Origin of the sequence: Pseudonocardia sp. P1 (assembly GCF_000178675.2) — a bacterium.
GTDB lineage: Bacteria > Actinomycetota > Actinomycetes > Mycobacteriales > Pseudonocardiaceae > Pseudonocardia.
On record NZ_ADUJ02000001.1, the window covers coordinates 3,903,376 to 4,128,515 of the forward strand.

Sequence of the window (225,140 nt, forward strand, 5' to 3'; positions counted from 1 at the left end):
GCTTGAGCAGGCCCAGGTAGGCGTCGACCGGGATCTGTGCCGCGACGGTGTTGACGATCAGGTCGAACGTGCCGGCCAGCGTCTCGAAGGTCGCCTCGTCCTCGGTGGCGAAGTAGGCGTCCGCACCGAAGCGCTTGCCGTCCTCCTCCTTCGACAGCGACCGGCTGAGGACGGTCACCTCGGCGCCCATCGCCTTGGCGATCTTGACGCCCATGTGGCCGAGGCCGCCCATCCCGACGACGGCGACCTTCTTCCCGGGGCCGGCGTTCCAGTGGTTGAGGGGCGAGTAGAGCGTGATGCCGGCGCAGAGCAGCGGTGCGGCGACGTCGAGCGAGACGCCCTCGGGGATGCCGAGCACGTAGTTCTCGTCGACGACGATCTGCGTCGAGTAGCCGCCGTAGGTGAGCTCGCCGTCGTAGTGCTGCGAGTTGTAGGTCTGCACCTCGCCCTTGAGGCAGTACTGCTCCTCGCCCGCCAGGCAGTTCTCGCACTCACGGCAGGAGTCGACGAAACAGCCGACGCCGACCCGGTCGCCGACCGAGTAGCGGGAGACGTCGCTGCCGACCGCGGAGACGGTTCCGGCGATCTCGTGACCCGGGACCATCGGGTAGATGCCCTCGCCCCACTCGTCGCGGGCCTGGTGGATGTCGGAGTGGCAGATGCCGGCGTAGGCGATGTCGATGACGACGTCGTGCGGCTTCGGGTCGCGGCGCTCGACGGTGCCGCGCTCGAAGGGCTCGTTCGGGCCTGCGGTCGTCATGGCGGGCACGGTGGTGGGCACGGTTTCCTCCACACGGGGATCGGGTGCTGGCGTACGACCGGGCGTCATCGCCGCGGTGATGTCGGTGGCGGCTCGCGAGGGGCCGCATCGTCACATGGCTACCCGGGAATGGTTGTGCGCAATCGTTCTGCGGCACAGGTCACCCGGCGCTCCCGCGGGGTCCTAGGCTGACCCCATGCGACACGCCGCGGACCAGGGCCGACACCGGCTCGGGCTTCCGGAGTGGACGGTCCTCGCCGTGGCCGCCGAGCGGCCCGTCCACGGGTTCGCGGTCGCCGCGCTCACCGCGTCCGACGGCGAGCTGGGCCGGGTCTGGCAGATCCCCCGCCCGGTCGTCTACCGCGCGATCGGACGCCTGGTCGATGCCGGGCTGATCACCGCCGAGGCCGTCGAGACCGGTGGCGGGCCGCCCCGCACGCTCTACGCCTCGACCGCCGAGGGGCGCGGGCTCGTCGACGCCTGGCTGCTCTCCCCGGTCCCGCACGTGCGGGACCTGCGGTCGGAGTTCCTGCTCAAGCTCGCGATCCGGCACCGGCGCGGCGCCGACCCGGCCCCGCTCGTCGCCGCCCAGCGGGAGGCGCTGGAGCCGATCGTCGTCGCGCTGCGGGAGGAGCAGGCGGGTGCCGACGACTTCGACCGCGCGCTCGTCGCGTGGCGGCGGGTCTCGGCGGAGGCCGCGCTGAGGTTCCTGGACGAACTCTGACTTGTGCTCCGACGTCGGATAGCGGATAGTTCTGCTATCCAAACGGGAGGCGGGGTCGTGGTGGAGATCCGGATCGGGGACGACGAGCGGGAGCGCGCCATCGCCCAGCTCGGCAGGCACGTCGGAGCGGGCAGGCTCGACCTGGCCGAGTTCACCGAGCGCAGCGAGCGGATGGCCGCCGCGCGGACCCGCTCGGAGCTCGACGCGGTGCGGGCGGACCTGCCGCACCTGCCCGACCCGGAGCGGGAGGCGCGCGTCCGCCGGACGGTGCTCGCCGCGACCTGGGGGCCGTGGGCGGTGACGGCGGTGATCTGCCTCCTGATCTGGACGGCCGTCGCCGTCGCGGGTGGTGGTGGGTACTTCTGGCCGGTCTGGGTGATCGGCCCGTGGGGCGCGCTCCTGGCGCTCGGCACGCTGACCGGTGCCCGGGTGTTCCCGTGCGGAGGGGTGCGGCACGGCCGGACCGGGTAGACCGGGTCCATGGCCCGACGCGACCTGACCTGGATCCCGCGCCTGCTCGGCGCGGCCACCGCCGCCTACAGCGTGGCGATCACCGCCAAGCCGGAGCTGTTCCTGCGCCCGACGAAGCTGCTCGGCGACGGCGAGCAGCCCGACGCCGGGCAGCGGGCCCTCACGATGGCGATCGGCGGCCGCGACCTGGCGTCCGGGCTCGCGATGCTGTTCGCCCCGGCCGGAACCCCGCTGAAGACGGCCGTCGCGGTCCGGGTCGGCGCGGACGTCGCCGACCTCGCGGTTCTCGGTTCGCAGCTGCCCGACCGCGACGCCCGGGAGAAGGCGACGATGGTCGCCGCGGGCTGGGGTGCGCTGTGCGCGTTGTCGATCCTCGCCGCCGACCGGCCGCGCCGGTGACCTGACAGCGACGCCGCCCATCGACGATGATCGGTGGATGGCCACGAGCACCGGGGGCGACCCCCATCTGGAACGCGCCTACACACTGACCGGCCCGGACGACGCGCGCGCGCTCTACGACGACTGGGCCGCCACCTACGACGCCGACCTCACCGGCGACGCCCAGGGCTACGTCGCCCCCTCGGTCACCGCCGACGCGGTGGTCGCCGCCGCGGGCACCGGCGGCGAGATGCTGGACGCCGGCTGCGGCACCGGCCTGGTCGGTGTCGCGCTGCGCGAGCGCGGGGTCGGCACCGTCGACGGGCTCGACCTCTCGCCCGGGATGCTGGAGCGGGCCCGCGCGACCGGCGCCTACCGCGACCTGCGTGAGGCCGATCTCACCGCCGCGCTGGAGCTGCCCGACGACCGGTACGACGTCGTCGTCTGCGTGGGGACCCTCACCCACGCCCACGTGGGCCCGTCCGCCATCGGCGAGTTCACCCGTGTCGTGCGGCCCGGCGGGTACCTGGTCGCCACCGTGCTCGACGACGTCTGGGAGGACGGTGGCTACCGGGCCGAGGTGGACCGGCTGGCCGCCGCCGACGTCTTCGAGGCGGTCTCGATCGAGATCGCCCCGTACCGCTCCGGCCAGCAGGTGGACTGCCGGCTGCTGGTGCTGCGGGTGCGGTAGCCACACTGTCCGGTATGAGTTCCGACCGCGGCCCCGTCGTCGGGCGCCGGATCCTGATCGCGCTGCTCGCGCTGGCCGTCCTGGTGCACGCGCGGCTGGTGGCCGTGGTGGGCTCCGCCGCGCCCCTGATCGCCGTGCTCGACGGCGTGGTGGCGATCGCCGCGATCGCGGCACTGGTGCTGGTGATCCGGCGGGCGGACGGACCGGCACTGCTGGCGTCCGCCGTCGCCGGTGGGCTCGGGGTCGCGCTGTTCCTCGTGCCGGGGTTGGTCGTGCTCGCCCAGGGGCAGACCTGGACCGCGTGGCTGGACCCGTGGGCGTTCGGCGCGCTGCTGCTGGACGCGATGGTCGTGCGGATCGCCGTCTTCACGCTCCGAAAGGTCGACGGGACCCCCACCCGCACCTAGTCACCGTGGTGTAAGCCACGGCACCGGAACCGCCGGAACATCTCCGTATCGAAAGCAACAGCGGTCTGCGTTGATCGTTCGTAACCATTGAAATGTGGTCGTGACCAGCGGATATAGCAACTTCCGTTATTTCCGTGTGATAGGTCACGAGGGCCCGGCTTGACCCGATCTCGCACTTTCGGCGACCTTCGATGTCGCTCTCGGCCGTCCCGAGGTCGGAGCGAACACCACAACGCCGGAACCGCCACGCCAGGACGGCCCCGTCCCACGGTTTCCGGGTAGTCGACCTGCTTCGGGCGGGACGGGGCCGCGGGCCGCGAGCGATCCCTCGCGTGAAACCGGACGGCGCTCCCCGCGCGGCCGGCCCGCCCGGAAAGTCGTGGGTCCGGAACCAGGTGAATCAGATGAGCAGCACGCGCATGTCCATCGTTGGGCGTTTTGTCGGAACTCTGACGGCCGGCATCCTGGCGTTCGGGGCTCCGCTCGCCCTGGCCGGGACCGCGAACGCCGCCCCCGAGACCACCGCCGCGGTCACCCCGGCCGCCGCGACCGCCCCGACCCAGTCCGTCTCCACCTCCACGTGGGACAAGCTCGCCAAGTGCGAGTCCGGTGGCGACTGGACCACCAACACCGGCAACGGCTTCTCCGGCGGCCTGCAGTTCACGCCGTCGACCTGGAAGGCCTACGGCGGCAAGGGCAAGCCGCAGAACGCCAGCAAGTCCGAGCAGATCCGCGTCGCGGAGAAGGTGCTCGACGGCCAGGGCTGGGGTGCCTGGCCGGCCTGCTCCAAGAAGCTGGGCCTGGCGTAAGACCCCTGCTGCGACGGGCGGTGACCTCCACGGTCGCCGCCCGTCGTCGTGCGGCAGGACCGTGTGGTCAGGCCGCGCGCAGCCGGGTGACGACGTCGAGGACCAGCGCGGGATCGGCGTCGTACGGTGTGTTCAGCGAGATCCGGTCCACCAGGTCCCCGTAGCGGGAGACCACACCCGCGGCGACCGCGTCCGGTGGGCCGGAGACCGCGAACAGGTCCAGCACGTCGTCGTCGACCAGCCCGGCCATCTCGTCCCAGGCCTGCTGCCGGGAGAGCCTGTTGAGCCGGTCGGCCAGCTCGCCGCGACCGTGGTGCTCCAGCACCGGACGGTACGGCGGCGTCGACGCGTAGAACGCGATCTGCCGGCGCACCCCCGCCTCCGCGGCGGCCCGGGCGTCGGCGTCCGCGCCGAGCACCACGAACACCGGCAGGCAGACGTCGAACCCCGTCAGGTCGTCGGTCCCGCGGCCGCGGCGCAGCGCGGGCAGCGTCACCTCCGCCAGGTACGACGGCGAGGTCAGCGAGTGCGCGAGCAGCCCGTCGGTGACCCGGCCGGCCACCTCCGTCATCCGTTCCCCGACCGCCGCGAGCATCACCGGCGGCGGGCCGTGCGGGTTCGGGCCCGGGGAGAAGAACTCCGTCATCAGGGTGTGCGAGTAGAACTCGCCCTCGTAGCGGAGCCGGTCGCCGGTCGCCCACGCGTCCCAGATCGCCCGCAGGGCACGGACGAAGTCCTCCATCCGGGCCGCGGGCCTGCTCCACGGCATCCCGAACCGGCGCTCGATGTGCGGACGCACCTGCGAGCCGAGGCCGAGGTCGAACCGCCCGCCGGAGACCAGCTGCACGTCGTTGGCCTGGTACGCGAGCGTCATCGGGTTGCGGGCGAACGCGACCGCGATCGCCGACTGCAACCGGATCCGGCTGGTCGCCCGCGCGGCGAGGCCGAGCGCGACGAACGCGTCGTGCGAGGTCTCCGGCACCGAGAGGGTGTCGTAGCCCTCCTTCTCCGCCTCGACGGCGGTCGTCTCGGTCTCGAGCGGACCGGCGGAGAACCCGCCGGTGGTGTCCACGCGCACTAGTGGCTCCTCGTGTCGGGGACGACGCGGTCGAGCCAGGTCAGCAGCTCGGCGACGATCTCGTCGCGGTTCGTCTCGTTGAACACCTCGTGCCGGGCGCCCGGCCAGATCCGCAGCGTCACGTCGTGCATCCCGGCCGCGGCGTAGCGCTCGGTGAGCGGGCGGACCAGCGCCAGGCCCCCGTTCACCGGGTCCTCGTCGCCGACGACGACGTGCACCGGCAGCCCGCCCGGGATCCGCCGGAGTGTTGCGGCGTCGGCGAGCGGCCGCGCGCGCTCGAACATCGCGCGGGTGCCGGGCAGGTCGATGCCGAAGCCACAGCGCGCGTCGCCGACGTAGGCGTCCACCTGGGCGGTGTCGCGGGACAGCCACTCGTAGCCGGTGCGCTGCTCGAACGGCGCGTTGAACGACGACAGGTCCATCGGGACCGAGAGGTCGAGCCCCTGCTCCATCAGGTCCAGCACGGCGGTGCCGGACAGCACCACGGCGTCCGGCGGTGGCGCGTCCGCGACCAGGTACTGCTGCACCGCGAACGAACCCATGCTGTGCCCCAGCAGCACCAGCGGCACCCCGGGCTGCTCCTCGCGGGCCTGCGCGGACAGCACGCCGATGTCGGCGACGAGCTGGTCCCAGCCGTCGTCACCGAGCACGCCGTAGCCCTCCGGCCCGCCCGCGGTGGCGCCGTGACCGCGGTGGTCCTGGGCGTACACGGCGAAGCCGCGACCGGTGAGCGCCGCGGCGAGCGCGACGTAGCGCAGCGCGTGCTCGCCCATCCCGTGCGTCAGCTGGACGATCCCCCGCACCTCCTCCCGGTCGTGGGGGAGCCACCGGTAGGCGGTGACGGCCGTGCCGTCCCGGCCGGAGAAGGTGAAGGTCTCGGTCCCGCTCATGTAGCGCACCGCCTCGTGCGTCGGATCGATCTCGCCGGATCGTCCGTCACGGCGTGACGGACGGTCAATGCTCACCGGGTTCGAGCGTGCCGCGCAGCCAGTCGACGGCGCGGGCGCTGAAGCCGTCGGCGATCGTGGTGCCGGTGCCCCAGCCGTCGAAACCGTGCGGTGCGCCGGGCACGACGTCGAGGGTCACCGGCACGCCCGCGGCGCGGAGCCGGTCGGCGTAGTCGACGTCCTCGTCGTGGAACAGGTCGACGTCGCCGACCCCGATCCAGGCCGGTGGGAGACCCGCGAGGTCCTCGCGCCGGGCCGGGGCGGCGTACGGCGGCGGGGTCACGGTGCCGGGCGCGTGCCCGAGGTAGCTGCGCCAGCCGACCTCGTTGTTGCGGTTGCTCCACACGCGGTGCCGGGGCAGGTCGAGCTCCCGGCGGGCGGCGGTGCGGTCGTCGAGCATCGGGTAGAAGAGCCACTGCGCGAGCGGCTGCGGGCCCTGCTCGTCGTGCAGCCGCTGCGCGAGGGCCGCGGCCAGGCCGGCCCCGGCGCTCGCCCCTCCGACGACGATCCGGCCCGGGTCGATCCCGAGGTGGGCGGTGTCGTCACGCAGCCGGGTCCAGGCCGCGTGGCAGTCGTCCACCGCGGCGGGGAACGGGTCACCGGGGGCGAGCCGGTAGTCGACCGAGACCACGACCACGCCGAGCTCGGCCGCGAGCGTGCCGCAGCGCTTCTCGTCGATCATCGGTGAGCCGAGGACCAGGCCACCGCCGTGGATCCACAGGAGCGCGCCGCCGGACGCCCGGTGGTCGGGCACGTAGATCCGGACCGGTGGCGGGCCCGGCTCGGTCGTAGTGCGGACGCCGTCGACGGCGACCGGGCGGCCGCGCCGGGACAGGCGCTGCCCGAGCCGCAGCAGCCACGGGAGGTGCAGCGGCAGCGGCGGGACCCGGCGCACGGGGCGCCGGAGCTCCCGGGCGATCCGGTCGGTCGCTGCGGTCCGGTCGGTGCCCACCCGTGTACCTCCCCCGCGACGGCCCGTCCGTCGCCCGTCCGATCATGGCCGAGCCCCCGTCGTCGTGCCCGGCCGTGCACCGGGACCGGGGGCTCAGCTCCAGCTGTCCGGGCGGCGGGCGACCGTGTGGATGTGGTCGACCTCGGCGGCGCCGAGGGCCGGTGCCATCCCCCGCAGCGCGAACACGAGCGCCCCCTCGGTCGCGACGACGACGTCGTCGGGCCAGCGCCGGACCCGCATCGGGGTGCCGACCACCGCGACGACCGGCCGGACCCGCACGTCGGCGGCACCGGGCCCCAGCCGGGGGAGCAGCAGCTCCCGGACCCGCCGGGCCTCCGCACGGGCCCGTGGGATCGCGTCCGTCGCGACACCCGAGACCACCAGGCGGTCGCCGTCGAGGAGGACCGTGCGGTGACGGTGGTGCCGGGTGTTGATCACGCAGATCCCGGGCGGGCCGATCAGGACGTGGTCGAGGTCGGCCGCGCCGCCGTCGAGCGGGACCGAGTGGAGCACCCGCCAGCGCGGTGGCCTGCCCAGCAGCCGGTCGCGCCGGGTCCGCCCGGTCAGCCGCTCCAGCAGGTGCGCGGTGCGCACCTCACCGTCGGCACCGAGGCGCCAGTTCCGGTCGGGCCGGCCGGCGCTGCGGACGTGGGCGGCCACGTGGCCCGCCCGGCGCCCCGGGTAGTGCTGGGCGAGGTCGAGTGTGCGGGAACGGTCGACGGTGTCGTGGGTCCCGGTCCTGCCTGTCGTGTCCGTCATGGGCGGAGTGTGGACCCGACCCCCGACAGGAACCGGGCCGCGCGGTGGTGGCGGCGCCGGTACCGTCGCGAGGGGGTGGTGGCCGTGGATCCGCGATTCGAGTCGCCGGTCGACCGGGCCGTCCGGGAGGCGGCGGAGCGGGGCGAGTTCGACGACCTGCCCGGCAGGGGCCGCCCGCTGCCGGGCGCCGGGACCACCGGCCCGGTCGACGAGAACTGGTGGGTCCGCGGCTACCTGCGGCGCGAGGGACTCTCCGGCGACGCGCTGCTCCCGCCGTCGGTCCAGCTCCGCAAGGAGCTCGACGGGATCGACGCGGCGGTCGTGCGGTTCGCCGACGAACGCCGGGTCCGCGAGCACGTCGACGAGGTCAACTCCCGGGTCGTCGACTTCATGCGATACCCGATGGGGCCGCGGGTGCCGATCCGGAAGCTCGACGCCGACGAGGTGGTGGCCCGCTGGCGGGCCGGCCGCGCGCCGCGCCGTACCGGACCGGCGGCCGGGGCACCGTCGCCGGCACGCGCCGCCGGCGCCCCGCCGCCCGGCCGCGGGTGGTGGCGCCGCCTGCTGCGGCGCCACTGACCGGGGCGGTGCAGCGGCCTCAGCTGCGTGCCGGGACCCGGGGTGCGAAGTGGCCGGGCGAGGCCAGCGGACGCTCGGTCTCCAGCAACGTCTTGAGCGCCGCGAGAATCGCGGGCCAGCCCTCGCCGACGTCGCGCATGTCCTGGGTGCCCTGCTCGTCCGGGGTGAAGCCGGTGTGGGTGACCTGCAGTTTCACCGCCTCCTCGCCGAACGCCGAGATCCCGAACTCGACGACCGTCGGCGGCCGTCCCGCGGCCTCCTCCGCCCGCCCGGTGAAGGTGTACGAGAGCCGGTGCGGCGGCTCGACGGCGAGGATCCTCCCGATGAAGTCGTCGCGGTCGGGGTGTACGGCCTCGAGCGGGCTGCCGACCTGCCAGTCCGAGGTCAGCTCGGCGCCGCCCCAGTACTGCATCGTGAACTCGGGCGTGGTCAGCGCCCGGAAGACCTGCTCGGGCGTGCTGCGGATGTAGGTCGTGTAGACGTAGGTGCGGTCAGGTGCCTCGGTCATCGTCGTCCTCCAGCGCGGCGCGCAGGGACGTGATCGCCTGCACCCGGCTGCGCTCGAACTTCCCGATCCACCGGTCGTGGATCTCCTGGATGGGCACCGGGTCGAGATGGTGGAGCTTCTCCCGGCCGCGGCGGACGGCGGACACCAGCCCGGTGGACTCCAGCAGCCCGAGGTGCTTGGAGACCGCCTGCCGGCTCATCTCCAGGCCATCGCACAGCTCGCCGAGCGTCTGCCCGCCCCGTTCGTGCAACCGGTCGAGGATCTGCCGCCGGGTCGGGTCCGCGAGGGCCCGGAAGACGGCGTCGACGTCGGTCACGCGGCCAATTATGCAACCAAAAGGTTGCGTGTCAAGCGCGGCGCCACCGGCCCCAGGGTTTCTCCACCGACAGCACCGTCGCGGTCAGCAGCATCACCTGGTGCACCGCCGAGCTCAGGACGAGCGACCAGAGCAGCGACCGGTCGTCCCCCGTCGCGGCGGCCTCGATCCATCGGGTGTTCAGCACGACCGAACCGACGATCACCGTCAGCGCCAGCACGGTCTTCGCGACCACCCAGCGGTACCGGACCAGCCCCCACGGCGTCCCGATGCCGAGGGTGGCCCCGGTCAGGACGGTGCCGACCGCGAAGAACGGGATGATCCCGTTGCCGACCAGCGCCATCGCCGGGACCGCGAAGCCCGCCCCGGCCCCCTGCACCAGCACCGACGCGGGCAGCACGAGCATCACCAGGGACAGGCCGGTCCAGCCGGCGGCGAGCACGACGTGCCCGGTGCGCAGACCGCTCCGTGCCCGGCGGGGCAGCCGCCGGGCCGGTGCGGCGCGGGCGGAGGGGACGGCCGTGGCGGTCACCGGAGCTCCGCGGGGACGGCCTCGTCCGGCGACGGCTCGCGCTCGGCCCGCCGCGAGTGCACGAACAGGATCAGCCCGAGCCAGAACGCGGGCCCGATCGGCATGAACAGCGGAGCCGGGCCGAACACGGCCGCGACCACCAGGAACAGCAGCACGGCGACGGTGATCCCGGCGTGCACGCCGAGGATCCGGCGGGCGCGCGGGGTGAGCGGCCCGCGCCGGGGCCTGCGGGGCTGCGGCGTCGGCGGCAGGCCGGCCAGCAGCGGGACGAGCTGGGCGCGGGTCCGGGCGGCGTAGGCGGCGGCCTGGCGCTCGTCGGCCTCGGCGAGGGTCAGGCGGCCCTCGGCCGCCGCGTGCCGGAGCCGGTCGGTGACGTGCTCGCGTTCGGCGTCGGAGGCGAGGACGGCGTCGTCGCCGGTGCTGGTCGTGGGTGCGGGGACCGCGTCGGTCGTGGTGACCGCCGGGACCTCGTCGGTGGTGTCCGGTGTGGTCGTCATGGCGGCAAGCCTGGCCGCGGGACGTGCCCGCACGCGTCCGTCCGCGGTCGCCGATCCGGCTGCTGCCCGGGTGGCAGGGCGGCGGGCGGGTGTACTCCCCACGGGGTACCTGGCCGGTCACCGCCCGGACGACGCCCGCCGCCGGTGTCGCGGTCTACCGTGTCGCCGTGCCCGCCGATCGCCGTCCGCGCTGGTGGGGCGGGGTCGTGCGGACCCTCGTCCTGCCCGCCGTCGTCGCGCTGCTCACCGCCGGTGGGACGGCGTTCGGCGCGGCCCGGCGGGGCGGCTGGGAGTGGTACGGCGGCCCGGTGCTCCCCGGTGGCGGGCCGTCGATCGACGGGCTGGCCGTCGTCCTGCTGGCGATCGGGCCGCTCGCGCTGGTGTTCCGGCGGGCCGACCGGATCGTGGCGCTGGCCGTTGCGGCCGGGGCCGTCGTCGCCTACCTGGGGCTGGGGTACCCGCCGACCGGCCCGACCGGGCTGGCGCTCGGTGTCGCGATCGTCTCCGCGGTCGCCGCCGGGCTGCACCACCGGGCGCTCGTGGTGGTCGTCGCGGCCGCCGTCGTCCTGGTCGGCTGGGTGCTGCTGAGCGGACGGCCGGTGCCGTGGACCGCGGGCGGTCCGGTCCTCGCCTGGCTGCTGGCGCTGTTCGCGGTGGGCGCGCTGTGGCGGGTCCGCCGGGAGCGCATGGAGCAGGCCCGCCGCGCGGCCGAGGAGCAGCGCCGCCGCCGGGCGGGCGAGGAGCGGCTGCGGATCGCGCAGGAACTGCACGACGTGCTCGGCCACCACGTCTCGCTGATCAACGTGCAGGCCGGGGTGGCGCTGTTCCTGATGGACGACGACCCGGAGCAGGCCCGGACCGCGCTCACCGAGATCAAGCGGGCCAGCCGCGACCTGCTCCGCGAGATGCGCTCGACGCTGGGCGTGCTGCGCGCCGTCGACGAGGAGGCACCCCGGCTGCCGACCCCGGGCCTGGACCGGCTGGACGCGCTGCTCGACGAGGTCCGCGCCGCCGGGCTGCCGGTCGACCGGCGCACCGAGGGCGAGCCCCGGCCGCTGCCGACCGGCGTCGACCTGGCCGCCTACCGGATCGTGCAGGAGTCGCTGACCAACACCCGCCGGCACGCGGGGGCCGCGGCCGCCGTCGTCACGCTGCGGTTCCCGGCCGGCGAGCTGGAGCTGACCGTCGACGACGACGGCACCGGCCCCGCCGGGGACGCGGTCGAGGGGACCGGACTGACCGGCATGCGGGAACGGGCCCGGTCGGTCGGCGGCACGCTCGACGCGGGCCCCGGGCCGGAGCGCGGGTTCCGGGTGCACGCCCGGCTCCCCGCCGCGCCGCTCGGCGAGCCGGACGGCGACGGCGCCGTCGGAGCCGGGAGGGTGGACGCGTGATCCGCGTGCTCCTGGCCGACGACCAGGCCCTCGTCCGCTCCGGGTTCCGGGCGCTGCTCGGCTCCCAGCCCGATCTCGAGGTCGTCGCCGAGGCCGGGGACGGCGCGGAGGCACTCGCCGCCGCCAGGGCGCAGTCGCCGGACGTCGTGCTGATGGACATCAGGATGCCCGGCACCGACGGCCTCACCGCCACCCGGGAGATCACCGGCGACCCGGGGCTGAGCGGGACGAGGGTGATCGTCCTGACGACCTTCACCGACGACTCGTACGTGTTCGAGGCGATCCGGGGCGGCGCCAGCGGGTTCCTGGTGAAGGACTCCGAACCGGCCGACCTGATCCACGCGATCCGGATCGTGCACGGCGGCGAGGCCCTGCTCGCGCCGGCCGTGACCCGCACCCTGATCGCCGAGTTCGCCGCCCGGAGCCGCGGCGGCCCGGCCGTGTCGCCCCGGCTGGACGCGCTCACCGAGCGGGAGCGCGAGGTGCTCGCCGAGGTCGCCGCCGGACTGTCCAACGACGAGATCGCCGGCCGCCTGCACATGAGCCCGACGACGGCGAAGACGCACGTCAGCCGCACGATGACGAAGCTCGGTGCGCGGGACCGCGCCCAGCTCGTGGTGGTGGCCTACGAGTCGGGGCTGGTCCGGCCGGGCTGGACCGGGTGAGGGTGCGAGGATCCCGGGGGTGACCTCCACGACGACGGTGTTCGTGTTCAACGGCCCGAACCTGAACCTCCTCGGCACCCGCAAGCCCGAGGTGTACGGCACCACCGTGCTCGCCGACGTCGAGGCGCTGTGCCGCCGCAGCGCCGGCGACCACGGCCTCGCGCTGGACTTCCGGCAGACCAACCACGAGGGCACCCTCGTCGACTGGATCCACGAGGCCGGGAGCGCGGTCAAGCGTGGTGAGGCGCTCGGGCTGGTGCTGAACGCGGCCGCCTACACCCACACGTCGGTCGCGCTGCACGACGCGATCGAGGGCACCGAGCTCCCGACCGTCGAGGTGCACATCTCGAACGTGCACGGCCGGGAGACCTTCCGGCACCACTCGTACGTCTCGCCCGTCGCGACCGGGATCGTCGTCGGTTTCGGCATCGACGGGTACGCACTGGCCATCGACGGCCTGGTCCGGAAGGCCCGGCCGCTGCGGTCGGTCTGAGGCGGGCGCGCCCACGGTCCGGACGCGGGACCGGGCCGCCGCACCCCCTCGTGTGCGACGGCCCGGAAGCCCGGCTCAGCCCTCCATGGCCGACGGGTCCATCCAGACGAACTCCCAGCGGTGGCCGTCCGGGTCGTCGACGCTGCGGCCGTACATGAACCCGTGGTCCTGGGTCTCGCCGCCCTGCGTGCCGCCGGCGGCCAGGCCGGCGTCGGCGATGCGGTCGACCTCCTCGCGGCTCTCCACCCCGAGGGCGTTGATCACCTCGCGGGCGGTGCCCGCGTCGGCCACCGACGACTGCTTGGTGAACTCCGCGAACCGCTTCTCGGTCATGACCATCGCGACGATCGCGTCGCTGATCACGAACGAGGCAGTCTGCTCGTCGGAGAACTGCTCGTTGAGCGTGAACCCGAGCGCGGCGTAGAACGCCTTCGAGGCGTCCAGGTCGCTCGCCGGCAGGTTGACGAAGATCATGTTCGGCATCGAGGGCTCCTGGGATGTGCTGTGGCGCCGGGGTTCCGGTGCCGTTCGAAAGGGGAGACCGGGTCGCTCCCGGGAACTCATCGGGCGGGCTCAGGATTTTTCCGGGCGGTCCGGCAGGATCGGGGGCATGACCGATCGGAACGCAGGCGGAGCGAGCACCGGCACCGTGAAGTGGGGGATCGTCGGGCCCGGCCGGATCGCCGACAGCGTCGCACCGGACTTCGCGCACGTCCCCGGCGCCGAGCTGGTCGCGGTCGCGTCCCGGTCGGCCGAACGCGGCGAGGCGTTCGCCCGCAGGCACGGGATCGAGCGCGTCCACACCGGATACCGGGCGATCCTCGACGACCCCGGCGTCGACGTCCTCTACGTCGCCACCCCGCACCCGCAGCACCGGGCGATGGCGCTGGCGGCGCTGGAGGCCGGGAAGGCGATCATGGTGGAGAAGGCCTTCACGGTCAGCTCCGTCGGCACCCGCGAGGTCGCCGCGGTGGCCCGCAACCACGGCGTCTTCGCGATGGAGGCGATGTGGACCCGGTTCTTCCCGGCCGTCGTCCGGCTGCGGGAGCTGGTCGCGGAGGGCGCGATCGGTGAGGTCCGCTCGGTGCAGGCCGACCTCGGCGTCCGGAACCGGACCGGCGCCGACGACCGGTTCTTCTCGCCCGAGCTGGGCGGCGGCGCGCTGTTCGACCTGGGCGTCTACGTGATCTCGTTCGCCCAGATGCTGCTCGGCAGCCCCTCCGAGATCGCCGCGAGCGGTGCACTGGCCCCGACGGGCGTCGACCTCGAGGAGTCGATCCTGCTGGGCTGGCCCGACGGCCGCAGCGCCGCACTGCAGGTCAGCCTGCAGTGCGCCATGCCCGGCTCGGCCCGGGTCATCGGGACCGAGGGCTGGATCGAGGTGCCGCCGCGGTTCCACCACCCGGACCGGATCGTCGTGCACCGGCACGGGGCCGACCCGGAGGAGATCGTGCTGCCCGCCACCGGGCGCGGGTACGCGCACGAGATCGAGGAGGTGACCCGCCGGGTCGCCGCCGGCGAGACGGAGAGCCCGGTGATGCCGCTCGCGGACACCGTCGCCGTGCAGGACGTGATGGCCGCGGTGGCCGACCGGATCGGGATGGTGCCGGAGGAGGGCCCGGCCACGCTGTGAGGCCGTGCCGTCGCAGCTCGTTGCTGTGAGCTAACAGTCGGGTGCAAGACCTTTACCTCGTGCAAACCAGCGAGTAAACCGGGCCCGGTGACCGACCTCACCACACCACCAGAGGGCCGGGAGAAGACCTTTCTCGGCCACCCCACACAACTCGGGACGCTGTTCGGCGTCGAGATGTGGGAGCGCTTCTCCTTCTACGGCATGCAGGGGATCCTGCTGTACTACATGTACTTCGCCGTGACCGAGGGCGGACTCGGGATCGACCAGGGCACGGCGGCCGGGATCGTCGGCGCCTACGGCGGGACGGTCTACCTCTCCACGATCGTCGCCGCCTGGGTCGCGGACCGGATGTTCGGACCCGAGCGGGTCCTCTTCGGAAGCGCGCTCTCGGTGATGGCCGGGCACATCGCCCTGGCCCTGGTCCCCGGCGCCACCGGGCTCGCCATCGGCCTCGTCCTGGTCGCCTTCGGCAGCGGCGGGGTCAAGGCCAACGCCTCCACGATCCTCGCCACCCTCTACGGCCCGGGCGACGACCGCCGCGACGCCGGCTTCTCGATCTTCTACCTCGGCGTGAACATCGGTGCCTTCACCGGTCCGCTGCTGACCGACGGCCTCCGCGTGGTCTGGGGCTTCCACCTCGGTTTCGGTCTGGCCGCCATCGGTATGGCGCTCGGCCTGGTCCAGTACTGGTTCAACCGACGCAAGCTCCCCGCCACGGGCTGGGTGGTTCCCAACCCGCTCCCGGCGGCCGCCCGCAGCCGGGTCCTGGTCGGCGCCGTCCTGGTGCTGGCTGCGATCGCGGTCCTCGTCGCGACCGACGTCATCACCGCGGACCGGCTGAAGTGGATCGTGTTCGGCATCGTGGTGGTCGCGACGATCAGCTACTTCACGCTGATGCTCTCGAGCCCCAGGGTGGAGCGGATCGAGCGGCGACGCGTCCTGGCGTTCCTGCCGATGTGGATCGCCAGTGCGGTGTTCTGGGCGATCTTCCAGCAGATCTTCACGGTGCTGGCGATCTACTCGGAGGAGCGGCTCGACCGGTCGATCTTCGGGATCTTCGAGATGCCCCCGGCCTGGAGCCAGTCCATCGAGCCGGTCTTCGTGATCCTGCTGGCAGGCGTCTACGCGACGGTCTGGACGAAGCTCGGGCCGCGACAGCCGTCCTCCCCGATGAAGATGGCGATCGGCACCGTGGTCGTCGGACTCGCCTTCCTGCTGTTCGTGCCGTTCGCCGGGACAGGGCCGAACGGGACCCCGCTGCTCGCCCTCGTGGTCATCCTGCTGGTCTTCTGCCTGGCGGAGCTGTTCACCTCGCCCGTCGGCCAGTCGCTGTCGACGAAGCTCGCTCCGCAGGCGTTCCAGACCCAGATGGTGGCCCTGTTCTTCCTCTCGGTCTCGATGGGCACCGTGATGTCCGGCCTGCTCGCCGAGCTCTACACCGCGGACAACGAGGTGGCCTACTTCGGGATCACCGGTGTGGCCGCGATCGTCGTCGGGATCGTCGTCATGGCCACCGTCCCGAAGCTCAAGGTGCTCATGGAAGGCGTGCGCTGAGCACCCTTCTCGAACGCCGGTTCGAGCTGTCCCCAGCTGTGTGCACACCTGTGGACAACTCGGCCTGCCTGTGGACGGACCGGGATCACCGGCGGCGGGTACGACGGACCGACGGCCGGTCCATCCCGTCGCCGGTCATCTCCCGGGCGACCCGCACGACGTGCGCCCGGACGTCCGGTGGCTGGTCGGCGATCCGCATCGCGAGGAGTTCGAGGACCGACGCGAGACCGAAGGCCATCTCCGGGCGGGCCAGCCCGGCGTAGTGCGCCTGCACCGCCTCGTGCCGCAGCCGCGCGGCGGCCGCGAGCACGGTCTCGCGGTCGGTGCGCAGGGCCGCGAGCCGGCGTCGTTCGTGGGCGTTCATGCTCCCCCGGGGTCGGGCTGGTGCTGCCGGAGCAGCCGGTCCGCCCGGGGGAGCGGGCGCGGGACCAGCGTGCCTCCCGCGCCCGTCCCGCGGCCAGGGGTGTCCCCGAGATGTCGCACACATGTTCGACTCAGAGGTACGACAGCACCACGCCGAGTACCGACAGGGCGCCCCGGACGTGGTTCGCGCGGGTCCACCGCGGGGCGAACGCCGCCCACTCCCCGCCACGTTCCAGGGCGTCGTTGAGCGGGATGTTCACCGCCGCCGTCACGACGAACCCGGCGAGGACGGCGATCCCGGCCCCGATCCGCAGCGGCGCCCCGGTGAGCACCCCCGTCACCAGCACGGCCGCCGCCGCGACCGCGGTGCCCAGGAACAGCACGAGGAAGACCGGATTGACGATCGCCCGGTTCACCGCGCGCATCACCGCGGCCGCCTCCTGCTCCGGCCTGCGGCGCAGCGCCGGCAGCACCGCGACCGAGAACGCCAGGTAGACGCCACCGAGCAGGCCCGCGCCGGTCGCGGCGACGGCGTCGAGCGGGCTCACGACGCGATCCCCTTCGCCCACTCCTCCACGGTCAGGGCGTCCCCGGCGCCGGGGCGAGGGCCGTGCGCACGCACCCGGCCCTCGTTGAACGCGCGGTGCATCGCCACGTGCAGCCGGGCGGAGTCCGCCGGGAACCCGGCCTGCCGCAGGACCTGCTCCATCTCGTCGTCGGGGAGGCGGACGTAGGACAGGTCCGGCATCCCCAGTGCAGGTCCGAGCGCGGCGACGACCGCGGGCACCGTCCGGTCCGCCGCGCCCTGCACCTCCACGATCTCCGGCGCGTCCGCGTCGAGCAGCGCCGCCGCGGCGGCCCGGCCGACGTCGCGGGTCGCCACCATCGGCAGTGCGACGCCCGGGTCGATCGTGTCGGCGTGCACCCCGTGCGCCCGCATCGCGCCGACCGCGGCGAGGAACGTCTCGAGGAACAGTCCGGGCCGGATCCGGGTGACGCGGGCGTCCAGCGTCGCGAGCCGGGCCTCCTGGTCGTGCAGGGTGCCGAGGTACCCGGTCGCGGAGAGGTCCGGCCCGCCGGGGACCTCCGCGCCGAGCGAGCTCAGCGCGACCACCCGCGGCACCCCGCTGTCGCGCAGCCCGGCGACGACGGACTCACCGAGCCGTGCCTGGTGCGCCGCGTAGCCGGGCTCGGTGACGTCCAGCGGGAGCAGGACGAAGGCGGCGGCCGCCCCGTCGAACGCGCGGCGCAGGAACGCCGGGTCGCCCATGTCGCCGCGGAAGCCCGCGCCGCGGAAGCCCGCGCCGCGGGAGACCGCGCGGACCTCCACCCCGGCCGCGGACAGCTCCCGGACGACCTGCGAGCCCACGTTCCCGGTCGCGCCCAGAACGGTGATCATGACGTGCTCCTCTCGTCGGTGTCCGTCCACGATCACCGCGACCTTCCGGACGCAGAATCCTCAGCTGTCCACAATCGTTGCTCGAACGTCCACACCTGGGGACGGACTGTGGATGAACTGTCATGCTGTCCCGGTGTCCGCCGCACCGCCGTTCCCGGTCGCCGACCCGCTCGGCGAGGCGCTGCACGTCCTGCGCATGGACGGCGTCTTCTACTGCCGCTCCGAGCTGGGCGAGCCGTGGGGCATGACGCTGCCCGCGACGCCGGGCTGCCTCTGGTTCCACGCCGTCACCTCCGGTGGCGGACGGCTGACGGTCGCCGGCGACGGCGCGGAGCAGGCGCTGCGGCCGGGGGAGCTGGTCGTCGTCCCGCACGGGACGGGGCACGCGCTGCGGAGCGCCCCCGGCGTCCTCGCCCCGGACATCCGGTCCATCCCGCACCCGGTGATCGGCGGCCGCTACGGGCTGCTCCGGCACGGCGGCGACGGCCCGGTGACGCGGATGGTGTGCGGGGCGCTGCGGTTCGGGCATCCCGCCGCCCGCGATCTCGTCGACCGGCTCCCGGAGCTGTTCCGGATCGAACCGTCGCCACTCGGTGACCGGGTGCAGGACACGCTGCGGCTGCTCGCCGCCGAGGTCGAGGACGGTGGCCCCGGCAGCGACGCGGTGATCACGCGGCTGGCCGACGTGCTCGTCCTCCAGGCGGTGCGCGGCCGGCTGGAGCGCGACCCGGCGGCGCGCACGGGCTGGCTCGGCGCGCTCGCCGACGACCGGATCGGCCGCGCGCTCGCCGCCGTGCACCGCGAGCCCGAGCGGGACTGGACGGTCGCGTCCCTCGCGGCGACGGCGGCGATGTCCCGCTCGGCGTTCGCGGCCCGGTTCACCGAGCTGGTCGGTGAACCCGTGATGGCGTACGTGACGCGGTGGCGGATGCAGGCCGCCGTCGACGTCCTGTCGGGGGGTGATGCCACAGTGGCGCAGACCGCGCACCGGTTCGGCTACCGCTCCGAGGCGGCGTTCACCCGGGCCTTCGCGCGGGTGGTCGGGGAGCCCGCCGGGCAGGTGCGGCGCCGGGCGGCGACCCGCGGTCCCGCGGGGCTCGAGCTCCTCGCCGGCCCGGTCTGACGACACACCGGGGTGTCGTACACATGTTCGATGCAGGGGTGCTACGCTGCGACGACGCAGAGAGGGACGGGCTCGATCGCCCCGCATTCCGTTGTATCGGAGCGATCGTAGAGAGCGGTATGGCGCGGCATCGAAGGCTGTCGATGTCGTTGTCTGCACATATATCGGTGCAGCGCTAGAAAACGGTAGACAGCTCGATGGAGCCGTCGATGTCGTCGTATGCCGTTTTCTAGCGCTGACGCGAGAGTGCCGGAGAGAGCACGAGCGTCGGATTCTCTGCTGCGCTCTAGCGGCTCGGGTAGAGATGCGGATACAGCGCGATCACAGGTGGGCCAGCTTCTCCGGGTTCCGCACCGCGTAGACCGCGGTGACCAGGTCTGCGCCGTCGACCTCGGAGACCTCGATCAGGAACGCGGTGTCGACCGTGTCGCCGTCGCGCAGCAGGATCCCCGGGAGGCCGTTGAACACCCCGAACTCCGGTCCGGCACCCGGCAGCGGGTACCGGGTGAGCCCGACCAGCAGCCGGGCCACCCGCTCCCGGCCGTGCACCGGACGGCGCGCCGCCGAGACCTTCCCGCCACCGTCGGCGACCGAGACCGCGTCCGGGGCCAGCAGCGCCGTGACCCCGGTCAGGTCGCCGCCGAGCGCCGCCCCGACGAACGCCTCCGCCACCCGCCGTGCCCGGTCCGGCGGGACGGTGAACCGCGGCCGGCGCGCCCGCACGTGCTCGCGGGCCCGGTGCGCGATCTGCCGGACGGTGTCCTCCGGCCGGCCGAGGGTCTCGGCGATCTCGGCGTGGCCGAGGCCGAACGCCTCCCGCAGCACGAACACCGCCCGCTCGTCGGGGGACAGCGTCTCCAGGACCAGCAGCATCGCCACCGTCACGTCGTCGGTGCGCAGGACCTGCTCGTCCGCACCCGCAGGGTCGGTGGGCAGCGGTTCGGGCAGCCACGGACCGGGATAGGTCTCCCGGGTCCTGGCGGTGCTGCGCAGCCGGTTCAGCGCCTGCCGGGTGACGATCCGGGCCAGGTATGCCCGGGGATTCTGCACCGTGTCGTGGTCGACGGCGGTCCAGCGCAGCCAGGTGTCCTGCAGGACGTCCTCGACGTCGGCGACGCTGCCGAGGATCTCGTAGGCCAGCCGGAACAGCAGCCCGCGGTGCCGGTGGAACGCGGCGAGCGGATCGTCGTCGGGCCCGGTCACGCCACCCGCCCCCGGATCGCGCGCAGCGTGTACCGGCAGACCTGTTCCTTCACGACGGCGCCGGCCCGCCCGCCGATCGCGAGCCGCCGCGGTGCGTCCCGGCGGTCGACCAGCTGGACCAGACCCGCCCCGGGCCCGAGCGCGAGGCACTGTGCCTGGTAGCCGATCGACGCGACCGGTGCGGGCCGTCCGCGCAGACCTGCCCGGACGGTCCGCGCCACCGCCGTGCCGAGCGGGATGGCCGCCTGGCAGCTCGCCCGGACGAAGCCGACCTCCGGGGGCGCGGCGACGGCGTCCCCGGCCCCGACGACGCGCGGGTCCCCGACGCTGGTGAGCGTCGCGTCCACGCGGAGGCGGCCGCTGTCGTCCACCGGGAGGCCGCTGCGCCGCGCCAGGTCCGGGACGCCCGGCGCGGTCGCCCACACCACCACGTCCGCGCCGAGCCCCGTCGGGTCGTCGACGGCGGCGTGCTCCCGCAGGCCGATCCCCAGCTCACGCAGCCGCGCCCGCACCCGCTCCTGGCCCGGCGCGCCCATCCCGGTGGCGACCTCGCCGTCGGTCACGAGCCGCACGACCAGGTCGGGGCGGGCGGCGGCCAGCTCCGTCGCCGTCTCGATCCCGGTCAGACCGCCGCCGACGACGGTCACGACCGCACCCGCGCCGAGCCCGGCGACGGCGTCGCGCAGCCGGGCGGCCGCCTCCAGGGTGTCCACCCGGTACCCCGCGCCGGCGGGCCCGGTCGCACCGCCGCTGCCCACCGCGTACACCAGGCGATCGAACCGCAGCTCGCCGCCGTCGTCGAGGGTCGCGACGCCGTCACCGATCCGGGTCACCCGGGCCGTCCGCGTCCGGACCCGCGGGTCGAGGACCCGGGACAGCGGCACCGTCGCCGGCCCGCTACCGGCGACGAGCCGGTGCAGCCGGATCCGCTCGACGAACTCCTCCCGCGGGTCCACCACCGTCACCTCGGCCGCACCCGCCAGCCGGTTCGCCGCCGTCACACCGGCGTAGCCCGCCCCGACCACCAGAACCGCGTGTCCCATGACCGTCCCCTTCGCGCTCGTCGGACCGGCCGTGCGGTCGGTCGGGAACGGGACACCGGCCGGACCCCCGCCCGTGACGCGCTGTGCGGGGCGTCACACCCGCGGTCCGTGCCAGGGTGGGTCGCATGAGCGGTGTGGCGGTGGTGACCGGGGCCGGATCGGGCATCGGCGAGGCGGTGGCGCGCGGGCTGCTCGACGCGGGATGGCGGGTCGCGCTCGCCGGGCGTCGCGCCGACCGGCTCGACGCCGTCGCCGCCGGCCATACCGGCGCCCTCGCCGTCGCCACCGACGTCGCCGACCCGGACTCCGTCGCCGCGCTGTTCGCGGCGGTCCGCGAGCGCTGGGGGCGGGTGGACCTGCTGGTCAACAACGCGGGCACGTTCGGGCCCGGTGGCACCGTCGACGAGATCGCCGTCGACGCCTGGCGGGACACCGTCGGGGTGAACCTGACCGGCTCGTTCCTGTGCGCCCGGGAGGCCTTCGCGGCGATGCGGGCCCAGGACCCGCAGGGCGGCCGGATCATCAACAACGGGTCGATCTCGGCGCACGTCCCGCGCCCGGGCAGCGCCGCCTACACCGCCACCAAGCACGCGATCACCGGGCTCACGAAGTCGCTGTCGCTCGACGGCCGGGAGTTCGGGATCGCCTGCGGGCAGATCGACATCGGCAACGCGGCGACCGACATGACCGCGGGCATCGCGACCGGGGCGAGGCAGGCCGACGGCACGACGCGGCCGGAGCCGACCTTCGACGTCGCACACGTCGCCGAGGCCGTGACCTACATGGCGGGCCTGCCGCTCGGGGCGAACGTCCAGTTCCTCACGATCGCGGCGACGGCGATGCCCTGGCTGGCCCGCGGCTGAGGCGTCTCGTAGTGAGACGCTGCACGACGCCCCGCGCGGGGACAATGCGGCGATGACCCGGACGATGCACGTCCTGCGACTCATCGTGCACGCTCGCTCGCGGCAGCCGGTCCTGCTGCTCGGCGAGGCCGGTGGGGACCGCTGCGTCCCGGTCTTCCTGCGCCCGCCGCAGGCCGAGGTGATCGCCGCGGGCCGCCGCGACGACGCCGCGACCGCCCTCACCCAGGACGTCCTGCTCCCGGTCGTCGCGGCGCTCGGCCGCACCCTGGACTCGGTGGAGATCAGCGACCTCACCGACGGCGTCTACTCCGCCGAGCTCGTGTTCGACGGCGGCACCCGGCTGGACGTGAAACCCTCCGACGCGCTGGCGATCGCCGTCCGCGAGGGCCTGCCGATCGGCATGGCCGAGCACGTGCTCGAGGAGGTCGGCCAGCCGGTCGAGGACGTGCTGCCGCCGGAGTCCGAGGACGCGAGCGGGCTCGCCGCCCAGACCCGGGCGGCGACCGGCGGCGAGCCGTCCGATCCGCCGGAGCAGCAGATGCAGCAGTTCCGGGACTTCATCGACGAGGTCTCCCCGGACGACTTCAAGTAGGCCCGCTACGCGGCGGCCGCCGCGGTACCGAACTGGGTGTGGTGCAGCTCGGCGTAGCGCCCGTCCCGGGCCAGCAGCGTGGCGTGGTCACCGCGCTCGACGATCCGCCCGCGCTCCAGGACCAGGATCTCGTCGGCGTCGCGGACGGTGGACAGCCGGTGCGCGATCACGATCGCCGTCCGGCCCTCCAGCGCCTCGCCCAGCGCCGCCTGCACCGCCGCCTCGGACGTCGAGTCCAGGCTGGCGGTGGCCTCGTCCAGGACCACGATGCGCGGCCGGGCCAGCAGCACCCGGGCGATCGTCATCCGCTGCCGCTCGCCGCCGGAGAGCCGGTACCCCCGCTCGCCGACGACCGTGCCGAGCCCGTCCGGCAGCGAGGCGACCAGCTCCTCGAGCCGGGCCCGGCGCAGCGCGTCCCACAGCTGCGCGTCGGTGGCGTCCGGTGCCCCGATCCGCAGGTTCGCGGCGACCGTGTCGTGCAGCAGATGCCCGTCCTGGGTCACGAAGCCGACGGCGCGGTGCACCGACTCGCCGGTCAGCCCGCGGACGTCGGCCCCGCCGATCCGGACGGCGCCGGAGCCGGTGTCGTAGAGCCGGGCCACCAGCTGCGCGACCGTGGACTTCCCGGCCCCGGACGACCCGACCAGCGCGACCATCCGCCCGGGCGGGACGGCGAAGGAGACGTCGTGCAGGACCTGCTCGCCGCCACGGGTGTCCAGCGTCGCGACCTCCTCCAGCGAGGCCAGCGAGACCTGGTCGGCGGTGGGGTAGGCGAACGAGACGTGGTCGAACGCGACGCCGACCGGACCGTCGGGCACGGGGCGCGCACCGGGGGCGTCGGCGATCATCGGCTGCAGGTCGAGGACCTCGAAGACGCGCTCGAAGCTGACCAGCACGGTCATGATCTCGATCCGGGCGCCGGCCAGCGCCGTCAGCGGCTGGTAGAGCCGGGTCAGCAGCAGCGCGAGCGCGACGACGTCGCCTGCCGACAGCGCCCCGGACAGCGCGAGCCCGCCGCCGACGCCGTAGACCAGCGCCACCGCCAGCGACGACGCCAGGGTCAGCGCGGTCACGAAGATCCATTGCAGCATCGCCGAACGGACCCCGATCGCCCGGACCCGGTCGGCCCGCTCGGCGAACTCCGCCGACTCCTGCGACGGCCGCCCGAACAGCGTGATCAGCGTGGCACCCGGTGCGGAGAAGCGCTCGGTCATCCGGGTGCTCATGGCGGCGTTGTGGTCGGCGGCCTCCCGCTCGAGGGTGGCCAGCCGGCGTCCCATCAGCCGGGCCGGGACCAGGAACACCGGCAGCAGCACCGCGGCGAGCAGGGTGACCTGCCAGGAGATGGTGACCATCGCGCCGAGCGTCAGCAGCAGGACGACCAGGTTCGACACGATCCCGGACAGCGTGTCGGAGAACGCCCGCTGCGCGCCGAGGACGTCGGAGTTCAGCCGGGACACCAGGGCCCCGGTGCGGGTGCGGGTGAAGAACGCGACCGGCATCCGCTGCACGTGGTCGAACACCGTCGTGCGCAGCTGGTGGATCAGGCCCTCACCGAGGTTCGCCGACAGCCACCGGGTGACCAGGCCGAGCCCGGCCTCGGCGACGGCGGCGACCGCGATCAGCCCGGCGACGAGGGCCAGCACCGACAGCGCCTCGCCCCGGTTGATCGCGTCGGTGGCGCGCCCCGCCAGCAGCGGCGTGGCGACGGTCAGCGCCGCGCCCACCGTGCTCGCGACGAGGAACCAGCCCATCCGCCGCCGGTGCGGCCGGGCGAGGCGGACGATCCGGCGCAGGGTCTCGCCTGCCGGCCGGTTCTGCCGCCCCGGCTCGGAGCCGGCGTTGCGCATGGCCATGTAGATGCTCGCGTCCATGCGCCGGACGCTAGGACCTGGAGTTCACTTCAGGTCAAGAAGAAGCCCCCGCGGGGACGGGCTCCTCGTTCAGGTCGGGGAGCGTCCACGGCCGGACGACGAGCACGAGCGAGAGGCCCGCCAGCGCGACCGCCCCGAACATCGAGGCGCCCATCGCGGCCGCGTCGTTGCCGAGCAGGCCGACGACGGGCGACGTCGCCGCCCCGATGCCGAACTGCAGCGCGCCGAGCAGCGCCGCGGCGGTCCCGGCCGTCTCGCCGTGCCGGGCCAGTGCCAGTGCGGGCGCGTTCGGCATCACGAAGCCGCAGGCGAGCAGCAGGATCCACACCCCGGCCAGGACGGCGGGCAGGCCGCCGGTCCCGGTCGCCGTCAGCACGAGCAGGGCGATCCCGGCCAGCACGCCGGCGGCGATCCCGCCGGACAGCACCCGGCGCGGCTCCAGGTACCGCAGCAGCACCGGGTTCAGCTGGGTGCCGACGACGAGCCAGACCGCGCCGGCGCCGAACAGCAGCCCGAACGTCTGCTGGTCCACCCCGAACTGCTGCTGGAAGACGTACGACGCACCGGAGACGTAGCTGAACAGCGCACCCATCGCGAGGCCCGCCACGAGCACGAGCCCGACGAACGTCCGGTCCCGCAGGAGCATCCCGTAGGTCCGCACGGTGCTGCCGAACCGGGCGGGACGACGGCGGGACACCGGCAGCGTCTCGGGCAGGCCCGCGGTCACCACCGCCAGCATGACCAGCCCGTACCCGGCGAGGAACAGGAACACCCCGCGCCAGGACACCCAGGTGAGCAGGCCCGCACCGAGGGTGGGGGCCAGCACCGGCGCCGCGCCCATCACGAGCATCAGCCGGGACAGCATGGTCGCCGCGGCCCGCCCGGTGAACAGGTCCCGGACGATCGCGAGCCCGACGACCGCCCCCGCGGAGGCGCCGACGCCCTGCAGCACCCGCAGCACGGTGAGCAGCTCGACCGTCGGTGCGACCGCGACCAGGGCCGAGGCGAGCACGTGCAGCGCCGTCCCGGCCAGCAGCGGCAGCCGGCGTCCGTAGGCGTCGGACAGCGGCCCGATGAGGATCTGGCCGAGTGCGAGCCCGGCGAGCGTCCCGGTCAGGGTCAGCTGGACCGTCGTCCCGGAGGCGGCCAGGTCCCGTCCGACCTCGGGCAGTGCGGGCAGGTAGGTGTCGATGGTCAGCGGGCCGAGTGCGATCAGCGCGCCCAGGATGAGCGCGAGCCGTACCCGGCTCGGTGTGATGACGCCAGCGCTCACCGGTCTCCCCCTCGTGTGGCCACGACACGGTGCAACCTCACGAGGGGTGACCGGGATTCCGTCCCGGACTCGTCGATCCGGTGAGCGGTGTCACGCGGACGGGGTCGCTCCTACGCCGCGCGCCGGTGGCTGCCGGCGATCTGCCGGGTGGCGACGCTGATCCGGTTCCAGGCGTTGATCGTCGCGACCGTGGTGACGAGCAGCGCCAGCGCGCGCTCGTCGAACACCGCGGCGGCCTCCTCCCAGACGTCGTCCGGAACGGCGTCGGCCCGGTCGGCCAGCCGGGTCATCTCCTCGGTCAGCGCGAGCGCGGCCCGCTCCTCGCGGGTGAACCAGGGCGCCTCCCGCCAGGCCGCGACCGAGAACAGCCGCTCGGTGCGCTCGCCGGACTCCAGTGCGTCGTGCGAGTGCATGTCGACGCAGAAGCCGCAGCCGTTGATCTGGCTCGCCCGCAGCCTGACGAGCTCCTGGACGGTGTGCGGGAGGACGTCGTCGTCGCGGGTGGAGCGTTCCAGCGCCGAGAGGGCGCGGTAACTGTCCGGGACGTGCGAGTAGGGCTTGGGCATGCGCGGTTCCACGGTGATCCCCTTCGTCTCAGGTGGTCAGTGCGGCCCGGACGCGGTCGGCCGCACCCGGGGAGTGGCGGAGGACGTCGTCGCCGACGTCCGCGAGCGAGCGCGCCGCGAGCTCGCGGCGCCAGGCCAGCTCGGCCCGGCGCATGCTGAGCGAGAACGCGCACGAGCCGGAGTAGTCCGCGGCGGGGTCGCCGCCCGGTGCGGCGCCGAGGATCGAGGTGCAGCGGAACGCGTCCTCGGGACCCTCCAGCGCGACGACGACGTCGAGCAGCGACACCTCCTCGGGCGCGCGGACGAGCCGGAACCCGCCGCGCGGGCCGGGGACCGACTCGCACACCCCGGCCCGGACGAGCGCCTGCATCTGCTTGGTGAGGTAGGCGGGCGGCAGGTCGTAGAACGCCGCGAGCCGGGACCCGGGCACCGGCTCACCCGTCCACGCCAGGTTCAGGCAGCAGTGCAGCGCCCACTCGACGCCCTGGCCCATCCGCATGACCGGGACACTACATATCCCGGATATGCGATGTCCAGAATTACGGCGAGTGGTGATCCGTGCAGGTTCGATCGGTGCAACGAACGTGCGGCCGGATGACGCACGCATCACCAGATGTGATCGTCAGCTCTCGGTTCATGACGGCGCGATGACGCCGTGACCGATGAGGTAAGCGCGTGGTTACTTCTCCGCCGGATGTCTGGAAGTCCGGTTCGTGACGTCTCACGCTGGCCCGGCACCACCGCTCCCGACGAGAGGAACTCCCATGGACAAGCGTCGTGTCGCCGGACTGGCCGCCGCGGCCCTCGCCGCCCCGCTGGTGATGCTGGGCGTCACCGGCACGGCGAACGCCGCCGAGATCACCCCGATCGCCGAGTACGTCGACGACACCGTCGCCGACCTGTCGTCGACGGTCGGGGCCGTCGTCGACGCGCTGGGCTTCGAGGCCTGACGGCTCGTGAGTGGTTGTGGCGGTCAGGACCGCCACAACCACTCACGAGGGTCAGCCGGCCTCGACCTGCTCGGTCACCGACGCGGCCGGCGCGCTCGGCCCCGGTGCCCACGCCTCGTCGTCGAGCATCGGGCAGGCCAGCCAGTTCTCCGGGACCCCGAACGCGTCGACGAGGGTGCCGGCGTACGGCCGCAGCTCGGCGCACAGCTCGTTGACCAGCGGCCGGACCGAACGGGACTCGGCGGCGGTGAGCCGGCCGGTCTCCAGGTACCAGGCCCGCTCCCGGTCGATCACCGAGAGCACGTGCAGGTCGTACACGCGCTCCAGCAGCGCCCGCACCGCCGGGTCCGTGACCGTCTCCAGCTTGTCGGCGAAGGACTGCTCCACGAGCGTGTCGACGTGCGCCCGGGCCGCGAGGAGCAGCAGGTCCTGCGCGGAGTTGAAGACGGCGAACTCGTCGTTGCCCTTCCGCAGCGCCGGCGCCAGGTTCCGGATGGCGGTGGCCAGGGTGTCGTCGCGGCGCACCCGGAGCAGCTCGCGGCGGCGCTCCCGGTCGGTCAGGTCGATCCCGCGGAACGGCAGCCGCCGGGTCAGCGACGCCGCGCCGGTGTGCTCGGCGAACACCCCGGCCAGCTGGCGCCCCAGCAGCGGTGCGATCTCGAGCGGGTTCCCCTTCTTGATCGTCCGGCCGTAGTCGGAGAGCAGCTCCTTGGCCAGCAGCTGCAGCAGCACGGTGTTGTCACCCTCGAAGGTGGTGAACACGTCGGTGTCCGCCTTCAGGGCGGGCAGCAGGTTCTCCTCCAGGTAGCCCGCGCCACCGCAGGCCTCGCGGCAGGTCTGGATGGTGTGCGTGGCGTGCCAGGTCGCGATCGCCTTGATCCCGGCCGCGGACTGCTCCAGGGTCCGCTGCTCGCGGGCGCCGACCGGGCTCGCGCCGGGCGCCTGGATGTCGTGCATCCGCTTCACCAGGTCGTCCTGGGTGAAGTGCAGCGCGAACGTCGTCGCGAGGGCGGGCAGTAGCTTCCGCTGGTGGGCGAGGTAGTCGAGGACGGCGATCTCCTCGCCGGTGGCCGGGTTCGCGAACTGGCGCCGGCGCTCACCGAACCGCACGGCGAGGGTGAGCGCCTTCTGCGCCGCACCGCCGGCACCGCCGGCGACCGAGATCCGGCCGCGGACGAGCGTGCCGAGCATGGTGAAGAACCGGGCGGTCTCGTTCCCGATCGACGACGAGTACGTCCCGTCCTCGGCGACGTCGCCGAACCGGTTGAGCAGGTTCTCGCGCGGGATCCGGACCCCGTCGAAGCTCAGCCGCCCGTTGTCGACGCCGTTCAGGCCCGCCTTGCGGCCGTCGTCGCCGATGGTGACGCCGGGCAGCGCGTTGCCGTCGGCGTCGCGCAGCGGGACCAGGAACGCGTGCACGCCGGGCTTCTCGTCGCCCGTGACCAGCTGCGCGAAGACGACCGCCATGCGGCCGTCGCGCGCCGCGTTGCCGATGTACTCCTTGCGTGCCTGCGGGTAGGGCGTGTCGACGACGAACTCCCGGGTCTCCCGGTCGTAGGTCGCGGTGGTGTGCAGGTGCTGCACGTCCGAGCCGTGGCCGGTCTCGGTCATCGCGAAGCAGCCCAGCAGCTCGCCCTCGATGATCGCGCGCAGGTACCGCTCGTGGTGCCGCTCGGTGCCCAGCACCTGCACCGCGCCGCCGAAGAGCCCCCACTGCACGCCGGCCTTGACCAGCAGCGACAGGTCGCCGTACGCGAGCATCGCGAACGCGGTCACGACGCCGCCGACGTCGCCCTCGCCGCCGACGGCCGGGTCGAACCCGGTGTGCGGGCGGCCCGACGAGGTCAGGAACTTGAGCGCGTCGGTGATGTGCGCGCGGTACTCGGCCGAGGAGAGGTCCGGGTCGGCACGCATGTCGCCGCTCGCGGCGAGCTGCGCCCGGGTCTCCTCGCGGACCTGCGCCCACCGCCCGTCGACGACGGTGCGCAGCGTGCCGGCCGGGATCCGGTCCGGTGCCGGGATGGTGCTCCGGGTCATTGCTGAACCTCCTGCACGTGCGATGCCAGGCCGGAGAGTCCGGACCAGGCCAGGTCGGTGAGGTGTGCGGTGAGCCGTTCGCGGGTGGTGCCGTCCGGGCGGGCCAGCCAGTCGTCGGCCGCGCCGCGGACGAGCCCGACGATCGCGTGCCCCCAGAACCGGGCGGCCGCATGCCCGTCGGAGCCCTCGGTATGCAGGTTGTCACCGATCACCACGGCGATCTCGTCACCGATCACGGTCACCAGGTCGTTCACCGGATCGGGGGTCTCGGTGTCGGCGCTGCGCCGGTTGCCGTTGCCCTGGACGAGCAGCGGCCGGTGGACGACGAACCGGTAGAGCTCGGGGTCGATCTCGATGAGGCGCAGGTACGCGTCGACACCGGCGGCGACCGCGGCCCGCGGGCCGAGCCGGTCGTCGGACAGCGCCTCGCCCGTGGCGCGCCGCACCTCGGCGAGCAGTACTCCGGCCACCGACTCGCAGATCGCGGTGTACAGCCCGGCCCGGTCGCCGAAGTGCCGGTAGATCACGGTCTTGCTGGTGCCGGCCGCGGCGGCGATCTCGTCCATGCCGATGCCCGCGCCGGTCCGGCGGATGGCGGCGATGGCGGACCCGACGAGCTGGACGCGCCGCTCCTCGCGATGCGCGTCCCACCTGCTGTCCCGCTTGTCCCGTGCCATCTTCACGGAACCCATAGTACCGTGTACCTTGAGTACCGGCTACCCGGTGGTAGCGACGACTACCACTACCACCAGGAAGGACGACCCCCATGCCAGCCAGCACCCGGCGCGCCGCCGTCATCGGCGGCAACCGGATCCCGTTCGCCCGCGCCAACGGCGCCTACGCGAGCGCCTCGAACCTCGACATGCTCACCACGACGCTGGACGGCCTGGTGGCCCGCTTCGGGCTGGCCGGCGAGCGGCTCGGCGAGGTCGTGGCGGGTGCGGTCCTCAAGCACTCGCGCGACTTCAACCTCACCCGCGAGGCCGTCCTCGGGTCCCGCCTGAACCCGGCGACCGCCGCGTACGACGTCCAGCAGGCCTGCGGCACCGGCCTCGAGGCGACGATCGCCGTCGCGAACAAGATCGCCCTCGGGCAGATCGACTCCGGCGTCGCCGGCGGGGTGGACACCGCGTCCGACGCCCCGATCGCCCTCAACGACGACCTGCGCCGGATCCTGGTCAAGGTCAACGCCGCGAAGTCGGCGGCGGACCGGATCAAGCTCGTCGGGCAGCTGCGGCCGGGGCAGATCGTCCCGGACATCCCGGAGAACTCCGAGCCGCGCACCGGCCTGTCGATGGGCGAGCACGCGGCCCGCACCGCGCTCGAGTGGGGCATCGGCCGCACCGAGCAGGACGAGCTCACCGTGCGCAGCCACACGAACCTGGCCGCCGCCTACGACCGCGGGTTCTTCGACGACCTCGTCACCCCGTACCTGAAGCTGACCCGCGACGACAACCTGCGGCCCGGCTCCTCGGTGGAGAAGCTCGCGAAGCTCAAGCCGGTCTTCGGCAAGGGCAGCCCGGACGCGACGATGACGGCCGGCAACTCCACCCCGCTGACCGACGGCTCCGCGCTGGTGCTCCTCGGGTCCGACGAGTGGGCCGACGAGCACCGGCTGCCGGTGCTGGCTCACGTCGTCGACGCCGAGACAGCCGGTGTCGACTACGTGCACGGCCCGGACGGCCTGCTCACCGCGCCGGTGTTCGCCGTCCCGCGGCTGCTGGCCCGCAACGGCCTGTCCCTGCAGGACTTCGACCTCTACGAGATCCACGAGGCGTTCGCCTCGGTGGTCCAGGTCCAGCGCAAGGCCTGGGAGGACGCCCGGTTCTGCAAGGAGCGGCTCGGGCTCGACGCCCCGCTCGGCGCGGTCGACGACGCGAAGCTCAACGTCGCGGGCTCCTCGCTCGCGGCCGGGCACCCGTTCGCCGCGACCGGCGGCCGGATCGTCGCGACCCTGGCGAAGCTCCTGCGGGAGAAGGCCGACACCGAGAAGAAGGACCAGCGCGGACTCATCTCGATCTGCGCCGCGGGCGGCCAGGGCGTCGTCGCGATCCTGGAGGCGAAGAAGGCATGAGCAACGATCTCCTGGCGACCCTGTCGAACACCCCGATCGCGAAGCAGCTGGGGCTGCCCACGGTGCCGACCCTGCGCCGGCACCGCCCCGGCGACCCGCTGCTGGCCGGGCCGGTGCTCGTCACGTCCGTCGGAGCCGGCCGGTTCGCGGAGCCGGTCGCCGCGTTCGTGGAGGAGAACGGGCAGCAGGCCGTCACCGAGCCCGGGGACGAGAAGCTGCACGGCGTCGTCGTCGACCTGTCGGGGGCGAGCACGCTCGCCGACCTCGCGGCGGCCCAGCAGCTCCTCACCCCGGCGGTGCGGAAGCTCGGCCCGTCCGGCCGGCTGCTGCTGGTCGGTGCCGAGCCGGGCGAGGCGACCGGAGCCGAGGCGGCGGCCGTCGCGCAGTCGCTCGACGGGCTCGTCCGCTCGATCGGCAAGGAGCTCCGGTCCGGCGCCACGGCCAACCTGATCGTGGCGGGCGCGATCGCGTCGCCCGCGGCGGTCGACTCGTCGGTGCGGTTCTTCCTCTCCGCCCGCTCGGCCTACGTCGACGGCCAGGTCGTGCACGTGGGCGAGCAGGTCGGCACCCCGCGGGAGCCGGCCGAGGTCGACGACCCGCGCGCCGAGGAGCAGCCACTCGCCGGGCGGATCGCCGTCGTCACCGGGGCCGCCCGGGGCATCGGCGCGGCCATCGCCGACACCCTCGCCCGGGACGGCGCGCGGATCGTCGCCGTCGACGTCCCGGCGGCCGGGGAGGGCCTCGCCCGGACCGCGAACCGCACCGGCGGAACGGCACTGCAGCTCGACATCACCGCCGCCGACGCGGCCGACCGGCTGCTCTCGCACCTGGCCGACCGGCACGGCGGCGTCGACCTCGTCGTGCACAACGCGGGCATCACCCGCGACAAGCTGCTCGCGAACATGACCTCCGACCGCTGGAACTCGGTGCTCGGGGTCAACCTGGGCGCCCAGCTGACGATCAACGAGGCGCTGCTGGCGCCGGGCTCCCCGCTGCACGAGTCGGGCCGCGTCGTCTGCGTGTCGTCGCAGTCGGGCATCGCGGGCAACCGGGGCCAGACCAACTACGCCGCCTCCAAGGCCGGCGTGATCGGGATGGTCCACGCGCTCGCCCCGCGGTTCGCCGAGCGCGGCGCGACGATCAACGCCGTCGCACCCGGGTTCATCGAGACCGACATGACGGCGAAGATGCCCGTCGCCACCCGCGAGGGCGGCCGCCGCATCAACTCGCTCAAGCAGGGCGGGCTGCCGGTCGACGTCGCCGAGGCCATCGGCTGGTTCGGCCGGGCCGAGTCCGGCGGGCTGAACGGCCAGGTCGTGCGGGTCTGCGGCCAGTCGATGCTGGGGGCCTGAGATGACCGTCTCCCCGACGGCGGCAGGGACCGGCCGGACGGTCACCGAGCTCTCCGGCCCGCCCGCGCTCGGCCCGCTCTACGCCTCGGCCGCCGCCGGGGCGGTGCTGCCGGGTGGCGGCGGCGGTGAGCTCCCCGCACGGGAGATCGTCCGGCGCGGGATCACGGTGGACCCCGAGCACCTCGCCGACTACGCCCGCGTCTGCGGGTTCCGGGTCGGCGACGCCCTCCCCGTCACCTACCCGCACATGCTGACCTTCCCGCTGCAGGTCGTGCTGATGGCCGAGCGGTCGTTCCCGCTCGCCCTGCCCGGGATGGTGCACGTCGCCAACCGGATCACGGTGCACCGGGCGGTCGCGCCGTCGGAGACCCTCGACGTCCGGGTGTACGCCGACCGGTTCACCGCGCACGCCAAGGGCGCCCAGGTGGACCTGATCGGCGTCGTCTCCGCGGGCGGCGAGGTCGTCTGGGAGGGGCGCAGCACCTACCTGGCGCGCGGGGCGAAGGCCCCCGCGGGGGCCGCGGGCGAGGACATCGCCGAGCCGGCCGCCCCGACCGGCACCGCGAGCGCGCTGTGGCGGATCCCGGGCGACACCGGACGCCGGTACGCCGCCGTCTCCGGCGACGTGAACCCGATCCACCTGCACCCGCTCACCGCGAAGGCCATGGGCTTCCCGAGAGCGATCGCGCACGGCATGTGGACGGCCGCGCACGCCGCCGCGTCGCTGGAGGGCCGGGTCCCCGACGCGTGCACCTACGACGTCGTCTTCCGCAAGCCGGTGCTGCTCCCGGCGACGGCCGAGCTCGTCACCGAGCGGGACGCGAACGGCGCGTGGGGACTCGCGGTCCGCAGCGCGAAGAAGGCGGAAAAGCTGCACCTGATCGGCCGGATCTCCGGGTAGGCAGGACACGACCCGGCCGGGTGGGCAGGTACCGCTCCCCCGGTCGGGTGGTTCTGGATCGGTCCATGAGCCGGTTCAGCAACGTCACCCCGGTGACGGACGTCCATCTCTATGCCCACCATTCGTCACCTGACACCCGCGAGGAGGCCACGATGAACGAGGACGGCACCACCACCGAGACCGACGAGCAGCACGACGACGAGACGCACATCGTCCGCGGACTCGACTGAGGCGGAACCACGCAGTACCGGTAGCTCGCCCGGCGGCGGTGGAACCCACCGTGGGCACGGGCCTGCACGGGGTGCGCGCAGAACCTCGATCAGGAGCTGCGCCGCCCGGACCGTGCGCCCGCCCCGGGCCGGCCCCTCTAGGGTCGGGCCATGCTGGTCGAGCGCATGCGCCCGTTCACCTCCACGATCTTCACCGAGATCTCCCGCCTCGCGGTCGAGACCGGTGCGATCAACCTCGGTCAGGGTTTCCCCGACACCGACGGCCCCGCCTCCCTGCTCGCCGACGCCGCCGCGAACATCACCGAGCGCGGCGCCAACCAGTACCCGCCCGGCCCGGGCGTCCCGGCACTCCGGCAGGCGGTCGCCGACCACCAGCGCCGCTTCCACGGCCTCGACGTCGACCCGGCCGACGTCGTCGTCACCACCGGGGCCACCGAGGCGATCGCCTCGACGCTGCTCGGGTTGTGCGAGCCGGGTGACGAGGTCGTCGCGTTCGAGCCGACCTACGACTCCTACGCCGCGTCCGTCGCGCTGGCGGGCGCCACGCTGCGCCCGGTCCCGCTCCGGCCCCCGCACTTCGGGTTCGACGACGACGAGCTCGCCGCCGCCTTCTCCGACCGCACGAGGGTCGTGCTGGTCAACACCCCGCACAATCCGACCGGCACCGTGTTCACCGCCGAGCAGCTGACCCGGATCGGGGAGCTCGCCGTCGCGCACGACGCCGTGATCGTCACCGACGAGGTCTACGAGCACATGACCTTCGACGGCGCCCGGCACGTCCCGATGGCGTCGCTGCCCGGCCTCGCCGACCGGACCCTGACGATCTCCTCGGCCGGGAAGACGTTCTCCGTCACCGGCTGGAAGGTCGGCTGGGTGCACGGCCCGCCCGGGCTGGTCGCCGCGCCGCGGGCGGTCAAGCAGTTCCTGACCTTCCACGGCGGCGCGCCGCTGCAGCCGGCCGTCGCGGACGCGCTGGCGCTCGGCGACGACTTCTATGTCTCGATCGGTACCGAGCTGACCCGCAAGCGGGACCTGCTCTCGGCGGGGCTGGCCGACGCCGGGTTCGACGTCCTCACCCCGCAGGGCACCTACTTCGTCGTCGCCGACCCGACCCCGCTCGGCTACGACGACGGCGTCGACCTCGCCTGGAAGCTGCCCGAGCTGTGCGGGGTCGCGGCCGTCCCGGTCTCGGTGTTCTGCCAGTCCGAGGCGGGCGCGGCGGCGACCCGGCCGCTCGTGCGGTTCGCGTTCTGCAAACGCGACGAGGTGCTCACCGAGGCCGTCACCCGACTCGCCACGCTGAAGGAGGCCCGCTCGTGAGCTCCCGCCACGTCGGCGTCGTGATCGCCGCTCCGCCGGAGACCGTGTACGCCTGGGTGCGCGACCCCCGGAACCTGCCGCGCTGGGCGGCCGGCGTCGGCGACCGGGTCGAGGAGCGCGACGGGCGCTGGATCGTCCCGGGCGGCCCGCTGGGGGAGGTCGAGTTCCGGTTCGTGCCGGAGAACGACTGGGGCGTGCTCGACCACGAGGTGGTCCTGCCGTCGGGCGAGGTCGCCCACAACCCGCTGCGGGTCGCACCGCACCCGGACGGCTCGGAGATCGTCTTCAGTGTGCGGCGCGCCCCGTCGGCGACGGACGCGGACGTCGAGCGGGACGTCGCCGCCGTCGTCGCGGACCTGGAGCGGCTGCGCGACCTGCTGGAGGTCACGCCCCCGCCCGGACCGACCACCTGACCGGGCCCCGGATGGAGATCGACGACGACCGCTCACCCTTTCGGCCTAGAATCCGCGGCCATGACGAATGAGCGGCCGACCCGGCCCGGACGCCCCGTCGTCGGCCTGTCGGTGCGGGCGCTGATCGCGCTCGTCGTCGTCACGGCGAACGTCGGTGGCGCCGCCGTCGTGCTGGTGATCGCGGCGTTCGTGCTGCCCCGCGAGCAGCTGCTCGACGCCGCCGGGATCCGTCTGGTGAACCTGGCCGTGCTCGGCGGCTACCTGCTGGTCGCCATCCCGATCGGGATCTTCTTCGGCCGCCGCGCGCTGACCGTGCGCCGGCGGGCGTCGGACCCGGAACGCACCGAACGACGGCTGGTGCTGCACGGCCCCGCCCGGATCACCTCGGCGATCGCGCTGCTGTGGTTCCTCGCCGCCGTGCTGTTCTGCCTGCTCAACCTGCGGTACTCGGGCCGGCTCGCGTTCTCGGTGACGTCGGCGGTCGCGATCGGTGGCGTGACCACCTGCGCGCTGTCGTTCCTGCTCGTCGAGCGGATGCTGCGCCGCGCAGCGGCCCGGGTGCTGTCCGGGCGCCCGCCGCGGCGGCGCCGGCTCGTCACCGGCGTGATGCTGCGGTCGGTCGGGTTCTGGGCGCTCGGGACCGCGGTCCCGCTGGCCGGTGTGATGCTCGCCGGCCTGGTCGCGCTCGTGTTCGGCGACGCCTCGCCGACCCAGCTGGCCGTCACGATGCTGGCGCTGGGCGGGACCGCGATCGGCACCGGGCTGCTGACGACGATCGGTGCGGCCCGCGCCATCGCCGACCCGGTCCTCACCGTCCGGCGGGCGCTCGCCCGGGTGCAGGACGGCGACCTCGACGTCCGCGTCCCCGTCTACGACAACACCGAGCTCGGCCAGCTCCAGGCCGGCGCCAACCAGATGGTGGAGGGCCTGCGGGAGCGCGAGCGGATCCGCGACCTGTTCGGCAGGCACGTCGGCCGCGACGTCGCCGAGGCCGCCGCCGCGACCGACGGCGTGGTCCGTCTCGGCGGCGAGGTCCGGCCGGTCGCGGTGCTGTTCGTCGATCTCGTCGGATCGACGAGCATGGCCGCGCGGCGCCCGCCCGAGGAGGTCGTCGCCCTGCTCAACCGGTTCTTCGGCGTGGTCGTCGAGTGCGTGGAGAGCTCCGGCGGGTGGATCAACAAGTTCGAGGGCGACGCCGCGCTGGCCATCTTCGGGGCGCCGATCGACCTGGACGACGCCCCCGGCGCCGCGCTGGCCGCGGCCCGCTGCCTGAGCGACCGGCTCGCCGACGAGATGCCCGACGTCGAGGCGGGGATCGGTGTCTCCGCCGGTGATGCCGTCGCGGGCAACCTGGGCGACCCGCGCCGCTACGAGTACACGGTGATCGGCGACCCGGTGAACGAGGCCGCCCGGCTGACGGAGCTGGCCAAGTCGGTCCCGGGCCGGGTCGCGGCGTCGTCCCGCGCGATCGACGCGACCGGCGCCGAGGCGCGCCGGTGGCGCTCGGTGGAGACGGTGACCCTGCGCGGGCGGGACGAGCCGACCGGGATCTGGGTGCCCGTCGAGCACACCGAGGCCCCGCAGGAGGAGCCGGTGCCCGCCGGCGACACGGACTGACCGGCCGCCGTGCCCCTGCCCGACCGGAACGGTCATGCGTGACTGGACCCGTCGAGTCGGGCACGATGCCGCCATGAGCAGCGCTGCCTCGGGCTTCAGCGACCAGACCACCGCCGCGATCACTCGGGCCCGCCGGCACTCGGTGGGCGACCTGCTGCACCGCACGGCGATCCGCTACCCGGACAAGCTCGCCGTCGTCGACGGGGACACCCGCTGGACGTTCACCGAGTTCGACGCGGCGGTGAACCGCTGCGCCGCCGCGCTCACCGAGCAGGGCCTCACGAAGGGCGACCGGCTCGCGCTGCTGTCGCACAACTGCCACCAGTTCGCCGTCCTGGTGTTCGCCACCGCCCGGCTCGGCGTCGTGCTCGTCCCGATCAACTTCATGCTGAACGCGGAGGAGATCGCCTTCATCCTCGACCACTCCGGGGCCAGGGCGTTCGTCGTCGAGGACGCGCTCGCCGCCACCGCGGAGAAGGCGCTCGCGCAGGCCGCGGAGCCGGCGCCGGTGCGGGCCTGGATCGGGCTGTCCGGCCAGGTGGCGACCGGGGAGTGGGTGGACCTCGACTCGTGGATCGACGGGGAGGGCGACCCGGGCCAGCCCGACGTCCACGTCGGCGACGACGACCCGCTCCGCCTGATGTACACCTCGGGCACCGAGTCCCGGCCCAAGGGCGTCATGCTGCCCAGCCGGTCGCTGATCACCCAGTACGTGTCCTGCGTGGTCGACGGCGGCATGGAGCACGACGACGTCGAGCTGCACTCGCTGCCGCTCTACCACTGCGCGCAGCTGGACTGCTTCCTGTCGGTCGACGTCTACCTGGGCGCGACCAGCATCATCCTGCCCGTGCCGGACCCGGCCCGGCTGCTCGAGACGATCGAGCGGGAGCGGGTCACCAAGCTGTTCTGCCCGCCGACGGTGTGGATCTCGCTGCTGCGGCACCCGGACTTCGACTCCCGCGACCTGTCCAGCCTGCGCAAGGGCTACTACGGTGCCGCGGCGATGCCCGTCGAGGTGCTGCACGAGCTGTCCCGGCGGCTGCCCGACGTGCGGCTGTGGAACTTCTACGGCCAGACCGAGATGTCGCCGCTGGCCACGATCCTGCGCCCGGAGGAGCAGCTGGAGCGGGCCGGGTCGGCGGGCCGGGCGTCGCTGAACGCCGAGACCCGCGTCGTCGGCGAGGACGGCGAGGAGCTGCCGGTCGGTGAGGTCGGCGAGATCGTGCACCGGTCCCCGCACGCCGCCCTGGGCTACTACGGCGACGAGGCCAAGACCGCCGAGGCGTTCGCGAGCGGCTGGTTCCACTCCGGCGACCTCGGCGTGATGGACGCCGAGGGGTACCTGAGCGTCGTCGACCGCAAGAAGGACATGATCAAGACCGGTGGGGAGAACGTCGCCTCCCGGGAGGTGGAGGAGGCGCTCTACCTGCTCGACGGCGTCGCCGAGGTGGCGGTCTTCGGGGTCTCCCACCCGCACTGGATCGAGGCGGTGACCGCGGTCGTCGTGCCGAAGGAGGGCGTGACCCTCACCGAGGACCAGGTGAACGCGCACGCCCGGGAGAAGCTCGCCGGCTACAAGCGACCCAAGTACGTCGTGTTCGCCGACGGGCTGCCCAAGAACCCCAGCGGGAAGATCCTCAAGCGGGAGCTGCGGACGGCGCACGGGGACCTGGGCGCTGCGCGCTCGTGAGTGGTTGTCGCGGTCTGGACCGCATGCTTGTTCTCAGGACATCCGACACAGTTGATGTCTCGGCACATCGAGGACACTGAGTAGCCCGCTGGCCGGGTTGGTCGATCCTGGTGATCGACCAGCCTGGTCCAGGTGGGTGGAACAGGGTTCGAGATGGATCCCGACCTCGTCGCGGCGGTCGCCCGGGCCGCCGCCGGGCAAGAGATCAACATCGCTCGGGTGTGCCGAGAACTCGGCGTGTCCCGGTCGGTGTTCTATCGCAAGCTGTCCCGTTTCCGAGACCAGGGCAGCACCGGTCTGGCACCGCGTTCACGTGCCCCGCACACCCGTCCCAGCGCGGTGGCCGAACACGTGGCCGAGGCGGTGGTGCGGGCCCGCAAAGAACTCGCCGACCAGGGCTGGGACCACGGAGCCCAGACCATCCGCTGGCGGCTGCTCGACGCGGCCCGCACCGGCCGCAGCCCCGGCAGCAGCCCTGGCAGTAGCGCCGGCAGCGGCCCTGGCAGTAGCGGCGGCAGCGGCCCGGCACTCGAGCAGGCCGAGGTCCCGTCGCGGGCCACGATCCACCGGCTGCTGGCCGACCGCGGCCAGATCACCCCGCAACCACGTAAACGACCCCGCCGCAGAACGCACCGGTTCGTCCACCCGGCCCCGAACGCGGTCTGGCAGATCGACGGCGCCCAGACCGTCCTGGCCGATGGCCGGCGCGCCACGGTGGTGCAGGTCATCGACGACCACTCCCGGCTCGACATCGCCTGCCACGCCGCGAGCAGCGAGAACGGCGAGGCCGCCTGGGCCGCGCTCAGCGCCGGCTTCGCCCGCTACGGCCACCCGGCCTGCGTGCTCTCCGACAACGGCACCGCCTTCTCCGGCCGGCGCCGCCAGTGGCCCCTGGTCGACCTCGAACGCCGCCTGGCCGCGCTGGGCATCACCACCATCGTGTCCTCGATCGGACACCCACAGACCTGCGGGAAGAACGAACGCGCCCACCAGACCCTGCAACGCTGGCTCGCCGCCCGACCCACCCCGGCCACCCTGACCGAACTCCAGAACCTGCTCGAGACCTACCGGCAGGGCTACAACCACCGCCGCCACCAAAGCCTCGACGGCGACACCCCGCACCAGCGTTTCCACACCCGCGAACCCGCCCGACCGGCCGGACCCGCACCCCGCATCGCCGGACACCTCACCCGCACCGTCTCCGAGACCGGAGTCATCAGCTTCTCCGGAACCTCGATCGGTCTGGGCCGCCGCCACGCAGGCACCACCGCGGAGGTGTTCTGGCAAGGCGACCGCGTCACCATCCTCATCGACGACGCGGTCGCCGCCAGCCTTACCCTCGATCGCAGCGTCCGCTACCAGCGGACCACCAGCAAACCGTCCACGATGTGCTGAGACAGATCTGTCTCAGATGTGCTGAGACACGACACGCGGTCTGGACCGCACTGACCACTCACGGGTCAGTCGGTGATCCCGTACTGCCGGATCTTGCGGTAGAGCGTGGAGCGGGCCAGGCCGAGCGCGGTGGCGGCAGCCTTCCGGTTGCCGGCGGCGTCGCGCAGCGCCGCGACGATCGTGTCCCGCTCGGCCTGGTCGACGGCCCGCAGCGTGCTGCGCGGCGCGCTCTGGCACGAACCGGGCAGGTCGGTGGGCTCGATGCTGCCGACCGGGCGCCGGCGCAGCGCCGCGTCGAGCGCCGCGCGCAGCTCGGTCACGTTGCCGGGCCACCCGTGCCGGGCGAGCGTCCGCAGCGCCGCGGGGGCGAGCCGGACCTCGCGGTGCGGGGCGAGCTCGGCGAGCAACCCGGCGGCCAGCACGGGCAGGTCGCCGGAGCGGTTGCGCAGCGGTGGCACGCTCGCCGAACGCCGGAACCGTGCGAGGAGGGCGTCGTAGGCGGGCCCGCGGCCGGTGTCGTCGCCCGCGGTCGCGGCGATCCGCAGCCCGGGACGGAGCCGGGCGTCCTCGAGCGCGGTGGTGAGCGGGCCGAGCACGCCGTCGGGGAGGCGGTCGACGTCCCGCAGCACCAGCAGCCGGCCGTCGCCGGGGCCGCGCAGGCCGGTCACGACGGCCCCGGGTGCGGCGGCCACCTGCTCCGGGTCCAGCGTCACGACCTGTCCCGGACCGTGCACGGACCGGTCGGCGTCGGTGAGCATCCGGGTCCGGCCGGACCCCGCCTCGCCGAGGACGAGGACGGCGCACGGCTCCTCCCGCAGCGCGCCGGTGACGGTCGTCCAGGCCGCGCGCCACGCGGGGGAACCGCGCCCGGGCCCGCCACCCGGGCGGCGCCCGGCCGCAGCGTCGTCGTCGCGGGGGACCGAGACGGTCCCGACCATGCCGGCGTCGGCCGGGCCGGCGGCGACGGTCGTCCCGCGCAGCCGCACCCGGGTACCGGAGGGCAGGTCCACCCAGGCGTCGGTGGACGGGGTCCGCCGCATCACGAACCGCATGTGGTCCTGCAGCGCGATCAGGTCGCCGGGGTCGAGGAGGGTCTGGACCCGCACGTTGGTCAGCACCGTGCGGTCGCCGACCGCGAGGACCGCCCGGCGGCCGCGGGCGTCGATCCGGGAGTAGGCGTCGAACAGGGCCTGCTGGGCGGGGTCGCGGTCGCGGAGCAGTCCCTCCTGGATCCGCGCCGCGGACGAGCGGACCAGCGAGTGCAGCACCGGCGACGAGTGGTCGGACCGGCAGCTGATGTCGAGCACGCCCTCGATCCGCCCGGTCAGCGGATCCCGCACGGGCGCGCCCGCGCAGGCGTACTCGTGCAGCCGCTCCACGAAGTGCTCGGCGCCGACGATGTGGACGGACTCCCCGGACTCCAGCACCGTCCCGACCCCGTTGGTGCCGACGGTCTCCTCGCCGTAGCCGAAGCCCTGGGCGAAGTGGTTGCCGTCGGCGAGCCGCCCGATCGACGGCGCGGTGTCGCGGCGCACGAGCAGCCGGGCCCGGTCGTCGGTGAGGGCCACGCAGACGGGGACGTCGGCGAGCTGCTCGACGAGATGCTCGATCACCGGCAGGGCACATCGGACGAGCCGGGACCCGAAGTCGAGGTCCGGGTGGTAGCGGTTCGCGATCGCGGCCGGGTCGACGCCGCGCGCGACGCTGCGCCGCCACGACGCCGCCACCCGTCCGCGGACGCCGGGCAGCACGCCGCCGCCGTCCAGCAGACCGGCGCGGGCGGAGGTGAGCAGCCTGCGATCGGCCTGGACGTCAGCCATGCGCCGCACCTCTCTGTGGGGTCCCTCACATCATGCGGGCACGGTCAAGCCCGGCCCGTGTCCGAGATTGGGACACCCTCCGTACCGGTGCCGGGACCTAGCGTCGGCCGCGTCCCCGCTCAGTGCCGACCAGGGAGGTCTCCGCCATGACCGGTGCCGCCACGACCGCACGCGACCAGGACGCAGGCAGCGACGACGCCGGCCACGTCGACGTCCTCGTCGTGGGGGCCGGTGTGTCCGGCATCGGTGCCGCGCACCACCTGCGGGAGCGGTTCCCCGACCGGACCTTCCTTCTCCTGGAGGCCCAGGACGACCGCGGCGGGACCTGGTGGACGCACCGCTACCCCGGTGCACGCTCGGACAGCGACCTGTTCACCTACGGGTACCGGCACAAGCCGTGGCGGGGCCCGTCGATCGCCGCCGGCGACGAGATCCTGTCCTACCTCGACGAGGTGATCGACGAGGACGACCTCGCGGGCCGGATCCGCTACCGGCACCGGGTCACCGCGCTGAGCTGGTCCTCGGAGGACGCCCGGTGGACGGCCGAGGTCACCCGGACCGACACCGGCGAGCAGCTCCGGATCACCGCGTCGTTCCTGTGGATGTGCCAGGGCTACTACAACCACGACGAGCCGCACACCCCCGAGTGGCCGGGCACCGACCGGTTCGAGGGCCGGATCGTGCACCCGCAGGCCTGGCCGGACGACCTCGACACCAGCGGGAAGCGGGTGCTCGTCATCGGCTCCGGTGCGACGGCGGCGACCGTCGTCCCCGCGGTCGCCGGCGACGCCGAGCACGTGACGATGCTGCAGCGCTCGCCGTCGTACTGGTTCCCCGCGCCGACGGTGCACGAGCTCGCCACGATGCTGGAACCGCTGGACCTCCCCGACGAGTGGACCCACGAGATCCTGCGCCGCACCTACGTCCAGCAGCTCGACTGGCTCGCGACGACCGGCCGCGACGATCCCGACCAGTTGCACGAGTTCCTGGTCGGGACGATCCGCCCGCTGCTGCCCGAGGGCACCGACGTCGGCAGGCACTTCACCCCGGCCTACCGGCCCTGGCAGCAGCGGATCGCGTTCGTCCCGGACGGCGACATGTTCACCGCCATGCGGGAGGGGCAGGCCTCGATCGTCACCGACACGATCACCGAGTTCACCGAGAAGGGCGTGCAGATCTCGTCGGGCGAGGTGCTGGAGGCCGACGTCGTCGTCACCGCCACGGGGTTCGACCTGTCGGTGTTCGGCGACATCCCGTTCCGGGTGGACGGCGAGCCGGTCGACTTCACGCGCCGGGTCACCTGGCGCGGGCTGATGATCAGCGGGGTGCCGAACATGGCGTACTCGTTCGGCTACTTCCGGCACAGCTGGACGTTGCGGGTGGACCTGAACAACGACGTCGTCGCGCGGATCTTCGACCTGATGGCCGAGCGGGGCGCCGCCACCGTCGTCCCCGAACTGCGCCCCGGCGACGCGGACATGCCGCTGCTGCCCTGGACGGACCCGCAGAACTTCAACCCCGGCTACGTCCTGCGCTCCCAGGACAAGATGTTCCGCCAGGGCGACCGGGAGCCGTGGATCCACCAGCACGAACACGAGCACGACCGCACGACGCTGCCCGAGGCCGACCTCGACGACGGCCTCACCTACCGCTGACCCACCCGCATCCGCCCCCGCATCGGAGGAGATCCCCGTGCCCCAGACGACCGTGCGCACCGGCGTCACGCTGAACTACGAGATCAGCGGCAGCGGCGACCCGTTGCTGCTGATCATGGGAACGTCCGGCTCGATCCCGCTGTGGGGCGAGCTGTCCGGCCGCCTGGCGCAGACCCACCAGGTGATCGCGTTCGACAACCGTGGCCTCGGCGGCAGTGACCGCGGCGCGGGCCCGATCGACGTCGCCACCCTGGCCGAGGACGCCTCGGGCCTGCTGGAGGCGCTCGGGATCCCCCGGGCGCACGTGCTCGGCTGGTCGCTCGGGTCGGCGGTCGTGCAGGAGCTCGCGCTCGCCCACCCCGAGCAGGTCGCCTCGGCGGTGATGTACGCGACCTGGGGTCGCTGCGACGGGTTCCAGCGCTCCGTGCTCAGCGCCCTGCGGCTGCCCTACGTGCACCGGGACATGGAGTCGGCGCTGGCCACGGCGGGACTCGCGTTCTCCCCGCAGCTGCTCGACCATCCCGACTTCGGGGCGATGATGGAGCCGATGCTGCCCGCGTTCCCGCAGAACGAGGCGCAGATGCAGGTCACCGTCGAGCAGTGGGACGCCGACCTCGCCCACGACTCGCTCGACCGCCTCGGCGGGATCACCGCGCCGACGCTCGTCCTGGTGGGCGAGCAGGACCTGCTCACCCCGCCGTGGCAGGCGAAGAAGGTCGCCGACGCCGTCCCCGGGGCCCGCTACGAGCTCGTCACCGGGCCCGGGTCGAGCCACGGCATGCACATCGAGCGCCCCGAGGAGCTGACGAAGATCGTCACCGGCTTCCTGGCGAGCGCTACGCGCTCGTGAGTGGTTGAGACGGTCCTGACCGCGACAACCACTCACGAGCGGCGCAGCCGCCCCCAAAGGAAGGCCGAGGCGAGCGCCGACATCCGCGCCGCCTGCGCGTTGTCCGCGGCGCCGCCGTGGCCGCCCTCGATGTTCTCGTAGTAGGTGACGTCGTGGCCGGCCTCGTCGAGCGCCGCGGCGAACTTGCGTGCGTGGCCCGGGTGCACCCGGTCGTCGCGGGTCGAGGTCAAGAGGATCACCGGCGGGTAGGCCGCGGCGGGGTCGATCAGGTGGTAGGGCGAGAAGGTCCGGATGAACTCCCAGTCGTCGGTGTCCGGGTCGCCGTACTCGGCGGTCCACGACGCCCCGGCGAGCAGGTGGCTGTAGCGCTTCATGTCCAGCAGCGGCACCTGGATGACGACCGCCCCGAACAGCTCCGGGTAGCGGACCAGCATGTTCCCGGTCAGGAGCCCGCCGTTGCTGCCGCCCTGCACGCCCAGGTGCGCCGGCGCGGTGATCCGCCGGTCGATCAGGTCGCGGGCGACGGCGGCCATGTCCTCGTAGGCGCGCGGCCGGTTCTCGCGCAGCGCCGCGCGGTGCCAGCGGGGGCCGTACTCGCCGCCGCCGCGGATGTTCGCGACGGCGTAGACCCCGCCGCGGGCCAGCCAGGACCGGCCGATCGCCCCGGAGTAGCCGGGGGTCAGGGCGATCTCGAAGCCGCCGTAGCCGTAGAGCAGGGTCGGTGCGGTCCCGTCGAAGGGCAGGTCCTCCGGGCGGACCAGGAAGTACGGGACGCGGGTGCCGTCGTCGCTGGTCACGAAGTGCTGCTCGATGACGTGCGTCGACGCGTCGAAGAACGACGGCGAGCTCTTCAGCGTCTCGGGCTGCTCGCCGACCGTCGCGATCGCCAGCGTCGACGGGGTGAGGTAGTCGGTGACGGTGAGCCAGACGTCGTCGCACTCGTCGGGGTCGACCGCGGACACCCCGACGCTGCCGAACTCGGGCGCACCGGTGAAGGGGGACCGGGCCCAGCCGTCGTCGCCCGGGGTGAGGACCGACAGCCGGTTGACGACGTTCTCCAGCACGTTCAGCACGAGGTGGTGACGGGTCCAGGTGTACCCGGCCAGCGACGACTCGTCGGTCGGCGCGAACAGCACCTCCCAGGCCGGCGTTCCGGCCATGACGTCGTCGAACCGGGCGGCGAGCAGCGACCCGGCCGGGAACGTGCCCCAGTCCTCGCGCAGCTCCAGGACGAGCCACTCGCGCTCGACGTCGGCGACCGCGGAGTCCGGGACGGGGATCTTGCGCAGCACGTCGCCGTCGACGAGGAACAGCTCGTCGGAGTAGAAGTCGATCGCCCGCCGGACGAAGTCCCGCTCGTGACCGGGGGTCTGGTCGTGGAACGCCGAGACCGACAGGTCCTCGACCGTGCCCTCGAAGACGACCGGCGCCTCGGCGAGCGGGGTGCCCCGGGTCCAGCGCCGCGCGATCCGCGGGTAGCCGGAGCTCGTCGTCGTGCCCTCGCCCAGCTCGGTGGAGACCCAGATCGTGTCCCGGTCGATCCAGCTGACCCCGCCCTTCGCCTCGGGCCGGACGAAGCCGCCGGGCACCCAGTCCTTCGCCTCGACGTCGAACTCGCGGGTGACGTCGGCGTCGGCGCCGCCGCGGGAGAGGTCGACCAGCGCGCGGTCGAGGCCCGGCCGCAGGAACCGGGCGCCGTGCCAGACCCAGTTCTCGCCCTCGGCCTCGTTGAGGGCGTCCACGTCGAGGAGGATCTCCCAGTCCGGCTCGGGCTTGCGGTACTCCTCCGGCGTCGTGCGCCGCCACAGCCCGCGCGGGTTCCGCTCGTCGGTCCAGAAGTTGTAGTAGTACCCGCCGCGCCGGGTGACCCACGGGATCCGGTCGCGGGAGTCGAGCACCTCGCGGACACCGGACTCGAGCTCGCCGAACAGCGTGCTGCCGGCCAGCTGCTCCTCGGTACGGGCGTTGCGGGCGGCCACCCACTCCAGGGCCTCGCCGCCGGTGACGTCCTCGAGCCAGGCGTGGGGGTCGTTCGTCATGCCCCGATCATGGCTCAGATCAGGTAGTCGGTGTCCCGCGCGTCCGTGATCAGCATCCGGCCGGGCTCGTGGGTGATCGCCAGCGGCAGCCGCGACTCCAGCACGGCGGCCTGCGGGGTGACGCCGCACGCCCAGAACACCGGCACCTCGCCGTCGGCGATCGGGACCGGGTCCCCGTAGTCGGGCGCGTCGAGGTCGGTGATCCCGAGTGCCCTGCCGCCGTCCCGCCCGCCCGAGCCGATGTGGACGGGTGCGCCGTGCACCTCGGGGTAGCGGGCGGTCACCGACACCGCCGTGTCGACGAGGTGCGCCGGCACCGGCCGCATCGACACCACGAGCGGCCCGGACATCCGCCCGGCGGACCGGCAGCGCCGGGTGGTCCGGTACATCGGGACGTTGGTGCCCCGCGCCAGGTGCCGCACCGGCACGCCCTCGGCGAGCAGCGCGTTCTCGAAGGTGAAGCTGCACCCGATCAGGAACCCGACGAGGTCGTCCCGCCAGCGGTCCACGACGTCCGACGGCTGGTCCACCAGCTCGCCGTCGGCGTAGACCCGGTAGCCGGGCAGGTCGGTCCGGATGTCGCCGTCGAGGAGGGCGCCGCCGAGCTCACCCGGCTCCAGGACGTCGAGCACCGGGCACGGCTTCGGGTTGCGCTGTGCGAACAGCAGCACGTCCCAGGCGAACTCGCGCGGGACGGCGATCAGGTTGGCCTGGGTCCAGCCGGCGCACCAGCCCGACGTCGGCGTGGACAGCCCGGCGCGGAACCGCTCCCGGGCCCGGGCCGGGGTGAGCCCGGCGGTCACAGGAGTCACGGCGCGAACGCCCGGATCCCGACGCCGGCCCGGGCCAGCGCGTCCCGCACCCGTTCCGCCATCGCGACGGCACCCGGCGAGTCCCCGTGCACGCAGGCGGACTCGGCCCGCACGGCGACGTCGGTGCCGTCGACCGCGCGCACCACGCCCTCGTCGAGCATCCGGACGAGCCGGTCGGCGGCCTCCCCGGCGTCGGAGAGCAGTGCGCCGGGCTCGCGGCGCGGCACCAGCCCGCCCTCGGGGGTGTACCCGCGGTCGACGAAGAACTCCGGCACCGCCCGCAGCCCCGCCTCCTCGGCCGCCCGCAGCAGCTCGGAGCCGGGCAGGCCCAGGACCGGCAGCGACGGGTCGTAGGCGCGGACGGCCTCGGCGACGGCACGTGCCTGCGCGGTGTGGGTGCGGGTCGCGTTGTAGAGCGCCCCGTGCGGCTTGACGTAGCGCACCCGGGAGCCGGCGACGCGGCTCAGCGCCTCCAGGGCGCCGATCTGGTAGAGCACGTCGTCGGTCAGGGCGGACGGCTCGACGTCGACGAACCGGCGTCCGAACCCGCGCAGGTCGGGGTAGGACACCTGGGCCCCGATCACGACGCCGGCCTCCGCCGCCCGCGCGGTGGTCGCCCGCAGCGTCGAGGGGTCGCCGGCGTGGAAGCCACACGCGACGTTGGCCGAGCTGACCAGCCCGAGCATGGCGTCGTCGTCGCCGAGGGTCCACTGGCCGTAGGACTCGCCGAGGTCGGCGTTCAGGTCGACGGTCACAGCGCCGAGGTTCGTTCCGCCGGCTTCTCTCACAGCTGCCCCAGGTTCTGCGCGACGAACTGGTACCCGATGAACAGTGTCACGAGCCAGCCGGCGACGCCGATCCCCAGCAGCCACCGCGGGTACCGGTAGCCACCGAGCAGGTCGCGCCGCCGCCACGCCACCCACAGCAGGACGGTGAACCCGATCGGCAGGATCAGCCCGTTGAAGGCACCCGCGAAGATCAGCAGGGTGACCGGCGCGGCACCGGCGAGCAGGAACACCGCCGTGCTCAGCACGATGAACCCGATGGTCAGCAGGTTCGTCGTGCGCTGCGGCGTCGACTTCGTGGTCAGGAAGGAGACCGAGGTGTACGCGGCGCCGATCACCGAGGTGATCGCCGCGGCCCAGAGGATCAGGCCGAACAGCCGCACGCCGATCTCACCGGCGGCGGCCCCGAACGCGGCGGCGGTCGGGTTCTCCGCGCCGGCGAGGTCCACCCCGCCCGAGACGACGCCGAGGATCGCGAGGAACAGCAGCACCCGCATGACGGCGGTGACGACGATCCCCTGCACCGAGCTGCGGGCGACCCGGCCGGCGTGCTCCGGGCCGGACAGCCCGGAGTCGAGCATCCGGTGCGCGCCGGCGTAGGTGATGTAGCCGCCGACGGTGCCGCCGATGAGGGTGGTGACGACCAGCCAGCTGACCTCGTCGGGAAGGACGGTCTGGCGCAGCGCGTCGCCGACCGGTGGGTCCGACACGACGGCGACGTAGGCGGTCAGCCCGATCATCAGCACACCGAGGACGACGACGATCCGGTCCAGCGCCGCGCCGGCCCGGCGGATCGTGAAGATCGCGATCGCGAGGACGGCGGAGATCGCGCCGCCGACCGCGGCGTCCAGCCCGAACAGGGCGTTCAGGCCGAGCCCTGCGCCGGCGACGTTGGCGATGTTGAACACCAACCCGCCGACGACGACCAGCGCGGTCAGCACCCAGCCCGCGCCGGGTGCGACCCGGTTCGCGAGCTCGTGGGCGCGCATCCCGGAGACGCCGACGATCCGCCAGACGTTCATCTGGATCGCGATGTCGACCAGGATCGACACCAGGATCGCGAACGCGAACGCGGCACCGAGCTGGGCGGTGAACTGGGTGGTCTGGGTGATGAAGCCGGGCCCGATGGCGCTGGTGGCCATCAGGAACATCGCCCCGAGCAGCGCGCTCCGGGTCGTCCTGCCGGACGTCCCCGTCGTGCGTTCCGTGTCCTCGCTCATCGCCGCCTCCCGGGGCCGTCTGCGCGGTGGATCGGTGGAGTGTGTCGGATTGTTCAACGATCCTGCAATCCCACGAGGGAACATTCCTCGTTAGGATCGTGTGTCGTGACCGCCCCGAACCTGTCCGTCCAGGACGCGCTGGCCTCGCTCGCCGCGTCCAGCTCGGTCGTCGTCCCGGCCTCCGAGCGGGTCGCCGACCGGATCCGGATCGAGGTCGCCGAGGCCCGCCTGCGGGTCGGGGCCCGGCTGCCCGAGCAGGCGCTCGGCGAGGCGCTGCAGGTCTCCCGGAACACGCTGCGGGAGGCACTGTCCCAGCTCATCGCCGAGCGCGTGCTGGTCCGCATCCCGAACCGGGGCGTGTTCGTCGCCCGTCCCGAGATCGACGACGTCCGGGACGTCTACGCGGCCCGCCTGGTGATCGAGCCGGGCGCGGTCCGGTTCGGTGCGCACGCCGGTGACCCGGCCGCCCTGACCGCCGTCCGGGTGGCCTACCGGGGCGGGCGCGCCGCCGCGGACGCCGGCGACTGGGCCGGCGTGGCCGACGCCAACCAGCACTTCCATCGCGAGATCGTCGCACTGGCGGGGAGCCCGCGCCTGGAACGCGAGATGGGGCGCCTGCTGGCCGAGATGCGGCTGATCTTCCAGCGGATGCCGGGGGTGCGGGAGTTCCACGAGCCCTACCTGGCCCGCAACGGCGAGATCGCCGAGCTGCTCCTCGCGGGGGAGACCGAGCGGGCCGCCGACGAGCTGGCCCGGTACCTCGCGACCGCCCGGGACCAGCTGCTCGACGCCTACGCGCTGCTGCCGGGCGGGGCCGCCGTCCCGCACTGACCCGGAATGTCCCGGTCAGGTGTGCAGGTCACCGGCCCGGAGGAGCACGGCGGCCCGGTGCCCGGCCCGGATCCGTTCGAGCGGACGCACGCCCGGGGGCAGCGGCACCGACCGCCCGCGCCCGACGGCGACGACCACCGCCTCGGCATGCAGGGGCTCGGCGACCGCGACGAGGAACCCGGCCTCCGGTGGGGGACCGGTCCCCGGCTCCCCCGCCCACGAGGTCTGTCGCCCGTGCGGCAGGTCCGCCAGCACCAGGTCCGGCTCGATGCCGCCGAGCGCGGTCCGCACCGCCTCCGGGTCACCCGCGTCGGCGACCCCGACCCGCCACTCCGGGCGGCTCGCCGGGATCGTCGCCCGCGCCGCCGCGGCGGCGACGGCGTAGGACTCCTTGCCGTGCCGCGCGGCCAGACCGTCCAGGGTGGACGCCCGGTCGTCGAGCCCGCCCGGTGCGAGCAGGCCGAGGTTGCGCCGGGCCAGACCGAGCGGTGCGGGATCGGCGTCGGTGCCGGCGAGGACGGCGATGCCGGGACAGAGCAGCCCGAGCACCGCCAGCGACACACCGGCGCCGCAGCACGGGTCCCACACCGTCACCGGTCCCGGTCCGAGCCGCTCCCGGGCCCGTCCGGCCAGCTCGACGGTCAGCCGGACCGGCAGCGTCGGCCGTCCCGGCGCGGAGACCAGGACCGCGTCGAGTGCGGCGTGGTTCGCGGCCGGGGCGTGGCGGTACTGCACCGGCCCAGTCTCCCGCGGCGCGCCGGTCGCGATCAGTCCCGGGTGCGCCGGTGCAACCACACGGTGACGCCGCCGACCAGCAGTCCGACGACGAGCAGGGCGATCAGGATCTCCGCTCCGCCGGGCGTCTGCGCCATCCCGATGAGGTAGCTCAGCGGGAGGCCGAGGACGAGCGCCAGGATCAGGATCCAGGCGACGATCCGCCGGGTCGCGGGACCGGAGGGACCGGGGGTGTTCCGTTCGTGCTCCACGCCCGATGTGTACCCGGTGTCCGGTGATCCGCACCGTCCGGCCTCACCCGGTGTTCTTCATCCCGGCCGCGATGCCGTTGATCGTCAGCAGCAGGGCGCGCTCCAGGTCCGGGTCCGGTTCGTCGCCCGCGGCCCGGCGCTGGGCCAGCAGCTCCACCTGCAGGTGGTGCAGCGGCTCCAGGTAGGCGTTGCGCACCGACAGCGTGTTGCGCAGCACCGGGTGCCGGGCCAGCAGCTGCGACTCGCCCGTCACCGCGAGGAGCTCCCGGCAGGTCAGCTCGTGCTCGGCGCGGATCTGGGAGAACAGGCCCTGCTGCTCCGGCTCGACGAGGGTCGCGACGTAGTTGGACGCGATCCGCAGGTCGGTCTTCGCCAGTGTCATCTCGACGTTGCCGATCAGGTTCCGGAAGAACGCCCACTGCCGCATCTCGGCGAGGTCCTCGGCGTAGCCGGCCTCCCGCGCGGCGCGCAGGCCGGAGCCCAGCCCGTACCAGCCCGGCACGACCATCCGGGTCTGCGTCCAGCCGAACACCCACGGGATCGCGCGCAGGTCGTCCAGGGTGGGGGTGCCCTGCCCGGGCCGCTTCGACGGCCGCGACCCGACGTTGAGCCTGCCCAGCTCCTCCACCGGGGTGGCGGCGGTGAAGAAGACCGGGAGGCCGTCGTCGCCGACCAGCCGCAGGTAGGTCTCGGTGGCGGCGGTGGACACGCACTCCATCACCTCGTCCCACCGCGCCAGCACGTCGGCGGGCCAGCGCGACGCCTGGTGCAGCAGCGTCGCGTCCAGCATGGACGCGAGCAGGATCTCCAGGTTGTCGTGCGCCAGGCTCGGCAGCGAGTACTTGTCGGAGATGACCTCGCCCTGCTCGGTGAGCTTCATCGTCGCGTCCACCGACCCGAACGGCGCCGACGCGATCGCCTCCCCGGCGGGCCCGCCGCCGCGGCCGACCGAGCCGCCGCGGCCGTGGAACAGCCGCAGCCGGACGCCGTGCTCCGCGGCGACGTCGCGCAACTGGCGCTGGGCCCGGTGGATCTGCCACTGCGACGCGGTGATCCCGGCTCCCTTGTTGGAGTCGGAGTAGCCGAGCATGATCTCCTGCAGGTCACCGCGGTTGCGGACCTGCTGCCGGTAGCCGGGGTCGGCGAGCAGGCCCTCCAGCAGCTCGCCCGCCTTCGACAGCTCGTCGACCGTCTCGAACAGCGGGACCAGGTCGATCGACGACCGCGGGTTCTCGCCCCCGATCTCCACCATGTACGACTCGCGGGCCAGGACGGCGACGGCGAGCAGGTCGTCGACGTCGCGGGCCATCGACACGATGTAGGTCCGCACGACGTCCGGCCCGAACTCGTGCTGCAGCGCGTGCACGGTGTCGAAGGTGTCGAGCACCGGGCCGGTCGCCTCGGGGACGCCGTAGTGCCGCCGGACGAGCGGACGCTTGCCGCGCAGCTCCGCCGACAGCAGTGCGCGGCGTTCGTCGCGGGTCAGCTCGGCGTAGGGCTTCTCCAGCTCGCCGAGCTCGTCGTAGATCGCGCCGAGGGCGTCGTGATGCTTCTGCGAGTGCTCCCGCACGTCCAGCTCGACCAGGTGCAGGCCGAGCGCCCGGGCCGAGCGGATCGCCCGGGCCAGGGTGCCGCCGGCGATCCGTGCGCCGTGGTGGCCGCGCAGCGACCGGTCGACGACGAGCAGGTCGTCCACTTAGCCGGCGCTGCCCAGGTAGTCGACGCCTGGCTCGTGCGGGCCGCGGGCGGCGATCCGGCGGCGGGTGTTCTCCAGCCGGGCCGCCACGTAGGACAGCTTCAGGCGGTACGGCTCGTGCGCGTTGAGGCGGATGAACCGGTCGTGGACGTCCGGCAGGGCGCGCCGGTCACGGGCGAGCGAGCCGCGCAGCTCCTCGGAGACGCCCATGACCCGGGTGGACACCGACAGCTCGAAGACCAGCTGCTCGACGAGCTTCGCGTGGATGCGCAGCGCCCGGTCGGCGTTCAGTTCGAGCACCTCGCGCGTCACGGCGGGGGTGACGTTCGGGTTGCCGTCGCGGTCGCCGCCGACCCAGGAGCCCAGCACGAGCGGCCGGGTGTCGTCGGGGATCTCCAGGCCCGCCTCGGCGGCCTCGTGGGCGAACTCGTCCAGCAGGTCGGGGACCGTGCGCTCGCCGAGCCGGGCGGCGAACCAGGCGATGTTGCGGGCCTCGTCGATCACCATCGGCTTGCCCGGGCGGATGTCGTCGGTCTGCCACAGCAGGTCCACCAGCGCGGCGAGCTCGGGATCGGGGGCCCCGCGTTCGAGGGCGTCCACGACCCGGCGCAGGATCCCCAGCACGGACTGCCGGGTGGACTCGGTGGGGTGGGCGGTGAAGACCGGGCGCAGCTGGGTGCGGGCGAGGACCTCGGCGACCTCGTCCGGGTCCGCCTCGGACGCGAGCCTGCGCAGCACGGTGCGCAGCGGGCGGGCGTCGGCGGGACGCAGCGCACGCAGCTCGCGGGAGCGGTGCAGCTGCTCGGCGACGTTGGTCAGCTGGAAGTACTGGGAGAACGCCCGGGCCAGCAGCACCGCGGTACCGGTGTCGATGCCGTCGAGCAGGGCGGCGACGACGTCCGGTCCCGCCTCCCCGCGGGCGGAGTCGCGGGCCGCGTGGCGCACCCGCTCGACCAGCTCCAGGACCTCCGGGCCGGCCTCGTCGGACAGCGTCTGCCCGAGCAGCGTGGAGAGCCGCCGGATGTCCGCGCGCAGCGCCTGGTGCTCGGACTCGCTCACGACGCCGGAGTGCGCGGACAGCGAGTCCGGGGCGAGCTCGGCGGACCCGGAGCTCTCGGAGTTCTCGGTGGGGTCGGCACCGTTCACGGTCCGGGTCACGGCTGTGCTCCGTTCTCCGCGTGCGGACGCGGGGTGGTGGCGGGCCGCTCGCGTCGTCGGGAACGGGATCAGCGCGCATCGTCCCCCGGGACGCGGACCCGCGGCCATTCCTGGGCCTCCCCGTTACTCCCGCGCAACACGACTGCTCGGGTGGCCCGGATCGCACAGCCTCGCGCATCATCGAACACGAACGCACGCGTCTCGTGGAGGAAGCCATGGCCCGCTGGCTGCGCCGCACACCCGGCGTCACCCGTCCCCGGATCGAGTTCGGGGCCGACTACAACCCCGAGCAGTGGCCGCGGGAGACCTGGGGGTCCGACATCGCCCTCATGCGCGAGGCCGGGGTGACGGTCGCGACCGTCGGCGTCTTCTCCTGGGCCCGGTTGCAGCCCGCGCCGGACCGGTGGGACTTCGGCTGGCTCGACGAGGTGCTCGACCTGCTGGCCGACGGCGGGATCGCGGTCGACCTGGCGACCGCGACGGCGTCCCCGCCGCCGTGGCTGCACCACCGGCACCCCGAGATCCTCCCGGTCGACGCCGACGGCCGGACCGTGTGGCCGGGCGGACGCCAGCACTACCGGCCCACGTCGCCGGTGTTCCGCCGGTACGCCCTCGACCTGGTCCGGCGGATGGCCGACCGCTACGGCGGGCACCCGGCGCTGGCCGCGTGGCACGTGTCCAACGAGCTGGGCTGCCACAACGTCCACGACCACTCGTCCGACGCCGAGACCGCCTTCCGGTCCTGGCTGCGCGAGCGCTACGGCGACCTGGACGCGCTCAACCACGCCTGGGGCACCTCGTTCTGGTCCCAGCACTACGGCGACTGGGCGGAGATCCGCACCCCGCGCACCGTCGGGCCCGGGACGTTCCCGAACCCCACCCAGCTCCTCGACTTCGCCCGCTTCTCCTCCGACGCGCTGCGCGAGCACCTGCGGGCCGAGGTGGCGGTGCTGCGGGAGGTGACCCCTGACGTCCCCGTCACCACGAACTTCATGGTGATGGGCGAGACCAGCGGGATGGACTACGCGAGCTGGGTCCCGGAGATCGACATCGTGTCCAACGACCACTACGTCGTCCCGGGGCCGGACGCCCGCGACGAGCTGTCGTTCTCGTCGAACCTCACCGGCAACCTGGCCGGCGGGGAGCCGTGGTGGCAGATGGAGCACTCGACGTCGGCGGTGAACTGGCAGCCGGTGAACCGGGCCAAGCGGCCCGGCGAGCTCGCCCGGGACTCCCTCACCCACCTCGCGCACGGGGCCGACGCGATCTGCTACTTCCAGTGGCGCCAGTCCACGGCGGGTGCCGAGAAGTTCCACTCGGCGATGGTCCCGCACGCCGGGCCGGACTCCGCGGTGTTCCGCGACGTCACGGCCCTGGGCGCGACGCTCGCGGAGCTCGCCCCGGTCGCCGGGGCCCACCGGGTGCCCGCCCGGGCGGCGATCCTGTGGGACCAGCCGTCGTGGTGGGCCGCCGAGCAGCCCTTCACCCCGACGACGGAGCTGCGCTACAAGGCCGAGGCGCTCGGCTGGTACCGGGCGTTCCTCGACGCCGGGGTGCGCGCCGACGTCGTCCCCGCCGGGGCCGGGCTCGCCGGGTACGAGCTCGTCGTCGCGCCGGTGCTGCACGTCGTCGGGCCGGACCGGGCGGCCGAGCTCGCCGCGTTCGTCGACGGCGGCGGGCACCTGGTCACCACCTACTTCTCCGGCACCGTCGACGAGTCGGCGCACGCCGTTCCGGGCGGGTACCCCGGTGCGCTGCGCGACCTGCTGGGCGTCCGGGTCGAGGAGTTCGCCCCGCTGGACCCGGGCGCCACGGTCCTGCTCGACGACGGCGGCACCGGTGACCTGTGGAGCGAGCCGGTGCAGGTCGTCGACCCGTCGGTGGAGGTGCTCGCCCGCTACACCGGCGCGGGCACCGACCCGGGTGCGCCGGACCTGGCCGGGCTGCCCGCGGTGACCCGGCGCCCGGCCGGACGGGGCTCGGCGAGCTACGTCTCGACCCGGCTCGCCGACCGCGCCCCGCTGCTCGGACGGCTGCTGCGCCGGGCCGGGATCGTGCCGGAGCTGCCGGGGGAGCTGTGCGGCCGGGTGGAGCTGGTCCGCCGCGAGGGCTTCCGGTTCCTGGTGAACCGGGGGGACGCCCCCGTCGACCTGACCCCGCTCGGAGAGGCCGAGACCCTGGCCGGCCTGCCGCCGACCGTGCTGCCCCCACGCGGGGCGACGGTCCTGCGCGACTGACCTGCACGGTTCTGCCCCCGCCGGGGCCGGAGCGTGCTGGTCGACTCCGTGACACCGAGGCGAACGCCCCGCCGCACGAGGTGCGGCGGGGCGTTCCCGTGGGTGCGGCGGGTCAGGCGGGGGCGGCGTCCATGTCCTGCTCCAGCAGCTCCGCCAGGGCGGCGACGGCGGCCTCGCCGTCGGCGTCGTCGGCGGCGGTGAGGACGACCTCCTCACCGGACTGCACCCCGAGGCCCATCACGGACAGGATGGACGCGGCGTCCACCGGCCCGCGGGTGCCGTCCGCGGTCGCGATGGTGACCTTCGCGGGCTGCTGCTTGGCGGCGGTGCAGAACAGGTTGGCGGGGCGGGCGTGCAGCCCCACGGACGAACCGACCTTCACGCGGCGCTCGGCCATGTCGGTGCTCCTCTCGGTGGTGGTGGGTCAGCCTGCGACCGGGGCGGCGGACGGGGTGTCGGCGACGGCTGCCGGGGCGGGCTCGGCCGGGGTGCGCCGGGCCGACTTCAGCGCCACGACGAGTGCGGCGGAGACCAGCGTCCCGGCGACGATCGCCAGCAGGTACGCGAACGGGTTGCCGATCAGCGGGACCACGAAGATGCCGCCGTGCGGGGCACGCAGCGTCGACCCGAAGGCCATCGACAGCGCGCCGGTGACCGCGGAGCCCGCCATCAGCGACGGGATGACCCGCAGCGGGTCGCCCGCGGCGAACGGGATCGCGCCCTCGGTGATGAAGGAGGCGCCGAGCAGCCAGGCCGCGCGGCCGTTCTCCTGCTCGGCCCGGGTGAACAGGTTCTTCCGGACGGTGCTGGCCAGCGCCAGCGCCAGCGGCGGCGTCATGCCGGCCGCCATCACGGCTGCCATGATCAGCAGCGCGGTCTCGGAGCCGGTCGAGAGCCCGGCGACGGCGAAGGCGTACGCGGCCTTGTTCACCGGGCCGCCCATGTCGAAGGCCATCATCAGGCCGAGCAGGGCGCCGAGCAGCACCGCGTTCGTGCCGGACAGCCCGTTGAGCCAGCCGGTCAGGCCGGTCGTGGCGGCCGCGAGCGGCTGGCCGACGACCAGGAACATGATCGCGCCGACCACGGCCGTGCCGATCAGCGGCAGCACCAGCACCGGCATGATCCCGGCGAGCGCGCGGGGTGGCTGCCAGAGCTTCAGGCCGTAGATCACCGCACCGGCGAGCAGGCCGGCGACCAGGCCGCCGAGGAACCCGGCCTGGGTGTTGACGGCGATCATGCCGCCGACGAAGCCGGGCACCAGTGCGGGCCGGTCGGCGATGGCGTAGGCGATGAAGCCCGCGAGCACCGGCACCAGGAACCCGAAGGCCAGCGAGCCGATCTGGAACGACAGCGCGGCCCACGCGGCCAGCGACCCCGCGTCGAAGTTGATCGAGGCGACGTTGCTGTCGTCGATGGAGACGATGTCCGGGTAGTCGGTGATCTGGTAGCCGCCGAGGGCGAAGCCCAGCGCGATCAGCAGGCCGCCCGCGGCGACGAACGGGATGACGTAGGAGACACCCGTCATCAGCCAGCCGCGCAGCTTCGAACCGAACCCCGAACCGAAGTGCTTGGTCTCCATCTCCCCGCCGCCTGCGGCGGGGGCGGGGGCCGACGCGACCGGCGCACCGGCCGGCTGCTCGCCCGCCTTCGCGACGGCCTGCTCGATCAGTCCCGGCGCGCCGCCGATGGCCTTCTTGACCGGGCTGGTCACCGTCGGCAGGTGCGCGAAGCGCTCCTTGTCCCGGACCTCGACGTCGGCGGCCAGGATGATCGCCTCGGCCTCGGCGAGCTGCTCCGCGGTGAAGGGGGTGGACCCGGCCGATCCCTGGGTCTCGACGACGATCTCGTGGCCGGCCTCCTCGGCGGCGACCTCGAGGGCCTCGGCGGCCATGTAGGTGTGCGCGATGCCGGTCGGGCACGCGGTCACGGCGAGGAGCTTCACGCTCCCACCTCCTGCTGGATGAAGGCCGCGACGGCGGCGTCGTCGGTGGCACCGAGCAGCTCGTTCTTGAACGAGGCCCGGACGAGGCGGCGGGCCAGCGCGGCCAGCACCGTCATGTGGTCGGTGTTCCCGCCCTCCGGGGCGGCGATCATGAAGATCAGGGTGGCCGGGCCGTCCTCGGCGCCGAAGTCGACGCCGCTGCTGCTGCGGCCGAACGCCAGGCTGGGCTCGGTGACGGCCGACGAGCGGCAGTGCGGGATGCCGATCCCGCCCTCCAGGCCGGTCGGCATCTGGGCCTCGCGGGCCTCGATGTCGGCGAGGAACCGGTCCAGGTCGGTGACCCGTCCGGCGTCGACGAGGCGCTGCGCGAGCGCGGTGACGGTGGTGGTGCGGTCGGCCGACGGCACGTCGAGGTCGACCAGATCAGCGGTGATCAGTGCGGTCATGCGGCATCTCCGGTGAGGGCGAGGGTGACGTCCGGCGTGGGTGCCAGTTCGACGTCGTCGATACGGATGTCGGCCGGGCCCGGCGTGACGGATCCGGGCAGGCGGCAGGCGGCGGCGCCGTGGGCGACGGCCTGTCGCAGGGCGTCCGGACCCTCCCCGCCCGCGGCCAGGAACCCGGCCAGGGTGGAGTCGCCGGCGCCGACCGTGCTGCGCACGGCGATCGGAGGGGTCCGGGCGTGGTACTCGCCGGACCGGTCGACCAGCAGGGCGCCTCCGGCACCCAGGCTGACCAGGACCGCGCCGATCCCGCGGGCACGCAGCTCGCGGGCCGCCACCAGCACGTCGCCGAGGCTGCCCAGCGGGCGCCCGACGAGCTCGGCCAGCTCGGCGTGGTTGGGCTTCACGAGATCGGGCCCGGCCGCCACCGCGTGGTGCAGCGGGGCACCCGAGGTGTCGACGGCGATCCGAAGGCCGGGCCGGCGGCAGCGCCGCACCAGCTCGGCGTACGCGTCGTCGCCGACCCCGCGGGGCAGCGACCCGCAGCCGACCAGCCACGTGGCGCCCGCGCCGAGGGTCTGTGCCCGGTCGAGGAGTGCCTCGGCCTCGTCCGGGGTCAGCCGCGGGCCCGCCTCATTGATCTTGGTGGTGACGCCGTCCGGCTCGACCAGGGTGATGTTGACCCGGGTGGCCTCGCCGACGGGCACCGCGACGGTGGTGACGTCGGTGGGCTCCAGGAGGGCGGCGAGCCGCTCGCCCGGCGCGGCGCCGGACGGCATCAGCGCCACCACCCGGTGCCCGGCCGCGGCGAGCGCGCGGGCGACGTTGACGCCCTTCCCGCCCGGATCGACCCGGACGGACGTGGCGCGGTGCACCGCCCCGCGGACCAGGTGCGGCAGCTCCACCGTGCGGTCCAGGCTCGGGTTCGGCGTGACCGTGACGAACATCGGGGGTGTTCCCGTCATGCGCGCACCACCTTCGGTCCGGCGGCCTCCAGCGCGGCGGCGTCCGCCGGGTCGAGGCCGGTGTCGGTGATCAGGGTGTCGATCTCGGCGGGCGTCCCGAAGCGGACGAACTGGTCGGCGCCGAACTTGCTCGCGTCGGCCAGGACGACCGACCGGCGGGCGGCGCGGAGCATCGCCCGCTTGGTCGCGCCCTCGTCCGGGTCCGGGGTGGTGAGGCCCCGGGTGGGGGAGAAGCCGTTGGTGCCGAGGAACGCGACGTCGACGACGAGATCGGCGAGCACGCTGTTCGCCCAGTCGTCGACGGTCGCGAGGGTGGTCCCGCGGACCCGGCCGCCGAGCAGCCTCAGGTGCACGTTCGGGCGTCCGGCGAGCGACGACGCGATCGGGAGCGAATTGGTGACGACGGTGAGGTCCCGCTCCCGCGGCAGCGCCCCGGCCAGGCGGGAGGTGGTGGTGCCGGCGTCGAGCAGGATCGTCGCGGCGGTGCCGAGCTCGGCGACCGCGGCCTTCGCGATCCGCTCCTTCTCCGCGCCGTACTGGCTGTCGCGCTGGCCGACGCCCGGCTCGAAGTTCAGCAGGTCGGACGGGATGGCGCCGCCGTGCACCCGGCGCACCAGGCCCTGCCGCTCCAGCCCACCGAGGTCGCGGCGGATCGTCTCGGGGGTGACATCGAGCTCCTCGGCGACGGCGGCCACGTCGACCCGGCCCCGGTCCCGGGTCCGGTCGAGCAGCCACTGCTGACGCTCCGCTGCGTACATCTTTGTTCGCTCCCGCTTCGGTGCTTGCTTGTGTCTGAGTATGTGGGTTTTACTGTGTTTGTCAACGGGTCACGTCGGAGTAACCCAGGGAGCCCCCATGCCGAGCACGTTGAACGGAATCCCCGCGAGCCCGGGCCGGGCCGGCGGCCGCGTCGTCCGGGTCGCCGAGCCGCCGGGCGAGCCGGCCGCGGGACCCGCACCCGCGGACCCCGCCGCCGAGGCGGCGCGGATCGCGCCCGCCGTCGAGCTGGTGTCGGAACGCCTCACCGCGCGCGCCGCCACCGTCTCCGGGGACGCGCGGGAGGTGCTGGAGGCGACCGTGACGATGGTCGGCGACCCCGCCCTGCTGGAGAACGCGCAGAACCTGGTCACCGGCGAGGGCCGCCCGGCCGCGCGTGCGGTGTGGGAGGCGGCCGGGCAGTTCGCCGAGCTGCTGTCGTCGATGGGCGGCTACATGGCCGAGCGCGCCCGCGACATCCACGACGTCCGGGACCGGATCGTGGCCGAGCTGCTGGGCCTGCCCGCCCCGGGCGTCGCCGACCTCGACGCACCCGCCGTGCTCGTCGCCGGCGACCTCGCCCCGGCCGACACGGCGGGCCTGCGGCCCGGTGTCGCGCTGGCCCTCGTCACCGAGCAGGGCGGACCGACCAGCCACACCGCGATCCTCGCCCGCTCCCTGGGGATCCCCGCCGTCGTCGGGTGCGCGGGTGCGCGGGCGCTGGCCGAGGGCACCGCCGTGACCGTCGACGGCGGCACCGGTGAGGTCGCCGAGGTCGCGACCCTCGACGAGGCGACCGCCTTCGCCTCCGTCGCCTCGGTCGAGGCCGACTGGGACGGGACGGGCCGCACGGCCGACGGTCACGTCGTCCCGCTGCTGGCGAACGTCGGTGACGGCCCGGGCGCGGCGAAGGGTGCCGCCGACGGCGCCGAGGGCGTCGGCCTGTTCCGCACCGAGCTCGCCTTCCTCGCGGCGGCCGAGGAGCCTGCCGAGGCGCGGCAGCGGGAGGTCTACGCCGCGGTGCTCTCCGCGTTCGCCGGGAGGCCGGTCACCGCCCGGACCCTCGACGCCGGTGCCGACAAGCCGTTGCCGTTCCTGTCGCTCGACGGCGAGCCCAACCCCGCGCTCGGCGTCCGTGGCCTGCGGATCGCCCGGGTCCCGGGCAACGGCGACGGCGTCCTCGACCGCCAGCTCGCGGCACTCGCCGCGGCGGCGAAGGAGACGGGTGCCGAGCTGAAGGTGATGGCGCCGATGGTGGCCACCGCCGAGGAGGCCCGCTGGTTCGTCGAGCGCTGTCGCGCGCACGGCATCGCGCAGGCCGGCGTCATGATCGAGATCCCGGCTGCGGTGCTGACCGCCGACGAGATCATGGCCGAGGTCGACTTCGTCTCGGTCGGCACCAACGACCTGGCCCAGTACCTGTTCGCGGCGGATCGCCAGTCCGGGCCGGTCGCGGCACTCAACGACCCGTGGCAGCCCGCGCTGCTCCGCCTGATCGGCCTGCTCGGCGAGGCCTCGGCCCGCACCGGCACGCCGGTCGGCGTCTGTGGCGAGGCCGCGGCCGACGCGGCGCTCGCGCCGGTGCTCGTCGGGCTGGGGGTGGCGAGCCTGTCGATGGGATCCGGCGCGCTGGCCGCCGTCGGTGCGGCGCTCGGCTCGGTGGATCTGGAGCAGTGCCGGGACCGGGCCCGCGCCGCATGCGCGGCGGCCGACCCGATCGGGGCGCGGCGTGCGGTGTCGGAGCTGGGTGACTGAACGGCGACACCTCCTTACGGGTGATGCTTCGGCATCATGGATCGCTCTCTGTGACGCACTGGAGCGATCGGAGCAGGTTTGGGATGCGCTGTCCGGGGCGGAGCCTCCGCTCGTCGCGCGGGAGTGGCCGCTGATCGGCCGTAAGCCCGGCCGCCGACGGGTGGAGCCGCTGGTCGCAGGCCGGTGCGGGTCCACCCCAGCGGGGCGTCCCCAGGTTGCCGCACGCCACTCGCGGTTGTTGGGTCGGCACACGGCGTGATCCACCGCTCGGGTCCGTCGACGGAGACGATCAGGGGGCCCGCCCATGTCCGGCACCGAGGGACCGCTCGCGTACGCCGTCCGGGTGGCTGCCGAACAGGCCTACGTCGACGGTCTGTCCGAGGGGCGCCGGGAGGCGTGGGAGCGCGCGTCCGGCGCGACGCCCGAGCCGTCGTCGAAGCGGCTGCTCGTGCACCTGTCGCACTCGATCGAGCGTGCGGTGATGTCCGGGCCGCGGATCGACCCGACCGTCGTCGTGGCGCTGTTCCAGCGGCTGCCGTTCTTCGACCGCGAGCGCGAGGTCTACGCGCGGATGGCCGAGGCGGGCATCCACGTCGTCGTCGGGTTCGTCGACGGCAGCGCGCACGACGTGCCGGAGGGGATCCATCTCGTCACCCTCGACCCGGACGAGCCGCTGGCCGACGAGTGGACGGTCGTCGCCGCGGGTCCCGAGGCGGGTGCATTCCTGGTCGCGACCGACCAGCACGCCCGTGACCCGCAGGAGAGCGGTCCCGAGGCGGGCCGGGTGTTCCTCGGCCGGTGGGGCTACTCCCGCGCGCAGGCCGGCAGCGAGCTGGCCCGGCTGCGGTTCGCCCTCGGCGACCGGCTCGACCCGACGATCCGGCGCACGATCGACGAGCTCCTCGCCCGGTCGATGCCGGCCGGCGGCGACCCGGCCGCCTCGTCCGGCACGCCGGGCGAGGCCTGGGCGACCACCTCGCTGAACCACATGATCGACCGCTTGCTGTCGGTCCGGGCGGGTACCCGCGAGCTCCGTGCCCAGCTGGCCGACGCGCAGCAGGCCGCGGCCGCCCGCACCGCCGCCGTCGTGGATCCCGCCAGCGGGCTGCCGACCGCCGACGTCCTGAACCGCTGGACGGACACCGCGGGGCCGGAGGCGCTCCCGGTCGGGGTCGCGCTGTTCGACCTGCCCGGGCTGAGCGGCGACCGGGTCCGCGACGACGACCGGGCCTCCTACTTCGCGGCGCACCAGGTCGCGGCCGCGCTGACCCAGCCGCTCGGGCCGGTCGACACCGCGGTCCGGCTGTCGGAGCGGCGGTTCGCGCTGGTCCTGCCCGGGGCGTCGGAGCGGCACCTGGCGGGGGTGTGCGACCGGGTCGGTGAGCAGCTGGAGCTGGCCTCGCACGGGTACCCGGGTGTTCCGCTGCACGGCCGGGTGGCGCTGATGTGCACCCGGACGCGGCCGCTCCCGGTCGACGACCTGCGTGCCGCGCTGGGGCACCTCCCGGAGGACCCGGCGGGCCACGGCCCCGTCGACGCCGGCGAGACCCCCGCGGGCGACCGCATCGTGGTCGCGGCGGCGGGCCTCGCGGAGTCCGCGACGGGCCTCGCGGAGTCCGGGGGCCGGTCGGAGCTCCCCGTCGCCACGACGGAGGAGAGCGACGGACCGGACCGCGCGGGGGGCGCCGCCGCGCGGGGGCACGACGCCACGACCGGATCCCCGGACGCGGGGGCCACGGGAGAGGGCTCCGGCGTGCAGGACGACCGGATCGGCGCGTGGGACGTCCCCGGCGCGGGCCGGCGCCCGGAGGCGGGCCGTCCCACCCCGTACGAGCGCCCGTCCGCACCGGAGCACCGGGCCTCGGCCGAGGGGACGCACCGGGCCCCGCCGGTCGACGACGGCGGCGCCCCGTACCGCTCCTGGCCGCCCACCCGCGTCGGCACCGCGGGCCGGCCCGGCGGCACCGGTCACGACTCCGTCGGCCCGCCGGCGCACGCGCACGCACCGGAGCCGCAGCAGGCGCCGCCGGTGTCCCGCCCCCGGCCCTACCTCGACGCGGGATCCGGCGCCGGCAGGACCGACGACGACCCGCGGAACGCCGCGCAGCAGGCGCTCCGGCGTCTCGCGCCCGGCTCCACCGGCAACGGCGACGACCGGGCGCGCGACGACGTGTTCACCGACCTGTCCGACACGGGCGGCCGCAACGGCACCGGTCACCCCGGGTGGTGACCCGGGGCGACCGTGCCGGGTGGTGATCAGCCCGCGAGGAAGCCGAGCAGCGCCCGGTTGAACTCCTCGGCGTGCGTGGCGTTGAGGCCGTGCGGCCCGCCCTCGATCAGCGCGAGCTGCGCGCCCTTGATCGACTCGTGGGACCGCTTGCCGGAGACCTCGAACGGAACGATCGCGTCCGAGTCGCCGTGGATCACCAGGGTGGGTACGCCCGCGTCGGACACCTTCTGCACGTCGCCGCGCAGGTCGGTCCGGCCGAACGCGGTGATGCAGTCCAGCGTGCCCTTCGGCGAGGCGAACTCGGCGATCGCCCGGTGGTACAGCCGGTTCGGCTCGCTGATCAGGTCGGTCCGGTCCCCGGCCGCGAAGAAGCCCGTCGTGAACTCCTCGAGGAACGCGATCCGGTCGCCGGTCACGCCGGCCTGGAACTGCTCGATGGTGGCGTCGTCGAGCCCGCCGTCCGGGTTGTCGTCGGACTTGTACAGGTAGGGCGGCACGGCGGCGGCGAGCACCGCCTTCGCGACCCGGTCGGTGCCGTGCCTCGCGATGTAGCGGACGACCTCGCCGCCGCCCATCGAGAAGCCGACCAGCGTCGCCTCGCGCAGGTCCAGGTGGACGAGCAGGGCGTGCAGGTCGTCGGCGAAGGTGTCGTAGTCGTAGCCGTCCCACGGCTGGGAGGACCCACCGAAGCCGCGGCGGTCGTAGGTGACGACCCGGTGACCGGCCTCGACCAGTGCCGGGACCTGCTTCTCCCAGGACCGGCCGGACAGCGGCCAGCCGTGGACCAGGACGACCGGGGCGCCGGAGCCCTGGTCGGTGTAGTGGAGTTCGACCGGGGTGCCGTTCTGGTTGCCGACGCTGAGCTGGGGCATGGAGCGGACTCCTCCTGAAGATCGATCGTGCGCAACTCTTCGGAAGGTGATACCCGGACGCGGGCGGGTGTATTCCCCTAGTGCCCGGCGGGCTCGCGCTGCAGGACGCGCTCCAGCACGGCGCGGATCGTCGGGTCCTCGACGGTGTAGTAGACGAACGTCCCCTCCCGCCGGTTCTCGACCAGCCCGGCCAGCCGCAGCTTGGCGAGGTGCTGGCTCACCGCGGTGGGGGCGGCCCCGACCAGCTCGGCGAGGCAGGCGACCGAGGTCTCGCCCTGCAGCAGCGCCCAGAGGATCTTGATCCGGGTCGGGTCGGACAGCATGCGCAGCGCGTCCGCGGCGCGGCGGACGTCGTCCTCGGGCGGCATCGCGAAGCCGGGGATGGACTCGTGCACGACGCCGAGGATACCTGCGGAGCTGCGCGGATGGTCCGTCGTCTCACTAGCTGGATGTCTGCTTGCTTATCTTCATGCATACGCAGGTACTGTCGTTCGCATGCGCACCGCACTCGCACTGCCCGAGGTCCGCTGGGCCGGGGCGGCCCTGCTGGCCTTCCTCGCCGCCACCGGGCTGTCGCTCGCGGGGGCACCCTGGTCCGTGGTGGTGGCCCTCTACCTGGCCTGTTACGTCCTGGGCGGCTGGGAACCCGCGGTGGAGGGAGTGAAGGCGCTGGCCGAGAAGCGGCTCGACGTCGACCTGCTGATGGTCGTGGCGGCCGCCGCCGCGGCCTCGATCGGCCAGTGGTTCGACGGCGGCCTGCTCATCGTCATCTTCGCGACGTCCGGTGCGCTCGAGGCGGTGATGACGGCGCGGACCCGGGCCGATATCGACTCGTTGCTCGATCTCGCGCCGGAGACCGCCACGCTGGTCGAGGACGGGACCGAGCGGCGGGTCCCCGCGGCCGGGCTGGTCGCCGGCCAGACCGTCGTCGTACGGCCCGGCGAGCGGATCCCCGGCGACGGCCGGGTGCTCGACGGCGTGTCCGAGGTGGACACCGCGGCGCTCACCGGCGAGCCGGTGCCGGTCCGCCGTGAGGCCGGCGACGACGTGCTCGCCGGCACCGTCAACGGCACCGGCGTGCTGCGGGTGCGGGTGCTGCGCGACGCCGCGGACACCGTCGTCGCGGGGGTGGCGGCGCAGGTCGAGCGCGCCGCCGGGACGAAGGCGAACCGTCAGCTGTTCATCGAGAAGGTCGAGCAGCGGTACTCGGTGATCGTCGTCGTGGCGACCGTGCTGCTGCTCGCGGTGCCACTGCTGCTCGGTGCCGCGTTCGAGGAGACCCTGCTCCGCGCGATCGTGTTCATGATCGTCGCGTCGCCGTGCGCGATCGTCCTGGCGACGATGCCGCCGCTGCTCGCGGCCGTCGCGGTGGCCGGCCGTCGCGGCACACTGGTCAAGGACGTCACCGTGCTCGAGGCGCTCGCCGACGTCGACTCCGTCGTGCTCGACAAGACCGGCACCCTCACCTCCGGCCGGCCGCAGGTCGTCGCGGCCACCGCGCTCGGCGGCCGCTCCACCGACGACGTGCTCGCCCTGGCGGCGGCGGCCGAGGTGGGCAGCGAGCACGTGCTCGGCCGCGCGGTGCGCCGGCACGCCCTCGACCGTGGCCTCGACCTGCCCGTCGCGACGGGGTTCGCGGCGGTCCCCGGCGAGGGGGTGCGGGCGTCGGTCGGCGGGCACGAGGTGCTCGTCGGCAGGCCCGAGCTGCTCGACGCCCCGGACGGGCCGGCCGGCGCGCTGGTCGCGGAGGTGCAGGAGGCCGGGCGGACCGCCGTCGTCGTGCTGGTGGGCGGGGCGCCGGTGGGCGTGCTCGGGCTCGCCGACGAGCCCCGCCCGGGCGCGGCCGAGGCCCTCGCCGACGTGCGACGCGTGGTCGGCGGGGAGCCCGAGGTCCTCACCGGTGACGCGTTGCGCCCGGCCCGGGTGCTCGCCGACCGGCTCGGCCTGACCGGTGTGCGTGCCGGGCTGCTGCCCGCGGACAAGGTCGACGTCGTGCGGGAGCGGCAGGACGCCGGGCACCGGGTGCTGGCCGCCGGCGACGGCATCAACGACGCGCCGCTGCTGGCGTCCGCCGACGTCGGGCTGGTCGTCTCGGACGGCGCCGGGGCGCTCTCGCTGGAGGCCGCCGACGGCGTGCTGACCCGCGACCCGCTCGGCTCGCTCGCCCCACTGGTCGCCCTCGCGCGCCGGGCCCGGCGGATCGCGCGCGCCAACCTGGCGTTCGCCGCCGCGGTGATCGTCGTCCTGGTCGGGTGGGACCTGGTCGGCACGCTGCCGCTGGTCGTCGGCGTCGCCGGGCACGAGCTCTCGACGGTGCTGGTGTGCCTGAACGGGCTGCGGCTGCTGGTCGGCGCGCGCCGCGACGACCGGCGCGGGCGGACGGCCGCGGCGCCGGTCGAGGACCGGGTCGGCGCCGGGGTCTGACGGGCGGTCGGGCGGTCAGGCGGGTGCGGCGTCCAGGGCGGCCAGCGCCATCCGGCGCAGGACGGCGACCCGGGCGTCGGCGCCCCGGGGGGCCGGCTGGTCCACCCGTGGCGCGTACGGCGTCGAGTTGAGCAGCCCAAACACGCCGTGCGCGACGGTCCGCGCCTCGGACGGCGGGACGCCCGGGTGGACCCGGCGCAGGGTGTCCACCCAGAGCTCGACGTAGGTGCGCTGCAGCCGGCGGACGGTGCGGCGTGCCTCGTCGGGCAGGTTCGCCAGGTCCCGGTCCTGCACGACGATCAGCTCCGGCTCGCGGGTGGCGAACTCGACGTGGAAGTCCACGAGGTCCGCCAGCGCCGCCCGCGGATCGTCGTGCCGGACCCGGGCGCGGCCGCCCTCCAGCAGCCGCTCGCTGATGTCGATCAGCATCTCGGCGAGCAGCGCCTCCTTGCCCGGGAAGTGCCGGTAGAGGGCGGGCCCGCTGACCCCGACGGCCGCTCCCAGGTCGGCGATGCTCACGCCGTGGAAGCCGTGCCGGGCGAAGAGGCGTGCCGCCTCGGCGAGGATCTGCTCGCGCCGGCTGGGGCCGGCGGACTCCGGGGCGGCCATCGCACGAGCGTACCGCTCCGGGTTAACGGTTGTTAACCGCCGTGCGGATCGTCTCAGGATCCGCACAGGTCGTCGGCGATACCCTCGTCGGTGTGATGAGCACCCTGCGCCGGCTGCGCGAGCGCACCGGCGTGCGCGCGGCGTCCGCGCTCGCCGCCGCGGCGGCGGTCGCGCTCGTGCTCGTCGTCGCCGGGGTGTCGCTGGTCCTGGTGCTCGACCAGACGCTGAAGGCCAACACCCGCGACGCCCTCCAGCAGACCGCCCAGCAGCTCGCCACCCGGGTCGAGGCGAACTTCTCCGGCAGCAGCGATCCCAAGCGCAACGCCATCGACGCGACCGGCAAGCGCACCGACATCGTCCAGATCGCCACCGCCTACAGCGACGAGACCAACGCCCCGGACTGGATGGTCGGCTCGAACGGCGCCCAGAAGGACGTCCAGATCATCGGCTCGTCCGATCCGCTCGACGAGGCCGACCCCATCGTGCCGTGGCTGCTGGCGCCGGGCGAGACGCGGTCCGAGGCCGATGTCCCGATCACCTACCGCAACGGCGCCGACCAGGTCGGGGACGACGAGACGGCGACCGAGAACATGATGGTCGTCGGCCTCGGGGCGCGTGCCCAGGGGCGACCGATCACCGTCTACGCCGCGCAGGACCTCAAGCCGGTGCACCAGGCCGTCGAGACCGTCGGGCTGCTGGCCGCCGGCGGGATCCCGGTCCTGGTGCTGGTCGCCGGGTTCTTCACCTACCTGTTCGCAGGCCGCGCGCTCCGCCCGGTGGAGGAGATGCGGTCGCGGGTCGCCGGGATGGGTGAGAAGGACCTGTCCGAACGGGTGCCCGAGCCGGCGTCGCGGGACGAGGTCGGCAGGCTCGCCCGCACGATGAACCAGATGCTCGGCCGGATCGAGTCGTCACAGGCCACCCAGCGGCGGTTCGTCGCCGACGCCAGCCACGAGCTGCGCAGCCCGCTCGCGACGGTCTCCACCGGCCTGGAGCTGCTCGGCACCGGGATGGCGGAGGAGTCGGCGGACCGGGCCACCGTCGAGACGCTCCGCGGCGAGACCGCCCGGCTGACCGGCCTGGTCGAGGGACTGCTGTTCCTGGCCAGGGCCGACGAGCGCGGGCTCGCGCCCCGCCGTGAGGAGGTCGATCTCGACGAGATCGCCGACGCCGAGCGGGTCCGGCCGTCCGGGGCGACGGCCGTCGCCGTCCGGGTGACGACCGAGCCGGCCCGGGTGGTCGGCGACCGCGGCCAGCTGGTCCGGGTGGTGCGCAACCTCGTCGACAACGCCAAGCGGCACGCCACGTCGACGGTGACGGTGTCGGTCGGGACCGACGGCGCCACCGCGGTGATCGACGTCGAGGACGACGGCTGCGGTGTCCCCGAGGCCGACCGGGCCCGGGTGTTCGAGCGGTTCGTCCGCCTCGACGAGGCCCGTTCGCGCGGCGACGGCGGCTCCGGCCTGGGCCTGTCGATCGTGTCCGAGCTGGTCGCCGCGCACGGCGGCACGGTGGCGGCCCTGGAGTCGCCGGAGCTGGGCGGTGCCCGGTTCCGGGTGACCCTCCCGGCGGTCGTCGCGGCTCCGGTCCCCGAGCCGGACGACGAGTCCGAGCCGTCCGGGGCGTCCGACCCGGACCCCGACCTGCGTGACGACCGCCCGTCCGGCCCGTTGCCCAGGATCCTGGAGATCCCGGCCGGGGCGCACTCCGGTCCCGCCAAGCCCGGTCCGACGCCCTCCGGCGGCGCGTCCGGTGCGGTCGACCTGGCCGGTGCGGCCGGTGCCACAGGTTCAGCCGGTGCAGCCGGTGTGGAGGCGAACCGGACGGCCACCCCGGCCGGGGGGAACCGGGTCACCCCCGAGGTGACGTCCGCCGGCGGCGGCGCCACGCGTCCGTCGCCCGGGGCTCCCCGCCCGGAGCAGGACGCCGGCCGGGCGCAGCGCCGGAACGACCCGCCGACCGGTCCGCTGCCGATCCGTCCGGACACCGTCGGCAGCCCCGCCGACGAGAACGAGACCCGTCCGCTCCCGGTGGTCCGAGCCGGCACCGGCCCGCGCGGCGGCACCGCCGTGGCGACCCGGAACGGCGGGACGCGGACCGGTGCCGCCCGCGCCGAGGCGGCCCAGGGCGAGGCGGCACGGTCCGGGGAGTCGCGGGCCCCGGCCCCGCGCCGCCCGGACGACCGCCGGAGCTGATCCGGCGGCCCCCGGGGGTCAGGCCGGGGGTGCGGCGGCGGGCTCGGACATCCGGTAGCCCACGCCGCGCAGGGTCTCGATGCTGTGCGTCCCGAACGGCGCGTCGATCTTCCGGCGCAGGTAGCCGACGTAGACCTCGACGACGTTGACCTCGCCGTCGTAGTGGGCGTCCCACACCGACCGCAGGATGTCGGTCTTGGTCACGACCTGCCCCGGGTGCGCCATCAGGTGCTCCAGCACCCCGAACTCGCGTGGGGTCAGGGAGATCTCGACGTCGCCGCGGTGCACCCGGTGGGTCGCAGGGTCCAGCGACAGGTCCCCGACGCGCAGGACGGTCGGTGCCGACTCCCCGGCGCGCCGCAGCAGTGCCCGCAGCCGGGCCAGCAGCACGACGAACGAGAAGGGCTTGGTCAGGTAGTCGTCGGCGCCGAGGTCGAACGCGTCGGCCTCGTCGTACTCGCCGTCCTTCGCGGTCAGCATCAGCACCGGCGTCCACACGCCGCGGTCGCGCAGGTGCTGGAGGATCCGGTAGCCGGACAGGCCCGGGAGCATGATGTCCAGGACGATCACGTCGTGCCGGCCGGACAACGCGTACTGCAGGCCGGTGTTGCCGTCGTGGGCGAGCTCGATCTCGTGCCCCTCGGCGGCCAGGCCCCGCCGGACGAGCTCGGCGAGCGGTTTCTCGTCCTCGACCAGTAGCAGGCGCACGCTTCTACCGTAGTGTCCGCGCCCGCCCGTGACGGACGGTGGCCTGCAGGAACAGCGGTGCCGGACGCCCGACGACCCTCATCGGCGCTCCTCCCCATCGGTCGTACGACGAGTGTGCTCCGCCGACGCTGTGACGGGCCTGAGACGGGGACCGGTGCTGGACGAACCACGTTAACGAGCGCTAACCTGTTAACGGTCGTTAACAGGAGGTACGGATGGTGGTCCCGGAAGCGGCGCAGGGAGCGCCCAGGCTCGGCACGGCGGTCGACCCGTCCGGCGACGGGTTCGCGGCGAACGCCGCCGCGCACCGCGACCTGGTGGCGGACCTGAACGCGCAGCTCGCCTCGGCCCGGCTGGGCGGACCCGAGCGGTCGCGGACCCGCCACGTGGAGCGCGGCAAACTGCTGCCACGGGACCGGGTGGACTCGCTGGTCGACCCGTCGTCGCCGTTCCTGGAGCTGTCGCCGATGGCGGCGCACGGCATGTACGACGACCAGGCCCCCGGCGCCGGGATGATCACCGGTGTCGGCCGGGTGGCCGGTCGCGAGTGCGTGATCGTCGCCAACGACGCGACGGTCAAGGGCGGCACCTACTACCCGATGACGGTCAAGAAGCACCTCCGGGCGCAGGAGGTGGCGCTGCAGAACAGGCTGCCCTGCGTCTACCTGGTCGACTCCGGCGGCGCCTACCTGCCCGAGCAGGACCAGGTCTTCCCGGACCGCGAGCACTTCGGCCGGATCTTCTACAACCAGGCGCAGATGTCCGGGCAGGGCATCCCGCAGATCGCCGCCGTGCTGGGCTCCTGCACCGCGGGTGGCGCCTACGTGCCGGCGATGTCGGACGAGGCGGTGATCGTCCGCAACCAGGGCACGATCTTCCTCGGCGGCCCCCCGCTGGTGAAGGCGGCGACCGGTGAGGTCGTCACCGCCGAGGAGCTGGGCGGCGGGGACCTGCACTCGAAGACCTCCGGGGTGACCGACCACCTGGCCGCCGACGACGCCGACGCCCTCCAGCGGGTCCGGGCCATCGTCGGCACGCTCGGCCCGCGCGCCCCGCGGCCGTGGGACGTCGCGCAGACCGAGGCCCCGGCCGTCGACCCGGCGGAGCTCTACGGCGCGGTCCCGGCCGACTCGCGGACCCCCTACGACGTGCGCGAGGTGATCGCCCGCGTCGTCGACGGCTCCCGGTTCGGCGAGTTCAAGTCCGAGTACGGCACGACGCTGGTCACCGGTTTCGCCCGGATCCACGGCCACCCGGTCGGGATCGTGGCGAACAACGGGATCCTGTTCTCCGAGTCCGCGGTCAAGGGCGCGCACTTCGTCGAGCTGTGCGACCAGCGCGGGATCCCGCTGGTGTTCCTGCAGAACATCTCCGGGTTCATGGTCGGCCGCGACTACGAGGCCGGCGGGATCGCGAAGAACGGCGCCAAGATGGTCACCGCCGTCGCCTCGACGCGGGTGCCGAAGCTGACCGTCGTCATCGGCGGGTCGTTCGGCGCCGGGAACTACGCCATGTGCGGGCGGGCGTACTCGCCGCGGTTCCTGTTCATGTGGCCCAACGCCCGCGTCTCCGTCATGGGCGGGGAGCAGGCCGCGACCGTGCTCGGCACCGTCGGCAACGCCGATCCGGACGCGATCCGCGCCCAGTACGAGGCGCAGGGCCACCCCTACTACTCCACCGCCCGGCTGTGGGACGACGGCGTCATCGACCCCGCCGACACCCGCACGGTGCTGGGCCTGTCCCTGTCCGTCGCCGCCAACGCGCCCCTGGCCGACCCGGCCTTCGGCGTCTTCCGGATGTGAGGGCCGTGAGCCGCATGTTCGACACCGTCCTGGTCGCCAACCGCGGCGAGATCGCCGTCCGGGTCGTCCGCACCCTGCGCGCGCTCGGCGTGCGCAGCGTCGCCGTGTACTCCGACGCCGACTCCTCCGCCCCGCACGTCCGCGCCGCCGACGAGGCGGTCCGGATCGGGCCCGCCGCGGCCGCCGAGTCCTACCTGTCGATCGAGAACGTGATCGCCGCGGCCCGGGCCACCGGCGCGCAGGCGATCCACCCCGGCTACGGCTTCCTGTCCGAGAACACCGCGTTCGCCACCGCCTGCGAGCAGGCCGGGATCGCGTTCGTCGGGCCGCCGTCGTCGGCGATCGAGGCGATGGGCGACAAGATCCGCGCCAAGCAGACCGTCGCCAAGGCCGGGGTGCCGGTCGTGCCCGGCTCCGACGGGGCGGGCCTGTCCGACGACGAGCTCACCGCCGTCGTCGCCGACATCGGCTACCCGGTCCTGCTCAAGCCGAGCGCCGGCGGGGGCGGCAAGGGCATGCGCGAGGTGCACTCCCCGGAGGGCCTCGCCGACGCCATCGCCGGGGCCCGGCGCGAGGCCCGCGGCTCGTTCGGCGACGACACCCTGCTCGTCGAGCGCCTGGTCACCACCCCGCGCCACATCGAGATCCAGGTGATGGCCGACGCCCACGGCGGCGTCGTCCACCTCGGCGAGCGCGAGTGCTCGCTGCAGCGCAGGCACCAGAAGATCATCGAGGAGGCGCCGTCGGCGCTGCTCACCGACGCGCAGCGTGCCGAGATGGGCCGTGCGGCCTGCGAGGCGGCCCGCGCTGTGGGCTACACCGGCGCCGGGACCGTCGAGTTCATCGTGAGCGGTGACCGGGCGGCGTCCGATCTCGAGTTCTTCTTCCTGGAGATGAACACCCGGCTGCAGGTCGAGCACCCGGTCACCGAGGAGGTCACCGGCCTGGACCTGGTCGAGCTCCAGCTGCGGGTCGCCGCCGGGGAGCCGCTGCCGATCGGTCAGGACGACGTCGTGCTGACCGGCCACGCCGTCGAGGCCCGGGTCTACGCCGAGTCGACCGCGGTGCACGAGGGCGCGCTGACCTTCCTCCCGAGCGGCGGGCCGGTGCTCGACTGGAGCCCGGCCGCCGGGGTGCGGGTCGACTCGGGCATCGCGACCGGCACGGTCGTCGGCTCGGACTACGACCCGATGCTCGCCAAGGTGATCGCCCACGGCGCCACCCGCGACGAGGCGCTGCGCCGGCTCGACGGCGCCCTGCGCGACACGGTCCTGCTCGGGCTCGACTCCAACGTGGCCTTCCTGCGGGCACTGCTCGCCGACGACGACGTCCGCGCCGGCCGGCTCGACACCGGCCTGATCGCGCGGCGCGGGGCGGCGCTGGTGGACACCGGCGTCCCCGAGGACGTGCTCGGCGCGGTCGCCGGGCAGGCGCTGCTGCGGCTGGAGCCGGTGTCGCCGTCCGAGGCACCGCGGGTCGTCGACCCGTTCGACGTCCCGGGCGGCTGGCGGGTCGGTGAGCCGGCCTGGACCGTGCGGCGGCTGGTCGCCGCCGGGGCGGACGCCGCCGAGGTGCGGGTCCGCGGCCGCGCCGCCGGGTTCGACCTGGCACTGCCCGGCCGGGACGGCGAGGACGGGGCGACCCCCGCGTCCGCGACCGGGGCCGCACCGGTGCACCGCTGCCGCACCGCCGCCGTCGGGCCGGGGGCGGTCGAGCACACCCACGACGGCCGCACCCGCCGCTACGCGGTCGCCCAGGCGTCCGACGGGGTGCTCTGGATCGGGCGCGACGGCCACGCCTGGGGCGTCCGCGAGCAGGAGCCATTGGAGGCAGCCCGCACCGCCGCCGAGGACGACGGCGGCCCGGTCGTCTCGCCGATGCCGGGCACCGTGACCGTCGTCGCCGTCGCCGAGGGCGACACCGTGACCGCCGGCGCGACGCTGGTGGTCGTCGAGGCCATGAAGATGGAACACGTGCTCACCGCCCCCGTCGACGGGACGGTGCGCGAGCTGAGGGCCCGCCCCGGAGCCACCGTCGCGAAGGACGCGGTGCTGCTGGTCGTCGAGGCGGCTCCCGAGAAGGAGGAGTCGGCATGACCACCGCCACCGGACGGACCTCCGCCGAGGAGTACGAGGCACTGCGGGTCTCGGTCGAGGAGTTCGCGCGCAGGGAGGTCGCCCCGGTCATCGGGGACCTCTACATCCGCGAGGAGTTCCCGTACGACATCACCGCGAAGATGGGCGCGATGGGCCTGTTCGGCCTGCCCGTCCCCGAGTCCTACGGCGGCATGGGCGGCGACTACTACGCGCTCTGCCTGGCCCTGGAGGAGCTCGCCCGGGTCGACTCGTCGGTCTCGATCACCGTCGAGGCCGGCGTCGGGCTCGGTGCCATGCCGATCCTCCGCTTCGGCACCGAGGAGCAGAAGGCCCGCTGGCTGCCCGACCTCGCCGCCGGGCGGGCGCTCGGCGCGTTCGGGCTCACCGAGCCAGGTGGCGGGTCCGACGCCGGCGCCACCCGCACCACCGCCCGCCTCGAGGACGGCGAGTGGGTGATCAACGGGTCGAAGTGCTTCATCACCAACTCCGGCACCGACATCACCTCGGTCGTCACCGTCACCGCCGTGACCGGCGAGAAGCCCGACGGCGGCAAGGAGATCTCGGCGATCCTCGTCCCCGCCGGGACGCCCGGGTTCACCGTCGGTGGGAAGTACTCCAAGGTCGGCTGGAACTGCTCGGACACCCGGGAGCTGTTCTTCGACGACGTCCGTGTCCCCGAGGCGAACCTGCTCGGCGAGCGCGGCCGCGGCTACGCCCAGTTCCTGTCCATCCTGGACGAGGGCCGGGTCGCGATCGCCGCGCTCTCGGTCGGGCTGGCCCAGGGCTGCGTCGACGAGTCGGTGCGCTACGCCGGTGAGCGGGAGGCGTTCGGCCGGACGATCGGTGGCTACCAGGCGATCCAGTTCAAGATCGCCGAGATGGAGGCCCGGGTGCACACCGCCCGGCTCGCGTGGCAGCACGCCGCCCGGCTCCTCGTCGACGGGGAGCCGTTCAAGAAGGAGGCGGCGATCGCGAAGCTCGTCGCCTCGAACGCGGCGATGGACAACGCCCGCGACGCCACGCAGGTCTTCGGCGGCTACGGCTTCATGAACGAGTACCCCGTCGGCCGCTTCTACCGCGACGCGAAGATCCTGGAGATAGGCGAAGGCACCTCAGAGGTCCAGAAACTCCTGATAGCCCGCCACCTGGGCCTGTAGCCCCGCCACCTGGGCCTGTAGCGCGGACGCTCACGGGTTCCGTCGGCGCTCGCCCGATCGCGTGAGCACCGGCGGAACCGGTGAGCGGGGCGGGGTTCGTTCGGTGGGTGAACGACATTCCCGGGGGCCGGGTGATGACTGTGATGGGGTGCGGGGCGCGCTGCGCGGGTAGACCGGTACCCATGGGTAACGACCTCAACCACCAGGTACGCCTCGCCGCCCGCCCGACCGGGCTCCCCGGCCCCGAGGTGTGGGAGCACACCTCCGAGCCGGTCCCGGAGCCCGGCGAGGGGCGGTTCGTCGTCCGCGTCAGCCACGTCTCCCTGGACCCGGCGATGCGCGGCTGGATGAACGAGGGGAAGTCCTACGCCCCGCCGGTCGGGATCGGCTCCGTCATGCGGGCGCTGGGCCTCGGCGAGGTCGTGGCGTCGAACCACCCGGGCTTCGCCGTCGGCGACACCGTCACCGGCGTGCTCGGCGTGCAGGACTACGTCGAGACCGACGGCTCCGGCCTGCAGAAGGTGCGGCCCACCGCCGAGGTCCCGCCGGAGCGCTACCTCGCGCTGCTCGGGATGACCGGCATGACCGCCTGGTTCGGGCTCTTCGACGTCGGTGCGCTGAAGGAGGGGGAGACCGTCGTCGTCTCCGGTGCCGCGGGCGCGGTCGGCAGCGTCGTGGGGCAGCTTGCGAAGATCCGGGGTGCCCGGGTGGTCGGCATCGCCGGCGGGCCGGAGAAGTGTTCCTGGGTCACCGGCGAGCTCGGCTTCGACGCCGCGATCGACTACCGCACCGAGAACGTGTCGCAGCGGCTGCGCGAGCTCGCCCCCGACGGCGTCGACGTCTACTTCGACAACGTCGGCGGGGAGATCCTCGACGCCGTGCTCGGCAGGCTCGCGATGCACGCCCGCGTCGTCATCTGCGGCGCCATCAGCCAGTACAACTCCGACAGCGGCATGCAGGGCCCGCGCAACTACATGAACCTGCTCGTGTACCGGGCCCGGATGGAGGGCTTCCTGGTCGGCGACTACGTCGACCGGTGGGGCGAGGCGGGCACCGAGCTCGCCGGGTGGCTGGCCGAGGGCCGCATCCACAGCCGGGAGGACGTCGTCGACGGCACCGTGGACGACTTCCCCGAGGTCCTGCTGCGCCTGTTCCGCGGCGAGAACACCGGCAAGCTGGTGCTGCGCCTGCGCCGGGACTGAACCCCGCCACCGGGGTGCGGCGCGCGGGCCGGGCACGATGACGGGGTGCGCCTCGCCCTCGCCCGGACCGCCGTCGTCGTCTCCGGAGCGGCGATCCTCGTCGTCGAGACCCTCGCGACGCGGCTGGTGGCCCCGTACGTCGGGCTGACCCTGGAGTCCACGACCGCGGTGATCGGGGTGGCGCTGGCCGGGATCGCCGCCGGCGCCGCGCTCGGCGGGAAGTGGGCCGACGAGCGCGACCCGGTGGCCGTCGCGGGGCTGATGCTCGTGATCGGCGGGCTCGGCACGCTCGCCGTGCGCCCGATCGTCCGGCTCCTCGGCCCGCTGCTGGGTGCCGGGCCGTACGCGGCGGTCCTCCTCGTCGCGGCGTCCACACTGGTCTCGGTGACCGCGCTGTCGGCGGTCACCCCGGCCGTCACGAAGGCGCGGCTGACGGGTCTCGACCGCTCCGGTGAGGTCGTCGGCGGGCTGTCCGCGGCCGGGACCGTCGGCTCCCTCGCCGGCACCTTCCTGACCGGTTTCGTGCTGGTGGCGTTGCTTCCGGTGAGCGCGATCCTGCTGGTCACCGCCGCCGCGTGCCTGGTGCTCGGGCTCGTCGTCGCGCCGTGGCGCCGGCGCCGGGACCTGCTGCGGGGCGGCACGGCGGCGGTCCTGCTCGCCGTCGCGCTCGTCGCCGTCCCGGGCCGGTGCGACGCCGACACCACCTACTACTGCGCGTCCGTGCAGCCCGACCCGGACGACCCGGCCGGGCGCTACCTGGTGCTCGACGACCTCCGGCACTCCTACGTCCGGCTCGGCGATCCCGCGCACCTGGAGTTCGCCTACACGAAACGGTTCGCGGCCGCGGTCGACACCGCGTTCCCGCCGGGACGGCCGCTGGACGCCGTGCACGTCGGCGGTGGGGCGCTCACCGTGCCGCGGTGGCTGGCCGCGACCCGTCCGGGGAGCACCTCGGCCGTGCTGGAGCTCGACCGCGGGGTGGTCGACCTGGGCGTGCGCGAGCTGGACGCCGGTGCGATCCCGGCGACGACCGTCCGCACCGGCGACGCCCGGGTGGGGCTCGCCGAGCGACCCGACGACTCGGCCGATGTCGTCGTCGGCGACGCGTTCGGCGCCCGCTCGGTGCCGTGGCACCTGTCGACCCGCGAGTTCCTCGCCGAGGTGCAGCGGGTGCTGCGTCCCGGCGGGCTCTACGTGCTCAACGTGATCGACCGCGACCCGCTGGACCTGCTGCGCGCCGCGACGGCGACGGTCGACGGCAGCTTCGGCACGACGATGCTGGTGGCCCGGCCCGACGAGCTCGCACCGGACGGCGGCGGGAACGTCGTGGTCGTCGCGTCCGACCGGCCGGTCGACCCGGCGGCGCTGGAGGCCGCGGTCGCCCGCAGCGGCGAGCCCGGCGCGGTGCTCGACCCGGCCCGCACCGCCGCGTTCACCGCCGGGGCGCCGGTGCTGACCGACGACCGTGCCCCGGTCGACCAGCTCATCACCACCGGCCTGGAGGGCTGAGCCCGGTCCCGGGTGGCCGCGGGCCGGATCACGCTAGGGTCGCGTTCGCCGGAGGCACGTGACTCACGAGGGGAATCCGCTGTGGCGACCTGGGAAGACCTGCACTCCTACGTGGTGGTGCGGTACGAGATCGTCCGGCAGACCGCCGACGAGCTCCGGTTCCGGCTCCCGACGACCGGGGACCGGACCCAGCTGGTCGTCGTGAAGCGGATCCGGGAGGCCGCCGCGCGGCCGGGCGTCGAGGTGACCGACGCCGCCGCGGCCGTCGCCGACCCGGACCAGGTGTGGGTGCAGATCGAGTCGCCCGTCGCCCGGCTCGGCGACGTCGACCTCGCGAAGGCGCTGGAGCTGGCCGGCCCGTCGGTGGTGGGCGGGCTCGCGGCCGAGGAGGGCGTGATCGTGTACCGGCACTCGATCCCGCTGGGCCCCGCAGCGCTCGACGGTTTCGAGTTCCCGTTCCGGCAGGTCGTGCACCTGGCCGACGAGCTCGAGCAGGCGCTGACCGGGCGCGACGAGAACTAGGTCACACTTGACCTGAAGCCGGGTAGAGGTCCGAGGCTTCCGGGCATGGCTCAGTACACGCTTCCGGACCTGCCCTACGACTACGGCGCACTCGCTCCGCACATCGCGCCGGAGATCATGGAGCTGCACCACTCCAAGCACCACAACACCTACGTCCAGGGCCTCAACGACACCATCGACAAGCTCGCCGAGGCCCGTTCGACGAACGACTTCGGCGCCGTCGTCGGCCTGGAGAAGACCCTCGCGTTCAACCTCGGCGGGCACGTCAACCACTCCGCCTTCTGGAAGAACCTCCCCCCGGACGGCGGCGACAAGCCCACCGGTGACCTCGCCTCCGCGATCGACGACGACTTCGGGTCGTTCGACGCGTTCCAGGCGCACTTCACCGCCGCCGCCACCACCATCCAGGGCTCCGGCTGGGCCGTCCTGGGCTTCGACCGGCTCGGGCAGAAGCTGCTGATCCACCAGCTCTACGACCAGCAGTCCCAGCTCCCCGCCGGGCAGACCCCGATCGTGCTGCTCGACATGTGGGAGCACGCGTTCTACCTGCAGTACAAGAACGTGAAGCCGGGCTACGTCAAGGCCTGGTGGAACGTCGTCGACTGGGCGGACGCCGCCGAGCGCTTCGCTGCCGCGCGCGGCTGACGGGGGGCGGGGCGGCCCGGCTCAGGCCGGGTAGCCGGTGCCCCCGGCGCGGGAGCCGATGGGGGCGAGCTCGGTGACCGTCGGGTGGCCGGCGGCGAGCAGGGCCACGTCGGTGCCGGGCAGCGCCTCGGAGTGGTCCTCCGAGACGAACGTCCGCAACCCGCCCGGCCGCACCCCGTCGGGGCCGCGTTCCGGCGCCCGGTGCGCCACCCGCACCCGCACCGCGCCGGTCGCGCAGAGCGCGGCCTCCCGCAGCGGCGGCAGCCCGGCCGCCGGGACGTCGGGGACGTTCACCGTCCACGGCGTCCCGGCGGGACGGGACCGCAGCCGCTCCAGCAGCTCGGGCAGCAGTCCGGTCACCGTGGCCCAGTTCGGCTCGGCCGGCGTCGACAGGCCGCAGGCCAGCGACAGGGCGATGCCCGACCAGCCGTGCAGCGCCCCGGTGAGCACCGCCCCGACCGTGCCCGAGTGCAACACCTGGGCGCCGGTGTTCGCGCCGACGTTGATCCCGGACAGCACGACGTCCGGCTCGCGGGCGAACCAGCCCTGCCCGGCCGCGTGCACGATGTACGCCGGGTCGGCCGCGACCGCCCACGCCTCGATCCCGTCGAGCTCGCCGATGTCGTCGCGGGCGTGCACGGCGGTGTGGCCGTCGTCGGTGACGGACCGGACGGAGCCGCCCGCACCGCTCGCGTCCGCGGCGGGGGCGGCGACGACGACGTCGTACCCGGCGTCGCGCGCCCCCCTGGCCAGTGCGTACAGCCCGGGGGAGTCGATGCCGTCGTCGTTCGTGATCAGGGCGAGGGGCACCGGCCCAGCCTAGGCGCGTCCCGGCCGGGCGAGCGCGGTCACACCCACCGGGGCCCCGATCGACGGCCCCGTCCCGGTAGGCCACGATTGACCCCGCTACGGGATCGATACACCGACAGGGAGTGGGACAGCGCGTGACGACCTGGGAGTACAGCAGCATCACGCCGGGCGACCTGGCGATCGACACTCTCGGGCCCGCCCGCATCACCTCACCGCTCGCTCCCCTGCTCGACGCCCGCCGCACCACCGAGCACTACGTCGACGCCGGTGACCGCGTCCTGCTCGACGACACCGCCGCCGGGCTCAAGGCCCGCGGGGTCGACGTCGAGGAGCTGCCCGGCCTCGAACCGTGCGGCCCGCGCCGGCAGATCTACTTCGACCCGTCCAAGACGCGGGCGGGCATCGTCACCTGCGGTGGCCTGTGCCCCGGCCTCAACGACGTGATCGCCGGTCTGGTGCGCACGCTGACCTACCACTACGGCGTCCGGCGGGTCGTCGGGTTCCGCAACGGCTACCGCGGCTTCGTCTCCTCCTACGGGCACGACGTCGTCGAGCTGACGCCGGAGTCGGTGCGCGACATCCCGGTCGACGGCGGCACCTTCCTCGGCACCTCCCGCGGCCCGCAGGACCCCGAGGAGATCGTCGACTGCCTCGAGCAGATGCACCTCAACGTGCTGTTCGTGATCGGCGGCGACGGCACGATGCGCGGCGCGATGGAGATCGCCAGGGTGGTGGCCGAGCGGGGCCTGCGGATCGCCGTCGTCGGCATCCCGAAGACGATCGACAACGACATCCCCTTCATCGACCAGAGCTTCGGCTTCCAGACGGCGTTCTCCCAGGCCAGCGAGGCCATCCGGTCGGTGACGGTGGAGGCGAAGTCCACCCCCGGCGGGGTCGGCCTGGTCAAGCTGATGGGCCGGCACTCCGGCTTCATCGCCTGCTACGCGTCGCTGGTCCGGTCCGACGCCGACGCCGTGCTGATCCCGGAGGTCCCGTTCGAGCTCGACGGCGAGACCGGCCTGCTGCACCACCTGAGACGACGGGTGGAGCAGCGCGGGCACGCCGTCGTCGTCGTGGCGGAGGGGGCGGGGCAGGAGCTGCTGCCGCCGATCGGCCGCACCGACGCCTCCGGCAACGCCAAGCTCGCCGACGTCGGGCCGTGGCTGCGGGAGCAGATCAGCGACGCGTTCGCCGACGCCGGGATGGAGACGACCGTCCGCTACGTCGACCCCAGCTACCTGATCCGCAGCGTGCCGGCGAACCCGTACGACAGCGTCTACACGGTCCGGCTGTCGCAGGCCGCGGTGCACGCGGCGATGTCCGGCCGGACGTCGATGGTGGTGGGGCGAGTCCGGCGCCGGTTCGTGCACATCCCGATGGCCCTCGCCGTGAGCCGGCGCAACCAGGTCGACCCGCACGGCGACCTGTGGATGGCGGTGCTGGAGTCGACCGGGCAGCCGTGGCGGTTCGGGGAGGACTCCGGGGCGCCGACGCGGGCGCCGCACACCTGAGCCGCCCGGTCAGTTGAGGTGCGCGCGGTGCTTGCGTGCCTCGGTCCGGACCTCGTCGAGGACCTCGGCACCCGATCGCGACCCGCGCCCCGGGCCGTCCACCCAGGACTCCATGAGCCGGGCGGCCTCGTCCCACCGCGCCTGCGCGGCCAGGACGTCGCCGAGCTCGCGGATCAGCTCGGGGCCGCGGTGGCGCAGCCCGAGCCGCATCCGCAGCACCCACTCCAGGTCGGTGTGGCTCTTCTGCCGCGCGTAGACCGCGCGCAGGTTGTCGAGCATCCGGGCCAGGATCTGCCGGGTCGACACCCGCGGCAGCAGGTTCGCCCCGAACGGCGCCTCCGGCCCCGCGCCGGTCGTCGCGCGGAACAGCGCCTCGCACCCGGCGAGGTCCAGCCGGCGGCCGCGGTCGAACACGTCGAGGTAGCGGTCGCTGCCGGGCACCCGCACCAGGAAGTGCCCGGGCATCCCGACGCCCTCCAGCGGCACCCCGGCCCGGCGGCCCACCTCGATCGCGACCACCGACAGCGTGATCGGGATGCCGGTGCGGCGCTCCAGGACGTCGGGCAGGAACGAGTTGCGCGGGTCGCCGTACTCGGCGGTGTTGCCGGCGAAGCCCGCCTCGGTGAACAGCCGGTGCAGCAACGACTCCAGGCCGGTCACCCCGTCGGCGAGCTCGTCGAGGGTGGCCAGCGCGCGGGCGGTCGCACCGCCGTCCCCGCCGGCGCCCGCGGCGATCGCACAGGCGGCACGGTCGAGGTCGGGTTCCGGTCCGCTGACCATCCGCAGGAAACGGACGACCGGATCGGCGGCGGCGGTCACGGCGGGCCCGCCGTCACCCGTACGACGGTGCCGTGCACCCGGCCCGGGTCGTCCTCGGCGGTCCACACCTGCAGCACGTCGGTCAGCTCGGAGGCCATCCACATGCCGCGCCCGCGGCGCCCGGACGGCGACGGCGCGGCCAGTCCGGGGAACGGCAGGTGGAAGGCCGACGGGTCGGTCATCTCGGCGACCAGGCCCTCCGGTGTCCGCCACATCCGCAGCACCGGGCCGCCCGAGCCGTGCTCGATGCCGTTGCTGACGAGTTCGTTGACGGCCAGCACCAGGTCCTCGGCGCGCTCCGGGCCGAACCCGGTCAGCACCGCCTGGCGGTGGACGACGCGGCGCATCGTGGACAGGCGGTCCAGCCCGACGGGCAGCACGAGCAGCGGCACACCCAGGTCAGCGGGCGCCGCCTGCGGGTTCTCCGCGAGCAGCGTGCGGTGGTCGCGGCGGTACTCGCTGGGTACCGGGTCGCCGTCGACGAGGAACTCGTCGTGCAGCGCGCCGGCCTCCGCGCGGGCGCCTCGGTCGTCGGCGAAGCAGCACAGCATCTCGACGGGCAGGCCGTGCATCGCGTGGTCGAGCGCCAGGTCCAGCCGAGTCCAGTACGCCGGGTCGGTGCCGGGCAGGTCGAGCGGCTGCCCGACCGTGCACACCCCGGGGGCGCCCTCGACGATCGCGTCGCGCACGGCGCGGCTCCAGCGCCCGGCGACGGTGAAGGGCGGCGCGGAGTGCATCCGCTCCGGGCGGCAGTATCTGACCCCCGCGTCGCTGCCCAGCGACCGCTGCAGCTCGGACCGGCACCGCTGCTCCACGACGACCAGCGCGCGCCGGTTCTGGTCGAGGGCGTCGCCGACCGGGCCGGCCAGCACCTCGGCCTGGTGCTCGGGGTCCCGGTACGGGACGGCACGGTGCACCAGGCGACGGTCGGGCGCCGTCGTCGTCGGAGTGCTCATCGGCGGTCGGTCACGGTCGGGTCCATGTGGTGGGCGGCCTTCCACGTCGAGGCGGTGCCCGGATCTCCTGCGGGCGGCTCCTCCCGGACCGACCATAGTCAACACGGGGCGTTCCCGCGGGGCGGGGCGTGTGGGTTTCCCGACGTTCCCCCGACCCGCGTCGCCGCGTGCGGTAGGGAAGGACCATCGGCGACGCCGCCGGGACGGTGGGCGGTCGCCGGCGAGCGACGAGCCGAGCGAACGGAAGTGGTGGGAGATGCGCGTCTTCAACGGGGTCGACGAGCTGCGGGAGGCGAAGGGGAGCGAGATCGGCGCCTCGGACTGGGTCGAGGTCGGGCAGGAGCAGATCGACGGGTTCGCCGACGCGACCGGGGACCACCAGTGGATCCACGTGGACGCCGAGCGCGCGAAGGACGGCCCCTTCGGCACGACGATCGCCCACGGCTTCCTCACGCTGTCCCTGCTGCCGACGCTGGTGCAGGGGGTGTACCGGATCGAGGGCGTGAAGATGGGCGTCAACTACGGCCTCAACAAGGTGCGCTTCACCAGCCCGCTCCCGGTCGGCAGCCGGGTGCGCGGCCGCGTCGAGATCATCGACGTCACCGACATCTCCGGCGGGGTCCAGATCGCCTCGAAGGTGACCGTCGAGATCGAGAACTCCGAGAAGCCCGCCGTGGTCGCCGAGTGGCTGACCCGGCAGTACGTCTGAGAGGACCGGACAGATGCGTGATGCGGTGATCTGTGAGCCGTTGCGGACCCCGGTGGGTGGGTTCGGCGGCTCGTTGCGCGACGTGCCCGCCCACACCCTGGCCGCGACGGTGATCGCGGCGCTGGTGGAGCGGACCGGGCTGGACGGCGCGGTGGTGGACGACGTGGTGCTCGGGCACTGCTACCCGTCGATGGACGCCCCGGCGATCGGCCGGGTCGCGGCGCTGGACGCCGGGCTCCCGGTGACCGCGGGCGGCATCCAGGTGGACCGCCGGTGCGGGTCGGGTCTGCAGGCCGTGCTCTACGCGGCGATGCAGGTGCAGACCGGTGCGGCCGAGGTGGTGCTGGCCGGTGGGGCGGAGTCGATGTCGTCGGCGTCGTTCTACTCGACCGGGATGCGGTGGGGGGTCAAGGGCGGCCCCGGGGTCATGCTCAACGACTCGCTGGCCCGGGGCCGGGTCACCGCCGGTGGCGTGAACTTCCCGGTGCCGGGCGGGATGCTGGAGACCGCCGAGAACCTGCGCCGGGAGTACTCGATCGGCCGCTCCGAGCAGGACGAGTTCTCGGTGCGCTCGCACCACCGGGCCGCCGCGGCGCAGGCCGAGGGCCGGTTCGCCGACGAGCTGGTGCCGGTCACGGTCAAGGGCCGCAAGGGCGACACCGTGGTCGAGGCCGACGAGCACATCCGGCCCGACTCGTCGATGGAGACCCTGGCGAAGCTGCGCCCGATCCTGGGTCGTGACGACGACGCGGCCACGGTGACCGCCGGCAACGCCTCCGGGCAGAACGACGGCGCCTCGGCGTGCGTGGTGACCAGCCCGGAGAAGGCCGCCGAGCTGGGGCTGCGGCCGCTGGCCCGGCTGGTGTCCTGGGGCCTGGGCGGGGTCCCGCCGAAGACGATGGGCATCGGCCCGGTCCCGGCCACGGCCAAGGCGCTCGACGCGGCCGGTCTGACGCTGGCCGACATCGACCTGATCGAGCTGAACGAGGCGTTCGCGGCGCAGGTCCTGGCCTGCACCCGGGAGTGGAAGTTCACCGACGCCGACTTCGAGCGGACCAACGTCAACGGCTCGGGGATCTCGCTGGGCCACCCGGTCGGCGCGACCGGCGGCCGGATCCTGGCCACCCTGACCCGCGAGATGCAGCGCCGCGACGCCCGCTACGGGCTCGAGACGATGTGCATCGGCGGCGGGCAGGGCCTCGCGGCGGTGTTCGAGCGGGCCTGACGGCTCGTGAGTGGTTATCGCGGCTGGAGCCGCGATAACCACTCACGAGCGCGAAGCGCCTCAGTGCCCTTCGGTCTTGGCCCGCTCGTAGGACGCCTTGATCTCGCGCTCGGCGTCGGCGCGGCCGACCCAGGCGGCGCCCTCGACGCTCTTGCCCGGCTCCAGCGTCTTGTAGATCTCGAAGAAGTGCTGGATCTCCGCCCGGTCGAACTCGGCCAGGTGGTGGATGTCGCGCAGGTGCTCCTGGCGCGGGTCGTCGCTGGGGACGCAGAGGACCTTGTCGTCGCCGCCCTTCTCGTCCTTCATGCGGAACATCCCGATCGCGCGGGACCGGATGATGCAGCCCGGGAAGGTGGGCTCCTGCACCAGGACGAGCGCGTCCAGCGGGTCCCCGTCCTCGCCGAGGGTGTCCTCGATGAACCCGTAGTCGGCGGGGTACTGGGTGGCGGTGAAGAGGGTCCGGTCCAGCCGGATACGGCCGGTCTCGTGATCGACCTCGTACTTGTTCCGGCCGCCCTTGGGGATTTCGATGGTGACGTCGAAGTCCACGGTTCGTTGCTCCTTGAAGAGGGTCACGTACCACCGGGCCCGGGGCGGGCCGGGTGGCCCGCCCGCTCCGGCGGCGTCGGTGCTTCCCCCTAGTGTGAGGGAACCGGACCGCGTGGGTGCAGGCCGGTGACCCTCTGCGGGTGCGGTGTGGCGGTCGTCGCACCACCACCCGGACAGGTCGGCCGGTCCGCGGACCGGACAGCGAGCAGGAGGCGGAGTGGGACGCAGGCATCGGCGGACGGACCGCAACACGCGGCGGTTCGCGGTCGTCGCCGTCGCGGTCATGGCCCTGGCCTCGCTGTTCGGCGCCGTCGCGCTCGCCGGGCCGGACGCGCGGGAGCGGATCGGGTTCGGCCAGGCGGCCGCCGCCTACCCGCCGGTCCCGATGCCCGCGCTGCGGCCGCTCACCCCCACGGCGCCGGTCCCGACCGCCGCCGGGATCACCCAGGTGCTGTCCGAGCAGCTGAGCTCGCCGGCGCTGGGCGAGGTCACCGGTGTGGTGATGGACTCGTCGTCCCCGCGCGGTGTCGCACCGCTGTGGGAACGCGACGGGGGCCGGGCCATGGTCCCGGGTTCGACGACCAAGCTGCTCACCGCGGCCGCCGCGCTGCTCACCATGAACCCCACCGACCGGCTCGCCACCCGGGTCGTCCCGGGCCCCAGCGAGGACTCGGTCGTGCTCGTCGGGGGCGGTGACCCGTCGCTGACCGCGCTGCCCGCCGGGCAGGACGGGCTCTACCCCGAGCCGGCCCGGATCGACGACCTGGCCGCCGAGGTGAAGAACGCGCACCCCACCCCGGTGCGCACGGTGTACGTCGACACCGGGCTGTGGAAGGGCCCCGCGCAGTCGCCGGGCTGGGGCGCGAGCGACGTCGCCGACGGCTACGTCGCGCCCATGTCCCCGCTGATGCTCGACGGCGGCCGCACCGCCCCCACCGAGCAGGACGGCCCGCGCTCGACCGATCCCGCGCAGGCCGCGGGCCAGGCACTGGCCGACGCGCTCGGTGCCACCGACGTGCAGGACGGCACCGCCGCGGCGAACGCCCCGGTGCTGGGCAGCGTCTCCTCGCCGCCGATCGCGAGCCTCGTCGAGTACATGCTCACCGCGTCGGACAACGTCTCCGCCGAGGCGCTCGCCCGGCAGGTCGCCGTCGCCCGCGACGCCGACGCCTCCTTCGACGGCGGTTCCCGCGCCGTCACCGAGTCGCTGGTCCAGGCCGGGTACGACGTCGGCGGCCTGCAGCTCGCCGACGGCAGCGGGCTGTCCCGGGACAACCGGATCCCGGCGCGGCTCCTCGGCGCGGTGCTGGCGTCCGCGGCGGCCCAGTCGGACAGCCCGAACGACGTCCAGTTCCTGCGGCCGATCCTCACCGGGCTCCCGGTCGCCGGTGGCGGGGGCACGCTCACCGAGCGCTTCGGCGACGGCCCGTCGGTGGCCGGGCGAGGTGTCGTGCGCGCCAAGACCGGCACGCTGAGCGGGGCGTCCAGCCTGGCCGGGGTGGTCACCGATGTCGACGGCAGGCTGCTCGTGTTCGCGCTGCTCTCCAACGGCACCTCGCCCGCCGACGCGCGCCCCGCGCTGGACCGGGTGGCGGCCACCCTGAGCCGTTGCGGCTGCCGCGGCTGACGCCCGACCGCGGGTAGCGTGGCCGGCATGCAGCCCGACGTGACCGACCCGGCACCGGCGACCGCGCGGCAGGCCGATCGCGGCCTGCCGGTGAACTGGTCCCTGGCGGCGGCGACGGCGGCCCGGCTGATGCCCGCCGGCCCCCGCACGACGCCGGAGGCGGCCCGCGAGCTGGTCGGACGGCTGCGGGAGGACTCGGCCCGCGCCGAGGGTCACGTCCGCGAGGTGACCGGGCTCGGGGCCGGGCTCCCGCTGCTGCCCGCCGACGTCCTGGACCGCCCGGCGTGGGCCCGCGCCGCGGTCGCCGGGATGGACGCGCTGACCTCCGGGGCGGAGCTGCCGGCGTCGCCGTGGCCGCTCCGGTCGGTCACCGCGGCGGGGTCCGGTGCGCAGCTCGGCGCGCTGCTCGCGTACATGGGTGCGCGGGTGCTCGGCCAGTACGACCCGTTCGGCGGGCCGGACGGCGCGGGCCGGCTGATCGTGGTGGCGCCCAACGTGCACGCCGTGACCCGGTCGCTCGACGTCGACGGTGCCCAGTTCGGGCTCTGGGTCTGCCTGCACGAGGCCACCCACCGGCTGCAGTTCACCGCGGTGCCGTGGCTGCGCGACCACTTCGCGGGGCTGGTCACCGCGCTGCTGTCGCTGCAGGAGCCGGACACCGCGAAGCTCGCCCGGCTGCCCGAGGCGATCCGCTCGCTGCGCGGTGAGGGCGGGACCGACGTGCTCGCACTGGTGGAGCTGCTGCAGGGGCCCGAGCAGCGGGCGGTGCTCGACCGGCTGCTCGCGCTGTCCACCCTGCTGGAGGGGCACGCCGACCACGTGATGGACGCCGTCGGGCCGGAGGTCGTGCCGGACGTCGCCGTCATCCGCGCCCGGTTCACCGAGCGCCGCCGTGGCGGCGGGATCGTCGACCGGCTGCTGCGGGCGTTGCTGGGCGTCGACGCGAAGATGAAGCAGTACGCCGTCGGCGCCGCGTTCTGCCGCGAGGTCGAGCGGGAGGTCGGCATGGCCGGTCTCAACCGGGTCTGGGAGTCCCCGGACACGCTGCCGACCCGCGCCGAGCTGTCCGACGCCGGGGCCTGGCTGCGCCGCGTGGCATGACCGCCCGGCGGCGGGTGCGGGCCGCGGTGCGTGACGCGCTGGCGGAGCTGCCCGGCCCGGTGCGCGGGGCCCCGCCGCTCGTCGGCTGCTCCGGTGGCGCCGACTCGACCGCGCTCGTGCTCGCCGTGCGGGAGGTGGTCGAGGGGCCGGTGCGCGCGGCCGTCGTCGACCACGGTCTGCAGGACGGCTCGGCGGAGCGGTCGGCCGAGCTGGCGGTCCGGCTGCGTGCGGCCGGGATCGAGGCCGCCGTGCACCCGGTGCAGGTCACCGGTCCCGGCGGTACCGAGGCGGCGGCCCGGCGGGCCCGCCGGGCGGCGCTGCTCGCGGCGCGGCCGCACCCGTCGTCGGCGGTGCTGCTCGGCCACACCCTCGACGACCAGGCCGAGACCGTCCTGCTCGGGCTCGGCCGGGGTTCCGGTGCGCGCTCGCTCGCCGGGATGCGGGCCTGGAGCGCGCCCTGGCTGCGCCCGCTGCTGGGACTGCGCCGGGCCGACACCGCCGACGCCTGCGCGGAGGCCGGCGTACCGGTCTGGGCCGACCCGCACAACGCCGATCCCCGCTTCACCCGCGCCCGGGTGCGGCACGAGGTGCTCCCGCTGCTCGAGGAGGTGCTCGGCGGCGGCGTCACCGAGGCGCTGGCGCGGACCGCGGACCAGCTCCGCGACGACGACACCGCCCTCGACGAGCAGGCCGCCCGGCTCCGGGAGGCCGCCGGAGAGCCGGGGTGTGCCGTCCCGGGTACGGACCGTGACGGCGACGCCGTCGGGGATGTCCCCGTCCCGCGTGATTCCGGCGACAGCGACCCCGGAGCCGGAGTGCCGCAACGGCTCCCGGAACCGGCCCGCGACGCCTCCGCCGGCACCGCCGCCCCGGCCCTCGACGCGACGGTGCTCGCGACGGCACCGGCGGCCGTCCGGCGCCGCGTACTGCGGGAATGGCTCGCCGCGCACGGCGTCCGGGCACTCACCGACGCCCAGCTGCGCGCCGCCGACGATCTCGTCGGGCGGTGGCGCGGGCAGGGCGGGCCGACGCTCGGTGGTGGCTTGGAGCTGACCCGCACGCGTGGCAGGCTCGTGCTGCGCTGCCGACGGTGGGGGCGTGACCGGGCGTGACGATCGCCCGGTGCCGGACGACCGGGCCGCCACCGCGGCCCGCGCGAGGGGGTCGGGTGTACGACGGGGACATCTCGTCGGTGCTGGTCACCGAGGAGCAGGTGCGGGAGAAGACCGAGGAGCTGGCCCGCAAGGTCGCCGAGGACTACGCCGACGTCGTGCAGGACGGCCGGAACGGCGACCTGCTGCTGATCGGGGTGCTGAAGGGCGCGGTCATGTTCATGACCGACTTCGCCCGCGCGCTGCCGGTGCCCACCCAGCTGGAGTTCATGGCGGTCAGCTCCTACGGCTCGTCGACGTCGTCGTCGGGCGTGGTGCGGATCCTGAAGGACCTCGACCGCGACATCGCCGGCCGGCACGTGCTGATCGTCGAGGACATCATCGACTCCGGTCTCACCCTGAACTGGCTGCTGAACAACCTGAACTCCCGCGGCCCGGCGTCGCTCGACGTCATCACGCTGCTCCGGAAGCCCGACGCGGTGAAGGTCGACGTCCCGGTCCGCTACGTCGGTTTCGACATCCCGAACGAGTTCGTCGTCGGCTACGGCCTCGACTACGCCGAGCGGTACCGCGACCTGCCCTACATCGGGACGCTGGACCCGAAGGTCTACGCCTGACCGACCCGGTCAGCCGGCGGCGATGCCGGGGCCCGCGGGCGTCGCGAGCGACCGCGGGTCGACGCCGGGCGGGGTCGCCGTGAAGCCCGGTCCCGACGCCGGTGCGAGCCCGGGCGGGCCGTCGGTGCGCGCGGCGTAGTCCAGCGCCCGGCCCAGGTCGGTGTACTCGATGCTGGGGCGGTCCGCCGTCGACGACAGGCTGGACAGCACCCCGACGGCCCGGCCCCCGGCGTCGAGCAGCGGGCTGCCGGACTCGCCGGCCACGCCCGGCTCCATGGTGTACACCGCGTGTCCCCAGCCGCCGCCGACGTCGCCCGCCACGACGCCGCCACGGGCCGCCACGGCGCGGGCGCCCGTGGCGTCGGGTGGGTTGGCCAGGCCGAACACCGGGGTGCCCGCCGGCAGCGGCTCGGTGCGGACGCCGGTGGGGCCGCCGAAGAACGGCACCGCCGCCCCGACCGCGGGCGCGGCGTCCGCGGGCAGTTCGACCAGCGCGAGGTCGTTGTAGGCGCAGGTGTCCGGGTCGGTCTCGCCGCGCGCCTGCATGGTGTTCCAGGAGCTCCAGGCGAGCGTGCCGGTGACGGTCCGGTCGGTGCCGCGCACGGTCACCGGGGTGCCCAGCGGGACGGCGGCCGAGGTGCAGCCGTCGGTCTCGGTCTCGTCGCCGGTGCCGCCGCAGTGCGCGGCCTGCGCCAGGAAGGTGCGGTCGCCCGCGGTGAGGACGAGGCCCGCGGTGCACAGTCCCGCACCGACGGTCTCCGTGACGACGCCCGGCCCGATCGACGACGGCCCCGCGGCGACGGCCGGGGACGGGATCACGGCGGGGGCCTCGGCCCGCGCGGTGGTCGTCACCGCCGGGACGGCGGGCGCCTCCGTGCGCGTGCCGGCCGGGGCGGTGAACAGCGTCAGCGCGGCGGAGGCGGCCAGCCCGACGGCCAGTGCGGACACCGTCCGACGAGGCCCGAGCCCCGCGCGCAGCGCCATCCGATCGCCCCTCCCGACGTGCACGCCCGATCACCCACCGTGCGTGCCCCACAGTTCTCCCACACCGGCCCGCGGGAGTGTGCGGCGGGACACCCCGACGGGGGAACCGGCCAGGTCGCCCACACGTTGATCCGGCGGACGGTCGCGTGCGACCGTCCGGGCCCGGTCCGCCCGGCGCGCTCGCTCCTGCGTGCGGCTATCCTGGCGGGTCAGGGCCGTCCGGCGGGGCGGTGTTCCGTCCGCCGCCGCTGCCGCGAACCACTCTCGGGAAGGTGAAGGCCACCCCGGCCGACGTTGCATGGACCGCAAGCGCCTGCTCCGCAACCCGCTGATCTGGATCCTCCTCGCGCTCCTGATCTATCTCGGGTTCAGCCAGCTGTTCGACGACACCCGCGGGTACTCCGAGGTGACGACGTCGGTCGCGCTGACCCAGATCCAGGACGGCAACGTCCGTGACGCGCTCGTCGAGGACCGGGAGCAGCAGCTCCGGCTGACCCTGGACCGCCCGATCGAGGTCGACGGCAACGAGACGACCCAGGTCCTCGCGCAGTACCCGGCCCAGCTCTCCGGGCAGATCTTCGACCAGGTGCGCCAGGTCCCGGGGATCGCCGAGTACGACACCCTCGTCCGGCAGGACTCGTTCCTGTCCACGCTGCTCATCACGATGATCCCGCTGGCGCTGGTGCTGATCGTCCTGTTCTGGTTCCTGAACAACGCCCAGGGCGGCGGGAACCGGGTGATGAGCTTCGGCAAGTCCAAGGCCAAGCAGCTGAACAAGGACATGCCGAAGAACACGTTCTCGGACGTGGCGGGGGCCGACGAGGCCGTCGAAGAGCTGTACGAGATCAAGGACTTCCTGCAGAACCCGGGCCGCTACCAGGCGCTGGGCGCGAAGATCCCCAAGGGCGTGCTGCTGTACGGCCCGCCCGGCACCGGCAAGACACTGCTGGCGCGCGCGGTCGCCGGCGAGGCGGGCGTGCCGTTCTACACGATCTCCGGCTCCGACTTCGTCGAGATGTTCGTCGGTGTCGGTGCCTCCCGGGTGCGTGACCTGTTCGAGCAGGCCAAGCAGAACGCGCCCTGCATCATCTTCGTCGACGAGATCGACGCGGTCGGCCGCCAGCGCGGCGCGGGCCTCGGCGGCGGTCACGACGAGCGCGAGCAGACGCTGAACCAGCTCCTGGTCGAGATGGACGGGTTCGACGCCCGCGGCGGGATCATCCTGATCGCGGCCACCAACCGTCCGGACATCCTGGACCCGGCGCTGCTGCGCCCGGGCCGGTTCGACCGCCAGATCCCGGTCGCCGCGCCCGACCTCGCCGGCCGTCGCGCCATCCTCTCCGTGCACTCCAAGGGCAAGCCGTTCGCCCAGGACGTCGACTTCGAGAGCCTCGCGAAGCGCACCGTCGGCATGTCCGGTGCCGACCTCGCGAACGTGATCAACGAGGCGGCACTGCTCACCGCCCGGGAGAACGACTCGCAGATCACCGGCGCGGCGCTGGAGGAGTCGGTCGACCGCGTCGTCGGCGGCCCGAAGCGCAAGTCGAAGATCGTCTCCGAGCGCGAGAAGAAGATCACCGCCTACCACGAGGGCGGGCACGCGCTGGCGGCGTGGGCGATGCCGGACCTCGAGCCGGTCTACAAGCTCACGATCCTGCCGCGCGGGCGCACCGGCGGGCACGCACTCGTCGTCCCGGAGGACGACAAGGGCCTCATGACGCGCGCCGAGATGATCGCCCGCCTCGTGTTCGCGATGGGCGGCCGTTCGGCCGAGGAGCTGGTGTTCCACGAGCCGACGACGGGTGCGTCGTCGGACATCGACCAGGCCACCAAGATCGCCCGCGCGATGGTCACCGAGTACGGCATGAGCGCGAAGCTGGGCGCGGTGCGCTACGGACGCGAGCAGGGCGACCCGTTCCTCGGACGCTCGATGGGCAACCAGGCGGACTACTCGCTGGAGGTCGCCCACGAGATCGACGAGGAGGTGCGCAAGCTCATCGAGGCGGCGCACACCGAGGCGTGGCAGATCCTCAACACCTACCGCGACGTCCTCGACGACCTGGTGCTCGAGCTCCTCGAGAAGGAGACGCTGAACCGCCGGGACCTCGAGCGGATCTTCGGGTCGGTGGAGAAGCGGCCGCGGATCACCGCGTTCAACGACTTCGGTGACCGGACGCCGTCGGAGAAGCCGCCGATCAAGACCCCGCGCGAGCTCGCGCACGAGCGTGGCGAGCCCTGGCCCGAGCCGGAGCGGACCCCGACCCCGGTCGGGTCCGGTGCCGCGAACGGCCACGGCGAGGCCCCCGGCCTGCCCGGTGCGTCGCCGTTCCCCGCGGGCGGGTCCGCCCCTGCCCGTCCGGACGCCCCGAACGACGGCGGCTACGGTCCCGACCCCGTCCCGGCACCCGCACCCGCCGGGAACGGCAACGGCGTCCACGGCGCCACTCCGAACGGCAACGGCCGTCCGGCCGGCGCCGACGGCAGGCAGCAGCCCGGACGCGGCAGCGGCTACGCGCCGCCCCCGCCCGCGGTGGCGCCGAACTACGGCGCGCCGCCGGACTGGCGGCCCGCGACCACACCGCACGGGCAGAGCTGGCCGCCGGCCAACTGGGGTGGGCAGCAGGGCCAGGCTCCGCAGCAGCCGTCGCCACAGAACCAGCAGCAGGACCCGCAGCAGCAGGACCCGCGGCAGCAGGGCCCTCAGCAGCAGGGCCCCCAGCAGGGCGGCGACCCGCAGCAGGGCCCGGTCCGGAACGGGCCGTGGACCGGTTCGTCGGGCACGACCGACGGCCCCCGGACCGGCGACCGTCGGGGCGACGACCCGGAGGCAGGACACTGAGCACGTCGACCACGGACGACTGGCCCGAACCGGTCAGGTCCGCCGCGGTCGCGGCCGGGGCCACCCAGGCCGTGCCCGCCGAGATCGATCTCGACCGCGCCGAGCGGGCGGTCCGCGAGCTCCTGATCGCGGTCGGGGAGAACCCCGACCGCGAGGGTCTCAAGGAGACGCCCGCCCGGGTGGCGCGCGCCTACGGCGAGATCTTCGCCGGGCTGTTCGTCGACCCGGACTCGGTGCTGGAGAAGACGTTCGACGAGGGGCACGGCGAGCTCGTCCTGGTCAAGGACATCCCGATGTTCTCGACCTGCGAGCACCACCTCGTGCCCTTCCACGGCGTCGCGCACGTCGGCTACATCCCGGCGGTCGACGGCCAGGTCACCGGCCTGTCCAAGATCGCCAGGGTGGTCGACCTGTACGCGAAGCGCCCGCAGGTGCAGGAGCGACTCACCGCGCAGGTCGCGGACGCCCTGGTGCGCAAGCTGAACCCGCGTGCGGTGATCGTCGTGATGGAGGCCGAGCACCTGTGCATGGCCATGCGCGGCATCCGCAAGCCGGGTTCGCGCACCACGACCTCGGCGGTCCGCGGACTGTTCAAGAGCTCCGCCTCCTCCCGCGCGGAGGCGCTGTCGCTGATCAGGGGGGCGTGACGTGGTCGCCCCGGACGGTGGTCTGCCGGAGCTCGGTCGCTGCGCGGTGATGGGGATCCTCAACGTCACCCCCGACTCGTTCTCCGACGGCGGGCGCTACCTGGACCGTTCGCACGCGATCGCGCACGGTGTGGCGATGCGCGACGCGGGCGCCGATCTCGTCGACGTCGGCGGCGAGTCGACCCGGCCCGGTGCCGAGCGGGTCGACGCCGTCACCGAGCGGGACCGCGTGGTGCCGGTCGTCCGCGAGCTGACCGGGGCCGGTGTCCGGGTCAGCGTCGACACCACCCGGTCCGAGGTGGCCGCCGCCTGTGTCGACGCCGGCGCGGTGATGGTCAACGACGTCTCCGGCGGGCTCGCCGACCCGCGGATGGCCGCGGTCGTCGCCGAGACCCGGGTGCCGTGGGTGCTCATGCACTGGCGCGGGCACAGCGCCGGGATGCAGCAGCTCGCCGGGTACGAGGACGTGATCGGCGAGGTCCGGGCCGAGCTCGTCGCCCGGGTGGACCACGCCGTGATGGCCGGGGTGGATCCGGACCGGATCCTGCTGGACCCGGGCCTGGGCTTCGCGAAGACGGCCGCCCACAACTGGGCGCTGCTGCGCCGGATCGACGTGCTGATCGATCTCGGGTTCCCGGTCCTGGTGGGGGCCTCGCGCAAGAGGTTCCTCGGGGACCTGCTCGCCACCGGCGACGGGACACCCCGCCCGCCCGCGGGCCGGGACACCGCCACCGCCGCGATCAGCGCGCTCGCCGCGAACGCCGGCGCCTGGGGCGTCCGGGTGCACGACGTCGAGTCCACGATGGACGCCGTCGCGGTCGCCGCGGCGTGCCGGCTCGGTGCGTCGCGGGCCCGTACCTCCCGCGAGGGGGAGAGGTGAGCGGCGACCGGATCGAGCTGCGCGGGCTGCGGGTCCGCGGCCACCACGGGGTGTTCGGGCACGAGCGGCGCGACGGCCAGGAGTTCGTCTGCGATCTCGTCGTGCACGCCGACCTCGCTGCCGCCGCCGCGTCCGACGACCTGGCCGACACCCTGGACTACGGCGCGCTGGCCCAGCGGGCGGCGGCGATCGTCGGCGGCCCGCCGCGCGACCTGATCGAGTCCGTGGCCGGCGCGGTCGCCGACGACGTGCTCGCGTCCGACGAGCGGATCCGTGCGGTCGAGGTGACCCTGCACAAGCCGTCCGCGCCGATCCCGCTGGCGTTCGACGACGTCGCTGTCGTCGTGCACCGGGGCCGGTCGTGACCCGCGCGGTGCTCTCCCTCGGTTCCAACATGGGGGACCGGATCGGGCACCTACGCGCGGTCGTCGCCGATCTCGGACCCGCACTCGTCGTGGTCTCGCCGGTGTTCGAGACGGCACCGTGGGGCGTCACCGACCAGCCCGACTTCCTCAACGCCGTCGTCGTCGCCGACGACCCGGCGCTGGACGCGTGGGGCTGGCTGCGCCGCGGCCAGGCCCTGGAGGACGCGTCGGGCCGGGTCCGGGAGCAGCGGTGGGGCCCGCGGACGCTCGACGTCGACGTCCTCCAGGTCCGCGACGGGGACGAGCCGGTGATCTCCGACGACCCGGAGCTGCTGCTGCCGCACCCCGGCACCCCCGAGCGCGCGACGGTGCTGCTGCCCTGGCTGCTCGCCGAGCCCGACGCGGTCCTGCAGGGGCACGGGCCGGTCGCGGACCTGCTCACCCGGCTCGGCCCGGACGCGCGCTCCGGCATCCACCGGCGCGACGACCTGCCGCTGCTGCCGGCCGGGGCGGCGCCGTGAGCGCGCCGGGCCCCGGCGACCGTCGGCCCGGCTCGGGGGAGGACCCCCGGCCGACGGTCCGGCCCACCCGCTACCGGGACCTCGCCGCGATCACGGTGGTCGCGGCCCTGCTCGGCAACATTCTCGTCCAGCTGACGTATCCGCTGCTGCCGGGCGTACCGGTCGCCGCGGGCCTCTCCATCGGGGTGCTCGCGGCCGCCGAGCTCGCCGGAGCGTTCGTGCTGCGCCGCCGGATCCAGCGGCGCGGCGACGCGCTCCCGGTCCCGCCGCTGGTCGCCGCCCGGGCCGTGCTCGTGGCGAAGGCCTCGTCGGTCGGCGGAGCGGTGATCGCCGGCCTGTGGATCGGGATGCTCGCGCACACGCTGCGGCGTGCCGACGTCGTCGTCGCCGCGTTCGCCGACAGCGTCTCCGCCGGGATCGGTCTGGTCTGCGCGCTGCTGCTGGTCGGCGCCGCGCTCTGGCTGGAGTACTGCTGCCGAGCCCCGGACGATCCCGACGACTCCGACAGCGGGGTCCGCTCGACCTGATCCGCACCCGGCCGGGTGTGGTCCGTGCCTCCCGCGGCGCGCACGGACGGTGGAGCGGCCCGGAGTTCTCTACGCTGCCGGGCCATGGCCTCCCCCACGGCGCCGTCCGGCCGCCACCCGTACGCCCCGGTGCCGGCACCGTCGGCGAAGCGGCGCGGGGTGCTGCTCCCGGTCGTCGGGCTCGTCGTCCTCGCGCTGCTGACCGTGATCACGATCGGGGTCCTGCAGCGCGCGATCGGGACCGGCGGCGTCGTCATCGGGACGCTCGCCGCGCTGCTGCCCGTCGTACCGGTGGTCGCCGCCTTCCTGTGGGTGGACCGGTGGGAGCCGGAACCGCCGCGGATGCTGATGGGCGCGTTCCTCTGGGGCGCCGGGTTCGCCGCCCTGATGTCGCTGCTGATCAACACGAGTGCGTCGACGGTGCTCGACGCCGCCGCCGGGCGCGGCGCCGGGGACCTGTTCGGTCCGGTCGTCGTCGCGCCGGTGATCGAGGAGTTCGCCAAGGGCCTGTTCGTCGTCGGGCTGCTGGCGTTCCGGCGGCGTGAGTTCGACGGGATCGTCGACGGCATCGTCTACGCCGGGATCGTCGCCGCCGGGTTCGCCTTCTCGGAGAACATCCTCTACCTCGGCCGGGCGGTCTCCGACCCGGAGACGGCCGGGGTGCTCGCGACGCTGTTCGTCCGCGGGATCGCCTCGCCGTTCGCGCACCCGCTGTTCACCTGCATGATCGGGATCGCGGCGGGGTTCGCGGTCGCCAGCCGCAGTGTCGGCGTCCGGGTGCTGGCGATGATCGCCGGCTACGTCGCCGCAGTGGTGCTGCACGCGCTGTGGAACGGCGCGTCGGTGCTGGCCGCGTCGCCGGGGGCGTTCTACGAGGTCTACATCTTCGTGATGGTCCCGATCTTCGCCGGGATGATCACGCTCGTCGTGTTCGCCCGCCGCCGCGAGGCGCGGATCGTCGCCGCCCAGCTGCCCGGGTTCGCGGCGGCGGGGTGGATCGCGCCGAGCGAGGTCCCGCTGCTGGCCCGGATGTCGCGGCGCCGCGGCTGGCGGGCGCTGGTCCAGCGGCGGTCCGGGAAGGCCGCCGCGAAGGCCGTCGCGGAGTACCAGGCGGCCGTCACCGAGCTGGCGTTCATGCGGAACCGGATCGCCCGCGGCGCCGTCCGGGAGAGCGCCGGGGCGCTGCACGACGAGAAGCTGGCCGCCGTCCTGCGGACCCGGGCGATCGCCGTCGGGGTGCCGGAGGCGCTGGTCGCGGCCTGGGCCAGGCAGCGTCCGTCGGGCTGGCAGCCACCACCCCCGGCCGCGCCGGACGGCAGCTTCTCCGGGGCGTTCCGGATCCCCACCTTCCCGGAGGGGCAGGTCCCCGGGACGACGCCCGGATCGGCCGGCCCCGCCGTGCCCGGGCTGCGCGGCGGGCCCCCGGGCCCGGCGCCCGGGAGCCCGGGTGGCCCGGCGCCGGCGCCGCCGGGCGGTGGCGCGAGCCGCGGTCCCGCAGGTCCCGGTGGACGGTCGGAACCCGCAGGTCCGAGTGGGCGACGGGAATCCGCAGGTCCGGGTGGGCGGCCGGAGTTCACGGGGGCCGGTGGTGGTTCCCCGGGGCCGGGCGGGCCACCGCCGGGCGCCGCACCGTGGCCCGGGGCTCCCGCTCCCGCCGAGGGGCCGCCGCGTCCGGGAACGTCCGGTGCCGCGGAGGGCGTGCCGCGCCAGGGCCCACCGACTCCGGCCGGGGGAGCCGTGCGCCAGGGCTCGCCGGCTCCGGCTGGTGGAGCTGCGGGCCAGGGTCCGCCGGCTCCGGCCGAGGGGGCGACCCGCCCGGTCGGACGTCCGGAGGACCCGGCCGCCGACCCGGCCCGCGGCCGGCACCACGACAATCCCGGGAACCCGGGCCCGACCCGCCCGATGCGCCGTCCCGGCGACCCCGCCGAACCCCAGGACCCGGCGCCCCGCGGCCGGCACGAACAGGACTGACCCGGCGCCCCACAGCGACCGCATGGGGCGCGACGGGTCCTGGGCCGACCGTCCGTCGCGGGCAGCGGGCAGCGGGCAGCGGGCAGCGGGCAGCGGGCAGCGGGCAGCTGATCCCCGGTCCCGCCGGCCGAATGGCACGCCATGCACCCCCGTGGCCCGCCCGTACGTGCATGACGTGCCACTGGGCTCCGGATCGGCTTGGCCGCAGAGTCCCGGATCGGCCGAACCGCCGGGCCCCGGACCGGCGGGCCGCCGGACCGGGTGAGGCCTGTCATACGAGGGTCCCCGGGGCCGGGTGCGCGTCTACCCTCGCGTCCGGCGCACGACCGACGGAGGTCGTGTGCGACCGCGGATTGCCCGACCGGTACCCAGGTGGACCGGAGCGGGAGGAAACGGAACTGACTGTGATCGATGCCGGCCGCCCCGCGCGGCTCGCCGTCGGCGTGGTCTCCGCCGGACGAGTCGGTTCGGCGCTGGGAGCCGCGCTCGAGCGGGCGGGCCACCACGTCGTGGCCGCCTCCGGGGTCTCGAAGGCCTCGGTGCGGCGGGCCGCGGAACTGCTCCCGGATACCCCGCTGCTGCCCCCGGACGAGGTCTGCACGCAGGCCGACCTGGTGCTGCTCGCCGTCCCCGACGACGTCCTGCCCGGCCTGGTGCGCGGACTCGCCGCCGCCGGGTGCTTCCGGCCCGGCCAGATCGTCGTCCACACCGCGGGCTCGCAGGGCACGGCCGTGCTGGAACCGGCCGCCGCCCGGGGGGTCCTGCCGCTGGCGCTGCACCCGGCGATGACCTTCACCGGCCGCCCCGAGGACGTCGAGCGCCTCGCGTCGTGCTGCATCGGCGTCACCGCCCCCGGTGAGGCGGGCGAGGACGACCCCGGCGCCGACCCCCGCGACGCCGTCGGCTGGAGCGTCGCCGAGGCGCTCGTCCTGGAGATGTCGGCCGAGCCGGTGCGCGTCCCGGAGGCGATGCGCCCGCTCTACCACGCTGCGCTCGCCCACGGCGCCAATCACCTGATGACCCTGGTCGGTGACTGCATCGAGCTGCTGGAGACCGCGGGCATCCGGCCGGCCGACCGGCTCGTCGCCCCGCTGCTCTCCGCGGCGCTGGACAACGCGCTGCGGCACGGCGACCGGGCCCTGACGGGGCCGGTGGCGCGCGGCGACGCCGGCACGCTCCGCACCCACCTGGACCGCATCACCGCCGCGGACCCCGGCCTGGCGGCCGCCTACCGCGCCCTGGCGGGGCGGACCGCCCGTCGCGCCGCGGCCGCCGGCCTGCTGGACCAGGCCGGACTGGACGACGTCGAGAAGACACTGGAGGACACGTGAGCGGCAGCTCGACCTCGCCCGGCTCCACCCGGAACGGCTACGCGGCCGGCCGGCTGACCGTGCACTCCGACCCGGCGAAGCTGGCGCCCGTCACCCGGGCCCTGCGCGGTGCCGGGCGGAAGATCGTCCTGATCCCGACCATGGGCGCCCTGCACGAGGGGCACCGGGAGCTGATCCGGCACGCCCGTCGCCTGCCGGGCACCGTCGTCCCGGTCGTGTCGATCTTCGTGAACCCGCTGCAGTTCGGTGCGGGCGAGGACCTCGACCGCTACCCGCGCCCGCTGGAGGCCGATCTCGAGGTCTGCCGGGAGGAGGGCGTCGAGCTCGTGTTCACCCCGCAGGTCGAGCACATGTACCCGCCGGGCTCGGACACCCGCATCGCCGCCGGGGCGCTCGGCGACGACCTGGAGGGCGGGAGCCGGAAGGGGCACTTCGACGGCGTGCTCACCGTCGTCGCCAAGCTGTTCCACATCGTCGGCCCGGACCTGGCGATGTTCGGGGAGAAGGACTACCAGCAGCTGACCCTGGTCCGCCGGATGGTGCGCGACCTGGACTTCCCGCTGCAGATCGTCGGCGTCCCCACCGTCCGCGAGGACGACGGCACGGCGCTCTCCTCCCGCAACGCCTACCTCGACCCGGAGCAGCGCCGGGCGGCCGCCGTGCTGTCCCGGGCGCTCGCCGCCGGTGCGGGGGTCTCGGCCCGCGGGAAGGACGCCGTCCTGGCCGCCGCCCGGGCCGAGCTCGACTCCGAGCCGGGCGTCGAGCTCGACTACCTGGAGCTGCGCGGCACCGACCTCGGCCCCGCCCCCGACGACGGTGAGGGACGACTGCTCGTCGCCGCCCGGGTCGGAGCCACCCGCCTGATCGACAACGTCCCCGTCGCGTTCTGAGTCACGAGGAGACCGCCGTGTACCGCACCATGATGAAGTCCAAGATCCACCGCGCGACCGTCACCCAGGCCGACCTGCACTACGTGGGCTCCGTGACGATCGACGCCGACCTGATGGCCGCCGCCGACCTGCTCGAGGGTGAGCAGGTCACGATCGTCGACATCACCAACGGCGCCCGGCTGGAGACCTACGCGATCACCGGGGAGCCCGGTTCCGGGATCATCGGGATCAACGGCGCCGCCGCGCACCTGGTGCACCCCGGTGACCTGGTCATCCTGATCTCGTACGGCTCCTACGACGAGGCCGAGCTGCGCGAGTACCGCCCGCGTGTGGTCTTCGTCGACGCCGACAACGCCGTCGCCGAGCTGGGTGCCGACCCCGGGCACGCGCCGGACGGATCGGGTCTGCTGACGAGCGCCGCCCGCTAGTGCTGCTCTGCATCGACGTCGGGAACACCGACGTCTCGCTCGGGCTCTACCCCGAGCCGGAGCCTGGTACGGACCCGTCGTCGCTGTCGCCGGAGCCGGAACGGCGGTGGCGGATGCGCACCGACACCCGCGCCACCGCCGACGAGCTCGACCTGATGATCACCGGGATGCTCGGCGAGCACTTCGCCGGGGTCGACGCCGTCGTGGCCCTGTCCACCGTGCCCGGCCCGTCCCGCGAGCTGCGCACCCTGCTGGCCCGCTGGTCGGACCGGATGCGGGCGCTCGTCGTCGGGCCGGGGGTGCGCACCGGGGTGCCGCTGCTGGTCGACCACCCGCGCGAGGTCGGTGCGGACCGGGTGGTGAACAGTCTGGCGGCGCACCACCTGTTCGGCACCGCGTGCATCTGCGTCGACCTGGGCACCTGCACCAACGTCGACGTCGTCTCCGCGCGCGGGGAGTTCCTCGGCGGGGCGCTCGCACCGGGGATCGACATCGCGATGCAGGCGCTCGCCGAGCGGGCGTCGTCGCTGCGGCCGGTGGATCTCGTCGAGCCGCGGTCGGTGATCGGCCGGACGACGGTCGAGGCCGTCCAGGCGGGGGTGCTCTACGGCGCCGCCGGCCAGGTCGACGGCCTGGTGCGGCGGATCCTCGCCGAGCTCGGCGCCGACGTCGGGCCGGTCACCGTCGCCGTCACCGGGGGGCTCGCGGAGCTCGTGTACGGCCGGGCGGACACGGTCACCCACCACGTGCCGGACCTGACGCTGCACGGGCTCCGTCTGACCCACCTGCGCCACCACCGGCCGCGCTGAGGCCGCCACGACCGACCCACCGGCGTCCGGCCCGGGGCCGCGTCGATAGCCTGACCTGCCGTGAACACTCCCGGCACGCCCACCGACCCCGGACCCGAGGCAGACCTGCCCGAGCAGATGCGGGTGCGCCGGGCCAAGCGCGCGGAGCTGCTGGCCGCCGGCACCGAGCCGTACCCGGTCGAGGTCGCCCGCACGCACACCCTGCGCCAGGTCCGTGACGCCCACCCGGACCTGCCCCCGGACACCGCGACCGGCGAGAAGGTCGCCGTCGCCGGCCGGGTGATCTTCGTGCGGAACACCGGAAAGCTCTGCTTCGCCACGCTGCGCGAGGGCGACGGCACCGAGCTGCAGGCGATGCTCTCGCTGGACCGGGTCGGCGCCGAGGAGCTGGCGCGCTGGAAGTCCGTGGTCGATCTCGGCGACTTCGTCCTCGTGCGCGGTGAAGTGATCACCTCGCGGCGGGGCGAGCTCTCCGTCCAGGCCGACGAGTGGTCGATCGCGTCCAAGTCGGTCCGGCCGCTGCCGACCGCGCACAAGGAGCTCTCCGAGGAGAACCGGGTCCGGCAGCGCTACGTCGACCTGATCCTGCGCCCGCAGGCCCGTGAGACCGTCCGCGCCCGCTCCACGGTGCTGCGCACCGTGCGCGAGGCCCTGACCGACCTCGACTTCGTCGAGGTCGAGACGCCGATGCTGCAGCTGCTGCACGGCGGGGCCACCGCGCGCCCGTTCGTCACGCACGCGAACGCGCTCGGCTCCGATCTGTACCTGCGGATCGCCCCCGAGCTGTTCCTGAAGCGTTGCGTGGTGGGCGGCATCGAGAGGGTCTTCGAGCTGAACCGGGTGTTCCGGAACGAGGGCATCGACTCCACGCATTCGCCCGAGTTCGCGATGCTCGAGGCCTACCAGGCGTACGCGACCTATGACGACATGGCCGTCCTGACCCGCGACCTGATCCAGTCCGCGGCGCGGTCGCTGTTCGGCTCGACCACCGTCCGGCACCAGGACGGCACGGAGCACGATCTCGGCGGGGAGTGGCGGTCGGTCACGATCTACGGGTCGGTGTCCGAGGCCGTCGGGCAGGATGTGACACCCGACACCGATCTCGGCGTTCTGCAGGAGATCGCGGCGAAGCACGATGTCGACGTCACCGAATACCCGACGCCGGCCCAGATCGTGCTGGAGCTGTTCGAGAAGCTCGTCGAGCACACCTTGATCGAGCCGACCTTCGTCCGTGACTTCCCGGTCGAGGTGCGGCCGCTGACCCGGGCCCACCGGGACGACCCGCGACTGTCGGAGTCCTGGGACCTCATCGTGTTCGGGGTGGAGCTCGCGACCGCCTACTCGGAGCTCGTCGACCCCGTGGAGCAGCGGGAACGTCTCCACGCGCAGTCCGTGAAGGCCGCGGCGGGCGACCCGGAGGCCATGCAGCTCGACGAGGACTTCCTCCGGGCGATGGAGTACGGGATGCCGCCCACCGGCGGGATGGGGATGGGTGTCGACCGGCTGTTGATGACGCTCACCGGGCTCGGCATCCGGGAGACGATCCTGTTCCCGCTCGTGCGCGGGGAGTCGTAGCCGCCCGAAATGCACCGGCCCCCCTGGTCTGGTCGCGGACCGCGACCCGGGGGGCCGACGTGTATCCGGGCCCGAACGAGTGGTATTCGGGTACCTTTCTCTCATTCGTGGCCGCCCTCGCTCGACGCGGCGAACATTTCTCGGTTAGTCTTCGAATCGAGTCGGTTCCGGTGATCCGCGTGGCCTCACCATTGCGTCCGGGTATTGCTCCCTTTCGAGCAGCTGCCTGCCGGACCGGTTCGCCAGCAAACGTATCCGGTGATTCAGGGAGGCTGCGACGATGGCGCAGATCAAGGAGGTCCGGCTCGTCGACGATCTGTCCGGCGACGCCGCGGACGAAACGATCGAGTTCGGGCTCGACGGCCGCAACTACGAGATCGACCTGACGGACGACAACGCGAAGAAGCTGCGGGACGTGCTCGCCGACTACGTCGCCGCGGCCCGCCGCGCGGCCGGTCCGGCCGCCCGTCGCCGTGGTGCGTCCAACGCGGCCGCCCGTCGTCCGTCGGTGGACCGTGAGCAGAACCAGGCGATCCGCGAGTGGGCCCGCAAGCGCGGGATGAAGGTCTCCGACCGCGGCCGCATCCCGGCCGAGGTCCTCGAGGCCTACCACCAGGAGAACTAAGGGTCACCTCACCCGGGAGGCGGTGGAGGGGTAGCGTGGCCGGGGCCCCTTCCCCCATCCGCTCCCGGGAGGTGCCGCCATGGCCCGCCGTGTCACCGAACTCGAGGTTCTCCGCACCGAACGCCTGAGCCCGCACATGGTGCGTGTCGTCGCCGGTGGCGACGGGCTGGCCGGGTTCCCGGACACCGAGCACACCGACCGCTACGTCAAGCTCCTGTTCCCGCTGCCCGGTGTCGAGTACCCGGATCCGTTCGACATGGACCGGGTGCACGCCGAGTACCCCCGCGACCAGTGGCCGGTCCAGCGCACCTACACGGTCCGCTCGCTCGACCACGGTGCCGGCGAGCTCGTCATCGACTTCGTGCACCACGGCGACACCGGCCTCGCGGGGCCGTGGGCCGCCGCCGCCCGTCCCGGCGACCGGTTGCGGATGGTCGGACCCGGCGGCGCCTACGCGCCCGACCCGGAGGCCGACTGGCACCTGCTGGTCGGGGACGAGGCCGCGCTGCCCGCGGTGTGTGCCGCGCTCGAGCGCGTCCCCGCGGGCCGGCCCGTCGTCGCGGTGCTGCAGGTCGACGGGCCCGAGGACGAGCTGAAGCTGCCCGGCGATGGCGATCTCACGGTGCACTGGCTGTACCGGTCCGAGGCCGGCGGCGACCCCGACAGCACCCAGCTCCCCGACGCCGTCCGCGCGCTCGGCTTCCGGGAGGGGCGGGTACACGCGTTCGTGCACGGCGAGGCGATCGCCGTCCGCGAACTCCGCAGGCACCTCGGCCGCGAGCGTGGCGTCGCGAAGGAGGACCTCTCGGTCTCCGGGTACTGGCGCCGTGGCCGCGACGAGGAGGGCTTCCGCGAGTTCAAGCAGGCCGAACGCGTGCGCGAGGAGTCCGAGCAGCAGACCGGCTGAGCGGCGGGGAACACCTCCGGTGTAGGCCGCGTTACGGACGGAACGTCCCACGGTGGCCGTCAGGTGGAGGCGCCGGGCCCCCTCGGACCGATACAGTGGTATGAGGTCCGCCCCGCGAGGGGCGGTCCGGCGCAGTGTCACGCGAGGCGCAGTGTCGGACCCGGTCCGCCGGGAACGGACGGAGATGCTGGTCGCGCCGTACGTGAGGCGCAGCAGGCAAGGAGTGCGAATTGTTCGAGAGGTTCACCGACCGAGCACGACGTGTTGTCGTCCTGGCCCAAGAAGAGGCCCGGATGCTCAACCACAACTACATCGGGACCGAGCACATCCTCCTTGGCCTGATCCACGAGGGTGAGGGTGTCGCCGCGAAGGCACTCGAGTCCCTCGGTATCGCTCTGGAGGGCGTGCGCCAGCAGGTCGAGGAGATCATCGGCCAGGGCCAGCAGGCCCCGTCGGGTCACATCCCCTTCACCCCGCGGGCGAAGAAGGTCCTCGAGCTGTCGTTGCGCGAGGCGCTGCAGCTCGGCCACAACTACATCGGCACCGAGCACATCCTGCTCGGCCTGATCCGCGAGGGCGAGGGTGTCGCCGCCCAGGTCCTCGTCAAGCTGGGAGCCGACCTGAACCGGGTGCGCCAGCAGGTGCTGCAGCTGCTCTCCGGCTACCAGGGCAAGGAGCCCCAGGAATCCGGCACGGGCGGTCGTGGCGAGGGCACGCCGTCGTCGTCGCTGGTGCTGGACCAGTTCGGTCGCAACCTCACCCAGCAGGCCCGCGAGGGCAAGCTGGACCCGGTCATCGGCCGGGAGAAGGAGATCGAGCGGATCATGCAGGTCCTCTCCCGGAGGACCAAGAACAACCCGGTCCTGATCGGTGAGGCCGGCGTCGGCAAGACCGCCGCCGTCGAGGGCCTGGGCCAGGCGATCGTCAAGGGCGAGGTCCCGGAGACGCTGAAGGACAAGCAGCTCTACACCCTCGACCTCGGCTCGCTGGTCGCCGGCTCCCGCTACCGCGGTGACTTCGAGGAGCGCCTCAAGAAGGTGCTCAAGGAGATCCGCACCCGCGGCGACATCATCCTGTTCATCGACGAGATCCACACCCTGGTCGGTGCGGGTGCGGCCGAGGGCGCGATCGACGCCGCGTCGATCCTGAAGCCGATGCTGGCCCGTGGTGAGCTGCAGACGATCGGGGCGACCACGCTCGACGAGTACCGCAAGTACGTCGAGAAGGACCCGGCCCTGGAGCGCCGCTTCCAGCCGATCCAGGTGTCCGAGCCGTCGGTCACGCACACCATCGAGATCCTCAAGGGCCTGCGCGACCGGTACGAGGCACACCACCGCGTCACGATCACCGACGACGCGCTGTCCTCGGCCGCGACGCTGGCCGACCGCTACATCAACGACCGCTTCCTGCCGGACAAGGCGATCGACCTGATCGACGAGGCCGGCGCCCGGATGCGCATCCGCCGGATGACCGCTCCGCCGGACCTGCGGGAGTTCGACGAGAAGATCGCGAACGTCCGCCGGGACAAGGAGTCGGCGATCGACGCGCAGGACTTCGAGCGGGCCGCGCACCTGCGCGACCAGGAGAAGACCCTGCTCGGCGAGAAGGCCGAGCGCGAGAAGCAGTGGAAGTCGGGCGACCTCGACGTCGTCGCCGAGGTCGACTCGGAGCAGATCGCCGAGGTCCTGGGCAACTGGACCGGCATCCCGGTCTTCAAGCTGACCGAGGAGGAGACCACCCGGCTGCTGCGCATGGAGGACGAGCTCCACAAGCGCATCATCGGCCAGGAGGACGCGGTCAAGTCGGTCTCGCAGGCCATCCGGCGTACCAGGGCCGGCCTGAAGGACCCGAAGCGCCCGTCCGGCTCGTTCATCTTCGCCGGCCCGTCCGGTGTCGGTAAGACGGAGCTGTCCAAGGCGCTCGCGAACTTCCTGTTCGGCGAGGACGACGCGCTCATCCAGATCGACATGGGTGAGTTCCACGACCGCTACACCGCCTCGCGGCTGTTCGGTGCCCCTCCCGGGTACGTCGGCTACGAGGAGGGCGGCCAGCTCACCGAGAAGGTGCGGCGCAAGCCGTTCTCGGTCGTGCTGTTCGACGAGATCGAGAAGGCGCACCAGGAGATCTACAACACCCTCCTGCAGGTGCTCGAGGACGGTCGTCTCACCGACGGCCAGGGTCGCGTGGTCGACTTCAAGAACACCGTGCTGATCTTCACCTCGAACCTGGGTACCCAGGACATCTCGAAGGCCGTGGGTCTGGGCTTCTCGTCCGGGAACGACGAGGCGTCGAACTACGAGCGGATGAAGACGAAGGTCAACGACGAGCTGAAGAAGCACTTCCGCCCGGAGTTCCTCAACCGCATCGACGACATCATCGTCTTCCACCAGCTCAACCAGGACCAGATCATCGAGATGGTCGACCTGATGATCGGGCGCGTGGAGAAGCAGCTGGCCAACAAGGACATGGCCATCGAGCTCACCGAGCGGTCCAAGAAGCTCCTGGCCCGCCGCGGGTTCGACCCGGTCCTCGGCGCCCGGCCGCTGCGCCGGACGATCCAGCGGGAGATCGAGGACCAGCTGTCGGAGAAGATCCTCTTCGGCGAGCTCGAGGGCGGCCAGATCGTGCTGGTCGACGTCGAAGGGCTCGACGAGGACGCTCCGGAGGACTCGAAGGCCTACGACGACAAGGCGCACTTCACCTTCCGCGGCGAGCGCAAGCCCGCCGAGCCGGTTCCGGACACCCCGCCGGCCGCCCTCACGGGTGGCGACGAGTGACCGACGGGTGACCTAGGCGTCGTACCCTCACCGAACGCCCGGCCGGGACTCCCGGCCGGGCGTTCGGCGTTCCCGGGGTCAGAGTTCGTCGTGCCGCGGGTCGTCGGCCGGGAGGGCGATGCGCAGGCGCCGGCGCACCTCGTCGTCCCCCTCGCCGGAGCGCAGCAGTGCCCACAGCGCGTCCGGGTCGCCCGAGCGCAGCACCGCGGACCGCGTCGAGACGAGCAGGTGCTCGCGCTCGGCCCGGACGGCGGGCGACTCCGAGGTCGGCAGGAGGGGGCCGCGGGCGGCCTCGGCGGCGGCGTCCCGGACGAGTCCGTCCCGCAACGCCTCCTGCAACCGCAGGAAGTCGGCGTCGACCCGCGCGGCGAGCCGGTACGGCTGGGTCCGGACGAGATCCTCCCCGATCTGCCTGCGCAGCCGGTGCATCTCGGCGCGGACCGTGATCGGGCGCCCGTCGTCGCCGTAGAGCGCGACGGCGAGCTGCTCGGCGGTCATCCCCTCCGGACGGAGGGCCAGCAGGGTGAGGACCTCGGCATGCCGCAGGCCGAGCCGGACGGGACGGCCGTCGCGGTGCACCACCGGGGTGCGGGCCCCGAGGAACGGCAGGGTCAGCGCCGGCCGCACGGGCTCCTCCGCGGAGGGGACCCGCAGCAGCCAGCCCTCGCCGAGCGGTTCGACGAATCCCTCCACGCCGCCGTCGAGCAGCACCCGGTCACCCCGTTCGGGCAGCGCGATCCGTTCCGGGACGCGGGCCGACGGCGTCGCCGCCAGCACCCGTCCGTGCGGTGAGAGCAGCGCGCCCGGGGTGGCCCCGAGCCGGGCGAGATGGGGCAGGTTGGTGTCGCGCAGCCGTCGGTCACGACGCTCGGTCAGTGCCGCGAGCCGGTGCTCCGCGAGCCGGGCGGCCGCGGTGACCAGGGACAGCGTCATCGGGTGGAAGGTCTCCTCCGGCCCCGTGACGTCGACGACGCCGATCTGCCGCCCGGTCTCCGGGTCGTGCACGGGCGCGGCCGCACACGTCCACGGGTGGTAGGCGCTGACCAGGTGCTCGGCCGAGTGGATCCGGACCGGCCGGTCGTCGGACAGCGCGGTCCCCATCGCGTTGGTGCCGATCGTGTCCTCGCTCCACCGGGTGCCCTCGACGAGCTCGACCCGCTCGGCGCGGCGCAGCACGTCGCGTGCGCCCTCCCGCCAGAGGATGTGGCCGCGCTCGTCGGTCACGATCATCATGTGCCGGGACTGCTCGGCCGCCTCGACGAGCGTGTCCCGCAGCACCGGCAGCGTCGGTGCGAGCGGGTGCCCGGCGCGCAGCTCGGCGATCTCGCCGGGGTCGTAGGTGTGCCGGGGCCGCGCCCGTTCCGGGTCGACGGCGGCGGCGAGCGACCGTGACCACGACTCGCGGATCTCCGGGCGCACCCCGGGGCCGGGCGCGCCGCCGAGCGCGGCGTCCCGCGCGCGCTCCAGGCCGGCTCGCAGTGTGGTCACGGTACTCACCTTACGGTTAGCCCAGGCTTACCTGAATCGAAACCGCTGGATCGGCACTGACCCTCGGGTCAGGTTCCGCATCTGCGTGCAACTCTCGTGCAACCCCCACCTTCCTAGTGTCGGGCGTCACGCGCAACGTGCGTCACGCACAGCGCTCGGTTCGACGAAGCACCCCATACGGGAAGGACCAACGATGGCCATCTACGCCGCCCCGGGTCAGCCGGACAGCGTCGTCTCGTTCAAGCCTCGCTACGACCACTTCATCGGGGGCGAGTACGTCGCGCCGGCGAAGGGCCAGTACTTCGAGAACCCGACCCCGATCACGGGGCAGAACTTCACCGAGGTCGCCCGCGGCACCGCCGAGGACGTCGAGAAGGCTCTCGACGCCGCGCACGGTGCGGCACCGGCCTGGGGCAAGACCTCGGTCACCGAGCGGGCCAACATCCTGAACAAGATGGCCGACCGCATCGAGGCCAACCTCGAGAAGGTCGCCATCGCCGAGTCGTGGGAGAACGGCAAGGCCTGCCGCGAGACCCTCGCCGCCGACATCCCGCTCGCGATCGACCACCTGCGCTACTTCGCCGGTGCGATCCGTGCGCAGGAGGGCTCGCTCTCCCAGATCGACGAGGACACGGTCGCCTACCACTTCCACGAGCCGCTGGGCGTGGTCGGCCAGATCATCCCGTGGAACTTCCCGATCCTCATGGCGATCTGGAAGCTGGCCCCGGCACTGGCCGCCGGCAACGCGGTCGTCCTGAAGCCGGCCGAGCAGACCCCGGCGTCGATCCACGTGCTGCTCGAGCTGGTCGCCGACCTGCTCCCGCCGGGCGTCCTGAACATCGTCAACGGCTTCGGTGTCGAGGCCGGTAAGCCGCTGGCGTCGAACAAGCGCATCTCGAAGATCGCCTTCACCGGTGAGACCACCACCGGCCGGCTGATCATGCAGTACGCGTCGGAGAACCTGATCCCCGTCACCCTGGAGCTGGGTGGCAAGAGCCCCAACGTCTTCTTCGACGACGTCGCGGCGCAGCAGGACGCGTTCTACGACAAGGCGCTCGAGGGCTTCACCATGTTCGCCCTCAACCAGGGCGAGGTCTGCACCTGCCCGTCGCGTGCGCTGATCCAGGGCGGTATCTACCAGGACTTCCTGGAGCAGGCCGTCAAGCGGACCGAGCAGGTCAAGCAGGGCAATCCGCTCGACACCGACACGATGATCGGTGCGCAGGCGTCGAACGACCAGTTCGAGAAGATCCTGTCCTACATCGACATCGGCCGGCAGGAGGGCGCCAAGGTCCTCACCGGTGGCGAGAAGGCGGACCTGGGCGGCGACCTCTCCGGCGGCTACTACATCAAGCCGACCGTGTTCGAGGGCAACAACGCCATGCGGATCTTCCAGGAGGAGATCTTCGGGCCGGTCGTGTCGGTCGCGAAGTTCACCGACTACGACGACGCCATGAAGATCGCCAACGACACGCTGTACGGCCTCGGTGCCGGCGTGTGGAGCCGCGACGCGGGTACCGCCTACCGCGCCGGCCGCGACATCCAGGCCGGCCGGGTGTGGGTGAACAACTACCACGCCTACCCGGCGCACGCGGCCTTCGGTGGCTACAAGCAGTCCGGCGTCGGCCGTGAGAACCACAAGATGATGCTGGACCACTACCAGCAGACGAAGAACGTCCTGCAGAGCTACTCGCAGAACGCCCAGGGCTTCTTCTGATGGGTCGGCCGGACGGCGCCACCACTCCCGACCAGGCCCCGGAGGTCGCGGGGTCGGGGACGGAGCGGGTGGCGCTGACCCCGGCGGCCGCCGAGCTGCTGGTGAAGCTCACCGACCTGCACGGGCCGCTGATGTTCCATCAGTCCGGCGGCTGCTGCGACGGTAGCGCCCCGATGTGCTACCCGGACGGGGACTTCAAGCTGGGCAACTCGGACGTCCACCTGGGGGATCTCCGGGTGGAGGGCCTCGAGCGGCCCATCGGCTTCCACATGTCGGAGTCGCAGTTCCAGTACTGGAAGCACACCCACCTGACCGTCGACGTCGTGAAGGGACGGGGCAGCGGGTTCTCGGTCGAGGCGCCGGAGGGCGTCCGGTTCCTGATCCGCTCCCGGCTGTTCAGCGACGACGAATGGCGGGCACTCGAGAACCAGAGCTGACCATCACGGGCCCGGGGACGCGTTCCCGGGCCCGTGGTGTGTCGGCACCGTGTCGTCACCAGGGAGGACACCGATGTCCGATCCGCACACCCTGCGCGGGCTGATGGGGCTGCCGGCCGAGCCGGCCCCGCTGTCCCGGTCCGCGCTGATCATGATCGACCTGCAGAACACCTACACCGAGGGCGTGATGCGGCTGGAGAACGTCGAGCCGGCGCTCACCGAGGCCGCGACCCTGCTCGACCGGGCCCGGTCGGCCGGGGCGAAGGTGATCCACATCCGGCACGACGCCGGTGAGGGCAGCCCGTACGACGTCACCGCCCCGATCGGCGCGATCCACTCGTCGGTCGCGCCGCGCGACGGCGAGGCGGTCGTGACGAAGAACTTCCCGAGCGCGTTCGTGCACACCGGCCTGGCCGACCTGCTGGAGGGTTACCAGGACCTGGTGCTCGCCGGGTTCATGACGCACATGTGCGTCAACTCCACCGCCCGCAGCGCGTTCAGCAGTGGGTACGTCCCGACCGTGGTGGCCGCCGCGACCGCGACCCGCGACCTGCCGGGGGTGGACGGGACCGTCCCGGCCGCCCAGGTGCACGACGCGGCACTGGCCGGGCTCTCGGACCTGCCGAGCATCGTCGTCCCGGACAACAAGTCCGTCCCGGACTGATCTCGACGCCCCCGCCCCCCGGGGCGGGGGTCAGGGCCGGAGCGCCTCGTCGATCGCGGTGAGCGTGGCCGCGGCGGGGGCGGGGATGCCGGTCCCGCGCCCGTGCCGCACCTCCGGCTCCCGGACGTTGATCCGGACCAGCGCACCCGTCGCGGCCGAGGCGAGCTCCGAGCGCCGGCGCACCGTGGGCAGGGCCGTCCCCGCACCGAGTTCGACGACGACGACCCCGGACCGGTGCGCGGCCAGCCAGTCCACGTGGCGCTGCAGGGACGGCGCCGCGTGCGAGTCGTCCCACCCGCCGTCGCCGAACATCAGGATCGCCGGCCGGGCGAGCCCGCCGCAGCCGGGACAGCGGGGCAGCTCGCCGACCGCCCGCATCGTGTCCTCGTCGACCTCGACGGCCGCGCCGCCGGCCGGCCACACCCCGTACCCGCACAGACGCAGGCACTGCAGGTGGTGGATGGAGCCGTGCACCTCGGCGACGTCGCCGGGCCGGAACCCCGCCCGCTGGAACTGGCCGTCCACGTTGGACGTGAACACGTTCGCCGGGACGCGCTCCGACCAGCGGCGGAGCACCGCGAACCCGGCGTGCGGGACGGTGGCCCGGTACAGGTTCAGCCGGTGCCCGTAGAACCCCCAGGCGAGGGCGGGGTCCTCGGCGAAGTGCTCGGGATCGGCGAGCTCCTCGAAGCGCAGGCCCAGCCGGGCGTAGGGCGGGTAGGCCCGCCAGAAACCCTCGCCGCCACGGAAGTCCGGCAGCCCCGAGTCGACGCCCATCCCGGCGCCCGCCGTGATCAGCAGTGCGCCGGCCGAGGCGACGGCGGCGGCCGCCGCGGCGATCTCCTCGGGGAAGGCCGCGGCGACCTCGTGGGCCTCGATCAGGACTCTGCCGCGATCTTCTCGAGGTCGACGACCTCGAACTCCAGCACGCTCGACCCTGTGCCCACCGGGCGGGACCGCTCGCCGGCGTGGGCCGCCTGGCCATCTCCGGCCATCCAGGTGCGGAAGTCCTCGTCGGTCTCCCAGCGGGTCACCACGAAGTAGCGGTTATCGCCCGAGACCGGCCGCAAGAGCTCGAAGCCGAGGAAGCCCTTCGCGCCGTCCACCGCACCGAGACGGTGCGCGAACCGCTTCTCCAGCTCCGGCCCGGCGTTCTCGGGAACCTCGATCGCATTGATCTTCACAACGGCCATGCCGTCCACGCTAGCCTCCACCGGCCTCGTCGACGCGCATGCGCCAGGCGTCACCGACGAGCTCGGCCAGCCGGTGGACGTCGACCCGCTCCAGATGCAGCAGCACCAGGGGGAACGTCCGGTAGGCGGGCTCGGCGGAGAACAGCTCGGGCTCGCCGAGCAGCAGGGCCTGCTTCTCCGCCTCGTCCCCGACGTAGAGCACGGCGATGTCGGTCCGCAGCACCCGGCGGCGTCCGGGGACCCGCTGCGGGTAGGACCACACGAAGCCCTTGCCGCCCACCCGGAAGTCGAACCCGTCGCTGGGGTTCTCGACGGCGCCGTCCAGACCGAGTGCGATCCGGCGGACGTCGTCGGAGTCGGCCATGGCGAGAGCCTACGGTCGATCCCGTGCCGACAGTGACCTCCTCGGACGGTGTCGATCTCGCCGTCACCGGCTTCGGTGGTGCCGGGCGCCCGGTCGTGCTGCTGCACGGGCTGATGAGCTGCGCCGCGAGCTGGGAGCCGCGGGTCGCGGCCCTGACCCCGTACGGCCGGGTGCTGGCCCCCGACGCCCGCGGCCACGGCCGCTCCGGACGCCCGGTGGCCGCCGGACCGGCCGGCGCCGATCCGGCCTGGTCCCCGCGGCGGCTGGCCGGCGACGTCGTCCACCTGCTCGAACGCGCCGGACCGGCGGCGCTGGTCGGCCACTCGATGGGCGGGATCTCCGCGCTGCTGGCCTCGCTGAGCAGGCCGGACCTGGTGACGGCCGTCGTCGCCGAGGACCCGCCGCTGGACCTGACCGGTGTGCCGCCGGGCCTGCTCGACGACATGCGCACCTGGTTCACCGCGGTCGCGGGGCCGCACCCGTCGCGGGCGGAGCTGGAGCGGGTGCTCGGCGGGCCGAGCCCGGAGGTCGGCGTGCACATGGGACGGTGCGCCGTCCGCCGCCACGACGGCTGGTGGCTCGCCTGCGACGTCGCCGACGCCATGGAGATCGCCGCGCACTGGACCCGGGAACCGCTGCTCGACGCGGTGTCCGCCGTCCGGGTGCCGCTGCTGGTCGTCGAGGCGGGGGAGTCGGTAGCGCCGCCGGGGCAGCTGGAGCTCCTGGCGACCCGGGTGGCGGGTGCCCGGCACGTCCGGCTCCCGGGGACCGGGCACCTCGTGCACGACACGGCACCGGAACGCTGGAGCCGAGAGGTCACGGCGCTCCTCGCCGCGACCGGGTGAGGTGCGCTCAGGCCTCGGCGAGCACCGCGGTCTCCCCGGTGCGGGTGTCGTGCAGCTCCACCGCGACGATCCGCGCCCGCACCGGAGCGGCGGGGTGGAGCAGGCGGAACGCCTCCGCCGGCCGCCCGGCCGCCAGCACGACGTGCGGCAGCCACGACCCGGGCAGATGTGCCGCGTGCGCCTCCCGGACCCGGCCGGCCAGCGCGTCGTGCACCGCGGTGTGCACGGCGAGCACCTCCGGATCGGTGACGGCGGCGAGCACCAGCGCGTCGTCGTCGCCGGTGACGGAGCCGAGCGTGGCCAGCCACAGCGCCGGGAGGGCGACCGTGCGCAGCTCGGCCGCGAGCGCGTCGCGTGCCGGGCGGCCGAGGGTCCCCGCCGCGGCGACCGTCACGTGCGGGGTCCCGGAGGCAGCCGGTACCCCGGCCGCGGCGAGCCGCTCGCGCAGCGCGGTCAGGGCGGTGACGGCGGCCGGGTCGAGCCGGAACCGGACGACCGCGGGCATCAGACGGGGAGGGCGAAGCGGCCGTCGTCGGTCTGCTCGGCCAGGCCGTCCACCAGCAGCGAGTGCAGGCAGCGGTCGCGCTGTCCCGCGTCGGTCCAGACCGCGTCCAGGGCGGCCCGCTCGACCGGGCCGGGTGCGGTCCGCAGGACGTCCATGAGCTTGCCGCGGACCTGCCGGTCGGTCCCGGCGAAGCCCTGCACCGGCTTGCGCGGGCCGTCGTAGGCGGGCTTCCCCGCGGCGACCCAGGCGCAGGTGTGCGCGACCGGGCAGTCCGCGCAGCGCGGCGACCGCGCGGTGCAGACGACCGCGCCCAGCTCCATCAACCCGGCCGAGACGACGGCGGCCTCGGCGTGCCCGCCGGGCAGGAGCGCGTCGACGTCGGCGAGGTCGGCCCTGGTGCGCGCCGGGCCGGCGTCGCCCTGCCCGTGCACGGCCCGGGCGACCACGCGCCGGACGTTGGTGTCGACCACCGGTGCGCGCAGCCCGTAGCCGAACGCGACGACCGCCCGCGCGGTGTAGGAGCCGATCCCGGGGAGTGCCTCGAGCGCCTCGACGTCGTCGGGCACGGCGTCGCCGTGCTGCCCGGCGATCGCCGCCGCGGCGTCGTGCAGCCGGATCGCCCGCCGCGGGTAGCCGAGCTTGCCCCAGGCCCGCAGGACCTCCGAGCGCGGCGCGGCGGCCAGCGACGACGGCAGCGGCCAGCGCTCCATCCAGTCCAGCCAGATCGGCTCCACCCGGGCCACCGGGGTCTGCTGGAGCATGAACTCGCTGACCAGCACCCCCCACGGGGTCGTCTCCGGGCGCCGCCACGGCAGGTCGCGGGCGTGTGCCCGGAACCACGGGGAGATCAGCTCGGCCAGCACCGCTCCAGTGTCGCGCGACCCGCCGGACGGCCCCGGGCGGCCCCTGGTCCGTGGCGCCCGGTCACTACCGCGGGGACGGCGTGCGCGCCCGTCACGACCGGGTCGCGTCCGGGGGAGACGCGGGCCGGCGCGGTACCCGTGGGCGGCCGGCCGGTCACGGTCGGTCGACGGCGGCCACGGACGGGGCCCACCGCGGGTCGACCGTCCGGAGTGGAGCACCGCGGGATCGCGACATCGTGTCGGCAGATCAGGAGCCGATCACTCCGGTGGGGGTGTGAGTGCTCCCTCTGGCGGGTGGAACTGCGCCGGTGTGTCCGGATCCGGCGCGGCGCCGACGACATCGAGTAGTCGCCGATCTACCGTCAGTGACGTGATGGACCCGGTGGGACCCCTGCCGGCGTCGGTGTACTGGCGTCGGCGCGCTGTCGCGGTCGGCGCGGCCCTGGTCGCGCTCTTCGCGCTGCTGTGGCTGTCGACGTGGCTGCTGCTCCCCGGCGGCTCCGACGCTCCCACCGACCCCGCAGCGCAGTCCACACCGGACACCCGAGCGGCACTCCCCGGAACGGCGGCCCCGGCATCCCCGGCCCCGGGCGCCCCGCAGACGCCGCTCCCCGCACCCGCCACTCCCGGAGCTCCCCCCGGGGACACGGCGGGGGCGTCCCCCGGGCCCGCGACCCCGGACGCGGGCCCGGGGGACGAGACGGTCCGGCCGGACGACACTCCCCGGCCGTCGGTGCTCGTCCCCCAGGCCGGACCGTCGCCGCCGACCGGCCCGGTGCCCTGCTCCGACGGGATGATCGAGGTCCGGTCCGAGACCGGGCAGCCGAACTACCCGGCCGGGGCCCGGCCCGAGCTGCGGCTGGTCGTGACGAACACGTCCGGCCAGCCCTGCGTGCGCGACCTCGACGGCGCGGAGCAGGAGATCGCCGTCTGGAGCGGCGACGGCGCGCAGAAGCTGTGGTCGTCGAACGACTGCGTCAACCCCGCCACCGACGACCTGCGCACGCTGGTCCCGGGCCAGCCGGTGGCGTTCGCGGTGACCTGGAGCGGGCTCGGTTCCGAGCCGGGCTGCGGTGCGGAGCGGGACCGGGTGACGCCCGGCGGGTACCGGGTGCTCGCCCGCCTCGGCACGGTCGTCAGCGAGCCCGCGCCGCTGCTGATGGGCTGAGCGGGCGGCTCAGCGCATCCGCTGCATGATCTCCTTCAGCGAGGTCGCCTCGGTGATCCGCATACCGGTCGAGCCGACCTCGGACCCGGCCGGGACGATCGCGTTGGTGAAGCCCAGCCGGGCCGCCTCGGCCAGCCGCCGTCCGACGCCGTGCACCCGGCGCAGCTCACCGGCCAGGCCGAGCTCGCCGAGGACGACCAGGTCGGCGGGCAGTGTCACGTCCCGCCGCGCGGAGACGACGGCGAGCGCGACCGCGAGGTCGGCCGCCGGCTCGGTGATCTTCATGCCGCCGACGGTCGCGGTGTAGACCTCCGCGTCGTGCAGCTTCAGCCCGCCCCGCCGCTCGACGACGGCGAGCAGCATCGGCACCCGTGACGCGTCCAGACCCGTCACCGCGCGCCGCGGGCTGGGGATGTTGGCGCCGGCCACGAGGGCCTGCACCTCGGCGAGCAGCGGACGCCTGCCGTCCATCACGACGGTGACGGCCGTCCCCGGCTGCACGCCCTCGGCTCCCTGCCCGAACCGGCCCACGAACAGGCCCGACGGGTCGGGGAGCCCGACGATGCCGGAGTCGCGCAGCTCGAAGCAGCCGACCTCGTCGGCCGGTCCGAACCGGTTCTTCACACCGCGCACCATCCGCAGGGCCGAGTGCTTGTCGCCCTCGAAGTGCAGGACGACGTCGACGACGTGCTCCAGCACCCGGGGGCCCGCGATGCCGCCGTCCTTGGTGACGTGGCCGACCAGCAGCACGGCCAGGCCGCGTTCCTTCGCGAGCGCGGTCAGGCCGACCGTCACCGCGCGGGTCTGGGTGACCCCGCCCGGGGTCCCGTCGACGCTCGCCGTCGACATGGTCTGGATCGAGTCGACGACGAGCAGCGACGGCTTCAGCTGGTCGACGTGCCCGAGCACCGACTCGAGGTCCGACTCGGCGGCGAGGTAGAGCTCGTCGTGCACGCCGCCGGTCCGCTCGGCGCGCAGCCGGACCTGGCCCGCGGACTCCTCACCGGAGACGTAGAGCACCCGCGAGCGTGCCGCGGCCTGTGCGGCGACCTCCAGCAGGAGCGTGGACTTGCCGACGCCGGGCTCACCGGCCAGCAGCACCACGGCGCCGGGGACGAGGCCGCCACCCAGCACCCGGTCGAGCTCCTCGACCCCGGTCGGCCGGGCCCGCGACGAGTCCAGTTCGACGTCGGCGATCCGCCGGGCCGGCGTGCTCGGAGCGCCCGCGACGACGGTGCGCTGACCGCCCGCCCGCGGGGCCTCGACCTGCTCGAGCGAGCCCCACGCCTGGCAGCCGGGGCACCGCCCCACCCACTGCGCGGTGCGCTGGTCGCACTCCGTGCAGCGGTAGCCGCCCGAGCGGGCCGCGCGCGACCGCGGCGTCAGCTCCCGGCGGCGCCGCCCGAGCCGCTGCCCTCGTTGCCGGGCGCGGACTCGGTTCCCTCACCGCTCGGGACCGGGTTCGCCTGGTCGACCGGCGGGGCCTCGGCCTCGCCGCCGGTCTCGCCGCCGACCCCGGTCTCGGCGCCGTTCGCGCCACCGCCGTGGCCGCCCTCGGCCTCGACGCGCTCCGGCTCGGCGCCGGGCCTGCCCTCGCCCGGGATCCCGGTCGGGACCGTGACGGTGATCGATCCGGCACGCTCGAAGACGAACGTCATCGGCACGTCGCCGCCGGCGGCGATCGGCTGCCGCAGCCCCTCGAGGGTGAGCTGGAGGGGGCGGCTCGCGGTCGGCTGCAGCTCGCTGGTGCCCACCGCGACGAGCGCGACGTCCTGGGCCAGGACCCGGTCGCCGCCGACGGCGACCGAGCCGGCCGCCGGGCTGCTGACCGAGACCAGGCGGTCGGCGGTGGCTCCGGTGTTGATCAGGGTGGCGCGCACCGGCGCCGCGGTGCCGCGGGCGTAGAGCGCGGCCTCGCTCGCGGGGGCCTGCGGGTAGCCGATCTGCACGTCGCGCAGGTCGACGTCGCCGACCGAGGCGTTGAGGCCGTTGGTGGCGGCGACCTGCTGTGCGGTCTGCGAGAGCTGGCCCGTCCCGCAGCCGCTCAGCAGGAGGCCGGACAGGGCGACGGCCCCGGCGACCCCGGCCAGGGTCCGGAGGGGGCGGCGGTTGCGGCTCACGGTCGGCGTGTCCTTCCTGCCGGCCGGGAACGGCTCCCGGCGCGCTGACGACGGATCTCGCGGAGGCGCGGCGCCCCGGAGGTGTGTTCCGGGCCGGCCGGAGCCGTCCGGGCACGGGAGCCGTGCGATCCGGCGTAGAGCCTAGTCTCGTACGGCCACCGGGTGCGCGGTCGGGCGGCCCCACCGGGTCGTCCGTCGCACGGCGGTGCGGCGGCGCAGTCCTCCCGCGGCCTCCCCGTGCGGCCGACGCACCCGCGGGGAACATGTTTTTGCGGCATTGTCAACCCCCTGACCTGCGACGACGGCGTCGACCGGCCACCGGCCACCGCGGGCGGCGTGTTAATCTGGACCCAGCGAAAGGGGCCAGAGGACACATGGTTTTCAAGGTCGGAGAGACCGTCGTCTACCCGCACCACGGTGCCGCTCTCATCGAGGCGATCGAGACTCGGACGATCAAGGGTGAGGAAGTTCAGTACCTCGTCCTCAAAGTCCAGCAGGGTGATCTGACGGTTCGAATCCCCGCCGACAATGTCGAGGTCGTCGGCGTCCGGGACGTAGTGGGTCAGGAGGGCCTGGATCGGGTCTTCGAGGTGTTGCGTGCGCCGCACACCGAGGAGCCGACCAACTGGTCCCGCCGGTACAAGGCCAACTGGGAGAAGTTGACCTCCGGTGACGTGAACAAGGTGGCGGAGGTCGTCCGCGACCTGTGGCGCCGTGAGAAGGACCGCGGTCTGTCCGCAGGCGAGAAGCGGATGCTCGGCAAGGCGCGGCAGATCCTGGTCAGCGAGCTCGCACTGGCCGAGGGCACCGACGAGGAGCGGGCCGAGGTCCTGCTCGACGAGGTGCTCGCGACCGCGACCGCCTGACGTGGGCGAGCCGTCCTCCGGGGCGGACGTCGTCGCCGTACTGCCCGCCGCCGGTTCCGGCGAGCGCCTGGGTGCCGGTGTGCCCAAGGCGTTCGTCGAACTCGGCGGCGTGCCGATGCTGGTGCGCGCCGTCGACGGCCTGCTCGCGTCGGACGTGGTCGGGCACGTCGTGGTCGTCGTGCCCGTCGATCAGGTGAGCGGCGCCGCCGCGCTGCTTCCGGGGCGTCCGGTGACGGTCGTGCCGGGTGGTGCGGACCGCACCGCGTCGGTCGCGGCCGGGCTCGCCGTGACGGGGCCGGACACCGAGGTCGTGCTCGTGCACGACGCCGCGCGTCCGCTGACGCCGCCGGACGTCGTGCGACGGGTCGTGACCGCGGTGCGCGCGGGTGCCCCCGCGGTGATCCCCGTGCTTCCCGTCTCCGACACCGTCAAGCAGGTGGACGCCGACGGCGTCGTCGTGTCCACGGTGGACAGGTCGGCGCTGCGTGCGGTGCAGACCCCGCAGGGTTTCCTGCCCGGCGTCCTGCGCCGCGCCTACGCGGGGTCGCCCGACCCGCGCACCGACGACGCCGGGCTGGTCGAGGCCGCCGGCGACCCGGTGTCGACCGTCGCCGGCGACCCGCTGGCGTTCAAGGTGACCACGGCGTGGGACCTGCGCATCGCCGGCCTGCTGCTCGCGGGGACCGCGGAGAGGATCGGATGAGGGTCGGGATCGGGACCGACGTCCACCCCGTCGAGGCGGGCCGCGACTGCTGGGTCGCGGGCCTGCTGTGGGACGGCGCCGACGGCTGCGCCGGGCACTCCGACGGCGACGTCGCGGCGCACGCGCTCTGCGACGCGCTGCTGTCCGCCGCCGGGCTCGGCGACCTCGGGGCCGTGTTCGGCACCGGGCGCCCGGAGTGGTCCGGCGCGTCCGGCGTGGCGCTGCTCGCCGAGGTCGCCAGGCTGCTCGTCCGCGACGGCTGGACCGTCGGCAACGCGGCCGTCCAGGTGGTCGGCAACGATCCCAAGATCGGGAAGCGGCGTGCCGAGGCCGAACGGGTGCTGTCCGACGTGGTCGGCGGCCCGGTGTCGGTCTCGGGCACCACCACCGACGGTCTCGGGCTCACCGGGCGCGGCGAGGGCCGTGCCGCCGTCGCGACGGCCCTGCTCCTCCCCGGCCAGGGACAGGCCCTCCGTCAGGGACAGGCCCCCGGGTCAGGGACGGGCCCCGGTCAGGGGTAGGCCTCCGCGGTCCGCCGCTGGATCTCCTCCGTGGTGAGGTCCCCGCTGCGCGACGCGACCATCCAGGCGTGACCGAACGGGTCGGCCAGCCGGCCGCCGCGCTCGCCGTACGGGTGGTCCGACACCTCGAAGATCACCCGCCCGCCGCCGTCGACGATCGCGGCGGCGACCGCGTCCGGGTCGTCCACGTACAGCGCGAGGATCACCGCGCCCGGGCCGGTGGGCGCCGGGTCGACCTCGTCGCCGTCCTTCACCGCCCAGACCGCGTCGCCCGCCCGCAGCAGGGCGTGCACGACGTGGCCGGAGCCGTCGGTGTAGCGCTCGACCAGCTCCGCGCCGAACGCGGCGGTGTAGAAGGCGATGGCCGCGTCGGCGTCGGACACGACGAGCCTGGGGTACAGCTGCTGAACACTCATGACAGACAGCTTGCCGCGGAGGCACCGCCCGTGTAGTGGACGAATCGGAGAGCCGTACCCTGGTGATGTGAGCCTCAGACTTCTCGACAGCGCGACCAGGGAGCAGCGTGCGTTCACGCCGCTGCGGGCCGGAGCCGTGTCGATGTACGTCTGTGGTGCCACCGTGCAGGGGCTGCCGCACATCGGCCACGTCCGCTCCGGTCTCAACTACGACGTGCTCCGCCGCTGGCTCGGCCGCAGCGGGTACGACGTCACCCTGGTCCGCAACGTCACCGACATCGACGACAAGATCCTCCGCAAGTCGGAGGCCGCCGGGCGTCCGTGGTGGGAGTGGGCGGCCACGCACGAGCGGGCCTTCACCGCCGCCTACGACGCCCTGGGCTGCCTCCCGCCGTCGGTCGAGCCGCGCGCGACCGGGCACATCACGCAGATGGTCGAGCTGATCGAGCGGCTGATCGAGCGCGGTCACGCCTACGCGGCGAACGGCGACGTCTACTTCGCCGTCCGGACGATGCCCGAGTACGGGACGCTGTCCGGCCAGAAGGTCGACGACGTCCACCAGGGCGAGGGCGAGGCCGGGGACAAGCGGGACCCGCTCGACTTCACGCTGTGGAAGGCCGCGAAGCCGGGCGAGCCGAGCTGGCCCACCCCGTGGGGGCACGGCCGTCCGGGGTGGCACCTGGAGTGCTCGGCGATGGCGACCGCGTACCTGGGCCCGGAGTTCGACATCCACGGCGGCGGCCTGGACCTGGTGTTCCCGCACCACGAGAACGAGCGGGCCCAGTCGCACGCCGCCGGTGACCCGTTCGCCCGGTTCTGGCTGCACAACGCCTGGGTGACCATGGGCGGCGAGAAGATGTCGAAGTCGCTGGGCAACACCCTGGCGATCGAGGCCCTGCTGCAGCGGGTCCGCCCGGTCGAGCTGCGGTACTACCTGGTCGGCCCGCACTACCGGTCGGCGATCGAGTACTCCGACGCCGCGCTGGACGAGGCGGTCGCCGCGTACCGGCGGGTCGAGTCGTTCGTGAACCGGGTGCGGGAGCGGCACGGGCTGCCCGAGCCCTCCACCGAGCTGCCCGCCGAGTTCACCGCCGCGCTCGACGACGACCTGGGCACGCCGATCGCGCTCGGTGCGGTGCACAAGCTGGTGCGGGAGGGCAACACCGCCCTCGACGCCGGCGACGCCCGCACCGCGTCGCAGGCCGCGTCCTGCGTCCGCGCGACGACGGGCGTGCTCGGCCTCGACCCGCTGGCCGCCGGGGGCGCGGCCGACAACGCCGGCGACGCCGCCCGGCAGGCACTCGGCACCCTGGTCGAGTCGATGCTGGAGCGCCGGCAGGCGGCGCGCGCCAGGCGCGACTTCGCCACCGCGGACCGGCTCCGCGACGAGCTGCTCGCCGCCGGGATCGCCGTCGAGGACGGCGCCGGCGGCTCCACCTGGACATTGAAGGACGCATAAGAGCATGGCAGGCAATTCCAAGCGACGCGGTGCCGTCCGCAAGGAGGGCACGAAGAAGGGCCCGGTCATCGGTTCCGGCGGCCAGCCCCGGCGCTCGCTCCGCGGCAAGGGGCCGACCCCGTCCGGCGAGATGCGCCCGGGCCACCCCAAGCAGAAGGCGGCCGCCCGCCGCGAGCGGCAGGACCAGCAGCAACAGCGCCGCCGTCCGGTCGCCGGACGGCGCGGCGACGGCGAGGGCCCGGAGACCGTGCTCGGCCGCAACCCGGTCGTCGAGTGCCTCCGGGCGGGTGTCCCGTCGACGGCGCTGCACGTCGCCACCGGTATGTCCGCCGACGAGCGGGTCGCCGAGGCGGTCTCGCTCGCCGCGGAGCAGGGGATCTCGATCCTGGAGGTCCCCCGCAACGACCTGGACCGGCTCACCGGCGGGGCGTTGCACCAGGGCCTGGCGCTGCAGGTGCCGCCGTACAGCTACGCGCACCCGGACGAGCTGCTCGAGGCGGCGGCCGACTCCGGCCGCCCGGCGCTGACCGTCGCCCTGGACGGGGTGACCGACCCGCGGAACCTGGGTGCGGTCGTCCGGTCGGTGGGGGCGTTCGGCGGGCACGGTGTCGTCGTACCGCAGCGGCGCGCGGCCGGGATGACGGCCGTCGCGTGGCGGACCTCGGCCGGCACCGCGGTGCGCGTGCCGGTGGCCCGGGCGACGAACCTGACCCGGACCCTGCGCGAGTACGCCTCGGCCGGGCTGATGGTCGTCGGCCTGGCCGCCGACGGTGACGTCTCCCTCGACGAGTTCGACCTCGCCACCGGGCCGCTGGCGCTCGTCACCGGGTCGGAGGGCAAGGGCCTGTCCCGCCTGGTGCGCGAGACCTGCGACCTGACGGTGTCGATCCCGCTGGCCGGCCGGGTGGAGTCGCTGAACGCCTCGGTGGCCACCGGCGTCGTGCTCGCCGAGGTCGCGCGCCGTCGTCGTCTGGAGCGCTGAGCGCACCCCGTCACCGCGCCAAGCACCCCGTCGCCGCGTCCCGCACCCCTCGCAGCGGGTGCGCGGCGCGGTCACGGGGTGCGTGCCGGGTCAGGCCCGGACGGGGGCCCGCCCACGGAGCCGGGCGATCACCCGGCACAGCACGTAGGCCACGAAGCCGATCGTCGCCACGTACGCCGACACCGGCACTCCGGGGGCGAGCGACAGGACCGTCCCGCCGACCAGCGCCACCTCGGCGATCACGATCGCGATCACCGTGGCGAGCACCGGGTTGGCGGTCACCCGGTTCGCCGCCGCCCCGGGAACGATCATGACCGCGAGCACCAGGATCGCACCGACGATCGGCACCGCCAGCGCGGTGACCAGGCCGATCAGCACCGCGAACACCAGCGACAGCGCCCGCACCGGGACGCCGCGGGCGAGTGCGACGTCGGGATCGGTGCTGGCGAACAGCAGCGGCCGGTAGACCACGAGCAGGGTGCCCAGCACGAGCAGCGCGACGACGGCGAGCACCCACAGGTTGGTGCCGTCGACCGACACGATCGATCCCGTGAGCAGGCCGAACCGGTTCGCGGACCGGCCGTCGTACAGCGACAGGAACAGCACCCCGAGGCCGAGCCCGAACGCCATCACGACGCCGATCACCGAGTCCCGCTCGCGCTGGCGCAGGCCGAGCACCCCGAAGATCGTCGCGGCGACGACGGCCCCGACGACCGAGCCGAGCCCGACCTCGACACCGACGAGCAGCGCGGCCGCGCCACCGGTGAAGGCCAGCTCCGCGGTGCCGTGCACGGCGAAGGCCATGCCGCGGCTGACGACCAGCGGGGTGAGCAGCCCGGCCACGAGGCCGAGCACCGCGCAGGCGATCAGTGCGTTCTGGACGAACGGCTCGCCGAGCAGCTCCGCGGTGCCGTCGAGGGAGAACAGCTCGTCCATCAGGCACCCCCCACCGGCAGCGTGTCGCCGTGGTGCTCGTGGTCCTCGGCGCCGACGACGACCAGCCGGTCCCGTACACGCAGCACGTCGACCTCGGTGCGGTAGAGCTCCGACAGCACCTCCGAGGTCATGACCTCCTCCGTCGGCCCGATCCGGAACCGGCCGTCGACCAGGTAGAGCACACGGTCGACGAGCGGCAGCACCGGGTTGATCTCATGGGTCACGAACAGCACCGCGGTGTCGTCGGCCCGGCGGCGGTCCTCGATCAGCCGGGTGACGGTGCGCTGGTGGGAGAGGTCCAGCGACAGCAGCGGCTCGTCGCACAGCAGGACGGCCGGGTCCCCGACCAGGGCCTGCGCGACGCGGAGCCGCTGCTGCTCGCCGCCGGACAGCCGTCCGACGGGGGCGTCGGCGTACCCGGTCCCGCCGACCTGCTCCAGCGCCCGGTCCACCTTCGCCCGCCGCACCCGCCGGCCGCGCAGGCCCGGCCCGAACCGGTGCCCGTCCAGCCCCAGGCCGATCAGGTCGCGTCCGCGCAGCGGCAGGTCCGGATCGAGCGGCTGCTGCTGGGGCACGTAGCCGATCTCCGGGCTGCCCCGCCGCGGCGCCGCACCCGCCACCCGTACCTCGCCCTCGGACAGCGGCAGCAGGCCCAGCAGGACGCGCATCAGCGTCGTCTTGCCGGAGCCGTTCGGGCCGAGCACGGCGACGAACTCGCCGGGCGCGACGTCGAGGTCCAGGCCGGACCACAGGGTCCGGTCGCCGAAACGCAGGCCCGCCCCGCGCAGTGAGAGCGCGGGGCGGGTGGTCGTTGCAGGGTGCACGGGATCAGCGTGCCAGCGCCGCGTTCAGCGCATCGAGGTTGGTGTTCATCCACTGCACGTAGTCGTCGACGCCGTCGGGCATCGTCTCCGACATCTCGACCACCGGGACGCCCGCCTGCTCGGCCGCGGCCCGGACCTGGTCGGTGCTCGCCGACTCGGTCTGGGTGTTGACGATCAGCGCGTCGACCGGCGGCTGGGCACGGAACAGGTCGAGCATCTGCGCGACGACGGCGGCGGGCGGGTCGGTGCCCTCCTCGACGGCGGACGAGAACTCCTGCGGCGTCGCGTTCTGCACCCCCGCGGTCTCGAGCAGGTGGTCGGGCACGGGCTCGGTCACCGCGACCCGTGCGCCGGGGTGGGCGCGGCCGATCTCGGTGGCCTTCGAGGTCAGCTGCGCGACCCCGCCGCCCACCGTCTGCGCGTTGCTGCGGAAGTACTCGGCGGCACTCGGGTCGATCTCGGCGAGCCGGTCGGCGATCTGCTGGGCGACCTTCTGCACGGTCGGCAGGCTGTACCAGACGTGCTCGTTGAACGCGCCGTGGTCGTGGCCCTCGTGTCCGGCCTCCTCGCCCTCGCCGGCGTGCGCGGCGTGCTCCTCGGGACTCTCACCCGCGTGCGCGCCGTGCGCGTGGTCGTGCCCACCGGCCTCCGCCGCCTCGGCGGCGCCCTCCAGCCCGGAGACCGCGACCGCGTCGACGACCGGGGCCCGGTTGCCCGACGCGTCGACCAGGCCGGTCATGAACGCGTCGTAGCCGCCGCCGTTGGTGACGATCAGCTGGGCGTCGCCGACGGTGGCCGCGTCGCCGGGGGTGGCCTCGTAGCCGTGCGGGTCCTGGTTCGCCGAGTCGATGATCGGGTCGACCTGTGCGTAGTTGCCGCCGACGGCTTTCGCGACGGCGCCCCAGGCGTCGGTGGAGGTGACGATCCGGACCTGGGGGGTGTCCGGGCTGGTGGGGGTGTCGACCTGGCCGGAACCGCAGGCGGACAGTCCGAGGGACAACGCGGCCAGCCCGGCCACGAGAGTGGCGGGCCGGAGCGGGGATCGGGACACGGACGGAGCTCCTATCAACATATCGGCATATCTTTATCGATAACCGTTCTCGATTCACTCTACCGTCGGACGACGCCCCCATCCCACGTCGCAGGGTGTGATCCGCGCAGGCCCGGACGGGGTGGACTTTCACGCCGGTGACGGCGCCGCTACCGTTCGGGGATGACCGGTCCCCAGCACCAGCGGCGCCCGGCGACGCTGGCGTCGCTGGCGGCCGAGCTCGGGGTCTCGCGGACGACCGTGTCGAACGCCTACAACCGTCCCGACCAGTTGTCCGCGCCGCTGCGCGAGCGGGTGCTCGAGGCCGCCCGGCGGCTGGGGTACCCGGGCCCGGACCCGGTCGCGCGGTCACTCCGTACCCGCCGGGCCGGTGCGGTCGGTCTGCTGCTCACCGAGGCCCTCAGCTACGCCTTCCGGGACCCGGGCGCGACGGGCTTCCTCGAAGGGCTCGCGCTGGCCTGCGAGAAGGCCGGGACCGGTCTGCTGCTCGTGCCGGTGAGCCCCGAGCACTCCGACGTCGACGCCGTGTTCCAGGCCGGCGTCGACGGCTTCGTCGTGTACTCGGTCAGCGAGGACGACCCGCACTTCCGGGCCGTGCTGCAGCGCCCGGTGCCGACGGTCGTGTGCGACCAGCCGGCCGACGTCGAGGGCGTCGACCGGGTCGGTGTCGACGACCGCGCCGGCACGCTCGCGCTGGGCAGGCATCTGGTCGAGCTCGGGCACCGGCGGATCGGGGTGCTCTGCATGCGCCTCGGCTCGCGACGGCACGACGGGCCGGCCGACCAGGCCCGGCAGGAGACGGGTTCCTACAGCGTGCAACGCGAACGCCTCGCGGGCCTGCGCGCGGCGTTCGCCGAGGCCGGTGTGGACTGGGCTGGCGTGCCCGTCATCGAGCGGTACGAGCACACCCTGGAGGCCGGTGCCGACGGCGCCGCCACCCTGCTCGACGCGCACCCGGGCATCACGGCGCTGGTGTGCACGTCCGACATCCTCGCCCTCGGCGCGCTCGGCGAGGCCCGCGAGCGTGGCCTGCGGGTCCCCGAGGACCTGTCGGTCGCCGGGTTCGACGGCGTCCCCGAGGCCGAGCGGGCCGGGCTGACCACGGTCCGCCAGCCGTTCCGGGAGAAGGGCCGGGAGGCGGGTCGCCTGCTGCTGGAGCGGGGCGACCGCAATGTCTCCGAGCACGTCGTGCTGCCCACCGAGCTGATCGTCGGCAGCACCACGCGGGCGCTCCGCCAGTCCGGGGAGTTCTTCTCCGGGTGGTGACGCTGACCGGCCTGCGCCGGTACCCGGTCAAGTCCTGCCGGGGTGCCGACCTGCGACGAGCCGTGGTGGAACGGGCCGGTCTCGCGGGCGACCGCCGGTGGATGCTCGTCTCCGGCGACGACGGCCGGATGGTCACCGCGCGCACCCACCCGCGGCTGGTCCTGGCCGTGCCGCAGCCGGTCGTGGACGGCCTGGAGATCACCGGGCCGGACCTGCCCGCGCTGCGGGTGGCCGTGCCCGACCCGTCGCCGGGCGTCGAACCGGTGCGGGTGCACCGGTGGGAGACGGCGGGCGTGCGGGCCGGGGACGACGCCGACGCCTGGTTCTCCGAGCTGCTCGGCGAGAAGGTCCGCCTCGTGCACCTCGACGACCCGGACCGCCGTCGCCCGGATCCGGAGTTCGCCCGGGACGACGACCGGGTCTCGTTCGCCGACGGCTACCCGCTGCTGCTGACGTCGACGAGCAGCCTCGACGCGCTGAACGCCCGGGTCGCCGACGGTCCGCACGCCGGCGAGGGCCCGCTGCCGATGGTCCGGTTCCGCCCGAACCTGGTCGTCTCCGGTGCTCCCGCGTGGGCCGAGGACGGCTGGCGCCGGGTGCGGATCGGGGACGCGCGGTTCCGGGTCGTGAAGGGCTGCGCCCGGTGCGTGCTGACCACCGTGGACCCCGTGACGGCGGTGAAGGGCCGGGAGCCGATGGTCACCCTGGCCCGGCACCGACGGTTCGACAAGGGCGTCTGGTTCGGGATGAACCTCGTCCCCGACGACCCCGGGACGGAGCTGCACGTCGGTGACCCGGTCGAGGTCCTCGACGCCGCCGACCCGGCGGACGGGCCGCCGCGCTGACCCCGGGCCGGCGAGGCGCCGTCCGTCTCGTCGGTATCGTCGGGCCCGGGTCCCCCGTCCGGGTGGCCGGACGGACCGACGGGGAGGCTGCGCTGAACGACGCCGGCCCGCCCCGACGCCCGCGCCGCGGCCCCCCGCCCGGTCGCGCCTCCGCGCCACCACCCGGACGGTCCGCTCCGCCCCCTCCGGCACCGCCGCCTCCCGGGGCGCGGCCCGCCGGTCCGCCTCCTGCCGGGCCCCGCCCCGCCGGTCCGCCTCCGGCCGGGCCGCGGCGGTCCGTGCCGGGGTCCGGCCGGCCCGCACCTCAGCCGCCCGCAGGACCCGGCCGCGGTGCGGCCCCGGGAGCCGGCGCCGGGCGTGGGGCGGCGGGTCCCCGGGCCGGGCAGCGCGCCGCCGCCCGCCCGCCGTCGTCCGCCCCGCAGGCGGCGTGGCCCGTCGCGCCGCCGCCCCCGGACGTCTCCGGGTGGGACCGGGCCGACCGGCGGTCCCCGGATCCGGCGGACCTGCACCCCGCCGAGCGCCCCCTGCCCCCGCGCCGCGGCGGTCCGCGCCGGACCGGACCGCCACCGCGCCGGGGTGCGGCCCCGGACGCACGTCCCGGGATCGGCCGTGGCGCCCCGCGTCGCCCGCTCGAACCGATCGGCCCGCGCATCGCGGCGCTGCGGCGCCGCCTGCTCCCGCAGCGGGCCCCGGGTGCACCGGCGCCGTCGACACGGGCCCGGCTCCGCCAGGGCCTGCGCTGGGCACTCGTCGCCCAGGCCGTCCCGCTGGTCCTGGTGCTGCTGTTCACGCTGGTCGACCCGCCGTACTCGATGTTCCGGCTGTGGAACTTCGGGCCGACCGTCGCGCAGTGGACCGACGCCGACCACGTGTCGCGCAACTTCCTGGTCGTCGTCATGGGGCAGGAGGACCAGCAGTTCCCCGAGCGGACGCTCGCGGTGGACTACGGGATGCAGTGGGCGCGTGTGCAGGCCTACATGGACGGGACCGACGACCCGTCGGGATCGACCATCACCCAGCAGACGTCGAAGAACCTGTTCCTGTGGGGCGGGCGGTACCCGCCGCTCGAACCCGTGCGCAAGGCGCTGGAGATCCCGCCGGCGGAGACGATGGAACTGGTGATGCCCAAGCGCCGGATCCTGGAGATCTACGTCAACGTCGCGCAGTTCGCGCCGCGCGTCTACGGCGTGTGCGCCGCGTCCTGGTACTACTTCGGCAAGTCCAGCCGGGCGCTGAGCATCGACGAGTCCGCCCAGCTCGTGGGGCTGCTGCCGTCGCCGCTGCACGTGGAACGCGCCCCCGGCGGGGGCATGCGCTTCCTCGGGGACACCAACGGCAACGGTGCCGCCGATCCCGGCGAGCGCGGGTTCATCAGTGCGAAGGGCTACTGGCACGCCCGCGAACGCGCACCCCGCTGGTACAGCCAGATGGGCGGCGTCTCCGCGACCGAGGGCATCGGGATCGCCGGCAGCGCCTCCGACCTGCCCGCCGCCGACGACCCGTGCCGCGAGCCACCCGCCGCGCTGGCCGACCTCGACTGACCCCGGTCAGCCGCGCAGCGCGGCCAGCCGCTCCAGGACCCCCGCCATCTCCGGCGGGCCGGGGACCCGGTGCCGGGCCGCGGTGTCGCCGTCGCCGACCTTGATGCCGACGTCGCCGTCGCGCAGCACCCGGAACGCGGTCTCGTCGGTGACGTCGTCCCCGGCGAACAGCACCGCGTCGATCCCGAGCTGGTCACGCAGGACCTCGACCGCCGCGCCCTTCGTCGTCCGCAGCACGGCCAGGTCCAGCACGTCCTTGCCGGGGGTCGCGTCGATCCCGTCCCGGACCCACCCGGCCGCCACCCGCTCGAGCAGGGCGGCGCCGTCGGCCGGATCCATGCCGCGGACGTGGACGGCCGCACCGGCCGGCTTCGTCTCCAGCCGGGAGCCCGGAGCGGCGTCGACGAGCTCCCGCAGGCCCGCGAGCAACGCCTCGCGCCGCTCCGCCTGCGCCGCGGTCAGGAGTCCGGTGCGGCCGAGGCGGGCGGCGAGCTCGTCGTCGTACTCCGCCCCGTGGCTGCCGACCAGCCCGACCGGCGGGCCGAACCCGGAGACGGCCGCGAGGTCGTCGCGCCCGCGGCCGGACAGCATCACGACGGTCGTCGTGTCGTGCGCGGCGAGGCGCCGGACCGCCTCGGCGGACTCCGGCAGCGGCCGCGAGGCCGACGGGTCGTCCACCAGCGGCGCGAGGACGCCGTCGAAGTCCAGCGCGACGAGCAGTGCCCCCGCCGACGCCAGCCGGTCCAGGTCGGCGTCGAGGCTCACGGGGCCACCGTGACCCCGAGCGACTCGAGGAACCCGCGCGCCCAGCGGTCGACGTCGTTGTCGAGGACCTGCCTGCGCAGCGTCCGCATCCGTTTCGCACCCTCGTCCGGGTTCATGGTCAGCGCCGCGTAGAGCGCCTCCTTGACCCCGTCGGTGTCGTGCGGGTTCACCAGCAGCGCGCTGGTCAGCTCGATCGCCGCACCGGCGAACTCGGACAGGACGAGGACGCCGCGGTCGTCGTGCCGGGAGGCCACGTACTCCTTCGCGACGAGGTTCATGCCGTCGCGCAGCGGGGTCACCAGCATGACGTCGGCCGCCAGGAAGAACGCGACGAGTTCCTCGCGGGGCAGCGACCGGTGCAGGTAGTGGACGGCGGGGTGCCCGACCCGGGCGAACTCGCCGTTGAGGCGCCCGACCGAGAGCTCGATGTCGTCCCGCATCTGCTGGTAGTGCTCGACCCGCTCGCGGGACGGCGTCGCGAGCTGGATCATCACGGCGTCGTCGACCGTGATCCGCTCCTCCTCGAGGAGCTCGTGGAACGCGCGCAGCCGGACGTCGATGCCCTTGGTGTAGTCGAGCCGGTCCACCCCGAGCGCGATCCGCTCCGGGTTCCCGAGCTCCCGGCGGATCTGGGCGGCCCGCTCGATCACCTCGGGGCGGCGGGACAGGGCGTCGAGGTGCTTCGCGTCGATCGAGATGGGGAAGGCGCCGAGCTGCACCCGTCGATCGCCGTAGCGGACGATCTCGGGATCACGGTCCGGTGCCGCACCGGTGAGCTCCTGGGCGAGCCAGTGGAAGTTGCGGACACCGCCGTCGGTGTGGAAACCGACCAGGTCGGCCCCGAGCAGCCCCTCCAGGATCCGGGTCCGCCACGGGAGCTGGCGGAACAGCTCGACCGGCGGGAACGGGATGTGCAGGAAGAAGCCGATCCGCAGGTCGGGGCGCAGCTCGCGCAGCCGGCCGGGGACGAGCTGGAGCTGGTAGTCCTGCACCCAGACCGTCGCGCCGTGCGCGGCGACCTTCGCGACCTCCTCGGCGAACCGCTGGTTGACCGTCGTGTAGGCGCGCCACCAGTGCCGGTGGAACTGCGGCTGCGCGACGACGTCGTGGTAGAGCGGCCAGAGCGTGCCGTTGGAGAAGCCCTCGTAGTAGTCCTCGACCTCCTGGGCGGACAGGCGTACGGGGAACAGCGACAACCCGTCCTCGGCGAACGGCTCGACCTCGACGTCCGGAACGCCGGGCCAGCCGACCCAGGCGCCCTCCCGGGCCCGCAGCGTCGGCTCCAGCGCCGTGACCAGGCCCCCCGGGCTGCGCTTCCAGCCGGTGCTGCCGTCCGGCCGCCTTTCGTAGTCCACCGGCAGCCGGTTGGCCACCACCACGAGGTCCGCTGCGGTCACCGGTTCGCCGCTGGTCACATACCCTCCTCGACGCGCGGGCCCCGGGCTCGTCCCGCGGCCCGCCGCCGACCCTACTTCGAATCCTGCGACGCGGCCCCGTTCTCGGCGGCGCCGTCGGAGCCGGGGCCGAACATGAACCCGCTGTTCGTGGCGGGGCTCGGTGCGTCGGTCGAGGTCGGCCGCTCCTCGGGCGTGCGCTGCGGCCGGGTCACGAACTGGCCCAGGGCCACACCGGCGGCCAGCGCGAGGCCGGTGGCGAGCGCGATCGTCACCGTCACCAGGCCTTCCGAGACCCCCTCGACCGCGAGCTGGTAGAAGCCCTGGTACGCGGCGAGACCGGGTAGCAGCGGGGTGACGCCGGCCAGCGTGACGACCATCGGCGGGGTGTCGGTGCCGCGCCGCAGCAGACCGGCGGCCAGGCCGACGACGAGCGCCGCCAGACCGGTCGAGGTGATCGTGCCGAGCCCGACGATCTGGGTCATCGCCCCGTACACGGCCCAGCTGGCCGCGCCGACCGCACCGGCGATCGGCAGCGACTTCAACGGGGAGTAGCCGGCCAGCGCGTAGAACGCCGCGGCCAGCGCACCCGACACGACCGACAAGCCGAACTGCCCGACGCTCGACGGCAGGTCGCCGGAGACCTCGATGGTGACGTCGAACTGGAACCCGAGCTGGAGCCCGATGACGACGCCGGTCAGCAGCCCGGCCGAGAGCAGCGAGATCTCCACGACCCGGGCCGACGCCGTCAGGTAGTAGCCGGTCAGCGCGTCCTGCACGGTGCTGACCACGCTCAGCCCGGACAGCAGCACCGTGATGCCTGCCGCCACGATGAACGACGGCCTCGTCCCAGCGGGGAACAGGCCCAGCGAGATCAGCAGGATCGTCGACGCGGTGACCAGGAAGCCGCCGAGCGCCTGCTGGAAGAACGCGGCCACTCCCAGGCGCGCCAGCAGCCGGCCGATCCGGTCGATGATCGCCGTGGTGACGAAGGCGGCCGTGGCCGTGATCGGGCCACCGCCGAGCAGGAGCGCAATGGATGCGGCCAGCCCGGCCCACCCGACCGTGGCGATCCAGCGCGGGTACGGGTGCGGGCTGCGCATGACGTCCGAGACCCGCGACGACGCCGCCCGGACGTCCAGCTTTCCCGCCTCGAGATCCCGGACGATCTCCTCGGTCTCCGCGAGCCGGGACAGGTCGAGCGTCCGGTAGCGGACCAGCCGCATGGTCGTGACCGGCTGGGCCGCGTTGCCGCGGTGGCAGCACATCGTGATCGAGGTGAAGGTGATGTCCACGTCCACGGCGGGCAGACCCGCGGCGTTCGCCAGCCGCAGCATCGTCGCCGTGACCTCGTCGACCGACTCACCGGACGACAGTTCGATCTCGCCGATCCGCATGCAGAGGTCGAGGACCTGCTGCACCTGTGCGTCGTCGGGCACCTGGGGGCCGAGCATCAGCATCGGCACCGTCGACGGACCCGGGGTCAGCAGCCGTTTCGCGTCGCGTCGCAACGCTCCGCGCAACCGGCGTGCGAACCGGTCGCCCGTCGGCGTCTCCTCGGCCACGACCCCGTCACCTCCGTATGTCCTAGCGGTGCCTGCGCCTACAAGGCTAGGGCTGTGTCCCGGCACGGCGACGGGGGCTCCGCCGGCCTCACACCCGGCCTCACATCGTGCGACGGCCGGGCAGGCCCGGAGGTTGCGACGACGGCTGCGGGTTAGGCTGGGATCACCCGCCGGTGTAGCTCAGTGGTAGAGCAACTGTCTTGTAAACAGTAGGTCGTCGGTTCGATCCCGACCTCCGGCTCCATACGTGACCTGCACGTTCGCCGTTCCCGTCGATCGGCCGGGCGCCGGTGGCCGCCCCGACACCGTGATGCGCCTCCTCCGCGGAGTAGCGGGAGCCGGCCCGCTCCGTTCGGTGCGGCTGTGTCATGTCGCCCGGACAGTGACCACGGACTGTCACCTGCTCGCGGGAAACCGGATCCGGAAAGAGCACGGTACACGGTTCTGTCGGAGAGTCGGCATTCGGTGAAATCGCGACCTGCCATGTCCCGTGAACGGGGGGGGGGTTCCTGATCGGCGAACTTGACTACGAAGACGTCCGAGGACTCTGCTGTGTCCTGGAATTGCGAGCCGAGCAGAGTTCGTGGTTCCCGTTCGGTGCGACAGGGTCGACATGGAGGTTTCCCCGTGATCCGGAAATCCGTTCTTCTGCACGCGCTCGGAGATCTGTGCCGCCGGCGTCCTCGGTGTCGCATGCTCACCGTGCCACTCCTCGTCGCGGCACTTCTGCTCGGGACGTCGCTGGCGGGTGCCGCACCGGCCTCTGCGCGAACGATGACGCTGGACTGCACGAACGACGCCCTGGGCGGACTCGACGTCCAGTTCAACCGCGTCCGGATCTTCGGGCAGGTCGAGTGCCGGGAGAAGAGTGGTGACTCGCCCGACAGCATCGTCCTGTCGGTCACCCTGACGAACGACACGCTCGCCTCGTCCGAGAACAATCAACAGACCGAGGAAAGGGCCTGGTCCGCCGGTCCCATCGGCGCCGAGCTCGTCTGCATCCCGGGGCATCACTACCGCTACGCCGTCACCAGTCGCGTGACCTGGGAAGGCGGGCTGTACGACTTCGGCGACTGCGCCAGCGACCCGATCCTCATCGACTACTGCGGTGATTTCGAGGTTCCACGCTCGAATCTGTTCTGTGCCGCCGACAGTGCCTGACGTACACATCACCGGGGCGCTCCCGCGCCGGACCGTCCCGTACGCGAGGTGCTGTGGTGGGGCACCGGGTTCGCCGCCCTGACGAGCGAGGTGGCGCCCCGAGTGGGTCGCCGGTGTCGCGTGCCTGATCGGTCGTGGCCGACCGGGTTTCGGTCGTGCACGATCGTTCCCGCCCGATCGTGGGTAAGGTCCCCCGGAGGGAGAGATCCACGTCACACCGATCGAGGCACTGTCATGCCGCAAGGAGGCCGCATCACATGAAGCTCGCTCTCTACCTGCCGAACTTCCGCGACAAGGTGACGATCAAGGAGCTGACCGACCTCACCGAGCTCGCCGAGGAGCTCGACTTCGACTCGGTCTGGACGCTGGACCGGATCGTCGTCCCGGAGGCGTCCGACCACGAGGGGCTCCAGTACTCGTTCGGCATGATGGACGGCCTGCCGAACGCCCTGCCCGTGAGCTCCCGCGGACAGTGGTTCCAGGGCTACCCCCTGATCCCGTGGCTCGCGGCGAAGACCTCGAAGGTCCGCATCGGCATGAGCATCATCGACACGCCGTTCCGCTCGCCCGGCGTCCTCGCCGCGGAGCTGTCGACGATCGACCACCTCTCGAACGGCCGGCTCAACGTCGGTGTCGGGTCCGGCTGGATGCCCGAGGAGTTCGCCGCCGCGAGCGCCGCGCACATCTTCCCGAAGCGGCACAAGCACGTGCGCGAGTCGATCGAGATCATGCAGGGCATCTGGGCCGCCGAGAACGACCACTTCGAGTACCACGGCGAGTTCGCCGACTTCGACAAGTGCGGGTTCGGAGCGAAGCCGCTCCAGCAGCCGCGTCCGCCGATCTTCATGAGCGGCCTCAAGGACCCGCTGCGCTCGGCGCGGCGGATCACGAAGTACGACCTCGACGGGTGGATCGGCATCCAGGACTCCCCGGAGGGGCTCGGGAGGTGGCGGACCGCCATCGACGAGCAGTTCGAGGAGATCGGCAGCCCGAAGCGGTCGAAGGACCTCGAGATCTGCAGCATGATCTGGACGGTCATCACCGACGAGGACACCGACCAGACCGTCAACGGCGTCGCGTCGAACCTGCTCGTGGGCTCCGAGCGGCAGGTCACCGACCGGCTGAAGGCCTACAAGGAGGCCGGGATGACGATGCCGCTGATCTGGCCGCCGTTCGCCGACGTCCCGGTGTCGAAGACGCTCGACGACCTCAAGCGGATCAAGAACGACATCATGCCGAAGGTCGAGGCGTCCTGACCGATGGCCGAGCTCGAGGGTAAGCGCGTCCTCGTCACCGGGTCCGGGGCCGGGATCGGCCGGGCGATCGCGGCCCTGTTCACGGAGCGCGGCGCCCGGGTCGTGATCAGCGACATCGACGCCGACGCGGCCGGGAAGGTGGCGGCCGAGATCGGCGCCGCCGGCGTCGCCAACTGCGACGTCACCGACGAGGCGCAGGTACAGGCGGCCGTCGCCCGAGCCGTCGAGATCCTCGGCGGGCTGGACGTCCTGGTCAACAACGCCGGGATCGAGGTGGCCTCGCCGCTGCTGCAACAGTCCACGGAGAGCTTCGACCGGATCCACGCCGTCAACGTGCGGGGGCCCTTCGTCGCGATGAAGGCGGCGATCGGGCACCTGGTCGAGTCGAAGGGCAACGTCGTCAACATCGCCTCGATCGCGGGCATCGGCGGCAGCCCGCTGCTCGGGTCGTACTGCGCGAGCAAGGCGGCGGTGATCCAGATGACCCGGGTCGCGGCGGTGGAGATGCGGCCGACGGGCGTCCGGGTCAACGCGGTCTGTCCCGGCTTCGCCGACACGGCGATGGTCGAGCGCCTGGTCCCGGACTTCGAGGCGGCGACCCAGGTCCCGTTCGGGGACCTCGTCGCCATGAAGCAGGGGCGGCTCGGCACCCCGGAGGACATCGCCGAGGTGGCGGCGTTCCTCGCGTCCGACCGGGCGTCGTGGGTCACCGGCAGCCACTACGTCCTCGACGGCGGGCTGACGGCGTCGCTGGTCTGAGATCGCACGCGTCGGCGGGCCCGCCGCGAGCGGGCCCGCCGGCTCACGCAGGGGGAGGCTGAACGGATGACCGACATCCTCTGGAGCCCGTCGCAGGACCGGATCGAGCGCTCCGCGCTGCGCGCGTACCTGACCTGGCTGGAGGAGCGAGAGGGACGGGCGTTCGCCGACCACGACGAGTTCTGGGCCTGGTCGGTCGCCGACGTCGACCGGTTCTGGCGCTCGATCGTCGACCACTACGAGGTCGCCTTCTCGGCGCCGTGGGACCGGGTGCGGACCGCCGACCCGATGCCGCACACCCGCTGGTTCACCGGTGCCCGTCTGAACTGGGCCGAGCACGCGCTGCGCCGCGGCGCCGAGGACGACCCCGCGCTGGTGTGCGTGCAGGAGGGCGGCGGCCGGGCCCGGGAGATCACCTTCGGCGAGCTGCGCCGGTCCGTGGCGGCCGCCGCCGGCTGGCTCCGCCGGGCCGGTGTCCGCCCGGGCGACCGGGTCTGCGCCTACCTCCCGAACACCGAGCACACGGTCGTCGGGCTGCTCGCCACCGCCGCGGTGGGCGCGGTGTGGTCGTGCTGCTCCCCGGACTTCGGCGCGGACGGGACCATCGGGCGGCTCGCGCAGCTGGAGCCCACCGTGCTCGTCGCGGCCGACGGCTACCACTGGAACGGCAGGGAGATCGACCGCACCGACGTCGTCGCGCAGCTGCGCGAGGAGCTCCCGACCCTGCGGCACGTCGTGCACGTCCCGTACGTGTCCGATCGCCCCGCGCCCGACGGCTGCACGCCGTGGGACGAGCTGCTGGCCACCGACGCGGCGCCCGAGTTCGAGCAGGTTGAGTTCTCGCACCCGTTGTGGGTGCTGTTCACCTCGGGCACCACCGGGCTGCCGAAGGGCCTGGTGCACGGCCACGGCGGGATCACGCTCGAGGGGCTCAAGTGGTCCGGGCTGTACTGCGGGCTGCGCGCCGGCGAGCGGATGTTCGCCTACACCTCGACCGGCTGGGCGTTGTGGAACATGCAGCTGGGCGCGCTCACGCAGGGCGCGGGCGTCGTGCTGTACGAGGGCAGCCCGGGGCACCCGGCCGGCGCCGTCTGGGAGGCCGCGGCCCGCACCGGGGCCGACGTGATGCTGCTCGGTGCCGCCGTCGTCACCGCGTCGGCGAACACCGGTGTCTCACCCCGGGCCGAGCACGACCTGGGCCGGCTGCGGCACGTGATGGTCAGCGGCTCGGCCCTGCCCCCGGCCGGCTACCACTGGATCGCCGAGCACGTCAGCCCGGACGTGCGGATCGACTCCACCAGCGGTGGCACCGACATCTCCGGCTCGTTCGTCGGCGCGAACGAGTACGCGCCCGTCCGGGCGGGCCGCATCGGCGGCCGGCTCGCCGGCGTCGACTGCGCGGCCTGGGACGACGACGGCGAACCGGTCGTCGGGTCGGTCGGCGACCTCGTCGTCACGCAGCCGATGCCGTCGATGCCGGTGTACCTGTGGAACGACCCGGACGCGGTGCGCTACACCGAGTCCTACTTCGACACCTGGCCCGGCGTGTGGCGGCACGGCGACTGGGTCACGCTGCACGACGATGGCAGCGTCTCCATCCACGGCCGCTCGGACTCGACGCTCAACCGGCAGGGCGTGCGGCTGGGCACCGGCGACTTCTACGACGTCCTCGAACCGATGCCGGAGATCACCGAGGCGCTGGTGGTCGGCGTCGACCTGCCGGACGACGAGTACTGGCTGGGCCTGTTCGTCGTCCCCGCACCCGGGCACGCGCTCGACGACGACCTCAGGCAGCAGATCGTCACCACCCTGCGGACCCGGTTGACGCCCCGCCACGTCCCGGACGAGATCGTCGAGGCCCCTGCCGTGCCGCACACCCTGAGCGGCAAGCGGCTCGAGGTGCCGATCAAGAAGCTGCTGTCCGGCAGGCCGCTGGAGAAGGCGGCGAACATCGCCTCGGTCGACGACCCCGACGCGCTGCGCTGGTACGCCCGGTTCGCGGCGGACCGGTCGGCGTAGCCGTGCGCCTGGGCGCGACGCTCGCGCACCTGTCCGACGCGCCGCCGTACCCGGTGGCGGAGTGGGCGCGCCGGCTGGCGGGTGCGGGGTTCCGGAGCCTGTGGGCGCCCGAGATCATCGGCCGCGGCCGGCTGGTCCCGGACCCGTTCGTCGCCCTCGCCGCCGCGGCCGCCGCCACCGACGGCGTCGAGCTGGGGACGGGGACGGTGCAGGTCCCGCTGCACCACCCCGCCGAGCTCGCGCACCGGATGCTCTCGCTGCGTGCGGTGTGCGGGGACCGGCTGTCGCTCGGTGTGAGCCCCGGCTCGACCCGGGGCGACTACGCCGCCCTGGACCGGGACCACCGGACTCGTTTCCGCGTGTTCGACGAGAACGTGGTCCGGCTCCGTGCGCTGCTCGCCGCCGGGGGCGACGACCACGCCCGGCTGTCCGACCCGCCGGCCGGCCGGCCGCCGCTGCTGGTCGGCTCGTGGGGCGCGAACGTCGAGAAGGCCGCCCGGCACTTCGAGGGCTGGCTGGGGTCGGGCTCCCGCGCCACACCCGACGAGATGGTCGCGGCGCTCGGCCGGTTCCGGGCCGCCGGTGGTGGGCGTGCCGTCGCGTACGCGGTCCCGGTGCCTGCGGGGGCCGACCTCGGGCGCACCGGCGAGCACCTGCGCCGCTACGCCGACGCGGGCTTCGACGACGCCGTCGTGGTGATCGGACCGGGCGGGCCGGACCCGGAGCGGGTGCGGGCCCTGCTGCCCTGACCCGTCCCACCGGCCGATGAGTTCCCGGTGCCGCGCCGGTCGGAACGGCATGCGCACCCACACCCTCCGCACCGACGGCGCCGAGATCACCTACGACGTCCACGGCCCCGACCCCGCTCCCGGCGGCCCGCCGCCGCTGGTCGCGGTCGGCCAGCCGATGGACGCCACCGGCTTCCGCTCGCTGGCCGCGCACCTGCCCGAGCGCACGGTCGTCGCGTACGACCCGCGTGGCCTCGGCCGCAGCACCCGCCACGACGGCCGGACCGACCACGACCCGGACGTGCAGGCCACGGACGTGCACGCCCTGATCACGGCCCTCGGCGCCGGGCCGGTGGACGTGTTCGGCAGCAGCGGCGGCGCGGTGACGGCGCTGGCGCTGGTCACGGCGTACCCGTCGGACGTCCGCGTGCTGGTCGCCCACGAGCCGCCGGTGATCTCCGTCCTGCCCGACGCGGACGAGGCCCGGCGCGCCCGCGCCGCCTGGCGCGACGCCTACGAGGCGAAGGGCTGGGGTGCCGGGATGGCCGCGTTCATCGCGATGACCAGCTGGACCGGCCCGCTCACCGACGCCTACCTCGCCGGCCCGGCCCCCGACCCGGCAGCGTTCGGGCTGCCCACCGAGGACGACGGCTCCCGGGACGACCCGCTGCTGTCCGACCGGTCCTGGGCGGTCAGCGACTTCGTCCCGGACGTCGCGGCACTGACCGCGGCGCGGACCCGCATCGTGCTCGCCATCGGCGAGGAGACCGGGGACACCTTCACCTCGCGGACCGCCCGTGGCGTCGCGGCCGCGCTCGGCAGCGAGCCGGTCATGTTCCCGAGCCATCACGGGGGCTTCGCCGGCGGCGAGTTCGGCTACCCGGGCAAGCCCGCCGAGTTCGCCGCCGTGCTGCGCGGGGTGCTCGACGGCGGCTGACGGCCCAGCCGGGCGGTCAGTCCTCCCGCTCGGCGGTCGCCTTCAGCTTCTCGAGCGTGGTCGTGAGCATGTCGCGGGTGAACGCCGCGCGGTCACGCACGCCGGTGACGACCCGGCCGATGGCGACGACGGGGGCGCGGCGCAGGTCCACCCAGGACTCGGTGACCTCGCAGCCGGTGCCGGTCGGCGTGATCTCGTAGATCCACTCCGCGGCGGTGACCGGGCCGAGGCGGGTCTCGAACGCGAACCGGCGCCCGGGCGTGGCGTCGGTGACGACGGTGGTGGTGGGCCAGCGCCGCAGCCCGCGCCGGTTGGTGCCGGCGAACCGGGCTCCGACGACCGGCCCGGTGGGGGTGCCCACCCAGCGGCCGCCGGTGTTCTCCGGGCTCCACTCGCCCATCCGGGGCAGGTCGCTGACCAGGTGGTACACCGTCTCCGGCGAGGCGGCGACGGTGGTGGTGGCGCTGGCGGTGGGGGTGCGCACGGGGCCTCCGGGTGTCGGGGTCGATCGTCGGTGCTGGCGGCACGGGCACCCGAGCCGACAGCATCGGTGTGCAGTGTGCCGCGGGTCAGTCCACGTCGAGCATCCGCCGGGCGAGCCGCTTCCAGCGCTCCACGTGCGGGTCGGTCTCCGGGTCGCGCGGGCTCACCGCGTAGGTGAGCGCGACCCCGCGCATGCTGGTGAACAGCAGCTCCCGGAAGTCGTCGAACGCGGCGTGGCTGGAGAGCGCCGGCCCGAACATCGTCGCGATCACGTGGGTCAGGGCGACGCCGAGGCGGCGCTCCTCGGGCAGCAGCTCGGCGCGGACGTCCTCGTTGGTACGGGCCACGGTCCACAGCTCCATCGCGGCCCAGAAGTACGGCTGCCGGAAGGTCTCCCAGAGCAGCTCGACGGCCCGGTCGACACGGTCACCGCCCGTCGTGCGGCCGTACTCGGAGTCGCCCACCCACCGTTCCATCTCGGCGACCCGCTCGACCGCCAGGTACTGGGCCGCGGCGATGAGGAGCGTGTCCCGGTTCGGGAAGTGGTGGAGCAGGCGGCCGCGGGACACCCCGGCCCGCTGCTGGATCGTCACGGTCGTGACCCGGGAGTACCCGTTCTCGTGGAGCTCCCGCAGGGCGGCGTCGAGGATGAGGGTCCTGCTGTTCGCCGACCGCTCCCCCTGGGTCCGCCTGCCACGCGGCCGGGGCGCACCGGCCGGGCCGGTGCCGGGTACTGCCGCCATGCGGGGCAGCGTAATCGTCCGGCGGGCCGGCCCGTCAGGCCCGCGCCATCGCCGCCAGCACCCCCGCCAGCTCCGCCACGTCGTGGACCGTGACGGCGGGCGCCGGCCCGTCGGGGTCGAGGGAGTGCCCGGGCCGGACCAGCCGGACGGTGCGGATCCCGGCCTCGACCGCCCCGCGGACGTCGCGGGCCGAGCTGGCGACGTGGACGAACCCGTCGCCGAGCAGGTCCCGTGCGCGCAGGTAGACGGCGGGCGCCGGCTTGTAGGCGCCCAGCCGCTCCGAGGTGAGGACGACGCCGGGGTCGACGAGCGGGTGCGCCCGGGTGGTGAGCGCGAGCGCGTCGTCGACGTTGGACAGGATCCCGATCCGCGCGTGCTCCGCGACGGCGGGCAGCCCGTCCGCCACGTCCGGCCACAGTGGCCAGCCGGCGACGCCGCGCTGCACCCGGTCGATGTCGGCGTCCGGGTCCGCCGTGAGGCCGAGCCCGGTGTAGGCGGCCGCCAGGGCGTCCCGGGACAGCGTCCGGAAGCTCGTCCAGCCCGCGCTCGTGTCGACCCGCTTCTGGCCGGCCTTGTTGTGCCGGTCCCACTCGTCGTAGAGCTCCTGGCCGGTGACGGTCCAGTCCCGCTCACCGGCGATCTCCGCGAAGGCACCGGACCCGCCGCGCCGCGAGTCGGTCAACGCACTGAACAGGTCGAACGTCACGATCATCGGAACTCCCGTCGCCGCGGCCGGCCCCCAGTGTGACCCGGGACGATCAGCCGTCGTCACCCGCCACGACGACGACGTGCAGGGTGCGCGGCCCGTGCACCCCCTCCACCCGGTCCAGCTCGATGTCGCTGGTGGCGCTCGGCCCGCTGATCCAGGTGTGCGGGCGGGCGGGGTCCAGCGCGGCGACGCCCTCCGGCACCCCCGGCACGACCTGGTCGGCCCGGACCACGCAGACGTGCAGGTCCGGGACCAGGGTGGCGGCGCGCCTGCCCTGGCCGGGGCCGTGGTCGAGGATGATCGTGCCGGTCTCGGCGATCCCGATCGCCGCCGTCGACAGCACGCCGTCGCAACGGTCCAGCTCGGACACCCCGACGTCCGGCCCGTCGGTGACGACCTCGACGTCGGCGGGGACCAGCCCGGCGGGGAAGCCGGGCGGGACGAGGATCCGCAACCGTCCGCCCCCGGCCAGCGGGGAGCGCCCGGCGAGCGCACCCGCCACGAGCCCGGCGGCGGTCGCGGGCGTCGCGCGCTCCACGACGGCCCGGTAGTCCGCGACCTGCTCGGCGAACAGGTCGACGACGTCGGCGTGGGACCGGTCCCGGGCCGGGGCCGGCCGGACGATCGGGACGTCGACGTCCGGCTCGGTGTCCGGCACGTCGGCCAGCGCCCGGCGGGCCTTCTGCAGGATCGCGTCGCGCGCACTCATCGCCGGTCCCCGTTCCCGCCGTCGTTCCCGTTCGCGTTGCCGGCGCCGCCGTCGTCGCGGTGCCCGCCGTCGGTCCGTTCCCACCACTGCCGGAACGACTCCGCGGCGGGGACGGGGACGTCGCGGGAGTCGGACCAGGCGCCCGCCGGCCCGCCGGGGATCGCGCCGAGCACGTTGCGTCCGCCCGGCGCCGTCCGCCCGATCCTGGCGGCGAGCCGGCCGCCCCAGCCGGCCGCCTTCTCCGCCGCACCGGTCCGGGCCGACGACGACAGCGTCCACGACGCGGCCTTCATCGCCATGTCCTGCACCGACGGGACCCGCGACGCCTGCTGGTGGGCCTCGACGACCTCGCTGCGGAGGTGCACCAGGACCTCCGGGATGTCGATCCGCACCGGGCAGACCTCGAAGCACGCCCCGCACAGGCTGGAGGCGTACGGCAGCGAGTCGGTCTGCGGGTCCGACCCGACCCCGCGGAGCTGGGGCGTGAGGATCGCGCCGATCGGTCCGGGGTAGACCGAGCCGTACGCGTGCCCACCGGTGCGCTCGTAGACCGGGCAGACGTTCAGGCAGGCCGAGCACCGGATGCAGCGCAGCGCCTGGCGCCCGGTGGGGTCGGCCAGGACGTCGGTGCGGCCGTTGTCGAGCAGGACCACGTGCACCTCCTGCGGACCGTCGCCGGGGGTGACCCCGGTCCACGTCGAGGTGTAGGGGTTCATCCGCTCCCCGGTCGACGAGCGCGGCAGCAGCTGCAGCATCACGTCGAGGTCGGCGAAGGTCGGCAGGACCTTCTCGATCCCGACCACCGAGACGAGCACCTCGGGCAGGGTCAGGCACATCCGCCCGTTGCCCTCGGACTCCACGACGGTCAGCGTCCCGGTCTCGGCGACGGCGAAGTTCGCCCCGGACACCGCCACCTTCGCCCGCAGGAACTTCTCCCGCAGGTGCGCGCGGGCCGCCGCGGCCAGCTGCTTCGGCTCGTCGGTGAGGTCGGCCGGTGCGGGACGGCCCGCCCGGCCCATCTCGCGCAGGAAGATCTCGCGGATCTCGGCACGGTTGCGGTGGATCGCCGGGACCAGGATGTGGCTGGGCAGATCGTCGCCGAGCTGGACGATCAGCTCGGCGAGGTCGGTCTCCCAGGCGTGGATCCCGGCGGCCTCCAGGGCGTCGTTGAGCTCGATCTCCTGGGTGGCCATCGACTTGACCTTGACGACCTCGTCGGTCTCGTGCCGCCGGGCGATGTCGACGACGATCGCGTTGGCCTCGGCGGCGTCGCGGGCCCAGTGCACGGTCGCCCCGGCCGCGGTCAGGGAGCGTTCGAGCTGCTCGAGGTAGCGGGGGAGGTGCCGCAGCACCCGGTTCTTGATCGCCTCACCGGCCAGCCGCAGCTGCTCCCACTCGTCGACCTCGCCGACGACGCCGCCGCGCTTGGTGCGGATGGTGGCCGTGGCGTGGGCGAGGTTGCGGCGCAGCTGGGAGTCCTCCAGCGCGGACCGCGCCGCGGTGGGGAACGTCGGTGTGCCGAGGAAGGTGCCGCTCATCGGACCGTCTCCTGTTCCCGCGGGGCCGTGCCCGCCTCGGGTGTGGCGCTGCCGACGCTCGTCGGATCGGCCGCCCGCTCGGCGCGGCCGGTGATCACCGGTTCGGTCGAGGCGAGGATCTCGGCCAGGTGCATCACCCGCACCCCCGAGCGCTGCCGGGACAGCAGCCCGCCGATGTGCATCAGGCACGAGTTGTCCCCGGCGACGAGCACCTCGGCGCCGGTCTCCCGCACGTGGCGGGCCTTGTCGTTGCCCATCGCGATCGAGGTCTCCGCGTTCTTCACCGCGAACGTCCCGCCGAACCCGCAGCACTCGGCGTCGCCCGGCAGGTCGAGCAGAGTGAGCCCGCGGACCGCACGGAGCAGCCGGGCCGGCCGGTCGCCGACGCCGAGCATGCGCAGCGAGTGGCAGGTCGGGTGGTAGGTGACCCGGTGCGGGAAGTAGGCACCGACGTCGGTCGTCCCGAGGACGTCGACGAGGTACTCGGTCAGCTCGTAGGTCGGCGGGGCGTTCTCGACCCCGCGGACCAGGCCAGGGTCGCCGGACCGCTCCGCGACCATGCCGTGCTGGTGGCGGACCGACCCGGCGCAGGACCCGGACGGGGCGATGATCGCGTCGCAGCCGGCGAAGGCGTCGAGGTGGTTGCGGACGAGCGGGACCGCGTCGGCGACGTAGCCCGTGTTGACCATCGGTTGTCCGCAGCAGGTCTGTGCGGCCGGGAACTCGACCTCGACGCCGAGCCTGCGGAGCAGGGTCACGACGGCCTTGCCGGTGTCCGGGAACAGGGCGTCGTTGAGGCAGGTGACCATCAGGCCGACGCGTGGCATGGGTGCCTCCGGCGATGTGGTGGTTGAGGCTGTGGTCCGACCAAGCTAGCGTCTTGGTCGGACCACAGGCAAGCGGTGCCCGCGCCACGGCCTCCCCGCCCGGGGAGCCCGCGCGGCCCGTGGAGACGAAGGAGGCCCGGCCGTGCGGCAGAACGTGCTGGCGATCGGCGACCGTGCACCGTCCGTCGCGGAGGAGGTGTGGGTGGCCGACACCGCGACCGTCGTCGGATCGGTGACCGTGGGCGCCGGGACCGGCGTCTACTACGGGGCCGTGCTGCGGGCCGACACCGAGACGGTGACGATCGGTGCGGGCAGCAACGTCCAGGACAGCGCCACCGTCCACGCCGACCCCGGGTCCCCGGCCCGGATCGGCGACGGGGTGTCGGTCGGCCACGGTGCGGTGCTGCACGGCTGCACCGTCGGGGACGACTGCCTGGTCGGCATGAACGCCACCGTGCTCAACGGTGCGGTCGTCGGCGCCGAGTCGCTGGTCGCGGCGAACGCGCTGGTCCCGGAGGGGATGGAGGTCCCACCCCGCTCCCTGGTGGCCGGTGTGCCTGCGAAGGTCCGGCGCAGCCTGCGCGACGAGGAGCTGGAGCACATCCGGCGCAACGCGGAGGTCTACCGCGAGCTCACCGTGCGGCACCGCGACGCGCAGCTGCTCGCGACCGGGGCGGATCCGCGCTGACGGGCACGCCCGTGCGAGACAGGAACGCCGGAAGCATCGGAAGCGTCGGAAGGGGAGGTGCCGTGTCATCGGGAACCGGCGGGCGGACCGCCACCTACGAGATGGTGCTGACCCACATCGAGCAGGGGTTGACCTCGGGTGCGCTGCGGCCCGGGGACCGGCTGCCCGCCGAGCGCGAGCTCGCGGGCACCCTGGGCGCCAGCCGCACGGCGGTGCGCGAGGCGCTCCGCGTGCTGCAGGCCCAGGGGGTGATCCGCTCCCAGGTCGGGACCGGCGACGGTTCCGGCACCGTGATCGTCCCGGCCCCGGCGCGGGCGCTCGGCCGGGTGCTCCAGCTCCATCTCGCCGTCGACTCGTTCCCGGTCGACGACGTCACCGAGGCCCGGGTGATGCTCGAACGGTTCTCGGCCGGGCTGGCCGCCTCCCGGCGGACCGCCAACGACCTGCTGGTGATGACGGCGGAGCTCGACGCGATGGACGCCGACCTCGATCCGGAGGCGTTCAGCGACGCCGACATCGCCTTCCACGTCCTCATCGCGGGATCGGCCGGGAACCGGCTGGTCAACGAGCTGACGGTGGCGATCCGGGAGTCCGTCCGCGGGGTGCTGCTGGACGCCATGCACGAGCGGGTGGACTGGCCGTCCCTGCGGGAACGGCTGCGCGGGGAGCACCGCGCGATCCACGCTGCGCTCCTGGCGGGCGACGGCGGCCGTGCCGCGGACCTGATGGAGGAGCACATCCGCGCGTTCCACGGCGTGCTCCCGCCGGCCGGGCCCCGGTAGCCAGGGCGCCCGGCCCGGCAGCCCGGTCAGGTCCCGGCGACGACGCGGTCCCGGTCGGCGAACAGCCGCGGCGCGACGGCCCCGGACCCGGCTGTGACCAGGGCGATGCCGACGAGCAGCAGGGCGGGCAGGGTCGACGTCCCGCTGCCGACGGCGAGCAGCGCCGTCGCACCGAGCGGCACGAACCCGGAGACGACGCCGGCGAGATTCGACGACAGCGCCACCCCCGAGTACCGCAGGTGCAGCGGGAACAGCTCGGTGAGCAGCGCCCCGGACACCGCGTACGGGATCGAGAGCAGGGCCGTGGCCAGCGTGACCCCCGCGATCACCGCGGCGGGCGACCCCGTGTCGATCAGCCAGAACGCCGGGAACGCGGTGAGCGCCGACGCGACACCGCCCGCGACCGTCACCCGCCAGGCGCCGTACCACTCCGCGAGCCGCCCGCCGAGGATCACGACGCCGATCTCCACCACGGCGGCGACCAGGGTCGCGCCGAGCATGAGCGAGCGCGGCAGTCCCAGCTGCGACGTCCCGTAGCTGATGATGAAGGTGGTGATCAGGTAGAAGCCGCCGACGCCGAGGAACGCGGTACCCGCGCCGACCGCGAGCTGCGGCCAGGCCCGCACCAGCACCTCGCGGACCGGGGAGGATGCGCGCTCGTCCTCGGCCAGCAGCTGCTCGAACAGCGGCGACTCCTCGACCCGGCGGCGCAGCCACAGCGCGATCGCGAGCAGCGGGAACGCCGCGAGGAACGGCAGCCGCCAGCCCCAGGAGTCGAAGCTGTCCGGCGGCAGCTGCGCCACGGCGAGGAACGCACCGGACGACAGCAGCGTCCCGACCGGCGCCCCGATCTGCGGCATCGCCGCGTACCGGCCGCGCCGCTCCGGCGGGGCGTGCTCGACCGCCAGGGTGACCGCGCCGCCCCACTCCCCGCCGACCGCCACGCCCTGCAGCAGCCGGAACAGCGTGAGCAGCAGCGGTGCGGCGATGCCGATGGTCGCGAAGGACGGCAGCAGGCCGATCAGGCCGGTCACGATCCCGATCATCGTGACGGTGATGATCAGGCAGCGCTTGCGGCCGATCCGGTCACCGAGGTGCCCGAAGATCACCGCGCCGAGCGGGCGGGCCGCGAACCCGACGGCGAACGAGGCGAACGCGGCCAGGGTGGAGACGACGACGTCGTCGGTGGCGAAGTAGAGCCGGTTGAAGACCAGCGCGGCCGCGGTCCCGTAGAGGAAGAAGTCGTACCACTCCAGCGCGGTGCCGACGAACGCGCCGAACGCGACCTTGCGGGCGTCGGCGTCGGTCACCGTCGCGCGTCCCTGTCCCCGGTCCCCGGCCATGCTGCCTCCGCAGGTCGTCGTGTGGGTCGTGCCAGCATCGACGGCGTAGCGGCCGGGCGGAACTCCCGATCGTCGCGTCCTGACGGCGTCGGGCTGTGCAGGTGCACAACGAAACCGGGCCGTCATCTCCGCGGCCGGTGCCTGTGCGAGTGCACAGCCGCCGTCGTCGAACCGGGGGCGGCGGTCCGATGACCGGCCCCGTGGACGCGTGCTGCGATGGGCGCATGACCACCGGCGGCGGTTTCCTGGACGACTTCGCGACCCTGTCGGCCTTCGGCGCGACCGAGCGGGGCGGGGTGCACCGCGAGGCCGCGTCGGACGCCGACGAGGCGCAGCGCGCGTGGTTCGAGCGGTGGCTGACCGGGCACGGCCTGACCGTCCGGTACGACGAGGTGGGCAACCAGTTCGGGCTGCTGGAGCTCGTCCCGGGCGCCCCGTGGGTGCTGGCCGGGTCGCACCTGGACAGCCAGCCCCGGGGCGGGCGGTTCGACGGCGCGTACGGCGTGCTGGCCGCCGCGTACGCGGTGCTCGACCGGGCCGGTTCGGGCGGCGCGGTACACAACCTCGCCGTCGTCAACTGGTTCAACGAGGAGGGGTCGCGGTTCACGCCGAGCATGTTCGGCAGCGCCGTGTTCACCGGCCTGCTCGATCCCGCCGCGGCGCTCGACACCCGGGACCCGGCCGGGGTCCGGGTCGGCGACCGGCTGGCCGAGATGGGCCACACCGGGACCGGTGCCCCGGTGCTCGCCGACGTCGCCGCCTACGCCGAGATCCACATCGAGCAGGGCCGGGAGCTGGACGGGACCGGCACGACGGTCGGCCTGGTCGCCGACACCTGGGCGGCCCGCAAGTACGACCTCCGCGTGGTCGGGGACCAGTCGCACACCGGGTCCACGCCCATGCCCGACCGGCGTGACGCCCTGCTCGGGGCCGCGCAGCTCGTGGTGCTCGCCCGCACCCTGTCCGACGAGCTGGGCACCGAGGAGGCGCCGCTGCACACGTCGGTGTCCCGGATGGCCGTCGAGCCGAACAGCCCGGTGACCGTGGCCCGCGAGGTCACGCTCAACCTCGACCTGCGCAGCCCCGACGAGGCCCTGCTCGCCCGCGCCGACGCGCTGCTGCACGAGCGGGTCCCGGGCATCGAGGAGTCCGCGCGGGTCGGGGTCGAGATCGCCGGCTCGCACGGCTGGGGTGTCCGGCCGTTCCCGGCCGACGGTGTCGAACTGGCCCGCCGCGCGGCCGACGAGCTCGGGCTGTCGCACCGTCCGATGTCGACCGTGGCCGGGCACGACTCGGTCAACCTCAACGGTCACGTGCCGACGGTGATGCTGTTCGTGCCGAGCGTGGACGGGATCAGCCACAACGAGCGCGAGCTGACCCGCGACGACGACCTCCTCGCCGGCGTCGCGCTGCTGACCGGGGTCGTGCGCCGGCTCGCCGCCGGGGAGATCACCGGACGCTGACCTGGCACGCTGGTGCGCGTGGACTCCGACGCGGCCTGGGCGCGGACCGTGGCGCGGCTGCGCAGGCGGGTGCCGGAGCTGGCGTCCGCGTTCCTCGCCCGGCTCGACGCCGAGGGGCGCTACGACGACCAGCCCGTCACCCGGGAGGACCTGCGGGAGACCGCCGAGGCGTCGCTCGCACTGCTGATCGACCAGCTCGGCCGCGGCGACGGCCGGATCGATCTCGGGGACCTGCCCGACCGGCTGGGTCGCCGGCGCGCCCGCCAGGGAGTGGACCTCGACGACCTGGTCCGTGCCGTCCGGCTCGACTTCCCGGTCCTCTGGTCGGCCCTGCTGGAACAGGCCGAGGACGCGGCGGCACTCGCCCCGCGGGCCGACCTGCTCTGGGCGGTCGTCGACGCCTACGCGCGCGAGGTGCACTTCGCCTTCCTCGGCGAGCGGGCACTCCTGGCCGAGCAGCAGCGCGACGAGCAGCGGCACCTGCTCGACCTGCTGTTCGGCGCGGGGCCCGCCGACGAGTACCGCGACGCCCGGCTCGCCACCGGCCTCGGCGTGTCCGAGGACGGGGCGTTCGCGGTGTGCGCCGCGCTGGCCGACCACGCGGCGACCCTGCGCGGCCGGGCCGCCCGCGCGGCCGGTGTGCACCTGCGCGACGTCGAGTTCGGCGTCGTCGCGTTCTGGGCGAGCGGTGCGCCCGGGGCCGGGCGGCTGCGCGACCGGCTGACCGGGGGCATCGCCTGCGTCGTCGACGACGGTGTCGCGGGCCTCGCGGCGGTGCCCGGCGCGGCCGCGGCGCTGGTGCGGATGGCGCGGCTGCTCCCGCCGGACGTGGCCCGCCCGCGCGAGCCGCGCGACGTGTGGCCGCTGGTGGCCCGCCGCGCCCTCGACGAGCACGACGGGCTGGCCGGGCGGCTGCTGTCCGGGCTCGACGGCGCCCGCGAGGACGAGGCGGTGCTCCTGCGTGCGACCGCGCACGCCTACCTGGACTCGGGGAGCGTGTCCGAGGCCGCCGGGGTCCTCTACTGCCACCGCAACACGGTGCTGAACCGGCTCCGCCGGTTCGCGCAGCTCACCGGCCTGGACCTGACCCGGCCGCGGGACGCGGCGCTCGCCGTCGTCCTACTGGGGTGAGGGCGGGGGCCGGACCGCGCCGACCAGCCGGAGCGCGAACTCCACCTGCTGCCAGGCCACCTCGTTCTCGGTGGGCCCGGAGTCCTCCCGGAACCACACCGCGACCCCCATCCCGAGGTCGAGGATCGCGTACGACGCGAGCCGCGAGTCGGTCACCCGGAACGCGCCGCGGTCGGTGCCGTTGGCGACCAGGGACCGGAAGCGCCGCTCGTACTCCGTGCGCAGCCCGACGACCTCGGAGCGGCGGGGCTCGACGAGGCTGCGCAGCTCGCGGGTCCCGACGAACGCCTCGCGCCGGTGCCGGGCGTGGAAGCGGACGTGCGCGTCGACCGCCCTGCGCAGGCGCTCCACCGGATCGTCCACACCGGACACGGCCGTGTCGTGCTCGCGGAGCAGCGCGGTCATCGTCTCCTCGATCACCGACGCGAGCAGGTCCTGCTTGGAGCTGACGTGCTTGTAGAGGCTGGGGCCGCGCATGCCCACGGCCGCGCCGATGTCGGCCATCGTCGTCGCCTCGTAGCCGCGGACGGCGAACTGCTCCAGCGCCGCCGCCCGGATCTCCGCCTCCCGCACGGCTCCCAGTGTATAGCCCAGGTGTGACGTCGGTCGGCACCTACTTGCGCGGAGCTGCGGCGATGGTGGCTAATAACCATTAGCCAACCATCATCAGGAGGAGACATGGCCGTCGACTTCACCCTCGACACCCAGGTGGCCGAGCTCGCCGAGCGCACGTCCCGGTTCGTCCGCGAGACGGTGATCCCGGTCGAGGAGGCGCACGACGGCGTCGTCCCGTCCGAGGACGTCCGCCGCGAGCTGCAGGACGGGGCCCGCGCCGCCGGGGTCTTCGCGCCGCACGCGGCCGTCGAGTTCGGCGGGCACGGGCTGGACATGCGCGCCCGCGCCGCGGTGTTCGAGGAGGCCGGCTACTCGCTGCTCGGGCCGCTCGCGCTGAACATCGCCGCCCCCGACGAGGGCAACGTCCACATGCTCGAGCAGATCGCCACCGAGGACCAGAAGGTCCGCTACCTGGCGCCGCTGGCCGCCGGCGACGTCCGCTCCTGCTTCGCCATGACCGAGCCCGCCCCCGGTGCAGGCTCCGACCCGGACGCGCTCGCCACCGTCGCCACCCGGGTCGACGGCGGCTGGCGGATCGACGGGCACAAGTGGTTCATCACCGGTGCCGACGGCGCGGCGTTCGCCATCGTCATGGCCCGCACCGCCGGCGTCCCCGGCGAGCGCGGCGGGGCGACGATGTTCCTGGTCGACGCGTCCAACCCGGGGATGAAGATCGGCAGGCACATCCCGACGCTGGACGAGTCGCTCTACGGCGGCCACCTCGAGGTCGAGTTCTCCGACTGCCGGGTCGGCGACGACGCCGTGCTCGGCGAGGTCGACCAGGGCTACCGCTACGCCCAGGTCCGGCTCGGCCCGGCCCGGATGACGCACTGCATGCGCTGGCTGGGTCTCGCCCGCCGGGCGCAGGACATCGCCGTCGCCCGGGCCGCGGACCGGAAGCTGTTCGGGTCCCGGCTGGCCGACCTGGGCATGGCGCAGGCGATGGTCGCGGACAACGAGATCGACCTGCACGCCTCGCGCGGCCTGATCCTGCGGGCCTGCTGGGAGCTGGACCAGGGGCGCAGTGCCGGGATGGAGGTGTCGATCGCGAAGACCTTCACCGCGGAGGCCGTGTGGCGGGTCGTCGACCGGTCGCTGCAGCTCTGCGGCTCGCTCGGGGTCTCGGGGGACATCCCGCTCGGGCGGTTCCTGCGCGAGGTGCGCCCGTTCCGGATCTACGACGGCCCGTCGGAGACCCACCGCTGGTCGATCGCCAAGCGCGTCGTGGGGCGGGCGACCCGATGAGCCCCGACGGTCTCGACCTCCACGCGCTCGACGGCTTCCTGAAGGAGCACGTCGACGGCTACCGCGGCGGCGTCACCGCGGAGCTGGTCTCCGGCGGCCGGTCCAACCTGACCTACCGGGTCACCGACGGCGAGTCGGTCTGGGTGCTCCGCCGCCCGCCGCTGGGGAACCTCACCCCGTCGGCACACGACATGGGCCGCGAGTACCGGTTCGTCGCCGCCCTCGCCGGGTCCGGGGTGCCGGTCGCCCCGGCCGTCGCACTGGCCGACGAGTCGGTGATCGGCGTGCCGTTCGCCCTCACCGGATTCGTCGACGGCGTCGTGGTCCGCAGCGAGGACGACCTCGCCGCGTACACCGACGGGCAGGTCCGTGACACCGCGTTCGCGCTGGTCGACACGCTCGCGGCGCTGCACGCGGTGGACGCGACCACCGGGGCGGTGTCCGGGCTCGGGAAGCCGGCCGGGTACCTGCGCCGCCAGGTCGACCGCTGGTACTCGCAGTGGGAACGGGTGAAGACCCGCGAGCTCGGCGACGTCGAGGCCCTCTACGCCCGGCTGGACGCGATCTGCCCGGCCGAGAGCGACGCCGCCGTCGTACACGGCGACTACCGCATCGACAACGCGATCCTCGATCCCGCCGACCCGACCCGGATCCGGGCGCTCGTCGACTGGGAGATGGCGACCCTCGGCGACCCGCTCGCCGACCTCGCGCTGCACACGGCCTACGGCGACCCGGTCTTCGCGCCGGTGCTGGCCGGGTCGGCGGCGTCGACGAGCGCCCGCATGCCGGGTGCCGACGAGCTGGTCGAGCGCTACGTCGCCACCTCCGGGCGGGAGCCTCGGGACTGGTCGTTCCACCGGGGCCTCGCCTACTTCAAGATCGCGGTGATCGCGGAGGGCATCCACGAGCGGCACGTCCGCGGGGACACCCGGGGCGACGGCTTCGCGACCGTCGGGGAGGCCACCGCGCCCCTCGCAGCCGCAGGCCTGACGGCCGCGACCACCTGACCGCCCCGCGCCCACCGCTCCCGCCGGCTCCCACCGGACCCGCCGAAGCAGGACCGGGCCCGGCTCTCACCGGACCCGCCGGCTCTCACCGGACCCGCCGGCTCTCACCGGACCCGCCGGCGCTCACGTGTTCTGTGGTCGCTCGCGCGGTCGGGCGAGCGACGACCGAACAGGTGAGCATCGCCGGAACAGGTGAGCGCGGGGTCGGTCGGAGGCTGTGAGGCTGCCGGCGCTCACGGGATCCGGGCCGCGGCGCCCGCGGGCCTGCCGGTGCTCACCGGATCCGGTGGCCTCGGCGGGATCGGTCGGCGTCCACGGGCCTCCCGGCGCTCACTGTTTCCGGTGGCGCTCGCCTGTTGTGTCGTTGCTCGTGCGATCGGGTGAGCGTTGCCGGAACAGGTGAGCGGGGGACTGGCCGGTGTCTGCGGGCGTGCTGGTGCTCACGGGATCCGGGGCGCGGTGCTCACGAGTCCTGTCGGCGCTCACGAGTCCTGCCGGCGCTCACTGTTTCCGGTGGCGCTCGCCTGTTCTGTCGTCGCTCGCGCGATTGGGTGAGCGATGCCGGAACAGGTGAGCGCGGGGATTCCTCGGAGTCCGCGGGCCTGCCCGGTGCTCACCGCTTCCGGTGGTGCTGCCCGGACCCGGTGGCGCTCGCCGGATCTGCTGGCGCTCGCCGGATCTGCCGGCGCTCACGAGTCCTGCCGATGCACACCAGATCCGGTGGCCTTGACGGGATCCGCCGGCGCCCACGGATCCTGTCGGCGCTCGCCGTTTCCGGTGGCGCTCACCTGTTGTGTCGTCGCTCGCGCGATCGGGTGAGCGTTGCCGGAACAGGCGAGCGTCCTCGGTGCGGGGTGCGGGGTGCGGGGTGCGGGGTGCGGGGTGCGGGGTGCGGGGTGCGGGGTGCGGGGTGCGGGGTGCGGGGTGCGGGGTGCGGGGTGCGGGGGCGAGCGGGTCAGGCGGCCAGGCGGTCGACGCGGCCGGGGCGCGGGCCGATCCGGCCTGCGCCGCCGGGGACGTCCAGGGCGGCGACCGCGTCCATCTCGTCGCCGGTCAGGGCGAAGCCTGCCAGGTCCCGGTTCTCCGTGATCCGCTCCGGGGTGTCGGACTTCGGCACCGCGACGGTCCCCCGCTGCAGGTGCCAGCGCAGCACCACCCGGGCCGGGGTGACACCGTGCCGGTCGGCGATCGCCCGCAGAACGGGCCCGCCGAGGACCGCGCCGCGGCCGAGCGGGCTCCACGCCCCGGTGACGATGCCGAGCGCCGCGTGCACCGCGTGCAGGTCCCGCTGCTGGTGGTGCGGGTGCAGCTCGACCTGGTTGACCGCGGGCGTCGTCCCGCCGAGGCCGCGCAGCCGGCGCAGGTGCGACGGCCGGAAGTTCGAGACCCCGATCGCGCGGGCCGCGCCGTCGGCGAGCAGTTCCTCCATCGCCTCCCAGGTGCGCAGGCACGGCCCCAGCTCGTCGTTCGGCCAGTGCACGAGCAGCAGGTCGACGTGGTCCAGGCCGAGCCGGTCGAGGCTCTCGTGCGCGGAGCGGATCGCGTCCGCCCGGTCGCGGCCGACGTTCCACACCTTGCCGGTCACGAACAGCTCGGACCGGGACAGGCCGGATCCGGCGAGCGCGGCCCCCACCGCCGTCTCGTTGCCGTAGACCGCGGCGGTGTCGATGCTGCGGTAGCCGCGCGCGAGCGCCTCGGTCACCGCGGCGCGGGCGTCCCGGGACTCGGACACGCCGAAGCCGAGGCGCGGCATCGTGGTGCCGTTGTTCAGGGTGATGGTGGCGTCCGGGTGCACCGGGGTCCTCTCGTCGTCGCGCGGCGACGGCGGTGTCGCGGACTCGTCCCGGGTCAACGGGCCCGGCCGGACCCCGCGTTCCCGGTCGTGGGCCGACTCACCGGTGGTCCGGGTCTCCTCCAACGGCGGCGCGCTCGTCGATCCGGGCCCGGATGCCCTCGTCGGAGCAGAACCCGCGCCGGGTGCGCTTCAGGCACAGCAGGCCGACCAGCCGTCCGGCCTCGACGACGGCGAGCCGGCGCCGCCCGGTGGCGGTCATCGTGTCCCAGGCCGTCCGCAGGTCCGCCGACGGCGCGACGACGCGCCCGGCCAGCGTCCCGGACGGCGCGGCGGGTGCGCCGGGGTCGGCGTCGTCGAGATCGGCCCGCTCGACCACGGAGAGCAGCACGCCGTCGTCGACGACCAGCAGGGCGTGCACCTTGGGGTTGCCGAAGAAGGTGTGCGCGTCCGCGACGGTGGTCGCCGGGCCGCACGTCTTGGGGAAGGTGTGCATGGCAGCACCGACGGAGGCGTCGACCAGGGTGTCCATCGCGCTCCTTCCGTCCGTGGCCTCAGGTGTACCCGGGACGGGCCCGCACCGCACCCCCGCGTCGGTCACTCCGGGCGGAACACCGCGAGCGCATTCGCCAGCATCGCGTAGTAGCCGGTCAGCCACACCAGCGCGGCCAGGGTGTCGCGGCCCAGTACCTGCAGGGCCGTCGTGTACCGGTCGTCGTCGAGGTCGCGGGTGTCGAGCACCGTGCGGACGACGTCGAGGCCGGTCCGCTCGGCGTCGTCGAGCCCGTCCGGGACGACGCCGTCGAGCAACGCCTGCAGCTGGCCGCCCGACAGCCCGGTCTCCCGGCCCAGGCCCTCGTGCGACGCCCACTCGAAGGCGCTGCCGTGGTGCACGGCGACGGCGAGGACGGCGATCTCCCGCAGCCGCGGCGGGAGGTCGTCGTCGAAGCGGAGGGCCGCGCCGACCTGCTGGACGGCGTCACCGATCCGCGGCGAGAACAGCATCGGCCCGAACGGACCGAGCAGCCGCTCCCGGTCGTCGACCAGCGGGACCCGGGCCTGGGACCGGCGCGGGCCGGTCGCGATGCGGGCGTGCAGGGCGGCCCGCTCGTCGTCGAGGTCCGCGGGGTGCAGCGGCGCGGTCCGCGGCGGCCCGGACGGCCGGGGGCGGCCGCGCAGGTCGCCGGCGGGTCCCGCCGTGCGGGGGTCCGGGGTCACGGGATCGGTGCTCACACCGACGGACCCTACGATCGCGGGCGTGTCCCCGAGTCCCGATCCCGTACCCGAGGGGTTCCTGCCCTTCACCGAGGTCGCGCTGGACCGGGCCGGGGAGCGGATGCCGGGCATCGACCGGTCCGCGATGGCGATGGTGCTGATGCTGCACCGGGTCGCCTCCGCGATCGTCTACGACCTGGAGTCGACCGTGCACCGCCCGGCGGGCTGGAGCTGGTCGGCGTTCCGCCTGCTGTTCGCACTGTGGGTGGCCGGGGCGCAGGAGGCGGGGCGCTGCGCGGAGCTGGCCGGGATGAGCCGGGCGGCGGTGTCCGCGCTGGCCAAGACGCTGGAGGCGGGCGGTCTGGTGGAGCGCACCGGGGACCCGCGGGACCGCCGGACGGTGGTGCTCGGCCTGACCGCGGAGGGCACCGCGCGGCTGGAGGAGACGTTCGGCGCGCACAACCGGCGCGAGGCGGACTGGGCCGGGCTGCTCACCCCCGAGGAGCTCGCGACGCTGAACGGGCTGCTGGCCAAGCTGGCGGCCGCGGCGCAGGAGCAGGACTGGGTCCGGCGCCGCTGACCCTGGTGTTCACGGGTCCGGCGCCGTACCGTGGCCGATGCTCAAAGGTTTGATGATCTCCGTTCAGTGTCGTCCCGGAGGGTCCCCGCCATGGCCAAGCCGTTCGCCTCGTCCGCCGACACCGCGGCCAAGGAGCAGACCCTCGAGGTGCTCGCCGACGGTGTCTACGCCCTGACGGCCGAGGGCGACCCGAACATCGGCGCGATCGAGGGCGAGGACTTCCTGGTCTGCTTCGAGGCCCTCGCGACCCCGGTGGCCGCCCGGAAGTGGCTGGCGAGGCTGCGGGAGCACACCCGCAAACCGGTCCGCTACCTGGTGCTCTCGCACTACCACGCGGTCCGCGTGCTGGGGGCGAGCGCGTTCGACGCGGAGACGATCGTCGCCCACGAGACGACCGCGGCACTCGTCGCGGAGCGGGGTCTGGAGGACTGGGAGTCGGAGTTCGCCCGGATGCCGCGGCTGGCCGAGTCCGCCGACTCGGTCCCCGGACTGACCTGGCCGACGCTCACCTTCGCCGACCGCCTCACCATCGACCTGGGCGGCGACCGCGGCGAGCTCGTGCTCGCCCACCACGGGCGCGGGCACACCGAGGGCGACATCACCGCCTGGCTGCCCCGGCAGCGGATCCTGTTCGCCGGTGACCTCGTCGAGGCCCAGGCCGCGCTCTACACCGGCGACGCGTTCCACCGGGAGTGGGCGGCGGGCACGCTGGACGCGGTGGCGGCGCTCGGCGCCGAGCAGCTCGTCGGCGGGCGCGGCGCGGTGAGCCGCGGCCGGTCCGAGGTCGACGCCGCGATCGCCCAGACCCGGCACTTCCTGCAGGTCATGATCGACGAGGTCGGCGCGGTGCAGCGGCGCGGGGGCACGCTCCGGCAGGCGTTCGAGGCCACCCACGCCGCCCTCGTCGACGACTACGGGCACTGGCCGATCTTCGAGCACTGCCTGCCCTTCGACGTCTCCCGGCTCTGGGACGAGCTCGCCGGGATCGAGCGTCCGGTGATCTGGACGGCCGAACGCGACCGGGAGGTCTGGGCGCAGCTGCAGGAGTCCTGACCGTGTGGCGGCACGAGCCCGTCGTCGTGGTCGGTGCGGGTCCGGTCGGCCAGACGACGGCGCTGCTGCTCGCCCGCTGGGGTGTCCCGTCGGTCGTGCTGGACCGGCGGCCCGGGCGCGACGCCGTCGGCTCCCGGGCGATCTGCCAGCACCGCGACGTCCTCGACGTGTGGGAGTCGGTCGGGGCGGGCCGCCGGATCGCCGACGCCGGCGTCACCTGGACCACCGCACGGACCTACCACCGCGGGCGCGAGCTGTTCGCCCAGACCTTCAGCTCCCCCGGACGGTCGCCCTTCCCGCCGTTCGTCAACGTGTCGCAGTGCCGCACCGAGCAGGAGCTCGACCGCTGCATCGCCGCGGAACCCCTGATCGACGTGCGGTGGGACGCGCCCGTCACCGCGGTCACGCAGGCCGCGGACGGGGTCGCGGTCCACGCGGGCGGTGTGGAGGTCCGCGGCTCGTACGCCGTGGTGTGCGCGGGGGCCCGCAGCGACGACCTGCGCCGGCAGCTCGGGGTGTCCTTCGACGGCCACAGCTTCGACGACCGCTTCCTGATCTGCGACGTGCGCGCCGACCTGCCGCACCGGGCCGACGAGCGGCACTTCCACTTCGACCCGGAGTGGAACCCCGGCCGCCAGGTGCTCGTGCACCCGTGCCCCGACTCGACGTTCCGCATCGACTGGCAGGTCCCGGCCGGGTACGACCTCGCCGCCGAGACCGCGTCCGGCGCGCTCGACGCCCGCATCCGGCAGGTCGTGGGCGACGTCCCGTACGAGCTGGTGTGGTCGTCGGTGTACCGCTTCCACTCGCGCGTCGCGGACCGGATGCGGTGCGGCCGGGTGCTGCTGGCCGGGGACGCCGCGCACCTGGTGTCGCCGTTCGGGGCGCGCGGGCTGAACTCCGGGGTCGCCGACGCCGAGAACGCCGCCTGGAAGATCGCCTGGGCGGGGTTCGGCCGGGCGCCCGCGGAGCTGCTGGAGAGCTACCACGACGAGCGGCACGCCGCCGCCGTCGAGAACGTCGCGGTGACGACGGCGACGATGGACTTCCTCGTCCCACCCGATCCCGGCCGGGCCCGGCACCGCGCCGACGTGCTGGCCCGGGCCGCGACCGATCCGGAGGCCCGCGCGCTCGTCGACTCCGGACGGCTGTCCGAGCCGTTCTGGTACGTCGGCTCGCCGCTGACCACCGCGGACCGCTCCCGCCCGTTCGCCGGACGCCCGCCGCGCGGGCAGGTGCCGCCCGCCGGCCCGGGGATCCTGGTCCCCGACGCCCCGGTGACCCTGCCCGACGGCACGACGACGCGGCTGCGCGCGCTGGCCCGGGACGGGTTCCTGCTGCTCACCGCGCCCGGCGCCGACACCGGAGCCGCCACGGCGGCAGCCGCCGCCGCACCCGGCCCGGCCACGACCCTGCCGATGACACCGGCGTCACCACGGTCGGGCAGCACGCTGCGGCCCGCCGCAGGGCCGGAACGTGCATCCCGGCCGGGAGCCGCGGGGGAGCACGCCGACCTCACCGGTGTGCTCGGTGCCCGGCCCGGCGAGGTGTGGGTCGTCCGCCCGGACGCGCACGTCGCCGCCGTCCTCCACCGGCCGACCCGCGACGACCTCGCGGCCGCACTCGCCCGCGCCACCGCGCGGGCCGTCCCCTCAGGAGAGGAGCACTCCGATGGCGTACTACCGCAGCGTCGGTGACGTCCCGCCGAAGCGGCACACCCAGCACCGGCGGCCCGACGGGGGCCTCTATGCGGAGGAGTTGATGGGGGAGGAGGGGTTCTCGTCGGACTCGTCGTTGCTCTACCACCGCGGGGTGCCCTCGGCGATCGTGGACGCGTCGCCGTGGGAGCTGCCCGATCAGTCGTTGAGCGAGAACCGGCCCCTGGTCCCGCGGCACCTGCGGTTGCACTCCCTGGGCGCGCAGGACTGGAAGGCGGTGGACGCGGTGACGGGGCGGCGGCTGGTGCTGGGCAACGCCGACGTGCGGCTCTCCTACGTCGTGGCGGACGAGGCCTCGCCGCTGTACCGCAATGCGGTGGGCGACGAGTGCGTCTACGTCGAGTCGGGTGCGGCGAGGGTGGAGACGGTGTTCGGCACGCTGCGGGCCGGCGCGGGGGACTACGTGGTACTGCCGCGGGCGACGACGCACCGGTGGGTCCCGGAGGGATCCGAGCCGGTGCGGCTGTACGCGATCGAGGCGAGTTCGCACATCGCGCCGCCGAAGCGGTACCTGTCGCGGTTCGGGCAGCTGCTCGAGCACGCCCCGTACTGCGAGCGGGACCTGCACGGCCCGGTGGAGCCGTTGCTGGTCGAGGGCACCGATGTGGAGGTGCTGGTCAAGCACCGCGGGGGCGGGTCCGGGATCACCGGGACCCGCTACGTGGTGCCCGAGCACCCGTTCGACGTGGTCGGGTGGGACGGGTGTCTGTACCCGTACACGTTCAACATCGCCGACTTCGAGCCGGTGACGGGGCGGGTGCATCAGCCGCCGCCGGTGCACCAGGTGTTCGAGGGCGGCAACTTCGTGGTGTGCAACTTCGTGCCGCGCAAGGTCGACTATCACCCGCTGGCGGTGCCGGTGCCGTACTACCACTCCAATGTGGATTCCGATGAGGTGATGTTCTACTGCGGCGGGGACTACGAGGCCCGCAAGGGTTCGGGCATCGGGCTGGGGTCGATCTCGTTGCATCCGGGTGGGCACAGCCACGGTCCGCAGCCGGGTGCGGTGGAGCGGGCGTTGGGGGCGGAGTTCTTCGACGAGCTGGCGGTCATGGTCGACACGTTCCGTCCGCTGGCGCTGGGTGAGGGTGGGATCGCGGCGGAGGACCCGGGTTATGCCTGGACCTGGGCCGGTCGCGGGCCGCCGTCGTGACGCCGGTCTCCTGGGCGATCCGGCCAGCAGCCGGCCGCCAGATCCTCGTGGATCTGGCCGGATCGACCAGCTCGTGATGGGCCGGTTGCGCAGGTAGGGCCGCCGGGAGTGTCCTCGTTGCACATCAGCGACGAGTGAGACGAGGCGTGGCATGGCTCTGCCGGAGTGGGACGGCGAACTGACCTCGGTGCGGCACGACCCGGAGACGGGGGCGTGGTTCGTGATCGGGGTGCACTCCACGCGGCTCGGCCCGGCCTCCGGCGGCACCCGCGCGATGGTCTACGCCGATGTCGACGCCGCCGTCGCCGACGCCCGCCGGCTCGCCGGCGCGATGACGCTGAAGATGGCTGCCGCCGGGCTACCGATGGGCGGCGGCAAGTCGGTGATCGCCCTGCCCGCCCCGCGCGCGTCGCTCGGGGACGCCGCCTGGCGCCGGATCCTGGAGCTGCACGCGGCCAACCTGAATCTGCTCGGCGGCAACTACACGACCGGCCCGGACGTCGGCACCGGCTCCGCCGACATGGACACCCTGCGGGCGCTGACCCCGCACGCCTTCGGCCGCTCCGTCGCCGCGGGCGGCCCCGGGTCCAGCGCCCCGACGACGGCGCTCGGCGTGTTCGCCGCCGTCACCGCCGCGGTCGACGAGGCGGGCCTGGACGGGCTCGACGGGCTGCGCGTGCTCGTCCAGGGCCTCGGCGCCGTCGGCGCGGACGTGGCCCGGCTCGCCGCCGACGCCGGCGCGAAGCTGATCGTCACCGACGTCGACCCGGACCGCTGCGCCGCCGCGGCGGACGCGTTCGGCGCCGAGGTGATCGGCACCGCCGACGTGCTGACCCGCGAGTGCGACGTGCTCGTCCCGTGCGCGACCGGCGGGCTCCTGTCCACCGCGACCGCGGCCACGGTGCCGTGCGCGGTCGTCGCCGGTGCGGCGAACAACCTGCTCGCCGACGACGGCGCCGCCGAGGTGCTGCGCCGCCGCGGCATCACCTACGCGCCCGACTTCGTCGCGAACGCGGGCGGCGCGATCCACCTGGTCGGCCGCGAGGTCCTCGGCTGGGGCGCCGAGCGGGTCGCCGAGCGCACCCGGGCGATCGGCGACACCCTCGCCGCCGTCTTCGCCGACGCCCGCGAGCTCGGCGTCACCACCGTCGCGGCGGCCGAGCGGGTCGCCGCACGCACCCCGTCGAACGGCATCGAGGGAGTACAGCGATGAACATCCTCACCGACTCCGAGAAGCTCGCCGAGCTCGACGCCGAGTCGCTGCACCGCCTCGTCGGCCTGGTCGAGCACGACGCGGCCCGCGACCCGTTCCCCGTCACCGGCTGGGACGCCGTCGTCTGGGCCGTCGGCAACGCCACCCAGGCCGCGCTGCTGTACCAGGCCGTCTACGGCATGGAGCTCGTCGCCTACTCGGGCCCGGAGACCGGCAACCGTGACCACCACGCCTACGTGCTGCGCTCCGGCGCCGTCCGCTTCGAGCTGCGCGGCGCCGTCGACCCGGACAGCCCCGTCGCCGACCACCACCGCGTCCACGGCGACGGGATCGTCGACATCGCGCTCGAGGTCCCCGACGTCGACCGCTGCATCGCGCACGCCCGCGCCCAGGGCGCGACCGTCCTGGCCGAGCCGCACGACGCGACCGACGAGCACGGCACCGTCCGGACCGCCGCGATCGCCACCTACGGCGACACCCGGCACACACTGGTCGACCGCAGCCGCTACACCGGCCCGTACCTGCCCGGCTACGTCGCCCGCAGCTCCACGGCGGTCCGCCCGGACGGCGCACCGAAGCGACTCTTCCAGGCCCTCGACCACGTCGTCGGGAACGTCGAGCTCGGCCGGATGGACGAGTGGGTCGAGTTCTACCGCCGGATCATGGGCTTCACGAACATGGCGGAGTTCGTCGGCGACGACATCGCCACCGAGTACTCCGCGCTGATGAGCAAGGTCGTCGCCAGCGGCAACCACCGGGTCAAGTTCCCGCTGAACGAGCCCTCGCCGGGCCGGCGGAGGTCGCAGATCGACGAGTACCTCGACTTCCACCGCGGCCCCGGCGCCCAGCACCTCGCGCTGGCGACCAACGACATCCTCACCACCGTCGACGTGCTGCGGGCCCGGGGCGTCGAGTTCCTCGCCACCCCCGCGGCCTACTACGAGGACCCGGAGCTGCGGGCCCGGATCGGGGAGGTCCGCGTCCCGATCTCCGAGCTCCAGTCCCGCGGGATCCTGGTCGACCGCGACGAGGACGGCTACCTGCTGCAGATCTTCACCAAGCCGGTCGGGGACCGGCCCACGGTGTTCTTCGAGCTCATCGAGCGGCACGGCTCGCTCGGCTTCGGCAAGGGCAACTTCAAGGCACTCTTCGAGGCGATCGAGCGCGAGCAGGAGCGCCGCGGGAACGTCTGACGTCAGTCCTGGATCCGGCGCCACGGCCGGTCGGCCTCCAGCGCGAAGGCCAGCTCCAGCAGGGTGCGCTCGTCGCCGAGCGCCGTCGACAGGTGCACCCCGACCGGCAGCCCGTTGCCGGCGGCGCCGGCGGGCAGCGAGATCGCCGGGGCGCCGGCGACGTTGCACAGCGGGGTGAACGCGACGTAGTCGAGCAGCCGGGCCCGCAGGTCGTCGAACGGGACGCGCGGGCTGAGCCACCCGATCTCCGGCGGCGTGTGGGCGAGCACCGGGGACAGCAGCACGTCGTGCCGGGTGAACAGCTCGGCGTAGGTCCGCTCGACGCGGCGCAGCCGGTGCAGGAACACCGGGGTGCGGGCCATGACGTGCCGGTAGTGGTCGGCGAGGCCGTGGGTGAGGGCGTCGAGCCGGTCCGGGTCGAACGTGCGCCCGTGCAGCCAGCGCCCGCCGGTGACCACGGAGAACGCGAGCAGCCCCCAGTAGTCGAGGAAGTCGTCGACGAACCGCTGCCCGACCCCGGTCGTCGTCCCCGAGACCTCGTGGCCCTGCTTGCCGAGGAGCTCGGCGACCTCCGCGAGGCGGGTGCGGGTGTCCTCGTCGACGGTCGCGCCGGTCGGGGAGTCGAGCACCAGGCCGATCCGCAGCCGTCGCCGGGCGGGGCCCTCGACCAGCCCGACCGGGGGCAGCGAGGGGTTGCGACGGTGCCGGTCGGCCGCGGCGAGGAAGGTGGCGGTGTCACGCACCGAGCGGGAGACGACGCCGTCGGTGACCAGGTCGATCGGCATCCGCGCGCCGTTCGCGCTCTGGGCGATCCGCCCCCGCGACGGCTTGAGCCCGACCAGCCCGCAGGCCGCGGCCGGGATCCGGATGGACCCGCCGCCGTCGTTGGCGTGGGCGATCGGCACCACCCCCGCGGCGACCAGGGCGGCCGACCCGCCCGACGACGCCCCGGCCGAGTAGCGCGGGTCCCACGGGTTGCGGGTGGGCTCGGCGTCGGCGAACTCGGTGGAGGCGTTCAGCCCGTACTCGGGCATCCGGCTCACCCCGACGGCGTCCAGGCCGGTCGCCAGCAGCTGCCGGGTGACCTCGGAGTGCTCGCGGGAGGGCGTCGCCGTGTAGGCGGTCGTCCCGTTCGCCGACGGCCAGCCGCGGACCTCGGTGTTGTCCTTGACCAGCGTCGGGACGCCCGCGAGCGGCCCGCCCGCGGAGCCCGTGACCGGCTCCGTGGTCCGGTCCAGCGCCAGGCCGTGCAGCTCCGGTTCCACCCGCGCCACCCGTGCGGCGACGGCGGCGCGGAGCTCGGCCGGGGAGACCTCGCCGCGGCGGACGCGGTCGGCCAGGCCCACCGCGTCGTCGTCGCCCAGCGCGTCGTCGGAGAACGCGTGCACCCGTCGGCTCATGCCCTCAGATCATGCTCGCCGGGGGTGGGGACGGTGGAGCGGACCCGCCGCGGGGTCCCGCGTCCGGGCGACCGGAGCGCGGGTCAGCGGACGCGGACCCGCTGCTTCGACGACGTCATCCGCGTGACCGCGACCCGCCCGAGCACCAGCGCGATCCCGACGGCGAGCCCGCCGACGAGCAGCAGCCAGGGCCGGGACTCCAGGTCGGCGGCCAGCCGGTCCCCGGCCGCGTACCCGATCCCGACGAGGACCGCGGTCCGCGCGGCCGCCAGCGGCACGATCCAGGTGAGGAACCGCCGGTATCCGACGTTCGCGAGGCCGGCGGCGAGGTAGGCGGGGATCGCGCCGATGTCGACGAGCTTCGCGCCGAGCACGATCCGCGGCAGGTGGGTGCGGACCTCGCGGGTGAGCGCCGCGCGGCGGGCGTCGGTCAGCCCGAGCCGGGTGAGCACGCGTGCGACGCGCGGCCGCTCGCCGTGCCGGCCGAGCGCGTAGAGCACCGTGTCGCCGAGGACGTCGGCGGCGAGGGCGGCCACCCACACGCCCCACCAGGGCAGCTGCCCGGCCCCGGCCAGTGCCGCCGCGGCGACCGTGACGACCGGGCCCTCGAGGAAGGCGCCGATGGCGATCACGAGGAGTGATCGGACGGGTGCAGCCGGGACGGCGGCCAGCAGTGCGGCCACGGCGTCCGTCAGCCCGGTCACTCGAGACCTCCGATCAGGTGCGTTCCGATCATGGTGCCCTGTCCGGTCGGGCGCCCGGACGCCACCCCGCTCCACGGGGCCCGCGTCCTGGCACGCCGTCGCCGTCACCAGGTGTGACGTCCGGGAGGCCGCCGGGGTTCCCGACAGGCCGACACGATCGGGTCACGTTCCCCGCGCAACGGTCCCGACGCGCCGCGCGGCGAGCGGGCATGCTGGGGACGTGGTCTGGATCCAGCTGCTCCTCGCAGCGCTCGTCCTCGCCGGTGGCGTCGCGCTGCTGACCGTCGGCGCGCTGGTCACCGGCGGGATCGTCGCCCTGCTCGGCGGGGTGTGGGTGGGCTCCTGCGTGCGCCGGCTCTGACCGGGCCGCTGCTCAGCGGGGCAGCGCGATCCCGTACCGCTGGACGCGGCGGTACGCCGTCGCCCGGCTGATCCCGAGCGTCTCGGCGGCCCGGGTGACGCTCATGCCGTGCTCGGTCAGGCAGCGCACGAGCTCGTCGCGCTCCAGGGACTCGATCTTCGTGAGCGACCCGGAGCGGGTGGCCAGCAGCTCCGGCGGGAGGTGCCGCACGTCGACGACGGTGCTGCGTGCGGCCGCGTCACGGACCGTCCGGCGCAGCTGCTCGACGTTCCCCGGCCAGGAGTAGGTGCGCAGCGCACGGGCGGCGGCGTCGGTGAAGGTCACGCCGTCGCGGACGAGGTGGCGGGCGAGCGGCATGACGTCCTCGCCGCGGTGACGCAGCGGCGGGACCTCCACGACGACGTCGAGCAGCCGGGCCAGCGGATCGGGCACCCCGTCGACGGTGCCCGCGGTCAGGCTCAGCGCGGCGTGCGGCAGCGACCGGACCAGCGCCGCCAGCCGGGTCGCGACGGGGCCCGGCAGCTCGTGCACCCGGCCCGCGATCACCGCGGTGTCCGGTTTCCCCAGCTCCGGGGACCACAGCGACAGCCAGGACACGGCGTCCGCGGCGGCCGGCGGGCGGGCGTGCAGCACCCGGTGCCGTGGCCGCACCGAGCGCAGCGCCGTGGCGAGGAGCGCCGCCTTGCCCGCGCCGGGCTCACCGACGACACCGACCCGGGCGCCGTCACGCAGGGCGGTCGCGGCCTCGGCGACCGCGTGCTGCCAGTTCTGCGACAGCCCGGCCACGGCTCCGGCCGATGCCTGCGGGGCGACCCGGAACACCTCGCCGCGCGGTGCGGGCCGGGGGCTGGCGCCCCGGCCGCGGGCCAGCATCAGCGCCGAGGTCTGCCCGGCGGCGGTGCGGGCCAGGGCGAGGAGGAGCTGGTCCGAGCGCTGCGACCAGGTGGTGAGGTTGATCGAGCCGAGCAGGTCGCCGTCCACCGGGTCGAGGACGGGTGCGGCGGCGCACGTGTAGCCCCACAGGCCGGTGCAGTAGTGCTCGTCGCCGCGCACCAGCGACGGGACCCGGTCGGCCAGGGCGAGACCGAGCCCGTTGGTGCCGGCCTCCCGCTCGCCGAACGCGAAACCGGGTGCCAGATAGGTCTGGTCGAGCGCGCGGATCAGCGCCTGCTCGTCGCACAGCCGGGAGACCACGATGCCGTCGGCGTCGGTCAGCATCAGGCTGATCGGTTCCCCGGGGAGCCCCTCGTGGAGCCCGGCGAGCACCTCGCTGCCGCAGCGTGCGAACAGCGAGTCGTCGTCGACCCCGCCGGTGAAGGCCGGGCTGACGGCCTCGGTCGGCGCGCCGTAGGTCTCGCTGCGAGCCCAGGACGCCGAGATGCGTGCGGGGGCCAGGGCCTGCGCCATCACGTACCTCCTCGTACGGCCTGCTGTCGGTCACGCTGTCACAAGCTGTACTCCCGTGCGTCACCGTCTCGTCTCAGGTTGAGACGGCGATCACGCCAACCGGCTCTGCGCCGTTCCTACCGTCGGCCCGCGACGCGGGACCCCACCGGCCCGCGCCAGTCGCGGGGTGTCCACCACCTCGCCGCGACCCGAGAGGACGACGATGTACTCGAAGAACGGTGAGTCCTACTTCATCGTGGACGCCCACGTGGCGCTGTGGGACGCGCGCCCGGAGAACCAGCGCAACATCCACGGCAAGCAGTTCATCGACTGCTTCTACGACTACCACCGCAACCTCAGCCCGGAGTCCGAGGTCTGGTCCTACGAGGACTACCTCTACCAGGGCGGCGACCGGCTGATGAAGGACCTGTTCGACGACGGCCACGTCGACCACGCGATCTTCCAGCCCGCCCACCTGGGCGAGTTCTACAACAACGGGTTCGGCCAGACCGAGGAGGCGTTCGCCCTCGCGCAGGCGCACCCGGACAAGCTGACCTACAACCACAACTGGGACCCGCGCAACGGCGAACAGGGCCTGCGGCAGCTCCGGGAGGACGCGAAGCGCTTCGGCCTGAAGGGCGCGAAGCTCTACACCGCGGAGTGGCACGGCGAGTCCCGCGGCTGGAAGCTCGACGACTACTGGTCGTACAAGTACCTGGAGACGGCCCAGGAACTGGGCGTCCGCAACATCCACATCCACAAGGGCCCGACGATCCGCCCGCTGGACCGCGACGCGTTCGACGTCGCCGACGTGGACAAGGTCGCCACCGACTTCACCGAGATGAACTTCGTCATCGAGCACTGCGGCCTGCCGCGGCTCGAGGACTTCTGCTGGATCGCCACCCAGGAGCCGAACGTGCACGCCGGCCTGGCCGTCGCGATCCCCTTCATGCACACCCGGCCGAAGTACTTCGCGCAGATCATCGGCGAGCTCCTGTACTGGCTCGACGAGAACCGCATCCAGTTCTCCAGCGACTACGCGATCTGGACCCCGCGCTGGCTGGTCGAGCGGTTCGTCGACTTCCAGATCCCCGAGGAGCTGAGCGAGTACGCGCCGCTGACCACCGACCAGAAGAAGAAGATCCTCGGGCTGAACGCGGCCGCGATGTACGACATCCCGGTCCCGGCCGAGCTGCAGCTCCCCATCTCCGAGCCGCAGGCCGTGGCGGTGGCCTGATGAGCGCCCCCGCCCTCACCCGGCCCGGTACGCGCCGTGACGAGGCGTGGCACGCGCTGGACGCCGTCGTCGACCCGGAGCTCGACGAGCCGATCACCGACCTGGAGTTCGTCCGGTCCCTGGAGGTCGACGGCGACCGGGTCGTGGTGCACCTGCGGCTCCCGACGGCGTTCTGCGCCCCGAACTTCGCCTACCTGATGTGCTCGGACGCGAAGGACGTGCTCACCGACCTGGACTGGACCGGCGAGGTCGTGGTGGAGCTCGACGACCACCACGACTCCGACCTGATCAACGCCGGCCTGGCCGCGGACGCCGGGTACCGCGGCACGTTCCGGCACGAGGCCGACTCCGACCTCGACGAGCTGCGGGCCACCTTCCAGCGGAAGGCACACGCCGCCGCGATGGAACGGTCGCTGACCGGGCTGTTGCGCGCCGACCCGGACCGGACGCCCGAGTCGCTCTTCGGTGTGACCCTCGGCGACCTGCCGGACGGCCCCGTCACCGAGGCACTGCTGCGGCGGCGGGCGACCGTCGGGCTCGGGACGGACCCGGCGCTGCCGGTGCTCGTCGGGCACGACGGCGTCCCGTACCCGGCCGAGCAGGTCCCGCTGAAGCTGCGGATGGCCCGCTCGCAGCGCATCTCGATCGAGGGCAACGCGCACTTCTGCCGGGGCCTGCTGCGCACCCGGTACCCGGAGTCCACCGCACCGAAGGAGTACGAGACGTGAAGGCTGTCCAGGTCGTCGGGTACCACCGACCGCTGGAGATGACGGAGGTCCCGGTACCGGAGGTCGCCGGGCCGCACGACGTGATCGTCAAGATCGGCGGCGCCGGGGTCTGCCGGACCGACCTGCACGTCCTCGAAGGGCAGTGGGCGGAGAAGTCGCAGGTCACGCTGCCGTACACGATCGGCCACGAGAACGCGGGCTGGGTGTCGGCGGTCGGCTCGGCCGTGACGAACGTGGCCGAGGGCGACACCGTGATCGTGCACCCGCTCGCCACCTGCGGGCTGTGCCGCGCCTGCCGGTCCGGCGACGACGTCCACTGCACGGCCTCGGACTTCCCGGGCATCGACACTCATGGCGGCTACGCCGAGTACCTCCGCACCTCGGCCCGCTCGGTGGTGAAGCTGGACCCGTCGCTGCAGCCGGCCGACGTCGCCGCCCTCGCCGACGCCGGGCTGACGGCGTACCACGCGGCGGCCAAGGCGTCCCGGCGGCTGGGGCCGCGCGACACCTGCGTGGTGATCGGCGCCGGTGGGCTCGGGCACATCGGGATCCAGGTGCTCAAGGCGCTGACGCCGGCCCGTCTCGTCGTGCTCGACCGGAACCCGGACGCGCTCAAGCTGGCCCAGTCGATCGGCGCCGACACCGGGATCGTCGCCGACGGGTCGCACGTCGAGGAGGTGCTGTCGCTGACCGGCGGCGACGGCGCCGAGTCCGTGATCGACTTCGTGGGTGAGGGAGGCTCGACCTCCGAGGGCCTGCGGATGACGAAGCGGGCCGGTGACTACCACGTCGTCGGCTACGGCGAGAACGTCGACGTGCCGACGATCGACCTGGTCTCGGCCGAGGTGAACGTGATCGGCAACCTGGTCGGGTCGTACAACGACCTGCAGGACCTCATGGCGCTCGCCGCCCGCGGGCTGGTCACGCTGCACACCACGCAGTACGCCCTCGACGACTTCCAGGCGGCGATCGACGACCTCGACGCCGGCCGGGTCCGGGGCCGGGCGATCCTCGTCCCCTGACCACCGGGCCGTGACCCACGGTCGTCCGGCGCGCCGTCGGAGGACCGTGGGTCGGGGTGCTGCCGGTATCAGTGTGCGGCGGCGTACGGCACCGGGGCGGGCAGCTTCGCGTCCTCCCGGACGCGGGTCGCGAACCGGTCGATCGAGGCCAGCGCGGCCGCCACGTCGTCGGCGAGCACCTCGAACGGCATCGAGTGGATCGTCTCGCCCTCGGCCGACGCGGCCCGCGCCACGGCCCGGACGGACTCGGCGTCGTCGGACCGGATGCCGACCTCGGCCAGCGTGGTCGGCAGGCCCACCGAGGTCGTGAACTCGATGAACTCGCGCAGGTCGGCCGGGTCCGCCCCCTCCAGGACGAGCTGTGCGACCGACCCGAGGTTGACCTTCTGGCCGTGCGCGAGGCCGTGCGTCGCGGGCACCGCGGTCAGGCCGTTGTGGATCGCGTGGGCGGCGGCGAGCCCGCCGGACTCGAACCCGAGCCCGGACAGCAGGGTGTTCGCCTCGATCACCTTCTCGACCGCGGGCGTCACCTGGTGGTCGCGGACGGCGTCGACCGCGGGCAGCGCGTTCTCCCAGAGCACGTCCCAGCTGAGCTTCGCCAGCGCCGTGCCGGTCACCGTCGGCAGGCCGCCCGCCATCGTGTTCGAGCCCGAGCGCGACGTCGCGCGGGCCTCGAGCCAGGTCGCCAGCGCGTCCCCGACGCCCGCGATCAGGAACTCGGCGGGCGCGTTCGCCACCACCTGCGAGTCGACCAGGACGAGATCGGGGTTGCGCGGGAAGAAGCGGTACTCGTCGAACTCGCCGTCCTCGGTGTAGATCACCGACAGGGCGCTGCACGGAGCGTCGGTCGAGGCCACGGTCGGCGCGTTCGCCCACCGGATGCCGGCCAGGTACCCGGCGGCCTTGACCGTGTCGATCGTGCTGCCACCGCCGACGGCGACGACGACGTCGGCGCCCGCGTCCTGGATCTCGCCGACCAGGCGGTCCACCGCGGCCGCGCTCGGCGCGCCGCTGAACGGGCGACGGTCGACCGGGAGCCCGGCCGCCTTGAGAGAGGTCTCGACGTCGTGACCGACGAACCCCCACACCATGTCGTCGGCCACCAGCAGCGGCTGCGACCCGAGCGGAGCGAGGTACTCGCCGAGGCGGTGGATGGCCCCGCTGCCCTGCACGTACCGGCCAGGGCTGATCATCGTGCGCATCGTCCGGTCCATGGTTCTCCTTCCACCGCGGGTGTCTCCCGTGGCGGCACCGCACGGTAGGCCTCGCGGTCCGGGTGGGCAGCCGCCGTTCATCTCAGCCTGAGACGCCCCGTTCGCCGAGGCGCCCCAGCACCGCGGCCGAGACGCGGGCGAGCGCGTCGACGTCGCCGGCGGGCAGGGCGTCGAACACCAGTTCCCGCACGGTCTCGACGTGCCCGGGGGCCGACCGCTCGATCGCGTCCCGCCCCTCGGCGGTGAGCACGACGACGTTGCCGCGGCCGTCGTCGTCGCACTCCTCGCGGGTGATGAGGCCGCGCTTCTGCATCCGGGACAGGTGGTGCGACAGCCTGCTCTTCTCCCACTCCAGCAGCGTCGCGAGCTCCAGGACCCGGCACCGCTCGTCCGGGCGGTCGGTCAGCGCGACGAGCACGTCGAAGTCGGAGAGGGAGAGCCCGGAGTCGGCCTGCAACCGCCGGTGGAGCTCGGCCTGCAGCCGGGACTGCATCCGGAGGTAGGCCCGCCAGGTCGTCTGCTCGTGCTCGTCCAGCCACCGTGTCACGGGGACCACGGTACCGGAATAGTTGACGCATCATCTATGTTGGCGCAGGATGTAGATGACGGATCAACCAACGGACCGTCGACGAGCAGAGGGAGCAGTCGTGCAGTTCGGAGTCTTCACGGTCAGCGACGTCACGCCGGACCCGACGACGGGCCGCACGCCGACCGAGGCGCAGCGGATCAAGGACGTCGTCACCATCGCGCGGCACGCGGAGGAGGTCGGGCTCGACGTCTTCGCGCTCGGCGAGCACCACAACCCGCCGTTCTTCTCGTCGTCGCCGACGACCACGCTCGCGCACATCGCCGCCCTGACCGAGCGGTTGCAGCTGTCCACGTCCACGACGCTGATCACCACCAACGACCCGGTGAAGATCGCCGAGGACTACGCGATGCTGCAGCACCTGGCCGACGGCCGGGTCGACCTCATGCTCGGCCGCGGCAACACCGGCCCGGTCTACCCCTGGTTCGGGCAGGACATCCGGCAGGGACTGAACCTGGCCGTCGAGAACTACGCGCTGCTGCGGAAGCTCTGGGACACCGAGGTCGTCGACTGGGAGGGCCGGTTCCGCACCCCGCTCCAGGGCTTCACCTCGACCCCGCGCCCGCTCGACGGCGTCGCGCCGTTCGTGTGGCACGGGTCGATCCGCAGCCCCGAGATCGCGGAGCAGGCCGCCTACTACGGCGACGGCTTCTTCCACAACCACATCTTCTGGCCGGCCGAGCACACCCGGCGGATGGTCGAGTTCTACCGCAAGCGCTGGGAGCACCACGGCCACGGACCGGCCGAGAAGGCGGTCGTCGGGCTCGGCGGCCAGGTGTTCATGCGGAAGAACTCGCAGGACGCGGTGGACGAGTTCCGGCCGTACTTCGACAACGCCCCGGTCTACGGGCACGGGCCCTCGCTGGAGGACTTCACCCGGCAGACGCCGCTGACCGTCGGCAGCCCGCAGCAGGTGATCGAGCGGACCCTCGGGTTCCGCGACTACGTCGGCGACTACCAGCGCCAGCTGTTCCTGGTCGACCACGCGGGCCTGCCGCTGAAGACCGTGCTGGAGCAGCTCGACATCCTCGGCGAGGAGGTCGTCCCGGTGCTCCGGAAGGAGTTCGACGCCCTGCGCCCGGCCGGTGTGCCGGACGCGCCGACCCACGCGTCCCTGGTCGCCGCCCGGGACGCCGGCACGGAGCAGGAGGCCGCCTGACGGCCCCCGCAGGACCGGCCGGGCGGACGGCCGACGCCGTCGCCACCCGCCCGGCGGTCGCGCGGACCGACGAGTTAGACGACGTTCCCGACTTCACCGCACTGCTGAAGGGATGACGACCATGAGCACCGACACCACCGCCCTCGACGCCGAGCGCGACCGGATCCGCGAGTCCCACCTGAAGCCGCAGGCCGAGCGACCGGCCTCGACCGCCCGCGGCCTGCACCACACCGCGCTCGTGTCGAGCGACGTCGAGCGGACCGTGCGCTTCTACCAGGACGTCCTCGGGTTCCCGCTCACCGAGCTGATCGAGAACCGGGACTACCCGGGCTCGTCGCACTTCTTCTTCGACATCGGCAACGGGAACCTGCTGGCGTTCTTCGACTTCCCGGGTCTCGACGTCGGGCCCTACGCCGAGGTGCTCGGCGGGCTGCACCACATCGCGATCAGCGTGGAGCCCTCCGTCTGGGACTCGATCGTCGCCCGGCTCAGCGAGGCCGGCGTCGAGCACGAGGTGCACTCCGGCGTCTCGGTGTACTTCCGGGACCCCGACGGCGCCCGGGTCGAGCTGATCGCCGACCCGCTGGGGGAGATGTACGGCCACCACGTGCTGTGACCGGCGGGGCTACCGCCGGACGCTGACGTGTACGTGGTCGTAGTGCCCGCCGGTGGCGTCCTCGGGGTCGTAGACCCCGCCGCCGTTGTACGGCCGGCCCCAGTTCTCCCGGCCCTCGCCGGAGTCGCCGGTCCCGCGGTACCAGATCCGGCCCTGCCAGATCACGTACCGGACCCGCAGCTCGGAGGCGTTGTCGCGGAGCCAGTTCGCGACGGCCCAGCCGTCGTCGAGGTCCTGGCCCGCCGGGAAGTCGCCGTAGGCGGCGGGGAAGAAGTCGCAGGCCCGCCCACCCGGGTGGTCGCTCGACGGGTTCCACGCGTGCTCGGACCAGCAGGTCACCGCCCGCACCGGTGCGTCCGGGCCGGGCTCGCCGAACCGCTGCACCGTCGCGTCGTGCAGGCGCAGCGCGGTCGGGGTGAGGCAGCCCGACGTCGTCGGGTCGTCCTCCGAGCACTGCTCGGGAGGCGGCGGGTCGAGCATCTCCCACACGTCGCCGGTGGTGATGCCGCGGCTCGCGGCGAACCACACGAGGCCGCTGCCGAGCAGGGCGAGCACGAGGAGCACGCCCAGCACGGGGGCGACGCGGGTCTTCACGGGGTGGATCGTCCGTTCCGTCGGAGTCGGTCCCAGCGTACGGCGATGAGTACCGTCCGCGCCGACGGTCACGACCGCGACACCGCCGCCGCACACCCCGGGAGCCACCATGACCATCGCCGTGACGACCGACCTGCTCGACCGGCCCGGCGCGCGCATCGCGTTCGACGTCCGCGGCTCCGGGCCGCTCCTCGCACTCGTCGGCTCGCCGATGGGCGCGGACGGGTTCGCCGCGCTCGCCGACCGGATGGCCGCCGACCACACCGTGCTGACCCTCGACCAGCGCGGCACCGGTCGCAGCACGGCCGAGGACCCGGGCGCCGACTCGCCGGTCCCGCTGCGTGCGGCGGACCTGGCCGCGCTGGTCGAGCACGTCGGGCGGGGCCCGGCGACGCTGCTCGGATCCAGCGGTGGTGCCGTCGTGTCGCTCGCGCTGGCCCAGGAACGGCCGGACCTGGTCACCGCCGTGGTCGCGCACGAGCCGCCGCTGGAGGAGCTGCTGCCCGACGTCGAGGCCCGCCGCGCCTCCACCGAGCGGACGGTCCGCGCCTACACCGAACAGGGCCCGGCCGCGGCCTGGGCCCTGTTCCTCGCCGCGGTGGGCCTCCCCGCCGGCCCGCCGGAGGACCGTCCCGGCGGCGGCACCGGACTGCCCACCGCCGATGCCGCCGCTCCCGACCCGGACCGGACGGCCGCCGACGAACGGCACTTCTTCCTGCACGAGATGCGCGAGACGGTGCGCTGGGCACCGGACCTCGACGTGCTGCGTGGGCGCCGGGTCGCGGTCGGCATCGGCCTGACCTCCGACGGGCAGCTCTGCGACCTCACCTCCCGCGCGCTGGCGGCCGGGCTGGGGTCGGACCCCGAGCGGTTCCCGGGTGGGCACGTCGGGTTCATGGAGGACCCGGGCGGGTTCGAGACGAGGCTGCGGGAGGTCCTGGCCGCGCTCTGACGGGCCGTCCGGCCGCGGGTGGTCCCGCCCGCGGCCGGGGTCACCCGCCGAGCGTCGACTCGGCCGTCTCCCGTCCGGTCCCCGACAGCCCCGCCAGACCGACGGCGCGGCCGGTGACGGCGAGCAGGAGGTCCGCCGCCGGCCCGTGCAGCTCCAGCGGACCGTCCCCGGCCGTCCAGTCCAGGTCGGTCGCGGCGAAGCGGACCGTCCGCAGCCGCCGTCGCACCCCGTAGAGCGGGCTGGACCAGGCGAACGTCAGCGCCGGGGCCAGCAGGCGCCGCGGCACCGGGTGGGTGCGGCCGAGCGGGCGCAGCGCGTCCTGGCCGTGCACGAGGAGATCGACGTAGGGGTCCCAGCGGTTGCTCAGCGGCAGCCGGTAGGTCGACGTCGCGCTCTCCCGCAACAGCTCCACCAGCTCGGCCGGGCCGTGGCGGGCGGCGCGGGCCCGGGTGCGGACGTCCTCGCCGCCGTCCGGTCCGCCGTGCCGCACCGCCGAGGCGATCCAGGCCCAGGTGTGCGGGAAGCCCGACTGCGAGACGTGGGCGACGACCTCGTGCACGGACCAGCCCGCGCACAGCGAGGGGGCGCCCCACTCGTCGCCGGTCAGGGTGGACAGGTCGTCGGCGAGGGCGATGCGTTCCTCGGCGATCGCGGAACGCAGCTCGTCCTGCGGGACGGTGCGGGGGTCGGTGCTCATACCGCTGTCGACCGGTGCCCCGGCCCGGACTCATCGGCCGGACCCGCCGGTCCGGCCTGGGACCTCGGCGGATCAGCCGCCGAAGGGCGACCCGCCGAACAGGGGCGACGAGCCCAGCGCCTCGCGCAGCTCCAGCCAGCTCAGCACCCCGTAGACCACCCCGGCCAGGAAGACCAGGCAGGACAGCGACACCAGCACGTAGGTGACGACCCGGAGGACGGTGAGGGCGGCCGGGTCCTTGGCGACCGTCGCCGCCGGTGCGGCCCCGCGTCCCCGGTCCTCGGTCGCCGGCCGGACCTGGCCCGGCGCCTGCGCGGGTCCGGACCGGCCGCCCGCGGCCTCGGCGGTCTCCGCGGCCCCGGTGGGGCCGAAGCGCACCGCGGCCGCCTCGGCGACGGTCGACGGCCGCCGACCGCCCTCGGCCGGGGCGCGCTGCGCGGGGACGGCGGCCGCGACCGTCCGGCCCTCGTCGTCGCGGTCGGCGACGGCCGTGGTCCCCGGGGTGCCGTAGGGGTCCGTCGCCCCGCCGGCCTGGTACCCGGGGTGGGTGCCGTCGTGTCCGGAGTAGGCGGGCTCCGCCGCCCCGGACGGCGCGTGGGTGGGGGCGGGGGCCCCGGTGGGCGCGTCGAGCGGGCCGGCGGCGGAGGCCGTGTAGGGCGGGCCGCCGTCGATGGCGGTGCCGCCGCGCGAGGCGGAGTCGCCGTACTCGCCGTAGCCGGGACGCCCCCCGTACCCGTACCCCTGCCCGTCGTCCGTCGCGGACCCGTCGTACCCGGAACCGGCGGTGTACCCGGTGGGCATCCCGTACCCGGCGGTCTCGTCGTAGGCCGGTGCCCGGGCCGGGTCCGGGGTGCCCTGCACCGGGGCGCCGTAGCCGTCGTAGCGCGCCGGTGCGGCGTACCCGCCCTCGTCCCGGGCCGGGGCCGTGCCGTACCCCGCCGGGTCGTCGATCACCGGCTGCGGGCCGGTGCCGCCGTAGAGGTCCTGGACCTCACCGGCCGGTGGCGTGCGGTCCACCGGCCGCGACGCCCGCAGGTCCGGGTAGCCGCCACCGTCCTCGTACCCGCCCTGGTAGGAGTTCTCCGGGAAGTCCCCGTCACGGCCGTGCCGCGCGCGGGGGGACGGCCGGGGGCCGCCGGAGTCGCCCCCACCGCGCGGGGCGGGGCTGGGCCGGGACTGCTGCGGGCCGGTCATGGCGGACCTCCGGGCTTCGGTACGGCGGTTCAGCGAGCGGTGGCTCCCGCATGCTGCCGTCACCCTTACCGCCGTAGACACCCGATGCGTTAGCCCCAGCGGCCCACAGTCACCTGGTCCGGTGAGCGGAAATCACCGGGTGTACACGCCGGTCGGCTCTGCGTGGTATCCCTTCGCCCCGACGGCGTCGGCGAGCGGGCTGCGTGGCGCGTGACCGTCACGGACCCGGACGGCGACGGCCGCGGCGTCCCAGACGGGGGACCAGCCGAGCTCGGCGACCGCCCGTGCCGGCGAGTAGACGCGGTCGACGGCCGGGACCGCCCAGCCGCGCTCGCGCAGCAGCGCGTCCACCTCCGGCGCACGGCGGGCCAGCACCCCGGCGGGATCGGCCCCCAGGCCGGCGAGGTCGTCCCGGGTGAAGGGCGACGGCGCGCTGACCACGTAGCGGGCGAACCCGAGCCCGGGCGCCCGCCGGGCGGCGACCAGGTGCGCGGACACGACGTCGGCGACGTCGACCCGGCGGTGACAGAACTCGACCAGCTTGAGCGCGGTGTCGTCGAAGCCGGCCCGGACGTCGTCGCGGTCGTCGGCCTCCGGGAAGAACCGCGACGTCCGCAGCACCACGACCGGCAGCCCCGGGTCCAGCGCGGCCAGCTCGCACAGCTCCTCGGCGGCGGTCTTCGTCGCGCCGTAGACGTTGCGCACCCGCGGGACGACGGCCTCGTCGATCCAGGTCGCCGGCCCGCCGGGGGACGGTGCCAGGGCCCGCCCGAACGCGCTGGTGGAGGACGTGAACACCATCCCGCGCACTCCGGCGGCGGCCGACTCCTCGAGCACCGCGAGGGTGCCGGACACGTTGGTGTCCACGAAGTCCTGCCTGCTGTGCGAACCGACGTGCGGCTTGTGCAGCGTCGCGGTGTGCAGGACGTGCGTGACGCCGGTCAGCGCCCCGCGGACCGCGTCGCGGTCGGTCAGTGACGCGACGACGTCGGTCCACGGCGAGGGCCGCAGGTCCAGCCCGGTGACGGCGATCCCGTCGCCGCGCAGGACGCGGACCAGCGCCTCGCCGAGGTGCCCGGAACTGCCGGTGACGAGGAAGTGCTCCACACCGGACATCCTCCGCGATCAGGCAAGCAGGTTCCGCAGCTCGCCGACCGCCACCCGCAGCTCGCGGGCGAACGCCTGCATCCCGTCGGCCTGGTCGGCCGGGGTGGACAGGTGCACGTGGAACCGGTCCGGGAGCAGCACGTACGCCACGCCGATGCACCGCGAGCTCGTGGAGCCGAAACCGAAGAACCGCACGTTCTCCGACGGCGCCGAGCTGGTCGACAGCCAGTCGTCGCGCATGATCGTCCAGCCGGGGGACGCGAAGACCTCCATCGGGTCGGTCGCCGCGAGCTCCGCGCCGCGGCGTCGCTGGATCCACTCCAGCTCCCACAGGTGCTGCTCGGGTGCGTCGCCCTGCTGGCACTGCTTCGCGCGCGCGCCGTGCGCCTCCGCGGCGAGGCGGAACGCGGCCCGCCGGTCGTCGCCGGCGGCCTGCGGGTCCTGCATCGCGTCGACGAAGGCGACCATCTCGGGGGTGATCACCCGCATCGCCTCGGTGCGCCCGCGGCGGAACTGCCGGGTGGCGATCGACTCGTAGGTGGCGCCGGTGACGCCCTTCGCCCGGCGGTGGGCGACCTGGTAGGCGGCCTGCACGAAGGCGTCCGGTGAGGACTTCAGCGCCTTCGCGTCCTGCGCGCCGAAGTCGTCGAAGGCGACCAGCGTGGTCGCGGTGGCGCCGAGGAAGGCGGCGAAGTCGTCGTGCGCGCGGCGGACGGTGGCGCGCAGGTCGTCGTCGAGGACGAACGTCAGCTCGGAGTGGGCGGGCGGGCCCTGCTCCCGCGCACCGGCACGGGCGGCGTGGGTCTCGACCGGGTCGGCGAACATCGCGTCCACCAGGGTCAGGACCGTCGTGCCGTCCAGCTCGCAGTGCTCGATGTTCACCCCGGCGGTGCCGTCGGCGAGCACGACGACCGACAGCGCCTTGTCGAACCACCGGTTGCCGGAGTCCCCGGCCAGCAGGGTCCTGGCGGCCGCGGTGTCGTCCGCCGGGACGTCGTCGTCGAGGCAGATCGCGAACAGCGCCCGCTCCACGAGATCGACGGCCTCGGCGTTGGCCGGGTCGAGCCCGGCCAGCCGGTCCCGGACGCCCGCCCACTCGGCGCGGGCCAGCGTGGTCAGCGAGCCGACCGCCTCGTCGAGCCCGGCGCGGCCGGGGTACGCGTCCCGGATCGCGCGCAGCCCGTCCGCGATCTCGGGGACGGTGTGCAGGTCGCCGCCGGGGCCGAACACGTCGAGCCGGTGGATCCGCCCCCGGCTGAACACGACGACGTGCCGCTCGGCCGACGGGCCCGGCCACGCGTCGGTGTGGGGGCTGCGGACGGTGTCCTGCGGGTCCCCGGGGATCCGGGTCGTGGAGAAGACGTGCCGACTCTGGTCCATCGACTGTGGCACGCCGCGCGCGGTCAGCGGCGGGAACGTCCCGGCGTCCAGGTCGGCCTTGTGCCCGATCGCGGCCGTCGCGAGCTCGGCGGCCCGCTCGCACGGGTCGGCCGAGCCCGGTCCGAACTGGAAGAAGAAGTTCGCGTTGAGCGCGATCCGGTCCCGGCGGCCCAGGTAACGCGACGGCCAGAACTCGTCGAGCCAACTGTGCGCGGACGCGTCGAACCGCTCCAGGTCGGCCTGCAGCACCTCGGCGGTACCGCCCGGGACGAGCAGCTCCCGCGCGGCGGCCTCGGTGCGGGCGTACTCGTCCGGGGTGAGCAGCGGCGCGCACCACTCCAGGAACCGGTCCACCGAGGCGGCGAGCGTGGGCAGCGGCACCTTCGGCAGGTCGTCGTCGGCGGCGAAGGTCGTGGGCTGGGTCACGGCCATCAGTCCATCAGCCCGTCGACGCGCACGCTCCGCTGCCCCCCGTGTTCGGGCAGTGTCCGGCCGAACAGCTGCCGGGTCCGCACCGCGCTGCCGACCACCCCCGGCCGCGCGCTGTAGGAGAAGATCGCCGTGTGGCGTGCGGTGCCGCCCCGCACCTCGGTGACCCGGTGCAGCGAGTAGCGGCCCCGGAACAGCTGCAGGTCCCCGGCGCGCAGCTCCAGCCGGCGGACGCGGTCACCGCCGTCACCCGCGAGCACCGCGGCCACGTCGGCGGTGTTCTCCGCGCCGTCGGACCGGATGTCCGGGCAGTACTCGAACACCCCGCCGGCCTCCGGCGCCCGGGTGAGCAGGCTGATCGCGATCTCGTTGGTGTCGAAGTGCCAGGGGTGCGACCGGCCCTCGCCGACGACGTTGAGGCAGAGCCCGGCCAGCGGGTCGGCCAGCTCGTGCAGCTCCGGGACGCCCACGCAGGCGGCCAGGAAGGCCCGGAACGCCGGCACCGGGTAGAGCCGGTGGATCACCTGGTCGTCCGGGATCCGGTCCCGTGCGACGAAGGCGTTCCCGCGCTCCAGCGGGACCCGGGCCGGGTGCTCGGCGGGCAGGTCCGGATCGGGCTCGGTGTTGTAGACGTTCACGACCTGGGACTCGTGGTGCGCCCGCGGGGCGATCTCCTCGCCCTCGCGGCGCAGCCGGTCCCGCCAGGCCGCCCGGACGAACCCGGGCAGGACCGCGCAGCCGTCCGCGGCGAGGTGGTCCCGCGCGGTCCGCACGGCGGCGTCCCAGCCGTCGGATCCGGGTTCGTGCAGCGGGTACCGGTCGAGATCGACCGGTTCGAGGGCCTGCGGGACGGCGAGTACCGACGGCTGCACGGATCAGCTCCTTCGCGCCGGGCGGCACCGGCGCCGCCCTCGATGACCGTGTCGATTCCTGCCGATCCAAACCGGGACCGGGGCCGGTGTCCACGGATGGTGACCGAACGGTCAGTCCCGGTCACCCGTTCCCGCCGCGGAACTCCGGGCCGTGTCGGTCGTTGACCATGACGGGTGTCCGGACGGGCGCCCGATCGCGAGCGAGGAGGCGGCGATGGGTGCACTCAGCCCCACCCACTGGTTGATCGTGCTGGCTGTGCTGGTGCTGCTGTTCGGCGCCAAGAAGCTCCCGGAGATGGCCCGGTCGGTGGGCCGGTCGTCCCGGATCCTGAAGAGCGAGATGCGCGAGCTGCGGGCCGACGAGCCGGCCGACGGCAGCGGCCGGGCGGCCGCCGACCTCGAGAGCGGGAGCGCGACGCCGACCGGCGAGACCCGCGGCTGAGCCCCCGATGACGGTGCTCGTCACCGGCGCCAGCCGTGGCGTCGGTGCCGCCACCGCCCGTCTGCTGGCCGGGCGCGGCCACGACGTGCTGGTCGGGCACCGGTCGTCCCCGGAGGACGCGGCGGCGGTGGTCGCCGACTGCCGCGCCGCGGGCGTGGAGGCGCGAGCCGTCGCCGCGGACGTCACCTGCACCGAGGGCGTCGAGCGGCTGTTCGACGAGGCAGCCGGCATGCCCACCCGGCTGACCGGGGTCGTCGTGAACGCCGGTGGTGCGCCGTCCCGGCAGCGCCTGGAGGACATGAGCGACGCGCGCATCGACGGCGTCCTCGCGCTCAACCTGCGTGCCCCGCTGCTCTGCTCGCGGGAGGCGGTGCACCGCATGTCCACCCGCTACGGCGGGCAGGGCGGTGTGCTGGTGCACGTGACGTCCCGGGCGGCGGTGCTCGGCTCCCCGGACGAGTGGAACGACTACGCCGCGGCGAAGGCCGGCGTCGAGTCGCTGGTGGTGGGCCTGGCGAAGGAGGTCGCGGCGGACGGCGTCCGGGTCGCCGCGGTGCGGCCGGGCCTGCTCGACACCGACTTCCACGCCCGGGCCGGCGAGCCCGGCCGGGTGGACCGGATGGCGCCGCAGATCCCGATGGGGCGGGCCGGGCGGCCGGAGGAGGTCGCGACGGCGATCGCGTGGCTGCTCTCGGACGAGGCCGGCTACGTCACCGGTGCGGTGCTCGACGTCAGCGGCGGACGCTGAGGGGAGCACGCCCGGGCGGGGGACCCGGGCGTGAGGTCAGGGAGCGGACCGTCAGGAGGTCCGGACTGTGCGCCCGGTCCAGGTGCGCCGCCGCTGCGGCCGCCGGCCGGCGTCGGTCGCCTCGGCGCAGAGCAGGCAACCCGACCCGGGCGGTGAGGCCAGCGAGGCCGGGAGCACGACGTGCCCGCAGACGGCCGTGCACTGCCCCGAGTCCGCGGTCAGGGAGTCGGCCAGCACCGCGTGCGGGACCACGTGACTGTGCCCGTCGCGGGCGCACGTGACGGTGACGCCCGGCTCGGCGGCCGGCGTCGACGACGGCACCGGTCGTGTACTGACGGGTGGTACCGGCACGGTGGCTCCTCCGGGCGTCGTTCGGCGGAGATCCCATCGTCGCCCCGCAGCCGTGCAGATGCAAGTGCATCCGCACGAACGGCCGAATGCGACGGGACTTCGTCGCGGAGCGTGGCGAGCGCCACGGGAGTGCCCGGATCGGCCGGTGACGGCCTTGTCCCGGACGCGGGCCGGGAGCCCCGGATCCGGCCCCCTCGCTGGGCGGACACCCGTTCCGGCGGCCGTACGGGACAGTGTGACGCCGGTCATGCGGCGGTGCGCCGGAGGTCGCCCGCGTACCCGTCAGAACCTGCATCCGGCCCGCCGGACCGTTAATCTCGTTCGACATGATCGCTCCCGAGCAGGCCGAGCCTCGGGCGTCCGCGTCGTCGTCCGGGAACGAGACGACCGCCGACGCCGAGGGTGACCATTCGTACGAGATCGTGGCACCGGTCGCGGCCGACGGGGTCGACATGGCGCGGCTCGCCGTCGAGTCGCAGACGCTGGACGCCAACTCCCGCTACGCCTACGTGCTCTGGTGCCACGACTTCGCGCGTACCTCGGTGATCGCCCGCCGGGACGACGGCCGCGCCGTCGGCTACGTCACCGGCTACCTGCGCCCGCAGGCCCCCACCACCCTGTTCATCTGGCAGGTGTGCGTGGACCCGGTCGCGCGCGGGGCCGGTCTCGCGGGCCGCATGCTCGACGCGGTCTGGGACCAGGCGTTCGACGCCGCGGGGGTGGACCGGATGGACACGACCATCACCCCGGACAACGAGTCGTCCATCCGGCTGTTCAGCTCCTTCGCCAGACGACACGGAACGTCGATCGAGCGGGAGGACCTCTTCGGTCCGGACCTGCTCGGCGACGAGCACGAGCCGGAGCACCTCTACCGCATCGGCCCGATCGCAGCAGACAAAGGTGGCAAGTAAATGACCGTTTTCGAGGATCTCGAGTCCCAGGTCCGGAGCTACTGCCGTAACTGGCCGGTCGTCTTCGACACGGCCAAGGGCAGCCGGCTCACCGACGTCGACGGGAACTCCTACCTCGACTTCTTCGGCGGCGCCGGTGCGCTCAACTACGGGCACAACCCCGAGGCGCTGAAGAAGCCGCTGCTCGACTACCTCGCGAGCGACGGCATCACCCACGGTCTGGACATGTACACCCGGGCCAAGGGCGAGTTCCTGAACACCTTCCAGGACGTCGTCCTCGCCCCGCGCGGGCTGGAGTACAAGGTCCAGTTCCCCGGGCCGACGGGCGCCAACGCCGTGGAGTCCGCGCTGAAGCTGGCGCGCAAGATCTCCGGCAGGGAGGCGCTCATCAACTTCACCAACGCGTTCCACGGCATGACGCTGGGCGCGCTGTCGGTGACGGGCAACTCGATGAAGCGCGGTGGCGCCGGCATCCCGCTGGTCCACTCGACGCCGATGCCGTTCGACAACTACTTCGACGGCAAGATGCCCGACTTCCTGTGGTTCGAGAAGGTCCTCGACGACACCGGGTCCAGCCTCAACGAGCCGGCCGCCGTGATCGTCGAGACCGTGCAGGGCGAGGGCGGGCTCAACCCGGCCCGCATCGAGTGGCTGCAGGGTCTGCGCGACCTGTGCACCCGCAAGGGCATCCTGATGATCGTCGACGACGTGCAGATGGGCTGTGGCCGGACCGGCCCGTTCTTCTCCTTCGAGATCGCGGGCATCCAGCCCGACATCGTCACCATCTCGAAGTCCATCTCCGGCTACGGCCTGCCGATGGCGCTCGTGCTGATCAAGCCCGAGTACGACCAGTGGGGCCCCGGCGAGCACAACGGCACCTTCCGCGGCAACAACCCCGCCTTCGTGACGGCCACCCACACCCTGCGGAACTGGTGGACCGACGACACGCTCGAGAAGGACACGATCCGCAAGGGCCAGAAGATCGAAGAGGGCTTCAACAAGATCATCGGCGACAACCGGGGCACCGAGATGTTCGCCAAGGGCCGCGGCCTGGCGCGCGGCATCCAGTTCGAGGAGGAGGGCCTGGCGGAGAAGATCGCCGGGAAGGCCTTCGAGCACCGGCTGCTGCTGGAGACCGCGGGCCCGAACGACGAGGTCCTCAAGCTGCTGCCGCCCCTGACCACCACCGACGACGAGATCGACGAGGGTCTTGGGATCATCGGCGAGTCCGTCCGAACCGTCATCGGGAGCTGATAGTCACATGATCGTCCGTACGTTGAACGAGATCACCGACACCGAGCGCGACGTCAAGTCCGAGAACGGGCAGTGGCGCAGCAAGCGCATCGTGCTGGCCAACGACAAGGTGGGGTTCTCGGTCCACGAGACCACCCTCGAGGCCGGGACGATCAACGACTTCTGGTACGCCAACCACATCGAGGCCGTCTTCATCACCCAGGGTGAGGGCGAGCTCTACGACAAGGACAACGACGTCACGTACCAGCTGGCGCCGGGCTCGATCTACGTGCTGAGCGGGAACGAGAAGCACCAGCTCCGCCCGAAGACCCAGATCAAGTGCGTCTGCGTCTTCAACCCGCCGGTCACCGGCCGGGAGGTCCACGACGAGAACGGCGTGTACCCGCTGGTCGTCGAGGACTGAGGCACCGCCGGGCGACCGGCGCAGGCCGATCCACCACGAGGGACGTTTCCGCTGTACGACAGCGGGAACGTCCCTCGTGGTCTAGATACAGGCCGCACCCGTGGAAAGGACGAGCAACACCGCAAGGAGGAACGCCCGTGACTGCTGTTGCCGGGAGTACCCACCTCGACCAGTTCACCGGGACCGGGGACCGCTACCCCACCCGGGTGTCGAACACCCCCGCGTTCATCGACCGTGCCGAGCCGACCGTGTGGGGCGACCACGCGGGTGCCGGGATGTTCGGGGCACAGGAGCTCGGCGCGCACGAGCGCGACGGCTTCACGCAGGTCCCGGGCCTGCTCACTGCCGACGAGATCGCCGAGTACCAGGCGGAGCTCGACCGGCTCGCGAACGACCCCTCGGTGCGCGCCGACGAGCGGTGCGTGATCGAGAAGTCGTCCGACGAGGTCCGTTCGATCTTCGAGGTGCACCGCATCTCCGAGGCGATCGGCCGGCTGGTCCGTGACGAGCGCGTGCTGTCCCGCGCGCGCCAGATCCTCGGATCCGACGTGTACGTGCACCAGAGCCGGATCAACTACAAGCCCGGCCTCGGCGGCGGAGGCTTCTACTGGCACTCCGACTTCGAGACCTGGCACGCCGAGGACGGCATGCCCGGCCCGCGCGCGGTCAGCTGCTCGATCTCGCTGACCGACAACCACGCGTTCAACGGCTGCCTGATGATCATGCCGGGATCGCACCGGACGTTCGTGTCCTGCGTCGGTGAGACGCCGGAGGACAACCACCTCTTGTCGCTCAAGGAGCAGGAGATCGGTACGCCGGACGCCGGCTCGATCTCGAAGCTGTCCGACCGGCACGGCATCGCGATGATGACCGGTGACGCCGGAGGGGCGACCTTCTTCGACTCCAACTGCATGCACGGCTCCGGGGACAACATCACCCCGTACCCGCGCTCGAACATCTTCCTGGTGTTCAACAGCGTCGAGAACACCTGCGTGGAGCCCTTCTCCGCTCCGAACCCGCGGCCCGGGCACATCGGCGCGCGCGACTTCACCCCGGTGCGCTGACCCGGGTCACGCACCCGCGCTTACCACCACAAGCTTCTCGTTGACGGCGGCGCCCGTCCCGCGATCCGGGGCGGGCGCCGGCGCCGTTCCGGGCCGGCCTCAGACGCCGTGCGGGCTGCCGGTCCCGGGCAGCGGCCCGAGGGTCGGCCGCTTCGGCAGGTAGCCGTCGCCGATCCGCTCGCCGCGCAGGCGCCTGCGGACCCACGGCATCACGTGGTGGGTGAGCCAGTGCAGGTCCTCGGCCTGCCGGGCCCGCCACGGCACCGGTGCGCCCTCGGGCTCGGGCCACGGGGCACGCCAGTCGGCCCCGACCGGTTCGCCCAGCGCCTCCAGCATCCGCCAGGCCACCCGCTCGTGCGCGTGCGGCACCAGGTGCAGCCGGTCCGGGCCCCACGCCCGCGGGTCGGCCAGCACGTCCATCGCCCAGAGGTCGACGACCCGGCAGCCGTGCCGCTCGGCCGAGGCCCGCATCAGCTCGTTGTAGCAGGCGATCCGGCCGCGCAGCCTGCGGATGAAGGGGTGCATCCGGCGCAGGTCGAACCCGGTGAAGATCAGCACCTCGGCGCCGGTCGCGACCAGCCGGGCCAGCGCGGCGTCGAACCGGGCGGCGAGGTCGTCGGTGTCGCAGCTCCAGCCGATGATGTCGTTGCCGCCGGCGCAGAAGGTGATCAGATCGGGGCGCAGCTGCTCGGCGACGGGGATCTGCTCGGCGACGATCTCGTCGAGGACCTTCCCGCGGACGGCGAGATTGGCGTACCCGAAGCCCGGGTACCGGGCCGCGAGCGTCTCGGCGACCCGGTCGGCCCAGCCGCGTGGCGAGCCGTCCTCGGTGAGGTCGTCGAGCCCCTCGGTGAAGCTGTCGCCGATCGCGACGTAGCTCCGGTGCCGCATGTGCACCGCCCCCCTTCGGCCTGGTCCGTGCGTGCTCCCTGCCCGTTGTTCAGCGGACGGACGTCCCGCGTTACTCCGATGATCACCCTTTCCGGTGGTGCGCGCCAACCCGTTCCGTCGACCGCCGGGGCTTGGTAGGGCACCCTTACCGTTGTGACGCACGATCCCGCCCCTCGCTCCGCCTCCCGTCAGGACCCGGGGCTGGCCGAGCTGCTCGGCGGCCGGGCCGGCGCCGTCGACGCCTCGGTGCCGGTGGTCGCCTTCGTCCTGGCGTGGCTGGTGGCGGGCTGGTCCGGTTCGGCGTTCCCGATCAACTGGGGTGCCGGGGCCGCGGTCGTGGCGGGTGCCGGGACGGCGCTGTGGCGGCTGCGGCAGGGCCGCAAGCCGCGTGCGGTGCTGTTCGGGCTGGCCGGCGTCGTCCTCGCGGCCGGGATCGCGCTGGCGACCGGTCGGGCGTCGGACTTCTTCCTGGTCCAGATCGTGTCGAACGCGGGCAGCGCGCTGGCCTGGGCGATCTCGACCGTCGTGCGCTGGCCGTTGCTCGGGGTGATCGTCGGCGGGCTGCTGGGGCAGCGGACCCGCTGGCGGCGTGACCCGGACCTGCTCCGTGGCTACCAGCGGGCGTCGTGGGCGTGGGTGTTCCAGTACGTCGTGCGGCTGGCCGTGTTCCTGCCGCTGTGGGCGGCCGACCAGGTCCTGCTGCTGGGGCTCGCCCGGACGATCGTGAGCCCCGTCCTCGTCGGACTGAGCGTGCTCGTGTCGTGGCCGTTGCTGCGTACGGCGCTGCCACGCGATCACCCGGGCATCCGTCACCCCCGGGTGACGGATGCTGACCCGGGGTCACGCTAGAATCGTGATCTTACCGTGACTTTCACGCCGTCGTGTGAAGGTCCGCACATCTGGTGATCGTCCGGTGCGTTCCGTCGTGCCCGGACGTTCTCACCCGTGGAGCTCGCCCCGCCGACGATCGTGCAAGGAGCCATGCCTCACCAGCGCCCCCCGGAGCCCGGCTCCGGTGACGCCCCCCGTGGCGCCGCCGGCCCGTCCCGCCCCGCACCCCAGTACCCGTCCGGACGCCCCGTCGCGGCACCCGACTCGCCCCGCGTCCCGCACCAGCAGCGGCGCACGGCGCCGTCCCGCCCGCCGCACGGCGGGCCGCCCGGTGCACCCCCGGCCGGCGGCCCGCGGCCGACCCGCGTGGTCCCCGGGCCCGGTGCCCCGGCCGGCACGCCGCCCGGCGGGCACCCGCGTACCCGCGCGCTGCCCCCCGACGGTCCCGGTGACCTGCGGGCCGCGAGCGGGCCGGGCGGCCCGAACGGTCCGGTCGGCGGCGGTCCGGGCGGTGGCGGCCCGGGTGGCGGCTCCGGCGGTTCCGGCGACCGCGGTGGCTCCCCCGACCAGACGGCGACGCTGAAGGCGGACCTGAGCCCGACGAAGATCGCCGCCGGCGCGGGGGCCGCGATCGTCACGGCGATCCTCGGGTCGTTCCTCGGTGCGATCGGGACGGTCCTGGGTGCGGCGCTCGGCTCGATCATCTCGACGCTCGCGACGACCCTGTTCACCCGCTCGCTCGAGGTGAGCCGGGACAAGGCCATCGAGATCAAGGACAAGGCGGCCGCCAAGAAGGGCAAGGGCGTCGCCGAGGGCACGGTCGTGGCGGCGGGTCAGTCGTCCGGGCGCGGGGTCGCCGGCCCCACCGGCGAGGAGACCGTGCTGCTCGACCCGTCGCAGGCGCCGGCCCAGCCGTCGCGCTCCGCGGGGCACGGGCGCTGGCGCCGGGTCCGTCTCACCCGGCGGACGGTGATCGTCTCCGCGGTGCTCGGCGTCCTGACCTTCGCGGTGTCGATGTTCCTGATCACCGGGATCGAGGTCGTGAAGGGATCGTCGCTGGCGGGCAACAGCTCCAGCACCTCGGTCGGGAGCGTGGTGACCGGCCCCGCCCCGGCACCGGAGACCGACGACGGCAGTGGCTCCACCGACTCGTCGGACTCGGCGACGAGCACGTCGGAGTCCGCGACGAGCACCTCGGAGTCGTCGAGCAGCACCAGCAGCACCGAGTCGTCGCAGGACGAGCAGGGCGGTACGGAGCAGCAGGACGGCTCGGGCAGCAGCGGGAACCCGCTGCAGGACGGGCTCAGCCGGGTGCTGCCGACCCAGCAGCCCGACTCCGGGTCGGGCGGGTCCGACCGGTCCGGACAGTCCGGTCAGGGCAGCGGGGGCGCGGCTCCGTCCAACTGAGCCGCTCCGGCACCGCAGCGCACGGCCCCGGTGGGCGATCGGCCCATCGGGGCCGCCGTACGTCCGGGGCTCAGCGGGGCAGCCGGGCCCGCAGCCGGGCCGCTGCGGCGCGCGGGTCGTCGGCCTGCGTGATCGCCCGGACGACGACGATCCGGTCCGCCCCGGCGTCGAGCACCGCGTCGAGCCGCTCCTCGTCGATCCCGCCGATCGCGAACCAGGGCCGTGCCGGGGCACGGCCCGCGACCTCGCGGACCAGGTCGAGGCCGGGTGCCGGCCGTCCGGGCTTCGTGGGGGTCGGCCAGCACGGGCCCGCGCAGAAGTAGTCCACGCCGTCCTCACCGGCCGCGGCGAGCGTCTCGTCCGCGCTGTGCGAGGAGCGGCCGACGAGCACGTCGTCGCCGACGACGCGGCGGGCCCAGTGCACGGGCAGGTCGTCCTGCCCCAGGTGCAGCACGTCGGCGCCGGCGGCCAGCGCGACGTCGGCCCGGTCGTTCACGGCGAGCAGCGCGCCGTGCCGGCGGCAGGCGTCGGCGAGCACCTCCAGGGCGGCGAGCTCCGCCCGGGCCTCCAGCGGGCCGTCGTCGCCGCCCTTGTCCCGGAGCTGGACGACGTCGACCCCGCCGGCGAGGGCGGCGTCGGCGAACTCGGCCAGGTCGCCGCGCTCGGTGCGGGCGTCGGTGCACAGGTACAGCCGCGCGTCCTGCAGGCGGGCGAGCCGCCGGGCGCGGGGATCGGTGTCGGACACGGACCGCACGCTACGGCGTAGCCTGGGGACTCGTACGACCGAGAACCACGGGAGCCCGGCGATCGGGCTGAGAGGGGACCAGGCGCGGTCCCGACCGTCGAACCTGATCCGGGTCATGCCGGCGCAGGGAGCGAGGTGGCAGATCCATGACCGTCCGACTGGCCGTCGCGGGTGCCGGGGCGATCGGGCTCGCGGTGGCCCGCGAGGCCGCGCGCGCCGGTCACCGCGTCACCGTGTTCGACCCGGCCCCGGCCTCCGGGGCGTCCTGGGTGGCCGGGGGGATGCTGGCCCCCGTCACCGAGGCGTGGCCCGGCGAGGAGGACCTGCTGGAGCTGGGGCTGGACTCGGTCGCCCGCTGGCCCGGCTTCGCCGCCGAGCTGTCCGCCGACGCGGGCGCCGACGCCGGGCTGCACCCGGAGGGCACCGTCGTGGTGGCGACCGGCTCCGGTGACCGCGACGAGCTGCACGCCCTCGCCGGTCACCTCGACTCGCTCGGCAGGCCGGTGCAGCGGCTGACCGGGCGCGAGCTGCGCCGGCTCGAACCGGCGATCGGCCCGGACGTCCGGGGCGGCCTCTCGGTGCCGGGGGACCCCTCGGTGGACAACCGGCTGCTGCTGGCGGCGCTGCGCGCTGCGTGCGAGCGCGGCGGGGTGCGGATCGACGAGCGCGCGGTGGAGTCCGTGCGCGACGACGGCACCGCCGTGACCGGGGTCCGGCTCACCGACGGGACCGAGGTCGGGGCGGACGTCGTCGTGGTCGCGGCGGGCGCGCACTCGTCGTCGCTGCACCCGTCGCTGGCGGGCCTGGTCCGCCCGGTCAAGGGCGAGATCCTGCGGCTCACCCGCCGGTCCGGGGCGCTGCCGCCGCCGTCCCGGACGGTGCGGGCACTCGTCGACGGACGTCCGGTGTACGCCGTGCCGCGCGTGGTACCCGGTCACGGGGACCTGGTGATCGGCGCGACGACGTCGGAGAACGGGTTCGACACGGCGGTCACCGTCGGCGGGGTCCGAGACCTGCTCCGCGACGCGGAGCGGATCCTGCCCGGGATTGCCGAGTACGAGCTGACCGAGACGGCGGCCGGGCTGCGCCCGGGGAGCCGGGACAACCTGCCGCTGATCGGCCGCACCGGGCCGGACGGCCTGGTCGCGGCCACCGGCCACGGCCGGAACGGCATGCTGCTCGTCCCGGTCACGGTGGCCGCGGTGGCCGCGGTGCTGCGGGGCGACGACGTGCCCGCCGCCGCCCGCGCGGCGGACCCGCGCCGGTTCGCACCGGCCGCGGCGGAGAGGAGCTGACGATGCGCATCGTGCTGAACGGCGAGGAGCGCGAGATCGACGACGGCGCGGACCTCGTCCGCCTGCTCGCCGACGCCGGCATGCCCGAGCGGGGCATCGCCGTCGCCGTCGACGGGGAGGTGGTGCCGCGCGCCGCGCGGGCCGGGTTCGTCCCGGCCGAGGGCGCGCGGATCGAGGTGCTGACCGCCGTGCAGGGAGGATGACGATGGACAAGCTCGCGTTCGGGGACCACCTGTTCGACTCCCGGTTGATCACCGGCACCGGCGGTGCCGCCAACCTGGAGATCCTGGAGCGGGCGCTGGTCGCGTCCGGCACCGAGCTGACGACGGTGGCGCTGCGCCGCGTCGACGTCGAGGGCGGGACCGGGCTGCTGGACCTGCTGCGCAGGCTCGGGATCCGGTTGCTGCCCAACACCGCGGGGTGCCGGACCGCGGCCGAGGCGGTCCTGACGGCGCGGATGGCCCGCGAGGCGCTGGAGACCGACCTGGTGAAGCTGGAGGTCGTCGCCGACGAGCGGACCCTGCTCCCGGACCCGGTCGAGCTCCTCGACGCCGCCGAGCAGCTCGTCGACGACGGCTTCACGGTGCTGCCCTACACCAACGACGACCCGGTGCTCGCCCGCAAGCTGGAGCAGGCCGGCTGCGCGGCCGTCATGCCGCTGGGCTCGCCGATCGGCACCGGACTGGGCATCCGGAACCCGCACAACATCGAGATGATCGTCGCGGAGGCCGGTGTGCCGGTGGTGCTCGACGCGGGCATCGGCACGGCGTCCGAGGCCGCGCAGGCGATGGAGCTGGGGTGCGACGCCGTCCTGCTCGCCACCGCCGTCACCCGCGCCGCGGATCCGGAGCGGATGGCGCGGGCCATGCGGCGGGGCGTCGAGGCCGGGTGGGACGCCCGGCACGCCGGGCGGATCCCGCGCCGGTACTGGGCGCAGGCAAGCAGCCCGTGAGTGGAAAAGTCGGCCCGGGCCGCACTAACCACTCACGAGCCGGAGGCCCAACGCCTCCAGCTCCAGCCCGGCCAGCCGCCGCACGACGTCCGGGTCCCCGGCCCGCCAGGCGGCCGCCGGGTCCGGGGCGATCCGGGTCAGCCGGGCCACCGGCACGCGGGTGAGGGCGCGGACCGCGAGCAGGTCCGGCGCCGTGTCCCGGGCGGCGACCGCGGCCCCGGCCCGGCGGGCGTAGCGCAGCCGCAGCGGCAGCCAGCCGAGCAGCACCGGGAGCAGCAGCACCAGCGGGACCACGACCAGCGACCCGGCGGCGAGCGTCCCGACGGTCTCCCCGTACTGCCGTCCGGCCGAGGCCAGGTCCGCGCCCGCGCCCGAGGCCGGCTCGAACGCACGGGCGAGATCGGGACCGACGAACGGGACCGCCGACACCGCGCCGGAGACCCCGGCGAACGCGTCGGAGACCCGGCCGCCCGCCGCGACCAGCGACTCGCCGGGCCCCTCCAGGGCCCGGAGCCCGTCGTGCACCGCGACACCCGCCACCAGCGCGAGCACCACCCACAGCACTGCGACGACGTCGGCGACGACCTGTCGCGCCAGCCGGTCGGGACGTTCCGCGTACCACCGCATCGGACCTGTGTACCGGGCCCGGAATCCGATCGCCGTGCGGGTGCGCACCTGCTGGGGTGGGGGCATGGACCGATCGCTGACCGTCAACCGCGCCTCCTGGGACGACCGTGCCCCGCTGCACGCCGAGAGCCCGGACTACCGGGTCGACCAGCTGGTCGGCGATCCGGAGGCGCTCTCCGGCGTCGTCCGGTTCGACCGGGACCGGCTGGGTGACCTCACCGGCCTGCGCGTCGTGCACCTGCAGTGCCATCTCGGGACGGACACGCTGTCGCTGCACCGCCTGGGTGCCCGGGTGACCGGGCTGGACTTCTCGCCTGCGTCGCTGGAGCACGCCCGGTCGATCGCCGCCCGGGCCGGCGCCGAGATCGACTACGTCGAGGCCGACGTGCAGCGGGCCGACGAGGTGCTGCCCCGGCACGCGTTCGACGTCGTCTACACCGGGATCGGCGCGCTGTGCTGGCTGCCGAGCATCGAGCGGTGGGCCGCTGTCGTCGCGGCGCTGCTGGCGCCGGGCGGGCGGCTGCTCGTCCGGGACATGCACCCGCTGCTCGGCGCGCTCGACGAGCACGACCTGTCCCTGCGGTACCCGTACTTCGAGACGGCCGAGCCGGTCGTGTCCGAGGAGGACACGAGCTACGTGCCGACGTCGCGCCCGCTGTCCGCCACCGTCACGCACTCCTGGAACCACGGCATCGGCGAGATCGTCACCGCACTGCTGGGGCAGGGGCTGACGGTCACCGCGCTCGCCGAGCACGCCAGCGTGCCGTGGGAGGCGCTGCCGGGCCGGATGGCCGAGGGCGACGACGGCGAGTGGCGCGTCACCGGGGACGGTCCGGCCCTGCCGCTGAGCGTCACCGTGCAGGCGGTCGCGCCCTGAGCGTCTGCCGCCCGCGGTTCAGAGCAGGCCGAGCTTCGTCGCGGCGTAGACGGCCTCGGCGCGGCGGGACACCATCAGCTTGCGCATGAGGTTCCCGACGTGGAACTTCACCGTGGTCTCGGAGATGAACAGCTCGGCGCCGATGGCCCGGTTGGACAGCCCGCGCGCCAGGAGCCGCAGCACGTCCAGCTCGCGGTCGGTCAGCCGCTCGCGGTCGGGCATCCCGCCGGACAGCGAGCGCACCATCGCCGAGGCGGAGCGGGCGTCGAACGCGCTCTCGCCGCGCGACACCGCCCGGATCGCCCGGACCAGCTCGGTGGTGTCGACGTCCTTCACGACGTAGCCGCGGGCCCCGGCCTGCACCGACTCGACGACGAGACGGTCCTCGGCGAACGTGGTCAGTACGAGCACCCCGATCCCCGGGTGGTCCGCGCAGAGCTTGCGGCACACCTCCAGGCCGTCGGTCTGCGGGCCGGACGCCAGCTTCAGGTCCAGCAGCACGACCTGCGGGCGCCCCGCCGCGACGGCGGCGAACGCCTCCGGGGCACTGCCCGCCTCGCCGACGACGCGCAGGTCGTCCTCGCGCTCCAGGACGGCGCGGAGGCCCTGGCGCATGATCGAGTGGTCGTCGACCAGCACGATCCGGATCGGACGGGTCGAGGGCAGGTCGCGCCGGGGGGTCCCACCGGCGTGTGCGGGCGCCGGCGGGGTCCGCAGTGGTCCGCTCACGAGATCTCCTTCACCGGCGTCCCGAGCGGGACGTCCACCTGGACCTGCAGGCCGCCGATCCGGGACCGGCGGAAGCGCAGGGCCCCACCCATCTCCCGGGCCCGGGCGTCCATGTTGACCAGCCCGCGGTGCTCACCGGAGGGGCCGCGGACCGACGCCGCACGCAGCGTGCGGCGGATCTGGTCGGGGGAGGCGCCGCCGTCGTCGGACACCGACAGGCGGATCCGGTCCGCCTGGTACGCCAGCCGGACCACCGCCCGCGACGCCGACGCGTGCATCGCCGTGTTGAACAACGCCTCGCCGGCGATCCGGAACAGCGACTGCTCGTGCTCGTGCTGCAGCGGGACCGGGGTGCCGCCGATGGTCACCTCGACGCGCAGCTCGTCGGGCATGTGCACGGTGGACAGCTGCCGCAGCATCGACGGCAGGTCCTTGTCGCCGTGGTCGTCGTCGTTCAGGGCGTAGATCGCCGAGCGCAGCTGCTCCACCGCGCGCCGGGTGAGGTCCTTCGCGGTGTCGAGGTGCTGCAGCAGGTTCGGGTCGGCGATCTCCGAGCGGCACAGCTCGATGTGCATCCCCGCCGACAGCGCGTACTGGGTGACGCTGTCGTGCAGCTCGCGGGCGATCCGGTGCCGCTCGTTGTCGAGCACCTCGCGCTGGCGGGCCGCGCCCAGTGCCTGCTGGGTGGCCATCAGCTCGTCGTTGCGGGTCCGCAGGTCCTCGGCCTGGGCGGCGGTGCGGGCGTGGAGGGCCTCGGACCGTTCGAGCAGCGCGCAGTTCTGCAGGGCCGACGCCGTCTGGCCGGCGAGGATCCGCAGCACCGAGTGGTCGGTGTCGTCGATGTCGCGGTCCGGCGGGGTCCAGGCGGCGAACCCGCCGACGGTGCGGCCGTTCAGCCGGATCGGGACGTGCAGGTGGGAGCGTTCGTCGTTGCCGCGGTGGGCGGCGGACTCGTGGGCGATCCCGTCCCCGGACCGGAGCAGCGCGACGTGCCGGCGCACCTTGTCCGGCACCAGTCGGAGGTCCGCCCACTCGACGCCGTCCGGGCCCAGCACGACGTGCCGGGGTGTCGCGTCGGGCAGCTCGCCGTCGACCAGCCCGAGGATCACCCAGTCCGCGGAGAGGTGGTCGGCGGCCGCGTCGGCGACCGCGCGGACCAGCGCCTCGGAGCCCTCCATGGTCCGCACCAGCGCCGCGGAGATCCGGTCGAGCGCGAGGATCACCCGCTTGAGCCGCTCGGCGTTGACCCGGTACTCCGGGTAGAACGACGGCTTGCCGGTCCGCAGGCCGGTCAGCTGGTCGAGGTCCGGGCGGCTCCCGAAGCCGTTGGTCGACGGCGCGGGCGTGCGGCGGCTCGGGAACCGGGCGGCGGCCGTCACCGTCGGGGCCTCAGAGTGCTTCCCGGAACAGATCCTCGATCTGCTCCACCGTGGCGGTGCGCGGGTTGGTGGTCAGGCAGGCGTCGCCGAGGGTGAGCCGGGCGAGGCGGGGCACGTCCGAGTCGCGGACCCCGATCGCCGCGAGCCCGGTGGGGACGCCGACCTCGTCGGCGAGCTTGCGGACCTCGGTCGCGACCATGTCGACGGCCTCGTCGCCGGGCATGCCGGGCCGTGCGGGCAGCCCCATCGCCTGGGCGATCGGGACGAACCGGGTCGGGTCGTCGGCGCCGTTGAAGCGGATGACGTGCGGCAGCAGCACCCCGTTGATCAGCCCGTGCGGCAGGTCGAGCATCCCGCCGACCTGGTGGCTCATCGCGTGCGTGGCACCGAGGATCGCGTTGGTGAAGGCCAGCCCGGCCTCCAGCGCGGCCTGGGCCATCGCGGTGCGCGGGCCGTCGTCGGTACGGCGGATCATCGTCGTCGGCAGGTTGGTGTGGACGAGTGCGACGGCGTGCAGCGCGTGGGTGTCGGTCAGCGGGCCGTGCGCCAGCGACACGAAGGCCTCGATGCCGTGGGTGAGCGCGTCCAGCCCGGTGGCGGCGTTCAACCAGTCCGGCATGGTCACGAGCAGCCGCGGGTCGATCACCGAGACGTCCGGGACGAGGGCCCGCCCCATGATCGTGATCTTGGTGAGTCGCTCGGTGTCGGTGATGATGCAGAACTGCGAGACGTCGGCCCCGGTGCCCGAGGTCGACGGCACCATGACCAGCGGCGGGATCGGGTTGGAGATCCGGTCGATGCCCTCGTAGTCGAGGATCGTGCCGCCGTTCGCGGCGAGCAGCGCGACCCCCTTCGCGGCGTCGATCACCGACCCGCCGCCGACGCCGATCACCACGTCGCAGCCGGAGCTCTCGTAGCGCTCGAACCCGGCCTGGATCTCGTGGTCCTTCGGGTTCGGGGTGATCTCGTTCCACAGCTGCGGGCGCAGGCCCGCGGCCCGCAGGTGCCGCAGGAGCTCGGCGGGCCAGCCCGCCTCGGTCACCCCCGGGTCGGTGACGACGAACGGCCTGCGGGCGCCCAGGCGGACCGCCGCGTGCGCCGTCTCCCCGAGCGAGTCGGGACCGAAGACGATCTCGGGTGCGTGGAACTTGGACAGCCGTGGCCTGCTCTCCCGTGGGCAGTCGGCCGCGCGCACGGTGTAGCCGGTCCCGGAACCGTCGCCCGGGCGTGCCTGGTCGCCGTCGAGCACCAGGACCGCGTCCCGGTGCACGGATCCGGATGATCCGGTGAGGACCACGCTGCCCTCCTCCGCTCCGTCGTGGTCGGGCCGCCGCCCGGTTCGGGACACGGCTCCGTCACGAGCGTGTGGCCCACGGTACAGCCCGGGGGCCTCCCGCGGGCCACCCACGATCGGCGGGCGGACGAAGATCCGCTGGTCGCGGGCGGGCAGGCGGCCTCCCCGAAAGCGGAGGGCTCAGGAGGCGTGGATGGGGCCCTCCCGCTCGGCGAGCGGGATCCCCTCGCCGCCCCAGTGCTGGGCGATCATCTCCGCCGCGATGGACACCGCGGTCTCCTCCGGGGTACGGGCACCCAGGTCGAGACCGATCGGCGACGACATCCGCCCGATCTCGGCCTCGGAGAGACCGCGCTCGCGGAGCCGGTCGATCCGGTCGTCGTGAGTGCGGCGGGACCCCATCGCCCCGATGTAGCCGACCTCCGGCAGCCGCAGCGCGACCTCCAGCAGGGGCACGTCGAACTTCGGGTCGTGGGTGAGCACGCACAGCGCGGTCCGCTGGTCGATCCGCCCCGCGTCGGCCTCGGCCTGCAGGTAGCGGTGCGGCCACTCGACGACGACCTCGTTCGCCCCCGGGAACCGGCTGGCGGTCGCGAAGACCGGGCGCGCGTCGCACACGGTCACCCGGAAGCCGAGGAAGCCGCCCATCCGGGCCACCGCGGCCGCGAAGTCGATCGCGCCGAACACGATCATCCGGGGCGGCGGGGCGAAGGACTCGACGAACACCTGGAGGCCCTCGCCGCGCCGCTCGCCGTGCACCCCGTAGGTCAGGGTCGCGTTGCGGCCGGAGTCGAGCAGGCCGCGGACGTCGTCGCGGACGGCGTCGTCGATCCGGTCCGAGCCCGTGCCGCCCTCCGTCCGGTCCGGCCACACGACCAGGCGCGAGCCGAGCAGCTCGGACGGGCCCGCGACGACGGTCGCGACCGCCACCGGGTCCTCGGCGCGGATCGCGTCGGCGATCCGGCCGAGCTGGTCGTAGGTCTCGGGGGTCACCTTCTCGACGAAGATGTCCAGGATCCCGCCGCAGGTGAGGCCGACGGCGAACGCGTCGTCGTCGGACACCCCGTAGCGCTGCAGCACCGGGCGCTCGTCGGACAACACCTGCTGGCCGAGCTCGTAGACGGCGCCCTCGACGCAGCCGCCCGACACCGAGCCGACGGCCTCGCCACCCGGTCCGACCAGCATCGACGCGCCGGGCTGGCGCGGAGCGGACCGGAAGGTGCCGACCACCGTGGCCAGCGCGGCCGGCTGCCCGTTCTTCCACCAGCCCTCGAGCTGGTCGATCACGTCACGCATCTCGCACCACCTTCAGCAGCTTCTCCAGCGTGTCCAGGCTGTGCCCGGCCAGCAAGTCGTCCAAGTGCGGCAGGGCCGCGACTATTCCGCCCTGGACGGGGGCGTAGCCGTCCTTGCCGGCGTGCGGGTTCACCCAGATCAGCCGGTGGGCCAGCCGGGACAGCTGCTCCACCTGCTCGCCCAGCAGTTCCGTGCCGCCGCGTTCCCAGCCGTCGGAGAAGACCACGACGACGGCGCGGCGGGCGGCCCCACGGCGCCCCCACCGGTCGACGAACGCCTTCAGCACCTCGCCGAGACGCGTTCCCCCGGACCAGTCGGGAATCGCCTTCCCGGCCGCACCGAGTGCTCTTTCCGGATCACGCAGACGCAATTCCCGGGTGATTCTCGTCAAACGCGTGCCGAGGGTGAACGCCTCCACCGAACGCGGCGAGCGTCGCACGAAGACGTGCGCGAACCGCATCAGCGCGTCGGCGTACGGCTCCATCGAGCCGGAGACGTCGATCAGCAGGACGACCTTGCGCGGGCGCCGGGACGAGTCCCGCCGCCGGATCGTGGACAGCTCGCCCTGGTTGCGCAGCGCGGTGCGCAGCGTGCGCTGCGGGTCGGCCGTGCCGCGCCGGTGCGGCCGCCGTCGCCGCGACGCCCGGGTCGGGGGCTCCGGCCGCAGCAGCGTCATCAGCCTGCGGAGGTGCTCCCGCTCGGCCGGGCTGAGCTCGCCGAGGTCGCGGCTGCGCAGCACCTCGGTGCCGGTGGCGGCGGCCTTGATCTGCGGGCCGTCGTCGTCGGTGTCGTCCTCGCCGGCACCCTCCCGGCCGGGGACGAGCGCGGCGAGCCGCGGCGGGGCGGGCGGGCGCTCGTCGCGGTTCGTGGCCCGGCGGCCCTCCGACGGCTCGAACCAGGAGGGGAAGGCCAGGTCGTAGCGGACGACGTCGTCCGGGTCGCCGCACAGCGTCAACCGGCCCGCCCAGTACGCCTGCTCCCGGTCGGTGACGTCGAGGGTGTCCAGGGCCTGCAGGAACGCGGTCACCCGGTCCTGGGTCACGGGCACGCCGGCGGCACGCAGCACCTCGGTGAAGCCGACGAGTCCCGTCAGCAGCTCGTCGGTGGGGGGCGGGGCGGTCACGGCGTCAGGAGGCGAGCAGGGAGTCGAGCTGCTTGTGCACCCGGTCGGCGTCCTCGCGGTACTTGAGGACCGCGCCGAGGGTGCGGGCGGCGGTCTCCGGGTCCAGGTGGCGGGCACCGACCAGCTGCAGCGCACGGGCCCAGTCCAGGGTCTCGGCCACGCCCGGCGGCTTGATCAGGTCGGAGTGCCGCAGCTTCTGCACCGCGCGCGCGACGGACGCGGCGAGCCGCTCCGGCACGTCGGGCAGCCTGCTGTGCAGGATCTCGATCTCCCGCTCGATCGTCGGGTGCTCGAGCCAGAGGTAGAGGCAACGGCGCTTGAGGGCGTCGTGCACCTCGCGGGTCCGGTTGGAGGTGAGGACGACGATCGGCGGCGTCTGGGCACGCACCTCCCCGACCTCGGGGATGGTGACGGCGTGCTCGGTGAGGACCTCCAGCAGGAAGGCCTCGAACTCGTCGTCGGCGCGGTCGATCTCGTCGATGAGCAGCACCGACGGGCTGGTGCGCAGCGCGCGCAGGATCGGCCGGTCCAGCAGGAAGCGCTCGTCGTAGAGGGAGGACTCGACCGCGTCGGCGTCGAGGTCCCCGCCGGTCGCCTCCAGGGTGCGCAGGTGCAGCAGCTGCCGGGGGAAGTCCCAGTCGTACAGGGCTTGACCGGCGTCGATGCCGTCGTGGCACTGGAGCCGGATCAGCGGTGCGCCGAGGGTCTCGGCGAGGGCCTGCGCCAGCGCGGTCTTGCCGGTGCCCGGCTCGCCCTCGCAGAACAGCGGGCGGTTCATCTGCATGGCCAGGTAGGCCGCCGTGGCGAGGCCGTCGTCGGCCAGGTACCCGGTGCCACGCAGCGCGGTGGCGAGGTCGGCCGGGCTCCCTGGTGCCGGACGGGCGGGGTGCCCCGGCGCGCCGGCGGGTGCGGAGTCGTTCACCGAACCAGCATGCCGGACGGGACGCGGCAGCGGCCACAGCAGGCGGCCCCGGCCGCACCCTCCGGAGGGTGTGCGCCCATCCCCGTACAGACGAACGAGCGGCCCGGAAGGTTCGGTTTGCTTCCACACCTGAAATATTCACAGTCGCGAGATAGGTCCGTGATGTGACGTCGTTGACCAGTGCATTTAGGATTGATCTGATAATTACAACGGTGTCACCGTGATTCCGCTCACCGACCCGATGTTTGACGGATTCTTTTCGCCCGTTCACTGTTCCGCCTCGGCCGGTCCGACCGGAGCGGCCAGCTGAACGAGCCAACATCCGGGCCCGCCGCGCCGAACCACCCCCGTCCTGCGGCAGTCCGGTCCGTCGAGGAATACAGAACGGGACGGGGACGAGAGAGAACACTTCCGCGGGCGTCATGGACGTCGCTCCCCGGTCCCGATCGACGCTCCGCGACGAACGGCGGGCACACCTGTGCCCGGGGACCCAGCGCGGACGTGCGACCGATCGGGCCGGCGCGGTGGGAGCGAAGCACAATGTCTCAGGGACCCAAGGGCCGAAGTCTCCTGCGCGTCGCCGCGGCGGGAATCGTCGCGGTCGGCGCGACGGCTGCGATCGCCGGCACCGCCAACGCCGCCCCGGACAACGTCTGGGACCAGCTCGCGCAGTGCGAGAGCGGTGGCGACTGGTCGATCAACACGGGTAACGGGTACCACGGCGGTCTGCAGTTCTCGCCCTCCACCTGGAGCGCCTACGGCGGTCAGGGATCGGCGGCGAACGCGAGCCGCTCCGAGCAGATCGCCGTCGCCGAGAAGGTGCTGGCGGCGCAGGGCTGGGGCGCCTGGCCCTCCTGCTCCAAGAAGCTGGGCATCACCGGCCACTCGGCCGACACGGGCAAGCGGGTCAAGGCCTCGGCCCCCGCCGCGCCGGCCGCCCCGAAGAAGGCCGCGAAGGCCGCGGGCGGTGGCTACACCGTCAAGTCCGGCGACACCCTCGGGAAGATCGCCGCGGCGCACGGCACCTCGGTCGCGAAGCTGGCCTCGCTGAACGGCATCTCGAACGTGAACGCCATCGGTGTCGGGCAGAGCCTGAACCTGGGCTGATCCCCGTCCGCCCGGACCGCCATCCGGACGGACGTGACGGGGCGCGCGGTGTCCCCAGCACCCGCCCCGGCGGACGACGGCCCGGACCCACCCCTCGGGGTGCGGTCCGGGCCGTTCCCGTCTCTCAGGCCGAGTTGACCCACTCGTCGGTGCCGTCGGTGAACCGCTGGTGCTTCCACACCGGGAGCAGCCGCTTGACCTCGTCGACCAGCTCGGCGCACGCGCCGAACGCCTGTCCGCGGTGCTCCGCGGCCACCGCGCAGGCCAGCGCGACCTCGCCGATGTCCAGCGGGCCGATCCGGTGGCTCACCGCCAGCGCGCGCACCCCGTCGCTGCGGGCGGCCACCTGCTCGGCCACCTCCGCGACGATCCGGCCCGCGGTCGGGTGGGCGCTGTACTCCAGGCCGTGCACCGACCGGCCGCCGTCGTGGTCGCGGACCACCCCGGCGAAGGTGACGACGGCGCCGGCCGCGGCGTGCTCGACGAGCCGGGCGTGCTCGTCCACGTCCAGTGGCTCCTCGCCGACCGCGGCCCGCAGGACCGTGGGGTGCTCGCTCATCGGTGGTCCCCTCCGTGCAGCTGGTCGACGGCGTGGTCGAGGACGCCCCCCAGGACGCCCAGGCCGTCCTTCACCCCGCCCGGCGACCCGGGCAGGTTCACGATCAGCGTCCGGCCCGCCACGCCGGCCACCCCACGGGACAGGACGGCCGTGGGCACCTGGGCCTCGCCGGCCCGGCGCACCGCGTCGGCCAGCCCGGGCACCTCGTGGTCCAGCACCGCGCGCGTCACCTCCGGGGTGGCGTCGGTGGGGGAGATCCCGGTCCCGCCGGTGGTGATCACGACGTCCACACCGTCCGCGACGGCGGCACGCAGCGCCTCGCCGACCGGCTCGCCGTCCGGTACGACGACGGGGTCGGGCGTCGCGTACCCGCGCTCGCGCAGCCAGCCGGTGATCAGCGGGCCGCCGCGGTCGGTGTAGACCCCCGCCGCGGCCCGGTTCGACGCCGTGACGACCCGGGCGGTGCGGGTGTCGCGGTCCGCTCCGGCTGCCGCGCTCACGACCGGTCCTCCGGGCGGGTCCACTGCCCGGTCTTCCCGCCGTCCTTGCGCTCGACCCGCACCGCGTCGAGCACCGCGGCCGGGTCGACCGCCTTGATCATGTCGTGCAGGGTCAGCCCCGCGACGGTGACGGCGGTGAGCGCCTCCATCTCCACCCCGGTGCGGTCGGTGGTCCGGACCTCGGCCCGGATCGCGATCCGCCCGGCGTCGCCCTCGGTGTCGGGCTCGAGATCGACGGTGACGCCGCTGATCGCGATCGGGTGACAGAGGGGGACGAGGTCCGGGGTCCGTTTGGCACCCATGATCCCGGCGATCCGGGCGGTCGCCAGCGCGTCACCCTTCGGCAGCCCGTCGGCGCGGAGCAGGCCCACGACCTCGGCGGTGGTGCGCACGACACCCGTCGCGACCGCGGCCCGGCGGCCCGGCTGCTTGTCCGAGACGTCCACCATGCGGGCGGCGCCTGCCTCGTCGACGTGGCTGAGCTCGCTACTCACGGCGCCGACCCTATACGCCGGGGGTGTGCACGCGGAGTGGCCGCAGACGTTGGTCCGGATGGTCGTAAATTGTGATCTGTATCACGTTTGTGGAACCGAACACAGAGTTTCCTCGAGCGTATCCGCTTCGTGATCGGCGGGAATGACCAGCGGAAACCGTTTATTCGATCTTGATGTGCCCGGAACGTCCGACGCCACGCCGTGTCGCCGTCGACTTTCCCGTCGCCCTGACGTGACCTACCTTCGATCCCGGCCCGACCGACTCCCCCAATGCGGACGGGCTCCGGTACCGCAGTGCTCCCTGTCCGGCGGTCACCGGCCCCCGAGGTACTTCGTGGGACAGGGCCGACCGCGATGCGGATCGGTGGCCACTCCCCGGCCACCGGAACGCGCGCCCACTCCCCGGGCGCACTGGTCGGACGGCGCCACGCGGGAGACCTGCCATGGCTCGATACCGCGGTAAGCATCGCAAACCCAGCACCGCCGGACGCACGATCGCCCGGACCGCCGTCGCCGGCGCCGTCCTCGGAGCCCCCATGCTCGCGATCGTCCCGGCGAACGCCGCCACCGACTCCACCTGGGACGAGCTCGCGCACTGCGAGAGCACCGGGAACTGGGCGGCCAACACCGGCAACGGCTTCTCCGGTGGTCTGCAGTTCACCCCGTCCACCTGGAAGGCCTTCGGCGGCGGCGAGTACGCGTCCGCGGCGCACCAGGCGACCCGTACCGAGCAGATCGCCGTCGCGGAGAAGGTGCTGGCGGAGCAGGGCTGGAACGCCTGGCCGTCGTGCTCCAAGAAGACCGGCGCCTCCGGCTCCTCGACCCCGCGCACGGTCGAGCGCGACTCCGGCTCGCAGGCCCCCGCGCGCACCAAGCTGAGCGCCCCGGCGGCCACGCCGTCCGGCAACACGTACACGGTGAAGTCCGGCGACACCCTCGGCAAGATCGCCGCGGCGCACGGTGTCGGGCACTGGAAGAACCTGCTCGCCAAGAACCCGGGCCTCGGCGCCGGGCAGATGATCCACCCGGGCCAGGTCGTCAACGTCTGATCAGGCCCACCCGGGCTCCCGCCACGTGTGCCCCGGTCCCTTCCCACGGGACCGGGGCACACGTCTGCGTCCGGGGCGCCGGTCGGCCCGGGCCGACCCGTCTCAGGTGGACCCGGCGAGCTTCCGGAGCTGGGCGGGGGTGTCGACGTCGTCCGGCTCGGCGACGTCACCGCACTCGACCAGCTCGAGATCGGAGCTGCCGGACAGGTAGTCCCGGGCCCCGGCGTCGCCCGCGGCGCTGCCCACGACGCCGGACCAGTGGTCGCGGCCGAGCAGCACCGGGTGCCCCGGCACGCCGTCGTACGCGGCGCGGCGCAGCGACGAGTGCGTCGCGCCCGCGCTGACCCGCGCGATGGCCTCCGGCCCGACCCCGGGCAGGTCCACCAGGTGCACGAGCGCGGCGCCCGTCCCGGGCAGGTGGGTCAGCGCGTCCAGCCCGCGGCGCAGCGACGCGCCCATGCCCTCGTCCCAGTCCTCCGCGACGACGACGCCCACGTCGCTGCCGCTGGTACCGAGCCCCGCGCTGCGCAGGACGTCGGTGACGTCGTCGGAGCGCGCACCGAGCACCACGGTGACGGGCCCGCAGCCACCCGCCTGCAGGGCCTTCACCGCACGTACCGCGAGAGGCTCACCGTGCAGGCGGACCAGCGCCTTCGGCGTGCCCATGCGGCGGCCCGCGCCACCGGCGAGCAGCAGTCCCGCGACCACGGTCAGCGGTTGATCTCGGTGACCGGGTGCTCGTAGGGCACGCTGTCGACCGGGAACTCGACATCACCGAACGGGGACATGTTCCCCTGCACCGGGCCCATGAGCTCGGTGAGCGGGTGCTCGCCGTCCGGCAGGTGCGGCCAGCTCGGGTCGATCCGGTCGGTGTCCAGGGGCTTCGCGGCCATCGGTTCCTCCAGCGTCGGGTGTCCGGCGGGGCCGGGGCGGTGTCACCCGTCAGTATCCCGGACGGCGCTCGTCCTGTCCGCCCCGGTGCGTCCCGGACCACCCGACTACCCTGGTGGTGGTGCAGACGTCGCTGGTCGAGTGGTTGCGCGCGCAGGACGACGGGTTCCTCGCCGCGCTCCTGCGTACGCGTCCGGACCTCGCCGTCCCCCCGCCGTCGGATCTGACGGTGCTGGCGACCCGGGCCTCCATCCGGGCCTCGGTGCAGCGCACCTGCGAGGAACTCGGCACGGTCCCGCTGACCGTGCTCGAGGCACTGGTCCTCGCCGGTGCCGGCCGGTCCCCGGTGGACGGTTCGACGGCCGCGCACGGCCCCCGCTGGTGGCTGGGCCCCGACGTCGACGAGGCGACCTTCCGGGAGGGCCTGGGGCCGCTGCGGGCCCGGGCACTGGTCTGGGGCCCGGACGACGCGCTGTCGGCCGTCCCGGCGGCCGCGGAGGCCGTCGGGCCCTGGCCGGGCGGGCTCGGCGGCGAGGCCGCGGGTCCCGCGGCGACGTCCGAACTGGACACGCTGCTGGCAGGCGTGACCGACGAGGAGCGCCGCGTGCTCGACGTCCTCGCGGCCGGACCGCCGATCGGCCGTTCGCGCGGCGCGACGGGGAGCTCCGGCCCGGTCGGCTCGCTGGTCACCAAGGGGCTCCTGGTGCGCCGGGACGCCGAGACCGTCGAGCTGCCGCGCCAGGTGGCCGTCGCGCTGCGCGGCGACCGCCCGATGGGCCGGCTCGAGGTCTCCCGGCCGGACGTCACGGTGCGCGAGCGTGATCCGGCCACGGTGGACGGCACCGGCGCCGGCGCGGCCATGGAGTTCCTGCGCCGGGTGGACCTGGTGCTGGAGTACCTGGGAGCCGAGGCCCCCGGTGTGCTGCGCTCCGGCGGGTTCGGGGTGCGGGAGCTTCGCCGCGCGGCGAAGGAAGCCGACACCGACGAGGGCACGGCCGCACTGATCCTCGAGATCCTGCTCGGCGCCGACCTGATCGGCGACACCGAGTCGGTGAACCCCGAGTGGCTGCCCACCCCCGAGGCCGACGTGTGGGCCGCCGCCCCCGAGGAGTCGCGCTGGGCGGTCCTCGCCCGGACCTGGCTGGAGCTCCCGCGGCTGCCCGGCGTCGTCGGCCGCCGCGACGAGGCCGGCAAGCCGATCGGCGCGCTGTCCGACGGCCCGCGCCGCCCACCCGCCCCGAAGGACCGGCGCCGGATCCTCCAGACGCTCGCGGACCTGCCCGAGGGGAGCGCCGTCGGCTCCGCCGACGACCTCGCGCGGGTGCTGGCGTGGGCGGCCCCGCGCCGCGGGGGCCGGCTGCGCGACGAGATGGTCACCTGGACGGTCGCCGAGGCGACGACCGTCGGTGTGGTCGCCCTCGATGCCGTCACCACCGCCGGGCGGGTCCTGCTCGACCCGGCGACCCAGGACGCACGGCACCCGACCGCGGTGGCCGCGGCGCTGCACGCGGCGCTGCCCGCACCGGTCGAGGAGATCCTCCTGCAGGCCGACCTCACCGCCGTCGCCCCGGGCCGGCTGTCGGCCGACCTGGCACACGAGCTGGCGACCCTCGCCGACGTCGAGTCCGCGGGCGGGGCGACCGTGTACCGGTTCACCGAGCGGAGCCTGCGCCGCGCGCTAGACACCGGGCGCACCGCCGAGGACGTGCGGGCCTTCCTCGAGGCCCGCTCGCGGACCCCGGTGCCGCAGACGCTGACCTACCTGGTCGACGACGTCGCCCGCCGGCACGGGCGGCTGCGGGGCGGCGCCGTGGCCGCCTTCCTGCGGTCCGACGACGAGGTGCTGCTCTCCGAGGTGCTCGCGCACGAGGCGGCGGCCGAGCTGGGTCTGCGCCGGATCGCGCCGACGGTCGTGGTCAGCTCGCTGCCGCTGGCCGAGGTGCTCGACGGGCTCCGGGCCGCCGGGTTCAGCCCGGCCGCCGAGGACGCCGGCGGCGCGGTGCTCGATCTCGCGGGGAAGGGCAGGCGGGCCGAGTCGCGCCGCCGTGGGGGCAACGCCCGCACCGGCGGGGTCGTGCACGACGGCCCGTCGGACCGGGCGGACGAGATCGTGGAACGCCTGCGGGCCGGTGACGCACTGGCCGGGGTCCGGCGCAGCGTGGCGGGGCGGCGGGAGTCGACAGGGTCGACCGGCGACCTGGCGTCGCTGCAGTCGGCGGTCCGCGAGGGCCGGACGGTGTGGATCGGCTACGTCGACGCGCACGGCGTGGCCGGCGACCGGGTGCTGGCGCCGACCTCGGTGGGCGGTGGCGTCGTCGAGGGCCGCGATGCCCTCGACGGCGAGCTCCGCCGGATCCAGCTGCACCGGATCACGTCGATCGCCCCGGTGGAGGAGTCCGGCGGGGCCGGGGCCCGGTCCTAGCGGGCCCCGGCGGCCATCCGCTGGTGCATGGCGTGCTGCACCAGCGCGATGAGCGTCTCCTTGGTCGACTGCCGGTGGCGGGCGTCGCACACCACCATCGGGACGGCCGGGTCGATCGACATGGCCTCGCGGACGTCCTCGAGGCCGTGCTGCAGGTGACCGTCGAAGGCGTTCACACCCACCACGTAGGGCAGGTTGCGGTCCTCGAAGAAGTCGATCGCGGCGAACGAGTCGGCCAGCCGGCGGGTGTCGACCAGGACGACGGCGCCGATCGCGCCGCGGACCAGGTCGTCCCACATGAACCAGAAGCGTTGCTGGCCGGGCGTGCCGAACAGGTAGAGCACCAGGTCGGAGTCCAGCGAGACGCGGCCGAAGTCCATCGCGACCGTCGTCGAGCGCTTGTTGGGGGTGGCGGAGAGGTCGTCGTGCGACGAGCTCGCCTCGGTCATCACGGCCTCGGTGGTCAGCGGCATGATCTCCGAGACCGACCCGACGAACGTGGTCTTGCCGACGCCGAATCCGCCGGCCACGACGATCTTGGCCGACATCGTGGCCGTGCGGGCCGGGCCGGCAGCGGGTTGGGGCGGCTGTGGCCTAGAGCCGACGGAGTCCACTCAACACCCTTTCCATCAGCGCGAGGTCCGGCATGTCGCCGGGGGTGCTCGCGGTCTGGTGAACGGTCACCGTGCCGCTCGAGGCCATGTCCCCGAGCAGCACCCGGGCCACGCCCAGGGGGAGCGACAGCAGCGCCGCGACCTCCGCGACCGAGCGGGTCTGCTCGAGCAGGAGGTCGGCGACGGAGCGGTGCTCCATCGGCAGTCGTTCCAGCTGGCTGCGGGCCCGGTTGCTGACCGAGACCAGGGTCTCGACGGCCAGCTCGTAGCCCGACTTCGTCCGGCCGCGCGTCCACGCGTAGGGCCGCACGAAGGCGGCCCCGCCCGCGGCCGGAGGGGGCGGCGCCGCTGCCGCGGGAGTCGTCGGGGGTTGCGGGGGCTGCTGGTGTGCGGCCTCCGCCTCGGCCCGGGTCGGAGGGAGTCCGTAGGCGGCCGAACCGGCGATCGGACCCGTCATCTCGGCCGGAGCCGGTGGCGGGACCTGCTGCCGGTCGTCCGTGGCGGGTGCGCCCTGGTCGTCGTCGGACCGGTTGCGACCCCACCGCCGCTTCTTCGGCTTGCGCCTCGAGTCCAGGCTGAACCCGTTCATCACGTCCGCGAACGTGGGCTCGGGGCCCGAGTCGCCCGGGTTCTGGGTCATCGGATCTCACCCGCTCTGGTCGATCCTCGGATGGGGTGCATGACGGTATCGTCTCCGGCTGCCTGCTCGGTGGAGCTGGTCGCTCAGGGCCCGAAGGATCCCTGGAGCTCCGCGCGGAGCTCCGGCGTGAGCAGCTGGCCGACCCGGTCGACCAGCAGCGTCATCTCGTACCCGACGAGGCCGATGTCGCAGCTCGGCGACGCGAGCACGGCCAGGCACGAGCCGTCGCTGATGGACATGAGCAGGACGATCCCGCGGTCCATCTCGACGACGGTCTGCACGACGCCACCGGCGTCGAAGCAGCGTGCCGCGCCCTGGGTCAGGCTGACGAGGCCGGACGCGACCGCGGCCAGCTGGTCGGCGCGGTCCCGGGGGAGCCGGTCCGACGCGGTCAGCAGCAGCCCGTCGGCCGACACCACGATCGCGTGTGCGACGCCAGGGACGCGCTCGGCGAAGTTGGTGACCAGCCAGCCGAAACGGCTCTGACTGGGCTGTGCCTGCGGTGCCCTCACTGGTTCTCCTCGGGGTCGGACGGGTTCGGTCGGTCACCGGACGGCTCGGGGGTGCCGTCGGTGCTGGTCGTGCGCCGGGCGCCGGAGGCGCTCTCCCGGCCCTGGCGCACACCCTGCTGGTAGCTGGCCAGTCGGCCGCGGACGCTCTCGGCGTCGCGCGGCTCCCCGGCCGGCGGGGGGCTGAGCACGGTGGATCCTGCCGCACTGCCCGGGAGCAGGCGCGCGCGCGGGCGCCGCTTGGGCAGACCGGCCGTGGTCAGATCGTCCGGACGGTCACCCTCGTCCCCGTCGCCGACCTCGCGGGCCTGCCGCCACGCGTCGTCGGCGGGAGAGGCGAACCCCTGGTCGGGCCCCGCCTCCGCGGGGTCCGCGGTGAGTTGCTCGGCCGGTGCGGCGGTGGCCCGCCCGGACTGTGCGGCGGGGCCGCCCGCCTGGGCGGGCGTGCCGTCCTGCCAGCGGACCGGCACCGAGCGGTTGGACCGGAACCAGGCCGACGCGATGTCGTCGAAGATCGGCGTGGTCTGGCCCATGTCGAACTCGTCGCCGTGCCCGCGGGCCGACTCGACGGCACCGGGACGGCGGAGCTGCCCGCGGTCGCCCTCGACGGGCACCTTCGGCGCGAAGAGCTCCTCCTGGCCGCCGCCGGTCGCACCGGGCTGTGCCGGTCCGGCCGTGGCGTCACGGGCGGGCACCTGCCGCTTCGGGAGCGCGGGCGCGGCGCCCGGCTGCGGGGCCCCGTTCGCGCCGCCCGGAGCGGTGGCCGGAGCGCCCGTGGCGGGTGTGCCGGCGGTGCCCTGGCCCTGTGCACGCTGCGGCAGTGCGGGGCCCTGCGGACCGGGGGCGGGCCGCCGGGTCGGCAGCGGCGACGGGGCGCCGCCCGGTCCGCGGCCACCCGGCATCACCGGACGCCCGCCGGCACCGGGTCCGGCGCCGTTGGTCCGGGAGGCGGGCGGGCCGCCCATCGGCTCGCGCCCGGCGGGCCGCACGGTCGGGATGGCGGCCGTCGAGGTGTCCTCCTCGGCCGTGTCGCCGCCGTCGGGACCGTCCTCGGCGCCGTCCTCGGTGGCGCCGGCGCCGGTCGTGCGGTCGCCGGTCGCCGGGCTCCCGGTCGCGGCGTCGTCGGACGCGCGGTCGTCGGCCGTGGCGTCGTCGTCGCCCGTGTCGTCGGTCGCGGTGTCCGGGGCCGAGAGGGCCTCGGCCGCGCCGCTCCCGCGGGCGGGGTCCTCGGCGTCGTCGGCGGTGTCCGGCCCGTCGGGGTCGGCCGTACCGGCGCCGGAGACGGCGGCGCCGGCCGCCACGGCACCCGCGACGGCGGCCGCCCCGGTGACACCGGTGGCGGTCCCGCCGTCGGAGTCCGCGGGGTCCGTGTCGGTACCGCTCGGGTCGGCCCCGGTGGCCCCTGCCGGTCCGGTCCCGGAGGGGAGGGGACCGGTGGTGCCGGTGGCGGCGTCCGCGGCACCGGCGGCCAGGGCCGCGTCGGCTCCGAGCGGTGCGTCGTCGTCGGCCTCGGGCTCGGTGGCGTCCGCCTCCGGGGCCGAGGTCCCGGGTCCCTCCGTCCCGTCGTCGCCGGGATCGTCGTCGGCCGTGCCGGTCCGGTCGGCCGCGGGCGGCGGGCCGTCCCCGGTCGCCGCGTCCATCACGACGGTGTCGTCGAGGTCCCGCTCGGCGGGCGGGCCCTGGCGCCCGTCCCCGGTGCCGGAGCGTGCGGCCGCACCGGCCGCGGCCGCCCCGGCGATCCCGAGCGCGGCGGCCGTACCGGCACCCGGGTGGGCCCGGTCGTCGTCGCCGGCGTCGCCGTCGCCGTCGCCGGAGAGCTCACCGGTGGTGTCGTCGCCGGGCTCACGTCCGGCGGGCCCGCGGCCGCCCCGGAAGGCGTCCGGGCCGCGCGGCGGACCGCCGGCACCCGGCGCCGGGCCGGGCTCCGGCGTCGTGCCGGCGCCGGTCTCGGTGGCGGGGGTGAAGACGTCGGAGGGCGAGCGCTCCTCGCGGCCGGCGGCGTCGTGGGACGGGGCGAACGCCTGCAGCCCGCCCGGGGCCGACCCGTTCGCCGCCGTTCCCTGACCGTCGGGCGCCTCCTCGGACGGCGCGTTGCGACGCAGGGACGACCCGGGCTTGCGGGTCGGCAGCGCGGACGACGAGCCGTTGCGGGCCCCACCGCTCACGGCGGCGCCGGTCTCGAAGGTGGGCGTCAACGGACCGTCGGAGCCGGCCACCATCGAGGGCAGCGAGCCACCCCGGCCGGATCCGTTGATCGCGACCGCCGGTGCCGGGGCGTCACCGGACGGACCGGCGGGGGGCTCCGGCAGCGCGGGGGCCTGCGGCTCCGGGGGCAGCGGGGGTGCGCCCCGCTCCGGGCCGGCCGGACCGCCGTCGCGGCGCTGCTCGGGCAGCTGGGCGGAGGGCACCAGGTGCGGCGGGACCGTCACCGAGGCGCTCAGGCCGCCGGAGCCGCCGCCCGCGGTACCGGACAGGCGGATCCCGACCCGGTGCCGCGCGGCCAGGCGGCCGACCACGAACAGGCCCATCCGGCGGGAGGCCGAGACATCGACCTCGGCCGGGCCGGACAGCCGCTGGTTCGCGTCGACGAGCTCGGAGTCCGTCATGCCGACACCGCGGTCGGAGATCTCGACCAGCAGCGACTCGTCCGCCGTGCGGGTCGTGGACATGACGACCTGCGAGTCCGGCGGGGAGAAGTTGGTCGCGTTGTCCAGCAGCTCGGCCAGCAGGTGGACGAGGTCGTTCGCGGCGCGGCCGGCGATCGTCGCGTTCGGCGGGGTCTGCACGACGACCCGCTGGTACTGCTCGACCTCGGACACCGCGGCCCGCAGCACGTCGACCACCTGGACGGGGGCGACGTTCCGCTTGGCGAGGTCGGTGCCCGCGAGCACCAGCAGGTTCTCGCTGTTGCGTCGCATACGGGTCGCGAGGTGGTCGAGCTGGAACAGGTTGGACAGCTGGTCCGGGTCCTGCTCGTTGCTCTCCAGCTGCTCGATCAGCTGCAGCTGACGCTCGACCAGCGCCTGCGAGCGCCGGGACAGGTTGACGAACATGCTGTTGACGTTCTGCTGCAGCGCGGCCTGGTCGGCGGCGAGACGGATCGCCTGGCCGTGCACCGCGTCGAACGCGCGCGCCACCTCGCCGATCTCGTCCCGGCTGTCCAGCGGCACCGGCTCGACCAGTGCGTTCGGGGCCTGGCCCGCCCGCATCGACTGGACCGCCGCGGGCAGCCTGCGCTCCGCGACCTCCAGCGCCGAGCTGCGCAGCAGGCGCAGCGAGCGGACCATCTGCCTGCCGAGCAGCAGGATGATGCCACCGGTCAGCAGCAGGGTCAGCATCAGCAGCACCGAGTTCAGGCCCGCGGTGTTGCCGGCCTCCTCGGCGGCGGCGGCCCGGCCGTCCACGAACGCCTGCTCGGCGGCCTGCGTCGACCGATCGACCGCCTGCGCCGAGCGGTCGACCGCCGCGTTCCAGGCGGCCGGGTCGATCGGCAGCGCCGCACCGGGGGGCGCGGCGAGGGCCTGGTCGCGCAGGGCGTTGCGCTCCGCGTTGGCCGGGTCCGCGGCGAAGTCGCCGAAGGTCTCCGTCTGCTCGGGGGTCAGCGACGAGGCGAAGTCGCCCGCGGCGGACTGGAACGCCGCCTCGGCACCGGTGACCTGGGCCCGCTGGGCCTCGTCGAGCTGGCCGCCCGCGATCGCGCCGTTGATCACGGTGCGCTCGAGCTCGACCGCCTCGCGGGCGTCGGCGCCGGAGCCGAGTGCGGTGGTCAGACCGGCGGTCTCCGCGGTCTGCAGCCGCCCGACGAGTGCCCGGTCCAGGCCGAGCGTCCGCTGGACGACCGAGGTGTAGCGGGTGCTGACGTCGGTGGCCGGCGTCGGCCCGTCCGCGACCTGGGACCGGATGACGGGCAGCTGCCCCAGCGTCGTCTCGGCCTGCCGGCGGGCGGTGGCCAGCTGCGGGGCCTGCTCCTCGGCGGCGTCGAGCTGGTCGGTCGTGGTGCGCAGCGCGTCGTCGGTCGCGGCCTGCGCGGAGTCGACGGCGGCCCGGTCACCCAGCCGGTTCCCGGCGAGGAAGGTGACGGCGGTGTCGCGCTCGGCCTGCAGCGCCCCCGTCAGCGTCTCGATCTGACGGTGCACGTCGACCAGGCCGCTGCCGCGGCCCAGCTCCTCGGCCACGTTGGCCTGGTCGACGACCCGGATGGCGCCGATGCTCAGGGCGAGCACGGTCGGGACCAGGCCCACGACCGCCAGCTTGGCGACGAGGCTCCAGTTCCGCGGGTCGAGTCGCTCCGAGAGGGTGCTCGGGCGTTCCGCGCTGGTCACGGTGGTCACGGCGAGGTCTCCCTGTCGGTCTCCGGTCCGGGCACGGGTGACGCTCCCGGGTGTTCCCGGCGGTCGGCGGGCGGGAGACCCGGCCGTGTGGCGTCGAGGAGGGGGAGCATCAGGTGGTCCGGTGCGCCTTTCGGGTCACGACGGGACCCGCTCGACCACTTCCGGTCCGACACGGGGCGGCGGTTGCCGCGTCCCGGGGGAGTCGGGCGGATATGATCGCGCTGGGTCTCGTCTGTGCGTGACGGACGGCTCAGGAGTCTAGCCCCCGGAGCGCCCCTGTCCCGAGTGGCGTAGCGACGGTTGCTCCCCGGTCACGTGATGTGACACACGTCGACCGCTCGTCTCCGTTCGTCGCCCGGCGGACCCGTGAAGCTCGGCAATCCGGCGTCGAAAGGATTCGCTCCGTGACCGACGGTCCACTGATCGTGCAATCCGACAAGACACTCCTGTTGGAGGTCGACCACTCCGACGCAGAGCAGGCGCGGGCCTCGATCGCGCCCTTCGCGGAGCTCGAGCGCGCCCCCGAGCACGTCCACACCTACCGGGTCACCCCGCTCGCCCTGTGGAACGCGCGCGCGGCCGGGCACGACGCCGAGCAGGTCGTCGACGCGCTGGTCCGGTGGTCCCGGTACCCGGTGCCGCAGCCGCTGCTCGTGGACGTGGTCGACACGATGGGCCGCTACGGGCGGCTGCAGCTGTCGAACCACCCGGCCCACGGGCTGGTGCTGACCGCGTTCGACCGCGCGGTGCTGGAGGAGATCCTCCGGCAGAAGAAGATCTCCCCGATGCTCGGCGCGCGGATCGACGACGACACCGTCGTCGTCCACCCGTCGGAGCGCGGGCGACTGAAGCAGGCACTGCTCAAGGTCGGCTGGCCCGCCGAGGACCTCGCGGGCTACGTCGACGGCGAGGCCCACCCGATCGAGCTGGAGCAGGACGGCTGGTCGCTGCGGGACTACCAGCAGCAGGCCGTCGACGGCTTCTGGGACGGCGGCTCCGGCGTCGTCGTGCTCCCCTGCGGTGCCGGCAAGACGCTGGTCGGCGCGGCCGCGATGGCCAAGGCCGGCGCCACCACGCTGATCCTGGTGACCAACACCGTCTCCGGCAGGCAGTGGAAGCGCGAGCTGATCGCGCGGACGTCGCTGACCGAGGAGGAGATCGGCGAGTACTCGGGCGAGCGCAAGGAGATCCGCCCGGTCACCATCGCCACGTACCAGGTCGTCACCCGCCGGACCAAGGGCGAGTACAAGCACCTGGAGCTGTTCGACTCCCGGGACTGGGGCCTGGTCGTCTACGACGAGGTGCACCTGCTCCCCGCCCCCGTGTTCCGGATGACGGCCGACCTCCAGTCCCGGCGCCGGCTCGGCCTGACCGCCACCCTGGTCCGCGAGGACGGCCGGGAGGGCGACGTCTTCTCGCTGATCGGGCCCAAGCGCTTCGACGCCCCCTGGCGGGACATCGAGGCCCAGGGCTGGATCGCCCCGGCCGAGTGCGTCGAGGTGCGGGTGACCCTCACCGACGCCGAACGCATGGCGTACGCCACGGCCGACGCCGAGGAGCGCTACCGGACGGCGTCGACCGCGCACACGAAGCTGAACGTCGTGCAGGCGGTCCTCGACCGGCACAAGGGCGAGCAGACCCTGGTCATCGGGGCCTACCTGGAGCAGCTGGAGGCGCTCGGGGAGAAGCTCGACGCCCCGGTCATCCAGGGCTCCACCCGGAACAAGGAGCGGGAGCGGCTGTTCGACCTGTTCCGCCGGGGCGAGCTCGACCGTCTCGTCGTCTCGAAGGTCGCGAACTTCTCGATCGACCTGCCCGAGGCGACGATCGCGGTGCAGGTCAGCGGGACCTTCGGGTCCCGCCAGGAGGAGGCACAGCGGCTCGGTCGGCTGCTGCGCCCCAAGGCCGACGGCCGTCAGGCGCACTTCTACTCGGTGGTCTCGCGCGACACCGTGGACACCGACTACGCCGCGCACCGGCAGCGGTTCCTCGCCGAGCAGGGCTACGCCTACCGGATCGTCGACGCCGACGACCTCCTCGGGCCCGCGCTGCCCGACGCCGGGTAGCCCCGGGGTGACCGGGCCGTCCGCCGTCACCTGATCCAGCGATGATCCCCCTCGGGGGGTGCGCGGCGGGCAGACTGGTGCGCGCCCCGACGGCCCGGGACGGGAGGGGACGCATGACGACCGCCCTGTGGATCCTCGGCGGCCTGGTGCTGTGGGCGCTCGTCGCGCTGGGCGTCGCGTTCCTGCTGGGCCGCGTCGTCCGCATGCGGGACCGGCAGGTGCCGGACCCGCCGGACCGTCCCGGTGCCCCGCCCGCGCCGCCGCCGGGCCCGCCGCGGCAGCGTGGCCCCGCGGAGCGGCCCCGGGGCGAGGACGGCTGACCCCGAACCACCCCCGGTGCGGTTCGGGGTGGTTCTCCGGGGCGATCCCGAGTCCGGCGACGGGCCCGCCCGACACGCTGGACGCATGGACACCACAGCGCAGAACGCCACCTCCACCACCCCGCAGGCGGACCCGGCGGGCGAGCCCACGACGACGGTCCCGGCCACGCCCCAGCTCCCGCCCGCCGGCGGTGCACCGCAGGGCACTCCCGCCCCGGGGCTCGCCGACCGCCTCGGCTCGTACCGGATGCGCCGCAGCACCACCGACAAGATGCTCGGCGGCGTCTGCGGCGGCCTGGCCGCCGACCTGGGCATCGACGCAGCCCTGCTCCGCATCCTCGTGCTGGTGCTGACCCTGTTCACCGGCGGCGCGGCCGCACTCGTCTACCTGGCCGTCTGGATCATCGCGCCGGCCGGCTGACCCGCGGCCGCGGGTCCGTGGTCGCAAGGCGGGTGTGGCGCGCGAGGGGGCGCTGCACCCGCTCGGATCAGCGACGCCGGCCCGCCCAGTTGGCGAGCTGTTCGGTCGGCCCGGCGCCGGGTGCCGGGGTGACGACCGGCCCGAACGGGACCGGCCCGCCCCGCGGCTCGGCAGGCAGGAACCGCCGTGCCACCTCGAGCGCCGTCGTCGCGAGTGCGGGATCCGCCTCCACCGGCTGCCCGGTCGCGACGGCGAGGTCCCAGCCGTGGACGAGCGTCTCGTTCACGTACACCCACAGCGCGACCCGGACCGGGACCTCGCCGAAGGGCATCCGGACCGTCCGGTCCAGCAGCTCCACGGCGTCCGGCCCGGACCACGCGCCGTGCAACGCGGCCGCCTCGGCGACGTAGGCATCCGCGGGCGCGTCCAGCACGTCCTCGCTGACCAGGGGCGCCGCCAGCGGATCGGTCCCGGCGGCGATCGCGGCGGGGCGGCGCACGGTCGTCACGAGGTGCGCGAGCAGCGTGCGCACGTCGAACTCGTCGCACGGGGTCGGGCCGGCCATGCGGTCCTCGGGGACGGCGGCGGCGAGCCCCGACACCCAGTCGAGGGCGGCGAGGTGGGCGGCGCGGGGATCGGTGGCGAGGACATCCGTCGATGTGGTCATGGCAGGCAGCCTGCCCACGAATCACGACATCTCCTGTCGTGATTCTCTGCCATTCTCGAACCCGTGCGCGCGGACCGGTTGCTCTCCCTGGTGCTCCTGCTGCGCCACCGCGGCCGGATGACGGCCGCCGCGATCGCGGTCGAGCTGGAGGTCTCGGAGCGGACGGTGCTGCGGGACGTCGAGGCGCTCTCCGGCGCCGGGATCCCGGTCTACGCCGAGCGCGGACGGCACGGCGGGTTCGCGCTGCTCCCCGGCTTCTCGACCGATCTGACCGGCCTGACGCCGGGCGAGGCGGTGGCCCTGCTGACGTCGGGATCGGCGGTCACCTCCGGGGCACTCGGTCTCGGACCGGAGTTCTCGTCGGCGATGCGCAAGATCGTGGCCGCGATGCCCGAGCAGGCCCGCACGCAGGCCACCGGGGCCGCCGGACGGGTGCTCGTCCGCCACGGCGGGCTGCTCCGCGACCCGCAGCACCCCGAGGAGTACCCCGCGCTCGGCGCCGTCCAGCAGGCCGTGTTCGAGGGCACCCGGCTGCTGATCCGCTACCGCGCCGGCGGCGGACCGCGCGGGACCGCGCCGGTCGAGGCGACCGAGCGGACCGTCGAGCCCGTCGGGCTGGTCCAGGCCTCGGGGCGCTGGTACCTGCTCGCGATCCGCGACGGTGAGGACCGCACCTACCGGGTCTCCCGGATCGAGGCGGCCACACCGCTGCCCGAGCCCGCCCGGCGGCCCGACGGCGTCGACCTGGAGGAGCTGTGGCTGCGCCGCAGGGAGGACTTCCGCGCCCGGCACCCGGGCCTGCGGGTCCGGCTGCGGCTCCCGGTGGACCGCCGTCCGGCGCTGTCCGCGATGGCTGTGGAGACGGTCCGGGACGACGGCCGCACCTGCGAGGTGGAGGCGGCGTTCGGCGACCTGTGGCACGCCGAGTCGGTGCTGTGGCCGCTCCTGCCCGGGATCGAGGTGCTGGACCCCCCGGAGCTGCGCGCAGCCCTGCGCACCCGCGCCCACACCACCGCAGCCACCCTGACCTGACCTGACCTGATCTGACCACCCCGCCCGCCAACGCAGCCGTTCCCGGGCCCCGGACGCTCACCGGATACGGGTTCGCTCATGCGATCGGGTGAGCGCTGCCGCAACCAGTGAGCGCCGCCCCAAACGGTGAGCGCTGTCGCAACCGTGAGCGCCGCCGCAAACGGTGATCGCCGGCCGCTCGAGTTGGCCCTCGGGGTCGTACTCGGCGTCGAGGGGATGGGTGGGTGACCGGGTGCGGAGGTGCCGTGGTGGTCGAGAGGCCCCGGTGTCGGCTCCGCCGAAAGTACGAGACATCCGTTCGCCAATGCCGTCCCGTGGTCCGAGGCGCCGGACGACCACGGACCGGCACAGTCCACGGCAGTCGTCGCGCAACCGGTGAGACGACCAGTGAGTCAAGGATCGAGGAGAACGAGATGACCACGATGAGCCGCCGAATCACCTCGGGTGCCTGCGCCGTCCTCGCGTGCGTCGGCATCGGCCTGGGTGCCGCGACCGCCGCCGTCGCCTCGCCCGCCGACCCCACCCCCGCCCCCGGGATCGTGGCGCCGGCCGCGGACCCGTCCACGGCGCAGGACCCGACCCCGCTCGTGATCCAGACGCGCGACTATCCGGTGACGATGACGGTGACGGGGGGACCCAAGGCGGGGTACCAGCGCGTGATCGGCCCGCGCGAGCACGAGGTGTTCCCGACGTCGCCGAACGTCGCCAGCAGGATCACCTTCACCTTCGACGAAGCTCCGCACGGCCAGACCTACGAGATCGACCCGAACCGCGCGATGCGCTTCGACATGCAGGGCAATGCGCAGTACCCGGCGGTGACCCTGCGGACCTCCTGACCCGGCCACGACGCGCCGCGGGGGCGGCACCGGCGAACCGGTACCGCCCCCGCGGGACGTGCTGGGTGGGGTGGACTCAGAAGTCCATGCCGCCCATGCCGCCGGTCGGGTCGGCGGGGGCGCCGCCGCCCTTCTCCGGCTTGTCGGCGATGACCGCCTCGGTGGTGAGGAACAGGGCCGCGATCGAGGCCGCGTTCTGCAGCGCCGAGCGGGTCACCTTCGCCGGGTCGATGATGCCCGCGGCGACGAGGTCCTTGTACTCGCCGGTGGCGGCGTCGAGGCCCTCACCGGTCGGCAGGTTACGGACCTTCTCCGCCACGACGCCGCCCTCGAGGCCGGCGTTGACCGCGATCTGCTTGAGCGGGGCCTCCAGCGCGACCTTGACGATGTTCGCGCCGGTGGCCTCGTCACCGTCCAGGCCGAGACCCTCGAACAGGCCGGCACCGGCCTGGATCAGGGCGACGCCGCCGCCGGCGACGATGCCCTCCTCGACGGCCGCCTTCGCGTTGCGGACGGCGTCCTCGATGCGGTGCTTGCGCTCCTTGAGCTCGACCTCGGTCGCCGCGCCGGCCTTGATGACGGCGACGCCGCCGGCCAGCTTGGCGAGACGCTCCTGGAGCTTCTCGCGGTCGTAGTCGGAGTCGGTGCGCTCGATCTCGGCGCGGATCTGGTTGACCCGGCCGGCGATCTGCTCGTTGTCACCGGCACCGTCGACGATGGTGGTCTCGTCCTTGGTGACGACGACCTTGCGGGCGGTGCCCAGCAGGGAGACGTCGGCGTTGTCGAGCTTGAGGCCGACCTTCTCCGAGATGACCTCGCCGCCGGTCAGGATCGCCATGTCGGCGAGCATGGCCTCACGACGGTCACCGAAGCCCGGGGCCTTGACGGCGACGGACTTGAAGGTGCCACGGATCTTGTTGACGACCAGGGTGGCCAGGGCCTCGCCCTCGACGTCCTCCGAGATGATCGCCAGCGGCTTGCCCGACTGCATGATCTTCTCGAGCAGCGGCAGCAGGTCCTTGACCGTGGAGATCTTGGACGAGACGAGGAGGATGTACGGGTCCTCGAGCTCGACCTCCATCCGCTCGGCGTCGGTCACGAAGTAGGGCGAGATGTAGCCCTTGTCGAAGCGCATGCCCTCGGTGAGCTCGAGCTCGAGCCCGAAGGTCTGCGACTCCTCGACCGTGATGACGCCTTCCTTGCCGACCTTGTCCATCGCCTCGGCGATGAGCTCGCCGATCTGCTTGTCGGCGGCGGAGATCGACGCGGTGGCCGCGATCTGCTCCTTGGTCTCGACCTCCTTGGCGCTCTTCAGCAGCGCCTGGGAGACGGCCTCGGTGGCCTTCTCGATGCCGCGCTTGAGCGACATCGGGTTCGCGCCGGCGGCCACGTTGCGCAGGCCCTCACGGACCAGCGCCTGGGCCAGCACGGTGGCGGTGGTGGTGCCGTCGCCGGCGATGTCGTCGGTCTTCTTGGCGACCTCCTTCACCAGCTCGGCGCCGATCTTCTCCCAGGAGTCCTCGAGCTCGATCTCCTTGGCGATCGACACACCATCGTTGGTGATGGTGGGCGCGCCCCACTTCTTCTCCAGGACGACGTTGCGGCCGCGCGGGCCGAGCGTCACCTTGACGGCGTCCGCGAGGGTGTTCATCCCTCGCTCGAGGCCGCGGCGGGCCTCCTCGTCGAACGCGATCTGCTTCGCCATGGGGGTGTTGCCCTCCGATAGACAGAGTCGAGTGATCGGATGCGGCGCCCGCGACGGACGCCCGGCTACCCTGCGCCGGACTCGCCGACCCGACCTGGCACTCCACGGACACGAGTGCCAGTGGATGCTGTGCCCGTTTCTAGCACTCGCCCGTGGGGAGTGCAAGCGCGCGGCGGCGGTGTGCGGGCCGCTCGCGGGCGGAGGCAGGATGGGCCCATGAGCACCTGGTCCGAGGCCGGTCCACGCAGCGTCGAGGAGCACGCGGCGGCGGTGGCGGCGCTGCTGCCCCCGACCGGGACGGAGACGGTGCCGCTCGCGGAGGCGAGCGGCCGGGTGCTGGCCGCGGACGTGACCGCGGGCGTGGCGCTGCCGCCGTTCGACAACTCGGCGATGGACGGCTACGCGGTGCGGGCCGCCGAGCTGGCCGGGGCGTCGGACGACGCCCCCCTCGTGTTCCCGGTCGCCGCGGACATCCCCGCCGGTCGCGTCGACGTCCCGCCGCTGGCGCCCGGCACCGTCGCGCGGATCATGACCGGCGCCCCGGTGCCGGAGGGTGCGGACGCGATCGTCCCGGTCGAGCGGACCGACGCGGGCACCGAGCGGGTGCGGGTCTCGGCGGCCCCGGAGGCGGGTGCCTTCGTGCGCCGGGCGGGCGAGGACACCGTCGCCGGTGCCGTGCTGCTGCACGCCGGCACGGTGCTCGGCGCCCCGCAGATCGGCCTGGCCGCCGCGGTCGGGCGCCCCGTGCTCGAGGTGCGCAGGCGCCCGCACGTGCTGGTGCTCTCGACCGGCTCCGAGCTGGTCGCCCCCGGTGAGCCCCTCGCTCCCGGCCAGATCTACGAGTCCAACGGGACGATGCTCGCCGTCGCGGTGCGGGAGGCCGGTGCGACCGCCGAGCTGCTGTCCTTCGTGCCCGACGACGTCGAGAGGTTCCGTTCCGTCCTCGCGGAGCGGGTGAACGGCGGCGTCGATCTCGTCCTGACCTCGGGCGGGGTCAGCGCCGGCGCCTACGAGGTCGTCAAGGACGCGATGACCGGGCACGGCGTCGAGTTCGGCAAGGTCGCGATGCAGCCCGGCGGCCCGCAGGGCTGCGGCCGGCTCGAGCTGGGCGGGGTGACGGTCGCGGTGGCGACGCTGCCGGGCAACCCGGTCAGCTCGATGGTGTCGTTCGAGGCGTTCGTCCGGCCCGCGCTGCGGGCCGCGGCCGGCCATCCGCAGCCGGCGCGTCCGGTGGTCACCGCCCGCCTGGCGGGGCCGATGTCCTCCATCCCCGGGCGTCGGCAGTTCCGGCGCGGGCTGCTCGACGCGGCGTCCGGCACCGTCTCCGAGGTCGGTGCGTCCGGATCGCACCTCATCGCCGCACTCGCACGGGCCGACTGTCTGATCGATCTCCCCGCGGACGTCGAATCGGTGGGTGGCGGCGAACCGGTCGCGGTGTGGCTGCTCGACGGGTAGCCGGGCGACCCCTCCGCGCGCCGAACGGTCCTGTCCGCGTCCGGTCCGGATGCGCAGTGCGACACCGCTACCACCCGCATGTCGCCCTCACTGCGCCATAAGTGTGACCTGTCTCATAGGCAGTCGGGGCAACGATCTCACCCGGCGCAACGTCTTACGGGATGCACGTTCGGCCGAACGAGGTAGATCACAGTCGACATCCATCGTGATCTGGACGGCCGGTCGTCGGCGAGGAATACTTTTGCTCACGGAGGGGTAGACCCTTCGTAGCACAGGACCCACCGCCCGTCGCTGGGGAGCGGACGAGCGGTTCCAAGGCCGGGGTCG

The 225,140-nt window shown here is 74.2% G+C and carries 221 protein-coding genes, 1 tRNA gene, 1 pseudogene and 1 riboswitch (1 of these 224 running past the window's edge); of the genes and pseudogenes, 122 read left to right on the forward strand and 101 right to left on the reverse strand.

All coding sequences use genetic code 11. The annotated features are described in order from the left end of the window. Window positions 1-760, reverse strand: the 5' portion of a protein-coding gene (locus tag PP1_RS17930) for an NAD(P)-dependent alcohol dehydrogenase (RefSeq protein ID WP_033200538.1). Its footprint begins 266 nt before the window's first position; the window shows 760 of its 1,026 coding nt (coding positions 1-760); it begins with the start codon at window positions 758-760; the stop codon falls past the left edge of the window. 196 nt (window positions 761-956) lie between these two features. Between PP1_RS17930 and PP1_RS17935 the strand changes: the two genes are divergently transcribed. The 6 genes from PP1_RS17935 to PP1_RS17960 all read left to right on the forward strand — a co-directional run bounded on the left by PP1_RS17935 (window position 957) and on the right by PP1_RS17960 (window position 4,240). Beyond that, window positions 957-1,484, forward strand: a complete 528-nt coding sequence (locus tag PP1_RS17935) for a PadR family transcriptional regulator (RefSeq protein ID WP_010241477.1) — start codon at window positions 957-959, stop codon at window positions 1,482-1,484. Window positions 1,485-1,541: 57 nt separating this feature from the next. Beyond that, window positions 1,542-1,955, forward strand: a complete 414-nt coding sequence (locus PP1_RS17940) for a DUF1707 SHOCT-like domain-containing protein (protein ID WP_010241476.1) — start codon at window positions 1,542-1,544, stop codon at window positions 1,953-1,955. 9 nt (window positions 1,956-1,964) lie between these two features. Next, complete coding sequence (locus tag PP1_RS17945; RefSeq protein WP_010241475.1) at window positions 1,965-2,354, forward strand: hypothetical protein; 390 nt, start codon at window positions 1,965-1,967, stop codon at window positions 2,352-2,354. A gap of 37 nt (window positions 2,355-2,391) precedes the next feature. After that, window positions 2,392-3,024, forward strand: coding sequence for a class I SAM-dependent DNA methyltransferase (locus tag PP1_RS17950; RefSeq protein WP_010241474.1), 633 nt, complete (start codon window positions 2,392-2,394; stop codon window positions 3,022-3,024). Window positions 3,025-3,038: 14 nt separating this feature from the next. Beyond that, a complete protein-coding gene (locus tag PP1_RS17955; protein ID WP_010241473.1) occupies window positions 3,039-3,431 on the forward strand; it encodes a hypothetical protein in 393 nt (130 codons plus the stop codon). Window positions 3,432-3,835: 404 nt separating this feature from the next. Further along, on the forward strand, window positions 3,836-4,240 hold the full coding sequence (locus tag PP1_RS17960) for a transglycosylase family protein (RefSeq protein ID WP_443217600.1): 405 nt from the start codon (window positions 3,836-3,838) through the stop codon (window positions 4,238-4,240). Window positions 4,241-4,307: 67 nt separating this feature from the next. Here PP1_RS17960 and PP1_RS17965 read toward each other — a convergent pair whose 3' ends face one another. The 4 genes from PP1_RS17965 to PP1_RS17980 form a co-directional block, all read right to left on the reverse strand. Further along, window positions 4,308-5,318, reverse strand: a complete 1,011-nt coding sequence (locus tag PP1_RS17965; RefSeq protein WP_010241471.1) for a TIGR03617 family F420-dependent LLM class oxidoreductase — start codon at window positions 5,316-5,318, stop codon at window positions 4,308-4,310. Then, the gene (locus tag PP1_RS17970) at window positions 5,318-6,208 is read right to left on the reverse strand and encodes an alpha/beta fold hydrolase (protein ID WP_033200537.1); all 891 of its coding nucleotides are present in this window, start codon (window positions 6,206-6,208) and stop codon (window positions 5,318-5,320) included. The genes PP1_RS17965 and PP1_RS17970 overlap by 1 nt, the downstream gene beginning before the upstream one ends. Window positions 6,209-6,272: 64 nt before the next feature. Further along, window positions 6,273-7,217, reverse strand: a complete 945-nt coding sequence (locus PP1_RS17975; protein WP_010241467.1) for an alpha/beta hydrolase — start codon at window positions 7,215-7,217, stop codon at window positions 6,273-6,275. A gap of 93 nt (window positions 7,218-7,310) precedes the next feature. After that, window positions 7,311-7,976 (reverse strand): nuclease-related domain-containing protein, encoded by a 666-nt coding sequence (locus PP1_RS17980; protein ID WP_010241465.1) that lies wholly within the window; start codon window positions 7,974-7,976, stop codon window positions 7,311-7,313. A gap of 84 nt (window positions 7,977-8,060) precedes the next feature. On the opposite strand from PP1_RS17980, the gene PP1_RS17985 reads away from it, so the two are divergent. Further along, window positions 8,061-8,555 (forward strand): J-domain-containing protein, encoded by a 495-nt coding sequence (locus PP1_RS17985; protein ID WP_170918092.1) that lies wholly within the window; start codon window positions 8,061-8,063, stop codon window positions 8,553-8,555. A 19-nt stretch (window positions 8,556-8,574) separates the two neighbouring features. On the opposite strand, the gene PP1_RS17990 is transcribed toward PP1_RS17985, so the two are convergent. The 4 genes from PP1_RS17990 to PP1_RS18005 are packed head-to-tail and all read right to left on the reverse strand — an operon-like array spanning window position 8,575 to window position 10,408. Next, window positions 8,575-9,063, reverse strand: coding sequence for an SRPBCC family protein (locus tag PP1_RS17990; protein WP_010235556.1), 489 nt, complete (start codon window positions 9,061-9,063; stop codon window positions 8,575-8,577). Then, window positions 9,047-9,379, reverse strand: coding sequence for an ArsR/SmtB family transcription factor (locus tag PP1_RS17995; protein ID WP_010235553.1), 333 nt, complete (start codon window positions 9,377-9,379; stop codon window positions 9,047-9,049). The genes PP1_RS17990 and PP1_RS17995 overlap by 17 nt, the downstream gene beginning before the upstream one ends. 31 nt (window positions 9,380-9,410) lie before the next feature. Beyond that, window positions 9,411-9,911, reverse strand: a complete 501-nt coding sequence (locus PP1_RS18000; protein WP_010235550.1) for a hypothetical protein — start codon at window positions 9,909-9,911, stop codon at window positions 9,411-9,413. After that, complete coding sequence (locus PP1_RS18005; RefSeq protein WP_083680149.1) at window positions 9,908-10,408, reverse strand: DUF1707 SHOCT-like domain-containing protein; 501 nt, start codon at window positions 10,406-10,408, stop codon at window positions 9,908-9,910. Before PP1_RS18005 ends, PP1_RS18000 begins: the two co-directional genes overlap by 4 nt. Window positions 10,409-10,575: 167 nt before the next feature. Between PP1_RS18005 and PP1_RS18010 the strand changes: the two genes are divergently transcribed. Genes PP1_RS18010 through aroQ form a run of 3 tightly spaced genes read left to right on the forward strand, consistent with a single transcriptional unit; the run spans window position 10,576 to window position 12,960 of the window. Next, window positions 10,576-11,802 carry a sensor histidine kinase gene (locus PP1_RS18010; protein WP_139323991.1) on the forward strand — a complete coding sequence of 409 codons (1,227 nt, stop codon included), beginning with the start codon at window positions 10,576-10,578 and terminating at the stop codon, window positions 11,800-11,802. Then, complete coding sequence (locus tag PP1_RS18015; protein WP_010243643.1) at window positions 11,799-12,467, forward strand: response regulator transcription factor; 669 nt, start codon at window positions 11,799-11,801, stop codon at window positions 12,465-12,467. Before PP1_RS18010 ends, PP1_RS18015 begins: the two co-directional genes overlap by 4 nt. A gap of 19 nt (window positions 12,468-12,486) precedes the next feature. Then, the gene (aroQ, locus tag PP1_RS18020; RefSeq protein ID WP_010243642.1) at window positions 12,487-12,960 is read left to right on the forward strand and encodes a type II 3-dehydroquinate dehydratase; all 474 of its coding nucleotides are present in this window, start codon (window positions 12,487-12,489) and stop codon (window positions 12,958-12,960) included. Window positions 12,961-13,035: 75 nt separating this feature from the next. Here aroQ and PP1_RS18025 read toward each other — a convergent pair whose 3' ends face one another. Further along, window positions 13,036-13,443, reverse strand: coding sequence for a VOC family protein (locus PP1_RS18025; protein ID WP_010243641.1), 408 nt, complete (start codon window positions 13,441-13,443; stop codon window positions 13,036-13,038). 127 nt (window positions 13,444-13,570) lie between these two features. Here PP1_RS18025 and PP1_RS18030 point away from each other — a divergent pair, with 127 nt between their 5' ends. Together PP1_RS18030 and PP1_RS18035 are read left to right on the forward strand one after the other, a co-directional pair. Beyond that, window positions 13,571-14,593, forward strand: coding sequence for a Gfo/Idh/MocA family protein (locus PP1_RS18030; protein WP_010243640.1), 1,023 nt, complete (start codon window positions 13,571-13,573; stop codon window positions 14,591-14,593). A gap of 87 nt (window positions 14,594-14,680) precedes the next feature. Next, a complete protein-coding gene (locus PP1_RS18035) occupies window positions 14,681-16,147 on the forward strand; it encodes a peptide MFS transporter (protein ID WP_029240125.1) in 1,467 nt (488 codons plus the stop codon). 85 nt (window positions 16,148-16,232) lie between these two features. Here the strand turns inward: PP1_RS18035 and PP1_RS18040 are convergent, their stop codons facing one another. The 3 genes from PP1_RS18040 to PP1_RS18050 all read right to left on the reverse strand — a co-directional run bounded on the left by PP1_RS18040 (window position 16,233) and on the right by PP1_RS18050 (window position 17,909). Next, a complete protein-coding gene (locus PP1_RS18040) occupies window positions 16,233-16,511 on the reverse strand; it encodes a hypothetical protein (protein WP_010243638.1) in 279 nt (92 codons plus the stop codon). A 130-nt stretch (window positions 16,512-16,641) separates the two neighbouring features. Further along, on the reverse strand, window positions 16,642-17,058 hold the full coding sequence (locus PP1_RS18045) for an anthrone oxygenase family protein (RefSeq protein ID WP_010243637.1): 417 nt from the start codon (window positions 17,056-17,058) through the stop codon (window positions 16,642-16,644). Next, a complete protein-coding gene (locus tag PP1_RS18050; protein ID WP_050802586.1) occupies window positions 17,055-17,909 on the reverse strand; it encodes an NmrA family NAD(P)-binding protein in 855 nt (284 codons plus the stop codon). The genes PP1_RS18045 and PP1_RS18050 overlap by 4 nt, the downstream gene beginning before the upstream one ends. Before the next feature lie 133 nt (window positions 17,910-18,042). Here PP1_RS18050 and PP1_RS18055 point away from each other — a divergent pair, with 133 nt between their 5' ends. Then, window positions 18,043-19,032, forward strand: coding sequence for an AraC family transcriptional regulator (locus PP1_RS18055; protein ID WP_010243635.1), 990 nt, complete (start codon window positions 18,043-18,045; stop codon window positions 19,030-19,032). Window positions 19,033-19,353: 321 nt separating this feature from the next. Here PP1_RS18055 and sigJ read toward each other — a convergent pair whose 3' ends face one another. After that, on the reverse strand, window positions 19,354-20,235 hold the full coding sequence (gene sigJ, locus PP1_RS18060) for an RNA polymerase sigma factor SigJ (protein WP_010243634.1): 882 nt from the start codon (window positions 20,233-20,235) through the stop codon (window positions 19,354-19,356). Next, on the reverse strand, window positions 20,232-21,278 hold the full coding sequence (locus tag PP1_RS18065) for an NAD(P)/FAD-dependent oxidoreductase (protein ID WP_075314830.1): 1,047 nt from the start codon (window positions 21,276-21,278) through the stop codon (window positions 20,232-20,234). Before PP1_RS18065 ends, sigJ begins: the two co-directional genes overlap by 4 nt. A gap of 125 nt (window positions 21,279-21,403) precedes the next feature. On the opposite strand from PP1_RS18065, the gene PP1_RS18070 reads away from it, so the two are divergent. Beyond that, entirely contained in the window at window positions 21,404-22,141 is a 738-nt protein-coding gene (locus PP1_RS18070; RefSeq protein ID WP_029240124.1) for an SDR family oxidoreductase, read from the forward strand. A 52-nt stretch (window positions 22,142-22,193) separates the two neighbouring features. Beyond that, the gene (locus tag PP1_RS18075; protein WP_010243631.1) at window positions 22,194-22,733 is read left to right on the forward strand and encodes a bifunctional nuclease family protein; all 540 of its coding nucleotides are present in this window, start codon (window positions 22,194-22,196) and stop codon (window positions 22,731-22,733) included. Window positions 22,734-22,738: 5 nt separating this feature from the next. On the opposite strand, the gene PP1_RS18080 is transcribed toward PP1_RS18075, so the two are convergent. The 4 genes from PP1_RS18080 to PP1_RS18095 all read right to left on the reverse strand — a co-directional run bounded on the left by PP1_RS18080 (window position 22,739) and on the right by PP1_RS18095 (window position 26,945). After that, window positions 22,739-24,607 (reverse strand): ABC transporter ATP-binding protein, encoded by a 1,869-nt coding sequence (locus tag PP1_RS18080; protein WP_010243630.1) that lies wholly within the window; start codon window positions 24,605-24,607, stop codon window positions 22,739-22,741. A gap of 34 nt (window positions 24,608-24,641) precedes the next feature. Then, complete coding sequence (locus PP1_RS18085; RefSeq protein WP_010243629.1) at window positions 24,642-25,880, reverse strand: multidrug effflux MFS transporter; 1,239 nt, start codon at window positions 25,878-25,880, stop codon at window positions 24,642-24,644. Window positions 25,881-25,990: 110 nt separating this feature from the next. After that, window positions 25,991-26,446, reverse strand: coding sequence for a carboxymuconolactone decarboxylase family protein (locus PP1_RS18090; RefSeq protein WP_010243628.1), 456 nt, complete (start codon window positions 26,444-26,446; stop codon window positions 25,991-25,993). Window positions 26,447-26,474: 28 nt separating this feature from the next. Continuing rightward, complete coding sequence (locus PP1_RS18095) at window positions 26,475-26,945, reverse strand: RrF2 family transcriptional regulator (protein ID WP_010243627.1); 471 nt, start codon at window positions 26,943-26,945, stop codon at window positions 26,475-26,477. 265 nt (window positions 26,946-27,210) lie between these two features. On the opposite strand from PP1_RS18095, the gene PP1_RS18100 reads away from it, so the two are divergent. Next, window positions 27,211-27,396, forward strand: coding sequence for a hypothetical protein (locus PP1_RS18100; protein ID WP_010243626.1), 186 nt, complete (start codon window positions 27,211-27,213; stop codon window positions 27,394-27,396). Window positions 27,397-27,447: 51 nt separating this feature from the next. Here PP1_RS18100 and PP1_RS18105 read toward each other — a convergent pair whose 3' ends face one another. Together PP1_RS18105 and PP1_RS18110 are read right to left on the reverse strand one after the other, a co-directional pair. Then, window positions 27,448-29,433, reverse strand: coding sequence for an acyl-CoA dehydrogenase family protein (locus PP1_RS18105; RefSeq protein ID WP_010243625.1), 1,986 nt, complete (start codon window positions 29,431-29,433; stop codon window positions 27,448-27,450). Next, window positions 29,430-30,110 carry a TetR family transcriptional regulator gene (locus tag PP1_RS18110; RefSeq protein ID WP_249266120.1) on the reverse strand — a complete coding sequence of 227 codons (681 nt, stop codon included), beginning with the start codon at window positions 30,108-30,110 and terminating at the stop codon, window positions 29,430-29,432. The genes PP1_RS18105 and PP1_RS18110 overlap by 4 nt, the downstream gene beginning before the upstream one ends. Window positions 30,111-30,199: 89 nt before the next feature. Here PP1_RS18110 and PP1_RS18115 point away from each other — a divergent pair, with 89 nt between their 5' ends. The 9 genes from PP1_RS18115 to PP1_RS18155 all read left to right on the forward strand — a co-directional run bounded on the left by PP1_RS18115 (window position 30,200) and on the right by PP1_RS18155 (window position 40,425). Then, window positions 30,200-31,507 carry an acetyl-CoA C-acetyltransferase gene (locus tag PP1_RS18115; RefSeq protein ID WP_010243623.1) on the forward strand — a complete coding sequence of 436 codons (1,308 nt, stop codon included), beginning with the start codon at window positions 30,200-30,202 and terminating at the stop codon, window positions 31,505-31,507. Continuing rightward, window positions 31,504-32,859, forward strand: coding sequence for a 3-oxoacyl-ACP reductase (locus PP1_RS18120; protein WP_010243622.1), 1,356 nt, complete (start codon window positions 31,504-31,506; stop codon window positions 32,857-32,859). Before PP1_RS18115 ends, PP1_RS18120 begins: the two co-directional genes overlap by 4 nt. Before the next feature lies 1 nt (window position 32,860). Continuing rightward, on the forward strand, window positions 32,861-33,760 hold the full coding sequence (locus tag PP1_RS18125) for a MaoC family dehydratase (protein ID WP_010243621.1): 900 nt from the start codon (window positions 32,861-32,863) through the stop codon (window positions 33,758-33,760). Between the two features lie 65 nt (window positions 33,761-33,825). After that, window positions 33,826-33,990: a hypothetical protein gene (locus PP1_RS18130; protein ID WP_010243620.1), complete on the forward strand. Its 165-nt coding sequence runs from the start codon at window positions 33,826-33,828 to the stop codon at window positions 33,988-33,990. Window positions 33,991-34,140: 150 nt separating this feature from the next. Then, window positions 34,141-35,310 (forward strand): pyridoxal phosphate-dependent aminotransferase, encoded by a 1,170-nt coding sequence (locus PP1_RS18135; protein ID WP_010243619.1) that lies wholly within the window; start codon window positions 34,141-34,143, stop codon window positions 35,308-35,310. Further along, complete coding sequence (locus PP1_RS18140) at window positions 35,307-35,723, forward strand: SRPBCC family protein (protein ID WP_010243618.1); 417 nt, start codon at window positions 35,307-35,309, stop codon at window positions 35,721-35,723. The genes PP1_RS18135 and PP1_RS18140 overlap by 4 nt, the downstream gene beginning before the upstream one ends. 60 nt (window positions 35,724-35,783) lie before the next feature. Beyond that, window positions 35,784-37,340: an adenylate/guanylate cyclase domain-containing protein gene (locus PP1_RS18145; protein ID WP_010243615.1), complete on the forward strand. Its 1,557-nt coding sequence runs from the start codon at window positions 35,784-35,786 to the stop codon at window positions 37,338-37,340. Window positions 37,341-37,413: 73 nt separating this feature from the next. Further along, on the forward strand, window positions 37,414-39,030 hold the full coding sequence (locus PP1_RS18150) for an acyl-CoA synthetase (RefSeq protein ID WP_010243613.1): 1,617 nt from the start codon (window positions 37,414-37,416) through the stop codon (window positions 39,028-39,030). A gap of 132 nt (window positions 39,031-39,162) precedes the next feature. Then, window positions 39,163-40,425, forward strand: a complete 1,263-nt coding sequence (locus PP1_RS18155) for a DDE-type integrase/transposase/recombinase (RefSeq protein ID WP_249265922.1) — start codon at window positions 39,163-39,165, stop codon at window positions 40,423-40,425. Between the two features lie 65 nt (window positions 40,426-40,490). Here PP1_RS18155 and PP1_RS18160 read toward each other — a convergent pair whose 3' ends face one another. Further along, the gene (locus PP1_RS18160; protein WP_075314828.1) at window positions 40,491-42,245 is read right to left on the reverse strand and encodes a sigma-54-dependent Fis family transcriptional regulator; all 1,755 of its coding nucleotides are present in this window, start codon (window positions 42,243-42,245) and stop codon (window positions 40,491-40,493) included. 146 nt (window positions 42,246-42,391) lie between these two features. Between PP1_RS18160 and PP1_RS18165 the strand changes: the two genes are divergently transcribed. Together PP1_RS18165 and PP1_RS18170 are read left to right on the forward strand one after the other, a co-directional pair. After that, window positions 42,392-43,900 carry a flavin-containing monooxygenase gene (locus PP1_RS18165; protein WP_010230883.1) on the forward strand — a complete coding sequence of 503 codons (1,509 nt, stop codon included), beginning with the start codon at window positions 42,392-42,394 and terminating at the stop codon, window positions 43,898-43,900. Between the two features lie 37 nt (window positions 43,901-43,937). Next, window positions 43,938-44,750, forward strand: a complete 813-nt coding sequence (locus PP1_RS18170) for an alpha/beta fold hydrolase (protein WP_010230880.1) — start codon at window positions 43,938-43,940, stop codon at window positions 44,748-44,750. Between the two features lie 32 nt (window positions 44,751-44,782). Here the strand turns inward: PP1_RS18170 and PP1_RS18175 are convergent, their stop codons facing one another. Genes PP1_RS18175 through PP1_RS18190 form a run of 4 tightly spaced genes read right to left on the reverse strand, consistent with a single transcriptional unit; the run spans window position 44,783 to window position 49,606 of the window. Continuing rightward, entirely contained in the window at window positions 44,783-46,789 is a 2,007-nt protein-coding gene (locus PP1_RS18175; protein WP_010230877.1) for a prolyl oligopeptidase family serine peptidase, read from the reverse strand. 14 nt (window positions 46,790-46,803) lie between these two features. Further along, the gene (locus PP1_RS18180; protein WP_010230875.1) at window positions 46,804-47,592 is read right to left on the reverse strand and encodes a putative hydro-lyase; all 789 of its coding nucleotides are present in this window, start codon (window positions 47,590-47,592) and stop codon (window positions 46,804-46,806) included. Between the two features lie 5 nt (window positions 47,593-47,597). After that, window positions 47,598-48,356 carry a LamB/YcsF family protein gene (locus tag PP1_RS18185; RefSeq protein ID WP_010230872.1) on the reverse strand — a complete coding sequence of 253 codons (759 nt, stop codon included), beginning with the start codon at window positions 48,354-48,356 and terminating at the stop codon, window positions 47,598-47,600. A 29-nt stretch (window positions 48,357-48,385) separates the two neighbouring features. Further along, window positions 48,386-49,606: an NRAMP family divalent metal transporter gene (locus PP1_RS18190; protein ID WP_010230869.1), complete on the reverse strand. Its 1,221-nt coding sequence runs from the start codon at window positions 49,604-49,606 to the stop codon at window positions 48,386-48,388. Window positions 49,607-49,711: 105 nt separating this feature from the next. Here PP1_RS18190 and PP1_RS18195 point away from each other — a divergent pair, with 105 nt between their 5' ends. Beyond that, window positions 49,712-50,437: a GntR family transcriptional regulator gene (locus PP1_RS18195; protein WP_060574568.1), complete on the forward strand. Its 726-nt coding sequence runs from the start codon at window positions 49,712-49,714 to the stop codon at window positions 50,435-50,437. A 15-nt stretch (window positions 50,438-50,452) separates the two neighbouring features. On the opposite strand, the gene PP1_RS18200 is transcribed toward PP1_RS18195, so the two are convergent. From PP1_RS18200 to ppc, 3 genes and pseudogenes are all read right to left on the reverse strand, one after another. Further along, a complete protein-coding gene (locus tag PP1_RS18200) occupies window positions 50,453-51,172 on the reverse strand; it encodes a hypothetical protein (protein WP_029239577.1) in 720 nt (239 codons plus the stop codon). A 32-nt stretch (window positions 51,173-51,204) separates the two neighbouring features. Further along, window positions 51,205-51,423, reverse strand: coding sequence for a hypothetical protein (locus PP1_RS18205; protein ID WP_010230857.1), 219 nt, complete (start codon window positions 51,421-51,423; stop codon window positions 51,205-51,207). A 43-nt stretch (window positions 51,424-51,466) separates the two neighbouring features. Next, window positions 51,467-54,385, reverse strand: a pseudogene (ppc, locus tag PP1_RS18210) (phosphoenolpyruvate carboxylase). Between the two features lie 107 nt (window positions 54,386-54,492). On the opposite strand from ppc, the gene PP1_RS18215 reads away from it, so the two are divergent. Continuing rightward, a complete protein-coding gene (locus tag PP1_RS18215; RefSeq protein WP_010230855.1) occupies window positions 54,493-56,514 on the forward strand; it encodes a beta-galactosidase in 2,022 nt (673 codons plus the stop codon). 112 nt (window positions 56,515-56,626) lie between these two features. Here PP1_RS18215 and PP1_RS18220 read toward each other — a convergent pair whose 3' ends face one another. Genes PP1_RS18220 through PP1_RS18240 form a run of 5 tightly spaced genes read right to left on the reverse strand, consistent with a single transcriptional unit; the run spans window position 56,627 to window position 60,622 of the window. Continuing rightward, window positions 56,627-56,911 carry an HPr family phosphocarrier protein gene (locus PP1_RS18220; RefSeq protein ID WP_010230853.1) on the reverse strand — a complete coding sequence of 95 codons (285 nt, stop codon included), beginning with the start codon at window positions 56,909-56,911 and terminating at the stop codon, window positions 56,627-56,629. A 27-nt stretch (window positions 56,912-56,938) separates the two neighbouring features. Then, window positions 56,939-58,456: a PTS fructose transporter subunit IIC gene (locus PP1_RS18225; protein ID WP_010230851.1), complete on the reverse strand. Its 1,518-nt coding sequence runs from the start codon at window positions 58,454-58,456 to the stop codon at window positions 56,939-56,941. Then, complete coding sequence (locus tag PP1_RS18230) at window positions 58,453-58,902, reverse strand: PTS sugar transporter subunit IIA (RefSeq protein ID WP_010230848.1); 450 nt, start codon at window positions 58,900-58,902, stop codon at window positions 58,453-58,455. The genes PP1_RS18225 and PP1_RS18230 overlap by 4 nt, the downstream gene beginning before the upstream one ends. Further along, window positions 58,899-59,846, reverse strand: a complete 948-nt coding sequence (pfkB, locus tag PP1_RS18235) for a 1-phosphofructokinase (protein WP_010230845.1) — start codon at window positions 59,844-59,846, stop codon at window positions 58,899-58,901. The genes PP1_RS18230 and pfkB overlap by 4 nt, the downstream gene beginning before the upstream one ends. A 14-nt stretch (window positions 59,847-59,860) precedes the next feature. Continuing rightward, on the reverse strand, window positions 59,861-60,622 hold the full coding sequence (locus PP1_RS18240) for a DeoR/GlpR family DNA-binding transcription regulator (protein ID WP_010230841.1): 762 nt from the start codon (window positions 60,620-60,622) through the stop codon (window positions 59,861-59,863). Between the two features lie 97 nt (window positions 60,623-60,719). Between PP1_RS18240 and PP1_RS18245 the strand changes: the two genes are divergently transcribed. Continuing rightward, window positions 60,720-62,375, forward strand: a complete 1,656-nt coding sequence (locus tag PP1_RS18245; protein WP_075314826.1) for a putative PEP-binding protein — start codon at window positions 60,720-60,722, stop codon at window positions 62,373-62,375. A gap of 304 nt (window positions 62,376-62,679) precedes the next feature. Further along, window positions 62,680-64,605 carry a DICT sensory domain-containing protein gene (locus tag PP1_RS18250; protein WP_060574575.1) on the forward strand — a complete coding sequence of 642 codons (1,926 nt, stop codon included), beginning with the start codon at window positions 62,680-62,682 and terminating at the stop codon, window positions 64,603-64,605. A 26-nt stretch (window positions 64,606-64,631) separates the two neighbouring features. Here the strand turns inward: PP1_RS18250 and PP1_RS18255 are convergent, their stop codons facing one another. Continuing rightward, the gene (locus PP1_RS18255; protein ID WP_010223574.1) at window positions 64,632-65,477 is read right to left on the reverse strand and encodes an alpha/beta fold hydrolase; all 846 of its coding nucleotides are present in this window, start codon (window positions 65,475-65,477) and stop codon (window positions 64,632-64,634) included. Window positions 65,478-65,554: 77 nt separating this feature from the next. Continuing rightward, window positions 65,555-65,872 carry an ArsR/SmtB family transcription factor gene (locus tag PP1_RS18260; RefSeq protein WP_010223576.1) on the reverse strand — a complete coding sequence of 106 codons (318 nt, stop codon included), beginning with the start codon at window positions 65,870-65,872 and terminating at the stop codon, window positions 65,555-65,557. A gap of 100 nt (window positions 65,873-65,972) precedes the next feature. Here PP1_RS18260 and PP1_RS18265 point away from each other — a divergent pair, with 100 nt between their 5' ends. Next, the gene (locus PP1_RS18265; RefSeq protein ID WP_075314824.1) at window positions 65,973-67,901 is read left to right on the forward strand and encodes a heavy metal translocating P-type ATPase; all 1,929 of its coding nucleotides are present in this window, start codon (window positions 65,973-65,975) and stop codon (window positions 67,899-67,901) included. A gap of 15 nt (window positions 67,902-67,916) precedes the next feature. On the opposite strand, the gene PP1_RS18270 is transcribed toward PP1_RS18265, so the two are convergent. Beyond that, entirely contained in the window at window positions 67,917-68,510 is a 594-nt protein-coding gene (locus PP1_RS18270; protein ID WP_060574577.1) for an SACE_7040 family transcriptional regulator, read from the reverse strand. Window positions 68,511-68,605: 95 nt separating this feature from the next. Here PP1_RS18270 and PP1_RS18275 point away from each other — a divergent pair, with 95 nt between their 5' ends. Continuing rightward, window positions 68,606-70,705, forward strand: coding sequence for an ATP-binding protein (locus PP1_RS18275; protein WP_139323989.1), 2,100 nt, complete (start codon window positions 68,606-68,608; stop codon window positions 70,703-70,705). Between the two features lie 18 nt (window positions 70,706-70,723). Here PP1_RS18275 and PP1_RS18280 read toward each other — a convergent pair whose 3' ends face one another. Then, a complete protein-coding gene (locus PP1_RS18280) occupies window positions 70,724-71,413 on the reverse strand; it encodes a response regulator transcription factor (protein ID WP_060574579.1) in 690 nt (229 codons plus the stop codon). A gap of 215 nt (window positions 71,414-71,628) precedes the next feature. On the opposite strand from PP1_RS18280, the gene PP1_RS18285 reads away from it, so the two are divergent. From PP1_RS18285 to PP1_RS18315, 7 genes are all read left to right on the forward strand, one after another. Continuing rightward, a complete protein-coding gene (locus tag PP1_RS18285; protein ID WP_010227159.1) occupies window positions 71,629-73,215 on the forward strand; it encodes a carboxyl transferase domain-containing protein in 1,587 nt (528 codons plus the stop codon). Window positions 73,216-73,229: 14 nt separating this feature from the next. Further along, window positions 73,230-75,311, forward strand: coding sequence for an acetyl/propionyl/methylcrotonyl-CoA carboxylase subunit alpha (locus PP1_RS18290; protein WP_170918951.1), 2,082 nt, complete (start codon window positions 73,230-73,232; stop codon window positions 75,309-75,311). Beyond that, window positions 75,308-76,468: an acyl-CoA dehydrogenase family protein gene (locus tag PP1_RS18295; protein WP_010230504.1), complete on the forward strand. Its 1,161-nt coding sequence runs from the start codon at window positions 75,308-75,310 to the stop codon at window positions 76,466-76,468. Before PP1_RS18290 ends, PP1_RS18295 begins: the two co-directional genes overlap by 4 nt. A 182-nt stretch (window positions 76,469-76,650) precedes the next feature. After that, on the forward strand, window positions 76,651-77,670 hold the full coding sequence (locus tag PP1_RS18300; protein WP_010230506.1) for an NADP-dependent oxidoreductase: 1,020 nt from the start codon (window positions 76,651-76,653) through the stop codon (window positions 77,668-77,670). Between the two features lie 45 nt (window positions 77,671-77,715). Beyond that, a complete protein-coding gene (locus PP1_RS18305) occupies window positions 77,716-79,179 on the forward strand; it encodes a fused MFS/spermidine synthase (protein WP_075314818.1) in 1,464 nt (487 codons plus the stop codon). Window positions 79,180-79,260: 81 nt separating this feature from the next. Next, a complete protein-coding gene (locus tag PP1_RS18310; RefSeq protein WP_010230264.1) occupies window positions 79,261-79,701 on the forward strand; it encodes a hypothetical protein in 441 nt (146 codons plus the stop codon). A 45-nt stretch (window positions 79,702-79,746) separates the two neighbouring features. Beyond that, entirely contained in the window at window positions 79,747-80,346 is a 600-nt protein-coding gene (locus tag PP1_RS18315; RefSeq protein WP_075314816.1) for a superoxide dismutase, read from the forward strand. A 21-nt stretch (window positions 80,347-80,367) separates the two neighbouring features. Here PP1_RS18315 and surE read toward each other — a convergent pair whose 3' ends face one another. Continuing rightward, window positions 80,368-81,156, reverse strand: coding sequence for a 5'/3'-nucleotidase SurE (surE, locus tag PP1_RS18320; RefSeq protein ID WP_075298255.1), 789 nt, complete (start codon window positions 81,154-81,156; stop codon window positions 80,368-80,370). Window positions 81,157-81,290: 134 nt separating this feature from the next. Here surE and PP1_RS18325 point away from each other — a divergent pair, with 134 nt between their 5' ends. Further along, on the forward strand, window positions 81,291-82,667 hold the full coding sequence (locus PP1_RS18325) for an ATP-dependent 6-phosphofructokinase (RefSeq protein WP_010242610.1): 1,377 nt from the start codon (window positions 81,291-81,293) through the stop codon (window positions 82,665-82,667). Between the two features lie 9 nt (window positions 82,668-82,676). Here the strand turns inward: PP1_RS18325 and PP1_RS18330 are convergent, their stop codons facing one another. Together PP1_RS18330 and PP1_RS18335 are read right to left on the reverse strand one after the other, a co-directional pair. After that, window positions 82,677-83,486 (reverse strand): SirB1 family protein, encoded by an 810-nt coding sequence (locus tag PP1_RS18330; RefSeq protein ID WP_010242612.1) that lies wholly within the window; start codon window positions 83,484-83,486, stop codon window positions 82,677-82,679. After that, window positions 83,483-84,442, reverse strand: coding sequence for an ATP-binding protein (locus PP1_RS18335; protein ID WP_010242614.1), 960 nt, complete (start codon window positions 84,440-84,442; stop codon window positions 83,483-83,485). Before PP1_RS18335 ends, PP1_RS18330 begins: the two co-directional genes overlap by 4 nt. 256 nt (window positions 84,443-84,698) lie before the next feature. Here PP1_RS18335 and PP1_RS18340 point away from each other — a divergent pair, with 256 nt between their 5' ends. Then, window positions 84,699-85,151: a MaoC family dehydratase gene (locus PP1_RS18340; protein ID WP_010242615.1), complete on the forward strand. Its 453-nt coding sequence runs from the start codon at window positions 84,699-84,701 to the stop codon at window positions 85,149-85,151. A gap of 13 nt (window positions 85,152-85,164) precedes the next feature. Beyond that, the gene (locus tag PP1_RS18345) at window positions 85,165-86,376 is read left to right on the forward strand and encodes an acetyl-CoA C-acetyltransferase (RefSeq protein WP_010242617.1); all 1,212 of its coding nucleotides are present in this window, start codon (window positions 85,165-85,167) and stop codon (window positions 86,374-86,376) included. 60 nt (window positions 86,377-86,436) lie between these two features. Here PP1_RS18345 and PP1_RS18350 read toward each other — a convergent pair whose 3' ends face one another. Then, window positions 86,437-86,925, reverse strand: a complete 489-nt coding sequence (locus PP1_RS18350) for an inorganic diphosphatase (protein WP_010242619.1) — start codon at window positions 86,923-86,925, stop codon at window positions 86,437-86,439. Between the two features lie 217 nt (window positions 86,926-87,142). On the opposite strand from PP1_RS18350, the gene dacB reads away from it, so the two are divergent. From dacB to hpt, 4 genes are read left to right on the forward strand one after another with little or no spacing between them, the layout of a single operon-like run. Next, entirely contained in the window at window positions 87,143-88,552 is a 1,410-nt protein-coding gene (gene dacB, locus PP1_RS18355) for a D-alanyl-D-alanine carboxypeptidase/D-alanyl-D-alanine endopeptidase (protein ID WP_060574591.1), read from the forward strand. A gap of 27 nt (window positions 88,553-88,579) precedes the next feature. Then, window positions 88,580-89,653, forward strand: coding sequence for a zinc-dependent metalloprotease (locus PP1_RS18360; protein WP_060576405.1), 1,074 nt, complete (start codon window positions 88,580-88,582; stop codon window positions 89,651-89,653). Next, the gene (gene tilS, locus PP1_RS18365; protein ID WP_075314814.1) at window positions 89,650-90,765 is read left to right on the forward strand and encodes a tRNA lysidine(34) synthetase TilS; all 1,116 of its coding nucleotides are present in this window, start codon (window positions 89,650-89,652) and stop codon (window positions 90,763-90,765) included. The genes PP1_RS18360 and tilS overlap by 4 nt, the downstream gene beginning before the upstream one ends. 56 nt (window positions 90,766-90,821) lie before the next feature. Next, complete coding sequence (hpt, locus tag PP1_RS18370) at window positions 90,822-91,382, forward strand: hypoxanthine phosphoribosyltransferase (protein ID WP_010225792.1); 561 nt, start codon at window positions 90,822-90,824, stop codon at window positions 91,380-91,382. 9 nt (window positions 91,383-91,391) lie between these two features. Here the strand turns inward: hpt and PP1_RS18375 are convergent, their stop codons facing one another. Beyond that, window positions 91,392-92,366, reverse strand: a complete 975-nt coding sequence (locus tag PP1_RS18375; protein ID WP_139323988.1) for a serine protease — start codon at window positions 92,364-92,366, stop codon at window positions 91,392-91,394. Window positions 92,367-92,664: 298 nt separating this feature from the next. Between PP1_RS18375 and ftsH the strand changes: the two genes are divergently transcribed. From ftsH to PP1_RS18450, 15 genes are all read left to right on the forward strand, one after another. Then, the gene (gene ftsH / locus PP1_RS18380) at window positions 92,665-95,205 is read left to right on the forward strand and encodes an ATP-dependent zinc metalloprotease FtsH (RefSeq protein WP_010231328.1); all 2,541 of its coding nucleotides are present in this window, start codon (window positions 92,665-92,667) and stop codon (window positions 95,203-95,205) included. Window positions 95,206-95,276: 71 nt separating this feature from the next. Next, complete coding sequence (gene folE / locus PP1_RS18385; protein WP_029239597.1) at window positions 95,277-95,852, forward strand: GTP cyclohydrolase I FolE; 576 nt, start codon at window positions 95,277-95,279, stop codon at window positions 95,850-95,852. Window positions 95,853-95,901: 49 nt separating this feature from the next. Next, window positions 95,902-96,732 carry a dihydropteroate synthase gene (folP, locus tag PP1_RS18390; RefSeq protein ID WP_050802375.1) on the forward strand — a complete coding sequence of 277 codons (831 nt, stop codon included), beginning with the start codon at window positions 95,902-95,904 and terminating at the stop codon, window positions 96,730-96,732. Further along, on the forward strand, window positions 96,729-97,097 hold the full coding sequence (folB, locus tag PP1_RS18395; protein ID WP_010231321.1) for a dihydroneopterin aldolase: 369 nt from the start codon (window positions 96,729-96,731) through the stop codon (window positions 97,095-97,097). The genes folP and folB overlap by 4 nt, the downstream gene beginning before the upstream one ends. Continuing rightward, the gene (folK, locus tag PP1_RS18400) at window positions 97,094-97,618 is read left to right on the forward strand and encodes a 2-amino-4-hydroxy-6-hydroxymethyldihydropteridine diphosphokinase (protein ID WP_075314812.1); all 525 of its coding nucleotides are present in this window, start codon (window positions 97,094-97,096) and stop codon (window positions 97,616-97,618) included. Before folB ends, folK begins: the two co-directional genes overlap by 4 nt. Beyond that, a complete protein-coding gene (locus PP1_RS18405) occupies window positions 97,615-98,145 on the forward strand; it encodes a DUF3180 domain-containing protein (protein WP_029239594.1) in 531 nt (176 codons plus the stop codon). The genes folK and PP1_RS18405 overlap by 4 nt, the downstream gene beginning before the upstream one ends. A gap of 84 nt (window positions 98,146-98,229) precedes the next feature. Further along, window positions 98,230-100,116 carry a PrsW family intramembrane metalloprotease gene (locus PP1_RS18410; protein ID WP_075314810.1) on the forward strand — a complete coding sequence of 629 codons (1,887 nt, stop codon included), beginning with the start codon at window positions 98,230-98,232 and terminating at the stop codon, window positions 100,114-100,116. Between the two features lie 407 nt (window positions 100,117-100,523). Next, window positions 100,524-101,447 (forward strand): Rossmann-like and DUF2520 domain-containing protein, encoded by a 924-nt coding sequence (locus PP1_RS18415; protein WP_075315269.1) that lies wholly within the window; start codon window positions 100,524-100,526, stop codon window positions 101,445-101,447. Next, a complete protein-coding gene (panC, locus tag PP1_RS18420) occupies window positions 101,444-102,337 on the forward strand; it encodes a pantoate--beta-alanine ligase (RefSeq protein WP_010225666.1) in 894 nt (297 codons plus the stop codon). The genes PP1_RS18415 and panC overlap by 4 nt, the downstream gene beginning before the upstream one ends. A 17-nt stretch (window positions 102,338-102,354) precedes the next feature. Continuing rightward, window positions 102,355-102,765, forward strand: a complete 411-nt coding sequence (panD, locus tag PP1_RS18425; protein ID WP_010225668.1) for an aspartate 1-decarboxylase — start codon at window positions 102,355-102,357, stop codon at window positions 102,763-102,765. Next, the gene (locus PP1_RS18430; protein ID WP_010225670.1) at window positions 102,765-103,574 is read left to right on the forward strand and encodes a type III pantothenate kinase; all 810 of its coding nucleotides are present in this window, start codon (window positions 102,765-102,767) and stop codon (window positions 103,572-103,574) included. Before panD ends, PP1_RS18430 begins: the two co-directional genes overlap by 1 nt. 117 nt (window positions 103,575-103,691) lie before the next feature. Further along, window positions 103,692-105,149 (forward strand): lysine--tRNA ligase, encoded by a 1,458-nt coding sequence (gene lysS, locus PP1_RS18435; protein ID WP_050802231.1) that lies wholly within the window; start codon window positions 103,692-103,694, stop codon window positions 105,147-105,149. Window positions 105,150-105,429: 280 nt separating this feature from the next. After that, window positions 105,430-105,774, forward strand: coding sequence for a histone-like nucleoid-structuring protein Lsr2 (locus tag PP1_RS18440; RefSeq protein ID WP_010225674.1), 345 nt, complete (start codon window positions 105,430-105,432; stop codon window positions 105,772-105,774). Between the two features lie 79 nt (window positions 105,775-105,853). Then, a complete protein-coding gene (locus tag PP1_RS18445) occupies window positions 105,854-106,681 on the forward strand; it encodes a siderophore-interacting protein (protein ID WP_010225676.1) in 828 nt (275 codons plus the stop codon). Window positions 106,682-106,911: 230 nt separating this feature from the next. Beyond that, window positions 106,912-109,458, forward strand: coding sequence for an ATP-dependent Clp protease ATP-binding subunit (locus tag PP1_RS18450; protein ID WP_010225679.1), 2,547 nt, complete (start codon window positions 106,912-106,914; stop codon window positions 109,456-109,458). Between the two features lie 78 nt (window positions 109,459-109,536). Here PP1_RS18450 and PP1_RS18455 read toward each other — a convergent pair whose 3' ends face one another. After that, entirely contained in the window at window positions 109,537-110,946 is a 1,410-nt protein-coding gene (locus tag PP1_RS18455) for a GAF domain-containing protein (protein ID WP_010225682.1), read from the reverse strand. 193 nt (window positions 110,947-111,139) lie between these two features. On the opposite strand from PP1_RS18455, the gene exaC reads away from it, so the two are divergent. From exaC to PP1_RS18470, 3 genes are all read left to right on the forward strand, one after another. Continuing rightward, window positions 111,140-112,663: an acetaldehyde dehydrogenase ExaC gene (gene exaC / locus PP1_RS18460; protein WP_010225684.1), complete on the forward strand. Its 1,524-nt coding sequence runs from the start codon at window positions 111,140-111,142 to the stop codon at window positions 112,661-112,663. Then, window positions 112,663-113,100 (forward strand): DUF779 domain-containing protein, encoded by a 438-nt coding sequence (locus PP1_RS18465; protein ID WP_010225686.1) that lies wholly within the window; start codon window positions 112,663-112,665, stop codon window positions 113,098-113,100. Before exaC ends, PP1_RS18465 begins: the two co-directional genes overlap by 1 nt. Before the next feature lie 73 nt (window positions 113,101-113,173). Further along, window positions 113,174-113,764, forward strand: a complete 591-nt coding sequence (locus PP1_RS18470; protein WP_010225687.1) for a cysteine hydrolase family protein — start codon at window positions 113,174-113,176, stop codon at window positions 113,762-113,764. A gap of 30 nt (window positions 113,765-113,794) precedes the next feature. Here PP1_RS18470 and PP1_RS18475 read toward each other — a convergent pair whose 3' ends face one another. The 3 genes from PP1_RS18475 to PP1_RS18485 all read right to left on the reverse strand — a co-directional run bounded on the left by PP1_RS18475 (window position 113,795) and on the right by PP1_RS18485 (window position 115,321). Beyond that, window positions 113,795-114,541: an SIR2 family NAD-dependent protein deacylase gene (locus tag PP1_RS18475; RefSeq protein WP_010225688.1), complete on the reverse strand. Its 747-nt coding sequence runs from the start codon at window positions 114,539-114,541 to the stop codon at window positions 113,795-113,797. Between the two features lie 101 nt (window positions 114,542-114,642). Continuing rightward, the gene (locus PP1_RS18480; protein ID WP_029239259.1) at window positions 114,643-114,957 is read right to left on the reverse strand and encodes an antibiotic biosynthesis monooxygenase family protein; all 315 of its coding nucleotides are present in this window, start codon (window positions 114,955-114,957) and stop codon (window positions 114,643-114,645) included. A 10-nt stretch (window positions 114,958-114,967) separates the two neighbouring features. Beyond that, window positions 114,968-115,321 (reverse strand): hypothetical protein, encoded by a 354-nt coding sequence (locus PP1_RS18485; protein WP_010225690.1) that lies wholly within the window; start codon window positions 115,319-115,321, stop codon window positions 114,968-114,970. Window positions 115,322-115,344: 23 nt separating this feature from the next. On the opposite strand from PP1_RS18485, the gene PP1_RS18490 reads away from it, so the two are divergent. Next, window positions 115,345-116,166: an alpha/beta fold hydrolase gene (locus PP1_RS18490; RefSeq protein WP_249266057.1), complete on the forward strand. Its 822-nt coding sequence runs from the start codon at window positions 115,345-115,347 to the stop codon at window positions 116,164-116,166. Window positions 116,167-116,173: 7 nt separating this feature from the next. On the opposite strand, the gene PP1_RS18495 is transcribed toward PP1_RS18490, so the two are convergent. Further along, window positions 116,174-116,671 carry a 2'-5' RNA ligase family protein gene (locus PP1_RS18495; RefSeq protein WP_075314808.1) on the reverse strand — a complete coding sequence of 166 codons (498 nt, stop codon included), beginning with the start codon at window positions 116,669-116,671 and terminating at the stop codon, window positions 116,174-116,176. Then, window positions 116,671-117,534, reverse strand: a complete 864-nt coding sequence (locus PP1_RS18500; RefSeq protein WP_010224965.1) for an A/G-specific adenine glycosylase — start codon at window positions 117,532-117,534, stop codon at window positions 116,671-116,673. Before PP1_RS18500 ends, PP1_RS18495 begins: the two co-directional genes overlap by 1 nt. 370 nt (window positions 117,535-117,904) lie before the next feature. Here PP1_RS18500 and PP1_RS18505 point away from each other — a divergent pair, with 370 nt between their 5' ends. Next, entirely contained in the window at window positions 117,905-118,702 is a 798-nt protein-coding gene (locus tag PP1_RS18505) for a hypothetical protein (protein WP_139323987.1), read from the forward strand. Window positions 118,703-118,711: 9 nt separating this feature from the next. On the opposite strand, the gene radA is transcribed toward PP1_RS18505, so the two are convergent. Together radA and PP1_RS18515 are read right to left on the reverse strand one after the other, a co-directional pair. Next, complete coding sequence (gene radA, locus PP1_RS18510; protein WP_060574603.1) at window positions 118,712-120,088, reverse strand: DNA repair protein RadA; 1,377 nt, start codon at window positions 120,086-120,088, stop codon at window positions 118,712-118,714. Next, on the reverse strand, window positions 120,085-120,822 hold the full coding sequence (locus PP1_RS18515; RefSeq protein WP_075314806.1) for a copper chaperone PCu(A)C: 738 nt from the start codon (window positions 120,820-120,822) through the stop codon (window positions 120,085-120,087). Before PP1_RS18515 ends, radA begins: the two co-directional genes overlap by 4 nt. A 374-nt stretch (window positions 120,823-121,196) precedes the next feature. Here PP1_RS18515 and PP1_RS18520 point away from each other — a divergent pair, with 374 nt between their 5' ends. Genes PP1_RS18520 through ispF form a run of 3 tightly spaced genes read left to right on the forward strand, consistent with a single transcriptional unit; the run spans window position 121,197 to window position 122,912 of the window. Further along, on the forward strand, window positions 121,197-121,688 hold the full coding sequence (locus PP1_RS18520; protein ID WP_010231423.1) for a CarD family transcriptional regulator: 492 nt from the start codon (window positions 121,197-121,199) through the stop codon (window positions 121,686-121,688). 1 nt (window position 121,689) lies between these two features. Further along, window positions 121,690-122,391, forward strand: a complete 702-nt coding sequence (ispD, locus tag PP1_RS18525; protein ID WP_010231424.1) for a 2-C-methyl-D-erythritol 4-phosphate cytidylyltransferase — start codon at window positions 121,690-121,692, stop codon at window positions 122,389-122,391. Then, window positions 122,388-122,912 (forward strand): 2-C-methyl-D-erythritol 2,4-cyclodiphosphate synthase, encoded by a 525-nt coding sequence (gene ispF / locus PP1_RS18530; protein WP_010231425.1) that lies wholly within the window; start codon window positions 122,388-122,390, stop codon window positions 122,910-122,912. Before ispD ends, ispF begins: the two co-directional genes overlap by 4 nt. On the opposite strand, the gene PP1_RS18535 is transcribed toward ispF, so the two are convergent. Next, window positions 122,903-123,328 carry a VOC family protein gene (locus tag PP1_RS18535; protein WP_033199692.1) on the reverse strand — a complete coding sequence of 142 codons (426 nt, stop codon included), beginning with the start codon at window positions 123,326-123,328 and terminating at the stop codon, window positions 122,903-122,905. The genes ispF and PP1_RS18535 overlap by 10 nt on opposite strands. 67 nt (window positions 123,329-123,395) lie before the next feature. Here PP1_RS18535 and cysS point away from each other — a divergent pair, with 67 nt between their 5' ends. Next, entirely contained in the window at window positions 123,396-124,787 is a 1,392-nt protein-coding gene (gene cysS, locus PP1_RS18540) for a cysteine--tRNA ligase (protein WP_029239601.1), read from the forward strand. 4 nt (window positions 124,788-124,791) lie between these two features. After that, window positions 124,792-125,769, forward strand: coding sequence for a 23S rRNA (guanosine(2251)-2'-O)-methyltransferase RlmB (gene rlmB / locus PP1_RS18545; protein WP_010231431.1), 978 nt, complete (start codon window positions 124,792-124,794; stop codon window positions 125,767-125,769). Between the two features lie 90 nt (window positions 125,770-125,859). Here the strand turns inward: rlmB and PP1_RS18550 are convergent, their stop codons facing one another. From PP1_RS18550 to PP1_RS18560, 3 genes are read right to left on the reverse strand one after another with little or no spacing between them, the layout of a single operon-like run. After that, the gene (locus PP1_RS18550) at window positions 125,860-126,705 is read right to left on the reverse strand and encodes a metal ABC transporter permease (protein ID WP_010231433.1); all 846 of its coding nucleotides are present in this window, start codon (window positions 126,703-126,705) and stop codon (window positions 125,860-125,862) included. Then, window positions 126,705-127,529, reverse strand: coding sequence for a metal ABC transporter ATP-binding protein (locus tag PP1_RS18555; protein WP_010231436.1), 825 nt, complete (start codon window positions 127,527-127,529; stop codon window positions 126,705-126,707). Before PP1_RS18555 ends, PP1_RS18550 begins: the two co-directional genes overlap by 1 nt. A 4-nt stretch (window positions 127,530-127,533) precedes the next feature. Continuing rightward, window positions 127,534-128,580 (reverse strand): metal ABC transporter solute-binding protein, Zn/Mn family, encoded by a 1,047-nt coding sequence (locus PP1_RS18560; RefSeq protein WP_010231438.1) that lies wholly within the window; start codon window positions 128,578-128,580, stop codon window positions 127,534-127,536. Window positions 128,581-128,742: 162 nt separating this feature from the next. On the opposite strand from PP1_RS18560, the gene PP1_RS18565 reads away from it, so the two are divergent. The 3 genes from PP1_RS18565 (at window position 128,743) to PP1_RS18575 (ending at window position 132,232) form a co-directional block, all read left to right on the forward strand. Further along, window positions 128,743-129,846: a LacI family DNA-binding transcriptional regulator gene (locus PP1_RS18565; protein ID WP_010231441.1), complete on the forward strand. Its 1,104-nt coding sequence runs from the start codon at window positions 128,743-128,745 to the stop codon at window positions 129,844-129,846. Continuing rightward, window positions 129,840-130,691 carry an MOSC domain-containing protein gene (locus PP1_RS18570; RefSeq protein ID WP_010231444.1) on the forward strand — a complete coding sequence of 284 codons (852 nt, stop codon included), beginning with the start codon at window positions 129,840-129,842 and terminating at the stop codon, window positions 130,689-130,691. The genes PP1_RS18565 and PP1_RS18570 overlap by 7 nt, the downstream gene beginning before the upstream one ends. 278 nt (window positions 130,692-130,969) lie before the next feature. Next, entirely contained in the window at window positions 130,970-132,232 is a 1,263-nt protein-coding gene (locus PP1_RS18575) for a transglycosylase domain-containing protein (protein ID WP_082399259.1), read from the forward strand. Window positions 132,233-132,238: 6 nt separating this feature from the next. Here the strand turns inward: PP1_RS18575 and otsB are convergent, their stop codons facing one another. The 3 genes from otsB to PP1_RS18590 are packed head-to-tail and all read right to left on the reverse strand — an operon-like array spanning window position 132,239 to window position 135,956. Further along, complete coding sequence (gene otsB / locus PP1_RS18580) at window positions 132,239-132,997, reverse strand: trehalose-phosphatase (RefSeq protein WP_010240866.1); 759 nt, start codon at window positions 132,995-132,997, stop codon at window positions 132,239-132,241. Then, window positions 132,994-134,412: an alpha,alpha-trehalose-phosphate synthase (UDP-forming) gene (locus PP1_RS18585; RefSeq protein ID WP_010240867.1), complete on the reverse strand. Its 1,419-nt coding sequence runs from the start codon at window positions 134,410-134,412 to the stop codon at window positions 132,994-132,996. The genes otsB and PP1_RS18585 overlap by 4 nt, the downstream gene beginning before the upstream one ends. A 53-nt stretch (window positions 134,413-134,465) precedes the next feature. Beyond that, window positions 134,466-135,956, reverse strand: a complete 1,491-nt coding sequence (locus PP1_RS18590; protein WP_010240868.1) for a threonine/serine ThrE exporter family protein — start codon at window positions 135,954-135,956, stop codon at window positions 134,466-134,468. A gap of 169 nt (window positions 135,957-136,125) precedes the next feature. On the opposite strand from PP1_RS18590, the gene PP1_RS18595 reads away from it, so the two are divergent. From PP1_RS18595 to PP1_RS18625, 7 genes are all read left to right on the forward strand, one after another. Beyond that, window positions 136,126-136,200 (forward strand) — tRNA-Thr (locus PP1_RS18595). A gap of 458 nt (window positions 136,201-136,658) precedes the next feature. After that, window positions 136,659-137,117 carry a hypothetical protein gene (locus PP1_RS18600; protein ID WP_139323986.1) on the forward strand — a complete coding sequence of 153 codons (459 nt, stop codon included), beginning with the start codon at window positions 136,659-136,661 and terminating at the stop codon, window positions 137,115-137,117. Between the two features lie 257 nt (window positions 137,118-137,374). Beyond that, window positions 137,375-138,373, forward strand: a complete 999-nt coding sequence (locus PP1_RS18605; RefSeq protein WP_010240871.1) for an LLM class flavin-dependent oxidoreductase — start codon at window positions 137,375-137,377, stop codon at window positions 138,371-138,373. Between the two features lie 3 nt (window positions 138,374-138,376). Continuing rightward, window positions 138,377-139,132: an SDR family NAD(P)-dependent oxidoreductase gene (locus PP1_RS18610; RefSeq protein ID WP_010240873.1), complete on the forward strand. Its 756-nt coding sequence runs from the start codon at window positions 138,377-138,379 to the stop codon at window positions 139,130-139,132. Window positions 139,133-139,198: 66 nt separating this feature from the next. Next, window positions 139,199-141,151: an acetoacetate--CoA ligase gene (locus tag PP1_RS18615; RefSeq protein WP_010240875.1), complete on the forward strand. Its 1,953-nt coding sequence runs from the start codon at window positions 139,199-139,201 to the stop codon at window positions 141,149-141,151. Window positions 141,152-141,153: 2 nt separating this feature from the next. Next, on the forward strand, window positions 141,154-141,900 hold the full coding sequence (locus tag PP1_RS18620) for an LLM class flavin-dependent oxidoreductase (RefSeq protein ID WP_010240877.1): 747 nt from the start codon (window positions 141,154-141,156) through the stop codon (window positions 141,898-141,900). A gap of 49 nt (window positions 141,901-141,949) precedes the next feature. After that, window positions 141,950-142,816, forward strand: a complete 867-nt coding sequence (locus PP1_RS18625) for an alpha/beta fold hydrolase (RefSeq protein WP_010240879.1) — start codon at window positions 141,950-141,952, stop codon at window positions 142,814-142,816. Between the two features lie 16 nt (window positions 142,817-142,832). On the opposite strand, the gene PP1_RS18630 is transcribed toward PP1_RS18625, so the two are convergent. The 6 genes from PP1_RS18630 to PP1_RS18655 all read right to left on the reverse strand — a co-directional run bounded on the left by PP1_RS18630 (window position 142,833) and on the right by PP1_RS18655 (window position 147,825). Then, window positions 142,833-143,300 carry an SRPBCC family protein gene (locus PP1_RS18630; protein ID WP_010240881.1) on the reverse strand — a complete coding sequence of 156 codons (468 nt, stop codon included), beginning with the start codon at window positions 143,298-143,300 and terminating at the stop codon, window positions 142,833-142,835. Between the two features lie 85 nt (window positions 143,301-143,385). Continuing rightward, window positions 143,386-144,042 (reverse strand): TetR/AcrR family transcriptional regulator, encoded by a 657-nt coding sequence (locus tag PP1_RS18635; protein WP_010240883.1) that lies wholly within the window; start codon window positions 144,040-144,042, stop codon window positions 143,386-143,388. 34 nt (window positions 144,043-144,076) lie between these two features. Then, window positions 144,077-144,754 carry an HAD family hydrolase gene (locus PP1_RS18640; RefSeq protein WP_010240884.1) on the reverse strand — a complete coding sequence of 226 codons (678 nt, stop codon included), beginning with the start codon at window positions 144,752-144,754 and terminating at the stop codon, window positions 144,077-144,079. A 46-nt stretch (window positions 144,755-144,800) separates the two neighbouring features. Further along, on the reverse strand, window positions 144,801-145,460 hold the full coding sequence (locus PP1_RS18645) for a LutC/YkgG family protein (RefSeq protein WP_010240886.1): 660 nt from the start codon (window positions 145,458-145,460) through the stop codon (window positions 144,801-144,803). Next, window positions 145,457-146,998, reverse strand: coding sequence for a LutB/LldF family L-lactate oxidation iron-sulfur protein (locus PP1_RS18650; RefSeq protein WP_010240887.1), 1,542 nt, complete (start codon window positions 146,996-146,998; stop codon window positions 145,457-145,459). The genes PP1_RS18645 and PP1_RS18650 overlap by 4 nt, the downstream gene beginning before the upstream one ends. Continuing rightward, window positions 146,995-147,825: a (Fe-S)-binding protein gene (locus tag PP1_RS18655; protein ID WP_010240890.1), complete on the reverse strand. Its 831-nt coding sequence runs from the start codon at window positions 147,823-147,825 to the stop codon at window positions 146,995-146,997. Before PP1_RS18655 ends, PP1_RS18650 begins: the two co-directional genes overlap by 4 nt. Window positions 147,826-147,967: 142 nt before the next feature. Between PP1_RS18655 and PP1_RS18660 the strand changes: the two genes are divergently transcribed. After that, the gene (locus PP1_RS18660) at window positions 147,968-148,513 is read left to right on the forward strand and encodes a gamma carbonic anhydrase family protein (protein WP_010240892.1); all 546 of its coding nucleotides are present in this window, start codon (window positions 147,968-147,970) and stop codon (window positions 148,511-148,513) included. Between the two features lie 62 nt (window positions 148,514-148,575). After that, window positions 148,576-149,295 carry a FadR/GntR family transcriptional regulator gene (locus tag PP1_RS18665; protein WP_010240894.1) on the forward strand — a complete coding sequence of 240 codons (720 nt, stop codon included), beginning with the start codon at window positions 148,576-148,578 and terminating at the stop codon, window positions 149,293-149,295. A gap of 26 nt (window positions 149,296-149,321) precedes the next feature. Here PP1_RS18665 and PP1_RS18670 read toward each other — a convergent pair whose 3' ends face one another. After that, the gene (locus tag PP1_RS18670; RefSeq protein ID WP_010240897.1) at window positions 149,322-150,638 is read right to left on the reverse strand and encodes an MFS transporter; all 1,317 of its coding nucleotides are present in this window, start codon (window positions 150,636-150,638) and stop codon (window positions 149,322-149,324) included. A 224-nt stretch (window positions 150,639-150,862) separates the two neighbouring features. Here PP1_RS18670 and PP1_RS18675 point away from each other — a divergent pair, with 224 nt between their 5' ends. Together PP1_RS18675 and PP1_RS18680 are read left to right on the forward strand one after the other, a co-directional pair. Further along, complete coding sequence (locus PP1_RS18675; RefSeq protein ID WP_010240900.1) at window positions 150,863-152,101, forward strand: M20 family metallo-hydrolase; 1,239 nt, start codon at window positions 150,863-150,865, stop codon at window positions 152,099-152,101. Window positions 152,102-152,119: 18 nt separating this feature from the next. Further along, window positions 152,120-153,232, forward strand: a complete 1,113-nt coding sequence (locus PP1_RS18680) for a PucR family transcriptional regulator (protein WP_075314802.1) — start codon at window positions 152,120-152,122, stop codon at window positions 153,230-153,232. On the opposite strand, the gene PP1_RS18685 is transcribed toward PP1_RS18680, so the two are convergent. Further along, window positions 153,221-153,805 (reverse strand): TetR/AcrR family transcriptional regulator, encoded by a 585-nt coding sequence (locus PP1_RS18685; RefSeq protein WP_010223844.1) that lies wholly within the window; start codon window positions 153,803-153,805, stop codon window positions 153,221-153,223. The two genes, PP1_RS18680 and PP1_RS18685, sit on opposite strands and share 12 nt — an antisense overlap. Window positions 153,806-153,910: 105 nt before the next feature. Here PP1_RS18685 and PP1_RS18690 point away from each other — a divergent pair, with 105 nt between their 5' ends. Together PP1_RS18690 and PP1_RS18695 are read left to right on the forward strand one after the other, a co-directional pair. Beyond that, complete coding sequence (locus tag PP1_RS18690) at window positions 153,911-155,092, forward strand: acyl-CoA dehydrogenase family protein (protein ID WP_010223847.1); 1,182 nt, start codon at window positions 153,911-153,913, stop codon at window positions 155,090-155,092. Next, a complete protein-coding gene (locus tag PP1_RS18695; RefSeq protein WP_010223849.1) occupies window positions 155,089-156,099 on the forward strand; it encodes a phosphotransferase family protein in 1,011 nt (336 codons plus the stop codon). The genes PP1_RS18690 and PP1_RS18695 overlap by 4 nt, the downstream gene beginning before the upstream one ends. A gap of 955 nt (window positions 156,100-157,054) precedes the next feature. On the opposite strand, the gene PP1_RS18700 is transcribed toward PP1_RS18695, so the two are convergent. The 3 genes from PP1_RS18700 to PP1_RS18710 form a co-directional block, all read right to left on the reverse strand. After that, the gene (locus PP1_RS18700) at window positions 157,055-157,852 is read right to left on the reverse strand and encodes an aldo/keto reductase (RefSeq protein ID WP_075315267.1); all 798 of its coding nucleotides are present in this window, start codon (window positions 157,850-157,852) and stop codon (window positions 157,055-157,057) included. A gap of 139 nt (window positions 157,853-157,991) precedes the next feature. Continuing rightward, window positions 157,992-158,423, reverse strand: coding sequence for a CBS domain-containing protein (locus PP1_RS18705; RefSeq protein ID WP_010225274.1), 432 nt, complete (start codon window positions 158,421-158,423; stop codon window positions 157,992-157,994). 65 nt (window positions 158,424-158,488) lie between these two features. Then, entirely contained in the window at window positions 158,489-159,124 is a 636-nt protein-coding gene (locus tag PP1_RS18710; RefSeq protein WP_139323985.1) for a carboxymuconolactone decarboxylase family protein, read from the reverse strand. 25 nt (window positions 159,125-159,149) lie between these two features. On the opposite strand from PP1_RS18710, the gene PP1_RS18715 reads away from it, so the two are divergent. From PP1_RS18715 to hppD, 6 genes are all read left to right on the forward strand, one after another. Then, the gene (locus PP1_RS18715; RefSeq protein WP_029239147.1) at window positions 159,150-159,686 is read left to right on the forward strand and encodes a MarR family winged helix-turn-helix transcriptional regulator; all 537 of its coding nucleotides are present in this window, start codon (window positions 159,150-159,152) and stop codon (window positions 159,684-159,686) included. Window positions 159,687-159,776: 90 nt separating this feature from the next. Then, the gene (locus PP1_RS18720; protein ID WP_010224400.1) at window positions 159,777-160,739 is read left to right on the forward strand and encodes an MBL fold metallo-hydrolase; all 963 of its coding nucleotides are present in this window, start codon (window positions 159,777-159,779) and stop codon (window positions 160,737-160,739) included. A 2-nt stretch (window positions 160,740-160,741) separates the two neighbouring features. Next, entirely contained in the window at window positions 160,742-162,436 is a 1,695-nt protein-coding gene (locus PP1_RS18725; RefSeq protein ID WP_075314800.1) for an FAD-dependent monooxygenase, read from the forward strand. Further along, window positions 162,411-163,610 (forward strand): homogentisate 1,2-dioxygenase, encoded by a 1,200-nt coding sequence (locus PP1_RS18730; protein WP_075314798.1) that lies wholly within the window; start codon window positions 162,411-162,413, stop codon window positions 163,608-163,610. Before PP1_RS18725 ends, PP1_RS18730 begins: the two co-directional genes overlap by 26 nt. Before the next feature lie 151 nt (window positions 163,611-163,761). Then, window positions 163,762-164,823 carry a Glu/Leu/Phe/Val dehydrogenase family protein gene (locus PP1_RS18735; RefSeq protein WP_010239631.1) on the forward strand — a complete coding sequence of 354 codons (1,062 nt, stop codon included), beginning with the start codon at window positions 163,762-163,764 and terminating at the stop codon, window positions 164,821-164,823. After that, a complete protein-coding gene (gene hppD / locus PP1_RS18740; RefSeq protein ID WP_010239633.1) occupies window positions 164,820-166,016 on the forward strand; it encodes a 4-hydroxyphenylpyruvate dioxygenase in 1,197 nt (398 codons plus the stop codon). Before PP1_RS18735 ends, hppD begins: the two co-directional genes overlap by 4 nt. Before the next feature lie 2 nt (window positions 166,017-166,018). Here hppD and PP1_RS18745 read toward each other — a convergent pair whose 3' ends face one another. Beyond that, window positions 166,019-167,416, reverse strand: a complete 1,398-nt coding sequence (locus tag PP1_RS18745) for an amidase (protein ID WP_010239635.1) — start codon at window positions 167,414-167,416, stop codon at window positions 166,019-166,021. Between the two features lie 83 nt (window positions 167,417-167,499). Beyond that, window positions 167,500-168,120 (reverse strand): DedA family protein, encoded by a 621-nt coding sequence (locus PP1_RS18750; protein ID WP_010239637.1) that lies wholly within the window; start codon window positions 168,118-168,120, stop codon window positions 167,500-167,502. Between the two features lie 220 nt (window positions 168,121-168,340). Here PP1_RS18750 and PP1_RS18755 point away from each other — a divergent pair, with 220 nt between their 5' ends. Then, on the forward strand, window positions 168,341-168,481 hold the full coding sequence (locus PP1_RS18755) for a hypothetical protein (RefSeq protein ID WP_010239639.1): 141 nt from the start codon (window positions 168,341-168,343) through the stop codon (window positions 168,479-168,481). 12 nt (window positions 168,482-168,493) lie between these two features. Here PP1_RS18755 and PP1_RS18760 read toward each other — a convergent pair whose 3' ends face one another. After that, a complete protein-coding gene (locus tag PP1_RS18760) occupies window positions 168,494-169,888 on the reverse strand; it encodes a helix-turn-helix domain-containing protein (protein ID WP_075314796.1) in 1,395 nt (464 codons plus the stop codon). Between the two features lie 202 nt (window positions 169,889-170,090). Between PP1_RS18760 and PP1_RS18765 the strand changes: the two genes are divergently transcribed. The 3 genes from PP1_RS18765 to PP1_RS18775 are packed head-to-tail and all read left to right on the forward strand — an operon-like array spanning window position 170,091 to window position 172,854. Further along, window positions 170,091-171,104, forward strand: a complete 1,014-nt coding sequence (locus PP1_RS18765) for an amidohydrolase family protein (protein ID WP_010234350.1) — start codon at window positions 170,091-170,093, stop codon at window positions 171,102-171,104. Continuing rightward, complete coding sequence (locus PP1_RS18770) at window positions 171,104-171,832, forward strand: iron-sulfur cluster assembly protein (protein WP_010234354.1); 729 nt, start codon at window positions 171,104-171,106, stop codon at window positions 171,830-171,832. The genes PP1_RS18765 and PP1_RS18770 overlap by 1 nt, the downstream gene beginning before the upstream one ends. After that, the gene (locus tag PP1_RS18775; protein ID WP_010234357.1) at window positions 171,829-172,854 is read left to right on the forward strand and encodes an NAD(P)-dependent alcohol dehydrogenase; all 1,026 of its coding nucleotides are present in this window, start codon (window positions 171,829-171,831) and stop codon (window positions 172,852-172,854) included. Before PP1_RS18770 ends, PP1_RS18775 begins: the two co-directional genes overlap by 4 nt. 68 nt (window positions 172,855-172,922) lie before the next feature. Here the strand turns inward: PP1_RS18775 and PP1_RS18780 are convergent, their stop codons facing one another. Both PP1_RS18780 and PP1_RS18785 read right to left on the reverse strand, forming a co-directional pair. Further along, window positions 172,923-174,068: a glycerol dehydrogenase gene (locus tag PP1_RS18780; protein WP_010234358.1), complete on the reverse strand. Its 1,146-nt coding sequence runs from the start codon at window positions 174,066-174,068 to the stop codon at window positions 172,923-172,925. Window positions 174,069-174,150: 82 nt separating this feature from the next. Then, complete coding sequence (locus PP1_RS18785; protein WP_029239718.1) at window positions 174,151-174,615, reverse strand: MarR family winged helix-turn-helix transcriptional regulator; 465 nt, start codon at window positions 174,613-174,615, stop codon at window positions 174,151-174,153. A gap of 100 nt (window positions 174,616-174,715) precedes the next feature. Between PP1_RS18785 and PP1_RS18790 the strand changes: the two genes are divergently transcribed. Then, on the forward strand, window positions 174,716-175,813 hold the full coding sequence (locus tag PP1_RS18790; RefSeq protein ID WP_010234363.1) for an LLM class flavin-dependent oxidoreductase: 1,098 nt from the start codon (window positions 174,716-174,718) through the stop codon (window positions 175,811-175,813). A gap of 112 nt (window positions 175,814-175,925) precedes the next feature. Continuing rightward, on the forward strand, window positions 175,926-176,429 hold the full coding sequence (locus PP1_RS18795; RefSeq protein ID WP_050802442.1) for a VOC family protein: 504 nt from the start codon (window positions 175,926-175,928) through the stop codon (window positions 176,427-176,429). A gap of 9 nt (window positions 176,430-176,438) precedes the next feature. Here the strand turns inward: PP1_RS18795 and PP1_RS18800 are convergent, their stop codons facing one another. Further along, window positions 176,439-177,023 carry a hypothetical protein gene (locus PP1_RS18800; protein ID WP_060722391.1) on the reverse strand — a complete coding sequence of 195 codons (585 nt, stop codon included), beginning with the start codon at window positions 177,021-177,023 and terminating at the stop codon, window positions 176,439-176,441. A gap of 109 nt (window positions 177,024-177,132) precedes the next feature. Between PP1_RS18800 and PP1_RS18805 the strand changes: the two genes are divergently transcribed. Further along, window positions 177,133-177,975 (forward strand): alpha/beta fold hydrolase, encoded by an 843-nt coding sequence (locus tag PP1_RS18805; protein WP_033200007.1) that lies wholly within the window; start codon window positions 177,133-177,135, stop codon window positions 177,973-177,975. Between the two features lie 40 nt (window positions 177,976-178,015). Here PP1_RS18805 and PP1_RS18810 read toward each other — a convergent pair whose 3' ends face one another. The 5 genes from PP1_RS18810 to PP1_RS18830 all read right to left on the reverse strand — a co-directional run bounded on the left by PP1_RS18810 (window position 178,016) and on the right by PP1_RS18830 (window position 183,654). Next, window positions 178,016-178,672 (reverse strand): maleylpyruvate isomerase family mycothiol-dependent enzyme, encoded by a 657-nt coding sequence (locus PP1_RS18810; RefSeq protein ID WP_010234374.1) that lies wholly within the window; start codon window positions 178,670-178,672, stop codon window positions 178,016-178,018. Window positions 178,673-178,744: 72 nt separating this feature from the next. Then, window positions 178,745-179,866: a hypothetical protein gene (locus tag PP1_RS18815; RefSeq protein WP_075314794.1), complete on the reverse strand. Its 1,122-nt coding sequence runs from the start codon at window positions 179,864-179,866 to the stop codon at window positions 178,745-178,747. A 132-nt stretch (window positions 179,867-179,998) separates the two neighbouring features. Next, the gene (locus PP1_RS18820; RefSeq protein ID WP_010241151.1) at window positions 179,999-180,973 is read right to left on the reverse strand and encodes an NAD-dependent epimerase/dehydratase family protein; all 975 of its coding nucleotides are present in this window, start codon (window positions 180,971-180,973) and stop codon (window positions 179,999-180,001) included. Window positions 180,974-180,991: 18 nt separating this feature from the next. Beyond that, a complete protein-coding gene (locus PP1_RS18825; RefSeq protein ID WP_010241149.1) occupies window positions 180,992-182,785 on the reverse strand; it encodes a choline/carnitine O-acyltransferase in 1,794 nt (597 codons plus the stop codon). After that, window positions 182,785-183,654, reverse strand: coding sequence for a HalD/BesD family halogenase (locus PP1_RS18830; protein ID WP_010241147.1), 870 nt, complete (start codon window positions 183,652-183,654; stop codon window positions 182,785-182,787). The genes PP1_RS18825 and PP1_RS18830 overlap by 1 nt, the downstream gene beginning before the upstream one ends. 214 nt (window positions 183,655-183,868) lie before the next feature. Here PP1_RS18830 and tatA point away from each other — a divergent pair, with 214 nt between their 5' ends. Then, window positions 183,869-184,096: a Sec-independent protein translocase subunit TatA gene (gene tatA, locus PP1_RS18835; RefSeq protein ID WP_010241145.1), complete on the forward strand. Its 228-nt coding sequence runs from the start codon at window positions 183,869-183,871 to the stop codon at window positions 184,094-184,096. Window positions 184,097-184,103: 7 nt separating this feature from the next. Continuing rightward, window positions 184,104-184,844, forward strand: a complete 741-nt coding sequence (locus PP1_RS18840; RefSeq protein WP_010241143.1) for an SDR family oxidoreductase — start codon at window positions 184,104-184,106, stop codon at window positions 184,842-184,844. Window positions 184,845-184,895: 51 nt separating this feature from the next. On the opposite strand, the gene PP1_RS18845 is transcribed toward PP1_RS18840, so the two are convergent. Further along, window positions 184,896-185,195, reverse strand: a complete 300-nt coding sequence (locus PP1_RS18845) for a hypothetical protein (protein ID WP_139323983.1) — start codon at window positions 185,193-185,195, stop codon at window positions 184,896-184,898. A 326-nt stretch (window positions 185,196-185,521) separates the two neighbouring features. Here PP1_RS18845 and ectA point away from each other — a divergent pair, with 326 nt between their 5' ends. The 4 genes from ectA to thpD all read left to right on the forward strand — a co-directional run bounded on the left by ectA (window position 185,522) and on the right by thpD (window position 188,827). Next, window positions 185,522-186,106 carry a diaminobutyrate acetyltransferase gene (ectA, locus tag PP1_RS18850; protein ID WP_010241130.1) on the forward strand — a complete coding sequence of 195 codons (585 nt, stop codon included), beginning with the start codon at window positions 185,522-185,524 and terminating at the stop codon, window positions 186,104-186,106. Further along, window positions 186,107-187,360 carry a diaminobutyrate--2-oxoglutarate transaminase gene (ectB, locus tag PP1_RS18855; protein ID WP_010241128.1) on the forward strand — a complete coding sequence of 418 codons (1,254 nt, stop codon included), beginning with the start codon at window positions 186,107-186,109 and terminating at the stop codon, window positions 187,358-187,360. Window positions 187,361-187,367: 7 nt separating this feature from the next. Next, window positions 187,368-187,763, forward strand: a complete 396-nt coding sequence (locus tag PP1_RS18860) for an ectoine synthase (protein ID WP_010241127.1) — start codon at window positions 187,368-187,370, stop codon at window positions 187,761-187,763. Window positions 187,764-187,900: 137 nt separating this feature from the next. After that, complete coding sequence (gene thpD / locus PP1_RS18865) at window positions 187,901-188,827, forward strand: ectoine hydroxylase (RefSeq protein WP_010241126.1); 927 nt, start codon at window positions 187,901-187,903, stop codon at window positions 188,825-188,827. Between the two features lie 99 nt (window positions 188,828-188,926). Here thpD and PP1_RS18870 read toward each other — a convergent pair whose 3' ends face one another. Further along, complete coding sequence (locus PP1_RS18870) at window positions 188,927-189,718, reverse strand: SGNH/GDSL hydrolase family protein (protein WP_029239950.1); 792 nt, start codon at window positions 189,716-189,718, stop codon at window positions 188,927-188,929. 153 nt (window positions 189,719-189,871) lie between these two features. Here PP1_RS18870 and PP1_RS18875 point away from each other — a divergent pair, with 153 nt between their 5' ends. Both PP1_RS18875 and PP1_RS18880 read left to right on the forward strand, forming a co-directional pair. Further along, window positions 189,872-190,567 carry a DUF3159 domain-containing protein gene (locus PP1_RS18875; RefSeq protein WP_010241123.1) on the forward strand — a complete coding sequence of 232 codons (696 nt, stop codon included), beginning with the start codon at window positions 189,872-189,874 and terminating at the stop codon, window positions 190,565-190,567. A gap of 132 nt (window positions 190,568-190,699) precedes the next feature. Further along, complete coding sequence (locus PP1_RS18880; RefSeq protein ID WP_075314792.1) at window positions 190,700-191,956, forward strand: hypothetical protein; 1,257 nt, start codon at window positions 190,700-190,702, stop codon at window positions 191,954-191,956. Window positions 191,957-192,026: 70 nt separating this feature from the next. Here PP1_RS18880 and thiE read toward each other — a convergent pair whose 3' ends face one another. Next, complete coding sequence (gene thiE / locus PP1_RS18885; RefSeq protein ID WP_010226765.1) at window positions 192,027-192,710, reverse strand: thiamine phosphate synthase; 684 nt, start codon at window positions 192,708-192,710, stop codon at window positions 192,027-192,029. A 31-nt stretch (window positions 192,711-192,741) separates the two neighbouring features. Further along, window positions 192,742-192,849, forward strand: a riboswitch (TPP riboswitch). On the opposite strand from thiE, the gene thiO reads away from it, so the two are divergent. The 3 genes from thiO to PP1_RS18900 all read left to right on the forward strand — a co-directional run bounded on the left by thiO (window position 192,848) and on the right by PP1_RS18900 (window position 194,948). Further along, window positions 192,848-193,996, forward strand: coding sequence for a glycine oxidase ThiO (gene thiO, locus PP1_RS18890; protein ID WP_075314790.1), 1,149 nt, complete (start codon window positions 192,848-192,850; stop codon window positions 193,994-193,996). Its footprint overlaps the riboswitch before it by 2 nt. A 2-nt stretch (window positions 193,997-193,998) precedes the next feature. Further along, window positions 193,999-194,199, forward strand: coding sequence for a sulfur carrier protein ThiS (gene thiS, locus PP1_RS18895; RefSeq protein ID WP_010226766.1), 201 nt, complete (start codon window positions 193,999-194,001; stop codon window positions 194,197-194,199). Window positions 194,200-194,201: 2 nt separating this feature from the next. Next, entirely contained in the window at window positions 194,202-194,948 is a 747-nt protein-coding gene (locus tag PP1_RS18900; protein ID WP_010226767.1) for a thiazole synthase, read from the forward strand. 24 nt (window positions 194,949-194,972) lie between these two features. Here PP1_RS18900 and PP1_RS18905 read toward each other — a convergent pair whose 3' ends face one another. Further along, window positions 194,973-195,575, reverse strand: coding sequence for a hypothetical protein (locus PP1_RS18905; RefSeq protein ID WP_060574664.1), 603 nt, complete (start codon window positions 195,573-195,575; stop codon window positions 194,973-194,975). Between the two features lie 64 nt (window positions 195,576-195,639). Here PP1_RS18905 and PP1_RS18910 point away from each other — a divergent pair, with 64 nt between their 5' ends. Continuing rightward, the gene (locus PP1_RS18910) at window positions 195,640-196,452 is read left to right on the forward strand and encodes a class I SAM-dependent methyltransferase (RefSeq protein WP_029240038.1); all 813 of its coding nucleotides are present in this window, start codon (window positions 195,640-195,642) and stop codon (window positions 196,450-196,452) included. Window positions 196,453-196,470: 18 nt separating this feature from the next. Here the strand turns inward: PP1_RS18910 and PP1_RS18915 are convergent, their stop codons facing one another. From PP1_RS18915 to PP1_RS18940, 6 genes are all read right to left on the reverse strand, one after another. After that, window positions 196,471-197,181 carry a MadR family response regulator transcription factor gene (locus tag PP1_RS18915; protein ID WP_010242367.1) on the reverse strand — a complete coding sequence of 237 codons (711 nt, stop codon included), beginning with the start codon at window positions 197,179-197,181 and terminating at the stop codon, window positions 196,471-196,473. Then, a complete protein-coding gene (locus tag PP1_RS18920; protein ID WP_010242369.1) occupies window positions 197,178-198,560 on the reverse strand; it encodes a MadS family sensor histidine kinase in 1,383 nt (460 codons plus the stop codon). Before PP1_RS18920 ends, PP1_RS18915 begins: the two co-directional genes overlap by 4 nt. Before the next feature lie 10 nt (window positions 198,561-198,570). Further along, the gene (locus PP1_RS18925) at window positions 198,571-199,908 is read right to left on the reverse strand and encodes an iron-containing alcohol dehydrogenase (RefSeq protein WP_010242371.1); all 1,338 of its coding nucleotides are present in this window, start codon (window positions 199,906-199,908) and stop codon (window positions 198,571-198,573) included. 126 nt (window positions 199,909-200,034) lie between these two features. Beyond that, window positions 200,035-201,150: an XdhC family protein gene (locus PP1_RS18930; protein WP_010242373.1), complete on the reverse strand. Its 1,116-nt coding sequence runs from the start codon at window positions 201,148-201,150 to the stop codon at window positions 200,035-200,037. After that, window positions 201,143-202,273, reverse strand: coding sequence for a vWA domain-containing protein (locus tag PP1_RS18935; RefSeq protein WP_010242375.1), 1,131 nt, complete (start codon window positions 202,271-202,273; stop codon window positions 201,143-201,145). Before PP1_RS18935 ends, PP1_RS18930 begins: the two co-directional genes overlap by 8 nt. Before the next feature lie 4 nt (window positions 202,274-202,277). Then, on the reverse strand, window positions 202,278-203,195 hold the full coding sequence (locus PP1_RS18940) for an AAA family ATPase (RefSeq protein ID WP_010242377.1): 918 nt from the start codon (window positions 203,193-203,195) through the stop codon (window positions 202,278-202,280). A 540-nt stretch (window positions 203,196-203,735) separates the two neighbouring features. On the opposite strand from PP1_RS18940, the gene PP1_RS18945 reads away from it, so the two are divergent. Then, complete coding sequence (locus PP1_RS18945) at window positions 203,736-204,302, forward strand: LysM peptidoglycan-binding domain-containing protein (protein WP_010242379.1); 567 nt, start codon at window positions 203,736-203,738, stop codon at window positions 204,300-204,302. A 124-nt stretch (window positions 204,303-204,426) separates the two neighbouring features. Here PP1_RS18945 and PP1_RS31595 read toward each other — a convergent pair whose 3' ends face one another. Genes PP1_RS31595 through moaC form a run of 3 tightly spaced genes read right to left on the reverse strand, consistent with a single transcriptional unit; the run spans window position 204,427 to window position 205,855 of the window. Further along, entirely contained in the window at window positions 204,427-204,861 is a 435-nt protein-coding gene (locus tag PP1_RS31595; protein WP_010242381.1) for a molybdenum cofactor biosynthesis protein MoaE, read from the reverse strand. Further along, window positions 204,858-205,361 carry a MogA/MoaB family molybdenum cofactor biosynthesis protein gene (locus PP1_RS31600; RefSeq protein WP_029240041.1) on the reverse strand — a complete coding sequence of 168 codons (504 nt, stop codon included), beginning with the start codon at window positions 205,359-205,361 and terminating at the stop codon, window positions 204,858-204,860. The genes PP1_RS31595 and PP1_RS31600 overlap by 4 nt, the downstream gene beginning before the upstream one ends. Beyond that, window positions 205,358-205,855 (reverse strand): cyclic pyranopterin monophosphate synthase MoaC, encoded by a 498-nt coding sequence (gene moaC, locus PP1_RS18955; RefSeq protein ID WP_029240042.1) that lies wholly within the window; start codon window positions 205,853-205,855, stop codon window positions 205,358-205,360. Before moaC ends, PP1_RS31600 begins: the two co-directional genes overlap by 4 nt. A gap of 536 nt (window positions 205,856-206,391) precedes the next feature. On the opposite strand from moaC, the gene PP1_RS18960 reads away from it, so the two are divergent. Beyond that, window positions 206,392-206,904 carry a transglycosylase family protein gene (locus tag PP1_RS18960; RefSeq protein WP_010242387.1) on the forward strand — a complete coding sequence of 171 codons (513 nt, stop codon included), beginning with the start codon at window positions 206,392-206,394 and terminating at the stop codon, window positions 206,902-206,904. 102 nt (window positions 206,905-207,006) lie between these two features. Here PP1_RS18960 and PP1_RS18965 read toward each other — a convergent pair whose 3' ends face one another. Further along, window positions 207,007-207,612: a nucleotidyltransferase family protein gene (locus PP1_RS18965; RefSeq protein WP_010242389.1), complete on the reverse strand. Its 606-nt coding sequence runs from the start codon at window positions 207,610-207,612 to the stop codon at window positions 207,007-207,009. 2 nt (window positions 207,613-207,614) lie between these two features. Further along, the gene (locus PP1_RS18970) at window positions 207,615-207,797 is read right to left on the reverse strand and encodes a hypothetical protein (RefSeq protein WP_010242391.1); all 183 of its coding nucleotides are present in this window, start codon (window positions 207,795-207,797) and stop codon (window positions 207,615-207,617) included. A 116-nt stretch (window positions 207,798-207,913) separates the two neighbouring features. Between PP1_RS18970 and PP1_RS18975 the strand changes: the two genes are divergently transcribed. Continuing rightward, a complete protein-coding gene (locus PP1_RS18975) occupies window positions 207,914-210,217 on the forward strand; it encodes a helicase-associated domain-containing protein (RefSeq protein WP_075315265.1) in 2,304 nt (767 codons plus the stop codon). Here PP1_RS18975 and PP1_RS18980 read toward each other — a convergent pair. The 4 genes from PP1_RS18980 to PP1_RS18995 form a co-directional block, all read right to left on the reverse strand. After that, window positions 210,214-210,765 carry a GTP-binding protein gene (locus tag PP1_RS18980; RefSeq protein ID WP_010235349.1) on the reverse strand — a complete coding sequence of 184 codons (552 nt, stop codon included), beginning with the start codon at window positions 210,763-210,765 and terminating at the stop codon, window positions 210,214-210,216. The two genes, PP1_RS18975 and PP1_RS18980, sit on opposite strands and share 4 nt — an antisense overlap. A gap of 46 nt (window positions 210,766-210,811) precedes the next feature. After that, window positions 210,812-211,471: a DUF742 domain-containing protein gene (locus PP1_RS18985; RefSeq protein WP_010235346.1), complete on the reverse strand. Its 660-nt coding sequence runs from the start codon at window positions 211,469-211,471 to the stop codon at window positions 210,812-210,814. Between the two features lie 83 nt (window positions 211,472-211,554). Continuing rightward, window positions 211,555-211,983, reverse strand: coding sequence for a roadblock/LC7 domain-containing protein (locus PP1_RS18990; RefSeq protein WP_010235343.1), 429 nt, complete (start codon window positions 211,981-211,983; stop codon window positions 211,555-211,557). Continuing rightward, window positions 211,980-216,311, reverse strand: coding sequence for a sensor histidine kinase (locus PP1_RS18995; protein ID WP_075314788.1), 4,332 nt, complete (start codon window positions 216,309-216,311; stop codon window positions 211,980-211,982). Before PP1_RS18995 ends, PP1_RS18990 begins: the two co-directional genes overlap by 4 nt. A gap of 404 nt (window positions 216,312-216,715) precedes the next feature. Here PP1_RS18995 and PP1_RS19000 point away from each other — a divergent pair, with 404 nt between their 5' ends. The 3 genes from PP1_RS19000 (at window position 216,716) to PP1_RS19010 (ending at window position 219,118) form a co-directional block, all read left to right on the forward strand. Next, complete coding sequence (locus tag PP1_RS19000; RefSeq protein ID WP_010226452.1) at window positions 216,716-218,377, forward strand: DNA repair helicase XPB; 1,662 nt, start codon at window positions 216,716-216,718, stop codon at window positions 218,375-218,377. Window positions 218,378-218,490: 113 nt separating this feature from the next. Further along, on the forward strand, window positions 218,491-218,697 hold the full coding sequence (locus tag PP1_RS19005) for a hypothetical protein (RefSeq protein ID WP_060574672.1): 207 nt from the start codon (window positions 218,491-218,493) through the stop codon (window positions 218,695-218,697). Window positions 218,698-218,782: 85 nt separating this feature from the next. Then, entirely contained in the window at window positions 218,783-219,118 is a 336-nt protein-coding gene (locus PP1_RS19010; protein ID WP_010224923.1) for a PspC domain-containing protein, read from the forward strand. A gap of 67 nt (window positions 219,119-219,185) precedes the next feature. Here PP1_RS19010 and PP1_RS19015 read toward each other — a convergent pair whose 3' ends face one another. Next, window positions 219,186-219,785 (reverse strand): TIGR03086 family metal-binding protein, encoded by a 600-nt coding sequence (locus PP1_RS19015; protein WP_010224922.1) that lies wholly within the window; start codon window positions 219,783-219,785, stop codon window positions 219,186-219,188. A 63-nt stretch (window positions 219,786-219,848) separates the two neighbouring features. On the opposite strand from PP1_RS19015, the gene PP1_RS19020 reads away from it, so the two are divergent. Further along, window positions 219,849-220,817: a helix-turn-helix transcriptional regulator gene (locus tag PP1_RS19020; RefSeq protein ID WP_010224921.1), complete on the forward strand. Its 969-nt coding sequence runs from the start codon at window positions 219,849-219,851 to the stop codon at window positions 220,815-220,817. Window positions 220,818-221,230: 413 nt separating this feature from the next. Beyond that, on the forward strand, window positions 221,231-221,653 hold the full coding sequence (locus PP1_RS19025) for a hypothetical protein (RefSeq protein ID WP_010224920.1): 423 nt from the start codon (window positions 221,231-221,233) through the stop codon (window positions 221,651-221,653). 76 nt (window positions 221,654-221,729) lie between these two features. Here PP1_RS19025 and groL read toward each other — a convergent pair whose 3' ends face one another. Then, window positions 221,730-223,358 carry a chaperonin GroEL gene (gene groL / locus PP1_RS19030; protein ID WP_060574677.1) on the reverse strand — a complete coding sequence of 543 codons (1,629 nt, stop codon included), beginning with the start codon at window positions 223,356-223,358 and terminating at the stop codon, window positions 221,730-221,732. Between the two features lie 216 nt (window positions 223,359-223,574). Here groL and moeA point away from each other — a divergent pair, with 216 nt between their 5' ends. Further along, window positions 223,575-224,813, forward strand: coding sequence for a molybdopterin molybdotransferase MoeA (gene moeA / locus PP1_RS19035; protein ID WP_010243529.1), 1,239 nt, complete (start codon window positions 223,575-223,577; stop codon window positions 224,811-224,813). The last annotated feature ends 327 nt before the right edge of the window (window positions 224,814-225,140 follow it).

Bases quoted from the DNA above. Each gene is read 5' to 3' on its own strand.
- PP1_RS18930 (WP_010242373.1), bottom strand. From the start codon at position 201,150: ATGCGTGACGTGATCGACCAGCTCGAGGGCTGGTGGAAGAACGGGCAG.
- PP1_RS18115 (WP_010243623.1), top strand. From the start codon at position 30,200: ATGCCAGCCAGCACCCGGCGCGCCGCCGTCATCGGCGGCAACCGGATC.
- PP1_RS18745 (WP_010239635.1), bottom strand. From the start codon at position 167,416: ATGAGCCGACGGGTGCACGCGTTCTCCGACGACGCGCTGGGCGACGAC.
- PP1_RS18065 (WP_075314830.1), bottom strand. From the start codon at position 21,278: ATGGGACACGCGGTTCTGGTGGTCGGGGCGGGCTACGCCGGTGTGACG.
- PP1_RS18825 (WP_010241149.1), bottom strand. From the start codon at position 182,785: ATGGCCGTGACCCAGCCCACGACCTTCGCCGCCGACGACGACCTGCCG.
- PP1_RS18160 (WP_075314828.1), bottom strand. From the start codon at position 42,245: ATGGCTGACGTCCAGGCCGATCGCAGGCTGCTCACCTCCGCCCGCGCC.
- PP1_RS18795 (WP_050802442.1), top strand. From the start codon at position 175,926: ATGACGACCATGAGCACCGACACCACCGCCCTCGACGCCGAGCGCGAC.
- PP1_RS18905 (WP_060574664.1), bottom strand. From the start codon at position 195,575: ATGCGGTGGTACGCGGAACGTCCCGACCGGCTGGCGCGACAGGTCGTC.
- PP1_RS18410 (WP_075314810.1), top strand. From the start codon at position 98,230: ATGGCCTCCCCCACGGCGCCGTCCGGCCGCCACCCGTACGCCCCGGTG.
- ectA (WP_010241130.1), top strand. From the start codon at position 185,522: ATGATCGCTCCCGAGCAGGCCGAGCCTCGGGCGTCCGCGTCGTCGTCC.
- PP1_RS18040 (WP_010243638.1), bottom strand. From the start codon at position 16,511: ATGAACGCCCACGAACGACGCCGGCTCGCGGCCCTGCGCACCGACCGC.
- ispF (WP_010231425.1), top strand. From the start codon at position 122,388: ATGAGGGTCGGGATCGGGACCGACGTCCACCCCGTCGAGGCGGGCCGC.
- PP1_RS18615 (WP_010240875.1), top strand. From the start codon at position 139,199: ATGACCGACATCCTCTGGAGCCCGTCGCAGGACCGGATCGAGCGCTCC.
- PP1_RS18190 (WP_010230869.1), bottom strand. From the start codon at position 49,606: ATGAGCGAGGACACGGAACGCACGACGGGGACGTCCGGCAGGACGACC.
- PP1_RS18645 (WP_010240886.1), bottom strand. From the start codon at position 145,460: ATGAGTGCGCGCGACGCGATCCTGCAGAAGGCCCGCCGGGCGCTGGCC.
- PP1_RS18030 (WP_010243640.1), top strand. From the start codon at position 13,571: ATGACCGATCGGAACGCAGGCGGAGCGAGCACCGGCACCGTGAAGTGG.
- PP1_RS18610 (WP_010240873.1), top strand. From the start codon at position 138,377: ATGGCCGAGCTCGAGGGTAAGCGCGTCCTCGTCACCGGGTCCGGGGCC.
- lysS (WP_050802231.1), top strand. From the start codon at position 103,692: ATGCGGGTGCGCCGGGCCAAGCGCGCGGAGCTGCTGGCCGCCGGCACC.
- PP1_RS18880 (WP_075314792.1), top strand. From the start codon at position 190,700: ATGCCTCACCAGCGCCCCCCGGAGCCCGGCTCCGGTGACGCCCCCCGT.
- PP1_RS18970 (WP_010242391.1), bottom strand. From the start codon at position 207,797: ATGGCCGCGAAGCCCCTGGACACCGACCGGATCGACCCGAGCTGGCCG.
- folP (WP_050802375.1), top strand. From the start codon at position 95,902: ATGGGGATCCTCAACGTCACCCCCGACTCGTTCTCCGACGGCGGGCGC.
- PP1_RS18230 (WP_010230848.1), bottom strand. From the start codon at position 58,902: ATGACCGCACTGATCACCGCTGATCTGGTCGACCTCGACGTGCCGTCG.
- PP1_RS18760 (WP_075314796.1), bottom strand. From the start codon at position 169,888: ATGGCGCAGGCCCTGGCCCCCGCACGCATCTCGGCGTCCTGGGCTCGC.
- thiO (WP_075314790.1), top strand. From the start codon at position 192,848: ATGACCGTCCGACTGGCCGTCGCGGGTGCCGGGGCGATCGGGCTCGCG.
- groL (WP_060574677.1), bottom strand. From the start codon at position 223,358: ATGGCGAAGCAGATCGCGTTCGACGAGGAGGCCCGCCGCGGCCTCGAG.
- PP1_RS18075 (WP_010243631.1), top strand. From the start codon at position 22,194: ATGACCCGGACGATGCACGTCCTGCGACTCATCGTGCACGCTCGCTCG.
- hppD (WP_010239633.1), top strand. From the start codon at position 164,820: ATGAACATCCTCACCGACTCCGAGAAGCTCGCCGAGCTCGACGCCGAG.
- PP1_RS18250 (WP_060574575.1), top strand. From the start codon at position 62,680: ATGTCCGGCACCGAGGGACCGCTCGCGTACGCCGTCCGGGTGGCTGCC.
- thiS (WP_010226766.1), top strand. From the start codon at position 193,999: ATGCGCATCGTGCTGAACGGCGAGGAGCGCGAGATCGACGACGGCGCG.
- PP1_RS18565 (WP_010231441.1), top strand. From the start codon at position 128,743: ATGACCGGTCCCCAGCACCAGCGGCGCCCGGCGACGCTGGCGTCGCTG.
- PP1_RS18440 (WP_010225674.1), top strand. From the start codon at position 105,430: ATGGCGCAGATCAAGGAGGTCCGGCTCGTCGACGATCTGTCCGGCGAC.
- PP1_RS17955 (WP_010241473.1), top strand. From the start codon at position 3,039: ATGAGTTCCGACCGCGGCCCCGTCGTCGGGCGCCGGATCCTGATCGCG.
- PP1_RS18860 (WP_010241127.1), top strand. From the start codon at position 187,368: ATGATCGTCCGTACGTTGAACGAGATCACCGACACCGAGCGCGACGTC.
- pfkB (WP_010230845.1), bottom strand. From the start codon at position 59,846: ATGTTCGTCACGGTCACGCCGAACCCGAGCCTGGACCGCACGGTGGAG.
- PP1_RS18735 (WP_010239631.1), top strand. From the start codon at position 163,762: ATGGCTCTGCCGGAGTGGGACGGCGAACTGACCTCGGTGCGGCACGAC.
- PP1_RS17960 (WP_443217600.1), top strand. From the start codon at position 3,836: ATGAGCAGCACGCGCATGTCCATCGTTGGGCGTTTTGTCGGAACTCTG.
- PP1_RS17990 (WP_010235556.1), bottom strand. From the start codon at position 9,063: ATGACCGAGGCACCTGACCGCACCTACGTCTACACGACCTACATCCGC.
- ftsH (WP_010231328.1), top strand. From the start codon at position 92,665: ATGGACCGCAAGCGCCTGCTCCGCAACCCGCTGATCTGGATCCTCCTC.
- PP1_RS18270 (WP_060574577.1), bottom strand. From the start codon at position 68,510: ATGGCCGCCCCGGAGTCCGCCGGCCCCAGCCGGCGCGAGCAGATCCTC.
- PP1_RS18910 (WP_029240038.1), top strand. From the start codon at position 195,640: ATGGACCGATCGCTGACCGTCAACCGCGCCTCCTGGGACGACCGTGCC.
- PP1_RS18175 (WP_010230877.1), bottom strand. From the start codon at position 46,789: ATGACGAACGACCCCCACGCCTGGCTCGAGGACGTCACCGGCGGCGAG.
- PP1_RS18765 (WP_010234350.1), top strand. From the start codon at position 170,091: ATGTACTCGAAGAACGGTGAGTCCTACTTCATCGTGGACGCCCACGTG.
- PP1_RS18470 (WP_010225687.1), top strand. From the start codon at position 113,174: ATGTCCGATCCGCACACCCTGCGCGGGCTGATGGGGCTGCCGGCCGAG.
- PP1_RS18675 (WP_010240900.1), top strand. From the start codon at position 150,863: ATGACCACCGGCGGCGGTTTCCTGGACGACTTCGCGACCCTGTCGGCC.
- PP1_RS18240 (WP_010230841.1), bottom strand. From the start codon at position 60,622: ATGTACGCAGCGGAGCGTCAGCAGTGGCTGCTCGACCGGACCCGGGAC.
- PP1_RS18070 (WP_029240124.1), top strand. From the start codon at position 21,404: ATGAGCGGTGTGGCGGTGGTGACCGGGGCCGGATCGGGCATCGGCGAG.
- PP1_RS18120 (WP_010243622.1), top strand. From the start codon at position 31,504: ATGAGCAACGATCTCCTGGCGACCCTGTCGAACACCCCGATCGCGAAG.
- ectB (WP_010241128.1), top strand. From the start codon at position 186,107: ATGACCGTTTTCGAGGATCTCGAGTCCCAGGTCCGGAGCTACTGCCGT.
- PP1_RS18340 (WP_010242615.1), top strand. From the start codon at position 84,699: ATGCGCGTCTTCAACGGGGTCGACGAGCTGCGGGAGGCGAAGGGGAGC.
- PP1_RS18315 (WP_075314816.1), top strand. From the start codon at position 79,747: ATGGCTCAGTACACGCTTCCGGACCTGCCCTACGACTACGGCGCACTC.
- PP1_RS17970 (WP_033200537.1), bottom strand. From the start codon at position 6,208: ATGAGCGGGACCGAGACCTTCACCTTCTCCGGCCGGGACGGCACGGCC.
- tatA (WP_010241145.1), top strand. From the start codon at position 183,869: ATGGGTGCACTCAGCCCCACCCACTGGTTGATCGTGCTGGCTGTGCTG.
- PP1_RS18650 (WP_010240887.1), bottom strand. From the start codon at position 146,998: ATGAGCGGCACCTTCCTCGGCACACCGACGTTCCCCACCGCGGCGCGG.
- PP1_RS18335 (WP_010242614.1), bottom strand. From the start codon at position 84,442: ATGAGCACTCCGACGACGACGGCGCCCGACCGTCGCCTGGTGCACCGT.
- PP1_RS18635 (WP_010240883.1), bottom strand. From the start codon at position 144,042: ATGGCGGCAGTACCCGGCACCGGCCCGGCCGGTGCGCCCCGGCCGCGT.
- PP1_RS18780 (WP_010234358.1), bottom strand. From the start codon at position 174,068: ATGGACCGGACGATGCGCACGATGATCAGCCCTGGCCGGTACGTGCAG.
- PP1_RS18535 (WP_033199692.1), bottom strand. From the start codon at position 123,328: ATGAGTGTTCAGCAGCTGTACCCCAGGCTCGTCGTGTCCGACGCCGAC.
- PP1_RS18980 (WP_010235349.1), bottom strand. From the start codon at position 210,765: ATGTCGGCCAAGATCGTCGTGGCCGGCGGATTCGGCGTCGGCAAGACC.
- PP1_RS18960 (WP_010242387.1), top strand. From the start codon at position 206,392: ATGCTCGCGATCGTCCCGGCGAACGCCGCCACCGACTCCACCTGGGAC.
- PP1_RS18165 (WP_010230883.1), top strand. From the start codon at position 42,392: ATGACCGGTGCCGCCACGACCGCACGCGACCAGGACGCAGGCAGCGAC.
- PP1_RS17935 (WP_010241477.1), top strand. From the start codon at position 957: ATGCGACACGCCGCGGACCAGGGCCGACACCGGCTCGGGCTTCCGGAG.
- PP1_RS19005 (WP_060574672.1), top strand. From the start codon at position 218,491: ATGACGACCGCCCTGTGGATCCTCGGCGGCCTGGTGCTGTGGGCGCTC.
- PP1_RS18900 (WP_010226767.1), top strand. From the start codon at position 194,202: ATGGACAAGCTCGCGTTCGGGGACCACCTGTTCGACTCCCGGTTGATC.
- PP1_RS18520 (WP_010231423.1), top strand. From the start codon at position 121,197: ATGGTTTTCAAGGTCGGAGAGACCGTCGTCTACCCGCACCACGGTGCC.
- PP1_RS18690 (WP_010223847.1), top strand. From the start codon at position 153,911: ATGGCCGTCGACTTCACCCTCGACACCCAGGTGGCCGAGCTCGCCGAG.
- exaC (WP_010225684.1), top strand. From the start codon at position 111,140: ATGGCCATCTACGCCGCCCCGGGTCAGCCGGACAGCGTCGTCTCGTTC.
- PP1_RS18485 (WP_010225690.1), bottom strand. From the start codon at position 115,321: ATGGCCGACTCCGACGACGTCCGCCGGATCGCACTCGGTCTGGACGGC.
- PP1_RS17950 (WP_010241474.1), top strand. From the start codon at position 2,392: ATGGCCACGAGCACCGGGGGCGACCCCCATCTGGAACGCGCCTACACA.
- PP1_RS18135 (WP_010243619.1), top strand. From the start codon at position 34,141: ATGCTGGTCGAGCGCATGCGCCCGTTCACCTCCACGATCTTCACCGAG.
- PP1_RS18985 (WP_010235346.1), bottom strand. From the start codon at position 211,471: ATGACCCAGAACCCGGGCGACTCGGGCCCCGAGCCCACGTTCGCGGAC.
- PP1_RS17980 (WP_010241465.1), bottom strand. From the start codon at position 7,976: ATGACGGACACGACAGGCAGGACCGGGACCCACGACACCGTCGACCGT.
- PP1_RS18090 (WP_010243628.1), bottom strand. From the start codon at position 26,446: ATGCCCAAGCCCTACTCGCACGTCCCGGACAGTTACCGCGCCCTCTCG.
- PP1_RS18290 (WP_170918951.1), top strand. From the start codon at position 73,230: ATGTTCGACACCGTCCTGGTCGCCAACCGCGGCGAGATCGCCGTCCGG.
- PP1_RS18705 (WP_010225274.1), bottom strand. From the start codon at position 158,423: ATGGACACCCTGGTCGACGCCTCCGTCGGTGCTGCCATGCACACCTTC.
- PP1_RS18945 (WP_010242379.1), top strand. From the start codon at position 203,736: ATGTCTCAGGGACCCAAGGGCCGAAGTCTCCTGCGCGTCGCCGCGGCG.
- PP1_RS18840 (WP_010241143.1), top strand. From the start codon at position 184,104: ATGACGGTGCTCGTCACCGGCGCCAGCCGTGGCGTCGGTGCCGCCACC.
- PP1_RS18050 (WP_050802586.1), bottom strand. From the start codon at position 17,909: ATGATCACCGTTCTGGGCGCGACCGGGAACGTGGGCTCGCAGGTCGTC.
- PP1_RS18265 (WP_075314824.1), top strand. From the start codon at position 65,973: ATGCGCACCGCACTCGCACTGCCCGAGGTCCGCTGGGCCGGGGCGGCC.
- PP1_RS18700 (WP_075315267.1), bottom strand. From the start codon at position 157,852: ATGCCGCGCCTCGGCTTCGGCGTGTCCGAGTCCCGGGACGCCCGCGCC.
- moeA (WP_010243529.1), top strand. From the start codon at position 223,575: ATGAGCACCTGGTCCGAGGCCGGTCCACGCAGCGTCGAGGAGCACGCG.
- PP1_RS18145 (WP_010243615.1), top strand. From the start codon at position 35,784: ATGACGAATGAGCGGCCGACCCGGCCCGGACGCCCCGTCGTCGGCCTG.
- PP1_RS18100 (WP_010243626.1), top strand. From the start codon at position 27,211: ATGGACAAGCGTCGTGTCGCCGGACTGGCCGCCGCGGCCCTCGCCGCC.
- PP1_RS18025 (WP_010243641.1), bottom strand. From the start codon at position 13,443: ATGCCGAACATGATCTTCGTCAACCTGCCGGCGAGCGACCTGGACGCC.
- PP1_RS18655 (WP_010240890.1), bottom strand. From the start codon at position 147,825: ATGCCACGCGTCGGCCTGATGGTCACCTGCCTCAACGACGCCCTGTTC.
- PP1_RS18095 (WP_010243627.1), bottom strand. From the start codon at position 26,945: ATGCGGATGGGCCAGGGCGTCGAGTGGGCGCTGCACTGCTGCCTGAAC.
- PP1_RS18285 (WP_010227159.1), top strand. From the start codon at position 71,629: ATGGTGGTCCCGGAAGCGGCGCAGGGAGCGCCCAGGCTCGGCACGGCG.
- PP1_RS18105 (WP_010243625.1), bottom strand. From the start codon at position 29,433: ATGACCCGGAGCACCATCCCGGCACCGGACCGGATCCCGGCCGGCACG.
- PP1_RS18730 (WP_075314798.1), top strand. From the start codon at position 162,411: ATGGCGTACTACCGCAGCGTCGGTGACGTCCCGCCGAAGCGGCACACC.
- PP1_RS18005 (WP_083680149.1), bottom strand. From the start codon at position 10,408: ATGACGACCACACCGGACACCACCGACGAGGTCCCGGCGGTCACCACG.
- PP1_RS18805 (WP_033200007.1), top strand. From the start codon at position 177,133: ATGACCATCGCCGTGACGACCGACCTGCTCGACCGGCCCGGCGCGCGC.
- PP1_RS18215 (WP_010230855.1), top strand. From the start codon at position 54,493: ATGGCCCGCTGGCTGCGCCGCACACCCGGCGTCACCCGTCCCCGGATC.
- PP1_RS18125 (WP_010243621.1), top strand. From the start codon at position 32,861: ATGACCGTCTCCCCGACGGCGGCAGGGACCGGCCGGACGGTCACCGAG.
- PP1_RS18465 (WP_010225686.1), top strand. From the start codon at position 112,663: ATGGGTCGGCCGGACGGCGCCACCACTCCCGACCAGGCCCCGGAGGTC.
- PP1_RS18220 (WP_010230853.1), bottom strand. From the start codon at position 56,911: ATGGCCGAGCGCCGCGTGAAGGTCGGTTCGTCCGTGGGGCTGCACGCC.
- PP1_RS18345 (WP_010242617.1), top strand. From the start codon at position 85,165: ATGCGTGATGCGGTGATCTGTGAGCCGTTGCGGACCCCGGTGGGTGGG.
- PP1_RS31595 (WP_010242381.1), bottom strand. From the start codon at position 204,861: ATGAGCGAGCACCCCACGGTCCTGCGGGCCGCGGTCGGCGAGGAGCCA.
- PP1_RS19025 (WP_010224920.1), top strand. From the start codon at position 221,231: ATGACCACGATGAGCCGCCGAATCACCTCGGGTGCCTGCGCCGTCCTC.
- PP1_RS18625 (WP_010240879.1), top strand. From the start codon at position 141,950: ATGCGCACCCACACCCTCCGCACCGACGGCGCCGAGATCACCTACGAC.
- PP1_RS18640 (WP_010240884.1), bottom strand. From the start codon at position 144,754: ATGATCGTGACGTTCGACCTGTTCAGTGCGTTGACCGACTCGCGGCGC.
- PP1_RS19015 (WP_010224922.1), bottom strand. From the start codon at position 219,785: ATGACCACATCGACGGATGTCCTCGCCACCGATCCCCGCGCCGCCCAC.
- tilS (WP_075314814.1), top strand. From the start codon at position 89,650: ATGACCGCCCGGCGGCGGGTGCGGGCCGCGGTGCGTGACGCGCTGGCG.
- PP1_RS18080 (WP_010243630.1), bottom strand. From the start codon at position 24,607: ATGGACGCGAGCATCTACATGGCCATGCGCAACGCCGGCTCCGAGCCG.
- PP1_RS18495 (WP_075314808.1), bottom strand. From the start codon at position 116,671: ATGCCCGCGGTCGTCCGGTTCCGGCTCGACCCGGCCGCCGTCACCGCC.
- PP1_RS18605 (WP_010240871.1), top strand. From the start codon at position 137,375: ATGAAGCTCGCTCTCTACCTGCCGAACTTCCGCGACAAGGTGACGATC.
- PP1_RS18110 (WP_249266120.1), bottom strand. From the start codon at position 30,110: ATGGCACGGGACAAGCGGGACAGCAGGTGGGACGCGCATCGCGAGGAG.
- PP1_RS18300 (WP_010230506.1), top strand. From the start codon at position 76,651: ATGGGTAACGACCTCAACCACCAGGTACGCCTCGCCGCCCGCCCGACC.
- PP1_RS18375 (WP_139323988.1), bottom strand. From the start codon at position 92,366: ATGGCGCTGCGCGCGGGGCTCGGGCCTCGTCGGACGGTGTCCGCACTG.
- PP1_RS18255 (WP_010223574.1), bottom strand. From the start codon at position 65,477: ATGCCCCAGCTCAGCGTCGGCAACCAGAACGGCACCCCGGTCGAACTC.
- PP1_RS18150 (WP_010243613.1), top strand. From the start codon at position 37,414: ATGAGCAGCGCTGCCTCGGGCTTCAGCGACCAGACCACCGCCGCGATC.
- PP1_RS18670 (WP_010240897.1), bottom strand. From the start codon at position 150,638: ATGGCCGGGGACCGGGGACAGGGACGCGCGACGGTGACCGACGCCGAC.
- PP1_RS18770 (WP_010234354.1), top strand. From the start codon at position 171,104: ATGAGCGCCCCCGCCCTCACCCGGCCCGGTACGCGCCGTGACGAGGCG.
- PP1_RS18550 (WP_010231433.1), bottom strand. From the start codon at position 126,705: ATGGACGAGCTGTTCTCCCTCGACGGCACCGCGGAGCTGCTCGGCGAG.
- PP1_RS18275 (WP_139323989.1), top strand. From the start codon at position 68,606: ATGAGCACCCTGCGCCGGCTGCGCGAGCGCACCGGCGTGCGCGCGGCG.
- PP1_RS17945 (WP_010241475.1), top strand. From the start codon at position 1,965: ATGGCCCGACGCGACCTGACCTGGATCCCGCGCCTGCTCGGCGCGGCC.
- PP1_RS18360 (WP_060576405.1), top strand. From the start codon at position 88,580: ATGCAGCCCGACGTGACCGACCCGGCACCGGCGACCGCGCGGCAGGCC.
- PP1_RS18815 (WP_075314794.1), bottom strand. From the start codon at position 179,866: ATGACCGGCCCGCAGCAGTCCCGGCCCAGCCCCGCCCCGCGCGGTGGG.
- PP1_RS18475 (WP_010225688.1), bottom strand. From the start codon at position 114,541: ATGGGCGTCGACTCGGGGCTGCCGGACTTCCGTGGCGGCGAGGGTTTC.
- PP1_RS18445 (WP_010225676.1), top strand. From the start codon at position 105,854: ATGGCCCGCCGTGTCACCGAACTCGAGGTTCTCCGCACCGAACGCCTG.
- PP1_RS18295 (WP_010230504.1), top strand. From the start codon at position 75,308: ATGACCACCGCCACCGGACGGACCTCCGCCGAGGAGTACGAGGCACTG.
- PP1_RS18245 (WP_075314826.1), top strand. From the start codon at position 60,720: ATGCCGAGCACGTTGAACGGAATCCCCGCGAGCCCGGGCCGGGCCGGC.
- PP1_RS18720 (WP_010224400.1), top strand. From the start codon at position 159,777: ATGGCCAAGCCGTTCGCCTCGTCCGCCGACACCGCGGCCAAGGAGCAG.
- PP1_RS18130 (WP_010243620.1), top strand. From the start codon at position 33,826: ATGAGCCGGTTCAGCAACGTCACCCCGGTGACGGACGTCCATCTCTAT.
- PP1_RS19010 (WP_010224923.1), top strand. From the start codon at position 218,783: ATGGACACCACAGCGCAGAACGCCACCTCCACCACCCCGCAGGCGGAC.
- PP1_RS18480 (WP_029239259.1), bottom strand. From the start codon at position 114,957: ATGGCCGTTGTGAAGATCAATGCGATCGAGGTTCCCGAGAACGCCGGG.
- PP1_RS18810 (WP_010234374.1), bottom strand. From the start codon at position 178,672: ATGAGCACCGACCCCCGCACCGTCCCGCAGGACGAGCTGCGTTCCGCG.
- PP1_RS18870 (WP_029239950.1), bottom strand. From the start codon at position 189,718: ATGCGGCACCGGAGCTACGTCGCGATCGGCGACAGCTTCACCGAGGGG.
- PP1_RS18695 (WP_010223849.1), top strand. From the start codon at position 155,089: ATGAGCCCCGACGGTCTCGACCTCCACGCGCTCGACGGCTTCCTGAAG.
- rlmB (WP_010231431.1), top strand. From the start codon at position 124,792: ATGGCAGGCAATTCCAAGCGACGCGGTGCCGTCCGCAAGGAGGGCACG.